At 44.7% G+C, this 230,686-nt stretch carries 179 protein-coding genes, 10 pseudogenes and 1 riboswitch (1 of these 190 cut by a window edge); of the genes and pseudogenes, 38 read left to right on the top strand and 151 right to left on the bottom strand.

Annotation, left to right across the window (positions count from 1 at the left end; translation table 11 throughout):
- From AC58P7_RS08975 to AC58P7_RS08955, 5 genes are all read right to left on the bottom strand, one after another.
- Positions 1-936 carry the 5' portion of an LTA synthase family protein gene (locus AC58P7_RS08975; protein ID WP_497341909.1) on the bottom strand. Its footprint begins 939 nt before the window's first position, so 936 of the gene's 1,875 nt are visible here — the first part of the coding sequence; the start codon lies at positions 934-936; the stop codon falls past the left edge of the window.
- Positions 937-1,132: 196 nt separating this feature from the next.
- Positions 1,133-1,342, bottom strand: coding sequence for a hypothetical protein (locus tag AC58P7_RS08970; RefSeq protein ID WP_497341907.1), 210 nt, complete (start codon positions 1,340-1,342; stop codon positions 1,133-1,135).
- On the bottom strand, positions 1,343-3,079 hold the full coding sequence (locus tag AC58P7_RS08965) for an AAA family ATPase (protein WP_497341905.1): 1,737 nt from the start codon (positions 3,077-3,079) through the stop codon (positions 1,343-1,345). It lies immediately after the preceding gene.
- A gap of 89 nt (positions 3,080-3,168) precedes the next feature.
- Positions 3,169-3,459, bottom strand: coding sequence for a hypothetical protein (locus AC58P7_RS08960; RefSeq protein WP_497341903.1), 291 nt, complete (start codon positions 3,457-3,459; stop codon positions 3,169-3,171).
- Between the two features lie 557 nt (positions 3,460-4,016).
- Positions 4,017-4,232 carry a hypothetical protein gene (locus tag AC58P7_RS08955; protein WP_497341901.1) on the bottom strand — a complete coding sequence of 72 codons (216 nt, stop codon included), beginning with the start codon at positions 4,230-4,232 and terminating at the stop codon, positions 4,017-4,019.
- Between the two features lie 47 nt (positions 4,233-4,279).
- Between AC58P7_RS08955 and AC58P7_RS08950 the strand changes: the two genes are divergently transcribed.
- Positions 4,280-6,445: an S-layer homology domain-containing protein gene (locus AC58P7_RS08950; RefSeq protein ID WP_497341899.1), complete on the top strand. Its 2,166-nt coding sequence runs from the start codon at positions 4,280-4,282 to the stop codon at positions 6,443-6,445.
- A gap of 289 nt (positions 6,446-6,734) precedes the next feature.
- On the opposite strand, the gene AC58P7_RS08945 is transcribed toward AC58P7_RS08950, so the two are convergent.
- From AC58P7_RS08945 to AC58P7_RS08915, 7 genes and pseudogenes are all read right to left on the bottom strand, one after another.
- A complete protein-coding gene (locus AC58P7_RS08945) occupies positions 6,735-7,844 on the bottom strand; it encodes a rhamnogalacturonan acetylesterase (protein ID WP_497341897.1) in 1,110 nt (369 codons plus the stop codon).
- 29 nt (positions 7,845-7,873) lie between these two features.
- Positions 7,874-8,167: pseudogene (locus AC58P7_RS08940) on the bottom strand (hypothetical protein); the annotation flags it as partial.
- Positions 8,168-8,262: 95 nt separating this feature from the next.
- On the bottom strand, positions 8,263-10,833 hold the full coding sequence (locus AC58P7_RS08935) for an exo-rhamnogalacturonan lyase family protein (protein WP_497341895.1): 2,571 nt from the start codon (positions 10,831-10,833) through the stop codon (positions 8,263-8,265).
- 124 nt (positions 10,834-10,957) lie between these two features.
- Positions 10,958-13,303: a helix-turn-helix domain-containing protein gene (locus tag AC58P7_RS08930; RefSeq protein ID WP_497341893.1), complete on the bottom strand. Its 2,346-nt coding sequence runs from the start codon at positions 13,301-13,303 to the stop codon at positions 10,958-10,960.
- Positions 13,304-13,513: 210 nt separating this feature from the next.
- The gene (locus AC58P7_RS08925; RefSeq protein ID WP_497341891.1) at positions 13,514-15,109 is read right to left on the bottom strand and encodes an extracellular solute-binding protein; all 1,596 of its coding nucleotides are present in this window, start codon (positions 15,107-15,109) and stop codon (positions 13,514-13,516) included.
- A 48-nt stretch (positions 15,110-15,157) separates the two neighbouring features.
- A complete protein-coding gene (locus AC58P7_RS08920) occupies positions 15,158-16,042 on the bottom strand; it encodes a carbohydrate ABC transporter permease (protein ID WP_497341889.1) in 885 nt (294 codons plus the stop codon).
- A 33-nt stretch (positions 16,043-16,075) separates the two neighbouring features.
- The gene (locus AC58P7_RS08915) at positions 16,076-17,047 is read right to left on the bottom strand and encodes an ABC transporter permease (RefSeq protein ID WP_497341887.1); all 972 of its coding nucleotides are present in this window, start codon (positions 17,045-17,047) and stop codon (positions 16,076-16,078) included.
- 252 nt (positions 17,048-17,299) lie between these two features.
- Here AC58P7_RS08915 and AC58P7_RS08910 point away from each other — a divergent pair, with 252 nt between their 5' ends.
- Both AC58P7_RS08910 and AC58P7_RS08905 read left to right on the top strand, forming a co-directional pair.
- Positions 17,300-19,300, top strand: a complete 2,001-nt coding sequence (locus tag AC58P7_RS08910; protein ID WP_497341885.1) for a beta-galactosidase — start codon at positions 17,300-17,302, stop codon at positions 19,298-19,300.
- Between the two features lie 99 nt (positions 19,301-19,399).
- The gene (locus tag AC58P7_RS08905) at positions 19,400-20,158 is read left to right on the top strand and encodes a YheC/YheD family protein (protein ID WP_497341883.1); all 759 of its coding nucleotides are present in this window, start codon (positions 19,400-19,402) and stop codon (positions 20,156-20,158) included.
- Positions 20,159-20,331: 173 nt separating this feature from the next.
- Here the strand turns inward: AC58P7_RS08905 and AC58P7_RS08900 are convergent, their stop codons facing one another.
- From AC58P7_RS08900 to AC58P7_RS08865, 8 genes are all read right to left on the bottom strand, one after another.
- Positions 20,332-21,375, bottom strand: a complete 1,044-nt coding sequence (locus AC58P7_RS08900; RefSeq protein ID WP_497341881.1) for a glycoside hydrolase family 88/105 protein — start codon at positions 21,373-21,375, stop codon at positions 20,332-20,334.
- A gap of 25 nt (positions 21,376-21,400) precedes the next feature.
- Positions 21,401-22,177, bottom strand: coding sequence for a carbohydrate ABC transporter permease (locus tag AC58P7_RS08895; RefSeq protein WP_497342057.1), 777 nt, complete (start codon positions 22,175-22,177; stop codon positions 21,401-21,403).
- Between the two features lie 76 nt (positions 22,178-22,253).
- Positions 22,254-23,156, bottom strand: coding sequence for a carbohydrate ABC transporter permease (locus AC58P7_RS08890; RefSeq protein ID WP_497341879.1), 903 nt, complete (start codon positions 23,154-23,156; stop codon positions 22,254-22,256).
- A gap of 229 nt (positions 23,157-23,385) precedes the next feature.
- Positions 23,386-24,711: an ABC transporter substrate-binding protein gene (locus tag AC58P7_RS08885; protein WP_497341877.1), complete on the bottom strand. Its 1,326-nt coding sequence runs from the start codon at positions 24,709-24,711 to the stop codon at positions 23,386-23,388.
- 95 nt (positions 24,712-24,806) lie between these two features.
- Positions 24,807-26,369 (bottom strand): response regulator transcription factor, encoded by a 1,563-nt coding sequence (locus tag AC58P7_RS08880; protein WP_497341875.1) that lies wholly within the window; start codon positions 26,367-26,369, stop codon positions 24,807-24,809.
- 3 nt (positions 26,370-26,372) lie between these two features.
- Complete coding sequence (locus AC58P7_RS08875; protein ID WP_497341873.1) at positions 26,373-28,121, bottom strand: sensor histidine kinase; 1,749 nt, start codon at positions 28,119-28,121, stop codon at positions 26,373-26,375.
- A 345-nt stretch (positions 28,122-28,466) separates the two neighbouring features.
- Entirely contained in the window at positions 28,467-28,589 is a 123-nt protein-coding gene (locus tag AC58P7_RS08870) for a hypothetical protein (RefSeq protein WP_497341871.1), read from the bottom strand.
- A gap of 27 nt (positions 28,590-28,616) precedes the next feature.
- A complete protein-coding gene (locus AC58P7_RS08865; RefSeq protein ID WP_497341869.1) occupies positions 28,617-29,294 on the bottom strand; it encodes a hypothetical protein in 678 nt (225 codons plus the stop codon).
- Positions 29,295-29,520: 226 nt separating this feature from the next.
- On the opposite strand from AC58P7_RS08865, the gene AC58P7_RS08860 reads away from it, so the two are divergent.
- The gene (locus tag AC58P7_RS08860) at positions 29,521-29,808 is read left to right on the top strand and encodes a hypothetical protein (RefSeq protein ID WP_497341867.1); all 288 of its coding nucleotides are present in this window, start codon (positions 29,521-29,523) and stop codon (positions 29,806-29,808) included.
- Between the two features lie 110 nt (positions 29,809-29,918).
- Here the strand turns inward: AC58P7_RS08860 and AC58P7_RS08855 are convergent, their stop codons facing one another.
- On the bottom strand, positions 29,919-30,284 hold the full coding sequence (locus AC58P7_RS08855) for a hypothetical protein (RefSeq protein ID WP_497341865.1): 366 nt from the start codon (positions 30,282-30,284) through the stop codon (positions 29,919-29,921).
- 169 nt (positions 30,285-30,453) lie between these two features.
- Entirely contained in the window at positions 30,454-31,407 is a 954-nt protein-coding gene (locus tag AC58P7_RS08850) for a substrate-binding domain-containing protein (RefSeq protein ID WP_497341863.1), read from the bottom strand.
- A gap of 178 nt (positions 31,408-31,585) precedes the next feature.
- On the opposite strand from AC58P7_RS08850, the gene modA reads away from it, so the two are divergent.
- Entirely contained in the window at positions 31,586-32,446 is an 861-nt protein-coding gene (gene modA / locus AC58P7_RS08845) for a molybdate ABC transporter substrate-binding protein (RefSeq protein ID WP_497341861.1), read from the top strand.
- Between the two features lie 17 nt (positions 32,447-32,463).
- On the top strand, positions 32,464-33,126 hold the full coding sequence (gene modB, locus AC58P7_RS08840) for a molybdate ABC transporter permease subunit (protein WP_497341859.1): 663 nt from the start codon (positions 32,464-32,466) through the stop codon (positions 33,124-33,126).
- Positions 33,127-33,201: 75 nt separating this feature from the next.
- Here modB and AC58P7_RS08835 read toward each other — a convergent pair whose 3' ends face one another.
- A complete protein-coding gene (locus AC58P7_RS08835) occupies positions 33,202-33,966 on the bottom strand; it encodes a phytanoyl-CoA dioxygenase family protein (protein ID WP_497341857.1) in 765 nt (254 codons plus the stop codon).
- A gap of 141 nt (positions 33,967-34,107) precedes the next feature.
- Between AC58P7_RS08835 and AC58P7_RS08830 the strand changes: the two genes are divergently transcribed.
- From AC58P7_RS08830 to AC58P7_RS08815, 4 genes are all read left to right on the top strand, one after another.
- Positions 34,108-34,908: a helix-turn-helix domain-containing protein gene (locus AC58P7_RS08830; protein ID WP_497341855.1), complete on the top strand. Its 801-nt coding sequence runs from the start codon at positions 34,108-34,110 to the stop codon at positions 34,906-34,908.
- A gap of 184 nt (positions 34,909-35,092) precedes the next feature.
- Positions 35,093-35,491: a CidA/LrgA family protein gene (locus tag AC58P7_RS08825; RefSeq protein ID WP_497341853.1), complete on the top strand. Its 399-nt coding sequence runs from the start codon at positions 35,093-35,095 to the stop codon at positions 35,489-35,491.
- Positions 35,488-36,180, top strand: a complete 693-nt coding sequence (locus AC58P7_RS08820) for an LrgB family protein (protein ID WP_497341851.1) — start codon at positions 35,488-35,490, stop codon at positions 36,178-36,180. The genes AC58P7_RS08825 and AC58P7_RS08820 overlap by 4 nt, the downstream gene beginning before the upstream one ends.
- A 104-nt stretch (positions 36,181-36,284) precedes the next feature.
- Positions 36,285-37,325, top strand: a complete 1,041-nt coding sequence (locus AC58P7_RS08815; protein WP_497341849.1) for a sulfite oxidase — start codon at positions 36,285-36,287, stop codon at positions 37,323-37,325.
- Positions 37,326-37,508: 183 nt separating this feature from the next.
- Here the strand turns inward: AC58P7_RS08815 and AC58P7_RS08810 are convergent, their stop codons facing one another.
- Together AC58P7_RS08810 and AC58P7_RS08805 are read right to left on the bottom strand one after the other, a co-directional pair.
- The gene (locus AC58P7_RS08810) at positions 37,509-38,219 is read right to left on the bottom strand and encodes a YebC/PmpR family DNA-binding transcriptional regulator (RefSeq protein ID WP_497341847.1); all 711 of its coding nucleotides are present in this window, start codon (positions 38,217-38,219) and stop codon (positions 37,509-37,511) included.
- Positions 38,220-38,364: 145 nt separating this feature from the next.
- Positions 38,365-38,733, bottom strand: a complete 369-nt coding sequence (locus AC58P7_RS08805; RefSeq protein WP_497341845.1) for a hypothetical protein — start codon at positions 38,731-38,733, stop codon at positions 38,365-38,367.
- Between AC58P7_RS08805 and AC58P7_RS08800 the strand changes: the two genes are divergently transcribed.
- Entirely contained in the window at positions 38,726-39,046 is a 321-nt protein-coding gene (locus AC58P7_RS08800) for an AraC family transcriptional regulator (RefSeq protein ID WP_497341843.1), read from the top strand. The two genes, AC58P7_RS08805 and AC58P7_RS08800, sit on opposite strands and share 8 nt — an antisense overlap.
- Before the next feature lies 1 nt (position 39,047).
- On the opposite strand, the gene AC58P7_RS08795 is transcribed toward AC58P7_RS08800, so the two are convergent.
- From AC58P7_RS08795 to AC58P7_RS08780, 4 genes are all read right to left on the bottom strand, one after another.
- Positions 39,048-40,997, bottom strand: a complete 1,950-nt coding sequence (locus tag AC58P7_RS08795) for a glucosidase family protein (protein WP_497341841.1) — start codon at positions 40,995-40,997, stop codon at positions 39,048-39,050.
- 150 nt (positions 40,998-41,147) lie between these two features.
- Complete coding sequence (locus AC58P7_RS08790; RefSeq protein WP_497341839.1) at positions 41,148-41,558, bottom strand: hypothetical protein; 411 nt, start codon at positions 41,556-41,558, stop codon at positions 41,148-41,150.
- A 171-nt stretch (positions 41,559-41,729) separates the two neighbouring features.
- A complete protein-coding gene (locus AC58P7_RS08785) occupies positions 41,730-42,647 on the bottom strand; it encodes an aldo/keto reductase (RefSeq protein WP_497341837.1) in 918 nt (305 codons plus the stop codon).
- Between the two features lie 256 nt (positions 42,648-42,903).
- Positions 42,904-44,895: a glycoside hydrolase family 127 protein gene (locus AC58P7_RS08780; RefSeq protein WP_497341836.1), complete on the bottom strand. Its 1,992-nt coding sequence runs from the start codon at positions 44,893-44,895 to the stop codon at positions 42,904-42,906.
- 146 nt (positions 44,896-45,041) lie between these two features.
- Between AC58P7_RS08780 and AC58P7_RS08775 the strand changes: the two genes are divergently transcribed.
- On the top strand, positions 45,042-45,908 hold the full coding sequence (locus AC58P7_RS08775) for an AraC family transcriptional regulator (protein ID WP_497341834.1): 867 nt from the start codon (positions 45,042-45,044) through the stop codon (positions 45,906-45,908).
- A gap of 28 nt (positions 45,909-45,936) precedes the next feature.
- On the opposite strand, the gene AC58P7_RS08770 is transcribed toward AC58P7_RS08775, so the two are convergent.
- Positions 45,937-46,827 carry an SMP-30/gluconolactonase/LRE family protein gene (locus AC58P7_RS08770; protein ID WP_497341832.1) on the bottom strand — a complete coding sequence of 297 codons (891 nt, stop codon included), beginning with the start codon at positions 46,825-46,827 and terminating at the stop codon, positions 45,937-45,939.
- Between the two features lie 164 nt (positions 46,828-46,991).
- Between AC58P7_RS08770 and AC58P7_RS08765 the strand changes: the two genes are divergently transcribed.
- Positions 46,992-48,077, top strand: a complete 1,086-nt coding sequence (locus tag AC58P7_RS08765; RefSeq protein ID WP_497341830.1) for a YncE family protein — start codon at positions 46,992-46,994, stop codon at positions 48,075-48,077.
- Positions 48,078-48,204: 127 nt separating this feature from the next.
- The gene (locus AC58P7_RS08760; protein ID WP_497341828.1) at positions 48,205-48,618 is read left to right on the top strand and encodes a CBO0543 family protein; all 414 of its coding nucleotides are present in this window, start codon (positions 48,205-48,207) and stop codon (positions 48,616-48,618) included.
- A gap of 96 nt (positions 48,619-48,714) precedes the next feature.
- On the opposite strand, the gene AC58P7_RS08755 is transcribed toward AC58P7_RS08760, so the two are convergent.
- The 4 genes from AC58P7_RS08755 to tdh all read right to left on the bottom strand — a co-directional run bounded on the left by AC58P7_RS08755 (position 48,715) and on the right by tdh (position 53,504).
- Positions 48,715-49,926 carry a chromate transporter gene (locus AC58P7_RS08755; RefSeq protein WP_497341826.1) on the bottom strand — a complete coding sequence of 404 codons (1,212 nt, stop codon included), beginning with the start codon at positions 49,924-49,926 and terminating at the stop codon, positions 48,715-48,717.
- Positions 49,927-50,149: 223 nt separating this feature from the next.
- The gene (locus tag AC58P7_RS08750) at positions 50,150-51,109 is read right to left on the bottom strand and encodes a LacI family DNA-binding transcriptional regulator (RefSeq protein WP_497341824.1); all 960 of its coding nucleotides are present in this window, start codon (positions 51,107-51,109) and stop codon (positions 50,150-50,152) included.
- Between the two features lie 135 nt (positions 51,110-51,244).
- Positions 51,245-52,423, bottom strand: coding sequence for a glycine C-acetyltransferase (locus AC58P7_RS08745; protein ID WP_497341822.1), 1,179 nt, complete (start codon positions 52,421-52,423; stop codon positions 51,245-51,247).
- Positions 52,416-53,504 carry an L-threonine 3-dehydrogenase gene (tdh, locus tag AC58P7_RS08740; RefSeq protein WP_497341820.1) on the bottom strand — a complete coding sequence of 363 codons (1,089 nt, stop codon included), beginning with the start codon at positions 53,502-53,504 and terminating at the stop codon, positions 52,416-52,418. Before tdh ends, AC58P7_RS08745 begins: the two co-directional genes overlap by 8 nt.
- A gap of 177 nt (positions 53,505-53,681) precedes the next feature.
- On the opposite strand from tdh, the gene AC58P7_RS08735 reads away from it, so the two are divergent.
- Complete coding sequence (locus AC58P7_RS08735) at positions 53,682-54,242, top strand: helix-turn-helix domain-containing protein (protein ID WP_497246265.1); 561 nt, start codon at positions 53,682-53,684, stop codon at positions 54,240-54,242.
- A gap of 51 nt (positions 54,243-54,293) precedes the next feature.
- Here AC58P7_RS08735 and AC58P7_RS08730 read toward each other — a convergent pair whose 3' ends face one another.
- Complete coding sequence (locus AC58P7_RS08730) at positions 54,294-54,476, bottom strand: hypothetical protein (RefSeq protein ID WP_497341818.1); 183 nt, start codon at positions 54,474-54,476, stop codon at positions 54,294-54,296.
- A gap of 100 nt (positions 54,477-54,576) precedes the next feature.
- Positions 54,577-55,731: a glycoside hydrolase family 88 protein gene (locus AC58P7_RS08725; protein ID WP_497341816.1), complete on the bottom strand. Its 1,155-nt coding sequence runs from the start codon at positions 55,729-55,731 to the stop codon at positions 54,577-54,579.
- A 260-nt stretch (positions 55,732-55,991) separates the two neighbouring features.
- Between AC58P7_RS08725 and AC58P7_RS08720 the strand changes: the two genes are divergently transcribed.
- Together AC58P7_RS08720 and AC58P7_RS08715 are read left to right on the top strand one after the other, a co-directional pair.
- Positions 55,992-56,894: a helix-turn-helix domain-containing protein gene (locus AC58P7_RS08720; RefSeq protein ID WP_497341814.1), complete on the top strand. Its 903-nt coding sequence runs from the start codon at positions 55,992-55,994 to the stop codon at positions 56,892-56,894.
- Between the two features lie 139 nt (positions 56,895-57,033).
- Complete coding sequence (locus AC58P7_RS08715) at positions 57,034-57,996, top strand: GNAT family N-acetyltransferase (RefSeq protein WP_497341812.1); 963 nt, start codon at positions 57,034-57,036, stop codon at positions 57,994-57,996.
- 84 nt (positions 57,997-58,080) lie between these two features.
- On the opposite strand, the gene AC58P7_RS08710 is transcribed toward AC58P7_RS08715, so the two are convergent.
- From AC58P7_RS08710 to AC58P7_RS08680, 7 genes are all read right to left on the bottom strand, one after another.
- Positions 58,081-58,506: a MerR family transcriptional regulator gene (locus AC58P7_RS08710; RefSeq protein WP_497341810.1), complete on the bottom strand. Its 426-nt coding sequence runs from the start codon at positions 58,504-58,506 to the stop codon at positions 58,081-58,083.
- A 213-nt stretch (positions 58,507-58,719) separates the two neighbouring features.
- Positions 58,720-60,873 carry an MMPL family transporter gene (locus AC58P7_RS08705; protein ID WP_497341808.1) on the bottom strand — a complete coding sequence of 718 codons (2,154 nt, stop codon included), beginning with the start codon at positions 60,871-60,873 and terminating at the stop codon, positions 58,720-58,722.
- A 40-nt stretch (positions 60,874-60,913) separates the two neighbouring features.
- Complete coding sequence (locus tag AC58P7_RS08700) at positions 60,914-62,065, bottom strand: NAD(P)/FAD-dependent oxidoreductase (protein WP_497341806.1); 1,152 nt, start codon at positions 62,063-62,065, stop codon at positions 60,914-60,916.
- The gene (locus AC58P7_RS08695; RefSeq protein ID WP_497342055.1) at positions 62,065-62,781 is read right to left on the bottom strand and encodes a methyltransferase domain-containing protein; all 717 of its coding nucleotides are present in this window, start codon (positions 62,779-62,781) and stop codon (positions 62,065-62,067) included. The genes AC58P7_RS08700 and AC58P7_RS08695 overlap by 1 nt, the downstream gene beginning before the upstream one ends.
- On the bottom strand, positions 62,774-63,922 hold the full coding sequence (locus tag AC58P7_RS08690) for a type III polyketide synthase (protein ID WP_497341804.1): 1,149 nt from the start codon (positions 63,920-63,922) through the stop codon (positions 62,774-62,776). The genes AC58P7_RS08695 and AC58P7_RS08690 overlap by 8 nt, the downstream gene beginning before the upstream one ends.
- A 187-nt stretch (positions 63,923-64,109) precedes the next feature.
- The gene (locus AC58P7_RS08685; RefSeq protein ID WP_497341802.1) at positions 64,110-64,724 is read right to left on the bottom strand and encodes a PH domain-containing protein; all 615 of its coding nucleotides are present in this window, start codon (positions 64,722-64,724) and stop codon (positions 64,110-64,112) included.
- 91 nt (positions 64,725-64,815) lie between these two features.
- Positions 64,816-65,688 carry a helix-turn-helix domain-containing protein gene (locus AC58P7_RS08680; protein ID WP_497341800.1) on the bottom strand — a complete coding sequence of 291 codons (873 nt, stop codon included), beginning with the start codon at positions 65,686-65,688 and terminating at the stop codon, positions 64,816-64,818.
- Positions 65,689-65,827: 139 nt separating this feature from the next.
- Between AC58P7_RS08680 and AC58P7_RS08675 the strand changes: the two genes are divergently transcribed.
- Positions 65,828-66,610 carry a phytanoyl-CoA dioxygenase family protein gene (locus tag AC58P7_RS08675; protein WP_497341798.1) on the top strand — a complete coding sequence of 261 codons (783 nt, stop codon included), beginning with the start codon at positions 65,828-65,830 and terminating at the stop codon, positions 66,608-66,610.
- A 300-nt stretch (positions 66,611-66,910) separates the two neighbouring features.
- Here AC58P7_RS08675 and AC58P7_RS08670 read toward each other — a convergent pair whose 3' ends face one another.
- Positions 66,911-68,944: a beta-galactosidase gene (locus tag AC58P7_RS08670; RefSeq protein WP_497341796.1), complete on the bottom strand. Its 2,034-nt coding sequence runs from the start codon at positions 68,942-68,944 to the stop codon at positions 66,911-66,913.
- Positions 68,945-69,064: 120 nt separating this feature from the next.
- Here AC58P7_RS08670 and AC58P7_RS08665 point away from each other — a divergent pair, with 120 nt between their 5' ends.
- Both AC58P7_RS08665 and AC58P7_RS08660 read left to right on the top strand, forming a co-directional pair.
- Positions 69,065-69,886 carry a helix-turn-helix domain-containing protein gene (locus tag AC58P7_RS08665; protein WP_497341794.1) on the top strand — a complete coding sequence of 274 codons (822 nt, stop codon included), beginning with the start codon at positions 69,065-69,067 and terminating at the stop codon, positions 69,884-69,886.
- 96 nt (positions 69,887-69,982) lie between these two features.
- A complete protein-coding gene (locus tag AC58P7_RS08660; RefSeq protein WP_497341792.1) occupies positions 69,983-70,870 on the top strand; it encodes a helix-turn-helix transcriptional regulator in 888 nt (295 codons plus the stop codon).
- A 47-nt stretch (positions 70,871-70,917) separates the two neighbouring features.
- Here AC58P7_RS08660 and AC58P7_RS08655 read toward each other — a convergent pair whose 3' ends face one another.
- The 12 genes and pseudogenes from AC58P7_RS08655 to AC58P7_RS08600 form a co-directional block, all read right to left on the bottom strand.
- Positions 70,918-72,879 carry a glycoside hydrolase family 127 protein gene (locus tag AC58P7_RS08655; RefSeq protein WP_497341790.1) on the bottom strand — a complete coding sequence of 654 codons (1,962 nt, stop codon included), beginning with the start codon at positions 72,877-72,879 and terminating at the stop codon, positions 70,918-70,920.
- A gap of 26 nt (positions 72,880-72,905) precedes the next feature.
- Positions 72,906-74,435, bottom strand: coding sequence for an arabinosylfuranosidase ArfA (arfA, locus tag AC58P7_RS08650; RefSeq protein ID WP_497341788.1), 1,530 nt, complete (start codon positions 74,433-74,435; stop codon positions 72,906-72,908).
- Between the two features lie 35 nt (positions 74,436-74,470).
- Positions 74,471-75,322, bottom strand: coding sequence for a carbohydrate ABC transporter permease (locus AC58P7_RS08645; protein WP_497341786.1), 852 nt, complete (start codon positions 75,320-75,322; stop codon positions 74,471-74,473).
- Between the two features lie 4 nt (positions 75,323-75,326).
- Complete coding sequence (locus tag AC58P7_RS08640) at positions 75,327-76,244, bottom strand: carbohydrate ABC transporter permease (protein WP_497341784.1); 918 nt, start codon at positions 76,242-76,244, stop codon at positions 75,327-75,329.
- Between the two features lie 76 nt (positions 76,245-76,320).
- On the bottom strand, positions 76,321-77,676 hold the full coding sequence (locus AC58P7_RS08635) for an ABC transporter substrate-binding protein (RefSeq protein WP_497341782.1): 1,356 nt from the start codon (positions 77,674-77,676) through the stop codon (positions 76,321-76,323).
- A gap of 209 nt (positions 77,677-77,885) precedes the next feature.
- The gene (locus tag AC58P7_RS08630; protein ID WP_497342053.1) at positions 77,886-78,203 is read right to left on the bottom strand and encodes a galactose-binding domain-containing protein; all 318 of its coding nucleotides are present in this window, start codon (positions 78,201-78,203) and stop codon (positions 77,886-77,888) included.
- A 140-nt stretch (positions 78,204-78,343) separates the two neighbouring features.
- A pseudogene (locus tag AC58P7_RS08625) lies at positions 78,344-80,990 on the bottom strand (DUF5695 domain-containing protein); the annotation flags it as partial.
- 343 nt (positions 80,991-81,333) lie between these two features.
- The gene (locus AC58P7_RS08620; RefSeq protein WP_497341780.1) at positions 81,334-83,169 is read right to left on the bottom strand and encodes a sensor histidine kinase; all 1,836 of its coding nucleotides are present in this window, start codon (positions 83,167-83,169) and stop codon (positions 81,334-81,336) included.
- A gap of 9 nt (positions 83,170-83,178) precedes the next feature.
- Positions 83,179-84,705, bottom strand: a complete 1,527-nt coding sequence (locus tag AC58P7_RS08615; RefSeq protein WP_497341778.1) for a response regulator transcription factor — start codon at positions 84,703-84,705, stop codon at positions 83,179-83,181.
- A gap of 110 nt (positions 84,706-84,815) precedes the next feature.
- Positions 84,816-85,649 (bottom strand): carbohydrate ABC transporter permease, encoded by an 834-nt coding sequence (locus AC58P7_RS08610; RefSeq protein ID WP_497341776.1) that lies wholly within the window; start codon positions 85,647-85,649, stop codon positions 84,816-84,818.
- Positions 85,646-86,467, bottom strand: a complete 822-nt coding sequence (locus tag AC58P7_RS08605) for a carbohydrate ABC transporter permease (RefSeq protein ID WP_497341774.1) — start codon at positions 86,465-86,467, stop codon at positions 85,646-85,648. Before AC58P7_RS08605 ends, AC58P7_RS08610 begins: the two co-directional genes overlap by 4 nt.
- A gap of 209 nt (positions 86,468-86,676) precedes the next feature.
- The gene (locus AC58P7_RS08600) at positions 86,677-88,092 is read right to left on the bottom strand and encodes an ABC transporter substrate-binding protein (protein ID WP_497341772.1); all 1,416 of its coding nucleotides are present in this window, start codon (positions 88,090-88,092) and stop codon (positions 86,677-86,679) included.
- Positions 88,093-88,287: 195 nt separating this feature from the next.
- Here AC58P7_RS08600 and tgl point away from each other — a divergent pair, with 195 nt between their 5' ends.
- The gene (gene tgl / locus AC58P7_RS08595; RefSeq protein ID WP_497341770.1) at positions 88,288-89,100 is read left to right on the top strand and encodes a spore coat transglutaminase TGL; all 813 of its coding nucleotides are present in this window, start codon (positions 88,288-88,290) and stop codon (positions 89,098-89,100) included.
- A gap of 382 nt (positions 89,101-89,482) precedes the next feature.
- Here the strand turns inward: tgl and AC58P7_RS08590 are convergent, their stop codons facing one another.
- Both AC58P7_RS08590 and AC58P7_RS08585 read right to left on the bottom strand, forming a co-directional pair.
- On the bottom strand, positions 89,483-89,746 hold the full coding sequence (locus AC58P7_RS08590) for a hypothetical protein (RefSeq protein ID WP_497341768.1): 264 nt from the start codon (positions 89,744-89,746) through the stop codon (positions 89,483-89,485).
- 166 nt (positions 89,747-89,912) lie between these two features.
- The gene (locus AC58P7_RS08585) at positions 89,913-90,074 is read right to left on the bottom strand and encodes a hypothetical protein (RefSeq protein ID WP_497341766.1); all 162 of its coding nucleotides are present in this window, start codon (positions 90,072-90,074) and stop codon (positions 89,913-89,915) included.
- A gap of 41 nt (positions 90,075-90,115) precedes the next feature.
- Here AC58P7_RS08585 and AC58P7_RS08580 point away from each other — a divergent pair, with 41 nt between their 5' ends.
- On the top strand, positions 90,116-90,406 hold the full coding sequence (locus tag AC58P7_RS08580) for an MFS transporter (protein WP_497341764.1): 291 nt from the start codon (positions 90,116-90,118) through the stop codon (positions 90,404-90,406).
- A gap of 595 nt (positions 90,407-91,001) precedes the next feature.
- Here the strand turns inward: AC58P7_RS08580 and AC58P7_RS08575 are convergent.
- The 10 genes and pseudogenes from AC58P7_RS08575 to AC58P7_RS08530 form a co-directional block, all read right to left on the bottom strand.
- Positions 91,002-91,895 carry a hypothetical protein gene (locus AC58P7_RS08575; protein WP_497341762.1) on the bottom strand — a complete coding sequence of 298 codons (894 nt, stop codon included), beginning with the start codon at positions 91,893-91,895 and terminating at the stop codon, positions 91,002-91,004.
- 284 nt (positions 91,896-92,179) lie between these two features.
- Positions 92,180-93,562, bottom strand: a complete 1,383-nt coding sequence (locus AC58P7_RS08570) for a family 43 glycosylhydrolase (RefSeq protein ID WP_497341760.1) — start codon at positions 93,560-93,562, stop codon at positions 92,180-92,182.
- A 16-nt stretch (positions 93,563-93,578) separates the two neighbouring features.
- Positions 93,579-93,740 carry a hypothetical protein gene (locus AC58P7_RS08565; RefSeq protein ID WP_497341758.1) on the bottom strand — a complete coding sequence of 54 codons (162 nt, stop codon included), beginning with the start codon at positions 93,738-93,740 and terminating at the stop codon, positions 93,579-93,581.
- Complete coding sequence (locus tag AC58P7_RS08560) at positions 93,673-93,816, bottom strand: hypothetical protein (protein ID WP_497342051.1); 144 nt, start codon at positions 93,814-93,816, stop codon at positions 93,673-93,675. The genes AC58P7_RS08565 and AC58P7_RS08560 overlap by 68 nt, the downstream gene beginning before the upstream one ends.
- Before the next feature lie 44 nt (positions 93,817-93,860).
- Positions 93,861-94,073 (bottom strand): family 1 glycosylhydrolase, encoded by a 213-nt coding sequence (locus AC58P7_RS08555; protein WP_497341756.1) that lies wholly within the window; start codon positions 94,071-94,073, stop codon positions 93,861-93,863.
- A gap of 86 nt (positions 94,074-94,159) precedes the next feature.
- Positions 94,160-94,414: pseudogene (locus AC58P7_RS08550) on the bottom strand (hypothetical protein); the annotation flags it as partial.
- 141 nt (positions 94,415-94,555) lie between these two features.
- The gene (locus AC58P7_RS08545; RefSeq protein WP_497341754.1) at positions 94,556-95,833 is read right to left on the bottom strand and encodes a glycoside hydrolase family 1 protein; all 1,278 of its coding nucleotides are present in this window, start codon (positions 95,831-95,833) and stop codon (positions 94,556-94,558) included.
- Positions 95,834-96,188: 355 nt separating this feature from the next.
- Positions 96,189-97,421, bottom strand: coding sequence for a cytochrome P450 (locus tag AC58P7_RS08540; RefSeq protein ID WP_497341752.1), 1,233 nt, complete (start codon positions 97,419-97,421; stop codon positions 96,189-96,191).
- Between the two features lie 269 nt (positions 97,422-97,690).
- Positions 97,691-98,572 carry a TetR/AcrR family transcriptional regulator gene (locus AC58P7_RS08535; RefSeq protein WP_497341750.1) on the bottom strand — a complete coding sequence of 294 codons (882 nt, stop codon included), beginning with the start codon at positions 98,570-98,572 and terminating at the stop codon, positions 97,691-97,693.
- Positions 98,573-98,586: 14 nt separating this feature from the next.
- Positions 98,587-98,742, bottom strand: a complete 156-nt coding sequence (locus AC58P7_RS08530; RefSeq protein ID WP_497341748.1) for a hypothetical protein — start codon at positions 98,740-98,742, stop codon at positions 98,587-98,589.
- Between the two features lie 341 nt (positions 98,743-99,083).
- Between AC58P7_RS08530 and AC58P7_RS08525 the strand changes: the two are divergent.
- From AC58P7_RS08525 to AC58P7_RS08515, 3 genes and pseudogenes are all read left to right on the top strand, one after another.
- Positions 99,084-99,215 (top strand): annotated as a pseudogene (locus AC58P7_RS08525) (Lrp/AsnC family transcriptional regulator); the annotation flags it as partial.
- A 57-nt stretch (positions 99,216-99,272) separates the two neighbouring features.
- Positions 99,273-99,530: an Lrp/AsnC family transcriptional regulator gene (locus AC58P7_RS08520; RefSeq protein WP_497342049.1), complete on the top strand. Its 258-nt coding sequence runs from the start codon at positions 99,273-99,275 to the stop codon at positions 99,528-99,530.
- Positions 99,531-99,974: 444 nt separating this feature from the next.
- Positions 99,975-100,967, top strand: a complete 993-nt coding sequence (locus AC58P7_RS08515; RefSeq protein WP_497341746.1) for a zinc-dependent alcohol dehydrogenase family protein — start codon at positions 99,975-99,977, stop codon at positions 100,965-100,967.
- Between the two features lie 615 nt (positions 100,968-101,582).
- Here the strand turns inward: AC58P7_RS08515 and AC58P7_RS08510 are convergent.
- The 12 genes and pseudogenes from AC58P7_RS08510 to AC58P7_RS08455 all read right to left on the bottom strand — a co-directional run bounded on the left by AC58P7_RS08510 (position 101,583) and on the right by AC58P7_RS08455 (position 119,390).
- Positions 101,583-103,088, bottom strand: a pseudogene (locus AC58P7_RS08510) (apiosidase-like domain-containing protein).
- A 52-nt stretch (positions 103,089-103,140) separates the two neighbouring features.
- On the bottom strand, positions 103,141-105,156 hold the full coding sequence (locus tag AC58P7_RS08505) for a heparinase II/III domain-containing protein (protein ID WP_497341744.1): 2,016 nt from the start codon (positions 105,154-105,156) through the stop codon (positions 103,141-103,143).
- Between the two features lie 24 nt (positions 105,157-105,180).
- Positions 105,181-106,029 (bottom strand): carbohydrate ABC transporter permease, encoded by an 849-nt coding sequence (locus AC58P7_RS08500; RefSeq protein WP_497341742.1) that lies wholly within the window; start codon positions 106,027-106,029, stop codon positions 105,181-105,183.
- Between the two features lie 14 nt (positions 106,030-106,043).
- Positions 106,044-106,991 carry a carbohydrate ABC transporter permease gene (locus tag AC58P7_RS08495; protein ID WP_497341740.1) on the bottom strand — a complete coding sequence of 316 codons (948 nt, stop codon included), beginning with the start codon at positions 106,989-106,991 and terminating at the stop codon, positions 106,044-106,046.
- 68 nt (positions 106,992-107,059) lie between these two features.
- A complete protein-coding gene (locus tag AC58P7_RS08490) occupies positions 107,060-108,457 on the bottom strand; it encodes an ABC transporter substrate-binding protein (protein ID WP_497341738.1) in 1,398 nt (465 codons plus the stop codon).
- Between the two features lie 149 nt (positions 108,458-108,606).
- Entirely contained in the window at positions 108,607-110,250 is a 1,644-nt protein-coding gene (locus AC58P7_RS08485) for a response regulator (protein ID WP_497341736.1), read from the bottom strand.
- The gene (locus AC58P7_RS08480; RefSeq protein WP_497341734.1) at positions 110,231-112,063 is read right to left on the bottom strand and encodes a cache domain-containing sensor histidine kinase; all 1,833 of its coding nucleotides are present in this window, start codon (positions 112,061-112,063) and stop codon (positions 110,231-110,233) included. The genes AC58P7_RS08485 and AC58P7_RS08480 overlap by 20 nt, the downstream gene beginning before the upstream one ends.
- Before the next feature lie 132 nt (positions 112,064-112,195).
- Complete coding sequence (locus tag AC58P7_RS08475) at positions 112,196-113,728, bottom strand: DUF5060 domain-containing protein (protein ID WP_497341732.1); 1,533 nt, start codon at positions 113,726-113,728, stop codon at positions 112,196-112,198.
- A gap of 81 nt (positions 113,729-113,809) precedes the next feature.
- On the bottom strand, positions 113,810-114,763 hold the full coding sequence (locus tag AC58P7_RS08470) for a nucleoside hydrolase (RefSeq protein WP_497341730.1): 954 nt from the start codon (positions 114,761-114,763) through the stop codon (positions 113,810-113,812).
- Between the two features lie 187 nt (positions 114,764-114,950).
- The gene (locus tag AC58P7_RS08465) at positions 114,951-115,820 is read right to left on the bottom strand and encodes a sugar phosphate isomerase/epimerase family protein (RefSeq protein WP_497341728.1); all 870 of its coding nucleotides are present in this window, start codon (positions 115,818-115,820) and stop codon (positions 114,951-114,953) included.
- 17 nt (positions 115,821-115,837) lie between these two features.
- Positions 115,838-118,120 (bottom strand): polysaccharide lyase 8 family protein, encoded by a 2,283-nt coding sequence (locus AC58P7_RS08460; RefSeq protein WP_497341726.1) that lies wholly within the window; start codon positions 118,118-118,120, stop codon positions 115,838-115,840.
- Positions 118,121-118,157: 37 nt separating this feature from the next.
- Complete coding sequence (locus tag AC58P7_RS08455) at positions 118,158-119,390, bottom strand: glycoside hydrolase family 88 protein (RefSeq protein ID WP_497341724.1); 1,233 nt, start codon at positions 119,388-119,390, stop codon at positions 118,158-118,160.
- A 123-nt stretch (positions 119,391-119,513) separates the two neighbouring features.
- Between AC58P7_RS08455 and AC58P7_RS08450 the strand changes: the two genes are divergently transcribed.
- On the top strand, positions 119,514-120,692 hold the full coding sequence (locus AC58P7_RS08450) for a helix-turn-helix domain-containing protein (RefSeq protein ID WP_497341722.1): 1,179 nt from the start codon (positions 119,514-119,516) through the stop codon (positions 120,690-120,692).
- Positions 120,693-120,767: 75 nt separating this feature from the next.
- Here AC58P7_RS08450 and AC58P7_RS08445 read toward each other — a convergent pair whose 3' ends face one another.
- The 17 genes and pseudogenes from AC58P7_RS08445 to AC58P7_RS08365 all read right to left on the bottom strand — a co-directional run bounded on the left by AC58P7_RS08445 (position 120,768) and on the right by AC58P7_RS08365 (position 141,180).
- Positions 120,768-122,297: an ABC transporter substrate-binding protein gene (locus tag AC58P7_RS08445; RefSeq protein WP_497341720.1), complete on the bottom strand. Its 1,530-nt coding sequence runs from the start codon at positions 122,295-122,297 to the stop codon at positions 120,768-120,770.
- A 231-nt stretch (positions 122,298-122,528) separates the two neighbouring features.
- Positions 122,529-123,203, bottom strand: a pseudogene (locus AC58P7_RS08440) (sugar-binding domain-containing protein); the annotation flags it as partial.
- Positions 123,204-123,238: 35 nt separating this feature from the next.
- A complete protein-coding gene (locus AC58P7_RS08435) occupies positions 123,239-125,683 on the bottom strand; it encodes a glycoside hydrolase family 2 TIM barrel-domain containing protein (protein ID WP_497341718.1) in 2,445 nt (814 codons plus the stop codon).
- Positions 125,684-125,866: 183 nt separating this feature from the next.
- Positions 125,867-127,480: a response regulator transcription factor gene (locus tag AC58P7_RS08430; RefSeq protein ID WP_497341717.1), complete on the bottom strand. Its 1,614-nt coding sequence runs from the start codon at positions 127,478-127,480 to the stop codon at positions 125,867-125,869.
- Positions 127,477-129,234 (bottom strand): sensor histidine kinase, encoded by a 1,758-nt coding sequence (locus AC58P7_RS08425; protein ID WP_497341715.1) that lies wholly within the window; start codon positions 129,232-129,234, stop codon positions 127,477-127,479. Before AC58P7_RS08425 ends, AC58P7_RS08430 begins: the two co-directional genes overlap by 4 nt.
- 117 nt (positions 129,235-129,351) lie before the next feature.
- Complete coding sequence (locus AC58P7_RS08420; protein ID WP_497341713.1) at positions 129,352-130,242, bottom strand: carbohydrate ABC transporter permease; 891 nt, start codon at positions 130,240-130,242, stop codon at positions 129,352-129,354.
- A 7-nt stretch (positions 130,243-130,249) separates the two neighbouring features.
- Positions 130,250-131,215, bottom strand: coding sequence for an ABC transporter permease (locus AC58P7_RS08415; RefSeq protein ID WP_497341711.1), 966 nt, complete (start codon positions 131,213-131,215; stop codon positions 130,250-130,252).
- 335 nt (positions 131,216-131,550) lie between these two features.
- Positions 131,551-131,697: a hypothetical protein gene (locus tag AC58P7_RS08410; RefSeq protein WP_497342065.1), complete on the bottom strand. Its 147-nt coding sequence runs from the start codon at positions 131,695-131,697 to the stop codon at positions 131,551-131,553.
- Positions 131,698-131,794: 97 nt separating this feature from the next.
- On the bottom strand, positions 131,795-131,953 hold the full coding sequence (locus tag AC58P7_RS08405) for a hypothetical protein (RefSeq protein WP_497341709.1): 159 nt from the start codon (positions 131,951-131,953) through the stop codon (positions 131,795-131,797).
- Between the two features lie 9 nt (positions 131,954-131,962).
- The gene (locus AC58P7_RS08400; RefSeq protein WP_497341708.1) at positions 131,963-132,460 is read right to left on the bottom strand and encodes an ABC transporter transmembrane domain-containing protein; all 498 of its coding nucleotides are present in this window, start codon (positions 132,458-132,460) and stop codon (positions 131,963-131,965) included.
- Positions 132,417-133,178 carry a glucose 1-dehydrogenase gene (locus AC58P7_RS08395; protein ID WP_497341706.1) on the bottom strand — a complete coding sequence of 254 codons (762 nt, stop codon included), beginning with the start codon at positions 133,176-133,178 and terminating at the stop codon, positions 132,417-132,419. Before AC58P7_RS08395 ends, AC58P7_RS08400 begins: the two co-directional genes overlap by 44 nt.
- Before the next feature lie 450 nt (positions 133,179-133,628).
- Positions 133,629-134,906 (bottom strand): glycoside hydrolase family 1 protein, encoded by a 1,278-nt coding sequence (locus AC58P7_RS08390; protein WP_497341704.1) that lies wholly within the window; start codon positions 134,904-134,906, stop codon positions 133,629-133,631.
- A 266-nt stretch (positions 134,907-135,172) separates the two neighbouring features.
- The gene (locus AC58P7_RS08385; RefSeq protein WP_497341702.1) at positions 135,173-136,177 is read right to left on the bottom strand and encodes an asparaginase; all 1,005 of its coding nucleotides are present in this window, start codon (positions 136,175-136,177) and stop codon (positions 135,173-135,175) included.
- Between the two features lie 35 nt (positions 136,178-136,212).
- Positions 136,213-137,487, bottom strand: a complete 1,275-nt coding sequence (locus AC58P7_RS08380; RefSeq protein WP_497341700.1) for an alpha-L-fucosidase — start codon at positions 137,485-137,487, stop codon at positions 136,213-136,215.
- A gap of 35 nt (positions 137,488-137,522) precedes the next feature.
- Complete coding sequence (locus AC58P7_RS08375; protein ID WP_497341698.1) at positions 137,523-139,229, bottom strand: ABC transporter substrate-binding protein; 1,707 nt, start codon at positions 139,227-139,229, stop codon at positions 137,523-137,525.
- Positions 139,230-139,326: 97 nt separating this feature from the next.
- A complete protein-coding gene (locus AC58P7_RS08370) occupies positions 139,327-140,262 on the bottom strand; it encodes a carbohydrate ABC transporter permease (RefSeq protein WP_497341696.1) in 936 nt (311 codons plus the stop codon).
- A gap of 12 nt (positions 140,263-140,274) precedes the next feature.
- Positions 140,275-141,180, bottom strand: coding sequence for an ABC transporter permease (locus AC58P7_RS08365; protein WP_497341694.1), 906 nt, complete (start codon positions 141,178-141,180; stop codon positions 140,275-140,277).
- Between the two features lie 132 nt (positions 141,181-141,312).
- Between AC58P7_RS08365 and AC58P7_RS08360 the strand changes: the two genes are divergently transcribed.
- The 3 genes from AC58P7_RS08360 (at position 141,313) to AC58P7_RS08350 (ending at position 146,841) form a co-directional block, all read left to right on the top strand.
- On the top strand, positions 141,313-143,091 hold the full coding sequence (locus AC58P7_RS08360; protein ID WP_497341692.1) for a sensor histidine kinase: 1,779 nt from the start codon (positions 141,313-141,315) through the stop codon (positions 143,089-143,091).
- Entirely contained in the window at positions 143,088-144,599 is a 1,512-nt protein-coding gene (locus AC58P7_RS08355; protein ID WP_497341690.1) for a response regulator, read from the top strand. Before AC58P7_RS08360 ends, AC58P7_RS08355 begins: the two co-directional genes overlap by 4 nt.
- Before the next feature lie 100 nt (positions 144,600-144,699).
- Positions 144,700-146,841 (top strand): ATP-binding cassette domain-containing protein, encoded by a 2,142-nt coding sequence (locus AC58P7_RS08350; RefSeq protein WP_497341688.1) that lies wholly within the window; start codon positions 144,700-144,702, stop codon positions 146,839-146,841.
- On the opposite strand, the gene AC58P7_RS08345 is transcribed toward AC58P7_RS08350, so the two are convergent.
- Positions 146,805-147,446, bottom strand: coding sequence for an SET domain-containing protein (locus AC58P7_RS08345; protein WP_497341686.1), 642 nt, complete (start codon positions 147,444-147,446; stop codon positions 146,805-146,807). The two genes, AC58P7_RS08350 and AC58P7_RS08345, sit on opposite strands and share 37 nt — an antisense overlap.
- Positions 147,447-147,800: 354 nt before the next feature.
- Positions 147,801-147,910, top strand: a riboswitch (TPP riboswitch).
- 90 nt (positions 147,911-148,000) lie between these two features.
- Here AC58P7_RS08345 and thiC point away from each other — a divergent pair.
- Positions 148,001-149,776, top strand: a complete 1,776-nt coding sequence (gene thiC / locus AC58P7_RS08340) for a phosphomethylpyrimidine synthase ThiC (RefSeq protein WP_497341684.1) — start codon at positions 148,001-148,003, stop codon at positions 149,774-149,776.
- Between the two features lie 300 nt (positions 149,777-150,076).
- On the opposite strand, the gene AC58P7_RS08335 is transcribed toward thiC, so the two are convergent.
- The 16 genes and pseudogenes from AC58P7_RS08335 to AC58P7_RS08260 form a co-directional block, all read right to left on the bottom strand.
- A complete protein-coding gene (locus AC58P7_RS08335) occupies positions 150,077-152,425 on the bottom strand; it encodes a carbohydrate binding domain-containing protein (protein WP_497341681.1) in 2,349 nt (782 codons plus the stop codon).
- Positions 152,426-152,594: 169 nt separating this feature from the next.
- Positions 152,595-153,665 (bottom strand): peptidyl-prolyl cis-trans isomerase, encoded by a 1,071-nt coding sequence (locus tag AC58P7_RS08330; RefSeq protein WP_497341679.1) that lies wholly within the window; start codon positions 153,663-153,665, stop codon positions 152,595-152,597.
- 194 nt (positions 153,666-153,859) lie between these two features.
- A pseudogene (locus AC58P7_RS08325) lies at positions 153,860-154,087 on the bottom strand (alpha-L-arabinofuranosidase family protein); the annotation flags it as partial.
- Between the two features lie 122 nt (positions 154,088-154,209).
- Positions 154,210-155,196, bottom strand: a complete 987-nt coding sequence (locus tag AC58P7_RS08320; RefSeq protein WP_497342047.1) for a glycoside hydrolase family 43 protein — start codon at positions 155,194-155,196, stop codon at positions 154,210-154,212.
- 36 nt (positions 155,197-155,232) lie between these two features.
- A pseudogene (locus tag AC58P7_RS08315) lies at positions 155,233-156,042 on the bottom strand (glycoside hydrolase family 43 protein); the annotation flags it as partial.
- A gap of 68 nt (positions 156,043-156,110) precedes the next feature.
- Entirely contained in the window at positions 156,111-158,558 is a 2,448-nt protein-coding gene (locus AC58P7_RS08310; RefSeq protein WP_497341677.1) for a hypothetical protein, read from the bottom strand.
- 252 nt (positions 158,559-158,810) lie between these two features.
- Positions 158,811-161,258, bottom strand: a complete 2,448-nt coding sequence (locus AC58P7_RS08305) for a right-handed parallel beta-helix repeat-containing protein (RefSeq protein ID WP_497341675.1) — start codon at positions 161,256-161,258, stop codon at positions 158,811-158,813.
- Positions 161,259-161,391: 133 nt separating this feature from the next.
- Positions 161,392-162,495: a peptidylprolyl isomerase gene (locus AC58P7_RS08300; RefSeq protein WP_497341673.1), complete on the bottom strand. Its 1,104-nt coding sequence runs from the start codon at positions 162,493-162,495 to the stop codon at positions 161,392-161,394.
- Between the two features lie 9 nt (positions 162,496-162,504).
- A complete protein-coding gene (locus AC58P7_RS08295; protein ID WP_497341671.1) occupies positions 162,505-162,708 on the bottom strand; it encodes a Spo0E family sporulation regulatory protein-aspartic acid phosphatase in 204 nt (67 codons plus the stop codon).
- 143 nt (positions 162,709-162,851) lie between these two features.
- Complete coding sequence (locus AC58P7_RS08290; protein ID WP_497341669.1) at positions 162,852-164,168, bottom strand: carbohydrate ABC transporter permease; 1,317 nt, start codon at positions 164,166-164,168, stop codon at positions 162,852-162,854.
- A 25-nt stretch (positions 164,169-164,193) separates the two neighbouring features.
- Entirely contained in the window at positions 164,194-165,102 is a 909-nt protein-coding gene (locus tag AC58P7_RS08285; protein WP_497341667.1) for a carbohydrate ABC transporter permease, read from the bottom strand.
- Between the two features lie 67 nt (positions 165,103-165,169).
- Positions 165,170-166,555 (bottom strand): extracellular solute-binding protein, encoded by a 1,386-nt coding sequence (locus AC58P7_RS08280; RefSeq protein WP_497341665.1) that lies wholly within the window; start codon positions 166,553-166,555, stop codon positions 165,170-165,172.
- A 125-nt stretch (positions 166,556-166,680) separates the two neighbouring features.
- Positions 166,681-168,312, bottom strand: coding sequence for a response regulator (locus AC58P7_RS08275; protein WP_497341663.1), 1,632 nt, complete (start codon positions 168,310-168,312; stop codon positions 166,681-166,683).
- Positions 168,313-168,334: 22 nt separating this feature from the next.
- Positions 168,335-170,155: a cache domain-containing sensor histidine kinase gene (locus AC58P7_RS08270; RefSeq protein WP_497342045.1), complete on the bottom strand. Its 1,821-nt coding sequence runs from the start codon at positions 170,153-170,155 to the stop codon at positions 168,335-168,337.
- A gap of 224 nt (positions 170,156-170,379) precedes the next feature.
- Complete coding sequence (locus AC58P7_RS08265; RefSeq protein WP_497341661.1) at positions 170,380-171,309, bottom strand: glycoside hydrolase family 43 protein; 930 nt, start codon at positions 171,307-171,309, stop codon at positions 170,380-170,382.
- A 26-nt stretch (positions 171,310-171,335) separates the two neighbouring features.
- A pseudogene (locus tag AC58P7_RS08260) lies at positions 171,336-171,566 on the bottom strand (family 43 glycosylhydrolase); the annotation flags it as partial.
- Here AC58P7_RS08260 and AC58P7_RS08255 point away from each other — a divergent pair.
- Entirely contained in the window at positions 171,504-171,839 is a 336-nt protein-coding gene (locus tag AC58P7_RS08255; RefSeq protein WP_497341659.1) for a helix-turn-helix domain-containing protein, read from the top strand. The pseudogene AC58P7_RS08260 and the gene AC58P7_RS08255 sit on opposite strands and share 63 nt — an antisense overlap.
- Before the next feature lie 52 nt (positions 171,840-171,891).
- Here AC58P7_RS08255 and AC58P7_RS08250 read toward each other — a convergent pair whose 3' ends face one another.
- The 17 genes from AC58P7_RS08250 to AC58P7_RS08170 all read right to left on the bottom strand — a co-directional run bounded on the left by AC58P7_RS08250 (position 171,892) and on the right by AC58P7_RS08170 (position 197,404).
- The gene (locus AC58P7_RS08250) at positions 171,892-172,728 is read right to left on the bottom strand and encodes a carbohydrate ABC transporter permease (RefSeq protein ID WP_497341657.1); all 837 of its coding nucleotides are present in this window, start codon (positions 172,726-172,728) and stop codon (positions 171,892-171,894) included.
- 3 nt (positions 172,729-172,731) lie between these two features.
- On the bottom strand, positions 172,732-173,691 hold the full coding sequence (locus tag AC58P7_RS08245) for a carbohydrate ABC transporter permease (RefSeq protein WP_497341655.1): 960 nt from the start codon (positions 173,689-173,691) through the stop codon (positions 172,732-172,734).
- Between the two features lie 69 nt (positions 173,692-173,760).
- Positions 173,761-175,152: an ABC transporter substrate-binding protein gene (locus AC58P7_RS08240; RefSeq protein WP_497341653.1), complete on the bottom strand. Its 1,392-nt coding sequence runs from the start codon at positions 175,150-175,152 to the stop codon at positions 173,761-173,763.
- Between the two features lie 119 nt (positions 175,153-175,271).
- Positions 175,272-178,070 (bottom strand): sensor histidine kinase, encoded by a 2,799-nt coding sequence (locus tag AC58P7_RS08235; RefSeq protein WP_497341651.1) that lies wholly within the window; start codon positions 178,068-178,070, stop codon positions 175,272-175,274.
- Between the two features lie 13 nt (positions 178,071-178,083).
- Complete coding sequence (locus AC58P7_RS08230) at positions 178,084-179,394, bottom strand: response regulator transcription factor (RefSeq protein WP_497341649.1); 1,311 nt, start codon at positions 179,392-179,394, stop codon at positions 178,084-178,086.
- A gap of 286 nt (positions 179,395-179,680) precedes the next feature.
- Positions 179,681-181,342 (bottom strand): glycoside hydrolase family 3 protein, encoded by a 1,662-nt coding sequence (locus AC58P7_RS08225; protein ID WP_497341647.1) that lies wholly within the window; start codon positions 181,340-181,342, stop codon positions 179,681-179,683.
- Between the two features lie 14 nt (positions 181,343-181,356).
- Positions 181,357-183,645: a glycoside hydrolase family 3 C-terminal domain-containing protein gene (locus AC58P7_RS08220; protein WP_497341645.1), complete on the bottom strand. Its 2,289-nt coding sequence runs from the start codon at positions 183,643-183,645 to the stop codon at positions 181,357-181,359.
- Positions 183,646-183,785: 140 nt separating this feature from the next.
- Positions 183,786-185,300 (bottom strand): ABC transporter substrate-binding protein, encoded by a 1,515-nt coding sequence (locus tag AC58P7_RS08215; protein ID WP_497341643.1) that lies wholly within the window; start codon positions 185,298-185,300, stop codon positions 183,786-183,788.
- A 79-nt stretch (positions 185,301-185,379) separates the two neighbouring features.
- The gene (locus AC58P7_RS08210) at positions 185,380-186,246 is read right to left on the bottom strand and encodes a carbohydrate ABC transporter permease (protein ID WP_497341641.1); all 867 of its coding nucleotides are present in this window, start codon (positions 186,244-186,246) and stop codon (positions 185,380-185,382) included.
- Positions 186,247-186,279: 33 nt separating this feature from the next.
- Positions 186,280-187,188 (bottom strand): ABC transporter permease, encoded by a 909-nt coding sequence (locus AC58P7_RS08205; RefSeq protein ID WP_497342043.1) that lies wholly within the window; start codon positions 187,186-187,188, stop codon positions 186,280-186,282.
- 216 nt (positions 187,189-187,404) lie between these two features.
- A complete protein-coding gene (locus tag AC58P7_RS08200) occupies positions 187,405-189,015 on the bottom strand; it encodes a response regulator transcription factor (protein ID WP_497341639.1) in 1,611 nt (536 codons plus the stop codon).
- A gap of 1 nt (position 189,016) precedes the next feature.
- On the bottom strand, positions 189,017-190,762 hold the full coding sequence (locus tag AC58P7_RS08195) for a sensor histidine kinase (protein WP_497341637.1): 1,746 nt from the start codon (positions 190,760-190,762) through the stop codon (positions 189,017-189,019).
- 145 nt (positions 190,763-190,907) lie between these two features.
- Positions 190,908-192,647, bottom strand: coding sequence for a DUF5605 domain-containing protein (locus tag AC58P7_RS08190; protein ID WP_497341635.1), 1,740 nt, complete (start codon positions 192,645-192,647; stop codon positions 190,908-190,910).
- 4 nt (positions 192,648-192,651) lie between these two features.
- Positions 192,652-194,160, bottom strand: coding sequence for a glycerol kinase GlpK (glpK, locus tag AC58P7_RS08185; RefSeq protein ID WP_497341633.1), 1,509 nt, complete (start codon positions 194,158-194,160; stop codon positions 192,652-192,654).
- A gap of 11 nt (positions 194,161-194,171) precedes the next feature.
- On the bottom strand, positions 194,172-195,107 hold the full coding sequence (locus AC58P7_RS08180; protein WP_497341631.1) for a transketolase family protein: 936 nt from the start codon (positions 195,105-195,107) through the stop codon (positions 194,172-194,174).
- 2 nt (positions 195,108-195,109) lie between these two features.
- Positions 195,110-195,955, bottom strand: a complete 846-nt coding sequence (locus AC58P7_RS08175) for a transketolase (RefSeq protein WP_497341629.1) — start codon at positions 195,953-195,955, stop codon at positions 195,110-195,112.
- A 15-nt stretch (positions 195,956-195,970) separates the two neighbouring features.
- On the bottom strand, positions 195,971-197,404 hold the full coding sequence (locus AC58P7_RS08170) for an L-fucose/L-arabinose isomerase family protein (RefSeq protein ID WP_497341627.1): 1,434 nt from the start codon (positions 197,402-197,404) through the stop codon (positions 195,971-195,973).
- Between the two features lie 323 nt (positions 197,405-197,727).
- Between AC58P7_RS08170 and AC58P7_RS08165 the strand changes: the two genes are divergently transcribed.
- A complete protein-coding gene (locus AC58P7_RS08165; protein WP_497341625.1) occupies positions 197,728-198,777 on the top strand; it encodes a LacI family DNA-binding transcriptional regulator in 1,050 nt (349 codons plus the stop codon).
- Positions 198,778-198,888: 111 nt separating this feature from the next.
- Here AC58P7_RS08165 and AC58P7_RS08160 read toward each other — a convergent pair whose 3' ends face one another.
- Together AC58P7_RS08160 and AC58P7_RS08155 are read right to left on the bottom strand one after the other, a co-directional pair.
- Complete coding sequence (locus tag AC58P7_RS08160) at positions 198,889-200,892, bottom strand: beta-galactosidase (RefSeq protein WP_497341623.1); 2,004 nt, start codon at positions 200,890-200,892, stop codon at positions 198,889-198,891.
- Positions 200,889-202,241 carry a glycoside hydrolase family 30 protein gene (locus tag AC58P7_RS08155; RefSeq protein WP_497341621.1) on the bottom strand — a complete coding sequence of 451 codons (1,353 nt, stop codon included), beginning with the start codon at positions 202,239-202,241 and terminating at the stop codon, positions 200,889-200,891. Before AC58P7_RS08155 ends, AC58P7_RS08160 begins: the two co-directional genes overlap by 4 nt.
- A gap of 126 nt (positions 202,242-202,367) precedes the next feature.
- Between AC58P7_RS08155 and AC58P7_RS08150 the strand changes: the two genes are divergently transcribed.
- The gene (locus AC58P7_RS08150) at positions 202,368-203,276 is read left to right on the top strand and encodes a helix-turn-helix domain-containing protein (protein WP_497341619.1); all 909 of its coding nucleotides are present in this window, start codon (positions 202,368-202,370) and stop codon (positions 203,274-203,276) included.
- Positions 203,277-203,290: 14 nt separating this feature from the next.
- On the opposite strand, the gene AC58P7_RS08145 is transcribed toward AC58P7_RS08150, so the two are convergent.
- The 3 genes from AC58P7_RS08145 to AC58P7_RS08135 all read right to left on the bottom strand — a co-directional run bounded on the left by AC58P7_RS08145 (position 203,291) and on the right by AC58P7_RS08135 (position 207,938).
- On the bottom strand, positions 203,291-204,409 hold the full coding sequence (locus AC58P7_RS08145) for a glycoside hydrolase family 5 protein (protein WP_497341617.1): 1,119 nt from the start codon (positions 204,407-204,409) through the stop codon (positions 203,291-203,293).
- Positions 204,410-204,541: 132 nt separating this feature from the next.
- Entirely contained in the window at positions 204,542-206,149 is a 1,608-nt protein-coding gene (locus AC58P7_RS08140; protein ID WP_497341615.1) for a response regulator, read from the bottom strand.
- 1 nt (position 206,150) lies between these two features.
- Entirely contained in the window at positions 206,151-207,938 is a 1,788-nt protein-coding gene (locus AC58P7_RS08135) for a sensor histidine kinase (RefSeq protein ID WP_497341613.1), read from the bottom strand.
- A 216-nt stretch (positions 207,939-208,154) separates the two neighbouring features.
- On the opposite strand from AC58P7_RS08135, the gene AC58P7_RS08130 reads away from it, so the two are divergent.
- The 5 genes from AC58P7_RS08130 (at position 208,155) to AC58P7_RS08110 (ending at position 212,445) form a co-directional block, all read left to right on the top strand.
- Positions 208,155-209,507, top strand: a complete 1,353-nt coding sequence (locus tag AC58P7_RS08130) for an ABC transporter substrate-binding protein (RefSeq protein ID WP_497341611.1) — start codon at positions 208,155-208,157, stop codon at positions 209,505-209,507.
- Positions 209,508-209,594: 87 nt separating this feature from the next.
- Positions 209,595-210,485, top strand: coding sequence for a carbohydrate ABC transporter permease (locus AC58P7_RS08125; protein WP_497341609.1), 891 nt, complete (start codon positions 209,595-209,597; stop codon positions 210,483-210,485).
- Positions 210,486-210,498: 13 nt separating this feature from the next.
- Complete coding sequence (locus AC58P7_RS08120; RefSeq protein WP_497341607.1) at positions 210,499-211,323, top strand: carbohydrate ABC transporter permease; 825 nt, start codon at positions 210,499-210,501, stop codon at positions 211,321-211,323.
- Positions 211,324-211,848: 525 nt separating this feature from the next.
- Positions 211,849-212,070 (top strand): hypothetical protein, encoded by a 222-nt coding sequence (locus tag AC58P7_RS08115; RefSeq protein WP_497341605.1) that lies wholly within the window; start codon positions 211,849-211,851, stop codon positions 212,068-212,070.
- 18 nt (positions 212,071-212,088) lie between these two features.
- Complete coding sequence (locus AC58P7_RS08110; RefSeq protein ID WP_497342041.1) at positions 212,089-212,445, top strand: GMC family oxidoreductase N-terminal domain-containing protein; 357 nt, start codon at positions 212,089-212,091, stop codon at positions 212,443-212,445.
- A 283-nt stretch (positions 212,446-212,728) separates the two neighbouring features.
- Here the strand turns inward: AC58P7_RS08110 and AC58P7_RS08105 are convergent, their stop codons facing one another.
- The 15 genes and pseudogenes from AC58P7_RS08105 to AC58P7_RS08035 form a co-directional block, all read right to left on the bottom strand.
- Entirely contained in the window at positions 212,729-213,358 is a 630-nt protein-coding gene (locus tag AC58P7_RS08105; protein WP_497341603.1) for a Crp/Fnr family transcriptional regulator, read from the bottom strand.
- A 75-nt stretch (positions 213,359-213,433) separates the two neighbouring features.
- On the bottom strand, positions 213,434-213,631 hold the full coding sequence (locus tag AC58P7_RS08100; RefSeq protein WP_497341601.1) for a 4-oxalocrotonate tautomerase: 198 nt from the start codon (positions 213,629-213,631) through the stop codon (positions 213,434-213,436).
- Positions 213,632-213,652: 21 nt separating this feature from the next.
- Positions 213,653-215,065 carry an amidase gene (locus AC58P7_RS08095; protein ID WP_497341600.1) on the bottom strand — a complete coding sequence of 471 codons (1,413 nt, stop codon included), beginning with the start codon at positions 215,063-215,065 and terminating at the stop codon, positions 213,653-213,655.
- Between the two features lie 153 nt (positions 215,066-215,218).
- Positions 215,219-216,421 carry a dipeptidase gene (locus AC58P7_RS08090; protein ID WP_497341598.1) on the bottom strand — a complete coding sequence of 401 codons (1,203 nt, stop codon included), beginning with the start codon at positions 216,419-216,421 and terminating at the stop codon, positions 215,219-215,221.
- Between the two features lie 4 nt (positions 216,422-216,425).
- A complete protein-coding gene (locus AC58P7_RS08085) occupies positions 216,426-217,709 on the bottom strand; it encodes a Rieske 2Fe-2S domain-containing protein (protein ID WP_497341596.1) in 1,284 nt (427 codons plus the stop codon).
- A 189-nt stretch (positions 217,710-217,898) separates the two neighbouring features.
- Positions 217,899-218,192, bottom strand: coding sequence for a VOC family protein (locus AC58P7_RS08080; RefSeq protein ID WP_497341594.1), 294 nt, complete (start codon positions 218,190-218,192; stop codon positions 217,899-217,901).
- 405 nt (positions 218,193-218,597) lie between these two features.
- Positions 218,598-220,001, bottom strand: coding sequence for an NAD-dependent malic enzyme (locus AC58P7_RS08075; RefSeq protein WP_497341592.1), 1,404 nt, complete (start codon positions 219,999-220,001; stop codon positions 218,598-218,600).
- A gap of 164 nt (positions 220,002-220,165) precedes the next feature.
- Complete coding sequence (locus AC58P7_RS08070) at positions 220,166-221,533, bottom strand: MFS transporter (RefSeq protein WP_497341590.1); 1,368 nt, start codon at positions 221,531-221,533, stop codon at positions 220,166-220,168.
- Between the two features lie 11 nt (positions 221,534-221,544).
- Positions 221,545-222,714 (bottom strand): annotated as a pseudogene (locus tag AC58P7_RS08065) (NAD-dependent malic enzyme).
- 54 nt (positions 222,715-222,768) lie between these two features.
- Complete coding sequence (opp4C, locus tag AC58P7_RS08060; RefSeq protein ID WP_497342039.1) at positions 222,769-223,659, bottom strand: oligopeptide ABC transporter permease; 891 nt, start codon at positions 223,657-223,659, stop codon at positions 222,769-222,771.
- 61 nt (positions 223,660-223,720) lie between these two features.
- On the bottom strand, positions 223,721-224,674 hold the full coding sequence (locus AC58P7_RS08055) for an ABC transporter permease (protein ID WP_497341588.1): 954 nt from the start codon (positions 224,672-224,674) through the stop codon (positions 223,721-223,723).
- Between the two features lie 125 nt (positions 224,675-224,799).
- Entirely contained in the window at positions 224,800-225,792 is a 993-nt protein-coding gene (locus AC58P7_RS08050; RefSeq protein WP_497341586.1) for an ABC transporter ATP-binding protein, read from the bottom strand.
- A gap of 1 nt (position 225,793) precedes the next feature.
- On the bottom strand, positions 225,794-226,792 hold the full coding sequence (locus tag AC58P7_RS08045; RefSeq protein WP_497341584.1) for an ABC transporter ATP-binding protein: 999 nt from the start codon (positions 226,790-226,792) through the stop codon (positions 225,794-225,796).
- A gap of 52 nt (positions 226,793-226,844) precedes the next feature.
- The gene (locus AC58P7_RS08040; RefSeq protein ID WP_497341582.1) at positions 226,845-228,263 is read right to left on the bottom strand and encodes a M20 family metallopeptidase; all 1,419 of its coding nucleotides are present in this window, start codon (positions 228,261-228,263) and stop codon (positions 226,845-226,847) included.
- Positions 228,264-228,463: 200 nt separating this feature from the next.
- The gene (locus tag AC58P7_RS08035) at positions 228,464-230,488 is read right to left on the bottom strand and encodes a methyl-accepting chemotaxis protein (RefSeq protein ID WP_497341580.1); all 2,025 of its coding nucleotides are present in this window, start codon (positions 230,486-230,488) and stop codon (positions 228,464-228,466) included.
- Positions 230,489-230,686 lie beyond the last annotated feature (198 nt).

Below are 230,686 nucleotides of genomic sequence, written 5' to 3'. Positions count from 1 at the left end.
CCCAAGTAAACGGTTGATGTTCGGCGTAATTTCTTGTCCGTTAACCTTCTGACCAATCACGAAATTTTCCAAGGATTCTACTTGAATCACGATCAGATTTTTCCCTTGAAACATCCCTTTGTAGCTATTATCAGGGAGTCCCTCTGCATTGCTCGCTAACCAATTCTTCACTTCTGCGCTTTCTTGTTCGGCCAGCTTGATCCCCTTGGCTTCACCGAAAAGCCGTAATCCATCATACAGATGATACCCAATGGGAGACATATCTGACATCGACTGGAATGGCGCCCAGCTTAGCTTGAAGAACATCATCTCGCCCTTCGTTGTATTCTTGACATCGATCCGATAGTGATCGTAAGAAACGACGCCAACAGCCACTAGCATGAGTATCATGGCTAAGACAGGATGTCTATGGCGCTCGCGTCGGCGTGACATAATCGAAGAGCTTTTCATGCGGATAAAGAGAAAGGCACCTATACCAACAAAGTCAATCAACAACCAGAAATCAAACGGACGAATAAACGCCCAAAGGTTATAATCCAGTGGATTGAATCCATTGGGATGAAGAATAAAGCGAAGCGAAAGAAACGCTGCATACGCTCTGTAATAAACTAAATCGCAAAACAATAGTAAGCTAAACAACAGATGAATGCCAATCAAATAAATGCGTCGGCCTCGCTTTTTGAAGAACAACCCCATTGCGACAACAAATAAAATAAACATGAAATGCGACAAGATTGGCGGCACTGTGAAATACATGTTGCCAATATTAATCCCTGCATTGTCTGGCGCGTGCAGCGCTGCAAGTAAGAATTCTGACTTCCATAGGATAGCAGCGAACGTATACAACGTCAGCTTTTGACTGCTCAGTACTACACCTAGGAAACTTTGGAGCGTGGAAAAGAATATCTTTCTTCTATTGGTTGATAATTGCAGCAAAGATGGTTCACCTCATACTTCTTGATTTCAAGCCGATTTTCCCATTCTATCATAAATTACCATCGTATGCTGCCTACAAATATTGCAAAATAACGAAAACGCAGGTGCTTGCGGCCGCTAGACGCAGCAAAAAGGACCTGAGGCATTCGCCGCAAGATCCTTATCTATCTGTAAATCACATAAATTTACACACTATCTACGGCAAGGTTCTAGGTGGAACTGAGAACCCAGGTGCATCGGACTTGGCATCTATGAATTTTAACCTAGTAGGATCATACTCCAAATTAATTTCAAAAGCATGTACATCGACCAATTGATGTCCATCTATGACAACCTCAATGGTGTCTTGCCCCCTTCTGACCACGATAGCCAAAAAGGAGGCAACCTCTGGGATGATTCCGTTCACTTAGGAATCCTTGAGTTCTTCATCCAAATCATCCATTACTGGCGGTTTATCCAGCGCAGCCGGCAGTTTCAGTGGAATTGGCTTCACCTCAATCGCTCTAGGTCGTGTATCCCCATACAGCTGATCAAAGATCTCCTCAATTTCATCACCTGTCAAATCTTCCCGCTTCAACAGTTCTTCCGCGATCTTATGGACGAAATCTGTATAATCCAACATGAGCTTCTTCACTTCGAGCATCTGTTGGTTCAGAAGTTCATTAATCTTCGGTCGAAGTGCCCTGAGTCCATCCGTGCGAGAGCCAACTGCTAGGAAGCTGAACAACTCATCGCCCATTCCCAGCATCCCCAGATAAGCACCTGCAATTTGCGTTGCATGCTGTAAGTCCGAAGTAACACCGTTTAATTTCTTGTGTAGGAACTCATCTTCTACCGCACGGGCAGCCAGACAAACCTGAATCTCTGCTAACATCTCAGAGTCGCTTCGGTTATACCGCTCATGCGTCTCCTTCGTGGCCGAAAGTCCAAGCGCGCCACCACGGCGAATGATCGTAACTTTCCATACACGCTCGTGAGGCTTAAGCAGGAACTGTGCCACCGCATGACCCGCTTCATGATAAGCAACATTGCGCTTCTCATCATCTCGCATGGAGCGAAGCGGCTGTTTGAGTCCCCACTCATAGGTCTCCATCGCAGCGCGGAAGTCCTCGTAACTGGCAGCCTGTGCACCACGCTGATGCGCGATGACAACTGCCTCATTGACGATGTGTTTGATTTGCGCAGGGCTGTATCCAATGGAATCCAGACCCGCTTTTTCCGCTGTTAGCGATTCGTCCAGCTTTACTTTCTTCAGGTAGTATTGGAAAATATCTACCCGACCGTCATAGTCAGGCACATCCACCCAGAGCTGCCGATCGAAACGACCTGGTCGAAGCAGGGCAGAATCGAGTACATCGGGCAAATTGGTCGCTGCCACTGTGAGTACTGGCGGTCGTTCTGCCTTTTTACGGCGAAGACCTAGCGAACGCAGCATTTTCACAATTTTGGAGTTATCGATATTGGGTGGGTCCATTTGCAGGAGCAGCTCGTTCAATAAGCCTGAACCGCCGCCCATCCCCATCATGCCCATCATACCGCCGCCAGCACCACCGCCTTGTCGGCTCATCCCGATAGCATCGATCTCGTCAATAAAAATAATACAAGCACCATAGACACGCGCGAGCTTCCGAGCCTTTTTGTAAATACCCATCACCTTCAAGTTACCGACACCGAAGAACATGTTCTGAAAACTTGGTGCTGATGCGTAAGCAAAAGGAACTTGTGCTTCATTCGCAATAACCTGTGCTAAGTATGATTTCCCTGTTCCTGGCGGTCCACAGAGCAGCAATCCGCGAATCGCTTCTCCACCCATCTCCTTGAATTCTTTGACGCCCTTGAGCAGAGTCACAATACGCTTCGCATTTTCCACAATTTCGGGATTCCCACGATAATCGTCCCACGTCGAGCCCGTCTCTCCAGGCAGAATCCAGTACGTTCGCCCTCTAGCTAGAAACCAGAAAAGCGCAACAAACTGAATGATCATAAAAGCCATAGCGAAAACCAGGTTCATCAGCAGGCTGGCTATACTACGCGCGACACTCCAATAGGTCGGCCCACCTGCCCATAACAGCCCGAAAAGCAAAGCAATGGCTGTTAGCCAGAGGATAAACTTTCGCCATCTAATCCATTGATATCTCCTCATGGCTACACTTCCTTCATATATAAAGTTTGAATATCCCTATGAAAAAAACTCATTTCATGGCCCTGCTTGAAGCAGGGCCACCAGCAAGATTATTGGAATCTTTTAATGATATCCAGCACATACTTGATCATCACAGCGAGACCGCAAATGAAATAAAAAATTACCACAATCCAGCCTGTCGGATCAAAGGAAATCATAGATAGTAGAACCGTCAGTGGCAGCACAAAGTATAGGACATCTTTCAAATAACCTAGCACGACTGAAGGACCAACGGAGCCAGACCAAAAGGATTTGAAGAACGCGATAAGAAAATCAATCAACATGAAGCCAAAAACGCCCCACAACGTGTAAATTATCCAGCCCTCAAGTGAATTTGTCACTTTTCATCACCACCTTCCTACATACTATGCTAGGAATTGGGACGGGTGAATGACCAGTAGGCGAGAACGAATTTGCTTGAAATATTTTACTTCTATTACTTACTTCATAAAGCGCTATTTTCCTTCTCATGCATGATTCTTTTAAGAAAAATATATTACTTTTTTTAAAAAATAAGACCGAAGTATTCGCCGGAATCTTTGAAAACCCACCAATGATTAGCCGCTAGATCGCGAAAGCGCAACCAAGCTAATGATATTAAGGGAATGCTAGCGGTTGCGCGGCTAGCGGTGCACTATTTCGGGCTTGTTAAGAGTGGTTGACCACTCTTATTCGGGCGATTCCCGCCGCTTTGCGTGAATTAGAAGCGGATGGCCGCTCTTATTCAAGCCGTTTGTCACGACGGAGCCCTCTTTCGGGTTTGTTAAGAGTGGTTGACCACTCTTATTCGAGGGATTCTCGCCGCTTTGCGTGAATTAGAAGCGGTTGACTGCTCTTATTCAAGCCGTTTTTCACGACGGAGCCCTCTTTCGGGCTTGTTAAGAGTGGTTGACCACTCTTATTCGAGGGATTCTCGCCGCTTTGCGTGAATTAGAAGCGGTTGACTGCTCTTATTCAAGCCGTTTGTCACGACGGAGCCCTCTTTCGGGCCGATTTCCACGGCTTGGCGCAGCACAGGCGAAACGACTTCCTTTTTTTTACAACCAACACCCAGAAAAACCCATCTACTTCCGAATACTGTAATTAGCTTAACTAACTCAAGCACGCACCGCATAATCGCAATTTTCTACTCATTTATTTTATTAAGGAGAGAAGAAAAAGATGAAGCATTCGCGTATGAAAAAACTGCTAGTACCCACACTCGCCCTTTCACTCGTAATGGGAATGGGGACCACGGCCTTCGCTTCGAACGGTCGTGACAACAAAGATAACGAGCACAACAACAATTCGCGTTGGACCTCCGACAAACGCCCGAAAGCAGAAATAAAATTTGACTTCAAAGATATAAAGGGCAAAGATTTTGAATGGGCTTTAAGCTACATCATGAGTCTGGTTTCTAGACGCATTTTCGATGGGTATCCCGATGGCACGTTTAAACCGCAAGAAACGGTTACTCGAATCGAAGCGATTACAGCAGCGGTAAGGTTAATGGGGCTGCGTGATCAAGCCGAATCCGACGAAGAGATGGCGACCAAGCTGAATTTTAATGATGCAGCGAAAATTCCTTCTTGGGCTGTTGGTTATGTGGCCGTCGCGTTGGAGAACGACCTGTTCGCCGAATCTGACACGAACGTTAATCCCAATCAGCCGGCTGATCGACTATGGGCGACAACGCTTTTGGTTAAAGCATTGAAGCTTCAGGACGAAGCCGAATCCAACATGAACGCGAAGCTCCCGTTCTCCGACTCCTCCAGCGTGCCTGCCGGATCAGTCGGATACGTCAAGGTAGCCGTCGATAAAGGTCTCGTGAATGGCTTTGAGGATAATACTTTCCGCCCCAAACAACTCGTCACCCGCGCGCAAATTGCTGCGTTATTAGATCGCGCAGGCAATCAATTGCCTAGCAGCATTGACGGTTTAGTTACTGGAACAGTATTAGCGCCTGTGAGTGGCAATGTTTTGTCCATTCGAAGTAATGGACAAAACATGAATATAACACTGGATACCAATGTGTTTATTTATCGAAATGGTGCTAAAGTCAGTCCTTCCGCTTTGCAAACGGGAGACGTTCTGAAGATCCGTTCCTACGATGGTAACATCATCTACATTGAAGTTACTCAGCCGATCGGTGGGAACCCGACAACTCCAACGCAGGCCATTGGCGTAAAGACCGGCATGGTGGCCGCAGCTGTAACGGGTAACACACTCACCCTCTTGAGCGGTGGGCAAACCATTTCACTCCCGCTAAACAGTAATGTGCTATATTTCAGAAATGGTTCTCAGATTGCAGCTTCAGGTATACAAATCGGTGATATTGTCAGCACACGCTCCTACAACTATGGCGTCAGCTTCGTTGAAGTAACACAGCCTGTTGGAACGGTTGGGACACCAACCAATTACGATACTGTTGTATCGGGCACCATGGCCTTCCCGACTAGTAATAATGTTCTGCTGTTAAACACGAACAACCAAATCAAAGGACTTCCGCTTAACAGTAACGCGATCGTGTACAAAAATGGCGCACTTACGAATCTGGCCGCGCTGCAGGTTGGCGATGTCCTGACAACCTACGCCTACAATAATTACGTAGCTGTCATCGAAGTCACCAAAAGTGTGACACAAGTGACGACTTCAGGTGAGATGACCGGAACCATTGTGGGTCCGATCAGCAATAACCTACTCACCCTATCGAGTGGCGGTCAATCCTACAGCTTGCAGCTTCATGCAAACACATCCATCTACTTGAACGGTGCTCAAACGACAATCGGCGTACTTCTGCCAGGTGATGTAATTAAGGTACATTACTATAACGGTGTTGTACTTCACGCCGAGGTGAGCCAGCGTGGGGATGGAACATCCTCTGCGCTTCCGACAATTACACAGCTTACAGGTACGATCATTTCAGCTACGAACAATGTCATCATTCTTGTTAGTGGCAACCAAGCGCAAGCCATTACTTTGAATGACAAAGCATTCGTCTATCGCAATGGCGCTTTGGTTAGCGCTTCAGCCCTTCAGCCAGGTGACATTGTTAAGATCCGTTCCTATAATAACTCGGCCATTTATGCCGAAGTCACACAACTCACCAACGGTAACAACACGAATTTTAGTGTTTCGGGGACGTTTAACAGCGTAACCTTTACCAATCAGGGTAAAATTGCGACGATCACGATCAACCAAACTGGTACGAATGGAAACAGCGTTACGACCACATATAACGTATCCTCGAGCGTGACGATAACTGGTAACATTACGAATTTGGTAGCCAATCATGTGATTACCTTGCAAGGCATAGGGGCCGTGATTACTACGATTAATATTCAGTAGTCTCGTCCATATATCACAAAAAAAGTGGCTTTCCAACGAGTAGATTGTTCTACTTGAGGAAAGCCACTTGTTTGCGTTGAAAGGGAATGTAGGTGCACTAATGAGATGAAATCGACTGTATTTAGCGATAAGGGGAACGTGGATGCTCTATTTATCCGATTTTCGTGGCTTTTGGCGTTTTTCGGTTGAATAGGGAACTTACGTTCCCCTGCGATGTACTTTTCGCGCGTTTACCCGTAAATAGGGCACCCAGGTTCCCTTTCCTCTAGGATGCCCTTTGAGGGAAACATCACCGCAAATACAAGCTTAGCGGCTGAAGCTTCAAATCTTTCAATCCCGCGTAGACTAGCTTCGCGACTTCAATCCCGCCCTGTTGCTGGAAATGCGTGTTGTCTTCCACACCATCAGGGAAATTCATGAATTCACCAGGAGCCAGCCACATGAATAACCGTTTGGTCCCCTCTGGCCCTAACTCTTCGAACAATGCCTTGCTGCTTGCGGCAAGATCGATCAATGGCACTTCTTGTTCAACGGCCAACTCTCGCATCGCTTTCAGGTAATCGCCATGTGTATCGCGTAGCGAACCGTCCTCCTCGAAGAAGCGACGCTGCACGGACGTGACTAGAATCGGGTACGCTCCCCGCTCGCGAGCACCCTCCATATAAATCTTTAACGATTCTTTATACGTGGTAAAAGGCTCGGTATACCGCGCTTCATCAGGTTTCTGATCATTATGACCGAATTGGATGAGCAGATAATCATGGGGCTTGATTTTGCTCCAAATGGTATCGAGGACTCCTTCACGTATAAAGCTCAAGGAGCTGCGACCTGACAGCGCATAATTGGCTACCGACGCATCTGCCTTGACGAATAGCGGCAGCATTTGTCCCCAGCCTGCATACGGATACCCGTCCGTCGGTTGGTCTGTTACGGTCGAGTCCCCTGCTAGAAACAGCGTGCACGCTGCTCCGGCAGGCTCAATTTCCAAGGCATTTATGCGTGGTGCTCTGCCCGTAAATGTAAACTTTAGCTGTGCATCCGTGACCCACACGGAGAAGCTCGTACGGACAAAATGCCCCGCAGAAGTACGCTGCTTATGAAGCACAAGCCTTCCTTCTCCCGTGGTGATCGTCGTTTCCGTTTCTGCGATCTCATCGCCGAGTAGGATCGAAACTTTATATGTCCCATCCGCCGGAACATCCACCAGAAAAGAGGTGTCGAGCAGTATGCAAAAGTCTCTACGCAACGCGCCAGGCTCATCTCGATCCTTGGCATGTACGTTTTTCACGTTGCTAAATCCATATCCAACAGACTTCTCATACTGGTCTTCAGGTGTAATCTTAATGTAGCCTTGCTCGGGATTCGCTACCCCGAAATCGAATTTAAACGCATGTGTCATCGTAAATTTCCTTTCTTTTTACAACGGAAGCTTGTTTTCACTTCACCATTTTGCCCATTTAGGATGAGAAGTCGTCCATCCATCACGCATAATACCTCTAACTGACCATCGCCATCAATGTCAGCGATTTGAGCGGGATAGTCGGATCCCGCACTCCCTGCTCCCAAATCTGGCTTACCTGTTTGCCAAAGCAGATTGCCTTCCAGATCAAATGCCGTCAGGCATTGCACCTGATGGGGAATATAACGAACATCCTGTCGATTGTCAGGATGCACCAGCAGCATCTCCATGCGGCCGTCTATGTTCAGGTCGCCAAGGAGCATTTTGCATCGCGGACCTGCCGCTTCAATATCTACCTTGCCAATGAGATAAGGCGCCTTGCTCGTTTGTCCCACAGCCAATTCCTCCTAACATCTGTCTAATGGGGAAGCCAATCCGAAATAAGCTCAAGTGCGATGATGGTATTCAATGACCATTGAGCAGCCTCATTCGTGTTCATCCAATCGATCTCCTGCAAGGTGTCCACATGCGTAACGATGGAGGCCTCCTGCTGAAGATCAATTTTAGCAAAAGTATTCCCTAGTAAAATGGCCCAACATTTCAACGCCGTCTCCTCATGCTGCTTATAAAATGCGCCATAAGCCGTAATTGCCGCACTGAGCACAGGATGCTCAAAATGTTTGGTGGATATATGACCATGGGTCAGCTTATCCTTCTGTTCCTGTGTTTGGTTATAATAAACACCGAGCTCCGCCATCATGTCTTCCCAGTCAGGATCCTTCAACATACCGGCAAGCTCGAACCAAACCTGTGGTCCTCCCATACAAATGGCCAAATGCCTTCCCCAATTATCGTCGCCATGCGGGGATAGCACGCCTGTCTTTGGATCATACCCATAGGTCGGTCCCGAAATGAGCCGATAATTGGCATCCTTAATACAGTTGATACCTACTAGGATTTTGTCCCGATACGCCGTATCCTCATAGCGCTCCCACCGGGTCATCCAGTTCGAGCTGAAAGCCGCCCAATCTGGTCCTACTCGGATATGCGTCGGATGCTCATCCTTCGGAAAATAAGCCCTCATCGGATCCAAATTCACCGTCGTGAAATCCGAATCACGCACCTCATCCATGATATCCCCAATCCGCTCATCGGCGGTCAAATAATAGAAGTACCGATGCAGGCCAGCCATCCCGATACGTGCCTCCTTACAGCCGCAGCCCCAATGGACAACATTGTGCCTGGACCCAAGTCCCGCATATTCACCGAAATGGTACAGATCCACTTCACTTGTGTGCCGAGTCATCGCTTCCGCCATCCTGAAAATATCCGCTCGGCCTGTCCGAAGGAACATGACCCAAAGCCACATGTTCGGCGCTAGCTCTGTATTTTGCCACGCACAGCCACCTAAATCATAGTTCCATACATGTCTAACGGGGTCATAACTATGCATGAAATCGCCATAATCCCAGAATCCATACCACTTTCTCTGCTCGACTTCATCTTGATAAAACTGGATAATACCATCTAGCCGATTCTCCAACTGTTCCTTGACTGAATTGCTGCGGTCTGGCAAGCTCCAGTAACCAAAAGCACCCGACGCGTGATAATAAGCTGGTTCACAAATAAGCAGCGAAGGACTCTGCGTTTCCTCCTGCATATGCTGAAGCAGCTCGGTTCCTGGCGTTTCACTTGTACACCAGAGCATCATTTCGCTCGTATTCGCGATTCCATAGGGCGTTGCACGCAGCTCTTCCGCCCCTTCGTACGAGGATTCCACGTGTGTTTCGGTATCGTAATGGCGTAGGTCCATGGGCGCCCCGTCTGGTGACCAAAACCAAATTGTAAACGCAGCCTCGGACTCCGCTGTACCGTGCACGTCAAAGCTTGATGGATGCTTCTCCCAGAAATGACGCAATCCCACAGCCAGTCCGCCGCCTTCACCACCTACATAAGCCAAACCGCCTGCGCGAGCTCCGTCCGTCACCTTCACCCAACTGCAGCCTGCCTTCGTCCTCTTCCATATCCGATAATGGTCAGACGAATCTTGCACAAGCTTAAAGCTATCCCACGTTGCCGAATCATCCAATAATCCTAGGAAATAAGCATCCTCAGTTAGGTCAAAGGTGACTTGCTCGCCCCATGTTTGACGCTCAAAAAGCTCTCGATACTTTCCTTTTGTTCGACGCGTATGCAATGTTTTGGGGGATTCACTGAAATAACCGCTATCACCAGCGAAGCGAATATGGCGATTGTATTGAGCTCCTCTCATAGGCACAGCGAAGCGGATGCCTAAGCCTTTAATGAAATCTTCATGGGGATTCCCATCATAGTGAAACGTATGCACGAGCTTAATCGTTTCCTGTCCGGCATACAGATACATTCGCAGTGTAAAAGGCAGCCATTCTCTAGCCCCCGTTGTCGAGCAAAGCCTGCCGTCCAATTTAACGACAGCCCTGATCGGTCCGACTTGTTCGACAACAGCCTGTAGGACTCGGCTTTCGAATGTCTCCTTGCGACTTATCCTTACACCGGATACTTCACTAATCCCTTCCTTCAAACCGATCAGTTTCCCGCCGCGGCATATCTCAGTGCCATCACGAACAATACTGCGAAGCCACTGATTACCCTGTTTACCTAATGTACAGACCATTACACCTGTATCTACTATAATGGCATCATCTGTCTCCGTTACGAGAACATGGTGATCGGAATCTGGGCTTTTTCCTTTTCGAATAGCAAACCCCTCAGCAGATCCAGGTTGAACTGCCGCAGCATGCGCAGACCATTTTACACTGCCATCCGGCCAGAAAGCGATCGGCCAGCTTTGAACCGGAACAGCTCTTTCGCTATCGCCATCACCTTCCAACCGCAAAGACTCCTCACGACCTAACTCACCCTCGCGCCAAGGTATTCCCCACGTTATCCCTACAGGTTTAGATGCCTCTTTGTTTAACCAACGCAGCTTAATTGTCGAATCCGAAACCAAGCGATCATCTCCTTTTCACATGTAGCCCCATTGTAAGAAGGAGAAGGCTTGCAAACAAGCGGACATTATTGCTGAGATACGATCAGACCGTTTGCACTTTTTTGGCGATATTGTACATTTTTGCTTAAGAAGTCCGGCTCAGCTCTCGATAGCGAGTTGGCGTCATACCCTCCATTTTTTTGAAAATCCGATTGAAATACGTATGCTGGTAGCCTACTTGATCGGCAACATCGTTAATCCGCATTTCCGATTCCCGAAGCAGCTCTTTGGCTTTATCCATGCGCAGCTCCGTCAGATAATCAATAAAGTTTTTGCCCGTTACTTGTTTGAAGGATCTACTTAGGAAAAAAGGATTCGTCCCTGTATGCTCCGCACAATTATCGAGCGAGATATCTTGTCTATAATTGTTCTGCAAATAAATCATCGCTTGCTCGATAATGCGTTTCACTTGGGCATCAGAGCGACCAGACATCTCCTTCATAAATGGTCTCAGCACTTTCTCCTGAAACCAGGCTAGAATTCTCGATGATTCCCTAATCTGGGAAAGCTGCTCATACAAATTTGCGCCTTTGAAGAGGCGATTAGGATTTATCCCAGACACCATAATCGCGTGCTGAACATTACCAAGCAGATGCAGCATCCCTTGTTGTACCTCAATTTCTTTGGCCCCTTTACAGGTTAAGACCTCCAGGAAAGACACTAGCAATTCGCTCGCTTCCCCTTCTTTTCCTGTCCGTAATGCTTGAATGAGCTCTCGCTCCTGTGTAAAAGGATATTGCAATTCCATGTCTTCATCTCCTGCACAATTGTCATGCTCCATATCAATTATCTGGTTCACATTTTCAAAGTAACGATAGCTAACCGCTTGTTTTGCTCTTTCGAAAGCAATAGGAATATCAGAGATCAGCGGTACAGGCCGACTAATGGCCATCGTCATTCTCATTTTCAAAATACGATTAATCAACTGCTTCAGCTCGTCACTAAAGGCTTGGTAGGCGTCCGAATAAGATTGATCCTCAGGAAGGATGATTAGAATGCCCGCTGTTAGATCGTGAAAATTGAGTGTATGGCTTTGTTCATAATACTGCGAGGCCAGCTCCTCGATCATATTCACTGCCGCAAAAGTTACAAGTCCCTCTTCCCCAAGTCGGAAATTCCCTTCAACGCTTGTCATCCCAATTAACTGGACGTATAGGACCACGAATTGCTTGTTTTTCACGTCCCACTTAAAACGCTCCATCCGATGGCGTAAATCTTCCTCTGAATACGCATTCAAATATCCTTGGAGCAATTGATGCAGGAAGCTGTCTTTCAGGTGTGGCAATTGCTCCGTCAGCTTCGTATTCAGCGCTAGACTCTCGTTATGCAAATTCATCCACTGTGACTCCAGCAAAGTGAATTCGTCGCCATGATCAGGATTAGATGAGCTTCCCCCCAGCATCGATACAAGCCTTTTGACCGGCAAGTAAATACGCCGAGAAGCTAGCCATGCAAGTAATGCCGCAAGCAGCAATACCGCAAGACTTACCGTGATAATCATCTTGGAAATAAAGACCACTGGTGATGTGATACTCGAAATAGGTGATGCGGATACGAATGTCCAATCCTCTGCGATCCTGGCTAAGCTGCCGTACGAAACCGTGTATGTGCTGCCTTTCCAATCCATAAAGAAGGAGCCTTTTTTACCGTTTAGGGCTGCAATTTTGTCACGAAGGGCACTCACAAAAGGAGAGGATGACGTGTTCCCATTCGTCGAAACGAACAGCTCACCGGCATTCTGGATCAGAAACGTTTCCCCGCCATCATAAGGTGTCAGCGTATTGAGCATATTGGCCACCTTTTGGCTATCAAAACGAAAAACTAACACGCCGAACGGCTTCAGGCTTCCCCCAGGAATTTGATGAACGAGCGTCAAGTCTTTGTTCTCGGGACGATTCGCATCAAACGCCCACTGCGTCCAATAGGTCGTATGCTGACCGTGAATGAGAGGATCGTAACTTGAGGCTGAGGCTGAAGCACGTTCATCAAGCTTCATATATTCAGGATTGAACAACACAGAACTTTCCCCACCCACATACAATTCCGCATGTTTCACCATCGCATTCGAGCCTTGCATCGCGACCAGCGTTCTCGTAATATCCTGTGTTCGTTCAAAATTTCGGACAAAATCAAAACCATTCAAGCTATAGTCAAATTTATTATCAAACGCCCAATGCGATAGCAGCAGCTCCAGATTGCCCAATTGATCATCGATATTTTGAGACCGTTGTTCAATTTGCCGATAGTGCAGCTGGAGAAGCTCGCTTTCCACGCGCCCGCCTGCCATCCAATACACGAGCACTCCCATCAATAGTCCAGGAATACCCGAAACGATGAATATTGTGATCAGACTCTTTTTGTAAAAGAGTCCTTGTCCACCGATCACCTTGCTTAATCTTCTTGCTAGTCCTTCTTTTATTGCTCGTAACATGCTCTCACCAACCGTTCGAAAGTATAGTCTGGAGCGAAGACTTCACCTTTGAGCGTATAACGATTGGTGTGAGGATGGAAGTTAATTTCCAGAGGATTTACACTACTTTTCCGACTTTTTGGTAATGTCCGTTAGCAAACAGTCATGGCACAACCATCGCCTCTCCCTCACATGGAAAAAGCCGTATCCCCAGACACGGCTTTCACTTTCTTATTTCTTCGCAGCTGCATACAACTCATTCATTTCCTTCACCAAATCATCCCCGCCTGATTTCTTCCACGTTTCGAAGGCTGCCTTCAAAGCCGCTTCATCACTTTGACCGACGATGAATTTAATGCGCGCATCGTTGATGATGTTATCCAATTGTTGGCCTTTTTGCGAGTAAACGGAGGAGATGAAAGGCTCGGCGGGGTTGGAAACGATGTTCGCTTCTGCTTCCTTTTGAATCTTCGTCGTTTGCAGACGAAGCGGTGTTTGCTTCACTTTCAGACCGCGATCTTCAGGGATGAACGGCAGCATTTGATTCAAGCCTTCCACTTCGGATTCGAGAAGAGCTGTATCCTTGCTTGGCACTAGCGCATCGCCATCCTTCGTGTAATGCTTGCCTTCGATACCATAACCAGCTAAGGTTTGAAGCTCAGGTTCGTTCATTTGATCCAAGAATTTCAATACGCGCTTCAGTTCTTCCTCTGTCTTCACACTGGATTTTGAAATGGCCAGGATACCTGCAAATCCGGAAGTAGGCAATGCTTTCAAGCCATTTTTGCCTGTGACACCAATCATATTATCTACATAGTGAATGTTCGGATTATCTTTGCCATCCTTCGCAAGTGCTTGATGAATTCGATCATCAATACGTGAGGCTGTATCTGTTACGTCTACGATGACCCCTGCTTGATTGTTAACAACAGGATCGTTCCACTTCGCTGAATCAAAGACGGCAAAATCTTGATTTATAAGCTTTTCATCATATAGCTTTTTCATAAATTTAAGCGCTTCCATATATGCTGCGGTTTGATGCTCAGGTACGAGCTTCCCGTCTACAATTCCCCATTTGTTCGGCGCTCCGAACCAAAGCTTCATTGTATCGAAACCGCTTGCCCATTGCCCTGTCCATTTGACCAAAACCATGCCATAAGTGTCATCTTTACCGTTCTTATCCGGATCTTTTTCTTTAAACGCCTTCAGCATCGCGTAGAAATCATCAATCGTTTTGGGCTGCTGCATACCGACAGCTTCCAGCCAGTCTTTGCGATAGTTGATCCCATTTCGACCTAAAGCACGGCCGCGATAAATGCCATAGTTTTTCCCCTCAATCGACGAGTTGTTCATAATGACTTGATTCGCTTTGCTGAGATTTGGGTAATCCTTTAAATATTTCCCAATTTCCCAAAAGGCGCCCGATTTGGCCGCGTTTACGAAACTCGGGTTCTTCACATCACCCACATAAATGATCTGAGGCAGCTTTCCTGAAGCCAAAGTGATATTGAATTTATCCGTGTAGGAGGAGTTCGGTACCCACTCCAGGTGAATATTCGTATTGGTTTTCTTCTCAATTTCGGTCGTAACCGGCCCATCATCCTTCGGGAAATTCGTTTTGAAGATGGGAAGCATGATGCTGAGATCAAGAGGGGCTAGATTCTCTGGGCCCTTGGTCTGTGTAGCCGCTTGTGTTGTTGCTGCGGATGTTGCGGATGTTGCGGGTGTTGCTGTACCCTCTTTGTCACTACTACAACCAGCGATTGTTGTCATGACAGCTGTGCCTACGGTTGCTACGGTAACCCATTTTTTCGCATTCTTTTTCATCTAAACATGCCTCCTCTAGGTTATGGACTTGCCCTCTATCGTAAACCATTACCCCTTGACCGAGCCGATCAAGACCCCTTTGGCAAAATGTTTTTGCAGGAACGGATAAACAAGCAGTATAGGAATTGTGCCCACGACGATAACAGCCATCTTGATAGATTGTTCGGGCGGTTTCACGAAATTCGGATCCATGGAATTGATATCCCCAGCAGCTGATTGCGATAATAACACAATCTGTCTGAGCAGCACCTGCAGGGGCCATTTTGCAGGATCATTGATGTACAGCAACGCTGAGAAGAAGTTATTCCAATGGCCGACGGCATAAAACAACGTAAAGGTTGCCAATACGGGCATCGATAACGGCAGTACGATCCGCCAGAGAAGACCAAGCTCTGTGCAGCCGTCAATTTTCGCTGCTTCCTCCAGCTCCGCAGGGAGCTCTTGGAAAAAATTTTTGACAATAATTAAGTTGAAAGCGCTTATCGCGCCAGGAATCATTAGCGCCCAATAGGTGTCCAACATATGCAATTCGCGAACGACCAAATAGGTTGGAATTAATCCACCGCCAAACAGCATGGAGAAAATGATTAGATTTAATACGGTATTCCGCCCCATCAAACTCCGTTTGGATAAGGCATACGCCATGGTAACGGTAAAAAACAAGTTGACGAAGGTACCTACGATCATGACATAGAGTGATACTCCTATACTTTGCACAATGGTATCCGTCGAGAAAATAAAGCGATAGGCCGATAAGGTAAACGTTTCTGGAATGAGGAATACCGCACGTTCTGTCAGCTCTGCATCGGAAGCGAATGACCCTGCAATGACGTAGAGAAATGGCAGTATGGCAACGATGCCAATGACACCAAGTACAACATAATTGCTTACATCGAAGATGGTTCCGGAAACGCTCTTATATTGCTTTGCCACAACCTCTCTCCTCCTTTACCGCTAATATTCGTATTAGTAAATACCAGATTGTCCGAACCGTTTCGCCGTCCAGTTCGCGCCAAGTACCAGGATGACGCCAACGACCGCTTTAAACAAGCCGACGGCTGTACTATAACTAAACGCTCCTTGTGTGATCCCCATCATATACACATAGGTATCAAATACTTCTGCCACTTCTCGGTTCAATGGATTCAGCATTAGAAATATTTGCTCAAAACCATTATCCAGCACATCCCCCACCCGCAGGATAAGCAGAATGACGATCGTGCTGCGAATAGAAGGAAGCGTAATGTGCCACAGCTGTCTCCAGCGGTTAGCCCCATCGGTTATGGCTGCTTCGTATTGTTCCACATCGACACCAGCAAGTGCTGCCAGGAAGATAATCGTGCCAAAACCGCATTCTTTCCACATCGTTTGAATGATAATCATCGGCCGGAACCATTCCGGGCTAGCCAAGAAGTCAATTTTATGGCCCAAATATTTCTGTAATAGCTCATTAATTAGCCCGCCTTGCGTTGTAAGGAAGACATAGGTCAAGCTGGCCACGATCACTAAAGATATGAAGTGCGGCACATAAATTAATGTTTGAACAGTTCTTTTATACATGTTTATCTTGATTTCATTCAATAATAGAGCAAGTATGATGGGTGCCGGAAAGTAAAACACCAAATTGTATAACGAGAGCAATAGCGTATTGCGGAGGAGCATGAAAAACTCTGGATTTTGAAAAAATATGCGAAAATGCTCCATGCCGACCCAGTCACTCTTCCAAAAGCCTAGAAAAGGCTGATAATTCTTAAAGGCAAGCAGCACGCCCCACATGGGCATATATTTGAAAATAATGAAATACAACAAGCCTGGCGTTAACAGCACGTAGATCCATTTATCCTTACGCAACCTTCCCCATACCTGCGACCTGCGTAGCCCCTTCGTTTGGGACATCCGAACAATCTCTCTGTTGTTAGGAGCAGCTGCCTGCTTCATCCTTTTCACCTCCACATATTGATCGCCTTGTGAGCGTTGTAGCCCTATTATGCATTCCCTGGGATTTACCGCCTATCAGACATTCTTGTAAGCCCTGCCAATCACTTCATTTCGGCTTCCATCAAGAAAGTGCAAACCCATCAAAACAGTTGAAATACCCTAATAATCCCAGCAAGAATGTGTTATTGCCCCTGAGAAGAATAGCAATTATAGTAGTAACTAACTTTTAGATGTAGAGGATGGATGATGGAAATGGGAAACAAGTTATATCATGGTGCAGCCTGGTATCCTGAGCTTTGGGATCAATCGGTCATTGAGCAAGATATCCTTCTAATGAAGCAAGCTGGTATGAATGTCGTGCGAATCGGCGAATTCGCATGGTCGAATATGGAGCCAACCGAGGGGAATATTGATCTTGGATTTTTTGTGCAAATGGTTAACCTCCTTCATGAAAATGGGATAGATACCGTCATGTGTACACCGACACCTACGCCTCCGCCTCCGATTTGGTTCACGCATGGGCATCCGGAGCGTATGTATGTCAATGAGCAGATGCAAGTCATGAGTCATGGCTCCCGACAGCACGCTTGTACGAATCATCCTTATTTTCGGGAAAAAGCCGCCATCATCACCGATCACATTGCACGAGCGATTGGACGGCTGCCAGGGGTAATCGGTTGGCAGATCGACAATGAATTCAAAGCGCACGTATCGGAATGCATGTGTGGAACTTGCCTTACACAATGGCACGAATGGTTAGAGGAACGTTACGAAACGATTGAAAAGTTAAATGAAGCATGGGGCACACAAATATGGAGTGAATACTATCACAGCTTTGAACAAGTACCTCAGCCAGGTCCAGTGCCGTTCTTGCATAACTCCTCCCTCAGCACGATGTATCAAATGTTCTCGATGGAGAAAATCGCCCAGTTCTCAGACGAGCAGGCGGCCATCATCCGCCAATTCTCGGATGCGCCGATTACACACAATAGCAGCGTCGCGTTCAGCGTGGATAATGAGCGCCTATTCCGTGACCTGGATTTTGCGTCCTTCGATACGTATGCGACGTATGATCACCCTGCGAACTATTTATTAAATAACGATCTGTGGCGGAACTTTAAACGCGGTCGGGATTATTGGATCATGGAAACGAGTCCATCCCATGCTGCTTCTCTTGCGAGCTATGCGAAGCCACATCCGAATGGCTATCTCAAAGCCGAAGCGGTTGCCGCTTATGCGCTCGGCGCAGAAGCTTTCTGTTATTGGCTATGGAGACAGCAGCGTGCGGGCTGCGAACAGCCCCACGGCTCTGTGATCAGCACATGGGGCAAGCCTACGGTTGGTTTTCCTAACGTGCTAGAGTTTGAGCAGGCTAGAAAAGAGATCGAAGCCACGATTTTAGCTACTCGCCCAACTCAGGCTGACGTTGCCATGACCTATTCGGATCGGTCCAAGGCGTTCCTGAAGACCGAGCCACATCAAAAGCTGAATCATCGCGGTCTTGTAACTGCGTTCTATGAGCGGATACTAAATCTAGGAATTCACCGGGATATCGTGCCGGAAGGCGGAGAGTTAGCTGGCTACAAGCTGTTGTTTACGCCTTTCCTCCCTTATATCTCCGCTGATTTTATCAAGCGAGCTACTTCGTTCGTTGCCGAAGGCGGTGTGTGGGTTGTTGGTCCTCTCTCTGGCGGACGAACAGAAGAACACACGATGCATACGGATGCTGCGCTCGGTGAATTGGAGCAGCTCACCGGTGTGGAAACGGTCTATACGTTCCCAATGGACGGCAGCGGCTCGATTGGCAGCGCCTTTGGCGTCGCTGCCCCGTTATCACTTTGGAGCGCGGTCTTCGATCCCAAAGAGGCAGTTGCCGTCGGAACCGTCGAATCGGGGCTGACGCCTGGGTTGGCTTTCATTACCGAGCGGGCGTATGGCAAAGGCAAGATCGTAATGCTAGGCTCCATGCCGACAGGCGAGGAAGGCGAGCAGCTGTTGAACAAGCTCATCTCGAGGTACGCAGATGATGCTGGCGTGACACTCCGCACGGATGTGACCGCAGGTACCATTGTCGCCCCAAGGCAAGGGGATGGCTATGAGGTGTGGGTCGTTGTTAACATGGACGGTGCTGGCGGCAGTGTGACGCTTCCAAGGGCTGGCATAGATCCGATATCCGGAACACCATACACTGAAGGTAAGCTGACGCTTGGCCGATACGAGCATAAGGTGATCCAGTTTACTAGCGGAGTTTAGCCCCCTGGTTAATTGCATGATTGATGTTTGCAGCTAGGTAAACGCACTTACGAGATGAACCCACCTCACATAAGCTGTCTAAAAAGAGGTGAACACCCTATGCCCACGTATAAAAGCAGATCAATTAAAAGCAAATGGCGTAAAACAAAATGGCTGCTTCAGCAACCAGATTTACGCCAATATGTCCCTCGAACGTTACTTTTTACGAAAAAGAATTTGACTTCAATGCTTTCTACTTATAAAACTGTCTACTTTAAGCCTACGGGCGGTTCTGGCGGTTCGAATATTATCCGAATTAAGCGGAAACCGAGTGGCTTCCAGACCCAATTGAATCGGAAAATGGACTTCTACACAACGAGAAAACAACTGTATAATAAACTCTCCGATTTTGCCGATGAGCGTTCTTTTCTACTGCAGAAAGGGATTCAACTCGCGAAAACGAATGGAAGACCCTTCGATATTCGCGTCATGGTGCAGAAGACGAATCAAGGTAAATGGGTCAGCACCGGAGTCTTCAGCAAAATAGGCAGACAGGGTAAAGTAGCCACCAACTATAATCAAGGCGGAACAATTGGTTATTTTCAGCCGACGATGTTAGGAGCTGGCTATTCCAAGCCCGCTATTCATGAACGAGAAATGGAATTGAAACAGCTGGGTGTATCCGTTGGGAACAACTTTGATCTCCATGTAAAAGGGTTTAGAGAACTCGGCCTCGATGTTGCACTTGATTCAAAGGGGAAGCCGTGGATTCTGGAAGTGAACACGCGGCCCCAGTTTTACCCTTTGAAGTACATGAAGAATCGCAAGTTGTATCAACGCATGGTGACCAGCGGGAAGCAATATGGGCGAACGAAATAGGGGGAGTGCTTTCATTCATTTCCTCCATTCTGTTGAAATAACAAGAAAACCTCCAGCTAAATTCGGACATTCACCGCGAGTACCGCGGGAATGCGAAAATTAACTGGAGGTTTGCATTTATTGCTGATTTTCCGTTGATACGCTGAACTGTTCTAAAGTGCTGCCTCTTCCAATCAGCACCCGTTCCCGAAGCTATCCTTCTTCGAACGAAGCACCTCAGCTAAGAACGTCAAGGTTAACCCTTGTCCCCACCCTTGGATGCGTTTGTCGGGCACGCCTTTGTAGCCTTGGGCGTTTTCCATGACAGCCGTCCCAGCAGATACGCCAGTTACGGTGCCTTCCTCGGTGATCCGTGCCAAGATACCGTCGATCGACTTCTGTGTATACTTATTGTACAGTCTTCCTCTTGTGAGCAAAGCCGTAGCAATGCCTGCAGATCCGGAAGTCTCCAAAGGAGCCGCCCGATCATCAAGAATCGTGTGCCACAAGCCTGATTCATCCTGTAATCGGACAAGTGTGCTCAGCTGATCGCGCAGTGAACCATCAATAATCATGAACGAAGGATGAGTTACCGATACGAGATGGAGCGCTCGCGCCATCGTGAGAGCTGCCCAAGAGTTGCCCCGCGCCCAGAATATAGAGGACATGTTGTTCTGAGCAATGTTATCCCAACCATGATAATACAGATTGGTCCTTGCATCTTGTAACACGTTCTCATGACCATGATACTGCTTCAGACCAATCTCGAAATAGTCATCGTTATTGAGCAAGGAACCCACACGAAGCAGGAAATAACCCGCCATGAACATCGTATCCACCCAAGCTTGCTCTGGGAAATTGTAAGTTTCGGAATTAACGGTATGTTGCAGAATGTCATCCCCGAAACGCTCCGCATCATTACACAGGAAATCAGCCATTTCCTTGACGGTGTTGAGGTATTTCTCCTCTTTCGTCACTTCAAATAAGGTTAGAAGGGTATGTCCTATGGACACCGCATTGACCGAAAGCTTCGGCAAGCCATCCTCCATATTTTCATCCACCCAAGCCTTCAACCTGGTTAGATAGGTTTCATTCCCTGTCGCCGCGTAGGCTTCGCAAACCCCATAAAACGCGACACCGCCAGGCCAATCCCAACCGAAGTCCATTCGAAACGTGCGGTCTACGACTCGATCGATGACTGATCTGATCTCATTTTCATCAAAAACTAATTTCGGCATGTCCAAGAAGTCCCCTTTCATAATGTTATCCTTTCAAACCGCTCGTAGAGATACCTTCCACAATGTAACGCTGAAAAACAAAGAACACGATGATGATCGGAATGAGTGACAGCGATGCCATGGCGAACATCCCGCCCCAGTTGTTAATCGAATCGCCATCCAAGAATAGCTTCAAGGCCAGAGACACTGGATATAGCGACGGTTTATTTAAATAGAGCAGCGGATTGATGAAATCCTCCCAGCGCCAGTAAAACGAGAAAATGGTCGCTGTAATGAGGGAAGGTACAATTAACGGTACAAGGATCCGGAAGAAAATGCTGTATTTACTGCAACCGTCCATCTTAGCCGCTTCATCAAGCTCAATCGGAATCGTACGGATAAACTGCATAATGAGAAAGATAAAGAATGGAATCGCGAAAAATTGCGGTAGGATAATGGGTTTAAAGGAAGATAGCCAGCCGAGCTTCGAGAACATGACATATTGTGGAATGATCGTTACGTCATGTGGCAGCATCATCGTCATCATCATACAGGTGAACCAGAAGTTTTTGCCAACAAATGGGATACGTGCAAAAGCATAAGCGACTAACGCAGAGCTAACGACAGCTCCAATCGTCGATAAAATAACAATGTAGAATGAGTTTTTATAGAAAGTGGCGAATGTGTTGCCAGCAAAACCCTTCCAGCCCGAAACGTAGTTCGACCAAGCGAGTTTACTAGGAATCAAGCTATAAGCCGTTGTGAAAATCTCATCATTCGGTTTAAGTGAGCTCGCGATGAGCCATATAATCGGATAAATCATGACTAAGGCCAAGGCGCCTACAATAATATGATACGCATAGGGTTTTAAGGTTTTTCTCAAAGTGACGTTGACCATTTTACCGCTCTCCTTTCGATTCGTAATACACCCAGTACTTGGAGGTTTGGAAAATAACCAGGGCGATGAGGCCGATTAGCAAAAGCATGACCCAAGCCATCGCGGATGCATAGCCCATTTCGTAAAATTGGAATGCCCTCCGGTACAAGTACAGTGAGTATAGCAATGTATTATCGAGCGGTCCGCCTTCACCTCGTGAGATGATGTAAGCAGGCGTAAACGTCATGAATGCGGATATGGTCTGCATGATGAGGTTAAACAAAATGATCGGGCTAAGTAGCGGTAAGGTAATATTGAAAAATTGTCTGACCTTGCTCGCTCCGTCTACACTCGCGGCTTCATAGTAGGAATGCGGGATGTTTTTAAGACCTGCAAGGAAGATCAACATGGACGATCCGAACTGCCATACGGACAAGGCAATCAATGTCCAAAGCGCTGTCGCTGGATTTCCGATCCAGCTAATATCCGTATGGATGCCAAGTATACCAAGAAAAGAATTCAATAACCCCTTATCCCCGAATACTTGCGTCCACATAATGGAAACGGCAACACTGCCACCTATCAGAGAAGGAAGGTAAAAGGAGGAGCGGTAAACACCAATCCCTCGTGCCGCTTTATTCAGCAGCATAGCGACGCCTAAGGCGAAAATAAGCCGTAACGGCACGCTGGCAAACACATACGTAAAAGTAACTTGTAGTGACTTCCAATATTTATCGTCTGCCGTAAACATTTTCTGATAATTGTCAAAACCGATCACTCTGGGTGTTTCGAATAAATTGTAGTCCGTAAACGAATAGTAGAGCGACGAAATGATCGGGTACAACGTGAAAATGAGAAAGCCTAGTATGAACGGAGAAGCAAACACATACCCGACTAGGTTATCGTTATTCCGCAGCTTGTTCATTGTTAATCAACCCCTATATGTTTGATCTCAGGAATGAGAGGCACCACGCCTCATCTCTTCTCTATCTGTATTATAAAGAGGATTGCGCACGCCATGAAGGCAAAAAACCGTTCATTTTGTTTAATTAGCCGAGGTTAGCGCACATTGTGTAGACGGTTTACATATGATCCGCCCGCGTTTATTAAACAAAAGGCTCCGCAGATGAATCCCCGCGGAGCCTAACTTATTGTTACTTCTTATTTTTAGCTAGAATCGCAGTTGCTTCCTTACGGAATTTCGCTGCGCCTTCTTCTACCGTCAGCTTTTTGTACAAGATTTGCTCAACTGTATCCTTGAGCAATTTATCAACCTCAACCGCACCTACAGGGTTCGGAGGATCCATTTGGGAGCTGTTTTTCTCTGCCCAAGCGACATATTCGAATACTTTCTTTTGCTCTGGCGTTAGATCAGGAAGTAATGCTTCCTTCACTTTGGAGGAAACCGGTACGCCGCGCTCGCCTTTGATGATTTTGTTCGCATCAATATCATTGATCAAGAAGTCAACAAATTTAACGGCTTCTTCTTTGACTTTAGAGGACTTCGCAACCGTCCAGAACATACTTGGCTTCAAGTATAGTGCTTTGTTCAGATTCCAACCCGGAATCGGAAGAATATCAAGGGAACGCTTCGCAGCAGTGTTAACAAGAATGTATTGGTTCGACCAGCCATTCGATGACACTGCGTTGCCAAGCGCTACCTCATCGTCTTCTGGTGTTCCTTTTTTCTGAGCAAGTTTATCCAGCGGCAGCAAGTAACCAGAATCGTACCATTTTTTGTACATCGTGTAGAACTCAATAAACGGTTTGTCGTCGGTGTAACCGAGGGAAGCTCCGTCTGCTCCATACATTTTCTGGCCTTGGCCTCTTAAGAAGAACGGGAAGTAAACATCATGACGAAGGTCAGCAGCTAGCATTTTCCCTTTGGATTTCAACTGTGCGCCAATGGCATCCCAATCGGCAAACGTCCAGTCTTGCTTCGGTGTAATCCCTGCATCCTTCAACATTTGTGGATCTACAGTCGCTTGCAACGCATTAGAGCCCGCATTAATCGCGACTAGCTTGCCATCCACTTTCCCACCGGAAAGGTTATTTTCGCTAATATCCTTCACATTCAGGATACCGTTCTTCGTATATGGGTCGAAATCTTCTAACTGACCTCTGCTTCCATACTGTGTCAGGTAGGAGATATCCATTTGGAATACGTCGGGCAAGCCATTAGCAGCAGCCTGAGGTGCAAGCTTTTTCCAATAATCATCAAAAGCCGCATACTCAGATTCAATTTTCACATTCGGATGTTTCTGTTGGTATAATTCAATCACTTTCAATGTGTAGTCATGACGTGCTTGTCCACCCCACCATGCAACGCGTAGTGTAACTGGATCTGCTTTGGCACTTGTCTTGGGTGCTGTGCTCGCCGCTGGGCTAGCGCCCGTGTTTGGTGTGCTTGTTGATCCATTTGTTCCGCAGCCCGCAAGTAGTAACGCGGCTGAGATCACAGTGAACATTACTTTTTTCATCTGTATTTCCTCCCCAAAGTTGTAATCGGTTTCTTTCTACTCGTATTATCGCGCTGGACGGAGGAAACGTTAATCCAAAATACAGACCTATTTGTTTAAAATGCAGAGGTGTCTGTCGATTTCATGTATTCAGATGGTGTCGAACCTCGATATTTTTTGAATACTTGACTAAAATATTGTGGATTGTCTCCAAAACCAAGTCGCTCAGCGAGCTCGAAAATTTTGATATCAGCATCTTCAGCGATCATTTCTGTTGCTCGCGTAATTCTAGCTTTCATGACATAATTGGAAAATTTCTCACCGGTTTCCTTCTTGAATAATTTCCCAAGATAGTCTGCATTCATATACAACATATCATGCGCCACCCAATTCAAGCTGAGATCTGAGTTCCCAAGCTGCGCATTAATGACATCGATGACCTTCTGAACAATCGCGCTATGCTTCACTTTGTTGATTCCATAGAAGCGTTCCGTCATCGTAATGACAACATTTTCCATGAACGTCTGAATCGTTTGCAGCGTGTTCATTTCCACAATCAATGGGATTTGGGTAAAATAATGATTCATTTCTTCCGGTGCACACTGACGAACGAGCGAAACGAATTGCTGAATGACGTACGATTTCGTCACATCAATATCCAGCTGCGCTTCCTTCAAGCCTCCAATAAATGCATGTAAGGCTGCTTCTGCTTCCTCGCGATGCCCCGATCTCACAGACATGTTCAGCCGTTCTTCATCCCATCCCAGCTCCTTCGGCGATGCTTCTTGGGAGACTTCCGTGTCCTTACGGGTAATGAGGCTGCCCTCACCCAAATAAAAACGGTAATTCAAAAGATGCAGACATTGCTTGTACAGATGTCTAGCCTTCGTAATGTGGCTCGGCTCGCTGAGCGCGATTGTGGCATCCATTTTGTAATACAGTTGAAACGTGTCCCGTATATGATAGATCCGCTCATGGAGTTGATCAATGTGATCTGATTCTTCAAGAAGAATTAAGACATGATTGCCAATCGTCGTACTCAGGAGGGGACTGTCCAGGATTTCCTGGGCAATATTCTTGATCGCAAACAGATGTTCAAACTCAAAACCTGAATCCAATTGAAATAAGAGCAGTCGAATTTGGTAATCAAAATCGAGTTTAAATAAGCTGCGAAAATAGTCCCAATCCCAATTACCGTACGTTTTATTCGTAACAAACTCCTTCAGGAATTGCTCTTTCACATGCGGCATCACTTTCTCAAGCTCCGCTTTCATGTTTCGTACGAATGACTCTTTACTCGTTTCCTGCTCTAGCTCCGCGACGATCTCCTGAAGCGCTTCACCGATTTTCCCCTCATTCGTCGGCTTTAGCAAATAATGCTTAACGCCGTACTGCATCGCTCTGCTCGCGTAATCAAATTCGCCGAAGCCTGACAGCAATACGAATCGAATATGCGGATAGGCCTCATGAACTCGCGCCACAAGCTCAAGTCCGTCCATCCCAGGCATCCGAATATCACTGATGATAATGTCAGGAGCTTGTCCCTGTATAAAATCAAAAGCTTCCACGCCATTACGCGCGGTCCCAATCAGCTCCGTTTGCAAGGACGGCCAATCCACCATACGTGAAATGCCGTCCAGAATAATTCTTTCGTCGTCAACTAACAATACTTTATACACACCTTATTCCTCCTGTCCTTTTGGCAAACTTAGAATGATCGAAGCGCCATGTTCTGCAGTCTCATCCACCCGAATACCATAAGCTTCGCCAAAGGCAAGCTTGATGCGATCATCGATATTCAGGAGTCCAATGCCTTTACCTTTCGTTGTCACTTCGCCACTTCTTAGTCTTTCTATCACGCCGCGCGGCATTCCGGGTCCTGTATCCTCAACAGCAAGGAAAATCCCTTGATCCGTACTCCAGCCTCGAATCGAAATTTCACAAGGCTCGATGGTTGACTCCAGTGCATAATGAATCGCATTCTCCATCAGCGGTTGAAGTGTCAGCTTGGGAATAGCGCGATCCATTAATTCGATAGGCACATCCAGCTTGAACACCAAACGCTCTTCAAAGCGAATTTTCTGAATCGTCACATAGCTGCGGACAATATCAATTTCTTCTCCTAACGTAATGATAGGTTCCTTTAGATCGACAGAGTGGCGAAGCAAATACGCTAACGCTTCCACCATTTCGGAAATTTTGGATTGCCGATTCACTTTCGCCATCCAATTAATCGACTCCAATGTATTGTACAGAAAATGGGGATTAATTTGGGATTGCAGCGCTTTGAATTCCGTTTCTTTAATTAGAAGACGGTTGGCATAATTTTCCTGAATCAAGGTATTGATGCGTTCTATCATGAATCTGAAGCTGCGTGTTAAGAGTCCAATCTCATTCATCGCGACCTGTCCGCCAGGCGGAAATAAATTCGCTTCTTCGAAATTCCCCTTCTCAGCCAGCTTCATCCGTACCATCAATTCGTCGATCGGTCGAGTTAAGCTATACGAGAAGCGAATACCTAACAAGATAACGACGGCGAAGATCGCAATAAAGACGAAGACAACCATTTCCTTAATAAACACAATACGGTCAAAAATTTGATTAAATGGCGTAATATTCAAGTAGGTCCAACCTGTATTCAGCGATTGTATTTGGGCAATGAAATATTCTTCATCGTCAATTTTCTGAATTTCATACCCTTTAACCATATTCATGGGCTTAGCAAGTCGACTTAGATCAAAAGAAGGCTCACTCGGGAAAATAACATTCCCTTCGGAAACAATCATCACATCGCCTTCTTCCGGTGCGATATCACGAACGATTTTCTCAATATTAATACGGAGTACAAGCGTCCCTAAATACTCCAAGTCAAAATTCGTTTTGTGAAACGAGCGTATTTCCCGCGTCGCGATCAGTGCCGAATCCTTACTGTCGGGATAGATCCATCGATTTTCTCCCATGCCCTCTGATGCAACATCCAGGATGTGCTTTTTCCTGTCAGCGTCCATCTTCAGAATGTTGCCACCTTCATGATCGTTGCCTTTGGCATCCATTATTTGAATCGAATATAAATAAGGCTCCTCACCTGAATAACTAATCAATCGATCTACTAAGTATTGACTAATAATAAGGCGGTCATAATCGGACGGATTTCTTTTCAGGGAAGTTAACCATTCTTGAACCTGCTCCTCGGCCAAAATCCGATAAGAGAGCTGCTGCAATCGTTTGAGCTCCGTTTCAATCGCAGTAGACGATAAATTAAGTACGCGCGAGGATTTCTCATAGATTTGTCCGTCATATATGGAGAATACATACTGCTGAATTAGTATCGTAAATGACAACGAAACCGCGATAACCATCGTTATCAAAATAGACAACTTGTTTTTGATCTTCATATGCCGATAAGCGTCAATGATGGAACGTAATCCCATGGTTGGTCGACTCCCTGCCTACGTCTATTTTTTATCGATTATGGCACCAAGAGGAATATTGGTCAACGTGCCTATTTGAATTAAGCCCGATAGGACGCGGCGAAACACCCATATAGGTCGTAAATGCGCGTGTGAACGCATACAGCTCCGAATACCCCAACGAATAAGCAATTTCGGTATTTGTAGACCTAGCCAACCGCTGGGTCTACATTAGGGCATACGCCGGGTATGCGAACGCACCGTTGGGGATGTAAGAAACGCTTAGACTGCAATTTCTGACGTCTCAGCGCACGCCCTTCTCAACAAAAGAAGCTCCTACGAATGAATCGTTGGGAGCTTCTCCAATTACAAGACCATTTGAAAACTCGTTTTATCCGCATGTTTATATTTAATACCTGAACCTCGTGTCGAGATGACCATCATATCTCGCCAAATGAGCAGATCCGTAACCTCGGCTTGCGCATTCAATTTGTTTCCGTGGAGATCCTCCTCTTTTCAGCACTTGCATGTGCGACTTTCCAGATATACATCTTTGATAAGTTTGAGATAATCCAGTGATTGATCAAGCGAGAGATTGTTGGTTTCGATACGATGCTGTTCACCACTCATAAGGTTGACGACTAGCAGTTGCGCGGGTTTCATACCGAAAGCTTTGTTACAAAACACAACAGACATATGTGTAAACAGTGCGATCGATGACTCGCTGACCTCCATGGCATATTTATGAATGACAAACGATTTCTCTGCGGAATCCATCACTTGAACAATCATCGATAATCCCATATTCAGCTCTTCAATCCATACATCCATGCTCTCAAATAAAAGGAGCGGCCATTCGATACGACTTCCGCTCGTCAACATGTGATATAACTGGCTAAGAACACGATGCTTCACTTCTGTATAAAAGGCTTCTGAGCTAAACTTGCCTACTTTATTGGTCCAACGTCTTTCAAATATATTCGTTAACGTGAGAAACGTCCGTGATGCAACAGGTATGGTATACCACGTGTTAATTGCATGATAAGCAGCGTACTGAGTAAGTTGCGTCCAATCAACATCCTCTGCGGATCTGTGATGGTCTTCAGTAGAAAGGACCTGCAGCCACCGTTCTAATTGATAATCAGCAATGACTTGCAGTGTCCCGACGCCAATGCCGTTTTCACTATGATTCATCTTGACTTTCCCCCTCATGATGTCTTATACACTCGCCATCCATTGATAATCATTTTCATTTAGAATACCTGCATCGAATGATAATGGTTCTCAGTTGAAATGTCAAGATCAACCAACGCACAGAGGCACTTTTGACAAAATGTCAGAAAACGACACCGATTTTCGAGCGACATTGCATTCTAGATAAGTTAATCTATGAAAAAAGATTCATAGGAGGCGTACTAGGATGCAAAACTTACAAATCATTGGATTAGGTTTTATTGTGCTTAGTATTATGTACTATCTCTTAATCGATGTTTTCGAGAAGAGTAAACGCCTCAGACAGAATGCTATGAATGTTCAGAGTGATCAACCTGCTAAGATTGCACCAAACAGGCAAGTGTCATCCATCTTAGAAGCCGTTTCCCCTGCTACGAATCAGGAAGGTGTCTATCCCATGTATGTTGATTGCAGCCGAAACCAACGGATTATCCCGCCACACTCGAATAACACCTTAACCCCTGCGACCATATGAAATAAGCGCCAAGCACGACAACGAGTGTTACGGCTGGAATGCCACAAACAGCCCAGCCGTATTGCTCTTGCGACCAACTCAAAGTAGTCCCAGCCTGCCAGTGTCGGAATTCAAAAATGAGCATACATCCCCACCAGATACGCAATCTGCTTCAGCAAGCTTTTCTTTGGAGCTAGCATCCTCTCCTCTCCCCTCCCCCCGTTAATCGCTAATCGTTTGGCCGCCTTCATCCACAACAATCGACTACTAACGATTCCTGTATGACAAGACTTAGCACAAGTGCCGAGGCAGCTAGCTGCTAAGTTCGATGGTGGTTGTATGCCAAGTCCGATAATGAATAAAAGGAGCACAGGAATATTTACCCACATCATTTCCACGGTAAAAAAGCCTGCTGCTTCAACAAATCGCTGAACCTGAAAGTCCACCGGTCGAATGAGGTCCAGCGCAATGTCCCCGGAACGTACGCGTAACGCCATCCCATAGGTAGGCGCTCGCTCTGTAGGTGACCATCGTGCGGGCTGAGAGTGACTTTTATTTCAAGGCTGAAGTAGAGGGCTATGTGAAAGAGTTGTCTCAAGCAAAGAGATATGCAAAGGATGTCTACTAGACTATGTTAGTTTTTCTGCCAATAATCTTTCTAATCGGTTACGTCTCATATAATATGCGTCCAGTCTGCGATAAATCATACCCTTGGATTGGACGGAGTTCCTTGCGAAAGGCTTCTGATTGAAGTACGCATTTAACCTGTTCAATCCAAGCAAGGGTCTCTGGTTTCTTTAACATAACAAGATCATATCGTTCTTGGATTAGAGGAATGAAATCAACGCCGCCAACCATTGAAGCCGCTTTTTCAATCCCTACTCCGAAATCCGCTTCACCCGTGGCAACTTTCCCAGCTACTCCCATATGATTCGACTCTTCTTGCTCATAACCGCTAAGCAACCCTTGCGAAATGCCATGTAATCGGAGTTGTTCATCGAGAAGCACTCTTGCTCCGGAGCCTTTTTCACGATTCACCATACGAAGACCTGGCTTTTTGAGATCCGCCCAACCATAAATTTGTTGAGGATTCCCTACTTGAACGTATAGACCCGCCGATCGTGATAAGAGATTCAAAACTAAAAACGATGAACCAATCAATAATCTACGAATATAGGGAAGATTATACTCGCCTGTGTCACCATCTAACAGATGTGTGCTCACAATATCGGATTCACCTTTATACATGGAGATTAGACTGTCCATACTCCCCACATACGACCGAAGCGGTCTGTACTGGGGTACATTCCTTTCGATATGTTTAGCTAAAATATCCAAACTCACATCTTGTCCAGTTATCACCAGAGAGTTCTTAGAAGATGTTACAGGCTGCATGAGATGCTGTGCAATTGGTTCTACGAGCTCAGTTCTAATAGAAGGAAACTTGCCGCCTTTCGCACGTCTTTTATAAGCTTCAAGATCTGATGCATCCACACGCATTTGCTTGCCTACACGATACGCAGGGAGCTCACCTTTTTTTATGAGATCATAGACGGTTAATTTGGAAATTTTCAAAAGTTTAGATATTTCTTCTGTTGTATAGGAAATGTCAGCTGTCATTGTAAACCTCCATGTGCGCGCCTTTCAAAATAGAGACACTATCATCTATCATAAGCTGATACTTAAGGGTTTTCAATCCCACTGTTTACTAATTAATTATAGTTAGATATAATTATGATTGATTATAACACTCTATTTATAATCAATTAGATATAAATTTAAAATTGGAGGGTACTTAATGTTTAGTTTAAGAAGGTTTAGTTATGTTTTGTCATCATTCATTATCATTTCAATGATCATCACAGGTTGTGCAAGCAACAAGGAACAATCCGTCACAAGCTCAGCTCCAACACAAACTGCTCAAGCAACAGCAGCATCCACACCATCGCCTCAACCTGCCGAGAAAGTAGAATTAACGATTTCAGCTGCAGCTAGCTTAACCGACGCCTTTAAAGAGATTCAAACTAACTATGAGACCAAAAATAAACAAGTTAAACTTAACTTTAATTTTGGAGCATCAGGCGCTCTACAACAGCAAATTGAACAAGGGGCTCCGGCAGATCTATTTTTCTCGGCAGCTACAAAAAATATGAAAGCCCTAACCGACAAGCAGTTGATTGATACTGCTCAGCAAAAAAACTTATTAATCAATGAACTAGTCGTTGTTGTGCCTGCAGACGGCAAGGTAGCTATTCAAAAGGTCGAAGATTTAACAAATGACGGCATCAAGCATTTAGCCGTTGGCGAACCACAGACAGTTCCAGCAGGCAGCTACGCAAAAGAGGCATTGACGAATGCGAAGCTATGGGATACACTTCAAGCCAAAACCGTTCAAGGAAAAGATGTACGTCAAGTCCTTACTTATGTAGAATCCGGAAATGCTGAAGCGGGATTTGTATACAAAACCGATGCCTTGACTTCGAAAAGTGTCAAAGTCGCTTTCAGTGTTGACCCTAAATCATACACGCCTATTGAATATCCGGCAGGCATCGTAAAAGCAACCAAGCACGGCAAAGAAGCCTCCGACTTTTACACCTATCTTCAAAGTAAAGAAGCACAAGATGTGTTTGTTAAATACGGGTTTTCTATTCCAAAATGAGGTTGAGGTTGTAACAGATGAACTGGTCAGAATTCGCTTCTCCTATTTTGCTTTCCTTAAAGGTAGCAGTCGTCTCCAGTGTTTTTGTACTTGTAATTGGCGGTCTTGCAGCTTGGAGAATGTCGAGGCGTAACTTTCGTGGAAAAACATTTCTAGAAACCGCCTTCCTATTACCCTTAGTACTGCCCCCAACCGTAGTTGGCTTTATTTTACTCGTACTACTCGGTAAAAAAAGCTGGATTGGACACCTTATGGAGAGCTTATTCAATCAGTCGATCATATTCACATGGGGAGCTGCCGTGATCGCTTCGATCGTGGTGGCTTTCCCTTTAGTTTATCAAACGATGAAAACCGGGTTTTCACTTATCAATAGAGATTTGGAAGACGCAGGCAGATCTATCGGGGCCAATGAGTGGCAAGTACTGCGCTATATCACCTTACCCTTGGCTTGGCGTTCAGTCCTGTCAGCATACATACTTGGTTTTGCTAGAGGACTTGGTGAATTCGGCGCTACACTAATGATCGCGGGGAACATTCCGCACAAAACACAAACCTTGCCTACCGCCATTTACATTGCCGTTGAGTCAGGTCATCAAACGCTTGCGTGGTGCTGGGCAGCAGCTATCATCATCATTTCTTTCGGACTCCTGCATTTCGTTAACCGCAGAACGAAGGAGTAACATTGTTACTCAAAAATCCCCAATTCAAGCAGTTACATAACTGCCTGCGTTGGGGATTTTTGATTTTCATGTGTTCTAAAAGAGCGGATATTTCACACGCAAATCTTCACGAAACAAAACACTAGAGTCATTGCGGATGTAGTGGCACACGTAGGAGCGGCGCCAGCGGTCTTTGCTGCGATTTTTGTAGGAAGAGTGAATGAGCAGCTCATGGAAAAATAAAATATCGCCTTTTTCCATAATAACTGGAATCTCTTGTGTAAGATCGACACCTTCGGTTTCATCTGTCCAGCTTTCATGCTCATCAAGATTTTTCACTTTACCATGGGGCAATAATCCAAGTTTGTGCGTGCCAGGAATGACCCATAAGCAGCCATTTTCTTCATCGACAAGTTCCTCTAAGGCAATCCAAGCCGCGATCATAGACTTCGGATCATCCTTGATATAGTAATAATCCTGATGCGGCGCTTGCCCAGGAGACCCTGGCTCTTTGTAGAAATACATGCTTTGCACGCAGACTGCCTCATCGCCCATCATTTGAGCAAGTGCTCCTCTGACAATCGGCAGTTTCATTAACTGCTGCGAGAAGCCGTCATGCTGATGCGGATTAAATAACCTGACGGAGAAGCGGTCCTTATCACTTACTTCTTGACTGCCCTTTTTGGGCTGCGCCCATTCTGGCATCGCATCCGCAGATCTTATTCCGTGAATGTGTCCATTAAAGGCATCAACGAGATCCGCACTGCATCCTTTTTTCAACAGATAGTACCCGTGTTCATGAAAAAATGCCAATTCCTCTTCTCCTAAAGGTGCTAGTCTTTCTTTGATTGGACTCTGCATGTTCATATCCCCTTTCAAAATTTGAGCTCTACCGATATACTAAGCATACAGACGAACTCCCATTTCGAACATGGCTGTGATTGACGATAATATATCTGTCATTGATTTTCACCTTAGGATCAAGTGAGGGGATTTTACAATATGCCTACGAATTCTATCTTTCATTTGCCTCGTATCCAATCCGCCATTGGGGGGACCGTCGTATATCCACCGGGTAGTCGTTTTGGCCCTCGTATTCAGCCCGATCTTCAACTTGTATTACTGCATACGGGTTCCATGACCGTACACATCAATGATGTTCCTACACAGGTCCAGCCCGGGCAGGTGATTCTTCTGAAACCAGGGCACCTAGAACACTTCGAGTTCGCCAAAGAACAAGAGACATGGCATCGTTGGATTGCTGTTCATGTTGACCAGCTTTCAAATGGAGAATTAGCCCTATTGGAGCAATTACCTCCTACACAAGCGATAACCGAAGAAATGAATCGGTTAACCGACATCTTACTTTCCTTGCGATTGCGATACGAGACTACCTCAGCAACGCTATGCAGTTTAGGGTTGGCTGCCCTTCAACTATTCCTTGCAGAATCGACAATCAGCCATACGCAGCATACGCATCCTTCAGTGCTACACGCCAAGAAATATATTGAACTACAATTTCATGAACATCTCTCACTGGAGCGCATCGCCGATGAAGTCAGCTTGTCACCTGAGCATCTAGTTCGCCTGTTCCGTAAACATGAAGGAATAACACCGATCAAATTCGTATGGAATTATCGGATACTGAGAGCCAATGAATTACTGACCCAGACCGGTTTATCGATTGGTGAAGTTGCCTTGCGTTGCGGTTTCAAGAACTCGTTTCATTTTGCTCGCGTGTTCAAAAGCACGATAGGATCTACGCCAACTGACTATCGGCATGGGAGCTGGCTGAGGAGCTGACTACGGATAGCGAAACGTTACTAGTGCTGCACTTTTCACTGCAGCCACTGATCGAAAATGCTTTTGTTCATGGGCTGGAACGGAGCAGCAGTTCAGGGTAATTAGAATTCCTGCGCAGTAGGGGGACATTGGTTAAATAGGACTGATAGATAAGACGGGGCCATGTGCCCATGAAGGAGACAACATGTTAGGACTCGCGATTTTATTAGCTTTTAACGGGATTGGCATCTGGCTTCAAACGAGCTTTCACATTCCACTGCCCGGTAATGTCATTGGACTCATTCTTTTTACCATCGCGCTGTTTACGAAGCTGATTAAGCTGGAATGGGTCGAAACCACAGCCAATTGGTTCACAGGGCACATGATGCTATTCTTTCTGCCTTTCGTCGTCGGAACAATGGCCTTCTTCCCACTTATCGGCGGAAATTGGCTATCTATCGGGGTAGGCGTTATGGGAAGTTCAGTGGCCGTGCTGATTGTTACCGGCTTTGTTACATCCAAGTTGCAGCGTCGCGGGGATCAAGGGCATCGGATGAATTCTGATGCGAATGGGCAAAAAACAGTCGAAGGAGGGATGTCATGACTACCTCCTCTTGGCTGATGAACCCCATTTTTGGCATCGCTCTCAGCGTTGTAGCCTATACGGCTGCGCAGCATATACATAAGCGCTGGCGGTGGTTGCATCCGCTTTTTGTATGTTCGGGGCTCATCATCTGTGTACTGCTGAGCTTCCATATTCCCTATGCTGCCTATAAGGTAGGCGCAGATATGATTACCGTGCTGCTTGGTCCAGCAACAGTGGCTCTTGGTGTACCACTTTATAAGCATGCGGCTTTGATCAAAAAACACATCATCCGCATCCTGATTGCTGTTACGGCGGGTTCGCTTACCGGCATCGTCAGTGCCGCTGCCCTCGTTGGACTGCTCGGCGGAAGCCGCGAGATTCTGCTCAGCATGCTGCCGAAATCCGTTAGCTCGCCGATCGCTTTAGAGATATCGCGCCATCTCGGCGGTCTGCCGGAGTTAACAGCCGTGCTGACCGTGCTGACTGGATTGTTTGGCAGCATGTTCGGCAAAAAGCTGCTGGTCTGGCTGGGCTTCCGCGACGCCTTATCCGTCGGCATCGCGATTGGCACCGCTGCGCATGGCATCGGAACCGCGAGACTTCTAAAGGATTCCGAGGAGGAAGGAAGTATGAGCGGCTTCGCCATGGGAGCTGCCGGGATTATTACTTCGATTTTATTTATCCCGGTTTATTGGTGGTTTTCGTAACATAATCGGCCGACAACAATTAACTTGAAGGCGATCTCAATTGAATAGGTGGATCATACCTTTAGTAAAGACTTTTCACGGAAGGATGATCCTCTTTGTTATATATGCCTTATTTAATTACTCGGAAGCTCTTACCAGAAATCCAAGAATTCCCGATGGTTGCGTTATCTAGTCGAATCACGCCGGAGAATCTCTTTTTTATTCGGAATCACTTCCCCTATCCCAATGTGGATGTCCATACATGGAGGCTGCATATCGAAGGACTGGTAAAACGACCACTTAATTATTGCTATCAAGATCTTTTACAAATGGATCTGGTTACATTACCCGTTACGCTCGAATGTGCGGGAGATAAGAGGTCTTTTTTTTACCCAAAAACCCGTGGTGAGCAATGGGAATCTGGAGCAAGCAGCCACGCGTTGTGGACTGGCGTTCGTCTTGCAGATCTTTTACATGCAGCTGGTATTCGAATGAATGCGGTTGAAGTGACGTTTGAGGGGATGGATAAGGGCGTAAGAACGGATATGGCCGGGGTGTTTACCTATACCCGAAGCTTACCGATCAACGATGCACTGCATCCCGATGTATTAATAGCGCTTCATATGAATGGAAAGCCACTACCCTACCGTCATGGATATCCAGTGCGATTGATCGTTCCAGGGTGGTATGGCATGGCTTCCGTCAAATGGCTACACCGTATTTCAGTTATTGAAGAGCCCTTTACAGGCCCTTTTCAAGCTGTAGATTACCAATACATCCGCAATCTCATAGCCGCACAGGATGCTGAGCCAGTTACAACTATGCGCCTCCATTCAACAATTGCCCGTCCCTCCAATCAAGAAGTATTGGCAAAAGGTGAACATGGGTTAGTCGGAACAGCAGTCTCGGGCAAATATCCGGTTGTTCTTGTGGAGATCAGCACGGATAATGGCATGACATGGCAAGCCGCTGCATGGATGGACCCCCATGAAGCCTATTCATGGCGACGTTGGTGCTTTAAATGGCAAGTAACGAATGCTGGAACTTATGAAATTAGCGTTCGAGCTTTGGATTCTGAAGGAAATACGCAACCTCAAGCCGCAGATTGGAATGTAAAAGGATATGGCTACAATGCCATTCAAAAAATTCAAGTTTATGTGGTTTGAAGCTGCTTCATCTGTAAAAGTAATTTATGGATGAGTCTCATGCTAATATTAATTTCAGAAGGAAATTTGGGAGGGGAATCCAAATTCGATTCACTACGCCTGATTTTTAACCGCTCTCTAATGCAGTAAATAAAAGCGGTGCGAGTAATCTTAATCTCGCACCGCTTTTATTTACCTAAACGTTTATTCCACGTTATGATATACCTGTTGAACATCCTCTAAATCTTCCAAAGCATCCATCATTTTATCGAATTGGGCTTGTCCTTCTTCCGATAAGCTGATATTGTTTTGAGCGAGCATCGTGAGCTCAGCAATTGAGAACTCTGTAATGCCAGCTGTTTTGAATGCTTCTTGAACGACATGGAACTGCTCAGGATCCGCATAGACCATCACCATGTCATCTTCTTCCACAAGATCACGCACATCGACATCCGCTTCAAGCAGTATTTCCATAATTTCATCGATGCTCTTGCCTTCAATCCCTATGACTGCTGTGAAATCGAACATATAGGCAACTGATCCGTTTACACCCATGTTACCGCCATTTTTACTAAAGGCAGCACGCACGCTTGATGCCGTCCGATTCACGTTATTCGTCAATGCATCTACGATGACCATTGAACCGTTAGGTCCAAAACCTTCATAACGAAGCTCTTCATAAATCTCATCTGAGCCGCCTTTGGCTTTATTGATAGCGCGATCAATGATCGCTTTCGGTACATTATACGTTTTAGCCCGTTCAAGGACGACTTTCAACGCACGATTCGCTTCAGGGTCTGGTTCACCTTTCCTTGCTGCTACATAAATTTCAAGTCCGAACTTCGCGTAAATTCGACTCGTGCTGGCATCATTAGAAGCTTTCTTCTCTTTTATGTTATTCCATTTACGTCCCACTATGGATCCCACTTTCTATTATGATTTCATCACCTATCATAACCTATTTTCATGACAAATTAAAATATTTCCATTCGCCATGATGATTTGGTCATTATAGATAATAGCAAATTTCAAGCGGAGTGGGGAGTCTTTTATAAAGATTTTATTTAAAATGGCCCTTCGGCTTTTTGCCGCTCCATCTTTCGTCTACCTTCTCATTGACGGACTGGTATCTTGCGTCAACACTGTTCCGATACTGGTTAGTCGTATTTTCGAGCGAGCTGTGAAGTAAGAACATCCCGAAAATGAGCACATCCCCCGCCTGAAATTCGGTCGTTGCCCATTTCCCGCCAAATTTCTCTGTGATAAGAAGCGGATCATCCGTGTAATGTCCTACACCATCCCGATCCGAATCTTTCGAGCCGTAGGATTGCTTCAATGTCTCAAATCGATGCGACTCCAATCTGCTCCTCTTCGCCAAGGAACAATCGTTCGCTACGCTGCCGCAGCATAAAGAGCTTAATATGATCATCGTCTATATGCATAAAAATATAAACAAAGCCATTCGGGTCGAAGAACTTGTGCAGCTTAGCGGTTTGGCCCGAACGACCTTTTTCACTCGGTTTCGTGCTATCACCGGGCTATCTCCAGTTGATTATATGCTTAAACTAAAGTTAGAGTCAGCCAAAGTGGCACTCGAAACGACAACTCTTTCGGTAAAAGAAATTGCTGCTAGCCTGCATTTTTATGATGAATTTCACTTTTCGAAGTTATTTAAGAGAAATTATGGAATGTCCCCAAGCTCTTTACGTCGTACTAAGGTGGCATTGTTCCCAGCGGAGTAACTTATCGTACCTTGATCGCAATCGGACTTTCCTGATTCCAATGATAGATTTCTCTCTTATCGGGTGTCGTACATGCTACAATTACACCATCGTCACATCGTGAAACGACGAGATCGAAGCAAGCATCGAAAGCTCGGATTGATCGCAGCGCCATCGTCTGCCAACCCTCAGGCAATCGAGGACAGCAAGTAAAAGAACGAAGACCCGTAGGGACAATCCCAAATAACCCTTCCACGATCACTCGAGCGTATAGCGCACTTTCAGCGGAAAGATGCCGTTGATTACCTTCGGGGAAAGCTTCAACCGCGTAGGGAACGTGTTCGCCAAGCAGCCTATTGCGGGAATATTCAAGTAGATATTTAATTCCCTGCTCGGTTTCGCCCGAATAGAGAATACCTCGAAGCGCATACAAAGTTGAACGATCCCAGTAGGTGGTTTCTCCCGCCTGTGTGACAAGTCCGCCGTTTACCCACAATCGGGATGATAACAAAGCAGAGATGGTCTGATCCTTGCGATCCAAGATATTCATTGTCAGCGGAACGCAGATCCATGAACGCAGAATGTCGTTCCCTTCGTAATAGCGATAGGTCTCATACCCCTCAATGGTTGCACCGAAATGGGATTCAATCGCTTGGCGTAACGTAGCGGCTTCTTCTTCTAAATAAAAAGCTGTACCCGTCTTCGCTAAATCTCGCAATAAATGTGCCGAGGAAATCAACGCTCCATATGCCAGTGAAGAAGTGAACAGATTGGCATCACCACTTGGAAACCGATTCTCCAGTTCATCCGAGTCCGAAGCGATAGCGCCATCTTTGGTGAGGTTCCTCCTGCAAAATGCCAGACACCATTCGATCGCTGGCCAGAGCTCCTCGGCTATGCTCTGGCTGCCACTCGCGAGCGCAAACCGCGCCGCTCCATAGGCGAACATCGCCGCATCGCCCCGATCTCCAGCGCCTTCCCAGATATCCACCCCTTCCGCAATGATGGAAGAAGGAATGGAACGATAGTCAGGACCCATGAACGGCATGTAAAGTCGATACGCATTTAGTGAAGCCTCCATGGCGTCTTTCTCTCCCAGAAAAGGAAAAAATGGCCCCGCATATTCCGCCTGATCGTTGGTCCAGACAGCGGCGTAATAGGATCCGCCTCCAGGACAATGCATCAAACCGCTCTTGGTGCGAAAAACACTCTCCGCCGCGCGGATTTTGGCTAGCTCAAACATCCGATTTAAGTGGGGCTCTGGTGATTGAAGTTGCAACGATGAACCCAGCTCTCTCACAAATTGCCTTCGCTTCTCTTCCTCAGATACAACATCCAACCTTGATATGGTCGCCTGTAAAGTCGAAGCACAAATCCAACACATGAATGCTAATGACTCACCTGCTTTCAGTGTGACGGATGCTGGCGCATCATGGCCCGCTTCTACCGCATAAATTCCTTTCGTACCTCTGCGAAAATGATTACGCGTGATCCGCTCGATCTCAATCTGAACGGCATCTTCCATCACGTTCTGAATCTGCACGTTTTCTAATGCAACCGGTTTATCTCTAGACGGAAATACGGTTCTACGCACCAAAATCCCTTGATCTGATACAGATTCCAACTGCAATATGCCATCAAAAGTGACCCGCAACAGTTTTTCTTGGACAGGCTGACCATTTACACGAATACTTGGCACAAGCTCATGTCCGAAGAGCTCAATTAAGCTAGCATGCGTATCATTCGGGATTGTGCGTAGACCTGGCCATATTACTTTGCGTTTTAGAATAATGCTGCCATCCGCATCTAAGCCATACGTCACGATGAGGGAAATCTCCTTGCCGCTCATTTCTACATGATCCTGATGCGCAAGGTCATCGATGTGAATATCCCAGACAATTCCGGATTGTTCGCCTAAATGCCAACGCATTTTCGTCTCTTCCGAGGACACGTTCGAATCGGATATTAGCATGTTTTCCCCGCTCCTTTCCTTTACTATTTAACCTTACTTCAAGGATATAACTTCTATGACTACTAGAGTAATCCACGTTCTTCATCATTTCAAAAAAATAAACCCCAACCATTGCATGGCGGGATTCAATTCTTTTATATTTATTGCGAATTACCGATCAAAAAAATGCTTCAATTTCATAGCAAGCTCATCATCCGAAAGTGGATTCCGATGCGTATTTTCCAAATAAATATATTTCTCTGTTTCTGGCATCAAATACGCTTTGTACCAGTGGAAGAAGTCCGGACTATCCCCCTGCATCCGCAGGAATCGCCGCAGCGTATCGACATTATTTACTGTGCTTGAAATATTCGTCAGCCAATCGGCACGATAGAAATTCGCCCATTTGCCGTGTTCGGACTCGCGCATAGCTTGCAAGCCTTTCTTGTAGCACCACATCGATTGTGACGCATACACGAACGCCCGTGCGTACTTCTTGTGGGCTGCAGCGGAGTAAGAGCGGCAAAGCCACAACATGCCTTCGGAACCAGATTGGTGAATGACACCAGGAGGAGTACTCAACTTCAGGTGGAAAATAAATCAAATCACCTTTCTTAACAGGATACGTTTTCCCTCCAACGGAAACGGTGCCTTTACCTCCCTCAACGAAGTGGAAGGACTAGTTCATAGTTAATAAAAAGACCGCCAACCACCTGAAACTACAGGTCATTAGCGGTCTTACAGAATTAACATTTATGGAAGTACATTGCCGGCAGCACAATAAATCTCGTACCATTCCTGACGTGTCAGATAAACATCACTTGCTTTAGCACAATCTTTTAAACGATCTAAATTCATTGTACCTGTTACCGGTTGCATCCGTGCAGGATGACGTAAAATCCAGGCAATGGCTATTGTCGTATTACTTACTTCATATTTTGCCGCGATTTCATCAATCTTCTGATTCAACGCTGGGAACTTCTCGCTTCCAAGGAATACGCCTTCGAAGAATCCGTATTGGAAAGGCGACCATGGCTGAATCGTGATATCGTTCAGTCTGCAGTAATCAAGCACATTCCCGTCACGGTTCACTGCAGAATCATTCAGCATATTCACATTCATACCGTTCGAGATCATCGTCGAGTTGGTGATGCTTAATTGTAATTGATTGGCTACAAGCGGCTGCTTGACCGACTTCTTCAACAGTTGAATTTGCAAAGGAGTCTGATTCGAAACACCGAAATGCCTAACTTTCCCTGATCTTTCAAGAAGATCAAAAGCCTCAGCAACCTCTTCCGGTTCTACTAGCGCATCTGGACGGTGCAAAAGCAGAATGTCCAAATAATCCGTTTTTAAGCGTTTCAGAATGTTGTCTACTGATTCCAAAATATGTTCTTTGGAAAAGTCGAACATGCCCTTTCGAATGCCACATTTGGATTGTAGAATCATCTTCTCACGTATATCATCGTTCATATGAATGGCATCCGCGAATATTTCCTCACAGGTTCCACCGCCATAAATATCTGCATGGTCGAAGAAATTAGCTCCAATATCCATCGCTCCACGAACGAAGCGCTCAGCCTCGATCTTGTCCAACGAATTTATTCGCATACAACCTACCGCAATCACCGGAACTTCTAATGTGCTGGTACCAAGCTTCATGGTTTTCATCTGTTGCATATCCTCCTTCAAGGCTCAATCCTCTATCGTTTAATGGTTTCACATTCTTATTGTCACACATTATCCTAGTCTTTTACAAGAATTGTGGAAGATGACTTTTACAGCCTCTTGAACTAGCCTTTCTCTAAGCTAACTGAGATGTAGATTTTTCCATCTAATCTTCTCATATCTGATGCCAGTCGCTATACTGAGCCCACACCGCGCCCAGAAAAGCCCTTCGGAGTACCGAAGGGCTCATCTTTAACCACTACGTCAGCTTATTCGCCGCTTTTCGAATCCAAACTGTCATCTCGCCTTCTCCACGATTCCCCCACAGGTAATAAGGTACGGCCTTCAGCTTCACTCGCTCGGAAGCCCTTTGCTGCGAGAGCGGACGATATGGCGTATTCGCTGCCCAGGAAGCAGACTCATCGACCAGCCCTTCTGCATTTACAACAACGGCTCCGCCAAGCAGCTTCGAATCGAAGCGAGACGTCAGCCCCTTCCCGCAATCGAGCGCTGTCGAGGCAAGCGGCGTACCATTGTCCCCTGCTTCCAAACAATAAACAAGCGGTCCGCGTTCAATAGCTACTTTACCCGCGTTAGCCCGAATCTCAGGATGCGCTGCAGTTAACTGAGCTTCCAATGTGAGTTCCCACTCCACGACGTCTCCCTGCTCCCATTGCCGGCTAACCGATGCATAGCCATTCACTGTTTCGTACACGGTAACTACAGTATTGATTTTCAGGATTGCTTGGCCAAAGCTCCATGAAGGAATACGCAGCGCCAACGTAAAAGCTGCTGTTGGAGCAGTCGTCAGCTCTAACCGGACATAACCTTCCCATGGAAGATTGGATTGTTGTGTAAATGCAACTTCACCAACGGCAAGCTCAAAGCGCGCTTCGCTTCCAATGAACAGATGCGTATAGACCGTATTTTCTTCCGGAGAAACGGTATAGATATAACTGTTCAATGAACTTAGTAGACGTGCAACATTGGGCGGACAGCAAGAGCAGCCGAACCACTTCTGCCGTACCGCTTTCACATGGTGACGACCAGGATTCTCAGTAGACGCCTTCGGCCAAACTTCCAGTGGGTTCACGTAGAAATAATGCTTGCCGTCCTGTGACATGCTGCCGATGACATTGTTGTAAAGCGCTCGTTCCATCACATCAGCGTAGTCGCTCTTCGCTTCTAGCTGTAACATCCGCTGCGCAAAGAAGATGAGGCCGATGGAAGCGCACGTCTCCGCGTACACCGTATCATTCGGCAGATCGTAGTCGAAGGTGAACGCTTCACCATGATGCGTGGAACCGATGCCTCCCGTGATGTACATCTGCTTGTGCGTCATGTTATTCCACAGACGACGACATGCTGCAAGCAGCCCTTGATCACCATTCAGTCTTGCAAGATCAGCCATGGCTGTGTACATATAAACGGCACGCACGGAGTGCCCGACGGCGACATCTTGATCACGAACCGGCTTATGTGCCTGGTTGTAAGCCAATTGCTCGACAGTTGGAATTGGCTCCTTCTTTGTCGTCCAATAGCTATAGCCCTCTCTCTGCTTACATTCTTCAATCAGAAAGTTCGGCTCTGCGCCGCGCTCATCAATGAAAAATTGGGCCAGCTTCAAATACCGGTCTTCCCCGGTCGTATGAGACAGCTTAACGAGTGCAAGCTCGATCTCCTGATGACCGTCATAGCCACGCAATTGATCTGGTTCATGTCCAAAAATAGTTTCGATATGGTCAGCGAATTTGCACATGATATCTAGCAGCTTTCTTTTGCCCGTCGCTTCGTAATAAGCAACAGCCGCCTCCATCATGTGCCCGGCACAATACAACTCGTGCGCTTCATACAGATTCGTCCAAGCTTCCCCAGGTTTCTTAATTGTAAAATAGGTATTCAAATAACCGTTCTCATGCTGGGCCTTGGCAATTAACTCGATCACATCATCCGCCGTTTGCTCCAATTGAGGATCGGGTGTATTGGCTAGCGAGTAGCCTACTGCTTCAAGCCATTTGGCTAAGTCACTGTCCTGAAACATAAACCCGCCAAATTCGCCTTCTTCGACACCTGCGGCAATACGGAAATTGCGAATCGCATAGCTGGGCTCTGCATCCGGAATCGCGTCGTTCAGCGCATCCCATTGATAAGGAATAACCGACCCTCGAACGAGTTCCATAAATGGATCCCAAAATTTGTCCTGAATACGAACCTTGTTGCTTTTAGACTGCGTGATAGTCGAATTTACCATATGTAGTTCCTCCTCAAATACCGTTTAATTTATATAACATTTGATTATCATTCCATTTCAGTTTATCCTTGAAAATAAAGAAGAAATACGAATAAATCAAACTTGTTTTTTATAAAATTTAACACTAAATAAAGGAGGCTGCTTGCGTGAATGAACTGGGTTTGATTTCAATGGAGCTCCCACCGCTGCCCTATTACTTCACCATCGGCTTTTCCACCTACAGTCCTGGCGAACAGCACCCTGCAAGACGGAGTCTTGGGCTCTTCGATCTTCTCTGGGTTATCAAAGGGACCTTATACATCGGTGAGGATGACATGCAGTGGGAGGTAACGGCTGGACAAACGCTGCTCTTGTTACCAGACCGCTTTCATTATCCGGTCAAAGCATGCGATACGGAAACGATTTTCTATTGGATTCATTTTAACTTCACAGGAAACTGGTGTCTATTGACCGATCAAGGAGCGAACCCCGTCTATCCGCAGGTGCGGAACTCATGGGAAAATCCATATTCGATTCGAATCCCGCAATATGGTTCGCCACCCGAGTTTGCGATAGCGGAGCGGCATCTCCGTAAGCTTTTGGCTGATTCCACTCACCAGCGTTCGGCGACCTATTGGAGTGAACAACAGCTGTTCATGGAGCTGCTGCGACTGCTTGAAGCTGGACAAGCCCGCACCGATGCCTCTCCTGCTTTGAAGCTTGCCGAAAAGATTGAAGCCTATTTGCGCCAGCATTACCAATCCGATGTAACGAATAGTTCTCTCGCCGAGGAGTTTCATTTCCATCCCAATTATATGGTCAGGTGCATGAAAGAGACCTATGACTGCACACCGATGGCATACCTACATGAATATCGGATTGAGCAAGCTAAGCTGCTTTTAATTAAGACGGAATGGTCCATTGCGCGAATCGCGGAGCATGTCGGATTTCTAAATGCCCCTTACTTTTCAAATTGTTTCAAAGCGTCTGCGAACATATCACCACTGCGGTTTCGGAAGCAGTATTCGCCGTGAATATGGATAGCCTTCAGTTCACTTCCATTTAACCCCCATAAAAGTTCGCTTGCAGCCCTTTCACGTTTAACTTTATTCGGAAAAGTCCCCCCGCATGGGGTTGCTTTACGTGTTCCTCCTCACTTACATATACGCTAGCCGTAGTAATATACAATTCGTCCATGTTCTCTCCACCAAAAGCACAAGAACTTGTTCGCTCTACAGGGACAGGAATGGAACCTCGCTTTTCACCCGTCATTGGGTTCCAACAACTGACTTGCCATCCCCCCCACTGCGCAATCCATAACATTCCTTCGCTATCCACAGCCATCCCATCTGGAAAACCCTCGCCCTCCGGTATCGTTATCACAGTTCGAGGATCCGAGATCAACCCTGTTTCAACATCGTAATTATAGGCTACGACTTTCTTCGTCGGGGAATCGATGTAGTACATCGTCTTGTTATTGGGGCTCCAGCCTAACCCATTGGATACCGTAATGCAGCGATCCTCGAGGGTTCGAACTGTACCGTCGACATCTAGACAATAAAGGGAACCGGTTGCAACCGACTCATTTTGTGCCATTGTCCCCGCCCAGAACCTGCCCGCGCTATCGCATTTACCATCATTAAACCGATTGTTGGGCAAATGAGGCTCCGGATCAGCCACTTGGGTTAACGTCTCTGATTTCAAATCAAGAAGGTGAAACCCATGCTCCGTCGCTAGCATCATCCCACCTTGATTTCTTGGCACAGCCGCTCCGACCTTTTGATCTAGTTGAATAGTCCGATGGGTTCCGTTAGCAGGTGTAAGCATATGTATCGATTGGCCTACAATATCAACCCAAATAATTTGACCTGTACGGTGATCCCACACAGGGCCTTCCCCAAGATTAGCCTTACCGTCCCATATTAACTCTAATTCCGTATGCTGTTGTTCCATTTCTACGCCTCCTATAACGTTCGTGCCTGATTGAGTTCATGCTTTTTTGACACGCAAGCACGGTGAAAGTTGTGCCTAGCCTTGCTATACAAGTAATGAGTTCCCTCCCCGCGTGGTAGTGAATATTATTTAAGAACCACATGTCTTCTGGAAGGGGCTCAAGCATGATTATCCGTCAAGCATTACGCGTTTCCAAAGCGTGCGTTTCTCAAGCCTTACCACGCCTAATTGCAACTATTCCTACCAGCCTACCAGCTACAAACTTTGCCATCAATCCGATAACGAACCGGGTATACTTTATTCAAGGTGAAAACGGTCTAGGTATTCTGGACACAACAACAAACAAAATTATTACCACTATAAAAATAGGCCAATTACCGTCTGATATGGCTGTCAATACACACACCAACCGCATTTATGTAGTCAATTTCTTTGATGGAACTGTTTCCGTTGTTAATGGGCGTACGAACCGAGTCATCTCCACAATCAAAGTAGGAGAACGCTGTGACAATATCGCAGTCAATACGCGTACGAACCGAATCTATGTTTCCTCGATCTCCTTATCTTCGAGGAATGGTAATCTCGTTGTCCTGGATGGAAGGACAAATAAAGTACTAAGTAAAATCCCATTTACCGGGCGACCGTCTCAAATTGTCGTTAATGGATTGACCAATCGCATTTATGTAACGAATACGTCCACGGATACTGTGTCTATCATTAATGGGGCTACGAATACAATTCTTACTGCAGTAAAAGTAGGAAGAAACCCTGTCATAACGCCTATCTTAAATAGGAGAGGCAGCCGTCTCTATGTTCCAAATAATCTAAGCCGTTATTGTTCCGTTCTCGACCTCCAGACGATGAAAGTGCGCAGCATCCAGCTCGGCAGACGGCAAAGAGATATCACACTTAACCCCGTCACGAATCGAATCTATGTTTCAAGCGCGCAAGTTTCCACAAAGGGAAAACTGTTCGTCATTAATGGCAGTTCTAACAAAGTTATCCGCACTTTAACGGTGCCTACTTTTACTGATGTCCTTATTAATCCGAGAACGAACCACCTGTTCATCTCGGAATCACGTGAGTCTGGGACTGCTCCGCTTAACGTGTATCTTGGCAGCAGTTTGAAGCTGCTCACAAAGCTTCAAGTTGCCAAAGGATCCGGCGCATTGCTGCTGAACCCGCGTACGAATCGCATTTATGTAGGCGGTGAACATACGATATCCGTCATACAGGATACTTCTCGGTAAAGCTCAAGGTGTATATAAGGCAAGAACCTCGGGTCATACTTGATAGTAACTACTATCATGAGGAGTGGTCTGTATACTAATCAATATCATCGTAGGTTTTATTGTTCCTTCGATATTTATTGTTTCTTTGTATAAAAAGACACCAACAACTGTCATTCTGATCTTTCCCGTTTCAGCCATCTTTTCATCTCTGATTAACGCCATTGGCTATCATGTAGATTTTTGGGATTTTACACCGTTAATCGAGGATGATGAAACGATTTCTGCGCTCCCTTTTGACATTGGACTTTATCCCTTGTCTGCCAGTTTAAGCATCTATTGGATTGATGTTAAGAAAAAGAATCCACTCTTTATCCTTGTATCGATTTCTATCCTATTAACATGTCTTGAATATATCGCCTACTTAACTGGTAAAGTTGAATATGGACACGGTTGGACGATCGGATGGACTTGTGTATCTTATCTAATCGCTGTTACTTCGGTGTTTGGGTACTATGTACTTGCCAAAAAACATGGGGTTAACTTTCAAAGCAATAAGTAAGTCGCTTCCAAGGTGAATCAGCAAACAAAAATCCCCCTGTAAGAAGCGCAGTGGGGATTTTGGGAAGAGTAACGCACATATTCAAAATTTAGAAGACTACACATATCCCGTAACGATGCCGCCGAAAATGCCTGCAAGAACAACGGTCCACGGTGGTAATTTCCAAAAGAAAAGCATCGTAAACAGTAGCGATACAAGAACAAAATCAGCTGGCCTCATGATCGCTGTTGTCCATAAAGGATTGTACAGTGCCGCCAATAGTAAGCCAACGACTGCCGTATTCATTCCTACTAACGCACTTTGTAAATGGGAATTACTACGCATGAGAGTCCAGAATGGCAGCGTCCCTACGATGAGTAAAAAGGCCGGTAGAAAAATTGCAATTGTCGCAATAATAGCCCCAGATAGGCCACTTACCATGGCACCAAGGTAGGAGGCAAACGTGAATAAGGGTCCAGGAACTGCCTGCGTAGCGCCGTAACCTGCAAGGAAATCTTCTCTACTGATCCATCCCGTAGGCACCACTGCTTTTTCAAGGAGCGGTAACACGACATGTCCTCCGCCAAATACGAGGGAACCCGATCGATAGAAGCTATCAAAAAGCGCTATGCCTGTTGTACCTACTGCTGAGCTTACAAGCGGCAATGTCATTAATAATCCGAAAAATAGGATAAGACAACCCATAGCCACCTTACGACTAATCGGTATAACTATCTGTGCAACATCGGGAACTTTCGCTTGCCGGTACATCCACATTCCGACAATCCCTGATACGAGAATCAGCACTACTTGGCTGAACGCGGTCTGCAATAAAAGTGTCACCGAAGCAACAAGTACAGCTAAGGTAGCACGTTTCTTGTCAGGTGTGAGCTTCTGACCCATGCCTATTACGGCTTGAGCTACAATGGCCACAGCCACGATTTTCAGTCCATGAATCCAACCCGTATGGCTTATGTCCATTCCCTTTAAGAGAAAGGCGAACGCAACCAGAGCAATCACGGAAGGAAGTGTAAAGCCAAGCCAAGCGACCAAGCCTCCAAGCAAGCCGGCTCTGACAACACCTATGCCAATCCCCACTTGACTGCTGGCTGGACCCGGAAGAAACTGAGAGAGCGCAACCAGCTCTGAGTAGCTCTTCTCGTCAATCCATTGACGCTTACGAACGTATTCATTATAGAAATAACCTAAATGGGCAACGGGTCCGCCAAAAGAAGTCAACCCTAGCTTGGATGAGACGAGCAGCACTTCAATGAGTGCGCTAAGTTTACTTGGGGATGGGGATTTTTTGTCATAGTGTCGTACTTCCATACTCAGCCTCAATTCATATGAGTTGATTATTGTTTAAGATTTCGACAATATGATATCACTAGAGGCTGCATAAATATAGTTAATTATTAATGAATGTCTATTCTTGGTTGACCTCCCTTCGTAATAAATCTAATTTGGGGCAATGTTGGATAACGTTTTCCAATGATCCAAAAAAAATAATTATTTACTGTTTATCCGCAAATAATTATTTGTTTCCTTCTATTTATTCTGCTATGACGGATGATTGGCGAATCATTAGTTGAAATGGCATCTGTATTTTTTGAGGTAAATCAGTCGGTGACTTCATATATTGAACTAATAATTTGGTGCTCGTTGTGCCAATCTCGTACTTCGGAACATGAATGGTAGACAAGGGTGGACTTGTGTATGCCGAAATTTTAATGTTATCAATTCCCGTAAAAGCGATATCTTCAGGAATACGCAGTCCCTTCTCGGAAACAGCTCTCATCGCAGCAATGGCCAGCATATCACTTGCAGCAACCATGGCTGTAGGCAGTTTAGTCGTCAGATTTTCCAGTAACGCTTGCATGCCGCTATAGCTTCTCTCAACCCGCCAGTCGGTCTCAATCACCCACTCTGGTTGTATGGTCAGACCTGCTCGTTGCATCGCGTATTTGAAGCCTATGTATCGCTGCTCTTCCAGCATGCCCTCCTGTCCCGTGTCGCCGCCGATAAAACCGATCTTCCGATGCCCTTGGCCAATGAGATGATCAACAACGGACTTCACGGCAGCTAGACGGTCATAATCCACGGTCGGAATAATGAGAATCATCCCGTCCAGTTGCGTCTCCTGAACCGCTTTGTGCAGTAAAGGCATGCTCCGCATTTCCATTAAAGAATGAATATACGCCAACTGATAACCTAAATCTTGCAGTTGATTACTCACACCCGACAAAATTGGTGAGAAATACGGATGCTCTTGCCGTAGCTGTGGTTTCACTACTATGCAGCCAACCTGCATAGAAGCTTTGACTCCATCACTTTTATTTTGAACAAGACGGCGTGCGGACTCATTGGGTTTATACCCCAATTCCTCGACAACCTGCCATATCTTTTGCTTCGTCTCTAGATTAATTTGTCTGCTGGTATCATTATTGACGACACGTGAAATCGTGGAAACGGAAACACCAACACGTTTGGCAATATCTTTTAGAGTTGTCACAGTTTGAAGTTGCTCCTTAAGATGCTATCTAGATAAACGTTTGGCTCCAAACGTTTTCCACACTTTTCGTAATATGCTTTCCAGCGTGGGTCAAGAATTTTCTGACAATTATATTGCTTCGTGCGAATCACTTTTTCACTTCAATAGGTCGAGCTGTTTTCCAGCCTTTTGTAACGCGTTTAGCGCAAAATCAAGATCTTCTTGTGTATGCTGAGCCGTGACAATAAATCGTACGCGACCTTTGTCCATCGCCACTGTCGGATAGACAATCCCTTGAGCATAGACTCCTTCTTGCAAAAGCAAATCGGAAAACTGCATCGTCTTCGCAGGATTCCCCACGATAACAGGTATGATTGGCGTCTCACTCGCACCTGTGTTAAAGCCAAGCGCTTGCACCTTCGAGCGGAAGTAAGTTGCATTTTCCCAGAGCTTATTGATGAGGTCTCGGCTTTGCTGCAGCACCTGGATGGCCGCTAGGCAAGTAGCCGCTACCGCTGGCGTCTGTGAGGTACTGAACAAGAAAGGACGCGCTTTGTGGATCAGGTAATCTTTGACCACTTGATCACAAGCCACGTAGCCCCCAACAGCGCCGACCGCTTTCGAAAGTGTTCCGATCTGGATGTGTACCCGACCGTGCAGACCGAAATGGTCCGTCGATCCCTTCCCATTCTTGCCGAGTACACCGCTCGCATGAGCATCATCTACGTAGACAAACGCATCGTACTTCTCAGCGAGCTCCACAATGGTCGGCAGCGTTGCGATGTCGCCATCCATGCTAAAAACGCCATCTGTGACAACAATGCGCTTCTGAAATCCGGCGCTCGCTTTTAATGCTTCTTCCAACTGATCCATATCTTTATGCGCAAAAACTTTCCGCTGCGCTTTCGTCAATCGAATACCGTCAATGATACTGGCGTGATTTAACTCGTCACTGATCACAACATCATCAGGTCCAAGCAGCGAAGCTAGAACGCCTTGGTTCGCCGTGAAACCTGATTGAAAGACGAGCGCTGCTTCCGTTCCCTTGAATTTGGCAAGCTCCAGTTCAAGTTGATCATGAATATCAAGCGTCCCTGTGATCGTGCGTACGGATCCGCTTCCCACACCATATTTCTCCACAGCACGAATAGCCGCTTCCTTCATGCCAGGATGATCCGTGAGTCCCAAATAATTGTTAGACGACATTTGCAGTACGGAGCGCCCCTTCAACGTCATCCATGCACCTGATCCGCTTTCCCATACTGTCAGAGGACGGTAGCGCCCCTCCTTTTGCAATTGCTCCAATTCTTCCACTAATGTGTTCCAATTAGCCATGAATCGCACACTCCTTAATTGAAGGTAATTTCACTTCCGTGTCATGTAAAAAAACGATTTTGCCGCATTGCCCCGATATCATCAAATCAAAGGCTTTTTCATAATCCTTCAGCGAGAAAGTGTGGGTAATGAGCGGTTTCAAATCGATTCGATTCTGATCAAGTAAACCTTTCAGTTGATACCAGGTTTGATACATGCGCCGCCCAGTAATTCCTTCAACACGCAAGCCTTTGAAAATGATATGGCGCGATAAATCAAGGGGCACCTCTTGCGTAGGAATGCCTAGCAAGGATACACGAGCCGCAGAAGCCGCTGCCTCAAAACCCCCGCGAATCGCTTCGGGATATCCTGACATCTCTAAGACGACTTCGGCCCCCTCACCTCCGGTGTAGGCAAGGATCGCATCGACCATGGATTCCTCTCGGCTATTGATGATATAGTCTGCGCCCATTTGCTTTGCAAGTGACAAGCGATACGGATTAATGTCAACTGCCATCACGACCCCTGCGCCACTCGCTTTGGCAACAGCAACAGCCATCAATCCGATGGGCCCGGTACCGATGACTACGACCGATCTCCCAACGATTTCGCCTGACAAAACGGTTTGCACCGCATTTCCAAGTGGATCCTGCAGACAAGCGAGCTCAAACGGCATATCCGGCCTGTTGTGAATGACATTCGACGCCTTTACGACCGCATATTCCGTAAAACAGCCTGGTGCAGTTATACCGAAGCTAACCGTATTCGGGCAGACATGCGCGTTGCCTGTTCGGCATGCCTTACAAACACCGCAAACGATATGCCCTTCTGCGGATACGTGATCTCCTATATTCACATTAGTCACTTGGCTGCCAACCTCTTCCACTACACCTGCGAATTCATGACCAAATACATTCGGTGTAACCACTGTGCTTTCCGCCCAATCATCCCATTTGTAGATATGGACATCCGTCCCGCAGATGGAGGTTGCTTTTATCTTTACCAGCACTTCATTAGGTCCACACTGTGGAATCGGTACTTCCCGTAAAACCGCACCAGGTCCACGTACCTCTTTTACAAGACCGATCATCGACTCTCTCATGTTTGCACGCCCCCTTTTCTGATAGAATGTTTACTATATTAACTTTTTGTGCGTTATCTTGTATATACAATATATTATACATATGGACGAGATATTGTACATATGAATTTGAAAAGATTTCGCAGCTATGCTAAATTTGGTTTATAATTGAGGTACTTGTAGGAAGAGGAGAAATCAATGGATCAGGAGCAAATTCACAAAAAAATCGGGAAAAACCTTCAAAATATTCGTAAAGCAAGGTCACTTAGCCTGGATCAGGTTGCAGAATTAACAGGGGTCAGCAAGGCGATGCTTGGGCAAATTGAGCGTGGAGATTCGAACCCCACCATTTCAATTTTATGGAAAATTGTGAACGGACTTCACATTTCATTTACTTCGCTAATCGAGGACAATGTCCCTAAGGTGACCCACATCCACCTCGATGAAATTGAACCGTTCTTAGAAGAAGATGGGAATTATCGGGCTTTTCCTATCGTCCCCTTTGAGCAGAAAAAGCAATTTGAAATCTACACCGTTGAAATTGAAGTCGGCTGTACCCATGCTTCGGAAGCCCATTACGAAGGCGTCGAGGAATATATTTTGATGATTAGCGGTGCGCTTCGACTCCGCATTCAAGATGAAACCTACGAGTTGAAGGCCGGAGATGCCATTCACTTTTCCGCTGATCAGCCCCATGTTTATGAAAACATCGCAGATGAGAAAACGATGTATAACACAATCATTTGTTATCCTTTGTAAGAGAGATTTTGCTACTGTAAAACAAGAGGGCTGTCCTCTAAGTAGAATGTTCTACTTGGAGGACAGCCCTCTTTCTATAAAGAAACTAACTTCGTGACCGGGATGAAGCCCGCAAGGCGTTTGCTTAACGCCATATCGACACTTAATCGTTCGATGCCAGCCAAGTTGCTGTCGATCGCTTATTTTTTGCAATTTCACACCGAGTCCCCCGTGTTCGAATGGAATTGGTTTCAATTAATTATACACGATAAGCACAAAGAAACACCGCCTTTCCCTTTTTTGAAAAGAAAGTGGTGTCCCTTCGTCAGACTACGTAAAAATAAATTTTTATATGTTAAAATATCCGTTGCTTCCAGCCTAGCAGCTTAGCTAGCGCCTCAACATAATAGTAATCGCCATAAATGAGCGATACATTCACGTTCTGCCCAGCTGGTTTGTTCCCGGTTCCTTCCAAAAGAATAGCTTGATGCTCTGGCTGATCCCAAGTGCCGTAATGCTGTGTCAATGACAACAACATCCGCTCTGCCGCGCGACGATACATGGCGCCTTCTTCGCCAGGCAGGGAAGCCGAGAGTTCGATTAACCCTGAGGCAGCACATGCCGCAGCAGATGTGTCTCTCGGCTCGTTATCCAACGCCTCATCCGCACGGAAGTCCCAATGGGCTACGTAGTCCTCTGGCAAACACGCCAGGAAGTAGTTCGCCACGCGCTGAGCTGCCTGCAAATACTGAACGTCTCCCGTGTAACGGTACACGTTCGCCAAACCATGCAGCGCCCATGCCGCTCCTCGGCTCCAAGCCGATTGCGGTCCAGCACCTTGACCGCCTAGCGATTCGATCAGTTCGCCCGTCCACGGATCGAAGCTCAAGATATGGTTCACCGAGCCGTCCGCACGGATGAACTTCTGGACAACCGTATTCGCATGCGCTATGCCAATATGCTCAAATCGCGGGTCGCCAGTCGTCTCCGCCGCCCAGAACAAGATGGACACATTCATTGTCGAATCGACGATGGCCCAACCTAGCTTATCTTGGTTCCACGCGCGCAGGAAATTACCTGCAATATTGAATCGTCCGGCCAGGAAATTAGCCGCTTGAAGCCCGCGACGCAACCCATCTGAATCGCCTGTCAGCTTATGCTTAATCACGGCTGTCGGCAAATACTGAAAGCCGACATCATGATGGAAATTGTTGTCTCGAATGCTTGCCAGTTCAAACTTCTCATCCCACTGCCAGGCGGCTTCCTTGTAATGCTCTCTGCCTGTCATGTCATGCAGGATCCACAGAATGCCCGGCCAAAAGCCTGAAGTCCACCAATCAATCCGCATATCGTCATAAATGCCGTCTTCTTTAGCAACATGAGGGGATTTCTGTCCGAGCTGCTCGATCATCCGATCGACCTTCACTTGCAGTTCGCTCCACACATCCGGCAAAATGTCCTCAAGCTTCTGTGCGTTTTTCCACGCTGCTTTATCGATAAGTTCACTCATCCTGTAAGCCTCCCTATTTGGTTTACTCGCCTTCAAAGTGAAGCAATTTCCTTCCCATCGGATACGGGTTATTGATCACCAATTTGGTCCGATACCAATCCGCGATAGTGCTCCCATTACTCAATTAAACGTTGTTTCATTATGTTACGAGTCTCCTCCTAGTTGCTCATTCACTTGTCTCCATCCTATCAAAAAAAAGGCCAAAAAAGTTTAGCCCTCTTATGATAAAATGTTGTTATATTACGATGAGGAGATTACCTATGAAGCTGATGAATTACTTGAACTTAAATGTTCACCCCGTGCAATTATCTTTTTTCAAAGATAGAACACACGCGTTCGAGGAAGTATTTCATGCCCACCAAGGCATGGAGCTGCTCGTCGTACATGAAGGCACTGGGATTGTCGTAATAGAACAACAAATTGTGGAGCTGACACCAGGCTCAATTTTCTGCTTCCGCCCTTTTCAACTTCATCGCATTCGAATACATAACCTACCCGAAGACAGCTATGTTCGCTCCCTCTTCGTATTAGAACCATCTGTGCTCGAAGCTGCACTTACAGTCTTTCCCTCGCTTTACGAGTTTCTAAGAAAACTATGGAAGGACCCGCTCATGCCGCAATCGTTTCGAAGCGAGAACCTTCCTGAGCTCGAGGCATTATTACGCCGATATGCGCCTAGCATGGAAGACGTAAGGAAACAAGGCCCAGAGCGGCTGCTGGAGGAGCAGTTGCTTTTCCTCACCGCATTTCTGCATCAACTGCGTACTGATACCGAGAAAGTGCTCTCTCCTCGGGCCGACTCCACGCCTAAGCTTTCTCCGAAAAGCTCCTCGACAGCCGAGCGTATGCTCGCTTGGATCGAAGCTCATTACATGGAGCCATTCAGGTTGGAAGAGCTTGCTGGAGCGGTACACCTTACGCCAAACCATGTTTCCGCCACCTTTCATCAATCCATTGGCAGTACAATTACGGAATACTTGACCGCTCGCCGCATCAGACAAGCTTGCTGGCTTCTACGCACGACGGACATGTCTGTTCAAGATATTGGAGAAGCCGTCGGTTTGGGTAACTCTTCGTACTTTTGCCAACTATTTAAGAAGCATGTAGGATTCACGCCCTATAAATTCAAAGGGATGAGTGCGTACACGCTTTTCTTAGAGTAATCGATGTGAATGATTAGAATCTTTCATTATATCCAGACTTTACCATGAAGTGAACCTCGGGGCATGGGATAATAACATAAAAGAGATTACTTAACTATGGTGGAGGTCATGACATTTGCCCAATTGTGTAATTCGAAAAATGCGACAACCAGACGATTATACAGCCGTTGCCCCGCTGCTGAATCTGATCTGGTCGGAACCGACAACAGCCGAGCAGTTGAAGGAAGACGAAGACAAAATCCCTCCTGGCCAGCTGCATTACAATGAAGAAGGTCAACTGATGGGATGGGATCGCCCCAAATGGGTTGCCGAAGACGAGCATGGACAAGTGGTAGCTTATGCAATTGCATGGCGCGCTCCATGGACGGAGCCCGACGAATTAATTTATACCCTTGTCGTTCACCCAGAATTCCGAGGGAAAGGTGTAGGGAATGCCTTGTACGATGCGGTCCATCAATGGGCTGTCGAAGTCAAAGCTTCACGACTCATTGGCTTTATGAAGGAGACTGACGAGAAATCGTTGGCTTTTGCAGAACGCCGCAATCATGTAAAAGCACGCCATTCCTTCGAATCCGTTCTGGATCTAGCAACATTTGATAGGGGTAATCTGGTTGAATCGATAGCCGATGCAGAACGATCAGGCATTCAATTCATTACGTTAGCAGATGAGCCGGGGGAAGCGAGCGAGAGAAAGCTGCATGAACTGTATCAAATCACGCATCCGGATATTCCAGGCTATTCCGGCAGCTTTCCTTGGTTCGAAGAATGGAAGAAATGGAGCATCGAACAAAACGGCGTGCGCCCCGAATGGATTCATATCGCCAAGGATGGCGACCGCTACATTGGCGTTGTCACACTGCAACAGAACGATCAAACACGGGCGATGTATCATGAATACACCGGTGTGCTTCCCGAATATAGAGGCCGCCGTATTGCGCTCGCCTTAAAGATGCTTGGCATCCAAACGGCTCGCGCATGCGGTGTTCCCTATTTGAAAACGCACAATGATTCCATGAACGGCCCTATGCTGCGCATTAACCGCGATCTGATTGGCTTTCGAGCGGAGCCGGGGAGTTATAAGATGGTGTCCAAGCTTCGATAAATGTTAAGCAAAAAGTAGAAATAAAGAAGGCGACCAACGGGTTGCCTTCTTTATTGTTAAAAAACCTTTTCCAGAAGACTCCTTTTACGTTGACATTTTAGTAATACCATCGTTGATGCGTTTCTGAATGTGCTCGATTTCCTTGCGAAATTCGATCATTTTGTTGAGCTTCTGATCCACCATCTCCAGTTGCTGGTCGACCATGACCTTCATTTCTCGCAACTGTTGCAACTTCTCTTCCGCTTCCTCGGTTTTCCAATAGACTTGCTTCTGTTCGTCCATTTTCTCGCGAATGGCTACGAAATCCTGAATTTCCATTAGCGAAAATCCAAGAACATCCCGGGCATTCACGATTTGATTCAATCTTTCGATATGTTTCCGTGTGTATAAACGCATGCCGCCCTCGGTACGTTCGGGAGGAAACAGCAACCCAATTTCCTCATAGTAACGTATCGTTCGTTTGGTCAATCCGCTCTCCTTGGCCACATCGTCAATTTTAAATGTATGCACTTAAACGCTCCCTTCAGAATGGTTTATCTATCGAATAAGATAATCATAATCTCTTATAACGTTAACGTCCACGTTAACCTCGGAAGACGCCACCTGTATGTATATTTCAGACTTATTATGCACAGCTACTCACTTTTTATGTCGAAGAGGCTACCCACAAGTAGATTCATCTACTTACGAGCAGCCTCTCTTTCTAGGAAATGACCAAATTAGTTAGATACGTGTTCTACGTGTCCGTGGTCCCCACCAATTCCATTTCCCGAGTATGACCATTAAAGCTGGTACAAGAACCAACCTGATTACCGTGGCGTCGATAAATATCGCAGCTGCTATCCCAATCCCTAGTTGTTTCACACCAACAACATCTGCGAATGCAAAGGGCAATGTGACCGCAATCATAATAGCTGCAGCCGAGTTTATAACCTTACTAATCGAAGCCAGGCCTACAAGCACAGAGCGATGATTATCCTGTGTCCGTTGATACTCCTCGTAGATGCGAGACACTAGGAAAACCCCGTAATCCATGGAGATCCCAAAAGCCAAGCCAAAGATAAACACGGGAATCATAATCGCGATCCGGCTCGGTTCCAAGCCCAAATGCCCCTCCTCAAACAGCCAAGCCAGGATCCCGAAGGAAGCACCTAAACTTAATAGGTTCATGAGAATTGTTTTTATAGGAATGAGAATTGAACGGAAAGCGATGAATAAGACCACATAATTAGAAACGAGGATAAATAGGAGTGTATATTTTAAATTTGTAAAAATGTCATCAAAAATCTCCTGCTGATACTTCGCTTCACCCCCCAGAAGGAAAGGAAGCGCTCCAGTAGCCCCCTCTTGTTCCCAGAGCCTGAGCCAATCCATCACTTGAGTCGATGAGGGTTCACCCTTTAATCGAACTTGAACGAGCATCTCATTTTCATGAACAAAAGCTTGAAAAATTCGCTCGTATTTCCCTTTTGCAGTTGGATTTTGAGACATAGCATAGAATTGTTCGCCAGTCATTGGCAATCTCAAAAAAACAGAATCAACCCCTTCAACTAGCGGATCCTTCTCCAATTTATCAAGAAGCGTTGCCGCGTTCTTCCAATCGTTTTTAGTCAATTGCGTGTTCTTCCCTTGCGCAATGAGATAAATATCTGAACGTGTTCGAGAACCGAAATGGGATTGATATGTCTCGAAAGCAGCGCGAGAATCATAACCCTCAGGTAAGGATGTTGCATCTGGAATGGCTAATTTCATCTTCGTTAGCGGCCAGAAACAACAAATGAGAATACAGGCCGCTATTAGGCTCATTTGGAAGGGTCTTCTCATCACGAAGCGAGCCATGGCGAGCCAGACATTACTTTTACTATTGGTAAATAGCGGTCTCCGTTCAGCCCGAATGGCAGGCCACCACAAAGTTAAAAGCGCTGGCACCAACGTTAAAGAGAGCAAAACCGAGACGGATAAAACGGTCATAGCACCTAAAGCAATGGTCGAAAATATAGGAAGTGGGATGAACAATATGCCCATAAGGCCTAAGAAAACACTTAGCGCTGAGAATAAGACCGCTCTACCAGCTGTTCTCATCGTTATTAGCAAGGCTTGTCCGGTTGGGACCACTTGAATTTCCTCTCGAAAACGGCTGACCATCATCAAAGCAAAATCGATACTGAGGGCCAAACCAACCATAGGAATAACGTTCAATACGAAGTTAGACAAATCGATTCGTGTTCCTACCCAAACCATCATCCCCATGGTACCTGTAACGCCGATAACACCAACGATGATCGGAATCAGCGCAGAGGTCATCCCGCCAAAAGCCAGCCAAAGTATCAAGAAAGCCGCTGGAAGGCCTAGGCTTTCCGCTTTTCTCAAATCTTGCTGGCTCGCTCGATTCACATCTTCTTGCACAACAGACTTCCCTGTTAGTTTCACCGACATCTCTCTATGCTTCGGAAGACGCGTTTGAAGCTCATGTAAGACGGGATTCATTTCGTGGGGACTTTGTTGAAATCCAAGCAGCGCATAAGCGAAATCGCCTTGCAGCATCCCTTCTCTTTCAAGTGGAGATACAACTTCACTCAGTCCTTTCATGCCGCGCAAAGATAACAGATCTTGCTGTATGAATCCTTGAAACGCTTTGGAATCCAGGTTCGCTTTTTTCTCAAATACAAGGATGACTGGGTTCTCAGGTATATGAAAATGAGAGGCTAGCATAGATTCGACCTTGGCAAACTCCCCATTCGAAATCAAACCATGATCCTTCAAAACGTTTGGCAGCTTTGGTGCGTAGAATCCAAAATAGAGAAAGAACATGACCCAGATGAAGAGGATGGTTTTGGGATACCGTAGGGATATCATGGCAAGTTTATGCAAGGTCATGACCTTCTCCTTTATACATCCTTTATGAAAAATGAAGGGCTTAGAACTTGGTTTCTTTTAACCTAGTCGCTTGAACAAATCTATCCGCTAAGCCTGGTGTGAACTTTGCTGCAGCCAGCATCATAGTTGGCAGAAACGGCACCGCCAACATGCCTTGCAACCAATGCCCCCACTTCAATGGTCCCCTGAATTCCCGGTCAATCGCCTCCGTATAATCCTTCTCCCATTGAGATAGATGAATCTCTCCCTTTAGATAACGGGATGCTAGGGGCGCGCATATCCCCGCCGAACGCAGTGCCGTCGACATCCCGTCTCCGCAGAGTGGCGGTAACATCATTGCGGCGTCTCCTAAGCGTGGAATCTTGTCCCATGCAAGAGGTTTACGGGTTAAATTTACGGGAGCAACGGCTGCTTGCGTGCCAATAACGGGTGCGCCAGATGCCAACTTCTCGGCTAACTTACCATGCCTGCGGCAAGCCATTTCAATGAATCCGAGAATTGACTTATTCGTATGCTGAAAAGCCTCTCGTTCCAGCAATGCAGCAATATTTACACGTCCATCTTCAATAGGGGATATTCCTAAATAGCCTCCTTTGAAAAAATAGAGCTCAACAACGCTATCCATTTCAATCCCCGTATAATGGGATTTCACACCGATATGCGTCCGCTTGATCGGAATAGCTTCACGATGTCGCTCACTTTGAAGTCCAGGAAAGCCAGTAGCGCCACAAGCAGCAATAACAGCCCGTACTTGGTAGACGTGACAGTCCCCATGTTGTTTGGCTTCAATGCTATATCCCTGCTCATTGGGATTCACCGAAGTCACTGTTGTTTCTGTTTGCACCTGCACGCCTGAACGTAATGCCGCATGATGAAGCGTGGAATCAAGATGGTATCGGCTTACTCCCCAAGCTGTTCCAGGAAGCGCAATTTCTAACGATTTGCCACGGCTAAGAATCAAGTTTGTCCGTTGGATAGCACTTGGCTGCAAGGATGCCACCGCTTCATGCAACCCAAGCTTCTTAAGCATCGTAAGGGATTCTGGGGACAGAAACTCCCCGCATACCTTATGCCTTGGGAAAGCTTTGCGATCGAACAATACCGTCTTCCATCCTTGATCGGCTAAGGACTTGGCCATGACACTCCCCGCGATCCCTGCACCGATAACGGCTGCATCGTAGCTATGAGTCATCATACCTGCTCCCTTTTCATAATAACAACAGCATATCGAAACAAAGGTCTCCAAGAAACGAACATATCGGAGATTCCCAATGTTTGACGGAGGTAGTTCCAATCCCCCGCACGAAATCCTTTGGCTACAGATAGAGGTCCGTCATTCAAAATATAGCGGTTCTTGGAGATGATCCGGGCCGTTACCCACACAGCAATCCAAGCCAACCAGTTCCGATGGATATCATTGATAACGACACCTAAGCGTGATGCCTTCATCATGCAGCCCACAACTTGGGGAAGCTCTGTGTTTGTAAAATGGTGCACAAATTGTGTGCCAGTCGTGATATCCACGCTATTTTCTGGAAGCTGAAATAAACTGCTCCTCATCACACGTACACGTGGTTCAGCACGAAATAGCTCACGTGCCTCTTCACAAGCTTCTTCGGTAATATCAACGAGCGTGATCGTAAGCTCAACCCCATGCTCATCGGCCCATCGTAAGAGATGCCGATTAACATCGCCAGAACCGGATCCCACATCCAGAATCGTCAATGACTTCGGTTTACCTGCTTGTAACCATAAGCGCTTAAAACCAAATAAAGTGGGCCCTGCAGCGCCAAAGATACGATTAAGCCATCTCAAATGCTGCAACGCCTGCCGAAGCTCGGGGCCTCCTGACGAGAAGTCATCCATCAACTCATGCTGCACTGCCCGTTGTTTGAGCCCCTTAAACATAGGTTTCATCTATCTTCTTTTCAGGTATAGCTGCCAACCCAAGATAGGTGATTTGAATCATCTCGCAGGTAAGCCCTGGACCAAATGCAAGAGATATCCCACTTGTGGGTCCTGCTCCACGATTCGCCAGTTCCTTCCTCATTTCATCTAATACAAAAAGGATCGTCGCTGAGGACATATTGCCATAATTTCGCAATACCGTACGGCTCGGACGCGTATCCTCGGGAGTTAAATCGTAAACTTCCTCTAACGTATCGATAATCCCCTTACCCCCAGGATGAATCGCCCAAAGCTCAGGCTTTGGTCCGCCAGCTAGCAGATGCTCTATTTGCTCTGGAATCCATGTGCCAATCAGTTTAGGAATATTCGGAGATAGATACAGATCAAAGCCGTAATTCCCAACATCCCACTTCATTTCATCTGCACAATCTTGTAACAGAATGGAATGATCGTTCCCTAATTGGAAAACGCGTTGAAGTTGATCACTGGCAACACCGACTAGGCATGCTGAAGCACCATCTCCGAAAAAGGATGCGCCAAATAAGGCCTCACGATCACTAGAGGGCTGAATGTGAAGGGTACATAATTCCACACATACAATTAACACGGTAGCCTTCGGATCGCTGGAAACAATTTGTCGGGACAAACATACCGCTTTCAAGCCAGCAGCACATCCCAGAAAATTAAAAGGAATCCGATTGACATTGGCTGCAAGTCCTAACTGCTGGGTCAATGCCGCGTCGAGTCCTGGAAGGAATTGTCCTGTGCAACTAACCGTAATCAAATGGGTAATGTCCCTCACATCCACCCTGGCATCGAGCAGGGCATTCTGGGCAGCTTGCAAAGATAGTGGCACAGACTCTCTCTTATAAGTAGCCATTCGATCGGACGTCGAAGGGGCATGGAGATTGGTTTGTGAAAAATAACGGCAATGCTCCGCCGATTCCAGCAGGTTCGGTTCACACGTGTACCTGGTTTCTACGCCGCATTGCTTAAATATTTTCTTAGCCCATCGCGCAGAATTAGGCGTATCACTAAGTGCTTGCGTTAATCGCTGTGAAGTATCCGCTTGATCTAGACGGAATTCCGGCACGGCTGTGCCTATTCCAAGAATCGCAACGATCTCATCTTCTTGTTTCATTTCAACTACGCAACCCCTTCGCTCCTATATGTCTTGGTTGGACATGCACATCACTTACACATATCTATTCAACTATAGATCTGAATATGAAAAAAGGCAGAATCAAAAACAAAAAAAACGTCCGATGCGAGTAGGCACCGAACGTTTTGTTACTCCACTATTTTTTATAATTGAATCCAGCAGATTGTTAGTTGTTGATATACCGTTCGAAGATGTAGCCGAAATCCTTGACCTTTAACTCAGCGTGCTTCCCCTTCAACCAATTGTAGGCTGATTCGTTGATCGCATCGAATTGGGTTACAGGCGAAGTCGTCTGTGTTGTGATACGACCTGTCGCTTCCTTAGCAATAACTACGCTTTGCTTAGCGTAATCAAACAAGTCCTCGTTATGTGCTACCGTCTCGGATATTTTAATTAAGGCTTTATACAAGTCTTTGATCTGCTCAATTTGCTTCTTGTCCACATCAATCGAGAAGTTAGCGTGACCGATAACGAACTTGATCTCAACGTCAAGATCGATCGTTCCTGCCGTTTCCATATACACCTCGGAAATCGCATGTGTGTGATAGCTGTAACGCTTCAGCACACGTTTGCTGCTAATCGCACTATCACCATCAAGATGGATGAGGGCAAGATTAGTGAAGCAATATTCGTCCTTCTTGGACTTAATGATGAAGAAAATTTTCTCGCCATCCTCATGCATGACATAGTCATCTGAATCGACCTTGTCGAAATCAACCGGACTAATAACTTTACCAATATCGCTTAAACCTAATGCATCTGCCGCAAACTTTTTGAACAATGGAATCATCCTCTCCGTACGTAGATTAACCCCTATTATACTTTATGGGTAGAATTTACATAAGTAATTTGTTTTGGGAAGTTAGTGGCGGTTATCCCTTATAACGCTTCTCTTTTTGGCGGAATTGTCCTGGGGGGACTTTCTTCTCCATAAGAAATGTACGCGAGAAATAATGTACGGAAGAAAATCCAGTCATTTCCGCAATTTCTTTAATGGGTAAATCGCTGCTGAGCAAGAGGTGGGCCGCTTGCCGAATACGTTCACTTCGAATGAAATTGGAGAAACTCTCATGGATTCCTTCTGAAAATAAGCGAGAGAGATGACGCTCCGATACACTCAAATAATTGGCAACGTCTTTCAATTGAAGCGATTGAGAGAGATTATCGCGAATATAGAGCTTGGCGCGTCGCATCAAGACGTGGGTACTCTTCTGACGAATGACTGGTGACTTGCTTAGCGTTCCGAATACAGCTGGAAAGGTGACAAGTAAGGCGTAGGCCACGGAATGAACAGCCTCATAGGGTAGACTCCCATGCCCATCGCGGATCAGAAGTGATCGCCATAATTGGACAGTTGGCTGATCCTCAGACTCGTAGATGATGACATCACCATGGAGAGCAAGCACATTGTAAGTGTCTCGCATTGAATCCTCACTTAAGGTTTCATCCAGTTCGAAGGCGATATATACAATGTTTAAACCTTTTTCGGTACGGATTTGGTGTGTAATGCCAGGTTTTGAGCAAAAAAGAGTACCTGCACGGAGTGCATAGACCCCAGCTTCCTCCGAATATTCCCCTTCTCCATCTAGAATGTAACAGATTTCGAAAAAGGAATGCTTATGTGGCTGATTCTCAAACATGCACGGCTCAATACCCCAATAATGAACTTTAAAGCAAGCTCCGGGTCCCTGAATCACACTGACAGCTTCATTTAGCATCGCGTACGTTTCCTTGTACAGATACATGTTCTTCACCTTTTCAGAAAAATATGGCCTTATTGTGCAAAACATTGTCCTCTGATGAAAAAGATCACGATGGCTGAATCTCCTATAATTATAGATAGAAAGAAGCTTATTGAGCAACCACAAAATGGAGGAATAGACAATGATTCAATCCAAAGATGTTGATTTTTACAAAGAGAATGGGTATCTACTTGTTAAAGGAGTCTTCAATGAAGCGGAAGTAGCTGAGATGAGAGAAGCTGTTGAGAAGATTATTGTTCGCGCAGCGCACGCGAAAGTAGATAGAAATGATTCTTGGCAAGGGGATTATCTGCCAGCTGAGGAGCTTAAGAAGCTTGTTCTCAAGGGCTTTCATGATGTGCACTATCACGATTCCGCCTTCATGAGAGCCGTCATTCACCCACATATGGTCGATGTGTTAAGACAAATCATCGGACCTAACGTTCAGCTGCATCACACGAAGATGCTGGTAAAGCCGCCTGAGAATGGCGCAGCCTTCCCTATGCATCAAGATTATCCCTATTTCCCGCATGAGAAACATACCATGCTAGCCGCAAGCGTTCACTTGGATCGTGCTGATGAAGAGAATGGTTGTCTGCGCGTCATCCCGGGCTCACATCTCGCGGGAAGCTTACCGCATATCGGTACACATTATCTAAATCATAAAGAATATCCGATTCAGATGGGAACACCTTGTGAAGCGGAAGCAGGCGATGTCTTGTTCTTTAACTATTTAACTATCCATGGGTCCTCATCTAATAAAAGCACAAGAACGAGAAGAAATGTGTTGTTTCAATATCGAGAGGCAAGTGATTTCCCAACCAACCAGGATCACTTTAATTGGGGCATGGGTCTCATGGTCAGCGGAGAGAATCCTAATTTCACGAAAGTGAAACCGAACTTCCATATTATGAAAGACAATTAATATTTCGAAGAAAAGCAGTCAATCCCATGTGGAATTGACTGCTTTTTTATCTAGACACAAATACACTTACATGCATGGCGAACTTTTTATGCTCATAGGGTCCAATAGAGCCCGCTGAGCCGTTGCATATAGCCTCCTCAATGCCTTTCTAAGTTTGCTAATACTGACAACAGCTGCTTGATACGGTACAACAGGAAGAAAATGCCACCCTAATTTATTAGAAAAACTATGTGTTACCCATACTTTTTCACCGCTTAGGCTAGTGTCAACGAAACTGTTCGTACGCTTTTGCTACCGTGTTTACATTTGCTTTTCAATAATAAGGACTGCTTTAGGTGGAAGTTCAACTTCCTGTTCAATAAATTCCCCTGAAAGTAAATCCGTCCCTTTCACGTCACCTAACGCAATAGAAGTAGCTTGATCATTATGATTTAAAATAAATAGGAATGATTCGTTATCAACTGAAGTCCTTGTAGAAACCTCAACCCCAGGCACATGTGGAATCGCAGCTGTAATCCCTCTATCCTTGCACAAATTATCAAGCAAGCCTTGTAAAAAAGCTGGCTCTGGACTAGTCGCGACATACCAAGCTTGACCCGCTCCGTATTTATTTACGGTGAGCGCAGGCATCCCTTGATAGAACTCTTTGCCATAAACAGCTTTCACTTCTGCTCCTTCTGCGTGGATTAAATCGCACAAGATGCCGCACTGGTAGTTGCCATCAAGCCCTCCCCATTGCTCATTTAGCTGAATTTGATTGCTCTGATCAGGAAAGAGCGCATCAATTTCTTCTGCCCAAATACCCAGAACATTGCGCAATTCGCCTGGATAACCGCCAAGGGTTACGCGATCATGCTCATTGACGATGCCACTGAAGAAGGTGGTAAGAAAGGTGCCTCCAGCATGAACGAAGTCTTCTACCCGTTTGGCATATCCCGTTTTCACCATATAAAGAACTGGCGCAATGACGATATCATAGCCGGAGAGATCAGCATCCGTGCCAATGAGATCAGCTTGAATATTTTGCTGAAATAAAGCGTCGTAATATTTATGAACTTCATTTACATAATTAAGGGCGATTGTCGGGCCGCTCGAGAGTTCAACCGCCCAGCGGTTTTCCCAATCGAAAACAATACCGACACGTGCCTTTACTCGCGCATCCAGTACTTTTCCCGATATTAGTTGAAGCTCATGACCTAACTCTGCACACTCGCGGAATACCCGCGTATGCTCATGTCCCACATGCTCAATGACAGCCCCATGAAACTTCTCACATGCTCCTGCCGAACGGCGAAGTTGGAAAAACAGGATAGTATCAGCGCCATGAGCCACCGCCTGATAGCTCCACAGCCTCATGACACCTGGACGCTTCAACGAGTTATACTTCTGCCAGTTCTGCTGACTTGGTGTTTGCTCCATCAGCATGAATGGCTCTCCGTCCTTTAACCCGCGCATGAGATCATGCGTCATCGACGTGAGACTAACTGGAGTATCCAGGGAAGGATAATTATCCCATGAGATCACATCCAAATACGGAGCCCATTTAAAATAGTCTAGTTCTTTGTAAAGTCCCATTAAATTCGTGGTTATTGGCACTTGGGGGGAATGAAGTCTGATCGCGTTATACTCCAACTTATAGCACTCAAGTAAACTATCAGACATAAATCTGCGATAGTCTAATGAAATAGCTTGGAAGCATGAACGATCGCCAGGCCCTTCCTCAGAAAGCGCATTAGGGGGCACGATTTCTTCCCAATCATAGAATGTATGACCCCAGAAACCTGAATACCAAGCCTTGTTTAACTGATCTAATGTTGTATATCGCTCTTGCAGCCATGTGCGAAATGCGCCCGCGCAGTTATCACAGTAACAATACCCACCGTATTCATTGGAAACGTGCCAAATCAGGATAGCTTCATGATCTTTATAGCGCTCCGCTAATTTGTGTGCCATTCGCTCCGAATAGGTACGAAACGTTGGACTATTGGGACAAGAATTATGTCTACCTCCAAATTTACGTTTACGTCCTTCAAAATCCACACGCAAAACATCTGGATATTTACGTGCCATCCAAGCAGGATGTGCCCCCGTACTCGTAGCTAGACAAACATAGGTACCATTGGCCCAGAGACGTTCGATGGTCTCATCCAGCCAAGTAAAATCGTAAGTATCTTCATTCGGTTGTGAAAGCGCCCACGAGAATACATTGATTGTCGCCACATCAATACCGGCAAGATTAAACATACGTAAATCCTCATCCATGACCTCTTTATCCCATTGCTCTGGGTTATAATCTCCACCGTACCAAATCTTGGGCAGCTTCGTATTAATCACAATGTACACCTCTTCGATTAATTTTATATAAGAATAAATACATTATATTGGATTCACAATTATGTTAAAATATAATATATTTACACGACTATATAAGAAAATGGAACAGGATGATTCCTCATGCATACCAGATTTGTATTAACACCAACAACAGCCCAGCCTTACCCCTTATTTATTGATAGCATTGGTCATCATGAAGATCAGGAGAAACTCATAAGGAATGAAGGATTCCCTTACTATCATTGGCTGCAAACCTATGATGGCGAAGGGGAGTTTGAAATGGGAAACAGAAAAGTTCGTTTAACGAAAGGATCAGGAGTGTTATTGCTACCTAGTGTTCCCCATTCTTATTACGCCGTTACCGATACCTGGTGCACACAGTATGTCACGTTCGGGGGCAACTGTGTGCACACCATCTTAAGCACATTAGACATGTTGGATTCCGCTGTTTTCCGGTGGGATGAAGAAGGTCCCTTACATCTAGCTCTCTCTCATATCTTGCGTAACTTGGAAACCAAAACAGACTATTCTGGCTACGATGCTTCCGCTGATTTGTATCATTTCTTAATCCAAATTAAAAAGCACGCGCAAATCAACAACCGCACTTCAATTCGTAATCAAATGCTTCATTTACAACCCATAACGGAATGGCTAGAAGAACACTATCCGAATCCAGATACCGGGATTGAACAGATGGCTGCAGTCCTTGGAGTCACACCAAGACATTTGAACACGCTATTTCAACATGCCTTTGGCCTTTCACCTTATGCTTACCTCATTATGATGCGCCTTCGAAAGTCCAAAGAGATGTTGCTAAGTAGCAGACATCAACCGATTAAAGATATTGCTGCTCGCGTAGGATTTCGTGACACGAGCCACTTTATTGCCAGCTTTCGCAAGCAAATCGGGTTTACACCGGAACGGTTTAGAGAGATGAATTAAGGGCAAATGACTTTATTTCCAGTTGAATATCAAGTAAAATATGTATAAGCATGCTTATCACACCTTTTTAAAAATATGAACCTACGAGGTCCCCGAATGAAACCACAAGTTCTTCATTTTATTGCTCCTCCTATCCCTTATTTCCTTGATTGCGGAAACGCTTACTATGATATTGGGGAAAGACATATAAGCAGGAATAACATTGGTGCATTCGATCTCATTGTAGTTAAAAAAGGGACTATTTTTATTGGAGAAGGTACAAATGAATGGATACTCGCGCAAAATGATGCCGTAATTCTTAGACCAGACCTCCATCACTTCGGAGCAGCCCCTTGCGAAATGGAATCGGAAATTCTCTGGATCCATTTTCATACATACGGTGCATGGGAAGAATATCTGGACATGAATACTTGCTTGGAGAATCAGGTCGCTTTAATTGAAGATCATAAACAAAAGGCTTTCCTCAATCATGCCGAGGTTAATTCGATATTCATTCCTAAATATATGAAACTCAATAACAAAGCTTTAGAAATCTTAGAATATTTCTTTGAGTTAGAACAAGAATCCCGCTCACAACGCAATTGGAGAAAACAGAACACCTTTCAATTGTTTATGCAGCATATTAACCGCGAGTTAATATCAACAACCGATGTAACTGCCTTTCATTTAGCAGAGAAAGTCGAGTTATTTATTCGTCAAAATTACACCAGTAAGATCTCAAATGCGATGTTACAGGAGCATCTTAATTATCATCCCAATTACATTGCCAAATGTATGTTGAAAGTATTCGGAATGACGCCAAATGACTATTTACTCCAATATCGTATCGAGCAGTCTAAGAAATTGTTAATACAAACAAATTGGACGATGACAAGAGTTGCGGAGGAAATTGGATTTCAGCATGCCTCCTACTTCTCGCATTGCTTTTCTACCAAGGAAGGCATCTCTCCCTTAAATTTCCGCAAAAACTACACAGGTCATTAAATAAAAATAGCCAGCAACCTAGACGTTCCTAGGTTGCTGGCTATTTTTCACCTTTCTTTTACCCAAACCATCATTTCTCCTACACCGCGATTACCCCACGCATAATACGGAATAAAGGTTGGATGAGCTGAGCTTTGCTCCCACTGTTTCTTCCAATAGTATAACGTATCCTCATCTAACGATACTTTAGCTTTTACAGCTGATGCCGTAATTTTATGCAATCCGCCTACTAGATCTGGGTCATATTCCACTTTGAATTCTTCCTTACTATTGATCATGAGTAGGTGTAATTGATCGCCGTTATCCACTTCTTCGATACAATATAAGAAAGGACCACGCTGAAGTGCAATTTTTCCTGCAGTTTGTCTAATCAGTGGATGCCCTTTGACAGTCGTTACAGGCATATCAAACCAAACTTCCATTTGGTCTCCAGATGTCCAAGAACGCGTTATTTTCCCATATCCATCAACAACTTCTTCGAACATGATCTCATTTCCATTCACTGAGCACTTTACATGCTCACACCATTCTGGGATACGAAGTGCAAGTGTGAACGAAACATAATCTTCTTTCATGCTCACTTTAAAGCTCACATTCCCATTCATCGTGTAGCTAGAACTTTGCACGATTTGTACATGCTGATCTTGTACAAAGATATCTGCTTCTCCACCAATATACAAATGGGTATATAAGGTTGTATCCCTAAAGGAATATACGTACTGATTAAGTGAAGCAATTAACCGAGCAATGTTGGGAGGACAACAAGAACACCCGAACCATTGCTGTCGTTCCAATTTCACATGCTCATATATTTTGTTGGTGAGATTGGCTTTGGGGTATACCTCAAGGGGATTGACATAGAAGAAATGTTTGCCATCCTTGGCCATCCCACTGATGACTGTATTGTAAAGTGCCCTTTCCAGCACATCAGCGTATTCACTTTTAGAATCTATCGCTAACATCCGATGCGCGAAAAAAATGAGGCCGATTGATGCGCATGTTTCTCCATAGACCGTATCGTTAGGTAAATCGTAGTCTGTTGTAAATGCCTCCCCGTAAGCCATCGAACCTATGGCACCCGTTACATACATCTGTTTGCGAACAATATTTGACCATAATTTTCGACAAGCATCCAGCAGTTCCACATCCTTCGTTACAGCCGCAATATGTGCCATACCTGTACACATATAAACCAATCGAACAGCGTGCCCTACAGCTGTATCCTGATCACGAACAGGTAAATGCGCTTGACTATACTTCAAATCATGGGCGATATCGAGCTCTGGGAAATGAACTTTAATTTCCCTCTTCTCTTGTTCGCGCATATAAAAGTTCGGCTTACTCCCTCTCTCATTTAGAAAAAACTGACTCAGCCTTAAGTACCTTTCTTCTTTCGTGACTTCAAATAACTTCATAAGCGCAAGTTCTATTTCTTGATGACCGTCATATCCTTGCAACTTATCTTGCTCTTTACCAAATACCGTATCCACATAATCTGCATACCTGCAGCATACTTCTAGCAGTTTGCGCTTCCCCGTACTTTGGTAATAAGCTACCCCCGCTTCAATTAAATGCCCTGCACAATACAACTCATGGCATTCTGCTAAGTTCGTCCAACGATTATCGGGTTCTTTCAATGTAAAATAGGTATTTAAATACCCATCGGGCTGCTGTGCTTTTACTAGAAGCTCGATCACCCCATCGGCTATTTTCTCTAATTCCGTATCCGGCTGTGCCTCCAACATATAGCCTACGGCTTCCAGCCATTTGTAGACATCACTGTCCTGAAACACCATACCTCCGAATGAACCTTGCTCCTCTCCAGCAGCAATTCGGAAATTACGCATGGCATAACTAGGCTCGGCATCATCAATAAGATCATTCAACGCATGCCATTGGTACGGGATCACCACGTTTTTCACAAGTTGAATATACGGAGACCAGAAATCATCTATCACGCGAACCTTTAACGGTTCAGCTGATTTATTCTCAGTTGTTTCATTCTTCATGTTGAACTCCCCCATTGCAATCAATTTTATTGTCTCTCGTTCATTTGCTTGCGCAGTCGAATCACATTCCAAGACAGTCTAGGCAATGTACCGTTAAGAACTTTGTCGTTAACGGCTGCGTCACCATTGCCATGCGGCGTAACTTGATTCCTATGAATCATCGTATTCACTGCTTTCAAATCGTTGTTCTCCAGTACAATGTGTTCCACAACTCGGTATCCCTCAAAGCTACGTACGTCGCAATCTATGACTAGTGAGCAATCCAGACTTTTGTTGATCGCAAATATCGTAAGTTCTTCCTTCTCCTCATGATGAATAACAACAGAATCCAGAATGGGAACATCCGTATAGTCTTTCGTATCATATTTAGGAGAGTCAATAAAAGCATGAGTTACGGTACCTCTCCCATAAACGGAGGCATGCATATAAGGATAAAAAATCGTTTGACGCCATGCTGATCCACCCGTTTGCGTCATAATAGGTGCTATGACATTCACTAATTGTGCTAGGCAAGCAATTTTTACTCGGTCAGCATGTTTCAGCAGTGTTATCAGCATACTGCCTACCATCAGAGCGTCCTCAAATGTATACACATCTTCAAGCTGCGGAGGAGCAAATTGCCAAGGTTCAATCTCCTTATCTGACTCCAAGGTGTGAAACCATACATTCCATTCATCGAAAGAAAGCATCATTGTTTTTTTACTTCGTTTTTTTGCTTTTATATAATCACACACCGCGATAATTTCTTGAATAAAGGCAGTCATATCCAGCGATTTGGCCAAATAATTAGCGGTGTCATTATCTGCGTTTCCATAATACGTATGTAAGGATAAATAGTCGACATTGTCATACGTATGGTCAAGAACGGTGGCTTCCCACTCCGCATAGGTTGGCATACTTCGGTAAGAACTTCCGCAAACGACCAGTTCAATACTCGGATCCACGAATTTCATCGCTTTCGCTGTTTCATTCGCCAATCGCCCATAGGCGTCTGCTGTTTTCGCACCGATTTGCCACGGGCCATCCATCTCATTTCCTAAACACCACGTTTTGATGCCATAAGCCTCTTGGTATCCGTGAGCGATTCTTAAATTGCTCCAATACGAACCGGCAGGGTGATTGCAATACTCCACCAAATTCCTTGCATCATCGATCCCTTTGGTTCCTAGATTTACGGCCATCATGGCTTGTGCGTTCACTTGCTTGGTCCATGCTAGAAATTCATTGGTTCCGAATAAGTTTGGCTCCAGTACACGCCAGGCTAGCTCAAGTTTAGCAGGTCTACTACGAATGGGTCCGACGCCATCCTCCCAATTGTATCCAGAGACAAAGTTGCCGCCTGGATAACGAACCAAGGGCACGCCGATTTCATTAATCATCTCGATGACATCCTGCCTAAAACCATGTTCATCTGATGAGGGATGTCCTGGTTCATAAATGCCACCATAGACTGCACGTCCTAGATGTTCGATGAAGGATCCATAAATGCGCTCATCGACTTGCGCAATCCGAAACTCTTTATCCAACTTCATTTGAGCTTTTAACACAGTAGTCATAATTCTCTTCCTCCTGGTGTGGGTTACATGTTGAATTAGCCCTTTACGCCACCAACTGTAAGTCCTTCTATAAAAAACCGTTGAAAAAACACGAACAAAATTAAGATCGGTACAATCGATAACACGGCACCCGCTATGAGAACATCATAGTTATCACTTAGAGGAGAAAGGAAGGTAGCCAATCCAATTGGTAGTGTGAATTTGTCCGTTGTACGCATAACAATGATCGGCCACAAGAAATTGTTCCAACTGGCTAGCGCCTGCAAGATCGCCATAGAACCATACGCGGGGATCATCAGTGGGATCATAATTCGAATAAATATGCCCCCATCTGTGCAACCATCTATGCGTCCAGCATCCATAAAATCTTTAGGTAAGCTCATCGCAAATTGGCGAAAGAAAAAGATCGGTAAAGGTGCAACAGCGAACGGTAGAATAATACCCCAGATGGTATTTATTAGTTTAAATGTAATCATCTCTTTATATAGTGGTAAAATAATGATTTCTACCGGAACCATCATCGTTACAAGAACCAATGAGAAAATGAAATTTTTCCCAACAAACTTATACATGGCCATGCCATATCCAACCATAGAGGAGAAAAGCAAGCTTAGTAATGTAAATAACACCGTAATCACAACACTATTTTTGTACCAGACAAAATAATTTTTCGCTGCTCCTTGCGCATGAAAGATGGACGAGTAATTCTTAAAACTCATGACTTCAAAATCCCATCTGACATTCAATCCATAACGAAAAAATTCGGTCGCAGGCTTCAGAGAACCAAGAAATAGGGCATAGAGCGGAAATAACGCAAATACAGCGAGTATAGTTAACAGGATGATTAGAATCGCAGATGCAATCCAACTAGAACGTTGTGAGGTCACTGGCTTAATCCTCCTTCCGAAACAAACCAAATAGGATGAGTTGAACTAAGTTGATGAATAAGGTGATGACTAATAAAGCAACACCAATTGCTGCACCATAACCAAGATTAAAGTACTGAAATCCCTGTTGATAAATATAGCCAACGATGGTTAATCCAATATTCTGAGGAGATGGTTTACCCGCCCAGAGCATATAACTTTCTGTAAACATGGAGAGTCCGCCATAAATGCTAATGGTGAGCACATAAATTGTAATTGGCTTTAATAACGGTATCGTGATACGGAAGAACTTACTCAAAGTCCCTGCCCCATCCATCTCTGCGGATTCATATAAATCATGAGGAATGCTCTGCAACCCAGATAAATAGTAAAGAATGTTAATCCCGATCCATCTCCACGATGCCAGAACGATCATTGCAAACATCGCCAAATGCTGATTTAACAACCACTTCTGGCTCGGTAAGCCAAACATATGCATAACCGAATTAAGTAAGGAACCATCCAACTCTCCGAAAATCAGGCGAAAAATAACACCAGCCACGACAACGGAAGTCAATGCCGGTATAAATAAAGCTGATCTGAAAAAATTACGCACTGGCAGAAATTTGGTATTCAAAAGCACAGCAAGCACCAATGGTACAGGAATGAGAATAAGCAACGTCCACAACGTATACCGTATATTGTTTACAATGGCTTTGAAAAAATCAGGATTCCATAGCTTCCTGTAGTTATCCAAACCAATGAACTTTTCTTCTCCAGGCACCATATGTTTAAAACTCATGATAAATGAACTAATAATCGGATAAGCAAAAAATATTAAGAAAGATACGATAAAAGGTAAAATAAAAAGATAGGGCGCAAGTTGTACTGATCTTCTTTTTCTTTGTATGACTTCTCGCACCATAACTTGTTCACTCAGCATACTCAGTCCCCTCCGCCGACATGAATAGTGCGCTGGCATAGCTTACTGCTTGCTATGCCAGCAACCAAAATTCAACTTATTTTTTTCTTAACTCATCACCAACTGCTTTTAATACTTGAGCAGGGTCTTTTTTATCTAGGAAAATTTGCGGCATTGCTTTGTTACGAATGGCATCAAACACAAGCGGCTCATTATCCGTGATATTAACCGGCGCGATTTCATTCTTAACTTTCAATAAGGTATCGAAAATATCATTGCCAAAATAGTCCGTGAATTTATTGGATTCTTTCATAGCAGGGTCCGTCCAAGCATCTGTTACAATCGGATCAAACCCGAGTTGCTTCCAAATTTGAATACCACTTTCTTTCGTTAATTTGGAGAACGTTAGAAATTTCTTCGCTAACTCAATATGCTTGGATTGATCTGTGATGGATGTAGCCGTTCCGCCCATTCCTGCAGATCGATTGCCGCCCGCTTCCCATGCTGGCATTGGTCTCACAATCATTTTGCCTTTGAGATCAGGCATTTTATCTGTAAAACGCCCCATAAACCAGAAAGGCATGAAGACCGAAGCTGCGCCGCCTTTATTCATAAAGCCAAAATATTCTTCTGTATCATGCCCTGCCCCAGGCGCTACTGCTGCGACCTTCTCGTTCACAAGCTTCTGGAAGAATTGCATCGTTTTAACGTTGATATCGTTGTCAATCGTCACATTACCTTGCGCATCTACTTGATCGGATTTCTGTTGAGAGATCGCAGGCCACCAAGACCAGTTTCCGTTGCCTTCGAATGTAATAATCGGTTTCCCAGTCTTCGCAAGGACCTGTTTCCCTGCTTCCTCTAGATCACTCCAAAGCTTAATATTGTCAGGATTTACTCCTGCTTTATCCAATATTTCTTTGTTGTAGTAAATAACCGTTGCGCCTACATGGTAGTCAACGCCGTAATACTTGCCATTCTTGCTATAAATATCTACACGAGATTTCACGATATTAGGAAGCGCCGGTGTTACAATATCATCCAAGGGTACCAAGTTGGATTGTCCGCGTACGAAGTTAGGAAACTTACTTTGCTCGATATCGGCCAAATCGGGAGCCCCTGTTTTGGTTTGTAGGGCAATCAATAATTTGGAATGCATATCATCATAAGGGATGGTTGTTGCCTCTAGCTGAATCGGTTCTTCCGGATGAGCTTTATTCCAACTTTGAGCCATACTCTCCCAATACTTTTGATGCAGATCAACGAACGTCCAGAACGTTAACTTGGTTGGCGTTACTGCCTTGCTACTCGCTTCTGGCTTAACCGTCGCCTGAGCAGTCGGGCTTGCAGCAGCACTTGGCGAAGGACTTGATTCGGATTGGTTCGTACATGCACCAAGTACACTAGTCAATACTAAACTAAGAGCGATTGTACTAAATAATGTTTTTTTCATTCTTTCATCCCCTTTTAAAAGTTTAAAATTAAAACATTCTTGTAAGCGCTACAACCTAAGTATAGCCCACAGATATGGGATTTACGATAAATGATCTCAACCTCTTTTTTAAAAATATCAACCTTTTCACTTTCGATTTCCACCATTATTAAATAGAGAAAGCTGCCTTTCAGATCTACGAAGATCCAAAGGGCAGCTTGTTGAATGGATTATGTTCCGAATACTCGCCAAGATTCAATTCCTGATGAGAAGGTTGATTTAGCTGTAATGTTGACACGGATTTTGGTTGTAGAAACAGGAGTAAATGTCGTCGTATTGTATTGATTTGCGACAATACCTAATCCTGATGGGCTTGCTACGTTGACCCATGCTGTTCCATTCCAATACTGTATGGTATAGGAAGCTGGAAGATCGATGCCTTGATCATCGTCAAACCAATAAATCGCTGTACTGGATAATGTTTTCGCTGATGCAAAGTCGTACTGCACCCATTGTGTCGTTCCTGGATTATCCCAGTTTCCATACACAAGATGCCCTCTATCATTCGAACTTGTTGGTGCATAGCCATCGTTCAGACCTGCAAGGCTTTCCCAGGCAGACACGAATGACGTCGTCGCTGTCCCTTGCGGGGCAACGTCTTGAGGCCCTGAGGAAGTGCCCACTTGCAGTTTCACATCATACGTAGCATTCGTTCCAATGCTAAGATTAACGATCGTTTTAGCGCCTGCCGTCGCTGTCACTGTGCCCGTTTGTGCATTGTTCACTAGGACATTATACGTACCTGCTGCAAGACCCGTAAATGTAACTTTCGTGACGTGGGCTGCTGTTGTGGTCGAATTCTTTAACGTGAAATTAACATCATTTTTAGCCGTTGCCACGATAGCCGACGTATATTGGTCGCGCTCAAGCTCCATGGAGAATTTCTCGGTAATCAGATTCAATCGTTTGAACAAGCCGTCCTTAGGGGTGATACTATATTTCCCGCTACTCAAAGTAACATCTGCCCCATAGCCATATAAACCAAAAATCGGGTCAACTGCAACATCCGCGCTTAAAATTTTCAAAGCGCCGAACAACCCTAAATCAGCCTCGCCACTCATCCCGCGCCAGCCATTAAATAAAGGACCGCCATCGAGACCCAGCGCGCCGATGTTACCTTTACTAGCTTGATAAGTCCAAGAAACGGCACCAATATTGGCAGCATCACTACTGATTTGACCCGAATTAATCGCACTAATATTCGCTATTTTGGCGGCATAGGATAACCGCTGTTCCTGCTCCGGATTCGTTGAATTCGTTCGAATCCAGTCATCCATCGCATAGCCTGCAAGCGACGTACTGTACTGGAAATTCCACCAGTTGTCTCCGGTAATGGTTACAGGATCCGTGTAATAGTACCACACTGGCATATGTCCACGCGCTGCTCTTGTTTTTGCATTGATTTTACCCTTGATTGTATTGTTGTTGTTCATCTTAGCCAGCATATACACGGATTCTTCCCCTGTATTGTCATAGCTGTACTCTGATCCATAAGGATAGGCATTTGCTGAAAAATTGTTGTATTTCGTTGCCATTTTGCTAATCATATCGTTAGCTTGTGTCGTATAACCTTCATCCTGAAGTGCTTTAATCATATCTGGCGTTGTTAACTCACCCATTAACCCCGTCTCCCAGTTGTAGGCAACAGCACCGTCATACAAGGTTTTGAAAACATTATAAGCACGAAGCAAATACGTATTTTTGGTATTCTTGTATGTCACCAGATTCGGGTAAAGCTTAGCGATTTTATACATACTGAAGTACGTATTATAAATATGCGGATAGGCATAACCTCGATAGGTTGGCGTTGTATTCGGCTGAGCCATTAGAAAATCAGGTACTAGGTAATCCGTATGATGGCCATTCATCAAGTTGGTCCATACAGCCGTTTCCAAATAATTATCAACCGCTGTCACTTCAGAAGCGATAGGCGTAATGGCATTTTTCTCAGCTAGGAATTGACCATGAGTGAGTCCCCAGTCATCTCCCCAACCCCAATATCCAGCGAAGTTGTTTCGCTTGGCTTTATTCTGCATCATCCAGTCGTCAAAGACTTTATCTCGAATATCCCCTGGCACATTCCATTGTTGATTGTTTACCATGAATGTCGAATGACGCTGCAGTGCCGCATCAATTGGCTCTATGGCATAGAATTGAAGGACCGTCTTCTCTCCAGTGCCGTACGTAACCGTGATATTGTTCTGTCCCAAATGGGTCATCGTCATCTGATACAGCTTGTGATCGGTACCCGTCGTTCCTAAGGAAGTAATTGTCGTCTCCGATGGATATTGCGCCGTTACGGCAGTAATCGCTTTCGACGTATGCAAGTCAAATTTGGCTGTCTGATTCGTTGGTACAATCATGCCAGGAACAACATTGAAATCGACCATGCCTTCGCTATACAGCCTGTCTTGAACGGCATATTCATCCGCTGCTTTGAAGAATTTGAAGGCGTATGTTTTACTTGCTCCTGGTACTAGCGTCAGACTCGTGTTGGGCAAATAACCTCGTCCATTGCTTTTAATCGCATTGGAATGGATATAGTACACATTTAGGCCTTTCGCATATCCGCCCTGATCGGCTGCCCACATGCTGCCGGGATGCTCTTCAACGCGCCAATTATCCTGATACTCGAGTCCTGCACCTGTCGTCGTATCAGGTACCATAAGCAGTGAAGGTCCAATACCGCTAGGGCGCTGCGCCACGATATAAGAGCTATTGTTTCCTATAAAAGCGTGTGTAATGACACGTGTCTCATAGATCTCTTCATTATTGCCGCCAGTGAAAAACTCATTGAATGGGAGTGGAAGGCCAAAATCGCCGATTTCCATTGTCTGCGTGCTTGTATTCGTAACGGTGATTTGCCATTTCAAATAGTCACTCACGAGGGAATAAGATTCATCGACTTTAAAGTTTTTAATGCCTGCACTGTTAGTGGAATTCTGATAGGTAATATTGACTGTATTTCCTGTTTGAGAAGTGGTTCTAGCATCAGCCGACTTACTTGTAAGCGCTTGCGTCCATGCCCCGGTTCCAAGCTTGTAAGTAAACATAAGCTCCCCAACCCATTGGTGGTCAGCTGTATTCTGATTCGGTGCATTCGTTGCATTCATCACATAGTTGGTCGGATACGTGTCCCCGCCAATTTGTAAAGAAGTAATTTCGCCATTGGTACCTGTCTGGACCGTAAAATTACTATTCGTAATCGTATTGGCTGCTGCTATCTGCGGCACCAACATGATCGCTGCGGCAGTAAACGTGGAAGCCGCAAACATTTGTACGCGTTGTGACTTCGACATCATACTCCAATACTTACTAAGCATTTGCTTCATTAGAAAGCCTCTCTTTCGCTTCATAGATTTCTTTGAAATGTAGCAGGGGAGTTCATCTTGCCTTCATGCTGCTTTCCTATTTCAAGTTGAAATCAGTATCAACCCCCTCCTTGTAATTTGTTAAATATTGTAACGCTTACATATCTATCATATATAAAATTGTTGCGCTTTACTTTAAGTTTCACAACCTATTTTTATAATATATTAACTAATGTCGCGGCAGATTTCTTTAAAAATATCAAACTGAAAAATCCCCCCAAATGAATGACTTCAGGGGAGTAATTTCTTATCTCACTATGGGCATAACAATGGTAATTTCTGAGCCCTCATCAGGCCATGATTGAATAGATACTCCGTATGATTCTCCAAACAGCAGCTTGATCCGGGTCTGCACATTCATAATGCCAACCCCTTGGGTATCCGACTTCAAAATGGCAGAAACCGTGTTTTCGTTCATACCCTGGCCGTTATCTCTTATTTTGAATACCAGCGTCTCACCGATGACCTTGCCTGAAATCCGAATGAATCCGCCCTCTGATTTGTAGGCAAATCCATGAATAATGGCATTTTCAACAAATGGTTGCATAAACATTTTGGGGGTCTTGGCTTCTAGCGGAATTTCATCCAGCTCGTATTCAACACTGAAAATACCCAAATATCTATTTTCCATAATGTGAATATAACTTTTCAACCAGGTTAAATCATCCTGAAATACAATTAATTCAGCTTTATTTCTCACCGCATATTGCAGCATAACAGATAGACTTACAATCATCTTACTAATGGATTCTTGATCTTTTTCCAGTGCCATCCAGTTAATTACATTTAACGTATTGTACAGAAAATGGGGATTTAATTGCAGGTTAAGCGCCATTAATTCAGCTTCCTTTTCCCGTAATTTCACTTCATAATTTTCATTTATTAACTCTTGAATTCTCTCATTCATGGCATTGAATTTCTTAATCACGATGCCAAATTCCAAGTCATGTTGATCGGGAATTTTCGTTGTGAAATCACCGCTTCCGGTTAAATGAAATCCAACCAGTAGTTTCTTCATCGGATTCGTTAGCCAGCCTGATATCATATAGGCCATATAGACAGAGATGACTAATAGAATGACGGTGATATATAAGCTGCTTGAATCCACCAATGGAAGGTTACGCACTAATTGATCATAAGGTATGACCAGAACGGACTTCCACCCCGTGAGTTCGGAGGTTGCATAGCATACAAACATTTTCTGGCCATTCAGCCTCGTTATTGCGCTTCCTTGCTTCTTATCGTGTGCATCCCTCAGCCAAATGGAGGTGTCTATTTTCGTTAATTGTTCCACATCTGGATGAGCAATTATTTCCCCATCATCAGATATGACATACATGTAGGAATCCTTGATATTCAGTTCACTGCGAACATTCCTAAAAAAACTTTCGTTGAAATTGAGAAGAAGCATCGGTACTTCGACACTGCTATCCAGTACTTTGAATACGCCTCCTTCAAAAATGGAGCTCCTCATCAACCGTGCAGCGGAGAACACATACCGGTATCGCGGATCAATTTCGGCTAATTCATCTTGATGAAATTGTTTCGAGAAATCATAGGTAGGGAACCAGACTAGGGAGCCATTCGCTTGGACTGATTGCTTATAGAGCTCTGATTTCTGAAGCATACCAGGCTTCACGCTTATCAGTGTCTGATGGCTTGTAACCGGGGAAACATTTCCAAAACTATAGTAACTTGTGACCAGTTGAGCTGAGTCTAAATACGTATCCGAATAATAGTATTTATTCAGGATTCCGCTGACAATCCGATCCATTTCAAGTAGTTCCAATGGTTCTTCTGGCTTGGCACGGTTAAACACGTGAAATAAGTCAGGATCCGCCAGTAAAGAGAGTGATCGCTGCCGAATTTCATCCATCGCCATATCCGTAAATTGAATATTCTTCTTGAGGACTTCCTCCATGCTGTTCCCAGAATTCGTTAGAATGATTTGAGAACTCGTTCGATAGTAATTATAACTAATGATTAAAAAGGGGATGACAATAAATGCGATGTAAAATAGGAGCAGCTTTCGCCTAAATCGCCATGCCTGTATACGCAGTAGGAATGCCCTCACATGACCCATTCTTCTCACCTACTTTTTTCTCATCATCTGAATGGAACGTCGGTATTCCTCCGGTGATATGCCGAATTCTTTCTTGAATACGCGATTGAAATATTTCACTTCTTGATAGCCTATCTGGGCAGCAATTTGGTAGACCTTATCGTCCTGATTCTCTAACAAGTATTTCGCTTTATTCAACTTTACCTGCGTTACATATTTGGTAAAATTAATATCCAATTTATTACGAAAATATTGACTGAAGTATCCCGGACTTAAATTGAAATGCCTGGAGATTGTTTCTAGGGAAATGTCCTCTTTATAATGCTCATCGATATAGGCTAAATACTGATAGATCGTTTCATCCTTTCGATGAAGCTTGATGGATTCGGACGTACTTATCATTTTACATATGAACGCTTTGATCGTCATGATTAACTGCTCGCACGTATTCGATTGGTTGATGGCACCTTCCATACCATGGATGAAATCCTCATAGATTTCACGGTTTTCTTTTAATAAAGCAATCTCATCCAGTACTTTCATTAGCAGAACAGTACAAGCTTTGCGCAGATAATCCGGCAAAGGATAGGTTGTCGATCGCATAGGCGCGAATAATTGGACAACTTCATGATCGATTGCCTCTGCATCATTGTTACGTATGGCTTCCATTAACAGATTCTCATCTTTTAGTCTGAAAATCGGTTTATAATCTTGGCCTACGCGAGTATCTGGATATAAGAAAACAGAACGATCGGGCTCATAGAATTGCTGCTGCAAAGCCAGCTCAGCTTCCTTCACCTTGACGTGCAACTGATCTGAGAAGACACCACTGGCACTGATCCCCATATAAACAGCCGCATCCAGGTCTTCATCTTGGATCAGGTCCTTCAGGCTCACCACATAATCAACCTGATTGTGCTCACCTTTTACAAGGACAACGATCCCAGGAACCTGCCTGTAGACCAGCAAGCTTAAGAGAAGTCCTTTCCCTTTCCACTTGGCTTCCAGCTTCTGCTGCAACCTTTGAAGAACAGTCAACTCATTCGAATCGAATTGGATGACACAGACTACCCCTGATTCTTGGAAAGGCAACCATTCCTTTGCTAGCGGATGATACTCCGTTTGGAGTGACCCCTGTATCCATTCCAACAGTAATCGGTCCTTATAGGCTCTCTGCTTCGTCGTTTCTTGCTCTATGACTAACTCCGCTCGTTGTAGTACATCCTGCAGAGCACTCAAATCCAATGGTTTTAATAAATAGGAGAAGGCGCCAAGTGCTATAGCTCTTTGTGCATAATCAAAATAGTCATAGCCACTTAAGACGATAATCTTAGCTTGAACCTTCTCTCTCAGCTTTTCCATTAATTCCAATCCGCTCATGACTTGCATTTGAATGTCTGTGAAGATAAGATCAAAACTTTGCTCATCGCATAACTTGATAGCTTCAAATCCATTTCTTGCTGAGGTAATCTGATATTCTGGTCTCACACGCCCAAGGAGCTTACGAAAACCGATAATTTGTCCTGGCTCATCATCGACCAACAACACGTTTAGCATGCTGATCCCCCTTTTATTCAACTAACAGGCACATGCACTCTCTCTATCTATCATAAATGAAAACAACAAAAAAATGGTAGATTTTCTCACCATTTTTTGGATATGTTCAGTTATCCTTTCACACCTGTCATGGCAATTCCTTCCACAAAATATTTTTGACCAATAAGGAAAACGATCAGTGAAGGCAATACAACAATGGAAGTAGCCGCCATCATCAGATGCCACTGCGCCGAATACGTGCCTTGGAACAAGGTTAAACCAAGCATTAAGGTGTAGTTTTTTTCGGAAGTTACGAAGACCATCGGACCCAAATAGTCATTCCAACTGGTCAAAAAGGTTAACATCCCCACCACAATTAATGACTGCTGACTGAGGGGAAGAATGATATTGCGATAGATTCGAAAGTGCCCAGCCCCGTCTATCTTCGCAGCTTCATCCAGTTCTTTCGGAATAGATAGGAAAAACTGTCGCAATAAAAAGATATTAAACATGCCGCCGCCAAACCAGGATGGAGCAATAAGGGGGACAAGTGTATCCGTTAAATTAAGGAATTTCCAACCCAGGAATTGCGGAATCATGACAACAAAGAAGGGTAGCATCAAGCCAGTTAATAAGATTCCGAAAATCCGATCCCTTCCGGCCCAATGAATTCTCGAGAAACTATACGCGCATACACTACTTGAAAATAACACACCTACCACAGAAAGGGCCGTCACTATCGCACTATTTTTAAAATATTGACCAAACGGATGACTCGTCAACGCTTCAATAAAATTGTCGATGTTGAAGCTGTCCGGTAGAAATTGCGGCGGTACCTGGAATAGTCCACTTATGCCTACCATCGAGGTCTTGACCATCCAATAAAAGGGAAATAGAAAGATCATACTGAATACAGCCAACAGTACGTAGATACTCAGCAATTGTAAGTTACGTTTCGTACTCATTTCCCTTTCTCCTGCCCTTCATAGTAGACCATGCTATTGGATATTTTAAAGAAAATCGCCGTACAAAGCATAATGATTAAGAATAACAGAAAGGCTGCCGCGCTAGCACTACCGAATTTGGAGAACTGAAACCCTTCCTTAAATAAATAGTAGACGAAGAGATAACTCGCATTATTGGGTCCTCCCTGTGTCATAACGGCGGGTTGGACAAACGTTTGAAAGGCATTAACAAACCCAATGACCGTATTAAACAGAATAATGGATGAACTCATTGGAATCGTAATATACCAAAGCTTATGCCCCGTATGTCCGCCATCCACCTCAATCGCTTCATAGAGGTGAGAAGGAATATTTTGAAGTCCTGCGAGAAAAATGACCATCGAATTTCCTGTCATCCATAAGCTGAATAAGATAAGGGTTGGTATGACAGAAACATCGGAGGATAACCACTTGGACGTCGGTAAGTGCAGCTCTCGCAGTACATAATTGACAATCCCAAAGTCAGGCTGCAGCATCCACATCCAGATCATGGAAGAGGCCGCAAGCGGAATAATGACGGGTAGATAAAATACAGCCCGGAAGAAGCCCATGCCTTTAATTTTACTATTCAACAATAACGCGATACTAAATGAAACGATAATCCCCAATGGAACGCTTACCATCACGTAATATAACGTGCTTTTAACAGCCGCAAAGAAGAAGACATCGGCTCCCGTAAACATGCGGGCATAGTTATCAAAGCCCACAAATTTCGGTTTCCCCACAATACTGTATTTCGTGAATCCTAGTACAAATGTAATCACAATAGGCCCCAACACAAACACTAGGAAGCCAATGAGAACTGGGGATGCAAACAATAGACCATAGAGGACTTCCATACGTCCTCTTTTTTTCATACGTTGCCGTTTCATCAAACGGGTTCCAGCTAGTTCCTGCGTTAATTCCATCCTGTATCCAACCTTCTTTCTCTGTAACCATGATGCGGGCAAGAAGTGAGAACCTCGTTGCCCGCTTCGTGAGTTAGCGCTTATTTGCCGTAATTCCCTTGAATTTCCGGCTGAATCTTAGGTGCCAAATCCTTCATGGCTTGTGCTGCTGTTTGTTTTCCCATCCAGACAGGGTCTAAAGCGCTGAAAGCCAAAGAACTGATTTTCCCGAAGTTTTGCATATAGTAAACAGGTGCAGGGACATTATTATTTAACAGGTTGTTCATGAAAGCATCTTTAAAGCCGTCAGGATGTGCAGGATTGTTCTCCGCCCATTGGGATACAAGCGCAGGTTCTGTGTACCATTTCTTCAACGTAGGCATCCACAGGCCGCCTTTATACAGATCAAGTGCACCTGCTGGATCCGCTAGAAATTTCGTTAACATCCATGTTTCTTGTGGATGCTTCGTTGATTTAAACATCACATTCGCACCGCTAATTCCCATTGCGACACTTCGTTTCATTTTAGGCAAGGCACCTATCCCGTAGTTTACCTTCGCAGCGCCAAGATCCAGATTGATCCATTGTCCGTGCATGGTCATAGCCGCAAGCTTGGATTGCAAAGCAACGGCCTGGGAAGGAATCGATTTGGCTTGAACGGGATTCGGTGCAACGTGATACACATTAATTAAATCTGCAAGCCGTTGAATCGCTTCCACAGCTTCCGGCTTATCTAAGGCAAAGGTTTTCCCGTCTGGGGATACGATATCGCCGCCATTGTTAATAACATGCGTCATAATTGGACCATACCAATTCTCAAAAGAAACACCAAATTGCTTAATATTCGCAGGATCAAAGCCCGCTTCAGAAGCATTTTTACCATTTTTGTCAAGCGTCAGCTTCTTCGCATTCTCCACGAATTGATCCCATGTCCAAGCATTCTCCGCCTTCGCTGGAGGCGCTTCCACACCTGCCGTTTTGAATAGATCTTTATTGTAAAATAAAGCAAATGTCTCTCCAGCTCCACTGATTCCCCACGTATAATTCGGCTTCGTGCCATTGAACCAAATATAGTCTAGGAAATCAGATTTCTTCACATCTTTATCCTGAGCAAACATATCGTTAAAATTAATGAATTTGTCTTCTTTTTGCCAAGCTTCCCCTAGCTCTCCATGTATGTACCCAGCATCCGGTGTCTCATTCGCTGCTACCATGGCTGTAATCTTCGTATCGTAATCGGCTTCCGGAATATGTACCGTATTGACCGTAATCCAAGGGTATTTCTCCTTAAACTTCTTCGTTGCATCTTCCATCGCTTTCTTCTCTTGCGGACTTCCCCAAAGTGTATATTTCAATGTTACCGGATCATGCTTTTCACTCGTTGTCACTGCTGACGACGACTTCGGAGCCGCACTATTGCTGGCATTATCCGTCGTGGAACAACCTGCCAATGCAACAGCACTTACTACAAGCAGCGCGGCAAGCGATGTCTGACCAAGCCCTATCTTTTTATTCATTCTGTATCCTCCCTTTTTCTTATCGAATTCTATCATAAGCGCTCTTCCTATGATGGCTTAATTATAAAGTAAACGCTATCATTGAAAAAATTATAAATATTCTAGAATGGTGGATTTATCAGCACATAACATCTAAATTCCACATAAAAATAGGTGAAACACGCTTACTGATTTTTTAAAAATGGGGAGAAGTCCATGATCGTAATCGAAGGTACCAACAAAGTAGCCTTTGGAGAAGATACGCTTTCTGAGTTAGAACTTCCTATTCATCTCAAAAAGCAGTACAGCCCGTTTGTATATCAGTATGATTCAGTTGGCACCCTGTTATTTGAATTATATATGCGAACCCAAATCGCGGAGTCCTCCAGAGCGCTGAGTAAAAGCGGCGTCTATTTTGCTGATTTCAAAAACTCTCAATGCAATTCAACCTATTGGCACATTACGAATGAGGGAAGGTTTCAATTGAAACCCTGGGTAGCCCCGCAAGATGCGATAAGGGATATCTTCACAAACGGGACCTCTTATGCATTCGAATGTTCCATGGCCGTCATCGTAGTCCTGTATAAAGCCATATTAGAGTCCATAGATCCCAAGCAGTTCGATCTCTTGTTTTCGAATCTATTATTGTTTGATTGGCAATCCAACCGCAACTTGCACCTCATCGACCAGACAGTTATTGAGGAAGCCGTGACTGGTGATGTCATCTATTTCGAGAACCCTGAGTTTGAACCTTCCATGCCTTGGGGAAAAGGGGAAAACGTCGTCATGATGGAAAATGGGCATTATTATGGACATGGATATGGCCTCGGAATCGCTTCCGAGGAAGAAGTGATTACGGTCCTGAATAAACACAGAATGCCTGGCAGCACCCTATCTGCATTTCGAACAGATCGTTATGTTCATCCGGACTTTTCCTACTTTGCGCGCTTTCAAAATAATGCACGGAGGCAACCCCTGATTGCGAAAGTAGGGGAATGGATCTATGTTCAAAATAGCTGGAAATTGTAGAAGATCCCAACAGATGAGCCCGTTTTTTTTATAGACATGTGCCCTATTTTCTAACTCTTGCATAGGATGACGTATGCCTACACCGAAAGGGGAACGAACATGACACAAAGCAATTCATCCGTAGAGGTAAACCTCCCGATTAATCCTACTGAAGCAAGAATGGAGACACATCTTCCTGGCGGGCAAGCGCCAACCTGGACTGGAGATAATCTACCCATCTATCAACAACCTATGTCAAACCCTGGTGTCTACCATCCTGCGCAGCAACATCAGCAGCATAGTAGCCATGCCAACCCTCAACATGTTTACCATCCGCATCATCATTATGTACCTCATCCACACCATCATGTACCACATCCGCACCATCATCATGCTTATCATCCTATGCATCATCTTGCATACCATCCCATCCATCATCTTGCCTATCATCCCATGCATCACCTTGCTTACTATCCGCACCATCATCATATGCAGCATCACCATATGCAGCATCCTCTGCATCCTCATGCCCATCATATGCAACCGCATCATGGTCAGCATCATGGTCAACATTCACAGCAGCATCAAGCCCACCAGACTCAGCACCAACAACAAACACAGTAGTATCCAAAATACTTCTCAAAAACACATACACAACATGTGTCATAGGAAATCGAAAACGGAGCCCGCTGCGAGGCTCCGTGTTTGTTGTTATAGTAACCTATATCTTCAGAAGACATGTTTTTAGGACACCCTCATATTAGCGACTTATCAGTGTGTCTTTGGAACTATATCGATCAGTTCATCTATAGTCCATGGGCCATCGTTTTTCTTTATCGTGTCGCCTCCACAGGCTCTGTGTAGAGGGTAACTCGAGCATCACCGGTTACCGAGAATACGGCTCCGTTAATGTATGTTGCTTCCTCCGTGGCTAAATAAACTAAAAATGGAGCCATATTTTCCGCCGGACCGTGGGCCGCTTCGACTGCTTTCATTTTCTCGGGGTCAATCCGAATGTTGCCGCCCAGTATGGCGTATGTCTGGCGAATTTTTCAAACGTCATAAACGCTTCCAAAGCAAAGTAATGATAGTGTTAGATTCGTTGATTACGGAAGGAATTGAAAAAGCGGAGCGTGGTACAATTATATCCATTTACAGCTCTATGAGGTTTATTGGCATTGCTGCTGGTCCGCCACTGGCTTCTATTCTAATGAAATTTTCACCTCAACTTTTGTACTTTAGTATTTCTGGTACCTGTCTTCTTGCAGTGCTCTTACCTTTATTTAGCATAAAACCCAGTCAAGATGAACTCACAGCAAAACAATAAGGAACACTTATCAATAAGAAATATATAAAAACGTCAGAGCGAATACCTAAGAGAAAACTGAACCAGGCTTTTTATTAGTATTTAATTCATTGAAGTTAATTTCTGAAAGATAACGATTGAGACATAGACGGATGTGGTGTTTTAGGATAAAAGTTATGCAGCTCCCATAGGTTAGGTAAAGGATATAAGTTCTAGTCTAGCGAAAAAGACAAGAACTTACATCCTTAATATTAATATAACCGCACTGCGCGTGGATCTTTATAGATATATGTTCTTGCCCTCTTACAGTCATTCATAGAAAAATAAGTTTGTTTAGTTTTTCTCTCTCCGATTAAAACAAAGTGTGGCTGCGTTTCATTTAAGGACTTGTGCGACCTTTGGTATTGCCGAATTTCAATCAAGTATCGGTTCCGTTACAACAAAGGCCATAGTGTATCAGCAAGTCCAAAGAATCGTAGTCGATGGAAGCGCCAGCCTCTTCGATGGATGCAACGAGCTAATCCCAGGGCAGGACGGCTTCCAATGCTGTGAAACGATCACTACCTTCACTTCTGGATTTGATGAGCCACTGTGTGGTGTCATATTTATAGAGAATTTAGTTGCCACAAACCTTGGGCTTTAATAACCCCCGATTAAAATAATAACCAAAGAGCAGAACCACGATATCCGATGCTGAAAATAAAACTACAACCCAAAATGACTTATAGATAAGGATGTCAATCTTTATCAAAACAAGATAGCTTACCAAAAACAAAATGGGAACGAAAGCCAGAATGATCCAATGGAGTCTGTAAAAGCAAGCCGTAGTAATAATAGCACACCGTATTAACAATGTAACAATAAGTACAGCTAATGTATCTCTCGCAGGATTATCAAACCACATGCCAACAAGCTGATAAGCCTCCAATAGTGTGGGATAAGATATAATGAGTGTATAGTTGCCATAATTTATGCTGAACAACGTGCCCCATCGAATAAATTGGGAGGAAGGCTGAAATTTCAATAAATAATGATACCATTTTTTTGAAATTAAAAAATAGATGATCAGCCCGATGCCAGTATAACCCGGATGCCACCAGTTGAGCTTGTAAATGCCTAAGGCTAGAAAGAGGTACTCAATGCCCACAAACATCGCGGAAAAAATCAAAATCCAACGGTAACCGAGATTATATGCAGCGATCAACAAAGCTACCGAAGTAACGTAGTATGATTGGGAAAAATAAGCCCCCAGAGCGTTGTCGGAATATGAATTTTTTAATATACCTGGATAGTATTCATAGCTATTCAGGAAGATAAAAGCTACATGTTCCAACCAAAGTGAAGATGCGTTCAAACATAAATATAACTCCCATAGCTTGAGATCCTTTTTTCTCCATAAAATGAAAATAATTAGAATTACGAAAATTACAGCAGGAATGATAAACCAAAGGGCTGTAAGGGGAATGTCGTCCCTTATTCCCAACGTCCTTAAAAGCACCTTTTTCGCCACCTTAGTAAAGAATAGCCATCAAACAACCATTGATTATAGTATTTCCAACATTCTACTGTATAACCAGTGTTTCTTGTATTGGGCCTTTGTATTCTTCACTTTCACCCCTGTCTGTAGTGTAGTTAGGGATGCTGCTTGTTCTATATCAAGTTCCCTGTTGGCGAGTTATCTATTTGCTGACTTTTTAGCGAGAATCCTTATCCGTAATAAAGTCTATAGTCAGGTCTTCTTGAAGAACCGGCTATAGACTTTATTATTTGATCGCATCACTGATCCAAGTTTTTTTAAATCGTGAACGACATCATATCGAACGAACCGATTCCTTCATAGACAAAAAATAGCGGATGTACGCCTGGAGTAATGCTAAGCTCGCTGGAAAAATCATTCCACTCATCTTCACTGAAATTCAATTCAAAAGAAGCAACCTGTCCTCCTGTTTCGTCAAGCAATACACGTAACTTGCCGACCGCTTTGCCACGCAGCTTAACCGAAATTTGACCCACACTGCCAAAAACGAAGTATTTATACCCAACCATATCGCCACTGATCATATTGGCTAGATATTGGTTGGGATTATCTTCCCGATCTTCGCCCTCCTGGGTTAAATAGGCTCCTTCCAGCGGGCTGCTAATCAGGTTACAGGCAATGTAAGCGGGATATTCGCCTATACCTCGCAGAGGGCCGTCGTTCAAACCACAGCTCGTGCATTCCGCCTGGCTGATACTTCCGTCCTCCTGAATGTTTATTTGCTCGGCAACTCCCTGACGGGAATAGAGGTGACGGTTGGTCTGCCGGTGATCAAATATGTAGTACTTTCCGTTTACGCACACAATGCTACCGTGGGTATTGCCCAAGGGATACGCTGGATTTCTCCTCGTGTGTCCATTTATACCGATATCCGATGATGAGTGCAGGCAGCCACGATATACAAAATCCCGATCTGGGTAATGGCTAGTACAGTAATGCAAGCCTGATATATTAATAGCGTTATAAATAAAGTAGTACAAGCCGTTGAATTTTCGGATTGATGCTCCCTCGAAGAAGTCATTGCCACCTGTGTCATTCCGATTCGGAGCCATAATGATGGTTGGCCCTGCTTTCAATGTCACCATATCTGACTCAAGCTCCATCACAAATGCACCTACTAGCTTACGTCCAAATAACTCCTCCTTTTTGGTATAAGAGTTGAAACCGGAATACAAATAGATGCGGTTATTGTCGTCAACAAGAACGGCTGGATCAAACTGGTAATAGTCACCCTCGGCTGATCCCATTACATGGCCAGTCGCGTCCTTTACATCACCATAATATTCGTACTTGCCAGCGGGAGTATCACACGAAGCCACGGATATGATACTAGAATCAGCTCTCGAATAATAAAGGTAGTAGCGTCCATCCGGACCCTGCACAACATCAGGCGCATACAGATCAAGTTTGCCATCTTTGTGGGGATGTTGATCTTTGCGGTAAATCACACCCTCATATAGCCAGGCGGAAAGATCGTCCACGGGAGTAGACCAGCTGACATAGTCGTTTAGGCAGTAGTCGTTCCCGTTAAAACGGTCATGACTGCCGAAAATGTAAAGGCGGTCGCCAAATACGCGCGGTTCTCCGTCCGGTATGTATTCATAGCTCGGAAGATAGGGATTAAATACTTGTTTTTTCATTGACTTGACTCCTTTTTTAATAGTTACCGCTGAAGAGCTCCAAATCTTGAGATTCCGCTTTTATCGTTATATTGTTGTTCAATTTACGAATAATGACCATTGCCAGGCCTTTAATAGCTTTTTCTACTATCAGCAGTATCAGGTTCATGGCTGCTAGGATTTCCATTTCCGACCCCAACAATTTCTCCACCTATAACTGAAAATTTGATAGGATGATCGGCATCCGGGCAAACTAGGCCGGGCTTATCAACGATCTCTGCTTTAATTAAGTCTTCGCTCTTTCCGGAATTGAGAGCGCTTATTGATTTTTGAGATCGAAACGCCCCTTTTCCGGTTCAAAATCTTCCCTATAGAGGCGATAATGGTTTACGGCACTACCTGAAGGCTCCTTGAACGTGGATCCCTCCAGATTTTCCATCAGCCAAAAATCGGAATTGGTATTATTGCCTTCTACCTGATGAGCTGCGGTCGATGCTCCCCATAAGAAACCATCTGGAAAGTAAAGTGTCATAGCTGAAATTCCTCTATACGACTTATTCAAAAAGACCTGCTAGAGATTCCTAATCAGCAGGCCTTTCACTCTATCCATCTATTTTTTCAATGAGATCCACGATCGTACCAATCAAGGCTGAAGATCCGTACCAAATGGCAATGACCTTTAGAATACCTGCTGTTGAGAGCGGGAGACGAATTTTGGCTAGGAGCAGAAGCAGCCAAATTATTCTCCAAGTCAAATGACTCCACTGGTTCAATACTTGAAATTTTTTGGAGAAAAACTGTCAGGGCTATATTCAATTCCAATCTTGCAAGGGGTGCGCCCAGACAAAAATGAGCATTTCCGAACGTTACATGTTACTTAATTACTAAAGATAATGATAATAAGAATCTCATGATGCAAGCTATAATCTATACAACATTACGAATAGCACTTTCACGACTTTGTTCTATTCAAATCCCGCTCATATAGATTAGCCTCCATAGTGTGGTTGAGAATTACTCAGTTATTGCATTCTTACTGGCGATGTTTCCAAGATGAAAGGCACTGGGCTTTGACGTCCGCTTCATTGTCGTGCGGTCTACTTCGATAAGACCGAATCGTTTGGAGAAACCGAGCTGCCATTCAAAGTTATCCATCAGTGACCAATGCATGTATCCCTTAACCGGAATCCCGTCAGCGACACAGACATGCACACCCTTTAAGGCCCGATCGATAAAGGCGATGCGGCGTGTATCGTCGTCCGTCGCCACTCCGTTCTCGGTGATAAGGATAGGCAAGTCCAGATGTTTTGAAACGTAACGGATTACTGACTCTAGTGCTTCCGGATAGAATTCATAACCCATCTGAGTCTTCTCTGAATCTTCCGGCATCGGCATAAGGCCATCTGGTCCGTATACCGCACGCGAATAATTCTGCAAGCCAAAGAAATCATCGTCTTTTACATATGAAATAAATTGAAGGAATTCCTCCTCCAGGGCATGTGCCGCCTGCTCTTCCCCGCCCGTGACACTCTGAACGTCGTAGAGAGACAAAGTCAAGCCGATTTGAGTATGTGGGCTAACCTCCCGGATTGCGGCTCTCGCTTCCATATGCGCCTGAAAAATGATTTCCATCCCTTTCTCCGTACGCAAGGCCAGGAAGGGGTGAACTTCGGTGTGTGGAATGCCGAAAGCCTTGCTCAATTGCGTATAGTACTTTTCCATTGAGGCCATCTTATCCATATTGAGTCCAACTTGTGCAGCGGTTGCCCCTAATTTGAAGCGTTTAATGATTTTTGCGATAGCAATGGAGGAATTCGCTTCATTGATCGTACATACATAAGGAATCAGTTCGCCCAATTCGCGCATGACATGAGCGCAGTAGCGGGCAAATCGAGCAGGTGTCTCCGCCGATTCCCAGCCTCCCGCACGAATGAGCCATTGCGGCGAAGTGAAGTGATGCAGGGTCACGACAGGCACTACGTTCCATTCTTTGCAGGACTTCAGAACATCCCGGTAATGATCGATGGCTGCTTCGTCGAAACGCCCCTCTACCGGTTCAATTCGGGCCCACTCGATGGAGAACCGATAAGTATTCAAGCCCAGTTCGGCTAAACGAGCAATATCTTCCCTGTAGAGGCGATAATGGTCTACGGCGCTGACTGAAGGCTCCTTGAATGTGGATCCCTCCAGATTTTCCATCAGCCAAAAATCGGAATTGGTATTATTGCCTTCTACCTGATGCGCAGCGGTCGATGCTCCCCATAAGAAACCAACGGGAAAGTGAAGTGTCATAGCTGAAATTCCTCCTTATTCACGATATCTAGTTCTCATACTCATTTTATTGCAATGCATTCAAGCCAACTAACAGTATGACGACTACTTGACTAACATTTTTACGACTTATTGCATACAAAAAGACCTGCTAGAAGTTCCTCCTCAGCAGGCCTTTCACTCTATCCATCTATTTTTTCAATAAGAACGCGTAAAATAAATTGCTTGGCAAGATAAACAGGCGTAAACTGCATTTCCTTACGAAGCCATGCCACGATCGCACCAATCAAAGCTGAAGATCCGTACCAAATGGCAATGACCTTTAGAATACCTGCTGTTGAGAATGGGACTATTATTAAAATTTACTGTTTTAAGACTATTTATATATTTTGAGCGGGAGACGAATCAATGATTGGCCAGGAGCAGAAGCAGCCAAATTATTCTCCAAGTCAAATGACTCCACTGGTTCAATACTTGAAAATTTTTGGAGGAAAGCCGTCAGGGCTATATTCAATTCCAATCTTGCAAGGGGTGCGCCCAGACAAAAATGAGGGCCATTTCCGAACGTTACATGTTTCTTATTGTTATGTCGATGAATATTGAGCTCGTACGGATTCTCAAACATGCTTTCATCCATATTGGCTGCGCTCATCCAGGCAATAACAACATCCCCCTTTTTTAGTTCAACACCCAATTTATTGTTGTCCTGTTTAACCGTTCGATGCCTTTTAGCGACATGGAACCGGTAACGAAGCATTTCCTCCACTGCTTTCGGAACAAGTTCCAAGTCGTTTCTCAACTGTTCATATAAAGTCTTATCATCGTAAAGGAGTGAATAAAACGTACTTGAAAGCATGTGACTTGTTGTTTCGATCCCTGCCCCTAATAAAAGCATAGTTGTTCGAACGACCTCATCGTCCGTAAAACTTTCCCCATCAATCTCGACTTTTAATAAATCCGAAATAATATCATCAGAGAGATTTGATCGTTTATGAATCACAATCGGATGCAGGTATTGGTAATACTCTTTGGCAGCACACTGCTTTTTATATTCAACTTCCTGCTCATTTTCTTTGTTATACGGTTGGAATAGAACATCTACCCAGTTTTTAAACAGATAGCTATCTTCGGAGGGGACACCCAGTAAGTCGGACATTGCCAAAGAGGGTAATGGTCCTGCTAGCGCCTGGACAATATCGACAGTCGTACTCGCCTCCATGTCTTCTACAAGTTGTTTTGCAATTTGTTGAATCCGTGGTTCCCAATTATGTAAGCTGCGAGGTGTAAAAGCTGCCGACAAAAGGGAGCGGTATTTTTGATGCCGTGGTGGATCCATGCTAGAAATACTTACCTTATCCGGGATCGTCCCTTCTTTATTTTTCGCTCCAACAAGGATCGTTGTTCTTGGTCCATCACTTGAAAATAGTTCATGGTTGCTGAGTACCTGCTTGACATCATCGTACCTGAAAACATTCCAAGCATCTGTTTCTTTATGATAATATACCGGGTCGTTCAACAACATATTTTTGTACCAGTCTAGCGGAAAAAACTCTTCGGATCTTGTTTGAAACTTTGTAATTTCTTGGATGGCTATAATTTCTTTGCTCATACAGGATGGGCACCTCCATATTCATATATTTAAAACAAAAAAGCGGGGCCATTCAATGTAGCATTTCCTCCTTTTGAAATTGGAAATCTTCTGGCATTTTAAATTTTATACTACAAGTATAATTTATATCAATAATTCGCAAGAACTAAATTAAACACCCTATAAATACGGTAATTATTACTATACTACTCGTATATTTAACTTCAAAATCAGACAAAAAAAGCCTTGCATCGCTGCCAGACTTTTCGGATGATCATAGATCTATTCATCTATCTTTGTTTTATTTGCTCTATAAACCACCAACATTCTTTCGCAATCCTTCTCGCCTCCGAACTGAATTCGTTTGATTCAAGTTCCTTTTGAAACGCTTTTAAAACTACTTCTATCAGAGAAATATTCAACTCGGCTTGATCCAATAAATAAAGAAGCCCCTTTGCCATATCTTTGGTTTTTGTTGGTACTTTTGATTTCTGAACGGAACTGTTGAATTGGTGCAGTTCCTCAACAAGCGTTTTTTTGTCCAAACTCCTATAGTTGTCACTAGAGTTAATGATCGATAAGGTATGAAAATCAAAAATATGCTCTTGTCTTTCACTCATCGTTTTCAGCAAGACATCAACATATATCAAGACTTTGGGTACGACTTCTTTCCAATCCGGCCGTCGATGATGAAAATTTCTCCATGTATTCGCGATTTGATGCAGCAGTCCGTAACAAAAAATCGCCCCTTCATAAGCAAAAGGACTTATCTCTTCACCATATAATTGAACCAATCGTTCAGACAACCACTTTAACTGCATTCTTGCAAGGTTTGTTGAATCAATTTCTCCGGAGTAAAATCCAGTCCAGAATAACTCCCATACACGTTCTTTTTCTGGCAAAGTCATGGGTACTGCGATTTGATCCACCAACAAGTCAAAGTCAGAGGCATAGTCATTGTTCTCAAGATTTTTCCGAATGATGAAATCCTCTTTCAAGTGCTGTTCTAAAATTGCGACCATACAGTCGTTTCTAGAACTGAAAAATTTATAAAATGTCCCTTTAGATACACCTGACTTATCTAAAACCTTTTGAATCGTTGTATTCGCGAATCCTTGTTCGAGAAAAAGCGAAAGAGCTGTGTCCAATAATATTTGTTTATTATTTTTCATGAATGCTCCCCTCCTTAAAGCCTTTGCTTAGATTTTAACACCTTCAATAATAAGAATCCAAAAAAAGGCAGTCCCGCATTATTGTCGTGTTGCCGGTTCACGAGAATAACGACGCTTCCGAATGCTTCTACAGCTTTGTCCAACATCGTTTGGATATCATCTTTTTTCAATACGTTGGCGACAACGCCAACTGCAGTTCCCCCTTTTCGTGATCTTCGTCTGTCCCTTGTGTTTACTGGACGAGTTTTCTTTTTGCTTATGGTGTTGGTAAAGCTCGATGTCGCCGACTTCTATAGTTAGCCACTTCTACCTGCAAATCTCTGAGCAAATATTTAGGATACTTCTCCAGTTATAGCTAATTTCTTTCATCAAATATATCTACGGCAATCATGTCCAACACTTTTTATTGACTTTTTGTTGGAAAACTTAAATCATATGCTAAGGTGTACATACTAATGTGTGCATTCTAGGTCATTAGAATCGTTAAAATAATATGGAATGAGGAGTATTTATGGATAGTACAGATAAAGAAATATTGCTGCATTTACAAGAAGATGCCCGTTTGACGATGACTTAATTAGGTAAACTTATAGGATTATCTCAACCTGCAGCAACTGAAAGAATAAGAAAATTAGAAGAACAAGGCGTAATAAAAGGATATAGAACACTTATCTCGCACGAGAAAATCGGGAAAACTATAGTGGCATTCGTACTGTTTCGGACAAATAAGTATGAGGATTTCGTCGAATATTGCAAGAATTCACCTGAAGTAGTAGAGTGTTATCGGATTAGCGGTAATTACAATTTTTTATTAAAGGTTATGGTCGAGTCTACGAAAGAGCTCGAAGAATTCGAAAATGAAAGTATAGTGTATGGAAATTTTACCACCTTAATCACTTTGTCATCACCGATTGATCACAAACCCTTAACACCTTCAAACGAGGTAATAGAAAGCTAACTTAAAAAAAATTCTTTATTAAGAGCCTAAAACTTAAATTATAACTTTCCGGCTAATTAGACTTATAGATAAATCACACTATTCCAAAGCCACATCGTTACAACGTACTTCCTTGAAAAGTATTATACAATGACGATCAAAATGAATACGATTGAATTTACAGTGTTCTAAAATGTCGTAAGATGCAACTTATACATTCAATTTTAAACCTACAAAAAAAGATGTTTTTATAAGAGATCACATTAATATACCGTGTTTATCTTATGTTTAATGTCAGTTTATTTTGTTAACATATATATACAAGGAATAAAAAATGAAGTGATTTGTTTTGATTAATAACTTAACATTAGCAGTTGCATTAAATAAAAAAAGTGTTTCCCCTCTACAAATTTACGTTGTAAATGAATTGCGTATCGCAAAGACTATTATCGAGGAGGATATACGATGAACCGAGTTGTCCGCTTTCGTCAAACCGGCGATCCAGAGGTGCTTGCGCTTGAAGAAATACCTGTCCCTTCCCCAAGAAAGGGAGAGGTGCTGATCCGAACTCATGCACTTGGCTTGAATCGAGCCGAGTCGATGTTTCGTTCAGGGGAGCACGCTGCGAAGCCTGTCTTCCCGTCAGGAATTGGATTAGAGGCCGCAGGGGTAGTCGAGTTGATAGGAGATGGGGTAACTGGTTTTACTGTGGGTGATGCGGTAAGCGTAGTGCCTTCTTTCCCGGCGACTGAATATCCACTACACGGTGAGTATGTTCTAGCTCCCGCCTATGCCGTCATCGCTCACCCAGATAATTTGTCATTTATAGAAGCAGCCTCAGTTTGGATGATGTTCATTACCGCATACGGCGGACTGATTGATTGCGGTGGTCTCAGCCAAGGCGACACAGTACTCATCACTGCAGCCTCTAGCAGTGTCGGACTTGCAGCAATCCAGATTGCAAACATGATCGGAGCACGTCCGATTGCCCTAACCCGTACCACGGCGAAACGAGAGGCATTGTTAACCGCTGGTGCCGCTGAGGTCATCGCAACGAACGAAGAGGATCTCCTGGAACGAGTTGGCGAACTGACCGATGGTAAAGGTGCCGAGGTGATTTTCGACCCCGTCGGTGGCCCAGTGCTAGCTGACCTGATCAAAGTGGCTGCTCGCCGCGCAACGATCGTGCTCTACGGCCGCCTTCACCAAGACCCAACACCTTTGGACGTCGGTGAGGTTCTGTTTAAACAGCTTACTATCCGTGGGTTCGACATGGTGGAGATTACTGGCGACAATAACCGACGTAATATGGCAGTCAATTTCATCCGCAATGGCCTCGATTCCGGTAACCTCACACCTGTAATCGACAGAACGTTCACATTCGAAGACATTATCGATGCTCACCGTTACCTTGAAGCCGGAAGTCATGTAGGAAAGATCGTTCTTACAGTAACATAGGAATAGTGTGAGTAGCATGAGTAGCACATTGTATTAAGAAGTGTTATTCTTCGAGGTTGGGGGAACGACTTCTAGATAATCGCGAGGCACTGAAGCCTTTTTACTTTTTCAAGACCTACCAACGTTTTCAAGCCAATTATAAAGTTCTGGGGATATTATTAATTGTTTCATTAACCCAATTCTTATACTTTTAGGGAGAGAAACGAATTAAATATATACATGGTGTCATTAATTTCGCCAAGCAATTCTGAAATATTTCAAAGTCTAACACTTTATTTTCACCGAACAATATGGATCTTAAACTCTTAATTCCATGCCTATATTTGTGCCCCTACATCACTACACAAACAATGGTGCATAAAAATGAAAAATCCCCGTTTAATGGGGATTTCAAAGCGCATATGTTATGTCGTCCGACAACATTCAAAGCTTTCGAAGGCATGCAATTTTAAGGCCTAAACGTTTTCGATGAGTCATGAGTGCTGTTGGATTTAACTGATTCACCATCAAATAGTTTCGGCCTGTGAATCTATTAATTTAATGATAATTAGCAATTCACATTACAATTATTGCGTTAACCATAGGCCTTTGCAGCAGCCACGAAGCAGCGATTTATCATTTGCGCTTTAGGTGATAAACAGTCCATGCATTGATAGGTAGGGTACGAGTATTAGTGACGGTTAGCCGCTCAATTTCCTTGCAATTCCAAACATCATATACAATTACGTCATACTCTGACTCAGTCCCGTCGAACGGTCCGCACCACAGACCTTTTCCAGGGAGATCATAACGGCAAAAAATTAGGTATTCGTCCATATCCCGGTGTAAGGTAAAATAGTGATGCCCATCCGTGTTAAGTGGATCCCTCTCCATGCTTTGGAACCGACACGTTTCTATTATCTGCTTCATGAACTTGAGCCTAGGTGCGCTCTTCCCTATCAATGTGCCACCATATGACCAGTATAGATCTTTTCCGTTGCCGTTATAATTGATAACTTCACCGTGTGTTGCATATCCACCGGCCATTACCGAAAGCCAATGCCGAAGGACAGTCGTTTCCCCGTCACTACTGCCCCATTCTTCTTTTATGTTTCCTTCGTACTGGTATTCATCATTCACGATCGGTTTCATGTATTTGTTCTTCAATTCAAGAATTAGTGTGTATGTATCCGGATGTTGATAGCTGACGTGAGTCATCCAGTCACGGTTAGGATAGATAAAACCAAACGGGATATTATGAATTGATATTGGGTGACTGTGCGGGTCATTCTCCTTGATTGTCGCACCGAACAGATCCCAATTTTTACGATCCATCCGTACACGAGTTTTACCTTCCGGCGTTTTATCAACGTCAAACTCGTTGGCCAGAGACCACCAAACGTTCCTATATGCAGACAACCGCGCGATTATATAGTTTATATAGAGCAGTTCATCATCCTATTGCATCCCTAGATCAATGCCCCAACAATCGTAAGGATGGAACAGGATCACGTCAGCTTCAATCCCAAGTTTTAATAGATCCATGACTCGATCTTCAAAATTTTGGAAATACTCAGGACGAAGCCGTTGAAAGTCAAAAGAGTTAGGTTCGCCTTCAAACGGGAATACGGGTGGCTCGTATGAGATATTGATCTCGTTCTCCTCGCCACCACCGCGCATGTATTTCGGAAATACGAGCATACGTATTTTATTAAAACCATACTTGGAGAAAGAGTCCAATGTCTGCCGCCGAATTTCTTCCGGACGATAAGTCCAGGCGTATGCGGTAGTACCCATAACAAAAAATGGAGTGCCGTCTGCGTAGCAAAAATGTGTACCAGTTACTCGGATAGGGCCGTGATTTCCCGGGGAAGGGGCTGCTACATGGAATGTACCCTCCTGTCCTTCAAAGTCGGCATAATCCGAAAACAGTTTGAATCGATATTCCCCCTGCGATTCCGGCATATACCGGATTTTCCAAGTAGTGCCCCCGTCATGAAAGCCCGTAATTCGCTTCCACTCCTCCCCATTAAAAAACTCCCCATAAAGGTGCACATCCCGGAATGGGTTTTTGAAGGTATGAGAAGCCTGCAATTCAATTTCGAAAATGTCCCACTGCTCAACGTTTTGTGTAAATCTCATTTCGTTTCAACCCTCAATTGTTTAAGTTTTTAATTGGTTCAGTAAAATTGAATTAAAACGAAATCCCAATATCAAATTGATGTTCCTTAATTCCATCTTTGCATGTAAGCACAACTTTAACGTGCCGGGCGTCGGGAGACTCAGCTGCGACTTCGAGAATATTGGGCTGATCATCTTCGTATGCCTCAAACACATTAACATATAGGACGTCAGTACACTTTTCAACCCTATTCAACAAATAGGAAATCTCACCAGTTGACGGATTATCTGGGCCGTTCGCATAAATGACTTGATTCTCACAGTCACAGAAGCTAAAAACACTCAGGGTACAGCCATTATGTTGCCATCTCGTATGCACAATACCCTCGGACTTGAAGCGCTCTACTTCTCGAATATATTTGAGCGGTTTGTTTGTGTCTAGCGGCACTTGTTGCTCCTTGGGAGCCGCATGCGTCTCACCACAACGTTCCCCTCGGCTATGAAGAATCCAATCGATCGTTTGGCCAGCCGCATTCCTGACTAGAAAAGCCTCAATAAAATAGCTGTCGCGCCACAAAATCAGCCGTCGCATCTGAACACCATCATAAACGGTCTCGTCCCATTCTACCCGAGTCAACGAATCGATGCCGGGAAACGAGCCGTCCCAAACCGCTTCTGCTTCAAGCAGAATCTGATCGGTCTCCCGCTCGTACCTGACCGTTCTCCCATTGGCCGGCGGCTGGTTGGCTCCGTTAATCGCAACCGTATTGTGGGTGGCCGTGTTTTTGTAATAATCGTAGTGAAGCAGGGCCCCATAACCGGTCGTTCCCAAATCAGGCGCGACCTCTTCGCCGAAAGCCGAAAAATGAATGCCCAGCTTGTCATAATGGTCGTGTTCCCCGCCATACTTCCCGTGCTTCATCAGCAAATACTTTTGCCCGGAGCCCCTAATGACCGTAAAACCGGATGCCTCGTTGTCATGGTAGTCCTTTAGTTCATATGCGGGAGTTTCCGGCAACGTCTCCGCTCCGTATAAGAAGGCTTCCATGTTATCTCTTTCGTGAGTCTGGTAATAAACGTTCAGCATCCAGGCAAACTCCCAGTCTCCATAGACGGCGAAAGCAAATTCGTAAAATTCCGGCAAATGCTTTTGCAAAATATCACCGACGCCATCGCCTACTTTAGGCAGCTTTAAACCAGGCTGCAAAAGACGCATCGGCATTTTCAGCATGTTACGGTATTCGGGGCGCTGCAGCAAGCCGTATGACGTATGTCTGGCGAATTTTTCAAACGTCATAAACGCTTCCAACGCAAAGTAATGATAGTGAAACGTGCCTTCGAACCAGAAGTCGTCCTGAAGCACGGCATGCTCCAACTGATAAGCAAGCCCGTATTTGGTATGAAGCGCAAACTCCAGATAATCAGGCCTGCCAAGCAGCACACCCAGCATGCCGAGGCCGCCGCCGACAAGTACTTCATGGTTATGAATCTGATCCATTCTGTACACCATCAGAAACTCCGCGCAAACGGTAAAAAGGTCTTTTTCGATGAGCTCCCTATTATCCTGCGATAACGTATCCTTAATGATGTCGTATCCCATCGCCAGGCTGCGGATCCACATCGCTTCGCATAACGTTTGTGCGTTCGCCTTGCCCGGATTGTTGTATGGAATGCCTCCATGTATCTCATAGCTTGGATAATAGGTCGCATACCTTATCAAAATTTCTTCAGCTATATTTCTATAACGCTCCTCGCCTGTCAACATCCAGAGCAGCGCCAGATCGTAGCAGGAGTCCGCATTAACGCCGTTGACATATCTCCACCAAGCCCCGTCGTAGGGTTCCCCTTGGTAGGCTTTATCACAAATCGCACACCAGTGCTGCTGCCCTTCTTCATACCTAAGCTCAAGCTGAACCGAGTGCTCCGGACAATAATAAAAGAGCCCCCAGGTCGCTACCGCCTTGTCCGGAATTTTAATCCCGTACTTTAGCACAGGCTCGGCCCGCTCCAGCAGCTTTTTGACGATGCTTCCGTTGACGGCGGCCTTCTGGCGCAACGAGCCTACTTCCTGTTCGTTAAACTGAATCATCCAGTAATCTCTCCCTTATTGGCGTTATCCTTTGATCGCACCTGCAGTCAGCCCCGAAATAAACTGCTTGTTCGCAAGCAAATACACAATCAGAATCGGCAGCAAGGCGATGCTTGCACCAGCTGTCATAATGTTGAGCTCCGCTGCGGCGTTGGTGGAATACCTCAGACTGACCACGGCAACGGTGAGCGGCTTCAACTCCGGTCTGGAGATCGTAAAAATAAGCGAGGTAATGTAATCGTTCCACGTCGACCGGAAAGTAAACAAAGCGACAACCGCCATAATGGGCTTGATAAGAGGCAGCAATATGGTCCAGTAAATTTGAAAAGGCGAACAGCCGTCCATAAACGCCGATTCATCAAGTTCCTTCGGAATACTTTTCGTAAAACCCATAATTAGAAAAACGTTGGCCGCTTGCCCTCCGGTCAATACAATGGCAAGCCCCAGCAGGTTTCCGGTCAGCCCAAGCTTGTGCATCAAAATGTATTGAGGATATAACGAAACGGCTCCGAGAGAAACGAACATTAGTCCGAGATACAGCCCCATCAACATTTTTTTGCCGACAAATTGGTGCCGTGCCATGACATACCCGGCCAAAGACGAAGTAACGAGAGCGAGTATGGTCGTTAATACGCTTAAAATGACGCTGTTGACGGAATATAATATAAACTTTGCTTTTTGAAAAGCATCCACATAATTGGAAAACATCGGTTTTTTAGGTAAAAATGTACCTCCCAAGGTCAGTTCCAAATTTGTTTTTAAGGAGCCAATCAGCGCATATACGACGGGGTATAACGCAAACAGCACCATTGCGGCCACAAATAGGACAGTGACAGTGCTTGTGACGATTCTGCCTGCAGTCCAGCGTTCCATCGTTTTCACCCCTATCAGTAGATTTCATCCAGTTTCCTGGTGAGAAACAAGTAGATCATTGTAAGGCCACCGACGATGGCAGCCGATACTACACTTAACGCCGCGCCGTAGCCAAACTCGGCACGCACCAGCCCGCCTGCGGACAACGGGAAGAAAAATTTGTACACGTATAGGAACATAACCTCCGTAGCGCCGTTAGGTCCTCCCTCGGTCAATACCATAATGCTTTGCATATCTTGAAAAGCGAGCGTAATCGCCAGCATCAATATGATTTTCAAGACGGGTCCGAGCATTGGGATGGTAATGCTCCAAAGCCTGCGCCAAGGCGTCACCCCATCGATTTCCGCACTCTCATATATATCGTTTGGTATACTTTGCAGACCGGCCAGAAAATACACCATATAATTTCCAACAGCTCCCCATGCCCCCACGATAATAACCGTGAGCATCGCATAGTCCTGCCCCAGCCAGTTGATAGGCTGATAAATAATGCCGAGCGCCATCAAATAATGGTTAACATCCCCATTGTACGCGTTAAAAAGAAAATAAAAGATGATTGCCATAACCGAAGCGCTTATGATCGTCGGACTGAAAATCATCGCCTGCACAAGGCGATTGCCTCTGAACTTTTTGTTCAAAATGAGCGCCAAAAAAAATGAAAACGGCAAGGTCAAAATCAACTTCCCCACTACATAGATCAGCGTATTCAGGACGGTCTTCCAAAAGTAAGCGTCTCGGGTAAACGCACGGACGAAATTATCCAGTCCGATGAACTTGGCCGGCGAGGTCATATCGTATTGAAAAAACATGTACTTAAGCACCCATAATATCGGGTAGACGGACAAAGCCGAGAAAATAAGCACATTGGGCAGCAGCATCAAATAAATTTGCCCTTTGTTCTTGAACCTTTTGGCGATTAGTACGCCGAAACTGTGCTTTGTGCCTGCCAGTTGGGTTTCCACCGAATGTCCCCCCTTATGTAGGAGCTGCTGGGCATGCACCCAGCAGTCCTTCCAATCTGTTATGGAATTTATTTATTCATCGACTTGGTCGGGTCTTTCGGATCGAAGCCCGGATATACGATTCTTTTCGACGACCCATCGGCCACCGCTTTGTCAAACGCCGCGTTATAGCGCGTTTTCAGATCCTCCAGTGTCTTGTCGAGATCGCTGTATTCCTTCGCCCCTAGCATGTAGCCTACGAACACCTGGTACATATCCTGGCCTTCCGGCTTCACATTCAGTGGGATCGCAGGCCACAGTTTATCGGATTCCGTAAAGGCAAGGCCCGGTCTTTGCTTAATTGTGTCAGGCTGCTTCGCTTTTTGGAGCACGGTCGGAATCATAACCGAGCCGAAGCCGGCTTCATGATACCCGACTTGGACTTCGTCGCTGTACAAATACTGCATGACCTTCCATGCTTTATCCAAATTTTTAGATTTCGCATTCATAATAAAGCCCGTGCCGCCCTGGAGCATCTGCGAACCTTTGGCCGTTCCGTCTGTCGTCGGCAGCGGTGCAACATCCCAATCCTCTTTGGTCGGGAACTGATCCTTGTACACGCCCGGCTCGGCGTGCGTCCACGAAATGTACATGCCGATCTTACCTGCCGCAAACTGCGTTCTCAGTGGGTCGATGTCCAAGCTTTCCGTCCCCGGAAACGTCGCGCCCTTCACAAACATATCCCGGTATGCCTGCAGCACTGGCTTATAGGAGGCAAAATCGAATTTCCCCGTCTTAAAATCGTATCCCGCCTCGACTCCGCCGTCTCTGGTCACAATCATATCGATCGATCGCTGCAGCGCGCTGGTCGGGGATTTAAAATTTTGCGCGTAGCCGTAAATGCCTTCGCCCTTGAGCTTGTCAGTGATCGTCTTGGCCACTTCGACCATTTCGGTCAGCGTTTTCGGCGGAGCGGTGATGCCGGCCTTCTTAAAGATGCCCTTATTGTAGATCAGCCTTGTTGTCGTGCCGATGATCGGCATCGAGTAGATTTTCCCGTTGAACATATTGATGTTTTCCACAAATGCGCCCGGCCCGAAGCGGGCCTTGTCTTCCGGCGTCAGGTAGCTGTCCAGTGGCGCTACGTAGCCCATCGGGTAATATTTCTTGAGGGCGTTCTGGCCCTCCGCCATAATATCCGGAGCATCGTTGGTCGCAAACGCCATATCCAGCGTCTGAATGTAGTTGTCCGTGTACATCTGGTAGTCAATTTCGATGCCGTCTTTATTTTCCTTGTTGAATTTCTGAATCTTGTCGGTCATGTAAACCTGATCGTGCCGTGCCGCAGTCCAAATTTTAATCTTGGTCGCGGCTTCCTTCGGAGCGGCGGTATTATTGACCGCCGGTTCGCTGCTGCAGGCCGTAAGCAGTACGACAGACAGAACGGCAGGCATAGCTAGGTGAAACATTTTTGACACCCTTTTCATCTTTTCCCCTCCAATGTAAGCGTTTTATTTTTTACTTTTTCATCATATAGCATCGTTCTCGGGGAGAAGTAGTGAATTTCAACGAACTGAGGTCGAATATATTACGAACATAGTGATTGTACAAACAGCCGACCTTTTAGAACAAATTCTTATTGCTCCAGCTGCTTCATTTCCCGATAATCCGAAGGCGTCAGCTGGCTGTATTTTTTAAAACAAAATGTAAAATACCGCGAGTCGTTAAAGCCGACGCGCTCGGCAATGTCCTGGATTTTCACAGTCGGATCGGTCAGCATGTCCATTGCCTTCTCCATGCGGAGACGGGTGAGCGCTTCGACAAACGATACACCGACCTGTTTTTTGAACAAGTACCGCAAATAATTCGGGCTAATGAACAAGCGCTCAGCGAGAAACCCCACGGAAAGTTCCGGGTCATCCAAATGCGCGGCCATCATACTTCTCGCTTTTTCGATTAAGGTAGTGTGCTTATTTCTCTGCACTTGTTCTATTCTCTCTATGCCCAGCTCCACGAGACGCTGCAACCAGAGGAACAGGTCGTTTAGCTTATCGCAGCCCAATACATCACCATACAAGCCTTTGCCAATAAAGCCGGTCAAGCTTTCCTTACCCAGTGCTTCGTCCAGAACCCGCACGAGCATAACGCTTAATTCAAGCACCATGATTTTGATATAATGAGAGCCACCGCTCTCTAAGGATCCGTAATGGCGAAACAATTCGTCGATCATCTGGAAAGCCTGCTCCCGCTCGCACAGCTTCAGATGGACGATCAGTTTTTTTTCCAGCTCTACCGGGCGGACATAGCTTTTCTCTTTTTGAAGCTGCACGTCCTCGCAATGAATAATCGCTCCTTGCTCCAGTACTGTGCCGTAATGCAACGCTTCGTCAGCTTCCTTGCAGCATCTGGGCAGCGAGGAAAGCCGGTTATACAGGTTTCCGACGGATACATACAGATTGATGCCTAAATTCCGCTCGACGTAGGCGGCCATTTTACCTAGACTTTGATGAACCGATGTAAACACCTTTTGACGGCTCGACTCCTGTGAACAGACGAGCATGGCCAGCTTGCCTTCCCGGTAGAAAAACGGATGAATGCGCACGTAGCCCTCAAATAGCTCGCGCCATCCGTTCTCGATAAAGCTTAATACCAGTTCCTCGCTGTCGACGGCAGGATCGGCATGGCCCGAAATGCTTATGATCTTGATTAGAACCAGTGTGTACAGTTCTCCCGTCAGATCGATATTCAGATGCTCCGCTCTGGCCGCCGCCTGCTCGGGAGCATGGCTCCATTTTCCTGCGATCAGCCTATTCAGGAAACGCTCCCGCGCCCCGGGCATGTTCTCATGCATCAGTGCCGTCAGCTTTTCCATGTCATAGAGCAATCGGTTGTTTTTTTCCACTTCTGCGCATACGTTATCCACAACCTGCAGCAGAGTTTGCTGATCCAGCGGCTTTAGCAAATATTCCAATACCCCCAGCTTTAACGCTCGCTGAGCAAACTCAAATTCGTCGTAACCACTGATGATAATTATCTTTACATTTGGATTAAGCGCTTTCATATTTTCGATAAATTCAAGACCGTTCATTTTCGGCATATTGATGTCCGAGATGACGATGTCAGGAGTGCGGGCGATGACAAGCTCTAGCGCCTTCTCCCCGTTCTCCGCTTCGCCAACGACACGGTAACGGCCTTGAGAACCAGATAATGAACGAACAATGCCGTCACGGATCGTTTTTTCGTCGTCTACTACGAGAATATTAAGCATATTTGTACGCATCCTCCCATTTCACTTCAGGAATCACAACCAACACCTTCGTTCCCTTACCAGGCTCGCTAAAAAATTCAAGCCCGTATTCCGTACCAAAATGAAGCTTGATTCTTTCGTTCACATTGTAAATACCGTAACCTTCCTTTTCGACAACATATCCTTCGAGTAACCGCTTGTTAATAAGCTTCAACAAAAGCGACGCTATGCCTGCACCGTCGTCGCTGATGTAGAATTCGACGCCTCGGGCCGTAAGCGCACCAGAAATTTCAATGCTTCCGGAGCCGTCTTTTTCCTTGATGCCATGATAGATGGCGTTCTCGATAAGCGGCTGCAAAATCAGCTTCACCGTATAAAGCTCCTTGACCTGTTCCTGGATATCTAGCTTATAGCTGAACTTATCACCGTAGCGCATTTGCTGGATCGTGAGGTAGCTGGTAATATGGCTGAGCTCATCCTTGATAGGGATGAGCTCTTGTCCTTTGCTCAATCCTGTGCGGAACAGCGACGCAAGCGAGGTCGTCATTGTGCTGATTTCGTGGGCATCGATCTCGTTAGCCTTCCAGTTGATCGAATCGAGCGTATTATATAAAAAATGTGGATTGATCTGCGCTTGAAGCGCCCGCAGCTCGGCCCGCCGTTTGAGGAGCTGCTCGCTTTTGACCTTCTCCTTCTCTTCCTGCAACTGGGTGACTGAAGCATTTAGCTTGCCGACTAAATCCTTCATTTCCGCAACCATATAATTAAAGCTGTCTCCGAGCTGCCCTACCTCGTTATGGTATTTGTATTGGAACCGAATGTTAAAATTTTTATCAGTCACCTTTTTCATCGTGTTCTGCAGCAGCACCAAGGGTTTAATCAGCGATTTGGAGATAATGAGCGCGAAAAAAAAGCAAACCACGATACCGATCGCCATCATGATTGTGGTAAACATTCTGAACTGGCGCAAATTTTTTAACAAAATGCTTTCAGATTTTATCGTGACGATCTTCCATGGGGCAAACCGCGTCGTTTGGTAGGTAATCCAATATTTCTCCGAGCCGTAGCTCACCCTCTGAGTCCCGTTAGGATTGGCTGCAATTTGATCCAACAACTGCCCATCCTTCTTAATTGCACTGATAACCGGGTAATCAAATGAGATAATTTCCTTCCCTTTGTTGTCTACAATCATCTCCCAATTGCCCTCTCCGGGCTGGGTTCCCGCCAAGTAGTCGTATATTTGCTGTCGGTCCAGATTGATTACCAGCAGCGAGTCACCGTTAAAGCCCTCAACGGAAAAGCGCAGCACAACCGGTATCACCAGCTTGCCGTCGGAGTAAATCTCATCGTTGCCGCTGCTGCCCCAATACAACGTACTTTTCGGCTGCTGCCCGATTTGCTTGTACAGATTGGAGCTTTTGAAATCGAAGTTGTATTTAAGCGGACGTGTAAGATCGTAAAAGTTGCCTTTAGGCGTATACATGAAAATCGAGGAGATAAAAGGATCCGAGCTGCGGATTTCGGAAAACGAGTTGGAAAACTCCGAAACGGCGATAGCGTTAAAATTCGGCTCGTCGTAATATAGGAAATTTCTCAGCATTTTATCGAAAGTCGTATTGAGCTGCATGGCATGGACTCTGCCGAGTAGGCCCTTTAGCTTCTCGTCCATATAATTGCTGACCTGAATGAGGGAATAGCTTGAATTTTCGTAGAAGCTCTGAGTCGTCTGTAGCGTGACGTAGCGGTACAATATGTTGGAGAATAGAAGGCTCAGCAGCAAGATAATAGAAACACAGGAGAGAAAAATTTTACTTTTTAATTTCATGCTATGGATAAATTCCAGCATGCCGCCATCCCGCCTCTTAGACCAATATGCCTTATAGTAACAATCGTAAATCTAAAGAAAGAACAATATCGAAAGATATTGTTCTTAACTTATCAAAGCTTCGCTGATTGGCATATGTGTAAAAATATTAGATTAGATGCGTGTTGCGATCACAGCAATGCCTTCCTTACTCGGCAACCGCACTTTCGTACTTCCGCTGGCCTTCGAAATAATGGTTTCACGCGTCATCTCCCAAATGTCAATAACATCAATTGAATATTCAGCACCGACTTCTGGTAGATTAATATCAAAGAAGGCACGACATTCTCGCCCAAAATATTCAATGATATATTTGTCATCATGTCTTCCTGAATAGGACATATAACTACTACTTAAATATTCGAGTTCTGCAGGATCAAGACTCCTAACCGCATTTAAATATGGATTATCCTGCTCTGCCGTAGTGTTCAAATTATTAGGATTTATAGCAATCTTACCTTGGTATGGCTGTATTTCTCCCTGCAATCCGTACATAATATCCTTTAGAAAAGCAATACGTGTTACACTCTCTCCGTGTAATTCTCCACCCTTAGCCCACCAAAGAACCTCATCATCCCTATGATAAGTTTCGCCATGAGTACAGTAGCCACCACACAGCATTACAGACCAAAATCTATGAACCATCTCAAAGGCTGATATGTTACCCCATTTCGGCTCAATGTCCCCTTCGTATTTGCACTCATCAATGATAATAGGCTTCTTATATACATCTCTAAATGCTTTGGTTTTTTCAAAACGGTTTGTTTGAATGGAACAGTGGGTAATCCAAGGTTTTGATGCATCATAGATTTTAAGCCAATTATGATTAGATAAAAGATGGTGGTAATGATCTTCACCACTGATAAACTCACCGAAGGCCTCCCAGTCGTCTGCATTCTTTTTGAATACCATATCGTACTCATTTGCCAAGCTCCACCAAATATTCCTGAAAGCTGCTAACCTTCTTACACAATAGTCAAGATAAGTTAGATTATCCTCTCTGCTCAAATTCATGAAACCCCATCTGTCATAAGGATGAAATAATATCAAATCAGTTTCAATACCCAAATTTAAAAGTACTTTCAATTGTCGCTCTAAATGTTTCCAGAACTCAAAATTGGGTAGATTAACATCCCACTTGCCATCTCCATTTTTTTCGAAAGGAAAAATCTCAGGCTCATTTTTGTTATACACTGCATCTTTAGGAAATACACACATACGAACCTTATTAAAAGGGCTCTTTGATAGTGTATCAATTGTCTTTTCAACAAGTTGCTTTGGTTGATGAATCCAAGCATATATTGTGGTTCCTATTGGAATATACGGCGCACCGTCAGCATATTGAAAATGCATACCGTTGACAACAACATACCCATGATTATTCCCTGTTTCTTTAACACACTCAAATTCGCCAGATTCACTAATTTCTTCAGAAGCTTGTAGGCTTAATTCATAATGCCAAATACCTACTTCCTCAGGCATAAAACGCACTACATATTCGCCATCTCCATTGTAGAAGCCCTTGACTTTAACTTTTTTATCATCTTTACTAAATGTTGCAGTAAAATCAACCTTAACACTTGAATCCATTGGTTTTGATCCATTAACGCTTAACTCAATAAAGTTATATTTTTCTATTTGTTTCATATGTTCTACTCCTCTACATAATTACTGCACCTAGGGCTATGGCTGAGTCCTTCAGGTGTACATGACCCTATATCCAAAACATTAGCCGTAGCAAAGTTTAAGTTTCGAAAATAAGTCATCTAAAGTCATTCTCGTATCTATTGAATCGTAAACACGGATTTCTTTTCCTTCAGGATTCGGAGAATAGGTTAAATCGTCATTTATATACGGTGCCTTTTCGATATGCCAGCAAACGCGACTTTCGCTTTGAAGCAGCACAGATATTGTAGGATTGTCTCCGAGACACCAGCTCTCCCCATGAGGAAACGGTATCCGTATCGGTGCGTTTCCGTAATAGTCGTTGAGTGCGAGCAGCTGTTGGCACAGATATGCCCCTATTTCGCCATTAGGCTTAACCTTGTCCACCAGCTCGGCAATCGATACTTCCACCGTAGTGTATGTCGGTTTTGGGATCTGCCACAGCTTAATTGGAGAATTAAACACAATGCGAGAGGCTATCAGATCACCTTTGATGTTCATTTCGTCTCCGCCATACGGGTAACCGGCACCACCTATAAAAATTGCGGTTAGCCTATCCGCTATGCGCGGCTCCTTTTTGTATGCGATGGCAAGATCAGTAAGATTTCCCTGAAGTGCAATGTAAAGCGGCATGTCGTCTTCCTTCATCGCTTCAGCTATTATGAAGTCAGCACCCTCGCTTTCCGGCAGGTCGTCCTCGTTTGCGAGTTCATATTTACTGCCCTTAAAAAGAGGCACATCATCAATTCCGGTAAGTTCAAGAATTTTCTTACCCTCTTTGTAGCTCCGTTCCATACTCGTGCCTCTTTGTGACTTCAGTTGCTCGTAAGTAATATACCTCCACTCAAAGTGAGCGGCTATAATACCCTTTACTTCAAAACACGGTGTAAGCAGGTGGTGAGTTATCGCAAACTGATCGTCAGCTTCACACGCGACATCGCTGTGTACGATAACGCGTTTCTTTTTGATTTGTGGTACTGTAAAGCCCAGTCTACCCAAAATTTCACTTCTTTTCATTGTTGAGATCCTCCCCAGATACTGGCTATTTACTTTTTTTTGATTTCGTAGTCTACCTCAATACAGAAAATAAAGCTGCTTGCGAGTCTCCAATGACACCCGTGATCGGCGCACGAATATCGCCAAATAAAGTTGGATCTTCTGTGTACCGGAATATAGCTTGGGTACGTTCTAATTAGATGAAATGCTAAAGATAGTGATTTATAACATCGAGATCGCTTGCAACGCTCTTGAATTTATCCGTAGATGCCCCTATATTCTCCACTATGGCATACCGCACATGACCCATTTTACGAATTAATGTAAAAATCTCAGCCAAGTCAACTGTTCCTTTTCCTAAGTCATCATAATCCTCAGGAGCCGTATAGTCTCGGTAGATCATAAAGCTGTCGAATGCTTTGTTGTTATCTTGCTTCAACGCTTCGAAGATATTTACAGGGAATCTAGGTGTAGAGCTGATATCCTTCAGGTGAACGATGTCACAGCGGTTGCCCAGCTTGGTGAGAATTTCTGCGGGTTGAAGACCTGCCCTTAGCACCCACCCCAGATCCAGTTCAAAACGGACATTATCTGGGTCGGTGTTTTCGATCAGATAGTCGTATAAGGTCTGATCTCCGTCTTTCTTGAATTCATGGGCATGATTATGGAGATAGAATGTGAATCCATTCTCCCGCATCCGCTGCCCTACACGATTTATTTGTTCGGCAGTCCTCAGCGCATCCTCCCGATTCGTGATCCATACGGATGGAATCGCGATTTTGCGGCAGTTCAATTGTTCATAGTACGAACAAACAGATTCCCAATCATGAGAATCCATTGGCATATCCATTCTCGCCGCTTCCTGTGCGGAAATGACGGACAAACCAAGTTGCGAAAGCTTCTCTTTTAACAATTCAACAGGCAACTCATCCATGTAACGTGTATAAGATTTCATATTATAACCGATTAGTTCAATGTTCTTGTATCCGGTTTCTGCCACTCGTTTTAATGTCCCGAAGTAATCTTGGCTAAGATCCTGTTGAACAGAAGAAACATTAATTCCTGTTTCAATCTTCATCGATTCCACTCTCCCCATTATTTGCCTAACCTGATTTTCGATGTAGAGCCGTGCGTATCTTGAGCATGGAAGTGCAGTTTCACCGTTGGAGATAACTGCACAACTTCGATCCGCGGGTTATCCTCCATGACGGTACGCGCTGCCATCTGAAGCTCCAGTTCAATGATACCGCTATTCTCATGGGTCGGGTCGCTAACGGCGACTTCCACCGATTCGTCAGTCGTTATAACCATGACAGAAGCTTTCCCGGTACAGGATACATACATAGCCGAAGTTTTCTGTTCCGTCCAGAAGTTTACGCCGAGTATTCCCAACTCTGAGTGGTACACTGCATGGGCTGCGGAAGATTGCTGAACAATTTCTACTTTCGGTTGATCAGCGTAACGTTCCGTCTCCGTTGCACTTCTTCCCGGGAGGAGGACATAAGAATAACTTTCGTTCTGCGGCGACACCCCATGTTCGAACCAAACCGTTAAATAGTTTCGGGAGATTTCCGTTTCGGGACCATTACCGACATCGCTCCAACGCCCTATTCTCGTCTCACGTTTTGCTTGCAGCTCCGCCTTTTCGGGGAAATAATACCCGATATCGGTATAGGGAGTGTTCCCCTCCAAATGCATCCAGTTTGTTTCGCTCATCATTGATGACCAACCCGGCTGGTCGGGCATCTGCCCACCGTTCACAATAAATTGGTTCGTGCCTTCTGCGTTCAACTTGCGATTTTCAACAATCGTTTCCACATGAAACGGTTCGGCAAATTGAATATCCGAGCCTAGTGCAACAATTTCATCCTCAAATAAAAACCACGACTTAAGGGCACGCATAGGCTCCCTAATCGTTTCTGTCCTGTAATCTTCCAGTACCATACCGGCTAATCCATAACGGCCTTGCAGTTCCGCTCCGCCTGCCCAGCTCTCACTGCTGCGGTACATGTTCCCGAAAGCGCTCTCTCTCAACTGATTCGTAACCGTTATGCCCGCCAAACGATACGGGTCAACGGTAGGCCAATAGCCATCCGAATAGTGCCCCAAGTCACCGTTATAGAGCGAGGTATGGCCGTGTGCCGTATACCAACCTTTCAAATTCTCGCCGTTTATGGATTCGCAGGTTGCAATTCGCTTAGAAAACATACTGATACCGAAAGCAAATTCAGGCCGTTGAAGGACCGCCCTAGCCATATTAGCAAACAATTTGTACTTGGAAGCCGGTGCCTGAGCAATGATACTGTCATCCTGCAACAATTCGACAGCAAGTCTGCTCTGATATAAGGGAGCATGTGTCAAGAAAGACTTAATCTTGTCTTCCTGGATCCAATATTTCGCCATAGATTTGATCCTGTCTGCATGCGGAGGCGGTGCAAAGGTGGACAACTCCAGCATAGCCCCGATCGCAATATGTCCAGCTTCATGATTTTGCACATCATGCCTAGATACTTCGCGGCCGCTAACCATGTCCATGATTGAACCACGAAAGATCAACGGCTCGAACGATTGATAGACCAAGTCATAAATCCTGCTGCTGTTCTTAACTTCGAAAGGCGTGTCCGCCAGCACATGTAGAAGCGGAACCAAACTGGATATCAGCGCTTTCCCATATCCTCCGGTATAAGGAAACCCGTGCTGTATGAACGATCCGTCCGCAAAGAACCCCCCCTCGCCTCCTGTCACATATTCAAAGAGTGGGCTTAACGCATCGCGAACTCTTATAAGCTTTAACTCGTCCTCTAGGAGCAACGATCGCAACGCAATCACCTTACAAATCCATACTCGGTTCGCGCCAGTTGAAACCATAATGGGATATTTGCTTGTAGAGTTTAAAAAAGTCTCGGGATCAGGTGTAAACTTGTCAACCGGGATCATATAGGCTTCAATCTGTCCTTTGGAAAGATACGGATACATCAGTAATATCGTTTCTGTTAAGGCCATAGGAGCCCCAATCTCCCAGTCCCACCAATTCCCATCCGTTTCAGCTTGTCCGTAGAATCGGTTGGTGAGCATCCAGTCGAGAGCCCCGACTATATCTTTGCTCAACTGTTCGCAACCTTCCAGATCGGATCCTGCAGCATTCAAGGCAATCGCCATGTGACGCAGCCTGACATAATTTCTGGTAAGCACAGTAGACCCCGCAATGTTACTCAAGTCACTCCACAAACAAGAGCGGTTCACTCCCTTCTCCATACGATCCCAAACGATCCGCGCCTCTGCCGTCAAATCTTGAAACTCTTCCGCTTCCCTAATTCCCAGATCCTTGAACAAACGTTCGTTTAGAGTAATTTTCCATGACTCTCTTATTTTTTGCATTTCGAGATCTCCTTTTCACCGGAGTGGCGATTTTGTTTTACCAATAAAGATTCCAGTTCTTTGTAAGTCTTGTCAGCGCTTCCAGATAAAAATAATCGCCCCATAAATTCGCTTCATCTACACCATGGTTATACTTTTTAAAGTAAACGCCATGCAGCAGCAGCGCGTTAGACGTTTCATCATTTTGTGTCGAGTAATGATCATTTAAGGACTTCACAATTTTCATGGCTGCATTGGAATAGTATTGCTTTTCTTTTTCATCAGACAAATGTTTGATAAGCTCTAACAATCCACACACAGCAATTGCAGATGAGGAGCTGTCTCTAGGTTCTCCGCTGCCATCCGTAAAATCCAGGTCCCAATAGACGACTAAATCCTCGGGACTTCTGTTTAAAAAGTAATTTGCAAGAATTTTGCTCATTTCCAGGAAACGGGTGTCTTGTGTATAAAGGTAGCTGAGTACAAATCCGTAAATTCCCCACGCTTGCCCGCGAGCCCAGCAGGAATCATCGGTATGTCCTTGAAGGGTTTTCCCCTTCAGGGGTTCTCCGGTAAAGACGTCAAAGAAGAAAGTATGATAGGTCGTTCCATCCGCTCGAACGATATATTTAAAGGCGTTTTCTGCATGTTTATATGCTGCATCTTTGTAGATACCTTCACCTGTAACTTCGCTTGCCCAAAATAGCAGGGGGAGATTCATCAAGCAGTCAATGATCATGCGTCCTCTTTCATTCGGGTCATTCATATCTCCCCAAGCCTGAAGGATCCCTGCCACTTCGACATAACGGTTCATAAGAAGCTTCGCAGCAGCTAATGCAGCTGATTTAGCCGCTTCATTACCTGTTAATTTATATGCCGCTACACAGGACAAGCTGAATAAGAATCCGATATCATGCGTGTTGCAGTCGATTTCATTTTCGACTCTGTCTATAAAACTGTTTACTTGCGTTTCAATTGCCTCCAGACAGCGCTTATCCCCTGTTTGCTCGTAAGAGAGACATAAGATGCCTGTCCAGAAACCCGTGGTCCAGCCGACATTGGCCCCAGGTATTTTTTCTGGATTGGCTGCAGGCGTATCGCCATGAATATTGAACGAATACAAATTCCCAATCGTTGAGCTGGTTGGAAATTTGTCTCTGAACGAGTCAAGGTTCCCTTCCACTTTCTTTAATGCTGCTGTTACAGCATTTTGATAAACCTCTGAATTAACATCAGGTTTACGTTTAAAAATCTCCATTTTCATTCCTTCATTGATGACATTGCCGATCATTCTATCTCCCCCAATGCACTGTATTAACTCATACTTTAATGCACATCCCGGAAACTGTATTGCATATTTGTTGTCTAAATTGTATTTTTGTACTATATTCATCATAGGAGAGGGGGAATCACGGTGGATATTAAAAAGTACTGTCAGTACCTATACCATTCCTTATATAATCCGATTTATTTGTACGAGAATAAGACACTGGTTGCCTGTTATCCGGAACAAGGAAAGGATACCTTACCGCCGTCACAGTATCTGTCAAGGCTTTGGGAAATAGATCGAACCGTAACTTGTACGATGACGTCGTTCTATTCCTATTACGGCTGTGTACAAATCGAAAAAAGCTGTTGCAGTATTGTGATCGGACCGATCAATAACTTGTCTTATACCAAGAACTCCCTGTTTGTTATGCGCAAGGAATACTCCGCCATAGATTCAGATCCAGAAACGTTCGCGAACTTCTTCCATTCGATCCCTGCTGTAAATCCGCTTGCTTTTATCCACACGCTTTTGTTTGTTAATTACACGGTAAATAACACGGAACTGACTCGAAATGAGGTAGCCGGTTTTATGAATTACGCAGAGGATCCTACCATCATCCGGAAATACGCCGAGAAAGCATATATGGCAAAGGAGGAAGGATTTACATTCAGTTCGTATGAAATGAGAAATGAACTCATGCGGTTTATTGAAACCGGAAACAAATCGGCGTTACAAAAGTTCCTAATTCGCCCTAAATCTGTGATTATTGGCAGCTTAGCCAATGATAAGCTCCGGCATATGAAAAATTTATTTATTTCGATGAACTCTTTAGCAAGTAATGCGGCGATCAAAGGCGGACTTTCCCCATCCACTGCTTATCAACTTTCTGAAACCTATATCAATCAAGTTGAACGATTAACGGATCCAGATGCGATCGCTTCCCTTATGGAACAGTCCATGACGGACTATACGAACCGAGTTGCGGATTACATCATCCCGGCCGATGCGGACAACATACTTCGTCAGGTCGTCCATTATGTCCGCTCAAATACAAATCGAAATATCACCGTATCCGATGTAGCCAAGCATGCAGGCTTCAGCCGAACCTATCTGTCGACCAAATTCAAAAAGGAATTCGGGTTTGAGTTAAGCGGATTTATCAGGCAGTGTAAATTGGAAGAAGCGAAGGACCTGCTGGCATATTCCGATAAAAGTATCAGCGAAATAAGCAGTTACCTCAGTTTTTCCAGCCAGAGCCACTTTCAAAAGGCTTTCAAGAAGCAGTTCGGGATAACGCCTCAAGCCTACAGGAGATCGGTATAACAGGAGACAAAAAAACATTCGAAACTTCTCAAAAAGAAAAACCGGGTCCTTAAAATCAAGACCCGGTGGCTGACATTATTTTTTGTTTGCGGCCGCCCAAGCGTCGATCTGCTTCTGTTTCTCTGCGATGACTTTATCGATACCCGCAGCTTTCAGCTTGGATCTGAATTCCGACAGCTTATCGGCCGGATTTACGGCTCCAGTCTCGAGAGCTTTACCATACTGACTCACTACATTGTTGAGAGCCGTGATTTCGTTCTTGACCGGCTCCACATTGAAATAGAATCCGAGCGCTTTCGATTTGACAGTTTGATCATTTGCTGCCCTCGTTTTATTCCACGTCTCCGGATCGTCGCCTTTCATCACATACGTCAGGAAAGAATTGCCAATCAACCAAGATTGCGTGGAATAGCCGACTGTCTTCGAATCGACGCCGGACGGATACTCAATGACATTATCCGACACCTTCACATAGTGCTTGCCCTCGACGCCCCACATCAACAGATTGGATATATTTTTATCGATGTACATGAGATTGAGGAACATCATGGCACGGTCAGGATTGCTGGAATTTTTGGAAACCGTCCACAATCCGGCAAGTACGTCATCCGTCGTCGAATAAGCAGCCGGAAGCAAATCGACCCATACCAATTGCGTACCGGTCAATCGATTTTGACCTTCTATAAAACCCGGTCTGTTCTTTGCAATGTAGGAGAATGCTTTATTCGCTTTCACGAGTTCATACTCATTGGTCGTGGATGTGGCAGCATCCTTGCTGATATAACCGGCCTTAAACCAGCTGTACATTCGTTTCACAAAATCTTCATATTCCTTTGTTTCGTATAAGTTCTCCACCTTCAACCCATTATCGAAGCCAGGCAAAACACCGAACGAATTTCCGAGCTTATCGTAGGTATTAAAGTTCGTCAGAGGATTTGCTATACCGCTTGCCAGCGGAGCAATTGTCGGCTCGTTCTCTTTAATCGTCTTGAATACTTTCTCCAAATCATCCAACGTTTTGATGGCAGCGACATCGATTTTATATTTATCAACCAGGTCTTTCCTCATCAGAATTCCGGATCTTCCGCCATAACTTTTGAGAGCAGGCACGGCATAGATCTTCCCGCTCACTTGTGCGCTCTTCAAGATTTCAGGGGCAAGTGCTTGCTGGATCCCCTGACCGTATTTAGCCAAGAGATCGTCAATCGGAACATTTTTACCGCTTGCTACATCATTGTTGTAGCCTGCTGCGAACGAAAAAGCCAGGTCCAGCTTTTCGCCGCCGGAAGACATCAGATTCATCTGCTGTGACCAAGATCCGATGTTGAGGACAAGGAGCTTCACCGTAGCGTTGATTTTCTCTTTGGCTATTTTGCTGAGTTCGGCTTGAACGGCTTCGATATCCTTGGGCACTGCTCCGAACGACGGCATGGCAAGCGTGATTTCGTACGGGTCTTTCGTTGCTTGGTTCACACTTGCACTGGAAGTCGGAGTTGCCGTTGATGTACTGCTCATTTCGTCCCCACTGGACGAACATGCGGCTGTTGTACCCGCTAACATAACCACACCAAGCATGAAACTGAGCAACTTCATTTTCCTAATCATGGTACTCCTCCTAAGATATGTTTTGAATACGTTTTCATATTAGCTTTCAATTCAAAACCCGACTACCACTTTGCCGACTTTTTCAATAACGGTTTCACGACTTTTTGGTGCAGAAAAAAGGGCCAAGCATACATGGAGCATGCCCAGCCCTTCCCTCGTATTAGATCTAGCGAACTGTTACATTCTTCGTTAAGTCTCGGCATTGCACGATCGTAACAGTATTCATCTAAACTAATTCCCCTTATACCCGAAATCCGGGATCGCTTTCCATCTCCTCCGCAGTTCATGTGCCGCCATTTTCGGCTTACGATCCCGCGTAAAGACCCCTTTCTTATTCCCCTGAACCCTAATGATGCCTTGGCTGGTTTGAATGTCGGCGGCAAGGGGCTCCCACAGCTTCGCGTCTTTCATGCTGATCGTACCGGCTGGACCGTCCAATGTTCCGACGGTTACACCGGCTTGATCAACGACAGTTGCCTTCACTTGCGTTTCACCTTCAATCGTCACTTCATAACGGACGATCCCCGTCGTTTCATTCAAGTCAGTTACGATAGCCACATCTTTAAGATAAGTTTTCGGAGTGGTATAGATCTTGACCGGACGATGAAGCCCTGCATAGTTGAAAAAGTCAAAATACGGGCTATTCTTAACCACCTTGCCCAATCCGGGCACTTCCGACTCCGTATAGCTTCCCATTGGTAGCGTCGTTTCATCTATGATGTTATTTACGGCTACCGTCAAGCGATGTTTACCTGTCCGCAGTAACGGATTGATCTCTGCCTCGAATGGCGTGAACCCGCCCTTATGTTCCATGACGAGACTACCGTTCACATAAACCTTCGCCGTATGGGTCGCTGAACCGAAGCGTAACACCATACGTTCTCCGAACAGAACGCCAGGCATTGTGAAGTCTTTATCAAATAATTATGATTCAGCAAATCTTACTTCACTTTTATCTCAACAGAGACTGCATCAAGCCCTTCAACGCCGACCGTCAGAACCGATGTTCCAGGCTCATAGCCCGCACGGACGATCGCAAGCAGCCTGCCCTTATAGGAAGTAAACTCTCCTCTGGTATAATTTTCGCTCGTCTGAGGCTTACCGGTACCAAACGCAGCAAGTGTTGCTCCACCTTCCACTCCGGCCGTTGCCTTCAATTCGGCTGTAGGAACAAGTCGGCCCTCGCTATCCACGATCTCCACGACCACGAAGGACAGCGATTGACCATCTGCTGCAAGCTCCCTTTTGTCGGGTGTAATACGTACACCAACAGGCTTGCCTGCAGATGTCACTTTATCAGTCGAAACGATCTTGCCAGCGGAATAGCTGACTGCTGCCAATGTTCCCGGTTCATAGGTTAGATCAAATGTTGCCAGGTTGCGATTTTCTATGCCGGCAGGTTTACGTCCAAGACTCTTTCCGTTTAGGATAAGCTCCACTTCCTCTGCAGCGGAGTAGACATCAACCTGTACGGGCTTCCCTTCAGAGCCGGCCCAGCTCCAGGCATTCTCGCATTCTTTCCAAGCGAATCTTGCTAATACCTCGATCTTGCCATGATTTTCAGGATTTTGCGAAGCAATATAGGTCTCCTTGGAGCCCCACAAGATTCTGCGATAAGCAAGCTGCGGACGTGCAAATCCGCAGAGGTCAATGTCTGCACCACCGGATAGTCGCCACGGATACTCGGCTACATAGTTCTTTCTATATGCAGCTGCAGCCTCAGCTGGATCCTCATAGTACTCTTGTTTGCCGAGGCCGGCTTCACCGATATAGTCGTGACTCGTCCAAACGAAGTCACCGATCACATGAGGAAACCGTTCGACATCTTTCCAGTAATCAAACATTTCGAGAGGTTTGCTTTCCGTTCCGCAAATAACTCGGTTAGGGAATTTCTTTATTGCGTCTTCGTAATGGTAATTCAGGTAATTATATCCCACGACATCGAGCGGAGCAGCGAAGGCTTCGGTATACTCTCCCCAGATCTTTCTACCGAAATCCGAATCCAAATTGAGGAGACCTCCTCCCATGGCCTTCGGTTGATTCATCAGATCCATATAAAATTTCACCTGATCTTCGTCATCAAGCCCGCTAAAAAAGGAGCACAAGGAATTGGTGACAAAGCGTGTCGAATCAAGCTCCCGTACCCTTGCCGCCAGTTTGGCAGACCATTGATATCCATTGGACAACCCGCCCCGTTCCGCAACCTCATTACCGGTAGACCACATAATGATGCTGGGATGATTTCGGTCACGAAGAATAAAGGCTTCCAAATCCGCATTCCAGTCCTCTTCGAAGTACTGGGTGTAATCATGGGTATTTTTCTCCATCGTCCAAACATCGAATGCCTCGTTAATGACAAGCAATCCTAAGCGGTCGCATGCATCCAGCATATCCCTAGACATCGGATTATGGGCGAAGCGAATGGCATTATAGCCGTTTTCTTTGTGAATCTTCATCTTGCGGTATTCGCTGTCCTTAAAGGACGCTGCGCCCAGAAGACCGTTGTCATGATGCACGCAGCCGCCTTTTAGTTTTAACGTACGCCCGTTCAGCATAAATCCGTTCTTGGTATCGACCGATATCGTCCTAATTCCGAATAAAGTGCTTTCACTATCCAATATCGTCTCCTTATCAGACAATTGAGCGGTGATTTGGTATAGATTCGGAGAGTCAATATCCCAAAGATCAGCATTTTCAACTGCAATCATGACTTGACCGACGGACTTTTCTCCCGCAGGAATATGCACTTTCACCTTTCCAGTACCAGCTTCGGTGTCGTTTGACTCCTTCTGTATCTTAATATCCACCCACAGATTAGCGGTATCAGCCGTATGATTTTCCACAGTTGTTTCCACTACGACAAACGTAGTACCGTTTACAATATGCGAAGTGCGGGCAAAGATCCCCCAGGGGGCAATATGAGTCCGTGGAGCGCAGAGCATATCGACATGGCGATACAGACCTGAGCCTGTATACCAGCGTGCATTCGGCTGTGCTGCATTGTTGACGGTTACGGAAAGACGATTCGGTTTGCCTAGTTTTAGATAAGGAGTGAGATCGGCATGGAACGGCGTGTAGCCGTAATGGTGCCTAGCCACGGTGTGACCGTTCAATACGACGGTCGTGTTCATATATGCCCCGTCAAACTCCACCAATACCCGTTTACCGGCATAGTCTTCAGGAATGTTCATAACCTTGGTGTATGTCCCTATTCCTCCGCCATAATAGCCCGTTAATTGACCGCCTGGAGCATCCGGGAATGTATCCGTTTCGATGGTAAAGTCATGCGGAAGATGAACGGTTTTCCCGGGTCGGCTCATACCCGGAATGACCGACGGTTTACCGTTTACAAATTGCCATTCTCGGTCCATATTTTCTCTAATCATGGTAGTTCCCCTCTCTTAATAACTTAAAGCATTCGTTACTCTTATCATAAGGGCAATCCTATTCTCTCACTAACATTCTCACGACTTATTCAATAACGTTTTAACGACTTTTTTGGATACAAAAAAGACCTGCTTGATATTCCACATAAGCAGGTCTTTCGCTCTCACAAGCAGGCTTTTGTTTTATTGATCACTGGTTCCTTGCCCAAATTGACTTCTATATTCTGTCGGTCCTATCCCGGCATATTTTTTAAATATTTTTGTAAAATGGGAGAAATTGGTATACCCCGCAGATGAAGCAATGGAGCTTATAGAGATGTTCGTTTGGGACAATAACTCCTTTGCAAGCTTGATTCTCTCCAGCAGGACAAAGTCCGATATCGAATACCCCGTTTCCTTTTTAAAAATTCTTGACAGGTAATCCGGATTCAGAAAGACCTGATCCGCAATCGTTTCCCGGGACAAATCCTGGTCCATGTTAAGAGCAATATAACGTTTGATGGTTTGGACGACGGTATCTGTCTCTTTAACCACCTCTGCTTGATTCATTGCCTTATTGACGGCATAATGAACCCAATTGAGCATATCTGTTACGGATCGCCCTGACGTTTCCGAGACGCTCCTTGATTCTTCATCTCCAAATAGTTGATGGGCTTGAACCCCTCTCATGTTCAGGAAGGAATAAAGTGCCTGCACAAAGTCCTGGTGAAATTGATGCAGTACCTCAGCATCCATCTCTTGGTTACGAACGAGATCGCCAAGAAACTTTTCTACCTCTTGAATGACGGCTTCTTTCGTGCCTGTCTTGAGCAGGGACGATATTGCACTCATTGCCGGTAGTTTATTAGCATGATCGGTGTGCCTGGCATCATCGTAGGGATAAACTTGATTCACAAAAGCCACATTGTTGCGGTCACGAGTCCTGAGCTTCGCAAGCATGGCGGCCATCTCATGCGCTTGGGCGGGTTGGCCGAAATAGCAGGACAAGTCGCAGTAAAAATACTGATTGCAGGAATCAATATATTGACTGCAAGCATCCATCGCTTGATCATAATTCCAATCCATGCCCAAGCTCGCAACAAGGATCACAAGCATCATCCCCCGGTCCAGGTGAAAGCATATTCCGGTCCCATGGCTATCGATGATGACTTCTTCTGCAGAATTCTTGAGGGCGTACTCCAGAATCTTCTCATCTCTGCGCTTCAATGTTTTTTTCCATCTCTGAACGGAGATCAAGATCGGAAGAAACCTGGAATCTTCCGTTATCGGGATATGATGACGCTCTACCTGCTCGTGAATCGCGGCTGGATTACTTGGTGTCGAGTGGTTGATTACATCCAGCCAGAACCGCTCGATGATCAAGGAATGATGCTTCAGCCATAATTGATGGGAATTACTATTCCTGCTGATTTCGCTATTCCGGTCAATCACGCTCTGCGCTCTTCGAATGGCATTCTCCAAGTCACCCGCAAGAACGGGCTTGAGCAGATAGTCAAGACTCCCAAGCTGCAGCGCTTCCTTGGCATACTTGAAGTCGGCATGACTTGTCAGGAAGATCGTTGCCGTGTCCGGATGATGCTCCCTTACCCAGGACAAAAGCTCCAAGCCGCTGCCTTGCGGCATTTCAATATCGCAAAGCAGTATATCAATGATCTCTTTATCCAAAATTTCTTTTGCCTGTCTGATATTGTAAGCCGTAAACAACCCTGTTATTCCCAACTTATTCAGATCAAGATCCGATTTCACACCTTCGATGGCATGGATTTCATCATCCACTAAAAGCATTTGATAAGTCATGTCGTTTCCTCCACACCCGGATTGGTAGGAACAATGATTTCCACTACCGCTCCGCCGGTTTCCTTATCGTTATCATATTGAATAGTTACAGTTTCGCCATACAATAATCTTAACCGCCGCTGAACGTTCCAGATCCCGGTGTGCTCCCCCCGATCATTCTCGATACTTCTGCCTGCCTGCAATTCTTGAAGCACAAGATCACGGAATCCGTGTCCTGTATCCTTGATGCGAATTTTCATTCTCGAACCCCTCTCTTCATCCAAGAAATCGATCTGTACGGAAATGACAATTGGCTCATCCATCGTGACGGCATGTTTAATCGAATTCTCGACGAACGACTGAATGATAAGAGGAGGAATCGGAGCATCCGTTAAATAATCCGGAGCTTCGAGGGTCCAGGTTAACTGGCCCGGGAATCGTAAGCTTTGGATTTTCAAATAATTCCGGGTATGATCCAACTCGTCCTTCAATTTCACGAAAGAGGTGTTGCTGCGAAACATAAAACGGAAATAATGAATCAAGGACATTGTCATTTCCAGGACCAATTCATAGTTCTTGACCTTGGCCAGATTATAAACAATGTTTAAGGTGTTCAGAAAAAAATGGGGGTTAACCTGCAGCTGCAGCCGCTGTAATTCTTCCCTTTGTTTATTCAGCTGTTCTTCATAGACGTTGATGCGAAGCGTTTCAATCTCCGTCATCATGGAGTTAAACGCTCCTCCGAGCATTTTAAATTCGTCCGAAGTGTTGTTTAGAACTACCCGGCTGCTCCAGTCCCCTTCGCGGACTTTCTTCATGGTAAGCAAGACCCGATATAACGGTACCAAGATGGCCTGTCTCATGGAATAGAGTCCGATGGGTACAAAAAGGAAAGAAGCGATCGTGATCAACCAAACGATCGACTGAAGGTAAGGAAGCTTGGCCAATATATGATGATCGGGAATAAGGGCAACCAGACTGAAGTCTCCCCTATTGGACGGAGCGCCGACGACAAGAAATTTCTTGGATGAACCCGACAGATAATAATCGTTCAGGTTCTTATGCAATTCGATTCCATAGTCGCTAACGAGGTTTGTATCCGTTATGGGTTCACCCTGCACATTGGCTAATAAAACCGCTCCTCCCACTCCGATCTGAAGGGAGCGAAGGGGCTTTAACAATTGGTCGGTTTTTACCCAACCTCCCAGATAAACATTGCCCGATTGAACAATATCAATTAGGTAATTGTCTTGTCCGATTCGGGAAAACTGCCATCTTTTCGTGGAAATTCCTTGTGGAATCTGCTGAGAATGAATCAAATCGATGATATGGTTCTCAATGCTATCTTTTTCCTCTAAAGATACATCATTGCTTTTGGAGATATCCATATAATCCTGCCTATTCCCTTGATACACAAAAAATGAACTCGCCGAATTGTACAACGAAATATCCCTCGAAAGCTTGTTGAACAAGTAAACTTTCGCGCTGTAATAATCCGTATCCGTTGCGGCCTGACTGAGCGACACCAGATCATAACCGGTACCGGCTATCGAATTCAAGTAGGAATCGATATCGTTCAAACCGCTGTCAATCTGGCTCATGTAGAGAGTTAGCATATTCTTATAAGAATCGGCAACTTGTCCGCGAACAACATGAATGGAATAATAGTTGTTATACAAGAGCATGCCAACAAGCGGCAGCGTCATGGTGAGTACGCTTAATATAAGCTTGTATCGCAAGGAACTTCGCAACCAATACAATTTCCGAAAATTCATGTCATCGGCTCCTCAAGGTTGAATTAAATCTTATTTCCATCATACACACAAATAAAGCCCAAGCGCCACAACCTAATATTATCAGCTGTGGCGTTTGGACAAAATATGAATATAGGTTTACCCTTTTACAGCACCGATCATAATCCCCTTGATAAAATACTTCTGGAAGAACGGGTACGCCAGCAGGATCGGCAGTACCCCGATCACAGCGATAGCCATCTTGACCGAATCGGTCGGCATTTCCTGCATGACATCGCTCGCGCGATCACCCATATTGCTGTTGATAAACTGAATGTCCTGCATCATGCGGTTCAGCAGATTCTGGATACTGAAGAGCTTCGGGTTGGTGATATAGATCATCCCCAGCTGCCAGTCATTCCAGTACATGATACACTCGAACAAGCCGATCGTCGCCAGAATGGGCGCTGAAAGCGGAATCACCACGGACCATAAGGTCCGGTACTCGCTTGCTCCGTCCAGCTGCGCCGATTCGATCAGGGCCGAAGGAATGGTAGTCTGGAAGAACGTCCTCATCATCAAGACGAAAAATCCGTTCATGAGCAGCCCCGGCACGATCAACGCCCAGATCGTGTTCTTGATATCGAACAGCTGTGTGTATACCAGGTACGACGGCACTAAGCCTCCGTTGAACAGCATGGTGAAGAAGACGATGAACATGATCAGATTGCGGTGTGGCGTTACGCTCCGAGAGAGCGGGTAGGCCAACAGTGTCGTGACGGCCACGCCGATGGTTGTTCCCACCACCGTTACGAATACCGTAACGCCATAGGCACGCGCGATATCTGCTCCTCTCTCGTACAGATACTCATACGCTAACGTGCTAAACGTTTCGGGGATGAAGGAGTACCCGTGTGCGATGATGGCATTCTGATCCGTTAGCGATGCCGAGATGAGCAGAACGAACGGAATGATACAGGCTACAGCGAACAGGAACATGACGATATGGCTGAACCACGTCAGGCCGATGCTTTCGTTTCTCAAGATCATTCCCCCCTTAGAACAACGCGTTTTCTTTGCTGTATAGTCGTACCATAAAATTCGCAAGCATGACGAGTAAGAACCCGACGATAGATTGATAGACCCCCGCCGCGGTGGACATGCCGATGTCGCCGTTGCCCATCAATCCGCGGAAGACATAAGTATCGATTGTCGCGGTCGTGTCGAACAACGCACCGGAGTTCATCGGAACCTGATAGAACAATCCGAAGTCCGAATAGAAAATTCGTCCGACGCTGAGCAGCGTCAGCATGATGATGACCGGCATCAGAATCGGCAAGGTGATGTGGCGGATCTGCTGCAAGCGGCTTGCGCCGTCGAGCTTCGCCGCTTCATAGTACTCCTCGTCGATGCCGAGCAAGGCGGCGAAGAACACAATGCTGGAATAACCGACGCCCTTCCAGAAGTTCACCAGTGTCAGGATCACGGGCCAGTACTTCGCTTCGCTGTACCACGAGATGCCCTCTTTGATGCCGAACCAGGGGAGCACCGTTTTGTTCATGAACCCGGTCTCCGGGCTCATCAAGGCGAACACCAGGTAGCTGACAATAACCATGGAAATCAGATGCGGCAGCGTGATGATGCTCTGGTACGCTTTCAACAGCACCTTGTTCTTGATCTCGTTCAGCAGGATCGCGCTAGCCAGAGACAACGCCGTTCCGACCGCAATGAACACGAGGTTATAAAGAATCGTGTTCCGCGTAATGATGAACGCGTCCGAAGTCTTGAACAGGTATTCGAAGTTGGCGAATCCGATCCAATCGCTCCCAAGAAGGCCTTTCGCGAAATTCACTTTCTTGAAGGCGATGACGATCCCCAGCATGGGAAGATAGTTGTTGAACAGCAGGTAAAGAAGACCCGGAGACATCATGATCAGAAGCGGCGAGTATTTCCGGTACATGTTCTTCTTTTTCTTTTCTTTCAGCCCAGCTTGCAGAGCAGGTGTCGTTATGGCTTGTTCCATGTGCAGATCACTTCCTTTTGTTTTATTTTTAAGATCCTTAGCCTTATCATAAGGGATGGGCCATCGGCCAACTAACAGTATGACGACTTTTTCAATAACGCTTTGACGACTTTTCGTGATTCATGCTTCTTACCAAATGGCGCATAGAAACTGTCCCTCTCTCTGGAGGGTCCGCTCAGACCCATCGGATAGGCGGACTAACGTTTAGACGACTTGTGGAGCATCACTTTCACGACTTTGATGAGACTTACCTGAAAATAAAAATACAAAAGCCAGGACCTCAAAAATAATGAAATCCCGGCTTTTGTATTTTTTATTTTTGTATTGAGTACCGTTCAAGCAGATGCACTCTTTTCGAACTGGCTATGATACAACTCGGAATAAAAACCTTGCTGTTCCAGCAATCGTTCATAGGTGCCATGCTCGATAATTTTCCCCTTATCCATCATAAGAATTAGATCCGCATCACGTATCGTAGACAATCGACGTGCGATGACGAAGCTCGTGCGCCGTTGAGAGATTAAACGCAATCATGATGACGAGCATATTGAGCGACATGATTCGTTGGGATGCTATGGATTAGTCCCTTAACGCTTCGTTCGTTTGATGAAACCGTTCTTTATCCCATTTGATCCGGTGAAAGTCGCGAATGACCCTCACACCTGTTAACCCCTCGCGAATGACAAGATTCATCTGGTCGATTTGCTTCTGAATGATGCGCAAAAATTGAAAAAACATTCCATATAATCAGCGAAATACCAACAACCAAAGTGGAATAACGACGAGAAGTACAGCGGATAGTCGAACGTCCTGCGAAAGCGCCATAATAAGGCCGCCGATGAACATGATGGGTGCAAGAAGCATGACCCGCAGAAACATCTGCAAGACATTCTGCACTTGCGTCACGTCATTTGTCGTTCGCGTAATCAGTGATGAAGCACCCATTTCATTGAAAGAAGACAAACCAAGCCCCTGTACTTTCGTATAAATTCGCTCTCGCAACGAGCTTCCAAACCCTGACGAAATAGTCGCTGCAAAATAACTAGCCGTAACTGAGCATGCGGCAGCAACGATCGCTATCATCACCATCAAGCTCCCTAACTTGTAAATCATAGAAAGGTCTTTATTGACGATCCCTGTATCCACAATGCCCGACATCAAGTTTTTATTTGTGGAGACCGTCCAACCCTTTATTTTACCTCTAATACGCCGTCCAGCCACCGTCAGCTGCGATGACAGTCCCATTGACAAATCGGGAATCCTCAGATGCTAAGAAGAGCGCAACGGTTGCGATCTCACTAGGGTCGACCGCTTCACACCGTTGTGTTCCCGCTCCTTCCCGGAACGACTGCATCCCGGCCATATCGATATTGCCCATCGTATTGGCAATATTGGTTCGAACGCCGCCTGGGGCAATGGCATTGCAACGGATACCGGATTTGGCATACGTATAGCCGACATTCTTGGTCAAGCCTACGATACCATGCTTGGCAGATGTATAAGCGACGCCACCCTTGCCGCCTGTAATCCCAGCCGCAGAAGCGATATTGACGATTACGCCTCCCCCTTGTTTAAGCATGAACGGAAGCGCTTTGCGGATGGCTCGCATTGGGCCTGTCAAGTTAATGGAGAGCACCCGCTCCCAGAGGTCATCTTCAATCGTCTCGATCAACCGGAAACCGTCCATGATGCCGGCATTGTTAACCAGGATGTCAACACTTCCGAATTCGCTCGCAGCTTTCTCCACCATTGCTTGAATCTCATATTCTTTCGTTACGTTAGCTACAACACCGATAGCGGTACCACCAGCCTGTTTGATTCCATCAACAACTGCGGAGATGGCATCCTCATTCAGATCCGCCACGACAACCTTGGCACCTTCTTTGGCATACAGCTCAGCGATCGCTTTACCTACACCGGATGCTGCTCCCGTCACGATTGCCACTTTATTAGTTAATTTCATTTCAGTCTCCCCTTTCATAGTAACTACAATAATGATAATAAGAAGTACTTGATGCAGGCTATAATTTTCACGACATTAGGAATAGCACTTTTACGACTTTATACATGTTTTGAACATGGTTGACTGATTAGGCCACGGATGCAAAATACAGATAAAGCACCCCAAATTTCTTTCGGGGTGCTTTTGAGTGTCTGTTATTCTGACAGATCTGCGATATTTAGTGTGATACCATTATATGTGGCATATCCGTAACTTTTGGGATTACCGTCTACATCTTTCCATTGTGATATGTTTCATGACTTGTTTTATCTGAAGATACGTTACCTTTCAACATGGTTTAGCCTCCATTATGACAAGTTCATTTTGGTCAGTGAAACATAGAATGTCCACATGTGCTATCTATTCTCATGATAATTCAGTTCGCTTTAGGCCTCCCAGCGAGGCTGAGAATTATATATTTAGTGCATTCTTGCTAGCGATTTTTCCAAGATGAAAGGCGCTAGGCTTCGGAGTTCGCTCCATTGTCATGCGGTCTACTTCGATAAGACCAAATCGTTTGGAGAAACCAAGCTGCCATTCAAAGTTATCCATCAGTGACCAATGCATATATCCCTTAACCGGAATCCCGTCAGCGACACATGCATGTACACCCTTCAAGGCACGATCAATATATGCGACACGGCGTGTATCGTCGTCCGTCCCTACACCGTTCTCGGTGATATAGATCGGCATATCCAGATGCTTCGTGACATATCGGATGACAGCCTCCAGTCCCTCCGGATAAAACTCATTACCCATCTGGGTCGTCTCAGCATCAGCTGGGACAGGCAGAATGCCGTCAACTCCATAAACCGCTCGCGTATAATTTTGCAAGCCGAAGAAATCATCATCTTTCAGATATGGAATGAATTGAAGAAACTCCTCCTGTAAGGCATGAGCAGCTTGCTCTTCCCCGCCTGGTACACTCTGAAGATCATAGAGAGATAGGGTCAACCCGATTCTTGCACTTGGACAAACCTGCCGAATTGCTGCTCTCGCTTGCCTATGTGCATGAAAAATGATTTCCAACCCTTTCTCCGAACGCGGGGCCAAGAAGGTGTGAACTTCACGGGGAGGAACGCCGAAAGCTTTGCTCAATTCCTCGTAGTGCTTTTGCATTTGGGCCATTTTATCCATATTCATTCCGACTTGGGCACCTGGTGCCCCCGATTGATAGCGCTTCATGATTTTCGTGATTCCAATAGCGATATTCGCTTCATTAATCGTACAAATATAAGGAAGCATTTCGCCTAATTCACTCATAACATGGGCGCAGTAGCGAGCAAACCGAGATGGCGTCTCGACTGATTCCCATCCTCCCGCACGAATGAGCCATTGTGGGGAAGAGAAATGATGCAGCGTCACAATCGGCGTTATATTCCATTCTTTGCAAGCCAGCAGTACATCTCGGTAATGATCGATGGCCGCTCCATCAAATCGTCCCTCTTCGGGTTCAATCCGGGCCCATTCGATGGAGAAACGATACGAATTCAAGCCTAGTTCAGCCATACGCGCAATATCTTCCCTGTAGCGACGATAGTGGTCAACAGCATCGCCTGAAGGCTCCTTGAACATGGATCCCTCCAAATTTTCCATTAGCCAAAAATCGGAATTGATATTATTTCCTTCTACCTGATGTGCAGCAGTCGATGCTCCCCACAAGAAACCCTCGGGAAAGTGAAGTGCCATAGCTAAAATTCCTCCTTCATTCACGGTATCATAACAACTTCATCTTAATTTTATTTCAATTCATTCGTGGCAACTAACAGTATGACGACTACTTGGCTAACGTTTTAACGACTTTTAGCATACAAAAAGAGACCTGCTGGATATTCCTCATCAGCAGGTCTCACTTTATTCAATTATAAGATCGAAGCATTTTCCTGTCCTTTATTCCAAATTGGCATGCCGGCCAAGCATGGTCTTTCTTCTCCATTAACCGCAGTATGACAGCGTCAAAGAAAATGAAATCCGATACGATGCTGACCAACTACAACCCCTAAGCTGTTACGGATTTCCTCTGGGCACAACTTACGAAGACGCGCAATTGTAGTCTCATCCTGATAGCCAATTTGGGAAAGAATGGCGGCCACTACATACGCCCACTTGTCTTCGCTTCCATCAGCAACCTTTATAGCAAAAGCTAAACCCTCTCGCTTCAGCGCAAAGCAATATATGCCTTTGGCGCCTCCTTTTGCAACAATATTAGCGTCCTTCAACAACGCAGGACAGATGAGATCTGTACCGGATACCCAATCTGGACAGCTATTCATTGCAACTGTCAACTCCTGCGCAGTAGCAGAAGTGACAGTATCCTCAATCAATTCGGGACGCGCGAGCTTCAGAAACGCTTGCGCCGCATGGTACAGAGGCATCGCATAAACCGGAAGGCCGCAGCCGTCTATACCAATCTGTAAGCGATCACCGGCGAGGCCCGCCATTTCGCTTACGATCGCGCGCAACTCCTGCTGCAGCGGATGGTCATTCTCTTCATAGCCTTGAATGGCGTATCCTTCTGCCTGACATACCGCAAGCAAGCCTAAGTGCTTCCCTGAACAGTTATGATAGAGCTTCCTCTCCAACAGACCCTCATAAAGCAGTCGATAATGGCTTGGCGTATGCAGTGGGTAGGATGCCCCGCAAACCAATTGCCCCTCATTCAAACCAAACTTAACAAGCAATGATTCCAAAGCGTTCACATGAAACGACTGACCACGATGGGATGCTGTCAGGACAGCTTGTTCCTCCAAAGTTAAGCCGAATTTCTGATGAAGCTGTCTGCGAAAAAAGGGAATCGCTTGAAACGGCTTGGCCGCTGAACGTAAATAAGATACATGATAGGGATCTCCAACCTGATATCGAATATTACCCTGCAAGTCGATTCCAACCACATGCCCCCAATATTCGCATTCCATAAGATGTCCACGCCGTTCTTCCACTAATAATGCCGCATTATTCATTTGTTGCTTCGAACCTCCTTACGCCTCAAGCCTCCTTATTCGATCTCCAGCGCGATCACAGTATCCATATCGTCCGGTAGTTCGGCGCCGGTCAAATGAATGAATGCCCCGCTTTCAGTATCCGAATAATGTTCCGCCATCCATGGCGTGGATACTTTAAGTTCTGAGCCGTCTGCGAGGAGCCTCGCCTTTTTGATTTTCCCCTTTAGGCCCTGAAAATAAATCGGACCAATGCCACGGTCAAATATGTGGGCATATAACATATTTCCCTTTTGCGTATACCGTCCCCATTCGGGCTTTGGAAGAGAGGATGCTCCGCATCCATAAATGCTTTCGCCATTACGCCGCATCCATTCACCAACCGCCGTCAATATGTGAAGAGACTCAGCTGGAATTTCCCCTCTTGCATCTGGTCCGACATTCAGAAGCATATTGCCGTTCTTACTGATGCATTCCACTAAAGCTCGGACGACCTGCTTCGGCGACTTGTAGGCGAAATCCTTCGCATGATAACCCCAGTTGTCGTTGAGCGTAATGCAGGCTTCCCATGGAACGTTCAGCCCGTTCTCGTCCACAATGCCGCCGGGGGGTACGATTTGCTCCGGGGAATAAAAGTCACCGGCATACACCTCCGGTTCGGCCGCTTTAATATCGCCGCCGAGCCGATTATCAATAATAATATCTGGATGAAGGGACCGAATCATGCCCACAAGCTCAGTTGCCCTCCACTTCTCCCCAGTCATATCATCGTAAGAGAAATCGAACCACATCACATCAATTTTACCATATTTTGTAAGCAATTCTTTCACTTGTGTATGCAAATAGTCCACATAACGTTCGAACTTAATGGAACGTTCTTTATAAGCTTCATTGTCTCTCATCGGATGAATGCGGTCCCCATATGCGGGATAATCATCATGATACCAATCAATCAATGAATAATAAAAGCCGACCTTCAAGCCCTCTTCGCGAAATGCTTCCACATATTCCTTGATCAAATCCCGCTGAGCAGGTGTATTCGTCGCTTTGTACTCCGTAAACTCGCTGTCAAATAGACAGAAACCGTCATGATGCTTCGTCGTTAGGACAGCGTATTGCTGTCCCGCCGCCTTTGCTGCTCTTGCCCAGGCCCGCGGGTCATAGCGGTCTGGTCGAAACTCTCGGAAGTACGGTTCGTACTCCTCATTACTCAGCTTCTCGACGCTTCGGACCCACTCTCCCCTCGCGGGGATTGCATACAATCCCCAGTGAATAAACATGCCGAATCGTGCTTCTCGGAACCAGTCAGTTCGCTCCCATCGCTTGTTCATGTTTTCCCTCCATTTTAGAGAATCTTCACCTGCAATCACTTTTTATACACTTTATCGTAGGCATCCTGATAGATTTTGATGAATTGATCCATGCCGGAATCTTTAAGGCCTTTCACGTAAGCGTCCCAATCTTTGTCAATGCTTTTGGCCCCCATGATGAACTGAAGCATGGACTGTTTGACGTAATCTGTTATAATCGGCTTCAATTGCTTAACTTGATTAGCCTGATCGTTCGTCAAGAAAATATCTGTCGGGAACTCTTCTTTCGGTTGATGTCCTTCATACAATTCTTTGGTAGCCTTGTACAGACGGGTTTCCAAGCCATCCATCGTATAGATGTCCTGGCTAGCTGCATAGGCAGTTTCGCGATATTCGGACGAACGAAGGCCAGGTCCCATTTGATTCCAATGGTCGTTCTGCACCTGACCTACCCCGTAAGTCGTTTCTTTAACCTTGAACTTGGCTGCAGTTCCGCGCGTGTTTTTATCGTTCGCGTCTGCCTTCATCCAGTTGCGTCCTTCTTCCCCAAAGTTGGACAATGTCGTGCCCTCATCCGAGTACAAATAATCGGCTAGACGAATTGCAGCTTCCGGATTTTTATTTTTATTCGTCACGGCAAACACCGAGTTCCCGATGCCAATGTAGTGTGGCGTGAACGACGCTCCGTCTGGTCCTGTAAGCGGCGCAATCGGATCATAGTCCTTGTGGCGCGTTGCCGTTGGCGAGGCATCCGTGAATTCGCCGAACCAGCCTGCCGGAATAGCTCCTGCAATCGCCGTATTAGGACTATTCCCTTTTTGGGAAAGCGCATCCGATTTCTGCGTAAATGCTTCCTTATCAATCAAGCCTTCCGCGTACAATTTGTTCAAAAATTGCAGACCTTTTTTGAAGCCTGGTTGGTCGACCGACGTTGCCAGCTTACCCCCGCTCAACATGAAATAGTTGTTATCCGCATTGTAATAGACGAACGCATTCATTACGAACGTTTCGATATCCGTATGCCAACCTGTCGGTGAACCCGTGAACGCAATTTCGTCTGCCTTGCCATTCCCATTCGGATCCTTCTCCTTAAACGCTTTCAGCATATTGTAGAAATCGTCAGTCGTCTTCGGCGCGCTAATACCGAGTTTTTGCAACCATTTCGTATTCACCCACATTTTAGAAGAAAATTGACAGTGATAGCATTCATTTACAGAAGGTATCGCATAAATGTTGCCATCAGGCGCAGTGATCGCCTTCTCCAAATACGGAATGTCTTTGAACGCTTTCTTAATGTTCGGTGCATATTGATCGATCAACTTGTTTAACGGGAGAAGGACGCCTTGTTGACCATACAGCAGTTGTTCCTCTTTCGTTAAATTACCTTGCATGAAAATATCGGGATAGTCGCCACTGGCGAGCAGCAGCTGCTTCTTCTCATTCAATGCCGCTGTTTCTCCCGGTACAAGCTGCCAGTTCAAATGAATATTCGTCTTTCCTTCTAAATACTTGGTAAACCAATTCGTATTCAAATCGGCAATATTAGCGGATTGCGGAGCGAAAGCACTCATCGTAATTTTATTTTTAGTAATAGGAAAGCCAGTTGCATTAAGGTCTTTTCCGCCGTCTGAGCTTCCAGCCTCGCTAGGGCTAGCACTACCTGTTGGATCCTCGCTATTGGACGTGCAGCCAATTACAAACAAAGTGATGAATAAAATCAGGACCGCCGATAACCATGTTCTTCTGGTTCCTTTACTTACCATACGCAAACCCTCCTTTTTTTTCATAGCCATCAATTCCATGGGTAAAAACCATTTCTGTTCGCTGCCCCGCATCCCTCCTTTCGATGTGTAACCGGATTTAACCTTTCAGTGAACCAATCAACAACCCTTTCACAAAATGCTGCTGCACAAAAGGATAAAGCATGAGAACGGGTGCGCTCGCGACGACGATCAGCGAATATTTAAGAAGTTCCTTTAAGCCTTGTCGATCCGCAAGTTCCTTGACATCCTTAATCATCGTTGGATCGATGGAGTTCAGGATCAGAATGTTTCGTAAAATAAGCTGCAGCGGATACAAATTAGCAGATTTCAAGAAAATCAATGCTTCAAAGTAGGAGTTCCAGTAGCCGATGGCATACATAAGCACTAGAACGGCAATGATCGGTTTGGAAAGCGGGATAACGATTCGAAGTAAAAACTTGAAGTCGCTGCATCCGTCCAAATGTGCCGCCTCCGTTAGTTCCGAAGGAATAGACGTCTGGAAAAACGTTCTCGCCAGAATGACTTGCCATACCGAAATGGCACCAGGAATAATCATAGCCCATCTCGTGTTGAGCAAACCCATACCTTTAACGGTCAAATAGTAGGGAATTAATCCTCCATTGAACAGCATCGTAAATATGAACAATGCGGTGAAGACGTTGCGTCCATAAAAGTTTTTGCGTGACAGCGGATAAGCCGCTGTTATCGTCAACGTTACGCTAAGCAGTGTACCGAAGAAGAGATAGAACAAGGAGTTGCCGTACCCCGTCAAGATTTGCGGATTCTGAAACACCGCTTTGTACCCGCGAAGGGTAGGTTCAACTGGGAACAACCATACTTTTCCTGATATCACAGCTGACGAGGAGCTGAACGATGAACTAACGATATAAATGAGCGGATAAGCGACAATGATCAAACAAACGATCAAAAACAAATAAACAAAGAGCAAATACAGTCTGTCGACACTGTTTTCAAGTATACGTGTAGGCGGCTTTCGCGCTTCTAGCGTCAATGTCTGTTCTGGATGAACCATATGATTTACCTCCTACCACAAACTCGTCTCTGAATTTTTCCTTGCCACATAGTTGACCACAATGAGCAGCAACAAATTTACGATCGAATTAAATAGTCCGACTGCTGCGGAGAAACTGAAGTTCGCTCCGACCAAGCCCATTTTGTATACATAGGTGGATATAACCTCGGAAGCCCCAACGTTTATCGCGTTTTGCATCAGATACACCTTCTCGAATCCAACGTTCATGATTTGTCCTGCATTCAGAATGAGCAAGATGACGGCTGTTGGCATTAGGCTTGGCAAATCGATATGTATCATTCGTTGAAACCGGGACGCACCGTCCACCTTGGCCGCCTCATATAAATGCGGGTCTACCCCTGCCAGAGCAGCAATGTATATGACCGAGGCATATCCCGTAAACTGCCAAACGTCGGAAAGTACATAAACGGTTTTGAAATACGCCGGCTTTGACATGATATTTTCCGCTGGAAATCCGAACTTATCAGCTAAGAGATGAACAAAGCCAAGCTGCGGAGAGAGGAAAAGCATAATGATCGAAACCATGATGACCGTTGAAATAAAATAAGGAGCGAACGTGACCAGCTGTACGGTCCTTTTAAAAATCCCGTTTTTCAGTTCGTTCAATGCTAGGGCAAGTATGATCGGCGCAGGAAACCCGACAAGAAGTGAGTAGAGACTAAGCAGCGCCGTGTTTTTGATCACCCTCCAAAAAATGGGCAAATGGAAAAAGTCAACAAAATGCTTGATACCGATCCAATCGCTTCCCCATATTCCTTTCGTGACCATATAGTTTTTAAACGCGATTTGCACACCAGCCATCGGTATGTATTTAAAAATGATCAAGTAAACGAGTGACGGTAAGATAATCAGATAGAGCTGCCAGTTTTTCTTTACCATTTTAAGTGCTATACTCATGATACTCCCCCTCGATGCAATGACCTACTCGCTTTCATTAAGCGCTTACAAATCCTATGATAAAGGAGTACAGACCTTATTTATAGTGATCATTTTTAAGCTATAGTGTCCGTTTATAAGGTGGTGTGATCCGTGAAACCAAGGCCATCATTCAGCTATCAAAACCTGTCGATTGTGAAAAAAATGGCAATAGGCTACATCTTCATCATCTTCATTCCGATTATTTCGTTCGGCCTGTTTCTTTATAACCAGAACTACAACAGCTTTCTCGAAGAATATGCGCAAGGCAGGCAAAAAATTGTTAATCAAGTACTTAACAACGTAAACGTAAGCACGGTACAGATCGAGTCCGCATATCAGCTTTTCCAAAATAATTCGAACACAATTTCCTATTTAAGTGGAAACTACCGGAGCGATTATGAGCAAGTATCCAATTTTTTGACCTACATCAGACCCTTGTTTTCTTATATTTTGTCATCCAATCGAATGATCGATGGTATGACCATTTACATGGAGCAGCAAAACGGTATGATTTTCCGCCCAGAAATGGCCAAGATGGACGAGTTCAAGCTGGATGAGAGCATTAAGAAGCTCCCGCTTGGTGTAGGTAAATGGATAATGTTTAATAATGGGCCAGATCAAGACATCAATCTCCATTATTTTCATAAAATTGGAAACCGAAACTTTGAGCAGGACATCGGTCTTCTCGATATCAAAGTAACCTCGAATTTAATAAAACCTTTATTTGAATCGCTAAATTTGAACAGCAGAAGTAATTTATATGTTCTTGATCAGGATCATCAGGTCATTTCTCATATCGAAAAGATCCCTCTATCCAAGGATTTAGAGAAGACCTTACTTGCCGATGCAGTTCAAGCAAACGCTAAATACGCGTATCAAACTGTCAACGGAAATAAAATGCTCATAGAATCGTTTTATGCTGACAGCCTTAAGCTGCAGCTTGTCATGATGGAGCAAGTTGACGACGTCTTTATTGGGATCAAAAAAAACAAGTACGTTCTCGTTTTGATTGTAGCCCTCCTTTTATTACTTCTTTCTGGGATCTACTATCTGATCGCCAGTTCAATTACGAAGCGCATTTTGAAGCTTTCCAAGCATATGCGGCAGGTTGACGAAAACCATTTCCCAATATATCGGGGGGAAATTAATAAGGACGAGGTTGGACATCTGACCTCCTCTTATAATGCGATGATCAGGCGTATGGATGAGTTGGTAAATACCGTCCATCGTTCGGAAATGCTGCGGAAGGAATCGGCGTATCTTATGATGCAGGCGCAAATCAAGCCTCATTTTCTGTACAATACGCTCGAATCGATCCGCATGATCGCGGAAGCGAACGATGACCCGGAAGCAGCCGAAATGTCTTATACGCTAGGCAAGCTATTCCGCTACAGTCTGTCGGGAACGAAAAGCGAGACTTCGTTGTTGGAAGAAGTTGAAAATGTCAAAGACTATATTAAAATCCAACAAATTAGACTGGCTGACCGGCTGCAAGTATCTTTTGATATCGATGGGGTTATCGATAACTTTATTTGTCCTCACTATATGCTGCAGCCGATCATTGAAAATAGCATTGTTCACGGTATCGCGAATATAAGGAAACAAGGCTCACTTTCGATCCGCATATGGGAAGACTCTACGTTCATGTTCATTGCCGTTGTTGATTCTGGTGCTGGAATTGAGGAAGAACGACTTGCACTCATCCAAGGCGTGTTAAACGGCACCTTGGATGTCCATCGTCTACAGAAGGGTGGCGGAGGTCTCGGCATTATCAATGTAAACGAGCGCGTGAAAATGTTTTATGGCGAGCGATCAGGACTTCAAATGGAGAGTAAGCTTAACCAGGGGACGACATGTTTACTCAAGTTAGCTAAGGGGGCAGCACAATGAAGCTAATGGTTGTCGATGATGAACCTATCATTTTAAACGGAATCATCCGCATGATCCAGAAAGCGCATACACCGTTTATCGAGATCGTCGGCGCTGCCGACGGTATTGATGCACTGCAAAAGTTAGCGTACTTTCAGCCCGATTTGATCCTTACGGATATTCATATGCCGGAATTGGACGGACTCGCTCTTATTAAGGAAATACAAGCTCTGAACCTTTGCAACCGATTTGTCATCTTAACCGGCTATGGCGATTTTGCTTATGTCCGACAAGCGCTGCGCTACCAAGTCATCGACTATTTGTTGAAGCCGATTAACAAGGATGAACTCATCAACGTACTGGGTAGAGTCGGGAGAACGATTCAGGAAGAGAAGGAGCGAACAATCGAGCACGACCTGCTGTTGCTCAAAGAACATATCCTATACAATACACCACTCGAGGAATTGCCGCTCAAGCCGGAGCAACTACAGCCCCTTCTTCCCCATCCGTATACAACCATCATTGTCGTTCAGGCATACGAAAGTGAACCTCCTCTTGCTGCCGAACATCTCAAGGGTATTATGAAATCTTTAGAGCATGTTAGTAAAAAGGTCTACAAAACCCAGTCACACTTTTTGCGCCAGACCGTCCTTATTGCGAATGGGACGCATGTTCTGACCGACGCTGATCTGCACCATGCATGCGGCGAGTTTATAAATACAAAGAGGATACAAGGCAGTGGATATTGCATGGGGGCCAGCGGGAACAAGGACGATAAGGATAGCTTACGTAATCTGTATATAGAAGCGATGGCATCGCTATTATTCAATCGGTATTTTGGCAGCTACGGCGTACCGGTCTTCAAACATGAGTCGAAGAACCTATATAGCTGCTATGACAACCTTGTGCACTATATTGAACATTCGTTACTCCATCAAATCTCTATCGAGCAGATCGAGAAGGACATGCAGCCCATACTTCTGTATTTCTCCGGCGATTCCGATTGCCAAAGCAAACTGCGCGAACAGTTTCTAGTCTGCATCGGACTCTATTTGCAGAACGTCGGCTTAACCCCTGAAGCTATCTGGAGCGAGCAAGTCGCAGCCCATCTATTTTCATCCAGCGGCGCCATGCTTGAGGATGTCCGTGTAGCGGAGATCCTTGCACAGCTAATTCGCTATATGCGTCGTACCGACCACCACCATCCGAACATACATACCATTGATAAAATAGTCGCTTTCGTGGAACAAAATTACAAACTGGATTTATCGCTCGATGTCGTTGCCGATCATGTGCAAATGCATCCCAATTACATCAGCATGTTGTTTCGTAAAGAGATGGGACTGACCTTTCTTCACTACTTGCACACGTTTCGACTTGCTAAAGCCAAGCAAATCATGCAAGAGAACCCGGAATGGCCGATCAACACGATTGCGGAGCTTGTTGGCTACGAAAATCCGCGGCATTTTTTCAAAGTGTTTAAAAAATTTGAAAACATTACACCTGGGCAATTCAGGCTCGGAATGTAATTCTTAATGAGGATTTCCCTCCGCGGATTTGTAATTCCCCAAATGCGACCCCAATGCTAAAATAGAGAAAATAGCTTGGTATACTCCCAGGAGGTTATTCATGTTTTCCTTTGTCCGTTTACTCTTCTCCTCTTTCCTGAAGTACAAACTTCAAACTGGACTTCTGTTTGCCGCTCTTCTCGTAGAGCTCGCCTTCGAAACCTTCATGCCGCTTAGCTACAAATTCATTATTGATTTGGCCATCGTTCCGCAGCAATATAACTTGCTGCTGCTGATTCTTATCTTGATGGTTTCCGGAGCTCTTGCTTCTGTCGTAGTCGGTATGTACCGTGACCGCATGTTCGCAGGTCTCAGCGCCCGCATTGTTACGAATTACTACAAGCAGCTGTTTGAGAAGCTGCAGAGCCTTTCCACCGACTTCTTCCATCGCATCAACGGTGGAGACATTGTTTCCAGATTTAATAGTGATCTTATTTCAATCGATACGTTTATCAAGCTCATCCCCTACGCACTTTTATCCATTCTAGGATTGGTCTTAAACGTAGCTGTGCTGTTTGTCCTGCAATGGCAGCTTGCTTTACTTGCGTTGATCGGATTGCCGCTTTGTCTGATCGGACCCAAATTATTCGGTCAGAAGGCTTATGACGCCAGTTATCAGCTAAAAGAAGAGCAGGCCAAAATCGCTACTGCCGTACAGGAAAATGTGAGTGCTCAGCCAGTTATTAAAGCGTTTGGACTTCAGCCCTTAATGATTCAGCGCTTCTCTGATCGTATGCTTCAATACTTGAACTTATCGAGCCGATCCAGCTTCTTGAACTTTCTGATCGATCGTACGACCAATATGGGCACAATGATCTTAAACTTGATGACGATTTGCGTAGGATCCTTGTTAGCTTACTTCGGCATCCTCTCCATTGGCTCGCTTCTTGCCTTCAGTGCGATTCTGTTGAGCCTCAGCTATTTGGTTGCGGCCATAACCTGGCTTGCACCTCAATTTATTGAAGCTACATCCGGGATGCAGCGAGTCCGTGAACTGCTCGATGAGCAACCGAGTGTTCCAAGCAATGAGAATGTCGTTACTCTGCCACAGTTTGAACGCCATATTGAATTTCTCGATGTCACATTCGCTTATAGCCAGGAACAGCGCAGTTTGAACGGCATCAATCTTACGATTCCCAAAGGCACCTTTGCTGCATTTGTTGGAGCCAGCGGTTCCGGTAAAAGCACAATCATTAACCTGCTAATGCGCTTCTATGATCCGCAGATGGGCTCTGTGCGTTACGATGAAACCGATATTCGCCAAATAGCACTGCCATCGCTTCGTTCTCAAATCGGCATCGTATTTCAGGAAAGCTTCCTATTCCGATCCTCCATCCGTGAAAATATTCGTCTTGGCAAGCCGGAAGCTAGCGACCAAGAAGTGATAGAAGCAGCACGCTTAGCCGAAATCCATGATTTCATCATTAGCCTTCCAGATGGATACGATACAGATGTCGGTGAACGTGGTGGACGGTTGTCCGGCGGCCAACGGCAACGTGTCGCAATTGCCCGTGCTATCATTCGCAACCCGGCAATCCTTATTCTGGATGAAGCTACCTCGGCACTTGACCCGGCAACCGAGGTGGCGATCAATAAGACGTTACAACGAATAACAGCCGCGAGGACCGTTATCTCTGTCACCCATCGACTTGCGTCGGCTGAGCATGCTGACTGTATTTATGTCATGCATCAAGGTGAAATTGCCGAGCAAGGTAGTCATCAGGAATTACTAAAGCTGCCGGAAGGACGTTATAAGCAATCGTGGACGAAGCAGAACGGCTTTGACATTAGCGAGGACGGATATCACGTTGAGATTAGTTCAGAGAGGATGAAGCTGTTTCCGATTTTTTCAGAAATGGATGAATTATTACTTCGAGATATCTCCCACTTTTTCGTTACGGAATCGTATGCCAAAGATCGTACAATCATCCACGAAGGTGATCCTGGGGATAAGTTTTACATTATTGTTAGGGGTAAGGTCGAAGTGTTGAAAAAGAACAGTACCGGTAACAATGATCGGGTTGCTGTCCTGTCCGACGGAGATTTCTTTGGGGAAGTCGCTTTACTTCGCAACGTTCCCCGAACAGCTACTATACAAACGCTTTTACCGGTTGTCTTTATCACGCTGCAGCGCGAATTTTTCCAAGACTTAATGAAGCGCGCTCCTCATTTAACCGCATTCTTAGAAACACGTTCAAAATGAATGGCTCGAATAGAATCTACTAATCGCTGTTCGCTAGCAGCGATTTCTATTTTATCTTGAAACTCCGGACGAATCAGATGAGCAAGAGGCTGTTCAACGTTATTGTAGTACCGGAAAGCGTCTAACGCTTGTTCATCCCATATGTCCGCGAATTGCAGCAAATCACCTGGCATTACTCGTGTTCGATCCGTACCTTGCTCTGGGAAACATTCAAACGGTTCATCAACGTTCAATGAGCCGTAATCATCGGTTAGCTGCTCCCCAGGTTGAATGTCGCGGACTGCAATTTCAATCTCGTACGCTGTTCCGATACAATTGGCATGGAAGCTGTGGTTAACATAGCGGCCATTATCCCAGCAAAGGATGTATTTCCCATCCTGATTGCGGTAGGAGTACTTCAAAACAAGCTTCTTCCGGTCTTCATCAAGTGTCTGAACAGCTTCCGGCTCCAGAATTTGATCCAATTCATCGAGCGCCCAAGTAATCGTCCCTTTAGGAATGAGTTGGGTAGCGAATACCCCGAACCCGATCTTTTCATCGATGTAACGCAGTTCCGTATGCGGATGCATCATGCCAATACTCTCCTCGTCTAAAATCGACATCATTTTTATTTCCTAATATATTATGGATTCGTTTGTCGATTCCTGCTTTTTTTGAAAGAATAAATACAGCTACAGCATCGCTTTATCCACAACATCATCCTATTCTGATAGGAAACGTACCCACTTCCGATAAAATAAATTGGAGGCGATGATGGTCGAAAGTGCACTTTTACGACTATCGAAAAGGCGTAAAATGAAAGGCATTTTCAAAACAAAATCACCATCCATTTCGAAAACGAATTTACTAGAAATTGTATCTTCTCATCACCAAAGTTGCAATACAACATTTTTTCGCCTATCCATGTTTTCAAATAAAGATTGCAAATAGCGTAAAAAACGTGTAGATTTAATACCTAAGTGCATAGTCACGGGAGCTTGGTGAGACCAGGCTGAGAGGATAGTTATAACTATCGACCGTTAGACCTGATCTGGATAATGCCAGCGGAGGAACACAAGATCTCTTTGTATACCAGGAGACCGCCTCTATTAGAGATGCGGTCTTTTTTTCGCAGCATGAATCCTCCGCTTGATCGAAATCAACTAATAGGAGGAATAATATGTCAATGGAAACAAGTAAAGAAAACGTCACTTCTTCAACATCTTCTTTTCCGGGAAGCAAAAAAGTTTATGTCGAGGGCTCACGTAAGGACATCAGGGTCCCGATGCGTGAAATCAAATTAAGTCCAACTACAGGAGCTTACGGTGAGCAGGAAAACGCCCCTGTTCGTGTGTACGACACGAGTGGCGCTTATACAGATGAGGAAATCCAAACCGATATTCGCGCTGGTATTGCGCCGAATCGTTTGAATTGGATTGTAGAACGCGGCGATGTTGAAATGTATGAAGGAAGAACGATTAAACCGGAAGATAACGGATATGCCAAGGAAGAGAGCGTTACTGAAGTTTTTCCGGGCTTACATCGTCACCCGATGAGAGCGAAAACAGGTCGTAATGTAACCCAAATGCATTATGCACGTCAAGGTATCATCACGTCCGAAATGGAATATATCGCGATTCGAGAGAATGTGTCTCCAGAATTTGTAAGAGACGAGGTTGCTCGGGGCAGAGCGATTATTCCTGCAAACATTAACCATCCAGAGAGCGAGCCCATGATCATTGGACGAAACTTCCTAGTCAAGATCAATGCGAATATAGGGAATTCCGCTGTATCTTCTTCCATTGAAGAAGAAGTGGAAAAAATGAGATGGGCAACGCGCTGGGGCGCAGATAATATTATGGATCTCTCTACGGGTAAAAACATTCATACAACCCGAGAATGGATTATACGCAATTCCCCTGTTCCGATTGGTACAGTCCCTATTTATCAGGCACTAGAGAAAGTGAACGGAAAAGCAGAAGATTTAACTTGGGAAGTGTACCGTGACACGCTTATTGAACAAGCCGAGCAAGGTGTCGATTACTTTACGATTCATGCTGGTGTTCTGCTCCGTTATGTTCCGCTTACAGCCAAACGAGTAACAGGTATTGTTTCACGAGGCGGCTCCATTATGGCTGCTTGGTGTCTCGCCCACCATCAGGAAAACTTTCTGTATACGCATTTCGAAGAGATTTGTGAAATCATGAAAACCTATGATGTATCCTTTTCATTAGGCGACGGGTTACGCCCAGGATCCATTGCAGATGCGAATGATGAGGCCCAGTTTGCAGAGCTAGAAACATTAGGTGAACTCACCAAAATCGCTTGGAAGCATGACGTACAAGTCATGGTAGAAGGTCCTGGTCACGTCCCTATGCATTTAATCAAAGAAAATATGGATAAACAACTTGAAATCTGTGACGAAGCTCCTTTTTACACATTAGGACCGCTAACAACGGATATTGCACCAGGCTATGACCATATCACGTCCGCCATTGGAGCAGCGATGATTGGCTGGTTTGGAACTGCCATGCTGTGCTATGTAACCCCCAAAGAACATTTGGGCTTGCCCAATAAAAATGACGTTCGTGAAGGCGTCATCACTTACAAAATTGCTGCTCATGCCGCTGATTTAGCGAAAGGACATAAAGGCGCTATGGATCGCGATAATGCGTTATCCAAGGCACGCTTTGAATTCCGTTGGCATGATCAATTCAACTTATCCTTGGATCCGGAAAGAGCCATTGAGTACCATGATGAGACACTTCCTGCAGAAGGTGCCAAGGTCGCTCATTTTTGCTCGATGTGCGGTCCTAAGTTCTGCTCCATGCGGATTTCCCAAGATATTCGAGACTTCGCCAAACAACAAGGCCTTGAGGAAGATCAAGCCATTGAAAAAGGGATGAGCGAAAAGTCTGAGGAGTTTAAGAAAGCTGGTCATGCCCTATATACGTGAGAAAAACGTCTATTGAAGTCCTTCGAGGATGAGCGACCGCGTTTTGGGTAAAGAAATAAGGGTTGCTGCGGCAACCCTTATACAATTATTCTTCTGCCAACGCTCCGCCCCATCTTTGACCATTTCGCCCCAATAGGCTCGAATGTTATTCAACTGACACTTCTGATTCCTAAACCGAGCAGTGATTTCCTGGAGTTGAACCAGTCTGCACTACCTTTATATATTCTGCAATTTGTATCATAATCTTGATCGTTTTTAGAGTTTTAGTACTCCTCAAACAATCAAGATTCTTGTGGTTATTTAATTTTTGTTTAAAACAAAATCATCTCCATACGTATTACTCGTGCCGCTGTTTTTCCAAATATAAATACGAACACTCGTATTTGTAGCGCCAGTTGTAAAAGTAACCGAAAGAGGTGTATATGTGGTAGAAGTTGTGGTTTGGAAAGTTTCAGCCCCTCCATAATCTCTCACACCGATAGCCACATTATCTCCTGCAGTGGTGACCTTCGTCCAACCAGTGAGTGTATAGGTCGTATTCGGTGCTAGTCCCGTAACAATCTGATGTGCTCCTTTACCAGAACCAACTAGCTGAACCGAATATGTACCACTATGCGCATTGCCAGTGACAATACTAGCCCCTGATCCAGAAGTACTGATCCATGGGCTTATTGCGCCTGTTTCGAAGCCAGGATTTACAGCAACGTTCGTTGGACTCGTTTGGACAACCTGGAAGTCATCCGCGTATGTGATGCTTGTTCCACTATTTTTCCAAACATAGATTTGAGCGGTGGTATTCGTCGAGCCGGTTGTGAAATTGACAGTTAATTGCGTGTAGCCTGTTGTCGTCGTAGTTTGAGCGGTTTCAGTCCCTCCAAAGTTTTTCACGCCAATAGAAACAACATCTCCTGCTGTAGATACTTTCGCCCAGCCAGTTAACGTATATGCTGTATTCGGCTTGAGACCAACTATATTTTGATTAACCCCTACACTCGCTCCAGTCAGTTGAATCGCATTAGCACCGCTGTGCACATTACTGTTTACAACGCTTACTCCAGTACCTCTTGTATTACTCCATGACGCACTTAATGCACCTGACTCAAAGCCAGCATTCGCAACGATACTCGTACTGCCAGAGGTTCCTGTACCATTAAATGCTCCGATGTTAGGAACAGCAGTTGCCGAAACCGTATTTCCCCAGAAATCTAACCCTCCATTACCCGAGATGACTTTGCCGGTCCCAATAGCTGGAGATCCAAGTAATAATTTATACCCATCTACCGTACCCCTACCATCTGCTCCTGTGCCAGGGTTAACAAACATCGGATCAGTAATGATCTTATGAGCATCCGTAGGCGGTATAAAACCATAGTATAGATTGTAATCATATGTCAATCCCGTTCTTTCATACAGAACAGAATCAGAATTACTAACAAAAATATTGTTATTAACCTGTGCATTGCTTGTAAACACCATATTTGCAGTAGTTATGGTATCATTCGGACTATAAAAGACATTGTTATATACCTTTTGAGCTGTTCCTGCTCCAGCATCTCGAACCCTACTATAGCCCTGATTAATATTATAACGAAGTACTTCAGTTTGACTGCTGTTAGGAGTTGCACAAGTTGAACAGTTTAGAAAGAATCCACCTGAATTATCATGGCTATAGTTGTATTGATACGTACAAGTCCCCGTTATTCCCCAATCGCAATCCCAAGCTTGGGAATCGTTAGTAAGTACAATTCTTGCAGCTTCATTGTATTGATAGGTCGGATTTTTAGCCGCTGATGACCACATTTGGGCTATCACACCTACATTTAATGCTGTGTATCCTTGATCGTAGCCCACATTATATTGAATAAGCGGCGTATCTGCAGCTCCAATATAAATAGCATCGGCCTGCGCCCTTTGAATCGTATTGTTTTGAACCGTTAAACCTCCGATGTAGGTATGGGGAATACCACCATAATCTCCAGCAGTTGAAGCTATTCCCATACAAGTAACATCGTAGACACTATTGTTGCTTACCATGACGGTTTGAAAAGCACCAGTTGCTGCCACTGAACTCAAAGGTACACGAACCAAAATACCGGCAGATGAATATCGCCCAAATTTTGTCCGGTCTGATAACCCTTTCACATTATGAACAGTTAGATTTTGAATGACAATTCCATTATGAATCGTATTATCTGTCGCTTCTACTAAAACACCGCTTCTTTGTGCTTCAGCCGTTGCATCATTCGTAATTTCTAAATTTTGCACAGTCCAGTAGTCAACATTTAGTAAATACACCGTCGATTCCGTCAAGCCACCGCCATTAAGTACTGGTGTAGAACCCGATCCATAGGCATCTACGAGGATAGGACTGGCGCTAGTTCCCGAACCAAGCGGTTTTAACTGTCCTGAACATGCAGTTCCCTTTTTAAAATAAATAGCATCCCCTGCTGAAAATGTATGGCTATTCACACTACTTAACGAGTTCCATGGGCTAGCTTGTGTACCTGTACCATTACTTGTCGCTGAACAGTCCACATAGTATCCTGTGGCAGCCATTGTTGTCTCTGGTGCGATGTTCCACGAAATAATAGATGAACACACCAACGCCATCATTAGTGTTATGGAAGTCCATTTTCTTCTGTTTTTCATTTTATGCAATGATATCACCTCTTCTACTAGTAGTTGATTCACCTTGCCAAAACTAATTAAATGTCTCCTTCCCTTGAACATGCTTTTTTCATTACCACATTTGGAACACTAAAAACATAGGTATCTCACCCCCTTCCCGTAACTCCGAGCAGGTCGACTTATGGTAATATTAGTGCAACTCCAAAGATTTCCATTCACTTTGATTAATCCTAATGCGTTCTTCTTTTTGTTCCCCCTCTACTAAATCCTCATACTTTTGGTTTATATACATGGTTTTAAGTTGTTCTCTGACTTGATCAAATTCTTGATAGCCATTTAATTTCTTTTCTATTAATTTGATTACGTATGCATGATTATCTCTAGCTACGATTACATCACTAACATCTCCAACAGCTAGAGCCTCTGCACTTGCTAATAGTTCTCCATACATCCTAAAATCTTGCTGAAAAGAATCCTCATTAAATAGTTGCTCATCTTGAATCAAGTTCATGCCTTGGTCTTCTTTTTGGAAGTTCACTTCTTGCTCAAATGTTCGTCCTTCTATAGTCCTCTTTTTAAATTGATCCATGATCGAAATCGCTTCCTCTTTCTTCTTCTCATCCATGATGTTGCTGTTATTCAGAAAAGAAAGCCCTACTTTCTGAATGCGCATTGTCGCAGGTTTTGCAAAAAGACGATCTTTCTCCATATCGTATAATTTCTTCAACTCCTCATCAGTGATCGTCCATTTCTGCTCCACCAGTTTCTTCTTCACTCCACTGTTAATTTGGCTAAGAAAGTAGTCGTAATAGGCTTTTTCACTGAACTCGGTGGGACCGTAAATGACTTCTTTATTAGCTAAAGCTTGTTTACGTCGATCATTTTCTTTATGAAGATCATTTAAAAAATGAGAATAGCTCAAATCTTCTAAGATCCCAAATTGTTTAGCTAAAAGTTGTTGTACTTTGATTTTGGAAAGTTCATCCAAAGCTTTCTGCTTTGCCATCTCATTAGGTACTTCCCCATGAAAGGAATCTGTCCAAAAATGACTTGAATCTTTTGCGCCATATTTTTTCTGAAAATAATCGTATACAGAAGCTTTTTGTCGATCAAGAATGAGTTGAACTTCTCTTTCATCCACGGAAACACCATTAATTTCAATAATCGATAGGGTTGCCTTTTTCCAATTGGCGTTAAATAGCAATAAAATAGATACACCAACCATAATAAGAAAAAAACTATACAACGAAATTCTCTTCATTTTTAAACCCCAATCCTTAGAAGTTTAAATCGTTCCACCTAGTTTTGTAATCGTTTACATCGTGATATTAATAAAGAGGATTCTAACAGATAGAATCCTCTCCACTTTCCAATCATGATGTAATTTCATTCGTCGAAAATCTCAGTACATTCCATGAAAGCTTAGGAATGACAACATTCCGTACTTTATCCCCATGCATTCATCGCACCGATTTGCCAAGGTCCATCCATCTCGTTGCCCAAGCACCAAATTTTTATGTTATGAGGGTCTGAATGCCCGTTTTTTCTTCTTAAGTCACTCCAGTAGGTGCCGGAAGGATGGTTGCAATATTCAAGCATGTATCCCGCTTCTTGAGGTGTTCCCGTACCCAGATTAACAGCAGCCATCACCTCTGTATTTGCTTTTTTACTCCAGTCAACAAAAAGCTTCGGGTCAATTTCCGCAATCAAATACTCTTTATCAACCATCAATTTTGCATGCTTCATCCTGTATTCTCCATTCCGATTATCAAATTCATCTCTGTATGATTCGAAGCATCCGTGTCTTAACGATCTGCAACAGGTATGCCGAAATTCGGAGTTCCGTCCTCATTCCAGTCTAATTGTTGTGCTCGCGCATGGCGATTGGGGTCAAAAAGCGGATCTCCGACGATTTCCTTATAGTTTCGGGAATGATAAATCATAATATCCTCTGAACCGTCCTCGGACATAGTAAAGCAATTATGGCCCGGGCCATATTGTCCGGTTTCCTCATTGCTTTTGAAAACGGGCTCTGCCGATTTGATCCATGATTTCGGGTCTAATAAATCGCTTGTATCCCAAGCTGTCAGTAGCCCCAAACAATAATTGCTATCCGTGGCGCTCGCCGAATAACTGATAAATATTCTACCGTTTTTCTTCAATACAGCAGGCCCCTCATTGACCCAATAGCCTACGATTTCCCATGGATACTCTGGTTTCGTAAGCATGATCTGTTTGCCTTTAATCGTCCATGGATTAGACATTTCAGCTATATAGAGATTCGAGTTCCCTTCGATTTCAGGGTCTTTTTGTGCCCAAACCAGATATCTTACTCCTTGATGTTCAAAGGTAGTGGCATCCAGAGCAACGGATTCCCAGTTTGTTTGAAGCTGGCCTTTTTCCACCCATGCGCCTTCTATCGGATTCGCGGCTTCATTTTCAAGAACATACATCCGGTGCTGCCACAACTCGTCCAAGTTTTCATCCGAACCCCCGGCAGCAAAATAGATGTACCATTTGTCATCTATAAAATGGAGTTCAGGAGCCCAAATATTGGCGCACATCCTGCCTGATACGTGTTGTGTCCATATAATATTCGGAACAGCGGATTCCAGTCCCTGGATGGTTTCGGCTCTTCTTAATTCAATGCAATCATACGCAGGAACAGAAGCCGTAAAGTAATAGTAACCGTCTATATGTTTATAAACCCAAGGGTCTGCACGCTGTAGAACGATTGGATTTTTAAATGCTTTTTTTAAACTCAATCTGCCATTTAGCTCGAACACGGGCATAAATACAGGTCTTTCATCTGGGGTTTGATTGGGTCTATGGATAGTTAGCATAAATGTCCCGTCAAAAGTTGTAAACAGCATGCCATGCCCGCCATCTTTGGCAAATAACGGCTCATCATCATGCAGCCATGGTCCCGTAATTTGTCCTGTTGCAGAACGCGCAATCCCAATTGCGTATCCATCCGCGCCATGGCTTGACCACAGCATCAGGAGTTCGCCATTTTCCGCCTGATACAAGAAAGGACCGTCTGTCACATAGTTATTTTTTTCGTTTGAGGCAGCACTTCTTGCAAATCCACAAACCCACGGCGCATCAGAAGCATGAAATAAAAGCAAAGGTTCTCCAACTACGGATTTGAGATCCTTCGTTAATTGAATGGCGCACATTTCACCATCTTGAACCTGCAGCCATTCGTGGCAAAATACCATCCAGGGACTCCCCAAATCATCGACGTACAGAGTTCCGTCCAGACACTCCCAATGAGAAGGGGTAACAGGACCTTCCGAATGCGGGATAAACGGCCCAATTGGATGCTCAGAAACCAGGATTTGCGTTCCCCTGCACCTATTGTCTGCCTTAAAGCTGGCAAACATATAAAACTTGCCCTGATAACGGTAAACTTCAGGGGCCCAGTAATTTTGGTCCGCCCAGAAGTCGGACTCCGGCCGAAAAGCAGGGAACGGCCCCTCCCAATTTTCAAGGTCCTCGCTCACATACACATCAAAGCCCGTCGCTTTTCCTTCCCATGCATTTTTATCAGTCGTTCCATAAAGATAGTACTTCATTTCAATTGTATCAGTCAGTATGAATGGATCGCGTATTTGGATTTCTTCTCTTTTTAGCATAAGCTTCCCCTTATCCTTAATTAGTGCCTAAAGAAGATGGCTTAGGCCATCCCCTTCAGGAATTTGCTTTATTGAAAAGCTACAGTCGGATTCCAAGTGGTTTCATCACTACCGTTGTTTCCGTTCTTATTCACGATAAAATAAATCATATCCGTTGCTGTCACACTTGTCGTAATGTCGTGCGTAACCCCAACGGTATCTGTTCCGCTAATATATTGCCATCCGCTTGCAGGCCATATTTGCGTGCCGTTCTTCATGATCTTCACGTTCACGCCGTCACCACCGGAATTGCCTTTCTTAGGATTGCCGGTAATTCTTACCGATCCCGTCACTGGAGCTTTCCATGCCACTACGGAATCGTTCGTATCCGGATGTATTTGTGTCGGAGACCAGATACGGTTATACGTATACGTACCTTTCCACGCAGTTATGGATGAATTCCATGTCATATTCGAGTAAGTGCTCCCATTAGATTCCATATAGTACCAGTATCCAGAACCCTGGGTCGTTGAAAAGTCATTGGAAAGTGTAGACGCGTATCTGATCATAGGATCCCAACGCGTTGCATCACTGTTGTTGGTGCTGTTTTTATCCAATATAAAATAGATCATATCGTTTGCCGCAACTGTAACCGTTACATCATGGGCAACTCCGCCGAGATCTGAAGCCGCGATAAATTGCCATCCGCTTGCAGGCCATAGCTGTGTTGTGTTTTGCATGATCTTCACATTCACGCCGTCACCGCCGACATCTTCTTTCTTCGGCTTCCCGGTGATTCTAATCTGCCCTGCCTTCGGCGCCTTCCATGCCACTACGGTATCATTCGTGTCGGGATGAAGGACTGATGGAGACCAGATGAGGTTATACGTATACGCGCCCTTCCATGCATTGAGGCCTGCATTCCAGGTCATATTCGAGTAGGTGCTGCCGCTTAATTGCATATAATTCCAATTGCTCTGACCCTGAGTCGTTGAGAAATCCAGTGAAAGCTTATTCGTCGTATTCGGATCATAAAGACCATTGGTGCCATACTCTTGGGCTCCAATATCCGGCATCACATTGTAAAGCGTATTACCCCAGAAATCTTTTCCTCCGTTATTGATAATCGGCTTACCTTTGTCAATAGCTGCCGAAGTTGACTGAAGCTTGTAATTATCAGCAAAACTCATACCGTCTCCAATAGCTCCCGGATTCACAAATTTAGGATCTCCGGTCACTGCATTGCCATCGGCGGAGTTTGCGGCAATTGGATAGTACAGATTGTTGTCGTATTGTGCAGTTCCCCAGGTAGGACTTGTCTGGAAATTAAAGATATTGTTCCATAACTTGTGGCCGTTGCCGTTAGCGCCAAAATCCGCATCGAGTGCGCCGCTTGACTTATAGAATGTATTGTTGTATATTTCGGCTGGCTTACCGTCCTGTCTCGTTACATATCCCAGATCATCCACGCTCACATTATATCTGAGAACCGTCTTTACATAACCATCAGGAGTGATATGCGCGCAATCCAGCCAAAATCCGCCTTCGTTCCCGTGGGAATAATTATACTGAAAGTAAATCGTTCCGCCTGTTCCAAAATCAGTATCATAAGCTGTGCCGTCAGAAGAAAATAATTTCGTTCTGGCAACCTCGTTATATTGGAATGTAGCATCACTAGAGACAGCTTCCCACAAACCTGCAATAAGTTGTGTATCGGAAGTATTACCGTTGTAGCCTGCATCGTAAATCGAATTGTATTCAGCAAACGGACTCACCGTACTGCCGAGAATCACACCGTCTGAACCGGTTTTACTAATAATATTGTTTCTTAAGACTACATTGGTAAAGAAATTATCTGTACTGCTGCCAGAAGATTCGTCAACCTTTATACCGCTTGTCAAGACATCATGGACATTGTTTCCTTGTATTAGCACATCATCAAAAGCGTTTGCTGCTGATGCATTACCTACATATCTAATATGAATGCCCGAGTTATCATACATACTTGAACCCGCAGGCATTGCCCTTCTGTTTTCTCCCGTTACATCATGTACATTGTTGTTTGTAATGTGTATACCGTGTGTTATTCCCGTTGTTTTCGCATGCACGGCGATACCGCTTCTTACTGCCCTGCTTGCCGCAGTGTTGCTCACCTCGAGGTTGTTAATGGTCCAGTATTCCTGTCCATCCAGGAAAACAGCAGCATCAACACCGCCTCCTGCAATCAAAGGTTTATTGCCGGTGCCATACATATCAATGGTGATTTGGCTCGTGCTATTGCCTGAGCCGAGTGGATGGAGCATGCCTGTCCAAGAGCCCCCGGCTTTAAATAAAATTTGGTCGCCCGGCTGGAAGGTAATGCCGTTAACCTTCGTTAATGTTTGCCATGCAGCGGATGTGCTTGTACCGCTGTTGGTATCATTCCCTCCTGAAGAATCTACATAATAAGTGGTGCCTGCCGCCTGTACGGTTGCAACCGGAATGGTTACTGCCATTAGCATCATGATCAAGAGCCATGCATTAAACTTTTTTTTCACAATTAAATCCCCTTTCCTTCAACGCTAAGTTGGTTGTTTTATTTAAACTATTATTCCATGACCTCAGCTTCGTTCAGCCATCTCACAACAGCCCTCCTTCCCTCTAAACTGAGGTATGGATAATAATAATTTACAGCTTATATATTCATGCGAGGATAAATATGTATTCGAGAAAGAGTATCGGCGACTCAGAGCCGGCGATGGATGAGACCTAAAGAAGATGGCTAAGCCATCCCCTTCAGGAATTAGCTTTTATTGAAAAGCTACAGTCGGATTCCAGGTCGTTTCATCACTGCCGTTGTTTCCGTTTTTATTCACGATAAAATAAATCATATCATTCGCTGCAACAGTTGTCGTAACATCGTGTGTGACCCCAGTGGTGTCTGTACCGGCAATAAATTGCCATCCGCTTGCAGGCCAGATCTGTGTGCCGTTCTTCATGATCTTCACATTCACGCCATCGCCGCCGCTATTTCCTTTCTTAGGATTGCCGGTAATTCTTACCGATCCTATAACAGGAGCTTTCCATGCCACTACGGAATCGTTAGTATCAGGATGGATCTGAGATGGAGACCAGATGAGGTTATACGTATAAGTTCCTTTCCAATGGTTTAAGACTGAGTCCCAGGTCATATTCGAATAGGTGCCCCCGCTGGACTGCATATAATTCCAATACCCCGAGTTTTGGGTTGATGAAAAGTCATTGGCAAGCGTAGACGCGTATCGGATCATAGGATCCCAGTACGTTGCATCGCTGCTGTTGTTTGCGTTTTTATTCACGACAAAATAAATCATATCATTTGCCGCAACAGTGATTGTTAGATCGTGCGCCACTCCGGATATGTCTGAAGCGCCGATAAACTGCCATCCGCTTGCAGGCCATAGTTGCGTACTGTTTTGCATTAGCTTAACATTCACGCCGTCACCGCCGGTACCTGCTTTCCTTGGTTTACCGGTGATTCTAACCTGTCCTGCCTTCGGTGCCTTCCATGCCAATACGGTATCATTGCTGTCAGGATGAAGAACTCCTGCGGACCAGATCCGGTTCCACGTTCCTGCACCCTTCCATGCATTCAGACCTGCATTCCAGGTCATATTCGAGTAAGTGCTGCCGTTATATTGCATATAGTTCCAGTTTTGCTGACCTTGTGTCGTTGAAAAATCGAGTGAAAACTTATTCGTCGTATTCGCATCATAAGTGCCATTCGTACCGTACTCTTGAGCTCCAATATCCGGCATCAGATTGTACAGCGTGTTCCCCCAGAAATCTACCCCGCCATTATCGGCAGTTGGTATACCTTTATCAATAGCTGCTGATGTCGATTGAAGCTTGTAATTGTCGGCATAGTTCATACCGTCGCCAACAACGCCTGGATTCACAAATGCAGGATTTCCAGTCACTGCATTACCGTCGGCAGAGTTTGCTGCTTCAGGATAGTACAAATTATTGTCATATAGGGAAGATGCCCAGTTAGGACTTGTTTGGAAATTGAAGATGTTGTTCCAGAATCTATATGAGCTACCGTCAGCGCCTTGACTTGCATCAAGTGAACCGCTGGACTTATAGAACGTATTGTTGTAGAAGTCGGCTGGCCTATCGTCAGTTCTTGCTATATACCCCAGATCATCGACGCTAACGTTATATCTTAGTACTGTTTTAATATAGCCATTCGGGGTGATATGCGCACAATCAAGCCAGAATCCGCCTTCGTTCCCATGGGTATAATTGTACTGGAAGTAAATCGTTCCGCCTGTTCCAAAGTCCGTATCAAACCCTGTACCGTCAGCATCAAACAGTTTAGTTCTTGCTACCTCATTGTATTGAAAAACAGTATCTTTAGAGATAACTTCCCACATACCTGCAATAAGATGTGTATCGGCTTGATTACCGTTGTAACCGGCATCATAAACCGAATTATGTTCAATAAGCGCGTTCACGGTACTGCCAATAACCGCACCGTCCGAACCCGTTTTACTAATAATATTGTTTCTAACAACTACATTGGTAAACAATTGGTCAGCAGTCGTACCACCGCTTGCATCAATCTTAATACCACTTGTCAAAACATCATGTATATTGTTTCCTTCTATCAACACATCATCAAAACGGTCCGTCGGTGTAGCGTCACCATCAAATCTGATGTGAATTCCTGAGTTATCATACATACTTGAACCAGCAGGCATTGATCTTCTGTTTTCTCCGGTTACATCGTGGATATTGTTGTTCGCAATGTGAATGCGATGTGTAATCCCGGTTGTTTTCGCATGCACGGAGATCCCACTTCTTACGGCTCTGCTGGCCGCAGTGTTGGTGATCTCCAGGTTGTTAATCGTCCAGTATTCCTGACCACTCAGTAAAACCGTTGCCGCAACACCGCCTCCTGCTATCAATGGTTTATTACCGGTTCCATACATGTCAATGGTGATTTGGTTGGTACTATCCCCTGAACCCAGAGGGCTCAGCATACCTGACCACGAGCCGCCGGCTTTAAATAAAATTTGGTCGCCCGGCTGGAAGGTAATACCGTTAACCTTGGTTAATGTTTGCCATGCAGCGGATGTGCTTGTACCGCTGTTGCTATCGTTTCCTCCTGAAGAATCAACATAATAAGTAGTACCTGCGGCCTGTACGGTCGCTACTGGAATTGTCATTGCCATCAGCATCATAATAAGGAGCCATGCACTTGCAAACTTTTTCACTATTTGTATCCCCTTTCAAAACTAGGTTGTTTGATTTATTTAAACTATTATTCCATGACCTCAACTTTGCTCAGCCGTCTTACAACAGCCCTCCTTCCTCTAAACTGAGGTCTGGATAATAATAATTTACAGTTTATGAAATGCTGTTGTACGCTTTGTTATCCACAATTAACTTCGATTCATGAACCAGCTTATTTATTAACTCATCAACCTTTTTGTCAGCTAATTGCTTCTTAACTTGCTCTTTTACCACATCCAGTGTTTTATAGCTGGGCATGCTTTTTTCCAGCACTTTAACGATAGTAAAGGAAGCGTTTTCTTCAATAACGTCGCTTATCTGGCCATTCTTTAGTTCATTCAACGTTGTAATCAATTGCGGATATGTCCTGGAATCCGTTTTGTAAGTGCTTTCATTAAATTCCAGTTGCTTGTATTCTACATCGGATTTATCTTGTTCCTTATAGGCGTTAACGATATCTTCAAATTTCAAGCCCTTATTTGTATCTTCCTTTATTTTTGCAGCCATACTAGCTGCCATTTTTTTCTTATCCGGCGAAGGATTACCTTTTTCATCCAAATAAGATAGGACTATTTTTTCATACTTAATCGAATCTATCTTTTTATACATGGTTTCTTTATTTTCGTCATAGGCATTTTTTATTTCTTCATCACTGGATGACAGCTCTTTATCCGCCAATTTGTTTTTTAATTCCTCCATCCTATTCCCGTGGAGTACCTCATAATATCCTGTTGCATCAAATTGCTGCGGGCCGAATATAACTTGTTTTTTTTCTACTGCCTTCTTTCGCCTTTCGTTTTCAGCTTTGAGGTTATCGAGGAAACCGGAATAAGATATATCGCTGGCTATTCCATTGTTTTTCATTACGATCTGCTCTGTTTTAATTGTTTTCAATTTATCCAATGCCTTTTGCTTCAGAACTTCAATCGGTATCTCTCCCTGAAAGCTTGTTGTCCAGAATTTGGCGCTGTCCGTTACTCCATATTTTTGAACAAAATAGGAAAAGACATTTGCTCTTAAACCTGACATGACGTTCAAGAACTCATCCTTGGAAACCGGCTCTTCATTTACCGTAAATACGGTTGCATCACCTGCATATTTGTTTGAGTGAAATACAATCAAGGAGACTGAAAGCAGCACCGCCGCCAACAGCGGCAATAGGACGGCAAAAAATATTTTCTTTTTAAAAATACGATTTATCCGTTTACTTTTCTTCATAATTACCCCTCATCTCGATGATGTGCAGCTTTCATCTAAAGCCGTGTGAACCTCCGAGCCGATCTTCTTGACCAACTTCTGATATTCAACAATATATCTATCAAGTAATTGACTTAATTGAACGAGTCTTTCGTCTGTCATACAGTCTGCAATCATGGCCCGGCCCACCAAATAAGAGCGTAATTGCTCGATTTGATATTCCAATATCTTCATCATTATCTCCATTTCTGATAGTTCTGATATTTTCCTTATCATCTGCAACAAATGCGTTCGATCATCTCCTCGATCTGCTTTTTATTTAAGGAGGCCCGTCCGATTATCGGCGACGAGCCTAACTATTAGGTTAACAGATCGTACTAACCTTTTACACCGGTAAAAGATGCACCTTTTTCAATTAATTTCTGGCAGGTTATGAACACGATTAATAAAGGAATCATACTTATTACACCGCTGGCCATGAGCATATTTTCCGAGACTATACTTGCTTGATTTTGCAAATTGTTTAATGCTACCGTTAAGGTCCAGTTTGCGGATGATCTTGCCACGACCAGCGGCCACAAGAACTCATTCCATACGGGTAAAAATGTCAATACCGAAACAACGGTAAAGATCGGTACGGACATCGGAATCACAATTTGGTAAAAAGTCCTGAATTCAGAGGCGCCATCTACTCTTGCGGCTTGGATCAGCTCTCGAGGCAATTGATCAAAAAAACCTTTGAACAAGAAAATAACGATACCCCAAGCGGTATGAGGTAAAATGATTGCCCATAATGTGTCTACCAAATGCAATTGATTCATCGTTAAATAAAGCGGAATCAAAAGCGCGATATCAGGAATCATAAGTGTGGCCAGAAAAAACATCACTAGCCCTAGCTGAAGCTTTTTACTCTTTATCAAAAACGAAAGTGCATACCCAGCCAGACCACCAAATAGTAATTGAGAAACAATTACACCTAATGTGACAATGACGCTGTTGAGAAAATAATGACTGATTCCATATCCATCATTGGATGCTGCTTTGGTAACCTTGTTGAGAACCAAATAACTATCGAAAATGCTCCAAAATCTAGGTTTTTCCTCAATACTCAACACCTTGCCGCTCACAAACTTCGTAGTTGCATAAAAATCTCGAAAATGAGTTGAAACAAGTTCCTGTGAATTTCCCCTACCATTTACGATACCGCCACTATTACCAAGCCATAGGAAGGTAGATAACTTTTTCTCATGGATGATTGGTAATTTGATATTCATCAGATTATCGTTAAAAAGCGTCGTTGGCACAACAAGATTTCTTCCATAATGGAAGGAAGATCCCATTGTTTTCGCGGAATAAATCATTTTTCCATCCTTTATCCCTTTGACTACAACTTCCCCAATTGAATCGCGCATATTCGATGCCCATGGGTACCAAATCGCTTTCATCGCATCTTTTTCATAAAACTGGGCATCCTTCAGTTCCTGACCTGAGTAATCGACCTCAACCTGAACCGAATGGGGTATGGCAGGCAGCCACTTTGGCGGAAATGCCAAGATTGACGACTCGTCCTTCAATGAAGAAGCGATCATCCAAGCAAGTGGAACAAGGGATAGTACAATAAATAATAGGGTAATGCTATAAGCAAAAATTTTAATCGACCGTTGGCCTTTTTCTTTAATGGTATTACGGATCATCGCTCACCACTCCTCTCTCTCTCTATCAATCATTATCCTTGGAAACTTTGAGTTGTATAAACGTGATCAAACCAATCAGGAGAAATAAGAACATCGATATAGCCCCCGAGGCTCCAAAGCGAAGTTGTTGAAAGGCCGTATTGAAAACAAACATCGAAACAACCGTTGTACTGTCGGCGGGCCCCCCTTGCGTCATCACATAAATGTTATCAAAGGTCAACAGGATCCCTGTCATAAAACTAATCAATTGAATGAAAATAATGAACTTCATATTTGGTAAAATCATCGTTAACATGCGTTTCCATGGACCCGCGCCGTCCACTTTAGCAGCTTCGAGTATTTCCGTTGGGACTGAGCGTATCGCAGAATAATATAAAAGAATGGCTATACCTTGGCTTGCTATAAGCGAAGGAAGGACGACTGCGAACTTCGTCACATGCAAATCGTTTAACCAGAGGTAAGGCCCTAAACCTATCTTCCCAAGGTAATAATTCAACATTCCGTGGTCAGGATTATACATCAATCGCCAAATCAGAACATTAACGACCACAGGAACAGCGGAGGGGAGCTGATAAAGGAAGCGAATGAACATATTCCCGTGATGAATTTCATTAAGCAATAATGCCTGAACGATTGGAACCCAGAATGTCATGAGCAAATACAGCAATGCGAAAACAAAGGTAATCTCTATCGACCGCCAGAAAGAAGGCGAACTCAAAAATTCAACATAGTTATTTAATCCCACAAATGTACCGGGAGGATTTCCAATTTCATAGTCAAAAAAACTGATATAGACCATTTTAAATAATGGATAATATTTAAATAAGACAAAGCTGACAAGCGAAGGAATTAAAAAGATAATTGGCATCCAGCTAATGGTTATACGTCGTTTCATTTTCACACTCTGCAATCCTGTCTCTATACTGGTTTCCATTCCACTCACCCTCTTTAGGTAGTTATCGGGATTCCCTTAAGGGAATCCCGATTTCTACAGTTTCTATTTATTTTTTTACTTCTGCATTGTATTTGTCTATCACTTCTTTTTGAGCCAAGTCTTGTTGCTTTTGAAGCTCGGCTTTTGGATCTGCGTTTTGGTCAAGCAGCACTTTTTGAATCGCGCCAACGACGTACTTACTGAGACGGTCCTTTAAGAAATACTCTAGATGTGTATCTGAAGCAGCCTTCTTAATGTTGTCAACAATATCAACTGGGATACCATCATAAATCTTTGAGGTGTCCAGATCTGAACGGAAATTAAGCAAATTAGGGAATTGGCCAATTTCTTTGATATAATTCAATCTACCATCGTAGAAGTTCTTCGAAGACATGAATGTAATATAGGTCCAAGCTGCATCCTGCTTCTCTTTCGTTGTTTTCGCATTAATTGTCCAATAGGCACCTCCGACTTGCGAAGGCGATTTACCAGATGGGCCAGCAGGAAACGGCATAGCGCCGATATCTTTAATATCCATCCCTTTAGCAGTAAACCAATCCACCCAGCCAACGGTCATTCCCGTATGTCCTGTATAGAAATCCTTGTTATTGTCGTCCAGCGATTGTACAACGTTTTTCTGCACGACTTTATGCTTCCATTTTAAGTCTTTGTAGAATTGCAGCGCAGTTACAGCAGGATCTGAAGTGAAGGTCAACGTAGCTGTTCCGTCATCATTTTTCTTGGTGAGATCCCCGCCGGCTTGCCAAACATAATATTCAAAAAACCAATCTGCCCAATCCATTCCCAAAATATCATAGCCAATCTGACCTTTGCTTGGGTCTGTTAATTTCTTGGCCGCATCAACAAATTCATCCCATGTCGCAGGCGGCTTGGCAGGATCAAGACCGGCTTCTTTAAAAAGCTTTTTATTATAGACCAAAGGTGTTACATACATATCTTTAGGAACGCCATAGACCTTTCCATCCCTTGTTGCAGCTACCATGGAAGAAGGAATGTAGTTCCCCTTATCCGCATAACTATTCCATCGATCAGTAATATCTAATGCAAAACCTTGCTTAATATATTTTTCCATATCAGGGTAAGGATTATTCGGTGTTGCATCTGGTCCTTGCCCACCTGCCATTGCTGTCAAATATTGCTCGCGATCCTTACCTCCTGTTGCAAGCTCTTCATGCTTCACCTTGATGTTCGGAAATTTCGTATCAAACGCTGCAAACTGTTTCTCAAGATATGGTTTTACAGGATCATCAGCAGCTGGCTTATCCCATACTGTAATTTCTACCGGTTTAGCTGAAGCAGCTGCTTGCGTTTCTGTTGCTTCCTTGCCAGCAGGGCTGCTGCTAGGGCTTGTAGTGGCTGTTTTGCCGCCACATGCACTAAGCAAAAGTACGGAAGAGAGAGCGACTGCAATTACTTTAAGTTTTTTCTTCATTTTTCAATCCCCCTGAGATATTCTTGATTACGTTTTCATTATAAGATGAACGGAAGATGGTTAGAATCCAATAATTCAAGGTTATTCTACAAATAATTCAATGAAAGTTATAAATTTTTAACACCTTACAATTCTGTTTGTCGATGCGTTTGTCTGTATTCTTTCGGTGATAAGCCCTGCGATTTTTTAAAAACACTGCTAAAATACGCCGCGCCCTCAAAGCCGACCATCTCCGCTATTTCTTGAACCTTCATATTCGTTTCCCGTAACCATTCAGCCGCCTTTTCCATCCGCAGCTGGGTCAGAAAATCAGAATAGCCTTGGCCATACTTGTCAATAAATCGTTTAGAGAAATAAGTAGGGTGAATAAAGAAACGTTCTGCAATGGACTGCAGGGATATGTTTTCATGTAAATTCATAACCAGATACTGCTTAATCTCATCCATGACATCCTTAACAGGATGATCTTTGTTTAAGAAATGGATGATATTGGTAACTTGACTTTGGATTTGATGGACAGCTTCACGCCAACTCGTTAGATTTTGCAGCCAATAGTGCAGATCGTCCATTTCCCCAATAACCAACTTGGTATCCTCTGTTTTCTCCAATAGATATTTCCTTAAGAGAAGATACATATCTGCACAGAACCATTCTAGCTGAGAATAAGTAGCTGTCGGGAAGTCCACAAGGCTCTGAATACGATGCGCAATCCATCGATGTAATGCCGTTTCATTCCCTTCATGAAGAAGACTAAACAGCAGTTCTTCATCTTTCTCTTTCATGAATTGTTCTCTCGAGTTCGTATGGCTCTGAATCCAGCCATAATCATAAATTTTATTTGCGCCGCTAATGATTTTATTACGAAGCGACAATTTGGCTAACTGGTATGATTTCTGCATTTTATCCAAGCTATCGACAATACTGCCAATGGCGATCGTCACTTCCAGACGCATGTAATGATTCACTCCAAAAAGAACGCCTGTGAGCCATTCTTTTACCGCGGTATTTTCATTTAGATTCTCGACTCCCAAAATATAAACCATCTCATTCTGGTGAATAGCGTGTTGAAATATAACTCCGTCTCTGCCCGCCAATTTCATTTGATCCGACATCATATTTTCGATAGCGAATCGGATGAGATGTTCATCGCCCGTACGAAATGAATAATGTGGAAGCTGGTACGGCTCTAACACAAGTACGATGGCCAAAATGTAGGGAAATCTCTCTATAATATCAGATACCGTCGTTATGCTTTCTTGTGAGGAAGCCGACTGTTTGGGTTCTTGAACCATTCTCGTTAATAATTGCTGGCGAAGACTTTCCAGATTCGTCTCTTTATCTTGCTTCAACTTTTCCATTTCTAATCGGGATTTCCGCATCTCTTCCATTTTCAATATGATGTTTGCCAAATTGCTGCGCAGCTCCGCCTCATCAATAGGTTTCAACAAATAGTCGGATACGCCGTACTTTATCGCCCGTTTGGCAAAATCAAAATCACTATATCCGCTAATAATAACAAATACGATTTCAGGATTGAGCTCTTTGGCCCGTTCTATAAAATCTAATCCGTCCATTCCGGGCATCCGAATATCTGTAATCACAATATCAGGCTGCACGCGGAGAGCCAACTCAAGTCCTTCAATGCCATCACCAGCTTCACCTACAATGGTAATAGGTAATCCAGATATGTTAATTTTCGCAATAATCCCTTTGCGTTGTTTGGGCTCATCATCCAAAACCAGTACTTTAAAGTTCATTCGAACTCGCTCCTTCAATCCATTATTTCATTAATCGGATGGTGACTTGCGTGCCTTCGCCAAAAACACTTTCAATGGCTACGCCATATTGTTCTCCGTATAATAGTTTTAAGCGGGCATGAACATTAACCATTCCAATCGAAGTCTGTTGATTGTTCGCCGAATAACTGGATGCTGACCACGTATTTAGCCTAAGCTGTAAAGCTTTGAGTTTGTCCGGATCCATACCGACCCCATTATCCGTCACCCTAATCATGGCATCCTGCTCATCCATCGATACCGCTTCAATATGAATCGTCCCGCCTTTTCGCGAACGCTCTATGCCATGGATAATGCTATTCTCCACAATGGGCTGAAATAAGAGCTTGGGTATTCTCATCTTCGTGAGTTCAGGATCGACAATAATGTTATACTCAAGCCGGCTTTCATAACGGATTTTCTGAATCGATAAATAGACTTCAAGCTGCTCAATTTCTTCTCCTAATGTAGAGAAGCTTGCCCCATTGATATTATAACGAAGCATTCTGGCAAGAGAGCGACACATGACACTAATCATCTGACCCTCACCTTGAACGGGTGCCAAGCTCTCAATCGTGCCAAGCGTATTATACAAAAAGTGCGGATTCATTTGTGATTGCAGCGCTTTAATTTCAGCATCCTTTTTCAGCAACTCCGTTTCATAAACTTGTACAACCAGATGATTGATTCGATGAGTCATTTGATTAAAGCTTTGGCAAAAGTAACCGATCTCATCTTTGGTTTCAACAGGTACAGAGATATTATAATTACCTGTCTCTATTTGTCGCATTCCTTTTCTTAAGCGCTTTATCGGTACGAGTACCCGCGAGGAAAGAAAGCCGGCAAACAGCATAGTGCCGAGTAAAGCGATAAATCCTATCAGAATCGTTCTTTGGGCCACGGAATTGACCCTGGCAAGGAGCACGTTCACAGGCACTTTCCCAACCAACATCCAGTCTGAATTTATAAAGCTCTTGTAAACAATCAAGGTTTGTCCTTTATCTTCATTTATAAAAAAATAAGGTTCGGGACGCACTTTTTCGATTTCAGAAAAGTTCTGTTCATTGAAAAGCGGTTTTCCAGTAGAAGATTGATCAGGGCCAAGCACGATCGTTCCATCCTTCTTATTGATCAGATAAAAATCGGCTTGATCATTCGATTTAAGGGATTTTATCCACTCCTGCAGCTTTTCATTCGAAAATTGTATCGTCAGCATCCCGATAATCGGTTGAAAATCCCCAAATACATCCTTGAGTGCTTGTGTGTAAGCTATTGTTCGATAAGGTTGATTCTTCTGGTCATACGTGTTGGAAAGAACCCAGGCCCCTTTACCATCGTTTTGAACCGCTATTTTACTCACTCTGTCTAATTCTTTTTCAAAAGAGGCCAACTGGTTAAGGTTTGTAAAATAACGGGAGACTCCGGCTGTCAGTTTGCTTAAACCATTCGAATCACGGACGACGATGGCCTCGATGAATGGGTTATTGTTTGCAAGGTCCATAATTCTAAACGTAAAATAGCTCATTTTCTCCGGGTTCTTGGAATAATCTTTCAAGAGTGACTGCAAATCCGTATCCCTAAAGAGATTCCATGTTTCTTTATTCGTGTAATCCATATGGGATTCCATCGTTTGAACGGATTGGTCCGTCAGGCGTTCCATATTGGATATCGCATTTTTCTTTATATCCTCAGAGGTTTGAACATAGAAATTGATCCCCAGACTTAACACTGTAATAATGATGATCGTGAAGAAAGAGAGCAACATTTTCCTATAAAAAGATCGTTTTACATAATCGATTGGAGTAACTATCCATTTCATTAACATTCGCAAAACTTCGCCTCCATTTCGTCAACGATCGACATTTTCTTTCAATACTATCATAGGTGTAAATCTTAATGAAATTAAAAATAACCGGAACCCCCTATTGTCCACGGAGTCCCGGTCTTCTAAATCCCCAACTATACATCCTAAAATACAAACCGATTGTTTCGCTCGAAATCAATCTTCCATATCCTTACCCGTGTTTCAACATCGTATGTCGTTTTATGTTAATACCCGCTTTTTATCCTGTGGTACTCTTCCATTGTTATTGAAAGTACAGTTCCATGCTTGAAGCGGTAAGGGAAGCTGAAGCTTTCATCCGACCGGATAAAGAGTCCACCGTCAATCTCATCTGCTATAAAAGGAACATAGCCCTGCCCTTCTCCCTCGACACCAAAAAAGTCCAACATCAGGCACCATTTACCATTCGTCAGCCTATACGCTGTAGGCGCTTCATAGGCGGTGTGGCCGAGCTTTGCCATTTCCCCATTAAAAGCCTCGTTTGTAGTGTAGTTACCGGTAAGAGATTCTCCCTTTTGCAGTATAATCCCAGTAGGGTTTGCTTCGCTTTTCAAGAATCGGTAGTACATGCCGTTTTCCTCGTAGATGGCAGAATCAATAACCCCGCTGTCTTCCTTTCGGCACAGCAACTGCGGTTTAGTAAAGCTTTCAAAATCCTTTGTTCGAGAGTAATAGATAGCTTTTTTCTCGTAATTATTGGAAGCATGAGCCGATGACCAGTGAATGACGTAGTCATTTTTGATATGATCATAAATCACATCCGGTGCCCAAAGACAGCCGAAATCCTCATCGCCTAATTCGATCATTCTTTGTTCCGACCAGTTCAGAAGGTCGTCCGATTCCCACAAGGAAAGGCATTTGCTTCCCTCTCTGACGATGTTTTCCCAGCTTCCCTTGTACTTGGTATTCAAACAGTTGGCAAGACTCAAGTCGGTGGCAAGGATATAAAATTTGCCGTACTTCGTTCGCACGATTGTATGGTCCCGAACTCCCTTATCACCTTTTTCACTCCAGATAACGGGTTGACCGCCGTTTACCTGTTCCCAGTTAAAGCCATCAGTACTGAGCGCAAAATATACTTGCTCCCCATCAGGTGTTTTCTTTTCCTTAAAATGTACGAATAAATAGGCTTCCATTAGAATGAATTCCTCCTTACAGCATTTCACTCGGGTTCGCCGAATTCTGGGAACCCCTCTTCGTTCCAATCCAATACTTTGGCACGTGCATGACGATTAGGATCGAAAAGCGCATCGCCGACGATGTCCTTATAGTCACGGGAATGGTAGACCAGGATATCGGCCGAACCATCTTCCGAGATGGTGAAGCAGTTGTGGCCTGGGCCATATTGTCCGGATTCTTCGTTCGTTTGGAAGACGGGTTCCGGAGATTTCGTCAAACCCATTTGACGGTAGAGAAAATTGCTTCGCGCATCAATCTGAGCAAGTCGTATTTCCAGCATATCTATAAGGAACTGTTCGGCGGGTGTTCCGTAGTTTCGGACATGATCAACGGTAGACGCGAGTATGCCAAGTATCTTTTGCAGAACAGCTCGTTATCCATAGCTGCCATTTCGAAGATGCGCGGGTACGAGAACGACACCCACTTTATGCGCCAGTTTAAAAGCTTCGTTGGCGTTACGCCAAACCAATTCAGGTCGCGACGATAAACAGCAGCAAGTAACAGAACGGCCTCACCGCAGCATGAAAGATTTCCAATTTCTACCCTTTAACACCAGAAGTGACAACGCCTTCAATTAAGAACCGTTGACCGATAAAGAATAATAGAACGACCGGCAGCATAAACAGAACGGATGCAGCTGCTGCGACTTGCTGGATAACAACAGCCGCATTTCCCGGAAGTGTATAGCCAACTGTACCTAACGCAGCGGCTAGCGGATAATTGGATTCGTTCAGAAACATGAACGGACCGATAAAATCTCCCCATGAGCCTTGAAAGCTCATAATTGAAACAGTTGCCATAACAGGCAGCGAAAGCGGGAGAAAAATATTCCAATACGTACGGAAGATCGAGCAGCCATCTATCCTTGCCGCTTCTTCCAATTCCTTGGGAATCGCTGAAAAGAATTGTCTGTATAGAAATATAAATAATGCCGAGCCGCCAAGACCCCAAATCAACCAAGGATAAAACGTATTGAGCAAACCATATTTATGAAACAAAATGAAGGTCGGGATTTGTGTCACAATGCCAGGCACCATCATCGTCGATAAGACAATCATAAACAAAAACTTTTTACCGGGCGCTTGAATCCGTGAAAAAGCATACCCGACCATCCCGCTTGATAAAGTCGTCGTAGCGACTGAAATGGCGCAAATAATGACAGTGTTTTTTAAATATTTCCAAAAATCAATCATGGTTGTCGCAAACTTATAATTTTCGATATGAAAGCCTTGCGGGAAAAATCCCGGTATAGAATACCATGCACTTAATGAATTGGAAAAGGTTAGAAAAAGTGGAATGATAAATATGATAGAAAATACGAGCAATAAAGCATAAACCAAATATTGACCGAATCGACTTGATCCTGTGTTCTCCATCTTCTATCCCTCCTGATCCGTTTCATAATAGACCCAATATTTGCTTGTTGCGAAGACAACAATCGTCAGCAGAAGAATGACGATAAACATGATCCATAACAAAGCCATCCCATAAGCAAACCGTTGAAAGGCAAAAACTTGCTGGAAGGCATGTACAGCATACAAATAATTGGGGCGGATCGGAGCATCTAAAAACTTTAGCCCTGTTAAAAGTATCGGTTGAATGTACATTTGAAACACACCAATGATTCCCGTAACCACATTAAAGAAAATAACCGGAGTCATTAAAGGCATTGTAATGCTTATAAACCGTTTAAAAGCAGAGGCGCCATCAATGGATGAGGCTTCGTACAAGTCTTTCGAGATGCCTTTCAATCCGGCAAGATTAATTAAAATAGAACCACCCGCTCCCCATAGCATCATAATAAGCAATGAAAGGGTGGCGTGATCATAGCTCAACCAGTTTAATGTGGGAAGGTGGAGAAATTTTAAAATATTGTTGAGGATGCCATCCTTGTCCGCATACAAAAATCGGAACATTAAACCTATAGAAACGACGGGTACAATCGACGGAAGATAAAAAATCGTCCGATAAATCCCCATACCTTTAATTTTCTGATTTAATAACAACGCCAGAAGCAAACCAATGAGTGTTGAGATAGGCACAGATATGATAGTAATATAAAATGTTCTCCCTAAAGCATACATGGCATCCGTATCTGTGAAAACATTTTTATAATTTTGCAGCCCTACTATTTTTAAATGGTTAATGTTAAATCCGACAAAATTGGTAAAGCTTAAATAGAGTCCGTAGAGTAAAGGATATAGCCCAAAAATCAAAAAAACGATGAACCACGGCGAAATCATCAAGTAAAATGCCGCCGTACGGCGCGTCTTTTCACTTACTCCCTTACGAACTTTGCTCTTTCCATCCGTTGTCGCGCTCAGAGCAGGTGTATTCATTGTAGGTTCTCTCCTCTTTATTTAAGAGGGAGAGCACAACTAAACTCTCCCTCGATATACATGCATTATTTATTTGCTTGTTGCTACATTTTTAGCTTCATCAATAATTTTGTTAGCATCTTTATTTAAGGCATTCATCGCTTCATCCAGTGTTGCTTTACCAAAATAGACTGGCGTTAATTGCTTCTTCAAAAGTGCGTCTCCGTTTAACAAGTACGGATTCATTTCAATAAATTTACCACTGTATTTCAATTCATCTTGAAGCACTTTGTAGGTTTGTTTGTCAAAAGCGGTTTCTTGTGGGATCATCGCAAGGAGATGTTTGTAAGCCGGAACGCCCCAACCGCTTTTCGCACGATCTTCCGCCGGTTTCCCGCCAAAGAACCATTCGTATACTTTCCAAGCTTCATTTGGATGTTTTGTAGCCTTATTTATAATGGCGCCTGTTGCAGACCCCGTAGGAGATACGCGTGTTCCGCCATCAGCTATTGGAGCAGGAAGCATCACATAATCGTCTAAATGCGTTTTTGCTTTTTCATCGCCGCGCAGCAGACCTGAAAACCAGTAGCCGGCTTGAAACATGGCCAATTTATCTGCCAGAAAGGATTCGCCGCCCCACGCAGCTTTATCTTGGTTGACCTGGTTCGGTCCATAGTTGCCTTTAACACCATCTACCCATAATTGTAAGGCTTGTTTGACTTCCGGTTTCGTAAAATCAATTTTACTGTTATCTTCTGTGGAAAGCCTTACACCTTTACTTAATAAATAATCCATCAGAAAGGGTAAATCCGCTTCTCCTTTTCCACCTGCCAGACCATATTGCGTAATCGTATCGCCATTTTTAATCGTTAATTTTTTCGCAGTCTCGAAAAGTTGATTGTACGTCATAGGAACGGTTTCACTCGGGATTTCAACGCCGGCTGCAGCAAACAATTTCTTATTGATCCATATCGAGAAATCCGTAGAAAAATCTTTAGGAATGCCATAGATAGAACCTTGGCCTTGTACCTTGCCGTCAAAACGATAAACATCGACCGCAGGAACAAAATCATCTTTCTTTATCACTGTACTTGTATCAATATATTTGGTTAAATCCATGGCAATGCCGCGAATGACATAGGACGGCAGATCGTTTACACCCGTTATCCGGATAATGTCCGGCGCTTCGCCAGTTGCTAATTGAGCTGCTAATTTCGTGGTATCTACATCTTCCCTTTGAATTTTAATGTTCGGATTTGCCGTTTCAAAATCTTTGATTTGGTCCTTGGTAATTTCACCGTCACCCATGTTGAAACGTACAGTCACAGGATCGCTGCTCTTAGTACTATTTGTCGATTGGACATTAGGCGAAGCACTTGCGTTCCCAGAAGTCTTGTTATCAGGTTTTGCACTGCTGCAAGCTGATAACAACAATGCAGTGGAGAGAATGAGGACGAAAGGTTTTGCAAAATTCTTTTTCAATGTAGAACCCCCTTGATTTTTTTGTATTGAGAGCGTTTTCTTTCTCTCTATTTATAGTATATTCTGTGCAGAATGAGCCCTCAATCCGACAAAATGACGACTTCTATGGTATTTTGCGGTTATTCCTGATAGAGAGGAAAAGAAAGAATTACCGTCGTTCCTTTCATTGGACTACTACTGACCTTCATGGCTGCTTGTTCTTTGTAGAACAACTGGAGACGATGGTACACATTACTCAGTCCGATGCCGCCTTGATTCTCGTATCCGTTGATTTGATTATCCATGCTCCTCTGAATCTCTTCATTCACCCATACTACTTTATCCTTATCCATGCCAATACCATTATCACTAACCTCAATAAACATGAACTCATCCTTTTGTAGTACTTTTATTCGTATGATCCCGCCTTCTTCGAAGCCTGCCAAACCATGCTTCAAGCAATTTTCGACAATCGGCTGAAGGATAAATTTGACCACTGCAAAGTGAGTTAAGTGCTCAGGGACCTCTAATTCATAAGTGAATTGATCGCCAAATCGGATTTGTTGAATGGAAATATAGTTCTGTACATGGCTCAGTTCCTTCGCAAGCGGCACTTTCCCAACCCCATTGCTTACACTGTAGCGGAACATTTGGGCCAACGAACCGACAATCAGACTTATTTCACTGTTTCCGTTTTTCATGCTGCGCATGTTGATCGCTTCGAGTGTATTGTATAGAAAATGAGGATTAATCTGCGCCTGCAGCATTTTCAACTCTGCTTGGGCCTTTAAAGACAGCAATTCATTTTCCCTTAAAATATTATTCGCATTCTCCTCCATCATTTTCATATTTTCGCGAATTACGCTATTTAATCTTAGAACCATATCATTATGGCTTCGAATAATCTCACCAATCTCATTATTCCCGCCATAGCTCATCACTTGACTAAAATCACCCTCGCCAACGATCCTCATCGTTCGTTTCAGCATTTCGACAGGCTTTAGCAAAAAAGAAGCGATGATAAACGAAATTATTATTGACAATATTAGAATGAGAACGATTATTAACAATAATCTATAAAAATATTGACTGTTTTTGAGCACGATATCTTCATAGGAATATTCAATGTTCAACTGCCATTGCGTGTCTGGTATACGGCCCGACCATAACAAAGAATTCGAATATTCGGTAGAATAGGGATGGAACGAATAAATTTGCTTGCCTTGCGGGTCTTTAATTCCAACAACCGACTCCAGCGGACTAATCTCTGTCAAAAATGAATCTCTTGGAACCAGCAACAAAAAACTTTGGGTTATATTGCCCTTATGCCAATAATAAATTCGTTTGACAATCGCCGGTGTGATGTGATTGAACACATCCGTATAACCGGAAATCCAATAAGGACCATCTGTATCCGCCAAATCATCCCTTTCGATTTTAAACATCTCGGGGTTGTTTGAGAAAATAGATGAATACAAACTTTGCCCGTTGCTATCAAATAAGACAAAATAATTGACCTCATTCAACCCGGGGAACATGGACAAATTTATGGTTGATTGTATATTCCGCGAGCCAACCAGACGCAGAGTACCCTGATCCTGTTGTGTGGTAAGGTATCCTTGCAATTGTGTGCTTACGGATAACTGGTTAATCAGCTGATTCATGAAAATCATGCGGTTTTGGATCGATACGTTCATAAAATCCCCCACCTCATGAACCATAGTATTCATTTGGCTTTGTACGGCTTGGTTCAAAACCCGCGAATATAATAAGCCATCCGAAAGGGTTGGAATAATGACGGCAATCGAAAAGATGACAATCAGATTATTGCGAAGGGATAGTGAATTTAATCCTTTTTTTACCCACTCGTCCGGGATGTGTTTTAAAATCAGCTCATTTGACCGTGCCTGATCTTTCATTTTATTAGTTAGCACCAGGTACGGATAAAATATTTTTTTCGTATAAAAATAACTGATCAAAAAGGTAACTAGTGCAGTTAGACAAGATAATATAATAAAAGCAGATAAAATTGATTGTTTAGAAAAGAGGACAAAATCTGAGGTTTGCTTAAAAATGATACGATAGGGGTATGGATTTAATTCTTTTTCCAACTTTATACATGCTTGGCAATTTAATTGAGTATTGTCTGCTGACTTTTGCTGGGCAGCAACGGATGACCAGACTAGCTCCTCTTTATCGTTAATAATCGAAAATTGATAGACGTCGGAATACACTTCAGGCAATCCTGACCGGAAGAAATCCTTATTTAATTCCATTATGATAAGCACGCCATTCATATTTCCGTTCGAAATCACAAGTTTATTCGTCAAGCCATTCGTGAATTCCCGCAGTTCCGCTTCTCTTTCATCAATTATATTTGCTTTTTTGTTCGTAAGAAGTTGTTCGAAGTCATTTTGCGAATAATGAATCAAACGGTTATTATCTCTCAAAAAAATATGATCTATATTAGCTTCCTGGAGCAAATCCATTCTCAGATTAGGGAACTCCTTAAAAGACGTCTGATCTGTATCTTTGCTCAAAGACAATTGATTCATATCACTGCCGATAAAATAAATTCGCTCTACCATCTTCGTTGATAAATGCAGCTCGTTCATTTTACTCAATAAATCATTTTTTTGCTGAGTGACTGCTACTTCGTCCCGGACATTCATAGCGCCTTTAAAAAAATCGCTAAAATCCGGGGATTGCAGCAGTTGCATCAAATTGCTTAGTTCGCCAAGCTGTGTCAATGTATTTTTGTAAAATTGGTTTGATACATGTGTCTCTCTTTTTTCCTGGACAGAATGATTCGTATTATTCACATAAGACAGACCAATATTAAGAAGCACAATTTGCGCTAATACCGTGAGGATGACAGATATAATAATGATACGTCTGCGTGTGGGACTAAGCTTGCTGAAATAAGGGTTGACCAACATATCTAAAGCCCCTTTACGAATTGGATGCCTCTCTAAATTCCATCGGCGTTTTTCCCGTATGTTTTTTAAAAATCTCCGAAAAATAAGCTTGGTCGGAATAACCGACTAATTCAGCAATCTCATATATTTTAAAGCGAACATCTGCTAATAGCTCAATCGCTTTATGCAAACGTTGGGATGTCAAAAATTGCAAATACGATTCCCCGGATTCTCGAAAAAGCGCACTCAAATGGCCGGGAGTTACATATACTTCGTTGGCGACCTGCTTTAAAGTAATACTTTGATGGAAATTTTGCTTAATAAATTGTTTGGCTTGTTGTACAGCCAGGCTGTCTTTCTTTTTTTCGATGGTTATTTTTACAGGAAATGATTCTTTAACAGGTGTGGTGTAGCCTTCTTCATCTTGTGTAGGTGCGTTGTACGCATGACAGCTGTCTTCCTCGGGTGAGTTATCCAATAGTTGCTTGGCAGATTGCGCTGAACTCCATATCTCTGTTATTTGCTGTACGGATTTTCCGATGCTTAGTGAAAGGGTTGACTTAAATAGCCCCATAAATTTGGATAGCTGCTGCTTGACTTGCATGAAGTCGTGTTTAGGCGAAGATTTCGCGGTAATCAAATAAAATTCTGCATTTTCTTTGTTAACAAGATGATAAGCTGATCCCTGCACATCCCAAATATCGCATAAAATATTATCCAGAGAAAAAGTAATCAGCTTCAGTTCGCGATCTGACACCGCATTTGCGTTTAAAGATATCCGATCAAGCCGAATCAACGCAATTGTATATTCGAGGCCATCGAATAAAATTTCACTCTCCGAACATCCCAGCTCGATATCCTCCGCCGACATCCTGTTCTTGCATAACATGGATAGAAAGTCTTCCCGAAGAAGCTTGGACAACAGCATTTCTTTGCGAACAAGAACGGATTTTCTGAGTTCCTCCTGTTTTTCAGCATCCAATTTGTGAACCAATCTCTCGAAAGTTTGAAAAAGAATGTCAAATTGGGTAGGTTTTAATAAATAATCAACGGCACCATTTTTCAACGCTTTTTGTGCATAATCAAAATCGCTGTGGCCTGATAAAATGATGACTCGAATGAACGGCTGTTTCCGCAGCAATACAGTCATTAATTCAATCCCATCCATAAAGGGCATCCGAATATCTGTCAATACAATATCTATAGGGTGTTCCGAAATAAATTGCAACGCTTCTAGACCGTGTTTAGCGCTTCCCATTAATTTCACGCCCATGGTGTGCCATGGGATTACCGATAAGCCTTCACGGATTTCTTTTTCGTCATCGACAATGAGTAAATTGTACATGTGATACGCCCCTCCTGACATACCTATCGGCAAAATTATAGGATTGCAGACTGTTCAATTCGTCATAAAACGTTTTCATCTTTATTTACCATCCTTTCATTTCTTCCATCATGCCAAATCCGCGACAAAAACTTCACCTCCATTTCGTCAACGATCGACATTTTCTTTCAATATTATCATAGGTGTAAATCTTCTACTATACCTTGAAAATTCAAAAAGCCCTACGATTTCTCGTAAGGCTAATATTAGTTATGAGTACCCTACAGTTCAGATTCACCACTTCGCCCTATAACTTGGCCCACTCAAGACCACAAAAAGCATCGATTGGAGACTCTCCTCGAAACGGCTGCTTGCCAATCATACATGTAATAATTTCCTTTTGTACCGCCAAAGTAGCGTTATATGCGTTTATCATCGTAGGCATTGACGGAAGTTCATAGAGCGTGTACGGATTTCCCAGCGAGATAAACATGGTCGGCACCTGTGTAGGGTACCATTTGAAGAGTCCTCCTGTCTCCTGGGGTGAGAGACGCATGGAATTTTGCATGAATCCAGGTGATTTCTGAACAAGAAAAATAATAGCGTCTATTTCATTGCCCTCTTCTTTTACCTTATATTCTCGAACAACCGTGAAGCCTTCCTCACGCAGCATCCGGGCAAACTCGTCCCCCGTTGCGGCCTTATCGGCAAAAAAGGATGCCTCATCCGAAGCAGCTAATAGTAAAATACGCTTCTGCTTTTGCGGTGTTAGAGGTAGAAGGCCCTGAGTGTCCTTAACCAACGTTACCGATCTACTAGCTATTTCAGCTGCAAGCTGCAGATGGTCATCTGAACCTACCACGTCAAGATCCCTTTCTTCCGCCTGAATCAAGTGAAGACCAAGTGAAGCTTTCAGAGCCAGTATTCTTGTAACCGCCTCATTCAGCCGCTCCTCCGTGAGCACGCCGTCATGGACGCCCTGAAGCATAGCCTGAAAATCAGCATGCATATCATTCGTAAACAGGAACATGTCAACGCCTGACGCTATACATTGCGGAATGATATCTTTACGTCGGCCAAAGCTCGTCATACCAATCATCGACGTAGCATCGGAAACGATAAGTCCGTTAAACCCGAGCTCTTCACGCAGAAGCTTCGTGTTCAATTCGTACGATAAGGATCCCGGTGTATGTTTGGTTCTTACGTCCGTGATTCCCAATTCTTCATAATAGCATGGCAGCGCGATGTGAGCGCTCATGACCGTCTTGACCCCGTTCTCGATCGCCGATTTATATACACGGCCGTAGGCCTCGCGCCACTCTTTCATCGTTAACGTATTATTCGTCAGCACCTTATGCTGATCTCGGTCATCCATGCCGTCACCAGGCCAGTGCTTCACGCAGGCAGCCATCCGGTTGTTCTTCTGAATAGCGTTCATAACGGGAAGAGCAGTCTGTTCAACAATACCTGGCGTATCGCCGAATGCGCGGATGTTGACGATGGGATTTTGATAATTGTAGTTGATGTCAATGACCGGTCCGTACACCCAGTTGAACCCCATAGCGTAACCCTCAGCTTCTATTGCTGCTCCAAACGCGGTTGCGAGGTCCGGATCGTTTACCGCAGCCAACTGCATGTTAGACGCAAGGTTCGTTCCATCGGCTGCCCCGCCTTGACCCCCGTTCTCAAGATCGCCGGAAACCAGCAGCGGTACTTTGCTGCGCTTTTGCAAGTCACGGATTAAAGCCGCCTGATGCTGCTTCGTTGCATGAGGGGAAAATCCAAATACATGGACTCCCCCTGGGCGAATACCAAGCAAATCCTTTTTGGCCCCAGTATCAAACGGAAGATCTACGGTAATGAACAGTTGGCCCACCTTTTCTTCCAAAGATAATTCACGTAACGTTTCGTTGACCCATTGAACCGCTTCTTCGTCTAAATGAAACGGTTTTGCTTTCAGATTAACCATGCATGTCCCCCCTTTTATCGCGTACTAACGGTTATATTTCTTTCCGAGATGGCGTTCAAGTACTTTAAATCGTCAGCCAACATCTCTTCGGAATATTGCCCTTGTCCGAACCCAATCATTGCTCGCAGCGGCATATATCTCATCATAGCCATCAGCATATCTGGGTTATCGCCCAAGAGAGCGTCAAAGCCGAATTTCCCAATAAATTCTTTCGCTTTATCGACCGTGAGCGGATTAGCCATCAAGTCGCCGATTAGTGAGTTGCGATTATAGGTCCCTGGGAGGGTGACCGTGGATTCGACCTCAATCGTTGTTTGAAGATCGATATCTCGCGAAGATTTTCCTATTAAGATGTCAAATGCCCCGGTTTCCACATGCCAATCGCCGATTTGCACGTTGTAGTAAGCGAATGCCCTTTGATCCAATACAAAGGTAACGGTTTGTTGTTCTCCTGGCTGAAGCTCGATTTTTTGGAAGCCTTTCAGTTCTTTTTGCGGACGATTGACACTGCTCTGAACGTCCTTTACATAGAGTTGAACGATTTCTTTTCCGGCATAGTTCCCTGTATTTTTCACAGACACTTGAACGGTAACCGTCTCATTATCTTTGATCGCTGATTTGTCTACCCGCAGATCGCTGTATGCGAACTTGGTATAGCTGAGACCGAACCCAAATGGGAATAAAGGCTCAATCTCTTTCGTATCGTAATACCGGTAACCGACAAATACGCCTTCCTTATATTCCACCTTGTCGCCCTCACCCGGGAAATTCAAAAAGGAAGGGTTGTCACTTAGTTTCACAGGGAACGTTTCCGCAAGCTTACCGCTCGGATTCGCGAGTCCAAACAACAAGTCTGTTACCGCACCGCCAAAGGCTTGACCTCCCAAGTATCCTTCCAACACCGCTTTCGCTTTGCCGATCCAAGGCATTTCAACCGGCGAGCCGTTGCTTAAGATAATGATGAGGTTGCTTTGAACTTCTGCCACTGCTTCGATCAGTGCGCGATGATTGACTGGAATGGCCATATGCGTCCGGTCGTATCCTTCCGATTCGTACCGATCTGGCAGTCCAACAAATAGGACCGCGACATCCGCCTTCGCCGCCGTTTCCTTGGCCTCCCTTACTAAATCTTCATCGATATCGTCGCTATCCAGCTTGTAGCCTTGCGAATAGCTGATTTGTGCCGCATCTCCTGCCACACTCATCATTTCTTCAAGCGCATCGTCCAGCTTGGTCGGATTGACATGGGAGCTGCCGCCGCCTTGGTAACGCGGATTCTTGGCAAATTCACCGATTACAGCAATCTTCCCTTGCTTGCGAAGCGGTAGGATGCCCCCTTCATTCTTGAGAAGCACCATGCTTTCATGCGCAGCTTCTCGAGCCAACCGATGATGTGCTTCAGTATCGTAAACAGCGTCTGTCTTACTGCTATCTGCAGCCTTAAAAATGAAGGTCAACATCCGTTCGACCGCAAGATTCAGCGTTTCCTCTGAAAGCTCGCCGTTTCTAATTGCCGCAACAATCTTGGCATCTCCGATGCCAGCACTTGAAGGCATTTCCAGTTCTAATCCAGCCTGAAGAGATTTTACGCGCTCGTTAACCGCACCCCAGTCTGAAACAACAAAGCCTTCAAAACCCCATTCATTCCGCAAAACCTGTGTCAGCAAAAACGCGTTCTCCGAAGCATATTCACCGTTGACTTGATTGTAAGAACACATCACACTCCACGGTTGTGATTGCTTCACAGCTCCTTCAAAGCTGGCCAAATAGATTTCCCGCAGTGTCCGCTCATCAATGATGGCATCAACGGACATTCTCCGATGCTCCTGGTTATTCGCGGCAAAGTGCTTGAGCGAGGTGCCAACACCCTGACTTTGAACGCCTTTTATGTGATTTGCCGCCATTTCCGAAGAAAGGTACGGATCCTCCGAAAAGTATTCGAAGTTTCTGCCGCACAAAGGTGAACGTTTGATATTGGCTCCCGGGCCGAGAAGTACCGCAACGTCTTCCGCCTGGCATTCCTTCCCCAGTGCCTCGCCGACTTTGCCGATTAGCTCCCGATTCCACGAAGAGGCCATGCCTGCAGCCGATGGAAAACAGGTAGCAGGCACACTGTTGTGAAGGCCAAGGTGATCAGCGTCTTTTTTTTGTTTCCGTAAGCCGTGAGGACCATCCGTCACCATGAGTGACGGGATTCCAAGGCGCTCTATACCTTTGGTATGCCAGAAATCCAAACCCGAGCATAAGCCGGCCTTTTCCTCCAGCGTTAATTTGGAAATTAGTTCTTTAATTTTCGAATTCATCGTTATTCCTCCCGAGGTATATATTTTGTTTCAAAGCTTTTACCTAACCATTTCATAGCTAGATCGTCCCATTTCTCACTATCCAGATTTACAAGTGAAAACCGTACCCCACTGTTGTAGAGTACGGTTCAAGATCAAACTTATTTTCCTGCAGCTTTTGCCCAAGCATCGATCTGCTTTTGTTTCTCAGCGATAATCTTGTCAAGACCGGCAGTTTTGAGCTTTGTATTGAATTCGGCCGTCAAAGCCGGATCTAACGTACCGCTCTCCAGCCCAATTTTATATTGATTGATTACGTTAGTAGCTGCAGCGATTTCTGTTTTAACTGGATCTACGTTAAATGTGAAGCCGACTGCTTTCGACTTAATTGCATTGTCATTATGCGCTTTTGTCAGATCCCAAATTTTCGGATCCGTACCTTCCCAAACATAGGTCAAGAAGTTATTTCCGACTTCCCATTGGTTGAATTGGTATCCGCTTTGCTTGACGCCATCCGGCAGTGCAATGATGTTACCCGATTTCTTCACATAGTGCTTTCCTTCGATGCCCAGAGAGATCAGGTTAGCGATGTCCTTATCGGTGTACATGAGGTTCATGAATTGCATAGCTCTTTCAGGATCTTCACTATTCTTGGTGATGGACATCATAAAGCCAGTAATAGAAACGGAAGTTTGCAATGGCTTCGTCAGACGAACAGCAACCATTTCTTTCCCCGTCAGATTCGATTCTTGCTGCTCGAAGCCCGGCTTCATATTGGATGTATAGGAGAATGCCTTGCCGGCTTTGACCAGATTGGCTCCCGCTTCTTGAGAAGTTGCAATATCCTTATTAATGTAACCGGCTTGATACCATTTGCGAGCCATGGCTACACTATCCGTAAACTCCTTCGTTTCAAACAGGTTCACAATTTTGGTGCTATTACCCGGGTCTGCAATGACACCTAGGTTATCGCCTAATGTATCCACAATGGAGTTGTACATATTCGTTCCAGGCAGTAAGGTGTTGGATTGCTGAACCAATGGCGCAAGTCCCGGCTCATTATCCTTGATTGTTTGGAACACCGGTTCCAGATCCGCCCAAGTTTTGATTTTGCTCAAATCAATCTTGTACTTATCCACCAAGTCTTTTCTCATAATGAGTCCATTGTCGGAACCAATGTCCCTTAGGCTCGGAACCCCGTAGGCTTTACCGTCAACTTTGGATCCATTAATCAAATTTTGTCCTACTACGTCTACAAGGCCTTTTCCATATTTGCTCAGCAAGTCATCAAGTGGTTCCAGTTGGCCTTTGGCAACTTGACTGCCAAAGTTTCCTATAAGTGAGGAAGAAACCATCAGATCGAGTTTCTCATTTCCTGCCAGCATCAAATTCGTTTGTTGTGTCCAAGCGGAAATACCGATAGGTACTAACTTAACGGTTGCATTGATTTTTTCTTTCGTAATTTTGCTGATTGCATCCGCTACCAGATTCGTATCAGGCATATCATTCAGTTGCAAATAGGCCATTGTAATCTCGTAAGGCTTGGCATTGTTCGGCTGCGCGCTGCCCGTTGCTGCTTTTTTATCACCATCGCTACTTCCGCAAGCTGACAGCAAGGTAGCTGACGCCAGAACAACACTTAGCAGTCCACTTACTCTTTTCCATTTCATTTCCATTTTTTATCCCCCTAATATGGCAAGTATGATTGTTGATCTATGCTAATTGAATCCGAAGATTCAAGAATAGCCCCGGCTCTTATCCTTTAACAGCGCCAAGCGTAAGACCTTTGACAAAAAATTTCTGAAAGAATGGATAGGCGCAGAAGATCGGAATGATTCCGATAACGGCGATTGCCATGCGAATCGAATCCGTCGGGATGTTCGAAACAGCTTGCGATGTATTGGTCATATTACTCTTCTGCAGAAATTGAAGATCGCTAAGCATCCGATTGAGCATATTCTGAATACTGAACAGCTTGCTGTCGGTTACAAAGATCAACCCATTAAACCAATCGTTCCAATACGATATACCAAGCATCAGTCCAATGGTAGCTAAAATCGGCAGCGAAAGCGGAAGCACGATACGGTAAAAGATTTTGAATTCGGAAGCGCCATCAATATAAGCCGATTCAATAATCGCAGGCGGGATCGACGTACTGAAGAACGTTCGGATTAACAAGATATAAAAGCCATTCGTTAGCAAACCTGGAATGATAAGTGCCCAGATTGTGTTTTTAATGTGAAAAAATTCTGTGTAAGTAAGATAAGATGATACAAGCCCGCCGTTAAAGAGAAGCGTGAAAAATACGAGAAACGACATGACCTTACGAAGTGGCATATCACTTCGTGACAATGGATAAGCAAGCATAGTCGAGATTGCGAGGCCCACAGCAGTTCCGATAACCGTGATGAATATAGTAATGCCATAAGCGCGGGACAAAGAAGCGGCGCTCTTCAACATAAACTTGTACGCTTCCAAACTTAACTTACTCGGAAAGAGCGAATAACCTTCGTTAATAATAGCCTTCTGATCGGTAAAGGAAGCCATAATAAGCAGCACAAACGGGAAGATACAGGCACAAGCCAAGATAATAAAGAGCAGGTTAACGATGTATTGATTCATGTGGTTCGATTTCATGAGAGCACGTTCCTTTCTTTAAAATAAGGCTTGGTCCGGGCTTTTCCGGCGAATAATAAAGTTCGATATAAGCACGAGTATGAAGCCAACCACTGATTGATAGAATCCAGCCGCTGAAGACATTCCGATGTCACCCAGTGTCATTAAACCTCGATATACATACGTGTCAATAACATCCGTCGTTGGCTGAAGCGGCCCTGAATTGAGAGGCACCTGATAGAATAAACCGAAGTCCGAATAGAAAATACGTCCAATGCTCAATAACGCCATGACAATAATTGTAGGTGCTAGAAGCGGAAGTGTGATTGTCCGGATTTGCTGCCATTTGTTCGCACCGTCCAATGTTGCTGCTTCATAATATTCGTGATCGATTCCGACAATAGAAGCCAGAAAGATAATACATAAGTAACCTACGTTTTTCCAAATGTTCACGAGCGTCAAGATATAGGGCCAGTATTTCGGTTCCGAATACCATGAGATGGGTTCCAAGCCAAACAGCGGTAAAATATGATGATTAAGGAATCCATTCTCTACATTCAACATCGCAAGTGCCAAATAGCCAACAATAACCATAGAAATCAGATAAGGCAGTAAAATAACACTCTGGTAAAAGCGGGACATAAATCGATTTTTCACTTCATTCAGTAAAATAGCAACAGCCACAGCCAGAGCCAAATTAATGATAATGAAGAACCCATTGTACAAAAGCGTATTTCGTGTGATAACCCAAGCATCGGCCGTTTTAAACAAATATTCGAAATTTTTGAAACCAGCCCAATCACTTCCGAATATCCCTTTGCGGTAGTTTATATTTTTAAATGCGATCACTATCCCGAACATGGGGATATAATTGTTAATTATCAAATATATCATGCCAGGCAAGACCATTAAAAATAGCGCACGGTAACGTTTAAACGTTTTCCACATCTTTTGCAACGTACTCGACTTCCTTCCTATCGCCGCGCTCTCGTATAGAACTTCCGCTTTGGTATTCATCCCGATGTCATCTCCTTCACTTGTATAGCTTAAGTATAGAAGAAGATGAACTAGGCTGCTCACCACGAATACGACTTTCCACTTTAGATTATCCGACTTATTTGAAAAAAAAGACCCCACGCCTATGTTGATTAGGGCGGAGTCTTTCTATCTTTTCTCAAACTGCTTTCGATATTCAATGGGATTCATACGAACCGCTTTCTTGAAAAGCGTCGAGAAGTAAGAAACATTCGAATAACCCGCCAACAGCGCAACTTCGATAACGGATTTATCCGAGCCTGCAAGTAGATCCTTGGCATATTGGATCCGCTGCTGCTGCAAATAGTCGGAAATAGATAAGCCCGTTTCCTTCTTGAATACCCGTGTCAAATAATCCGGGTTTAAAAATACGTGTGCTGCGATATCATCCCTTGATAATTCCGAAACGGAAATATGATTCGCAACGTATTGTATCACCTTTTCAACGACCGACATGCTCCCTTCCGTCGAATGGATCTGATTCATCGCTACCTCTATCACATATTGCACCCATTCTTCCAAGGCGGCTATAGATCTCAGTACCAATTCCGGCTTTTCCGTGAATAGATTAGCTGCAAATACTTTATTCGCTTGTAATCCTTTCATTTGAAGAACAAAGAAAAGCATTTGGAGAAAATCCTGATAGAAGCTGTGCAAGAGCGGAGCACCAATTCCTTCTCTGGTCTCTCTTAACAATTGGAACAATAACTTAACCTCGTTTAGCAGCTTTTCCTTAGACCCTTGCTTCATCAACTCTGCCCAATCATTCAAAGATGGTAGCTCTACCTTGGACGCTCCTTTCTTCACATCCCAAAGCACGATGGTTTCATTTACCACGGAGACATTGTCTCGATCCAAATCGTTCATCCTGCTCACCATGGGTACGACTTCATGAAGCGAGGCAGGTTCGCTGATATAACAGCATAGATCACAGTAAAAGTATTGATTGCAGGATTGCACGTATTCCTCGCATGCCTCGCGCAGCTCCTTCATTTGATGTTGGCGCTCATAAGGAACCATGATCAACAAACATCCATTTTCCGGAGAGATGATCGCTGTATACGTGTTGTTTCGCGTAATGTTCTCTTCCGCGGCATTCTTCAACGCATATTCCATAATGCGTTCATCCCGCTGATTCAAATTCTTATGCCAACGCCTCACACGTATCATAATCAGCACAAACCGCATGGCATTCAAAGACAATACATTATACTTTTGTAAATGCTCCGTAATTTTTTCCGGGTTGGAGGGAATCGATTGTTGGATCAGATCCTGCCAAAAGCGTTCTTTCATCAATGGCTGATGGGATTCCCATAACTGATAATAATGCTTATACGTTTCTTCGAAAGAATGAAGCTCCTGATCTTTTTTTATTTTGGACAAAACCTTCAGGATCACATCTTCTAGCTCCTCGTAATCCACAGGCTTCAACAAGTACTCAAAGCTGTCCAATTGGATCGCACGCTTCGCATACGAAAAATCGGAATGACACGTTAAAAATATCGTCTCTGTTCTAGGATAATGTTCTCTAACCCAGCTTAATAAATCCATGCCGGAGCCCTGCGGCATTTCGATATCGCAGATCATCAAATGAACCGGGGATGCTGCATAGATCTCCTGAGCCTGCTTCATGCTATGGGCTGTATGAACCGTACCAATATGGAGCTTGTCCCAGTCGACGCCAGCCTGTAATCCCCTCACGGCGTGCACTTCGTCGTCGACGATTAATACATGAACCATTTTACTCATCTCCTGTTAGTTGAAAATCTGCCGGTATACGGATCCTCACGCACGCGCCTTTACCGACTTCATTATAAAAATCAATAGCGGCTTTATCCGAATACAACAAGTGCAGTCTACGTTTGACATTCCAGATGCCGATGTGTTCCCCATCTTCACTAGTCAAATCCATATTCCCCTTCAATACTGCTAAAATAGGCTCCGGAAAGCCTGCTCCTGTATCCTCGATATGAATAACCACCCGTCGATTCTCTTCGTCTTCCTCTGTATTTACCCGGATATCGATGCGTATCTGTTCGTCCATATTAACAGCATGTTTAATGGAATTCTCCACCATCGTCTGAATGACAAGCGGCGGAATCTGCAGCGAAAGAACGGCGTCTGGCGCTTCGATCCCATACGATAAAATGCCCGGAAATCGAAGCTCCTGAATACGCAAATAATTTTGGGTGTGCAGCAGTTCATCCTTGAGTGTTACCAAATAGGAATTACTCCGGAACATAAACCGGAAGTAAGCAACAAGACACTTCGTCATCTCCTGAATTAATTTGAAATCCTTTACCGTTGCCAGGTTATAGACGATATTTAGTGAATTCAAAAAGAAGTGAGGATTGATCTGAAGCTGCAATTGCTTAAGTTCCGCGTGCTGATGCATTAATTTTTCTTCATAGACGTTAATTTTCAGATGTTGAATTTCAGTGATCATACGATTATAGGTCTCATTCATGATTCCAAATTCAGTAGAAGTCGGATAGTATTCAATTTGCGAATTCAAACGCCCATCGCCTAATTTTCTCATCGCCAGAATGATCCGATTGATCGGAAGCAAGAACACTTTTCTCATGTAAATGATGAACATCAGCAGAAATGCAATGGCTCCAATCGAAATGATGGATGAAATACGTTGAAGATAGGGTAAGTTTTCCAAGGCTGTTTCCTCGGGGATTAAGGCGAATAAATAAAAGTTACCTTTCTCCGACGGTTCCCCCATTACTAAATAATCTTCATTCATTCCCGAGAGTGTATATTCCTGATCGGTTAGCGTTAATTGAATGCCTTTCTGTTCAATTAAATCCCCGTGACTCATGGGTACTAGCTTATCCGAAGTTAACAGCGCCGCGCCATTAGAGCCGAGGTTAATGAGCTGAAGAGGGATCATAAGCTTCTTAGCATTCACCCATGCCCCAACATAGACACCGCCGGTTTTTATCACATGATATAAATAATGATTTCCTTCCGATTGCCAGGTATACCATCGATAAACATTGGGAGTCACTGTGTTATCCTGCAGCATCCGTTCAATTTCTTGGGCCACCTGATTACGTTCCTCAACACTGGTTCCAAAACCTTGCGTCATGAGCAGTTCTTTATTTAGGTCGGAATAAATAAAGAAGGAATCGATTCCTTTGTAATAGCTGACATTGTCATTGAGCGTTTTAAACAACCAAAGCTTAGCTTTCGTATAGTTATTTTCGTTTTCACGTTTATCCGTATCTAATACAAGTAAATCCAAATTCGTCTGTGACAAATTGAGCAAATAGTTGTCCACTTCCTGCAAATTGCGGTCGATCTGCCCCATATATAAGCTCAACATGTTTTTATTGGACTGGGCCACTTGGTTGCGAACCACTTGAGCCGAGTAATGATTGATAACAAGCAGAACGATGATAAGAGGAACGATCGTGAACAACAATCCGGAGAAAAGCTTGACACGCAAAGAGTTCAGCCATAATTTCATTTTTCGCATGAAGACGCTCTCCTCAATTAGGGTTAGGTCTCCCTATTGTACAACGAAGACAGGAACAAAACACTATGTAGGTGATATCTATTGCGAAAAAATGACATGCCAAACTGTTGTCAGCTTGCATGTCATTATGGTTGTCATTCAGCTTTTATATCTTCCTTAATCTAACGGCTATAAATGGTGTCCCAGGCAGTTCGATCCGAAAGGATCCCTCATACATGCCATCCTGCTCATGGACGGTCATATTCCACGTATCGATAACATCCACTTTATAACGAATGCCTGGCTTCATGCTATATGTCCTGAAACTGGGTTGGTTAAAGCCATAGTAGTACAAGTAATATTCATCTGGAACGCCCGCTGACGGAGCGTCCCACTCGGACTTTAATGGATTCAGACCTTCTGTAGGTCCCTCTGCCATAATTTTGTGCAGGAAGCCAATACGTTCAGGACTGCTTCCGTAAAGTTTCCCCCCCTTGGACCACCACAGGATGTCCTCGTCATGCAAATAGGTTTCACCGTGACCGACATAGCCGCCTCGAATGACACCTTCCCAGAATCGGCGTACCATTTCCTGTCCGGAAATATTACCCCAGCCCTGATCAATGTTACCTTCATACGCGCATTCATCAATGACAATAGGCTTCTGCCACTGCTCCCGCCATTCATTGGTATTTTCCGCAGTCCGGTAAACATCGACCCGCTGGATGCTGCAATGAGTTATCCAAGGCCGATTGTAATCGTAGAAACCGAAACAGTTGTGAATGGAGATTAAATGATGGTACGGATCATTCTCCGTTACGATCTTCGCGAAGCGTTCCCAATCCTCCGTCTCCTTCTTCCACATCAAATCGTACTCATTGGCGAGTGACCACCAGACATGACGATAAGCCGATAACCGAGCTGTCAGATAACGCAGGTAACGGTCATCTGCGGACTTGGACATTTCGGAGAAGCCCCAACGGTCATAACCATGGAATAAAATCAAGTCTGCTTCGATTCCAAGCTTCCCAAGATCAGCAATTCTATTTTCCAAGTGCTGAAAGAAATCAGGATTAAATCGCGTATAATCCCAACCCTCCGGGGCGGAACCCTCGTAAGGGTAATAAACAGGCTCATTCGCATTGAACTGATAGGATTTTGGGAAGACACACATTCGCATCTTATTGAAAGGGGCAGATTTAAGCGTAGCTAACGTCTGCTCCTCCAACTCATTGCCTTGATGGGTCCAGACGTAACTGGTGGTCCCGACCGGAATATATGGCGTACCGTCCTCGTAAGCGAAATGGAAGGTATGCTTGACCCGTACCGGTCCATGGTTCCCCTCAGTCGGGGCTGTGCATATAAATTGCCCTGTCAGTCCACTAAGGGAACGCGCGTTACTATGGGTACTGTACGTCCACGTACCTACCGTATCCGGCATAAAACGGATCCGATAAGTACCTTGCCCGTCATAAAAGCCTAGGGTTCGGACAACTCGGCCTTCAAAGCTGAATTCAGCCTCCAAACTTACATCCACAAATGGATTGCCGTGTTGCGGCCCTAACAGCGTTAGCTCGTAGACGCCCCATTTTTCGATTTGATCAGGCGCTTTGGTTGTCGCTGACCCCAAACCTACGGATTCGTTCTCATAATCGAGCACTGGAAAGATCTCTTCCTCCGTCTTTATTTCAACTTGAATCGTGGATAATTCCGCGAAGATTGTCTCCAGCAATTCCGGTGCTATACTCCAAGCCGGATTGAACGTATTATACGATGGCAACGTATTTTTCTTAATGAACGAAAGAAATGGGGAATCCTTGAGATGAGGTATATATTTCAACAGTACGGCTCGACCTGCTGGATTCTCCCAAATTTGACCTATCTTCGAATTTTCATTTAACGTCATTTTTCTAGGCCTCCGTCTTCTTGTTTGTGTATAGTACCGAAGTAACCGCACGATTCCATCCCGCGATATGCTGATCACGTATGTTTTCCTGCATCTTTGATTCAAAAACAGAATAAACTTGGCCTCGGTTCTTAATCTCATCAAGCGATAACCAGAAACCGACCCCTAGCCCTCCAAAATAAACAGAACCCATCGCAGAAAGCTCGGAAACCTCCGATTTAATGACGCTACGTTCCAGCACATCTGCTTGAAACTGCATAAGTGTGATGTTATCGGAAGCGCCTCCATCTGCGCGCAGTTCTTTCAATTGGATGCCGGATTCAGCTTGCATCAACTTTACCGCATCATTGACTTGGTAGGCAATGCTCTCTAGCGCTGCACGGATGATGTGCGACCTTCCACTTCCCCGGCTCATCCCCATAATAGCTGCTCGGGCATTGGGATCCCAGTAAGGAGCGCCTAATCCAACGAAAGCTGGAACGACATATACACCTTCGTTATTCGGAGCTTGAGCAATCAATTCCTCCATCTCTTCAAAACTGCGAAAGAGGCCTAATTGATCGCGAACCCATTTGATCGTATCGCCGGAAGTGCGGATGATAGCCTCAAGCGCATAGGTGATCTTGCCGCTCATCCCCCATGCAATGGTAGTCACCAAGCCATTTCCAAGCTGATCATGTTTCTCCCCAATGTTCATGAGTACAGAGGTGCCGGTTCCATACGTCGCTTTGGCCATACCGGTATCAAAACATTGATTGCCAAATAAAGCGGCTTGAGAGTCACCAATTATGCCAGAGATAGGAATCTTTGCTGAGAATAGCTCAGGATCCTGTGTATAGCCGAAAATCTCATCCGACGACTTAACCTCCGGCAGTATGGCCGATGGAATCTGGAACCATTCACATAATTCATTGTCCCACTCTAACGTATGAATATTGAATAATGACGTTCGGCTGGCATTCGTAAAGTCAGTGGCATGAACGCTGCCCCCTGTGAGTTTCCACAGGAGCCAACTGTCTATTGTACCGGCCAGAAGCTTTCCTTGTTCGAGTTTCTTCCCAGCGCCTTCTGCATGCTCCAATATCCATCCCCACTTGGTGGCAGAGAAGTAAGGATCGAGGACAAGACCCGTCTTGGCGCGAACGATATCTTCCATGTTGGCAGCTTTATATGCGGCGCATCGATCCGCTGTCCGCTGACACTGCCAAACGATAGCGGGATAGATTGGCATACCTGATGTTCGATCCCAAACCACGGCCGTTTCTCGCTGATTGGTGATGGTCAGACCGGCTAACTGATCGGCGTCAATTCCGGCCAATTCCATGGCATAATGAGCAGCTCTTTTCACATTGTTATAAATCTCAAGAGGGTCGTGCTCCACCCAGCCAGGTTGCGGATAGCTTTGCTTATGTTCGGCCGTACTGCGGGCGATAATACTTCCGGAACGATCTACGATCAAGGCCTTCGTCCCCGATGTACTTTGATCTATGGCTAGGATAAAGGTTTCAAACATGAGCATCCCACCTACTTGCCAAGCATCTCAAGCGCTACACGCTTAAGATTATCTGTGTGGATCCCGTAATGCTTGAATACTTCCGAGCTTTTCCCCGCGATGGCCGGTTCATCTGGAATGCCGATAATACGCATCGGAACAATTTGATGTTGGACGACTACCTCTGCGACTGCGGCGCCGAGCCCGCCGAAGATACTGTGCTCCTCAACTGTAATGATATGCCCAGTTTCCCCAGCAGCCCGAATGATCGCTTCTTCGTCTAACGGCTTAATCGTGTGCATATTGATAACGCGGCAGGATACGCCAACCTCTTGTAGAGCTTTCTCCGTATCGAGAGCTACCCGAACGGTTTCCCCTGTAGCAATGATCGTGAGATCCGTGCCATCACGCATAGTCACCGCTTTGCCAATGACGAATTCATAGTCATCGGATTCGTAGACATCCTCTACCGCATTTCTACCAATACGAACATATACGCCGCCTTGGTGCTTAACTAAAGCCTCTGTCATTCTCTTCGTTTCATGACGATCGGCAGGCAATACTACCGCAAGTCCCGGAATGGCTCGAGCTACAGCTATATCCTGAACAGAATGGTGTGACATACCGAGGGCGCCATAGCTGACACCTCCGCTTATGCCTACAAGCTTCACGTTAGTACCAGAATAAGCCACATCCACTTTGATCTGCTCAATGCTGCGCATACTTAGGAAACAAGCCGGCGAAGTGACAAAGGGCTTCTTCCCGCTATGGGCTAGACCAGCTGATATGCCAACAATATTTTGCTCGGCAATGCCGACCTCAACGAATTGATTAGGAAATGCATTGGCAAAAGGCGCCATAGCCGCGGAACCTCGGGAATCGCTGGTGAGAACCATAATATCCGGATCGGTTTCAGCCAATCTCAATAGTGTATCGCAAATAACCTGACGGTTAGGGATCGTATTCATGTTTAGCGCACCTGCCCTTCTTGACTCAATAGCTCAAGCGCCGCGGAAAGTTCTGACAATGCTTGCGAAAGCTGTGTATCGTTTGGCACGTGATGGTGCCACGCAGGATTATTCTCGGCAAAGGAAACGCCTTTGCCTTTCACTGTATTGGCCATGATCAGGGTAGGTTTTCCAGGTACACTTGGTACCGCCCCGAAAGCCTCTACAAGCGATTCCATATCGTTTCCGTCAATGGAAACAACGTTCCAACCGAATGCCGCCCACTTCTCCTCCAGAGGCTCAAGCCCCATGACTTCTTCCGTGCTGCCGCTGATTTGCAGGCGATTTCGGTCAATAATACCCACGAGATTATCAAGTTTGAAATGGGGACCCGCCATAGCTGCTTCCCAGACTGAGCCTTCCGCTTGCTCTCCATCACCCATGAGACAGAATACCCGGTAGCTCTTACCATCTCTTTTAGCCGCAAGTGCCATGCCTACCGAAATAGCAAGCCCATGCCCTAGTGCACCAGTGTTCATTTCAATCCCGGGCACCTTATTGTTAGGATGGCCGATCAGGCGTGTACCGAACTGACTGAATGTCTCTAATTCTTCTTTCGGGAAAAAACCTAGGTCTGCGAGGATGCACCACAGTGATTCCACGGAGTGTCCCTTGCTAGCGATGAAGCGGTCCCGCTCGGCCCATTTCGGATTCTGTTGATCGAATTTCATAATGTTATAATATAAGGCCGTCAAAATATCCGTATTGCTCAGGGAGCCGCCGGTATGCCCTGTCTTGGCTCCGTGTATCATCTTCAGTAGATCCATTCGGATCTGGATGGCTTTTGCTTTCAGTTCTGAGTAGTTCATGCTATCCCTCCTAGTTTACAGATCAGCGCCTCGCAGCCACGCCTGAATTTCTTGTACCGTCGGATCCACCGGATCCGCGGAAAGACCTGGTATATATTGGCACGCTTCATAAAGTGCGGGAATCACATTAGCATGAATACCAACGGCATGATGAACGTAGGGTCCTTTCACCAACTTTTCTTCCCATAACGGCCAGTCATTTACTTCCACCCAAACATAGGAACCGCGTGTATAAGGACCTTGGATACCGCGTGCACGCCCTAAAAACAATTGATATTCCCCATGGTCACCATCAAAGCGAGCCAGCGTTATTCCGCCGCCTTTGATTTCCCCTTCGTGTGTACCTGGCGCATGGTCATCGAACAAGAAGTGCTTGCGCAGCTTCGGCTTATCCTCTACCGATAGAGAGACAGGAAAATTACCGCAGTGAAAGAGCAGTTCCCCGTTCGGATTCTCAGGATGACGGACCGTCAAGTCGGCGAAGAATGTCGGAGCTTGATTCATCGAAGCAGCCTGCACCATGATAGAGGTAATCGCTCCGTGAATGTCAGTTTCGCAGGTTACCGGAATCTGCTCATCCGTTAGAATCGCATTGGCCAGACAAGGCATAATTCCCATAGCATCTTGAAGGGAGGACCAACACTGGATAGCGATTGCTGTGCTACCTGTTTTGGTTGCGTATTGTTTCATGGCTACCTTCAGAGCTGCGATGCGCTTCACGTCATCCTCGGTAACTTCGCTATAATCAAGCTTTTCTTTGATATAGGAAATGGCTTCATTCAGCTCAGCGCTGTTTCCTTTTTCAATCTGTTTCGATGTCCGTTGAATATCGATCAGCGTAATGGGATGAATCTCGATGCCGAACCGCTCCAGCAGTTCACCCTCGTTGCACATCATCGTTAAGAAAGAAGCGGGTCGAGGTCCAATCTGCAAAATACGCAAGTTGCGCATTTTGCGAACAACGTTCGCAGCAGCAATGAAATTGGTAAATCCACGTTCAAATACTGGATCATTCACCCGACTGTTGGTCACATAAGTGAAAGGCACATTAAAACGGCGCAGCACTTTACCAGTGGCGAATAGCCCACATTGGGTATCTCGCAAACGCATACCGTCCTCAAGAGGTGATTCATCGCGAGGTCCCCATAACAACACAGGCTTTCCAAGCGCTTTACCAACCCTAGCTACGGTATCCTCGGTACCAAAGTTACAATGTGGAAAAAAGACAGCGTCCACCTTTTCCTCTTTGAAGCGTTCAATAATAGCATCCGCATTAATATGATCGTCATATAGCAGCCCCTCGGAATTCAATCCCTCTAAGTCCACGATGTCGATGTCCAAACCGAAGCTCTCAATTTTCTCTCGGATATGAACCTTATACTTGAAAGCATCTTCAGCGCTAAATACAAAACGACGGGTAGGGGCGTAACCCAGTTTAAATTTCTTCATGTCATGTCTCTCCTCTAAAATCAAATGATAAATGGATAAATTAACAGCTAAACATAGTAAGGTAAAATTTAATAAATTAACTAAACAATCGTAAAAATTAATCGTTAATGATATGAATTATTTTCTTAAACTTCTTTATAAAATCATCCTATCACCCTAAATTTCAGGTGTCAACGACTTATTTTAGTTATTTTAAAATAAAATTTAGTTATATAACAACTAAACTTAACTAAACAAAATAGATTCATCTTGTATATATTTATCAATCGTTGTAAACTAAACTTACTTAACGAATTAGTTAACATGAAAAGAGGAATCCGATAATGAAGATGGAAGATATTGCGAAATTAGCAGGTGTTTCAAAATCCGCCGTATCCTTTGCTTTCAGTGGAAAGCCTGGAATCAGTCCAGAAACACGTGAACGCATCCTGCAAATCGCCCAGGAAAGCGGATACCTCCCTAGAGCAAAATCCCCGTCCATTGACCATACAGCTAAATCACTTACTTTTTTAGTCATTTCAAACTCCGGAATCGTATTAGAACAGTTTTATCAACAACCATTCTTCAGGGAACTTATCCAATTCATAGAGGAACGATGCCGTACGAAGGGCTATTCCTTGCTTTTTTCCTCCATCGATATGGAGTTTTTGGAGAGGGATATTCGGATGGTTGCAGAGGAAAAAAAGAGCAATGGCGTCGTCCTTCTAGGTACGAACTTAAATAGGGATCAAATCGCAGATATTGCTAATAAACTTCAATCGCATCTCGTTGTTTTGGACACCTGCTTTGATACCTTGCCGATTCATTTTGTAGAAATTAACAATTTTATGGGTGCATATCAAGCAGGCACTCATCTCTGTGAGATAGGGCATACCGATATTGGCTATATTGAATCGAATGTCAGAATTCATAATTTCGAGGAGAGAAAGCGTGGCTTTTCCTCAGCCATTCAAGAACATGGCAGAGAGATTCTGAATACCCACAGATTTTCCGTAGCGCCTACCATCCTATCCTCCCAAGATTCGCTCAAAGCTCAGTTGCTCGCGTTCCTGAAGGAAGGGCATCGTTTGCCCACCGCTCTATTTTGCGAATGCGATTATATCGCCATCAGCGCTATGAAGACACTTCACGAACTCGGATACCGAATACCAAATGACGTGTCCGTTATCGGTTTTGACAATATCTCCGAAGCGGTTATTGTTTCGCCAGAATTAACGACCGTCCATGTAGAAAAGCAGAGAATGGCTTATCTCGCTGTAGATCTACTTATTGAATCGATTGAGTTAGAGCAAAGTGCTGGCACTAAGATCAAGGTCGATACTCATTTCATCGAGAGACTATCCTCGCGAGCGAATCATGCATCGATAGACTAGGCCAAAAAGGTACAACCGCCAATTCTTATTCCGCCTTTCAATTGATCTATTCGTTCAACTCTACACAAAAGAGACTGCCACTCTGGGCAGTCTCTTTTATACCATATGCAGTTACGATTCTTCGACAATCGCAATTCCCCAGCGAGTCAACTCCCTGACCGCCCCTTGCTTCACTCCCTGCCCGCTCAATAATTCTTTCCCATCCGCATGGGGATACTTCAAAGTCTCGGTACGATCCGAGTAATTGAAATAGTAACGGACCGTCTTCCCTTGGTCATTAACACCCGATTTCACAATAAGGGGATAGTGGATATCCTGATCCTTCCCCCAAAGTCCGGCGTCTTTAACCGCCTTTTCTAGCACTTTACTCATCACGGCAGCGCTCGGCAGACAGCCAACATAAGTCGTAGTGCCTTTTCCGTATCGGTTCTTTGTAATTGCCGCATACGCTCCCCAATGAGGATGGTCATAAGAGGCCAATACTTCTGCTGTCGTAGGCGTAAGCAGTTCCATCCATGTGTTCACTGTGTTGTCCTCGGGTCCAACTTCAAAAGGGTCACCCTTGAATGAAACGGCTTTCGGCTCCACAAATAGGCTGTAGCGGATACCGCAAGCTTCATCGATCATACCGGGTTGAAGCGTGGTGCGTACTTTGACATGTTCATTGGTGAAGCCGCTTTTAAACGTGTATACAACATGCCCGCCATTTCTGACGAAAGCGTTCAACCGCTCCAGCAGTTCATCCGACGCTGCGTATAAGGCCGGAACAAGGATCAAGTCATAACTCTCCAGATTTTCGCTGTCCGGATGAATCATATCGCAGCCGACATTCATCTTATAAAGCTGGTCGTACATAAGCCGAACCACGTCATTATAGTTAGTCTTCTGCCCAGGCAGAGGGAACCATTCTATCGCCGTCAAAGCCTCATTGCTGACCAGCAACGCAACCCGATTCGATTTCTGCAGGTTCACAAGATACGGCGACAATCGATGGAAATCGCGGCCGATTGTCTTGGCTTCATCATAAACTGGATTCGGTTCGAAATCATGGCTTAGCAAGCCCTTCCAGTAGGTCTCGAATGAATTGTGTATCGAATGCCAATGCCAATAAGAGACCATGTTGGCCCCAGAGGCCAGATGACTGAAAGCTTGAAGCCGTAACTGTCCTGGGTAAGGCGTCCAGTTCGGAAAAGCTTGCGCCTGCGTTTCCAAAACGAAATAATTGCTTCCTTTTAGTGAACGTGTAACGTCTCCGCCAAAGGAAATTTCGGCTCCTGTGAGTTCATCTTGGGAAGGGTGATAAATGTCGACTCCGGCGATATCCAAAGACGCCGATGCAGCAAAATGGTCTACATCCGGCTGGACGCCGAAAGAGTACCCTCTCCATTCGAAATCAAAGTTATGTGTGACGAACTGACCTGGTTTTTTATATTCATTTACAATAGATGCTTGCCAAGCTAGAAAATCGGTGACGAGCTTTCTTTGGAATCGGGCGAATTCTGCCCCTAGACTGCCATTGATCGTACCGACGACGGAAGGAAAGTCCTCCCAACTGTTAATTCGGTTGCTCCAGTAGTCCAGCCCGAATTCTTGATTGAGACGTTCCAGGCTTCCGAACTTGTCTTTCATATATTTCACGAACATGAATTGAACGTTCGCACCTGCGGTATGATAATGCTTGGTCTCATTATCTACCTGATAACCGATAATAGCAGGGTGATTTTGGACATGTCCAATCAGTTTACGGATAATTCTTTCTGAATAAAACAAATACGTCGGATTCGTAATGTCCATAATCTGACGAGCCCCGTAACGTCCCGGCCCCTTCGGAGTTACGGCCAGAACGTCTGGATGCTCTTTTACCATCCAAGTAGGAATTGCATATGTGGGAGTTCCTACTATGACCTTAATGCCGGCTTCATGCATCGCATCCAACACCCGATCGACATGTGAAAACTCGAATACCCCGTTCTGCGGTTCATGCGTGCTCCATGTCGATTCGGCAATTCGCACCACATTAATACCGGCATCCTTCATCATCTGGATATCTTGATCTAATCGTTCATAAGGCATATATTCCCTATAATACGCACCACCATACAGCAGCTCTTTCATCGCCCATTTCCTCCATTAAACACAATCGTATTGAAAGAATCCGGTTCAAGTTCAAATGTATGAATCCTTGTCCCATCTGATAAACGAACAACCTTTGTTTCTGCAAACGGATTGGCGACCACGACCACTTTTTCTCCGTTTGGCTTTTCAAAAGCAAGCGCATTTCCGGTCCATGGACCTTTTAAGCCTATTCGGATAGATCCTGGAGAAACAAAGTGGGAAAAGTGCTTCATCACATAGTATTCTGGGTTGAAAGTCGCTGCCTTGGTCGCTGGATCTACCGTAATCATCGAGTTTTGCTCCCAGCCCCACGTGCTGCGTCCCTTCGGCTCAAGCACCATGTTCCAATAGATGTAGGCATTCACGCCGTTCGTGAAATAATGCTGATACAAATTATAAATGTATTTGGCATAATCCCATGTATTCGTACCGTCTCCACATTCATTTTCTGTTTGCATATAACGAAGTTCCGGATAACTTTGAACCGTTCGCTGGATACCATATTTTCCGGCCCATTGGTAACCGACACCTTTAATATATTTGTAAGCTTCAGGATCACTTAGCACGGTAAAAGCATAGGCATTGAAATCAGACGACGATTTTTTCAACCATTCCTGCCACGGCTCTGGTGCATTAATCGTTCCCAGCCAAATTTCGGCATCAATCCCATGCTTCTCGAAAGCAGGGCCCAAATAATCCCGAATGAAATCACGCAGCTGTTCTCCTGTCCACAAACAGGATGGGAATTTTTGATCCGCAACGACTTCGTTTTGAACATGAATTTGATGAATCGTAATCCCTTCATTGCGATACGCTTCTACATATTTGACGAAATAAAGCGCATATGCTGCTAGTATTTCCTTTTCCCAGCGTAATGTGCCATAGTTATAAGCTCTAGGGAACTTCATCCAAGTTGGAGGGCTCCAAGGAGAGGCGAAAAATTTCAAATTCGGATTATAGCTTAAGGCTTCTTTTATATACGGAATCAAATATTTCAGATCCCTCTCAATAGAGAAATGATTCATTTCGAAATCTCCGTCTGTCTCATTTAAACTATACCACTCGAGTGCGTAATCACTGGCGCCGATCGGAAGACGGCAAATACTGAACTTATGATCTCCATCTGGATGAAAAAGCGAGTGTAAAACCTGCCCACGTTCCTTTTCCGACAAATGAGCAAGCGCGGCGAAACCTAACTCATTGAAACATCCACCGAAGCCTTCAACCATTTGAAATTTTTCATCGGTGATGGTAAGGTTTGTATCGCCGATTCCACGATCAGACACTTGTTTCTCTTGCCAAACGGATTCTTTGGTGCTTGATATCCACTGTATGTTAGCGTTTCCCATTATATAAAACCTCCATCAGTTTTTCGTACGACTTGATCCTTTTCTCTCTTTATTATAGATTGAGAGTAGATCTATACGCGATTGTCCAAACAACGTGAAATTTACCCAAAACCAAGGTGAACCGATATGGCTAAGGAAAAACAGCATTTGACTTGGGAAAACGCAAATTGGCTTCCTATGATTGATTGGAATGTCAAATTTTTTGGAGCTCACCTACAGCAGGTGGAGAACAATTGGGAAATGCCCATTGAATCCCATATTGGCTTTGAAGTTAACTTGATCCTAGAGGGATCCCAGGAAACGATGATGGAAAAGAATCGTTACTTGCTGCAAGCAGGAGATATTATCCTCATCCCGCCCGGATTCAAACACGCTAACCGTTGTATTTCAGAAGAAGGCATGAGGTATTTCACTGCCCATTTCAACGTAGATGACCCCTTATTTCGTCAAGAAATGATCACTAACTCTAAAATCCTCTTCCCAGCTGAAACCGAGGAAAATGGTAAACTTCGAAAAGTTCTCGATTATTGGGTTGTCATGGCTGGGCAGCCTCGCGAATATACGACAGCAGATCGGTTTCGCTTACAAGCTACTTTATTTGAGTTATTTGGAATCCTATCGCAAATCGTCTGTCTGGCACAGGATCAGTATAATAGCATACCTCCTAATTCCGTTCAGTATGCGAAAGCGATTGCTGAAGCCATAAAAGCATCCTTCAATTCACATTCTCCGATGGATGAAGAAGCGACTGGAAATTCTTTTCGTATCGAGGAGATGATTTCTTCACTTGGGATCAGCCCTGGTTATGGGCTCGAGGTATTTCGCAAAGTTTATGGGATGTCTCCGCGGCAATATTTGTCTGACCTTAAATTGCATGAAGCTAAAGTCCTCATTGCACAGCCCGATCTACCTCTCAAACATATTGCCACGATATTGGGGTATTCTCATTTATCTCATTTCAGCAGACAATTTAAACGGTGGACGGGGATGAGCCCCTTACAATACCGCCAATCGAAAAAAGCTACCTATCCTTAGGTAGCTTAGCGAAATCAATACTTATCCGGCAACCACTCTTGATCGATGCTCTTGCCCATATCCCAGCTGTCCCAGCCTTCTGTTTTTGAATCGTTCACCGTATCAAGCAGCAGCTTGTAATTCCAGTAGAACCAGCCCTGCCCCTTTTCCCAAGCAAGCAGCTGTGCATGGGCAAGTTTCTGATAGAGCGACTTCTGTTCTTCTGCGTTCATTTCTTTTAAACCCTCTGCGTTATTGAAGACACACCACTCACCGATGATAACCGGAAAATATGCCTGCATTTCAGCAATATCTTTAGCGAAGTTCTTCTCTATAAATTCGAGGTAGGCATCCAGATTGTTGGCACAACCCATTATCTCTGCAATCATAAGATACTGATGCGTATCCAGAACAACGTTAACGAACTCCTCTTCTCTCATGAAATCCTTCCACTCACGAAGCCTGAATCCATCATGGAATACGACAACCTTATCCTCTGGTAAATACTTTCTTATTCTCCGGTATGCCTCTACATAGAAGGTACGGAGGAAATCGCTTGGTACTCCTCCAGAACCCGCAGCCTCTTCCTGATCGACCGCAGGATAGCGATTCGGAATATCTGCAAGATTCCACACTTCTTCGGATATAGGCTCATTAAGGATCTCAATCCCCCATAGACCTTCTCTTGTTCCATAACGCTGCGCCATTCGTTCCAGTACTGTCAGCACGAACTCCACTGCTTCCGGATTTTGACACCATTTGCACACACCACAGAGTCCACCGTTGTCAAAACCATTCTGACTCCCAGGGACCGTATGAAGGTCAATCAGAATCTGAAGCTTATATTTCTCAGCCCAATTGAAGGCCTTATCCAGGTACGCAATACAGCCCACAAAAGGTTCTACATCTCCAAAGATAAAATATGGAACGGGGATACGGACAGTGTTTAAGCCTTTGCTGGCAATATACGCAAAGTCACGCTCAGTAATGAATGTTGCTCTATGTTGGGTATATCTGTCGACTTTTATATCTTGGGGCAAGGTTCTGCAAAGCCATGTCTCATCTTCGCATTCTGTTCCAGCGAACATAGTCGGGTTCATCCACTTTTCTAGAACAAGCCAGTTACCTAAGTTTACTCCTTTGATTTGTTTCATCGTTATCTGCTTTATCGCTTTCCCCTTCTTTCCTAGCTGATATAGATTCAGTGTAGGACAAGAGGGCCGCAGCAGCTTACCACGAATACGACTTCTGACTTTAGATATTCCGACTTATCTACGTTGCCTTAATCAATTGATTTCGGTTGTTTGATTCCGATACTGGTTGGGCGTCATTCCCGTATACTTCTTAAATACTTGAAAAAAGTATTTCTCGTCCTGGTATCCAACCTCATGAGCAATATCAGCGATCCGAATACTCTTGTCGGCAAACTTACGACATGCGTGGTCTATGCGAATCCGATGCAGATAGTCGAGGAAGCTTGTCTGCATTTGCTGCTTAAATAGAAGACTGACGTAACCTGGCGTGATGAACACTTCACGTGCCACAGTCTCGCGGCTAATGTCCTTATGATAATTCTGTTGGATGTAAGCGAGTACCGTGTCGAAAAGCTTATTGCTGTTCTTTTTTGAATGCAACTGCTCCCCAACGACCAGCGCGGTTTCATTTAGCGCTTGCATAATGCTATCCATGCTCGATCGTGCCAGCATGTGTGTGATACTCGTTAAATTTTGACCAAACACCGCTTGTACATTGACGTTTTTCTCTATACAGAGCCTGTACAATGCGAAGAATAGGGAAAAGATCGAATTCAACACTTGATCTTTCAATGAGCTCTCTGGATGAAGTGCTTGCAAGAAGGACATCAAATTATCGCGAATAGCCGTCTCTTCTCCTTGCAAGACGGCTTGGATGACTGCCTTTTCCAGCGCTAGCGGGTAAGAAGAATGTTCAATTTCCTCATCTACCGCATCCATATAGTTAACAATCTTCTCGTTTCCAATGTAAAATCTTGCGTCTAGCGCCCGAGTCGCCTCCTGGTAAGAGGTACGCAAATGGCTTACCTCCGCGCCAATACTGCCAATACCAATACTTACAGTGAACTTGAGGTAGCTATCCGCGTTATGCTGAATCTTTTCCGCATACTGGCTAAGCACGTCATGATTGAGCCAGTCCTCCGAATTCAAAATCAGGATCAGATCGTCGTTATACTCAAAGGCCACGCATCGTCCCAATGAGCTGAGAGTCTCTTCGGCGATGTTTTTCAATCCATATTTGTAGAGCTCGATATCCTCGCTCCCTACCTTCTTTTGAAACGAATGGAAATTATCAATTTGAATAACAACCACACAAAAAAAACGCTCAGAAAGCGTAATATCATTCATTTTCAGATTCGCAAGCAAACGCGAATAGGGTGGATTATCGGATAAAACGAGCCGGCTTAGCGTATTCTCCTTAAGCAGCGGAAAACTTTCGCGAAAGCCTGCCTTCAACTGTTCGAAACTTCTCGACTGTAATCGTTCTTTCTCGATCTCTTGGGTCAGCAACAAAACGAGATCAAGAATCTCCTGTCTTCGGCTCGGTTTGAGCAAGTAATGACTGGCCCCGACGGACATCGCTTTCTGGGCATACTCAAACTCGTCATATCCACTCATAATGATGCATTTAACTGCAGGATAACTTTGGGAAACCTGCTCAATAAGCGAGAGCCCATCCATTTCCGGCATTCGGATATCCGTTAACAGGATATCCACATGAATCTTCTCCATCCATTCGAGCGCTTCGGCCCCATCCCGTGCTTCAGCAATAATTTCGATATCATGGGCGTTCCAATCGATTAATTTTCGAATACCGTTCCTTGCTCTCTCTTCGTCGTCGACAATCATTAAATTGATCATATTACTGCCCACTTTCCAGTTCCTTAACAACCGGGATAAGTATTTCTACAATGGTTCCTTTTCCCGGCTCGCTGGAATAATTTAATTGATAATTATCCTTATAGAAATGTCGTAAACGCTCGTGAACGTTCTGTACGGCATAACCGCCTGTATCCTTCCCCGTATAGATATCGCTCTCACTGCGCATTTCCTTAATATATGCCATCGCTTCGGGGGACATGCCGGGACCGTTGTCCTCGATTAAGAATCGAAGGTGTTGACCTTCTAGTACCCCAGATACCCGAATATGCCCTCCGCCGCGCTTGCGTTCGATGCCATGAACAATCGCGTTCTCCACGAAAGGCTGTAAGCTCAGCTTTAGAATAATGAAGTCATCTAATTCATTAGGAATGTTGATTAAATATTCTAACGAGTCATTAAAACGCATTTTCTGCAGAGACAGATAAAGTTCTAACAGTTCCCGTTCCTTGGAGACGTTAGTGAAACTTTTCCCCCGATTTAAGCTAAGACGGAACAGGCGGGAGAGATTAATAATCATCTCTCCGATTCTCTCTTGTCCTGCCGCCTCTGCCTCCCAGAAGATCGTATCGAGCATGTTATACAGAAAATGCGGGTTTATCTGAGATTGCAATGCTTTCAGCTCTGCTTCCTGCTCGCGTAATCGAAGGACGTATACATCGTCGACTAGCGCTTTTATATTGGCAACCATATTATTGTACCCATGGCTTAAATGTCCGATCTCATCCCCGTATTTAATTTCGATCTTTTCATCAAACTGGCCATTCTGGAATCGCCTCATTGACGTTAGTAAGTTCTTGATAGGAGCCGTTAGGAACGATGAGAGCAACATAAGAATGGGAATACTTAGAAAGAGCCAGCAGACGATCATTAGAAATACGAAAAGTTTGATCGAATTCAATTCATTTGTGAGCAGACTTAACGGCACCGTGTATAGAATCTGCCAATCATTTTCACCTGTACTGTACGAAAGAAGCAGGTCTTCGCCCCCAACAGTGATGACCTTGGAGCCGGCAATTTTATTCTCATCGTTGTTTAGTTTCATCTCTCTGGCCGTTTCAGAGTAGAACTCCTTGCCCGCAGATAGCAACGATATACCATTCTGATCGAGAATGACGATGCCATGGTCCTTGTCGTACATGTTGTTCAGGTATCTGTTCAGAATGGTCTTCTTGTTCACCCCAACGAAGATAAAGCCGATATTGCTTCCGTTCTTCACATCCCGAACAATCCGTGTCATACCTATTTTTTCATTGCGATTATCTTGCAAAAATGTGTTATTTTCATCCGTCAATGGAAACCATAAGGAAGAACCATTCAATTCAAGTGTTTTGCGATAGATATCGGATTTCTCGATGGACTCCATCGTAAAAGCTCCGCTACTGTCGTCTGTTGCTAACTGGAACAGCGGAAGTCCTGACTTGCCATACAGAGCAACGTAATCAAAGTTACCCGTAACGAGCATTTGATCCATGAGCGTCGAGTTCGCATCGCTGAACAATAACGGCTCAAGTGAAGCGACCGAGTTCCCATTTTGTTCAAGTATGGTTTGAATAACGGGGGCGATACTAAACACCGTTACCCAATTGTTCATGGTGCGCTGTAAGGATGCAAAGTTATTTTCAACGACCTTCATAGCACCCTGATTGGTCGTACTAACCTTATTCACAATCTGCTTCTCTGATGTTCGAAACGCATAGTAGCCCAGAGATAACGAGAAAACTGTCATTAGGAGAGAGAACAAAATGATAATTTTATATTTAAGACTCATGTTTAAATAGAAATTAAGCATTTTCATAGATCACTAACTTTCTGAATTTCTTTTTATCATAGACGCCCAGCATCCATTGCGCAATGGCTGAACACTTGGATTCGATATTCTTAAACTTTACACGTCTTTTCTCTACTGACGATTCTGATTCACTTTGATATTATGCAGAAAGAAACGAAATCCAAACCAATCCAACACTAATCAGGGGGAATTCAAATGGTTTATCAAAAGAAATGGTCCGTTGCGGCAGGTGTCCTTGCAACTGTTACGATTTTGTCTGCTTGCGGCAGCAACAACACGACTGGCAACACAAGCAGTGCAAGTCCATCGGCGGGTGGAGCAGTTAGCACCGCGAAAGCAAACGAGAAAGTTACACTTCGATTGTTTTCGAATCTGCCTGACCGCAAATCAGGCCAAGGCCTTGCCGAACAAATGATCATCGACAACTATATGAAAGAGAACCCGAACATCAAAATTGATGTAGAAGCACTTGCTGAAGAACCATTCAAGAACAAGCTGAAAGCCTATATGGCATCCAACGAACCCCTTGACATAACGATGGTTCACGGCGGTGCTGAGCTTAGTACGTTGGTAAAAGCTAATTACGTTAAGGAAGTCAAACCTGCTGACTACAACAGTGATAAATTTAACTTCTTGCCAGGCGTATATAAATCATTCACGTTTGACAACAAGACATACGGTCTTCCACGTAACAGCGACTATGAAGTCATCTATTACAACAAGAAACTATTTGCAGATAACGGTGTAAAAGTTCCAACTACTTTCACGGAATTGCTGAGCTCTATCCAAGCTTTCCGCGATAAAGGTATCGCGCCAATGTCCATTAACGGCAAAGATCTTTGGAGCTTCGGCGAGATGTACCAAAACATTCTTCAACGCTATAGCGGTGATCAAAACCTTATTTTGGATGCGGTTGACAAGAAGAAAAAATTTACCGATGACCCTAGCTTCCTTAAAGCAGCTGAATACATGGCTCAACTGCGTGATAAAAAGCTTTTCCAAGATGCCTTTATGACGGCTGATTACGGCGCTTCACAAAACCTATTTACCCAGGGGAAAGCTGCCATGTGGTACATGGGCTCATGGGAAGCAGGCATGGCCACGAATAAAAGCTTGCCTGAAGACTTCCGTAACAATCTGACAGTCGCTAAGTTCCCGATCGCAGAGGATGGCAAGGGTAAAGCTACCGATCTGATTGCTTGGAACGGCGGCGGATACTCACTCGTGAACAGCTCCAAGCACCCAGAAGAAGCTAAGAAATTCTTCGATTACCTGTTTAGCACTACGCAATGGCCGAAAATTGCTTGGGATACGGGTGCTGCCGTACCTGCTCAAAAATATACGCTGACTGGAAGCGAAAGCGAAGTTCAAAAGCAATTGACTGACGTACTAGTTAATGCAAGTTCCACGCCAGGCGTTTCATTCATCGACTATGGTACTCCTAAATTCAAAGACGACGTTCAAAATGCGCTTGGTAAATTCTTCGCGTCTACACAGAAGCCAAGTGAATTGGTCGCTGCCCTGCAAGCCGCAGCAGATACACAGTAATTGCAGCATGTATAGATAACGGACTAGGTAAGGACAGGATCTCGATCCTGCCCTTATCCTATTCTTAAGGATGGAGTGAGTATACACATGCATAGAGTTCTAAACAATAAAACAGCAATCTTCCTCTTTGTGTTTCCCGGTCTTTTGCTTTTCATGCTTACCTTTCTGGCACCAATTTTCCTAAGCGGTTACTATTCACTAACTGACACGCTAGGACCAGGTACGAAAATCCAGATGGTTGGTCTGCAAAATTATGTGGACTTAATCTTTCATGATACAAAATTTTGGATTGCGCTTCGAAATGCCGTCTTACTCGGACTTGGTTTCATCATCCTGCAGCACCCGATATGTATTTTTTTCGCCATCCTGCTTGATCGCATCGGCGGCAAAGCGGAGAAAGTATTCCGTACGATCTTCTTCATTCCATGTGTCATTTCGGTCGTCGTTATCTCTAAGATGTGGTTATCGTTGTTGGACCCGACATTCGGAATCGTTAACAAATTGCTCACTTTCGTTGGTCTTGATGCATTAAAGCATGCATGGCTAGGCGAGAGCAGCACTGCACTTGGTTCCATGCTGTTCATTCTCATTTGGGCTGGTTTTGGGTGGGGTCTATTGTTCTACTACGCTGGCCTCAAAGGAATTCCTGAAGATCTATATGAAGCGGCGAGCCTGGATGGAGCGTCGGGTTTGAAGCTTCATCTGCGTATCACCGTTCCGTTGCTTTCGCCTGTGATTACCGTTCAGGTTACGCTGGCGATGATTACTGCACTCAAGCAGATGGAGTTGGTATTCCTTACAACCAATGGCGGCCCTGGTGACGCCACGCAATTCCTTGCGGTTTATCTGTATAACAAAGCGTTCTCGGCAAGCCAATACGGTTATGCGAATGCAATATCTATTCTATTCATCATCATATGCTTGCTCGCGACGTATCTCAGCAACAAATTTATTCGCAACGACGCGACGGAATTCTAAGGGGGTTTCAACTATGAAATCGCGAAATAAAATAGGGGTATGGATCTTCTTCATAATTGTCGCCTTCCTACAATTGTTCCCACTCATCTGGCTGATAGACTTCTCGCTAAACAGCAGCGCCGATTTCTATTCCGATCATATTCTAAAGTGGCCAAGTGATCCACAATGGCATAATTATAAGAACGCATGGGTTGACGGCAAGTTTCTGAAATATTTCCTCAATAGCACTTTGGTATCTGGTGTCACCATTTTGCTGACTGTGATCTTATCGCTTACATTAGCTTACGCATTTACACGGATGCAATGGAAGCTACGCTCGTTCTTCTTTGCAGTCATCTTGCTTGGTATTATGATTCCGATTCACGCTACTTTACTACCAAACTTTGCCATCTTCAAGTGGTTAGGCTTGACTAATTCTTATCTAGGGCTCATTTTGCCGTATACAGCCGTATCCGTTCCCTTAGGCACCTTTATGCTAACGGGATTCCTTCGCAGCATCCCTAAGGCAATGGAGGAATCAGCGGTCATGGACGGCTGCAATATCTATCGCATCGTATTCCAGATTATTGCACCACTGACTATGCCTGCTCTTGTAACGGTAATCGTGACGACATTCTTGAACTGTTGGAACGAATTCATTATGGCTTCAACGTTCTTAAGCAAAGACTCTTTAAAAACGTTACCATTCTCGGTCATGAACTTCGCTGGGCAATATTCATCCGACTTCGGATCTCAATTCGCCGTAATGGTCTTAACATCCGTACCAGCAATTATCATTTATGCCATATTCAACGAGCAAATCACCAAAGGCGTTACTGCTGGTGCCGTCAAAGGCTGATCTATCATAGACTAAATACTGCAACGCCAAAATAAAACCATTACCTCAGATGACCAAAAAGATCTGAATAATGGTTTTTTTCATTTTTTAGTTTTAGTTTTTAAATCCAACTATTAAAAGCGATGATCTGATCAATGAAGGTAAACCCATTCATCTGCCCTCTATAGACAAACATTATTCTCCTTCTCCAGTTCCCAGTAATGATTCAACTGTATATTCAAACCAATGGATTCCACTTACCACTTTTGAACAAATGTCCGAAACCGAACATGTTCTGATCATTGGCAGTGGGGCAGGAGGAGGGGCTGCTCTATGGAGATTATGTGATTCATGGGGAAGAAACGACAAAAAAATCGGAGTTCTTGAGACAGGAGATCTAGTACTACCTACGCATGCACAAAATATTACCACGATGACTACTTATCGATTGTGGAACGAATATTTACCCAGGATTTCAATCCCTATAGTAAATACCTCCCTGACTTACCGGGAGCCATACAACTTTTTGCACTTGGAGGAAGAACTTTGTTTTGGTCAGCTGCATCTCCTCGCATTCATGTTACTGAATTTGAAGAATGGCCTTTGACAGCCACAGAAATGGAACCTTACTACATGATTGCCGAACGCATCATGAATGTCACACGAGCTTATGCTCAGGGCTATACCATTCAGGATATCTTTCTTCAACGTCTGCTGGAAAAGAACTTTCCAGAAGCTAGCGCTATACCGCTAACAGTCGACCTTTAAGAAACACAATATGGGAAGATCCACTCCAACGCATTTTTCAGCTCTATTTCTTTTCTGGGCTACGCATTGAACCGCAAACCCTTTGACCTAGCAGTCAAAGCCCGAGTCATTAAAGTGATTGCTGAAAATGCGAAAGCTATTGGTGTCGAAGCTATGTCAAGGGAGAAGCAACCGTTCTTTATTAAAGCGAAGACGGTTGTTTTATCTACAAGTTCATTTGAGACCCCCCGCATTTTACTTTACTCCGATATTCAAGGGCGAGCAATCGGTCATTATCTGGTGAATCATTGTTTACTCAGAGCTGAAGGATTTGCAATCGCAAGGAATTTCCAGAAATTATGGGAGCCTATGGTATTATTGTTTTTTGGTTGGTGACATTGCAAAAAAGAGCTGCTTCAGGGAAGCAGCTTAATTAAGATACGACCTGTAGCGCGACTTGAACGGCATGCCTTGTAATTCTTTGGACTAACTGGAATCATACATGAATCGTATCGCTCAACAATTCGCGGGGTAATACAGTTTTGGTATTATTGTCGAAAGGCTTGAGAAAGAATTTCCCGAACAAGAGGATTATTTATGAATTATTACGCTATCAAATAGAAAAGCCGGTCGATCCCTAAAAAATAATAGAGATAACCGGCTCGTTAGACTGAAATATTTATAATGTAGTATGTTGGTTAAAAGTGGCTAGTATTTCCTTGTTTTTAATATGAATCAGCTTGTTTTCCGTTTCAACAATCCCTTTTTCCTTCCAATTTTTAAACACCTTATTGACGGTAACTCGGGTTAGTCCGGAAAATTCAGCCAAATCCTTTTGTTTTATATATATTTTCTCGTTTCCCGACGATTCGCACAATTGAAGCAGTGCATGGGCAATTTGTTGTTCGGCTGTAGAATGAAATGATTGTTCGACAAGTACACTCATCTTCTTTAGCATGGAGCTGAAAATGAGCATAAGCGGCTTGTCGGATTGCTGTTGTAATTCTTTGAAACGCTGAAGCGTAAAATAATAAATGACTGAATCCTCTGCTGAAATTGCCGTTGAAATCGATGGCTCCTGTATGAGTGAAAGCTCTCCAAACATTTGCCCGGGCCCGATAAAATTGATATTTTTCTCTTCCCCGATATTGGTGCAGGTTTTAATTTTGATAAGCCCCTTCTCGACACAATAAAAACCTTTCGTGATATCTCCCTGATTGTAGATGACCGTATGTTTGGCTACAAATTTGCGTTCTCCGAATTGTTTGAACCCATCCCACGGATCCGTCATGGATATTTGTTCACTCATAAGAAACCTCCTTTTGGAAGAGCTTCTTATATTATAAAAGACTCTATGTGGTTTTTACAATTTGCAAAAGCCGGATCATGCATTCTTTGGTGCTTCGGATTGAGGGACTCCGGCAATTCCCCAATGTGTTTTGGGAATTTCGTTAACTAATACCCTTACTCTTTCTTTGGGTAAATCTAGCGTTTCTACAACCGTATCGGTAATATTGCTGATCAGCAGCTTAATCTTTTCTTCTGTTCTTCCTTGCATCATTTGTACTTGAATAATTGGCATCTTCTTCCCTCCGGTTCATTATTAACGTTTGGCGTAAAACTGATGTTCATCGGTACGTATCGTCCAACTCTCTGTCTGCTCGTACAACTGTGCAATCTGTAACAGCTTCTTGTCTGCAAACGGCTTGCCAATCAACTGCATACCAACAGGCAATCCTTCCTCTAAGTAACCGCAAGGTACAGAAATTGCGGGAAAACCGAGCAGATTGGCAAGCGGTGCCTTAGCCAATCTAAACATATTATTAATAGCATCAGCCGGTACAACCGAACCTCTGGAGAAAGGCGGATTATGATTCATGGGTGATACTAGCGCATCTATGCCCTTCATCTCTTCCAATACTTGCCGGATATACATATTGCGCGTTTTTTGTGCCTGCAAATACTGCTCCGCCGAAACCTGCTGACCGAATTGGAGTCGGTATTGGATATCTTCGCCGTACCACTCCGGGTGCAAACTATAAATGGGCCGATGAAATGAATTTCCTTCCGATTGTGCAATGATCCGCAGAGCCTGCTGCGCTTGCTGTAACCCCGGAAGCTTGATCTCCACGATTTCTGCCCCCAATTCCTGGAAACGGCTAAGAGCTTGATTCAATAAGACCCTGATTTCTTCATGAACATTTTCAAAGAAATATTCCTGACAAACGCCTAGTTTTCGCCCCTTAAGTAGTCCCGCCTCAGGATCTTCATAAACCGCATTTTTACTCTTGAACGTGGTCGGATCATTTGAGTCCATACCTGCTATGCAATTCCAAACCAAAGCTGTGTCTTTCACAGTTCTTGCCATCGGGCCAATATGGTCCAAAGACCAACTGAACGGTATAGACCCGTGACGGCTGACACTGCCATAAGTCGGCTTAAGCCCGACAATCCCGCATAAGGCCGAAGGGAGCCGGATAGAACCGGCTGTATCTGAGCCGATTGCTGTCACACTCATCCCCGCAGCTACAGCCACCGCTGAACCACCGCTAGAACCTCCAGAAATTTTGTTCTGATTCCATGGGTTACGCACATCGCCGTAATGAGGATTTTCACTGGTTGCGCCCATCGCAAATTCATGCATGTTCGCTTTTCCGATAAGGATTGCGCCTGCCTTCTTAAGACGTGTGACAACCGTAGCGTCCTCATCCGGAATCCAGTGCTCTAGCACTTTCGATCCAGCAGTTGTTCGAATCCCTTTAGTTTGTATCATGTCCTTGACTGCAATTGGGACTCCGTGCAAAGGGCTGCGAATTTCACCATTAAGCATTTCCCTTTCAAGTACCTCCGCATCTGCCAATGCCTGCTCCGACATGACGTGAATGAATGCATTCAGCTCCGGCTGCAATCGCTCTATACGCGCAAGGTTAGAACGAACAATTTCGGTAGGAGAAAACCTTTTGCGAGCATAACCTTCTGCTAGTTCGGTCAACGTTGCAAAATCAGGATTAATCATCTTCCTGTGTCTCCTCCTCTGGCATAAATAGAATAAAAGAAGGCTCAATGTCCATTAATAAGGGCTCATCTGTACCGAGCAGTTGACTCACATAGGCTTCAAGGTTCATCCGATCGCCTCCAAAATAATAAATGGCTTCCAATTACTTAGCTCTTACTTCATCCATATTTTCCGCAAAGCCTGCATGACGTTTCCGCCTACAACCTTTGCGATATCCTTATTGCTGTAACCATGCTGAACAAGACTCTTGACGATATTGGGCATGGCCTCAGTAGGATTTTCTACCCCCAACACAAAAGGAGCCTCATTAAATTTCTCTCCGCTATGCGACTCACCGATGCTTAAGCGCTGATCAACCGCGTGCTGCAAAGCGACATGGTCGCCATAAAACGTATCAGGACCAAACCCTACATGATCAATCCCGACTAACTCGCGGATATACTCAAAATGTGCCATGACCGAGTCTAATGAATGTCCTGGATTCTCCTTGGTCAGTGTTGTATTGGGCGCCGCCAATATGCCGATAATTCCACCTTTTGCTGCGCAGGCCAGCAATACCTCATCAGATTTCATACGCGGTGTGTTCCAAAGAGTCCTTGCTCCAGCATGCGTAATCAACACTGGCTTCTCGCTCATTTCAATGACATCCAGACTTGTCACGTCTCCGCAATGGGAGATGTCGATCGCCATCCCTAGTTGATTCATTCGTTTAACCACTCTTTTTCCAAAACTGGTTAATCCGCCGTCCCTTTTCTCAGCCAATCCCGTGCCAAGCGTATTTGCTTCGTTATAGGTTATTCCCATACAACGAATGCCAAACCCATAGAGGATATCAACACGGTCAATCTCGTTCTCTATGGCTGTAGCAGCTTCCAGACAAGGGACAATAGCCACTTGTCCGCCTTCATGCGCTTTGTGGATATCAGTTATGGTGCTTGCTATGATCGCGGTATCCTGCATAGCCATATCACAATATCTCAAACCTAGATTGTAGATGACATCATCCCATTTTAACCCCGCCTTGGAGGTAATGTTCATGATCCCATCCATAAAATTATCGAACACCACATCCAAGCCGGATTTGGCTAACCCTTCGTATGCAAAAGCGGTATATCCATCCCGACAATATTGATCGATATCATCACGACGTGCAGGCATGATAAATCCATGATCTCTCATTGATACTATGATATGCTTGTCAAAGATTTGTTGCACTCTTGCCTCCTGCTCTCCGTTTAAATGGAAAGTATACGACTCAGGAGCGGCTTCCTGGCTTGATAACGGTACGCTTTGATAATCAACCCCCTCAGCCAAATAAGAGAACGAGGTGTATCCGTCATAAGCTTTCTGTTTCATGGAATCAGGTCTCCTCAAACTGCTTGTCATTGCTAAGCTGAAAGGCTTCTGGAAGCGGAATGGATTCTCTCCAGGTTTTTGTTTTCGAATCCACTGCTCCGCAGCTGAATAGCTCTTTCAACGGAATTTCATGCAGTTCTTTTTCTTTCTTCTTTAATCCCTTAACTTGCTCAAGAAGCATTCTGCGTATATGAATGAGTGGTAAATCACTAGTTCCCAGATGCTCCTTGGAGCGGTCTACGATAGGGCCCATTGTCTCCGTAACCGCATGATCCTGATTGGCGATTCCGCGGATACCCGAATAATTGCCATCAATCATCAAGGAGCGGTCCTGCTCATAATCGTTTCCAAGGTTACGCAGCTTCCGCAAGCTCTCGTCCAAGATCAAGCCTCTTCTTTGGCTTTGTCCTGCTCCATCAATCGGTCTATCATGGGAGAATTGGACATCCCAGCTCCACGTGCTGTGGTCATCGCGCGGAATAAATGCATGCCACATGCCATCCTCACCCTTCATCCGCGGTGGAAAGGTATAGAACGGGAAGATGTAATGAATTTCCATAAATGCAAAGTTGTTCTCATCCTCCACCCCAACACCGATACAACGTTTACCATAATTAGTGTTCTCAACAGCTTGTTTAACCGGAGGATTCTTAACCAAAGGATGAGAGGGACTGATCCCCAGGTCACTGCTTAATAATTCGCTGCTAATATTCTGTTCATTCAAGGCCTTATGCAAAAAGGCGGCATGCACATAATCTACATCATTTTCCATAACTTGAAGGTAGTTGCATTCCTGCCAAACACGTTCTGAAATCAGTTGATTGTCAGGGAGTGACATCCAGTAAAAATCAGGCAATGGCGGTTCAGATTCTTTAGGACCCAGGTATCCCCAAATGATGTCGTTCTTTTCTACCACGGAATAAGCTTTTAAATGAATGGCTTTTTTCAAATTGCTTTCAGCCGGTTCTGAAGGAATATCCAAACAGTTTCCTGCCACATCAAATTTCCAACCATGGTAGATGCAAGTTAATCCACAATCAGCGTTAAGACCTAGAGATAAAGAAGTACGACGGTGTGGGCATTTCTCGTCAACAAGTCCCACTTTACCTTCCGAATCCCGGAAAACGAGCAAATCTTCACCTAAAATTTTAATTTTCAACGGCTTGCCATTCGGTTCTGCAATCTCATCCGACTTCACAATTGGAATCCAGTATTTACGGAATAATTCGCCCATGGGTGTACCCGCATCCGTTTGGGTAATGAGCTTGTTATCTTCAGTTTTTAACATATGGGTTGATCCTCCTTTTAATCTTTGCAAGAAATTTTACATTCGTAATATCGACTTAAATCAAATTATAAGAGCTTTTGCAGATCAATATTGTAAAGTGATTAACACAATCTCGATTTTGTCGCAAAAAAAATAGCCCCAGAACCAGCTAAGGCTCCAGGGTCTTGTTTCCATTCCAAACATTATTGCTTATTTGACAGCAGGCGTGCCATAAAGGAAGTATTCGCCCAGCAATGACCCGCCCCACCAGATAATCCCTTTCTCCAAATCCTTCTCACTCCACGTAACCGTTTTATGACTGGGATCGAAGATTAAATAGCCGTCAGAGAACAACTCCACACGGTTGCCGCCAGGCTCAAATACATACATAAAGTATGCTTGACTAATTCCGTGTTTACTGGGACCTGCCTCGATCGTGATACCATAATCTGTAAATATTCGGCTGCGTCCATAAGATGCTGGCGCGTTTGCATGGCGTAGCATATGTGATGAAGTCTTCCTTTTGACCCTGTCTGGTCTTTCATAAAAGCAACCTCGTGAACTAGTGGGGATACACTGGTTCCATGCCCCTACCTCAGTACCGTCATTACGGGTTTATATTATTAAATGTTTTGCCATCAAGCGAAGGCACGAATTGACCGTTAATGAAATGAAGACAGTTCACAGGCTTGAATCGAGTTTGCTTCATATTGATTCTCATTCTTTCGAACCGTAATTAAGATAACATTTGATTGCAAAGTTAAATCCCTACTCCTAAATAGTCCTTAAGTGCATTCCCATCGAATTCTCGTTTAAGTTCAACAAACATCCCAAACCGACATGAGAATGGACTGGAATGTTTGTTTATTGCATCTTTTTCGGAATAACATACGAAATTGAAACAAGCTATTATCTGAAATCAGGAGGTATTCGTCTAGCCATTCCTGTTAAAATGGCTGTTTCAATCACGGCATGGCGCACCTTTGACACGACAAGTTCGTTAAAAATACTCGGAATAATATACTGCGCATTCAGTTCATTGTCCGATACCACAGAAGCTATTGCACGCGCAGCAGCAAGTTTCATGGGCTCGTTAATACTTCGCGCCCTGCAATCGAGCGCACCTCGGAATATTCCGGGAAATACAAGCACATTGTTGATCTGATTCGGATAATCACTGCGACCTGTTGCGAAAACACTAACGTAAGGAAGAGCCTCTTCGGGGGAGATCTCCGGAGTAGGGTTAGCCATTGCAAATACAATACTCCCCGGATTCATACGCTTCACATCCTCAGCGTTCAATAGCCCGCCCCGAGAGACGCCTATAAAGACGTCCGTATTCTGAATAACTTCCTTAAGTGCGCCTGACCGCTCTTCAACCTGCGGCTGCTCCGCAAGCCAACTCCACATCGGATGCGAATAGCTGCCCCCACGGTATATGGCACCATCCTTATCTACGGGGATTAGTTGCTGTACACCGGCAGCAAGCAGCATTTTACATATCGATACACCAGCTGCACCTATGCCATTTACAACAACTCGTACCCGGTCAATCCGTTTACCGGCAACCTTTAAAGCATTAAATAAACCTGCCATCACCACAATAGCTGTACCATGCTGATCATCGTGAAACACCGGAATATCCAACTCCTGATCCAATCGGGCCTCAATCTCGAAACAACGAGGAGAACTGATATCCTCCAGATTGATACCTCCAAATACAGGACTCATTGCTTTGACTATACGGATAATCTCCTCCGTATCCTTTGTATCCAAACATATCGGGAATGCATCCACATCCGCCAATTGCTTGAAGAGCATAGCTTTACCTTCCATAACAGGCGCAGCCGCATGAGGACCGATATCCCCCAGCCCCAACACGGCTGTACCATCCGTCACAACCGCAACGGTATTCCTCTTAATCGTTAAAGAATAGGCTTTGTGTGGTTCTTCGTGGATAGCCGTACAGATACGGGCCACTCCCGGTGTGTACACTCTTGACAAGTCATCCCTATTCTTTATGGGCAAATTGGATTGGATCGAAATTTTACCACCCAAATGCATGAGAAAGGTTCGATCTGATACATTGATCACCTTGATACCAAACTGCTGCTTAAGCATATCAACAATGTAAGGTTCATCCGAATCGTTAACATCCACCGTGATATCACGAATCGATGTCTCCTTCCCCGAGCGAATAACGTCTATCGACGTGATATCGCCGCCGGCTTTGCTGATGACTGAAACCACATCTCCGAAAGTAGCTTCTGCATGATTGATTTCCAAACGGATAATTATGCTGTTAGTTGCCATTTAATTCTTCCTTCCTCACACAGGTCCAGTAGGTTTCGCATGCTATTAGGGCTCACGCTGTTCACGCTGCCATCTTCAGTGCATGATCAGCGTTATATCATCCATCATACAGAAATGGCTATACACAAGTTGTTAACTAGTTTACATTTTGCCGCATCAGAAAGTCATTTGTCTTTGACCTCACTTGTAATCACAGAATCGCTAGGCATTCTGATAGATAACGCAAGAGGAGCCAAGGCGATCACAGAACACACGATGGCCATACTGTGCAGTCGCAGCGTAGTAATTTCATGGCTAAAGACAGCTCCCAGTAAACTGGATGAGAGAATTGTTCCCATAAATCTGGAAGTCATGAACAAGCCTGAAGCGATGCCGGTTTCTAAAGCGGACACATACGAATATAAAGCCGTTTGCATGCCAAGATTTAGAAAGGCGTAGCTGATGCCGAATATCGATAAGATGGCAAATATCGTATAAGAAGCAGAATCATCGTGAATTAGCATGATGAGCAGCATACCTGACAAAACCAATAGAGAGCCTACGATCAGTGGTATTCTGGAGCCTGACTTGTCGATCAATCTGCCGGCTAGGGGAGCGACGAACATACCGAACCCTGATAGCGCCAGCATCATGATACCGACCTGCTGTACATCGTAGTGCTGGAATTGCTGCAAATAAGAGGGAAAACCGAACATGATCGAGTAGAAAACGATATTTATACAAATAAACTGCACATAGAGCAAGCAGACATTGAGATTGCTTTTCAAAAAAATCATATCAATAAATGGCTGGGTGCGCTTTAATTCAAATTTATAGAATAAATAACTCAGTGCTAAGCTTGTTAGAAGCAGCCATACGTTGACGCGTTTTTCGAAGGAAAGGAAGAGCAACAGCCAACTCATTATTAGTGCAGTAAAAAAGATGATTCCCCACATGTCTAGTCCGCTTTTTATGAGCGATAAGCGTGGTCCGTCTTTCGGAAGTATTTTGATTGAAAGCAAGAAAGCCGCTAAGATAATTGGAAAGTTCACTATGAAAATTGCCGGCCAATCTCCATATTGAATTAATAAGCCCCCTATCGAAGGACCGAAGGCGGCAGATGTGGAAGAAAAAATCGACATCACGCCAAAGGCTCTAGCTTGATTATCTGTAATGCTGCTTCGAATAATCCCCATTCCAGAAGGATACAGTGAAGATGTTCCTATCGCTTGAAGGACACGAAGACCTGTAAGCCAGCCAATGCTTGGAGCGAGTGGAGCTAGTAAAGAGGATACTGTAACAAGTAGAAGGCCAAAAAGGAAAATGCGCTTTCGTCCGAGCATATCACTTATCTTCCCCATAACAGGCTGCGCAATGGCGCTTGCGACATAGTAAGTGGCGATTAGCAAGGAAATGGAGCTATAAGGAACATCAAATTCTTCCTGCAATCTTGAAAAAGCGACTGAAATCATCGACGTATTCAGCGGATTTAAGAGTACCCCGAGCCCAACAGTAATGATTAACCAAAGCTGCTTTTTTTTAGTCTTGTACATCAGGTGTCTACCTATAATGGTATCAATTCCTCCACTTTTCGAAATTCTCTTGGTATTCTTCGCGCGACGCCGGTAGCAATGGCAGCAGCAATGACAGCCCTGCGCACGGCAGGTACGACTTGATCGTTAAAAATACTCGGAATAATGTAATGTTCGTTCAACTCTTCTCCGGAAACGACAGAAGCAATCGCTTGGGCAGCCGCAAGCTTCATCGTCTCATTGATTTCAGATGCTCGGCAATCGAGAGCCCCGCGAAAGATACCCGGAAAGCATAATACGTTGTTTATTTGATTCGGATAATCGCTGCGACCGGTGGCCATGACTCTTACATAAGGTTGAGCGAGTTTAGGTTCGATCTCTGGGTCCGGATTGCCATCGCGAATACAACAGGGTCTTTTGCCATCGACCTGACGTCTTCAACTGTCAATACGCCTTTGCGCGATACGCCAATGAAGACATCTGCCCCTTCGATGCAACGGGAAAGAGGCCCTTCGATTTGATCGGGATTCGTCCGCTCCGCTACCCACGCCCACATTGGGTTGGCAAATTCTTTCCCCTTGCACAGCGCACCTTCTCGATCAACCGCGATGATTCGGCTAACTCCTGCTGCTAGGAGCATCTTCACGATGGACGTTCCGGCGGCCCCGATTCCATTTACAACAACCTGAATGCTCTCCAATGGTTTATTCACCAGCTTCAGAGCGTTGAACAGACCAGCCATGAGAACCACAGCCGTTCCATGCTGGTCATCATGAAATACGGGTATGCTAAGCTCTCGCTTCAGCCGTTCTTCAATTTCAAAACAGCGTGGGGAGGAAATGTCCTCCAAGTTTATCCCTCCGAAAGTTGGACACCTTCGACAAGTCGTCGCGCGTTTTAATGGGAACCTTAGGTAATATTCCAATTTTCCCGCCTAAGTGGGCTAGAAATGTCGGATCAGACACATGGAGCAGCCTCACCCCTTGCATACCGCGAAGGACCAGCTCCAACGCCTGGACATTTTCGTTCTGTACATTGACTGTAATATCACGGGTCATATAATCCTTGCTGGCATGAATAACGTCAACAGCAATGATATCGTCGCCTGCATGTCCAATGACTCCGTTGATTTCAGCGAACGTTCCCAACGAAGTATCTAGTTCGATCCGTAACACAATGCTCGTATTACCTGTAATAACCATTCCAATTTCTCCATATTGCGAAAAGCATAATCATAGTTGTTTGTGAAAGATTTACTATTTCAAACTTTTAGGATCGAGCGCATCGCGAAGACCGTCCCCTATAAAGTTAACCGACAGCACAGAAATAATGATCATGACGCCGGGAGGAACCCAAAGCCATGGCTGCGAGGTCAAGACAGTCAGCGATTGAGCGTCTGTCAGCATATTTCCCCAGCTAGCCGTCGGCGGTTGAACGCCCAATCCCAGAAAGCTCAGTGATGCCTCCACGAGGATCGCACCTGCGATACCAAACGTCGCGTTCACGAGAATCGGTGCGGTCACGTTCGGCAGAATGTGCATAAATAGAATGCGCGGAGTACCAAGTCCCAGCGCCACTCCTGCCTTCACGAAGTCAATCTGCTTCATCGAAAGCACGCTGCCCCGAACCAACCGAGCAACTCCCGTCCACCCTAATAGCCCAAGAATGATGATCACATTCCATAAGCTTGGACCTACCAGGCTGACAACGACTAAAATCAGCATCAATTGCGGGAACGACATAAACACATCCGTAACACGCATCACAACCATATCGACCCAGCCTCCGAAAAAGCCCGATACCAGACCCAACACTGTCCCAATCGTTACACCGATAAGCACGGATCCTACACCTACCGATAGCGATACCCGCGCAGCATAAATCAATCGGCTGAGTACGTCGCGCCCCGTCTGATCTGTGCCTAGCCAGTATTTGGCGGACGGTGCCGCCTCGAAAGTTCCCGTCACATTATACGGATCGTGCGGCGCCACCAGCGGTGCAAAGATCGCTAGCAAGGCCATCAAGGTCATCACAACTAATCCAACGACGGCCAACTTGTGTTTTTTAAATCGGCGCAAGACCATCCGTAGGTAGCTTTCCTCTATTTCTCCCCGCTTTCGCACTGTTTTCCCAGCTTCATTACCCATGCCGTAGTTCTCTTTCATGTTCATTTCTGCCGCTGACATGCAAGCGCCCCCTTTCTTATTTTTAATTGTATTTGATCCGCGGATCCGCGATAGAATAGACGATATCCGTTAGCAAGTTAGCAGCCAGCACTATAACTGCGGCCATCATGTTCAGTGCCATCAGCGTCGGGTAATCCCGTGACATGATAGATGCAATAGTCAGCTGCCCGATGCCCGGCCACGAGAAAATCTGTTCCGTAATGACTGCTCCTCCAAGCAGCATCGGAATCTCCAGACCAATCACCGTAATGATTGGAATAAGCGCATTACGCAGCCCGTGCTTGTTCACGACAAAAAATTCGTGTACCCCTTTAGCCCGAGCCGTCCGCAGGTAATCCTGTCCAAGTATTTCAAGCACACTGGAGCGCACATAGCGAATTTTTTTGCCAGCGATTCCGATACCCAGCACAGTGACTGGCAGCACCAAATGCAGCAGCCGATCACCGAATCCCCCACCGTCGCCACCTAGCGTAATCATCCCCCCAGAAGGGAGCAGCTTCAATTGCATTGCGAACACATAAATCAATCCCAATGCTAGAAAAAAACTTGGTACTGAGATACCAACGAACGCACCGCCTGTCGCCAGATAGTCCAACTTTGAATACTGTTTCGTCGCACTCAAAATGCCCATAGGCACGGCGATCAATATTCCAACAATCAGCGATAATCCCATTAGCAGCGCCGTCGGACCTATCCGCTCTCCGATCATATGTGCGACCGACTGATAAGAAGTCAGCGAAAATCCAAGGTTTCCCTGAATCAACCCGCTTATCCAATGAAAGTATTGGATATACAACGGATCATTTAGTCCAAGTGCTTCTTTTTTTGCTTCAATATCCGCGACTGAGATTGACGGATCAATCATCATATCCACAGGACTTCCTGGCGCCATATTAATAATGATGAAGTTCACGATTGTCACGCCGAATAACACGGGAATTGCGATCAAAAGCCGTCTAATGATATAGGAAAACATGTATACCCCTCCATAGCGTTTTCCTTCTGGAAAACTGTCTTCGTAAGCATCGGCTTAGCATATTGCATTAGCAAATCTCATTTCGCAAACATAAGCATCACGCAATTAACTCGCTTACTATGGTTTTAATCAAGCGCAAAGCAGGCGACCGCATGATTCGCACCCTGTAACTTTAGTTCCGGCTCTTGTTCACGGCATACTGCCTTGGCAAGTGGACAACGGGTGTGAAACCGGCAACCGCTTGGCGGTTTGGCCGGACTCGGTACATCTCCTTGAATAACGATTCTCGCCTTGCTTCTCAGATGCGGATTCGGCACTGGGTAAGCACTGAGCAGTGCCTGTGTGTATGGATGCTTCGGATTACGGAAGATGTCCGCCGTCTTGGCTACCTCTACGATTTTCCCCAAATACATAACCGCAATGCGATCGCTAATGTAGCGCACCGCCCCCAGTCCATGACCGATAAACAAATAAGTCAAATTCAGCTCTTTTTGCAAATCCTTTAACAAATTCAGAATTTGCGCCTGAATAGAGACATCAAGCGCAGAAACTGGTTCGTCGCATACGATTAATTTCGGATTGAGTGACAACGCCCGTGCGATACCGATCCGCTGCCGCTGGCCACCAGAGAATTCGTGGGGATAGCGGTTTTTGTAGCTTTTGGGTAATCCGACCATCTCGAGCAGCTCATCTACCCGTTTCGCTACGTCCGCCTGCTGCACAATGTTATGCACCTTTAAGGGTTCGGCCAGGATATCCCTGATACGCTTACGTGGATTGAGCGAGGAATAAGGGTCCTGGAAAATCATTTGCATGTCCGAACGTACCTGCTTCATTTCCCCCGAAGAGAAGTGGGAAATATCGCTGCCTTGGAATAATATATGACCTTCAGTCGGATTTTCCAACCGAATGATCGTCCTGCCAATTGTCGACTTGCCACAGCCTGATTCGCCAACTAGCCCTAGTGTTTCCCCTTCATAGATCGAAAAATTGACCCCGTCGACAGCCTTCACGTGCCCAACTGTTCGGGAAATAATACCTTTCTTAATCGGATAGTAGGTTTTCAGCCTCTCCACCTGCAGCAGCGGTACGTTTAACTCTTGCTCGAGTTTAACCATGTTAAGACACCTCCGATGTATCTGTTGCGCTTTCTTCCAGTACGAGCCAACACCGTGCCCGATGCCCCCTGCCTGCAGCTAACAGCAATGGAGCTTCCTTAGCGCAGCGCTCCGTCGCATGAGCGCAGCGGGACTGAAACCGACAGCCTGACGGCATCTGGTGCAAAGACGGTACCGTACCCGGAATCGAGACCAATCGTGCTTCACTATCCCCGTCCAGATGGGGAATCGAGCCAATTAACCCTTGCGTGTATGGATGCTTCGGATCGTCGAACAGGGTAAACACATCTGTTTCTTCCACAACTTGCCCGGCGTACATGACGATCACCTTGTCCGCCATCTCCGCAATGACGCCTAAATCGTGCGTGATTAGCATGATCGACGTACCCGATTCCTTCCTGAGTTTCTTCATCAATTCCAAAATTTGCGCCTGAATCGTCACATCCAGCGCCGTTGTGGGCTCGTCAGCAATAAGCAGCTTCGGCTTGCAGGAGAGCGCCATTGCAATCATTACACGCTGACGCATCCCGCCTGAGAGTGCATGAGGATAGTCATCGATGATCACATCCGCCCGCGGGATGCCAACCTTCTTCAGCATCTCGATGGCATAGCTGCGAGCTTCCTTCTTGCTCATCTTCAAATGCAGCTTGATCGCTTCGATCAACTGATGCCCGATTGTAAACACCGGATTCAGTGAGGTCATCGGCTCTTGAAAGATCATAGAAATTTCATTGCCGCGAATTTCCCGCATCCTCGCTTCCCCAGCCTTTGACAACTCCTCGCCGTTAAATAAAATTTGTCCAGTACGTATCCGTCCCCGCTGGCCTAACAACCGCATAATCGACAACGAAGTGACGCTTTTCCCACACCCAGACTCGCCAACAATGCCTAACGTTTCTCCTGGTCTCAACTGAAAGCTAACATCGTCAATGGAGACGACCTCCCCTTGATCCGTTTGAAATGCTGTCTGCAAATGTGATACTTCCACTAATGGATTCATAGGCTCAACACGTCTCCTCGTATTATTAGCTTATTCTTTATGCACCCTACACTTATTTGCGAGCAGACGGTTTCACGCCTTCAGGGATCGGACAGACATAAGTTTGGCCACCCAACCTCTCGTTCAACTCCGCCTTCGCTTTGTCAATCAGATCCGGATTGTGGAGTACCTCCAACGCCGTAGCTGCCAGCACTTTACCCGCTAGGAGCATCGCTTTATGGGCGTTCGATGTCACGCCTTGAGAGACCACCTGCCACGTATGTCCCGGTGTCCCTACAGCACAACATGCAGTAAAGCACTGTGCAGTCGGGACGATCCAGCTAACGTCGCTCACATCTGTCGAGTCCCAAAGTACTTGCTCACCGTCTTGCTCTGTATAAGGAAGAATCGTATCGCAAAGTTCCTTGCCATCCAGTTCCTTGATTCTAATAAAGTTTTTGTCCGCTTCAGACAAAGTAGAACGAATCGACTGAGCGTACTGAATTTCGTCTGTTTCCACAGAGGGTACGCCCAGCGACTGGAAGCTGTTATAAATAATCGTTTCAAGTGTCGAATTCGGCACCAGATTGGAACAGGCCTTATCGAATACAATGTCAACTTCCGTTCCCGTCATAAGCGCCGCCCCCTGAGCTATGCGGCAGATACGTTGATAGATCTCTTCGACCTGAGCGGTCTTTGGCGCCCTTATCAGATAAAGCGCCTCCGCTGCTCCCTGAACGACATTAGGCGAAATGCCGCCTGTGTTCGTAACCGCATAGTGTACGCGAGCTTCTTGAATAATGTGTTCACGCAAGTAATTGACGCCGAGATTCATCAGCTCAACTGCATCAAGTGCGCTTCGACCCAGATGAGGACTGCCGGCAGCATGGGCCGTACGCCCTTTGAATTTGTAATAAACCTGATAGTTCGCTAGGGTTTGGCCGGTCAAGACCCCGTTGCTGATACCCGGGTGCCAGCAAAGCGCAATGTCCACATCGTCGAATAATCCAGCGCGAACCATGAACGCCTTGCCAGAGCCCCCTTCTTCTCCCGGACACCCGTAATAACGGACGGTTCCAGGTATGCCGTTTTCCTGCATATAACAGCGTAATGCGACTGCCGCTGCGAGCGAACCGGTGCCAAGCAGATTATGTCCGCAGCCATGACCGTTCCCTCCGTCAATGACTGGACTCGCTTTCGCAATGCCGCCAAATTGACTTAATCCGGCGAGAGCATCGTATTCGCCCAGAAATGCAATGACAGGACCGCCGCTACCATAACTACCAACAAAAGCCGTTTCCATACCAGCTACGCCTCGCTCAACCGCAAATCCCTCTTCCTCCAATGCGTGGCAAAGGAGCTCTGCTGATTGATACTCCTCGAAGCGCGTTTCAGCAAACTCCCAAATTTGATCGCTCACACTGATGAACATATCCCGTTTTTGCTCAATAATATCCGACAACTCCAACCCAAGCACCTCATTACATTCCATATATAGTCACCTTCCTATACAATCGATGTTATATTTCATTACATTTATTTAACAACATAGCCTGTAAATTGAAAAGGCATTGCAATTCATAAATGGTTGCTTTATTTAACGCATCCTGATCACTCGAGAGCAAAAGGTATCCATAATTCATAATAAGTATCGTTTTTTAATAAAACACAAAATTTTCCACATATCCTCAATCACACTTGAAAATGATTTAGAGCCGCCTTGAGTGTCATCGACATGGAATCCAGCTTCTCCGCTAACCTCATCAAACTTTCGCTGACATGAAGCTGTTCTTGACTCAGCGAGGCCACCTGCTGTGAAGTCGCCGAGGACTCCTCAGACACAGCACTGACATTGCTCATCGTATCGATTAAGACCAACTGCATTTCATCCAGCTCCCGCATTGAAACGTTCACGCTACCCAATTTATTTGCAAACTCAGACACCTGATGCTGAACCTGCTCGAAAATAAGATCCGTTTCATTCACCGAATTCATCTGCTCACGAAACACAGGATACGCCTCCGTTAATACGACTACAGTTTCCTCAACTTCCCGCAGAATGGATTGAGTAAAAACACCCACCTCTTCAATGGATAACTTGGACTGCTCGGCCAGCTTGCGGATTTCCCCTGCCACGACCATGAAGCCTCTGCCAGCTCCCCCCGCACGAGCAGCCTCAATGGTTGCATTCAATGACAGAATATTGGTTTGCTGCGTTATTCGGTTGAGAATTTCAAGAATTTTGCGAATGGACGAGGTACTTTCCTTTAATCGCTCCACTTTAGCCAGCATTGCAAGGGTCATCTTTTCGGTCCTGTCCGTTTGAGAAATCAGTTCCTTCATGTTGGAAGCCCCTTTTCCACTGCCTTCCCGAATGAGGTCGATGGCCGCCTCCATCTGTTCATTGGCGCGAACAACCTGCGCCACCTTGTTTGCAAGCCTATGTGTCAGATCGTTGCCTTGTTCCATCTGAACAGCCAACATTGACGCACCCGCAGCAATTTCTCCCGTCGCCACAACGATTTCCTTCGCAGAGGCAGCTGTCTGTTTAGAAGCGATCAACAACCCATCGGACGTTTCGAACACCACTCCGGCCGATCCGTTCGTTTGCTGCACCAGCCCTGTAATTTGCTCCATCATACGATTAAAACTAATAGCGAGCTGACCGATTTCATCCTTGCCGGAAAATACCGCCCTTTCGGTCAAATTCCCCTTCTCGCCTTCGAGCATCACATTGCGGAGCGCGGCAAGCGGTTTGCCAACCATCCTGAATATCCAGAGCCCCAGCAAAACTGCTACAATCATAGCCAGCATAATCATGAACAGCGTCACATATAAGATCGACTTGGTTTCCTTAACCAATTCCGAAACTGGCGCAACGGCCGCCACAAACCATCCCGAGGCATTTAATTGCTTGAGCGCAACCATCTGCTCCCCGCTTTGCGCTTTCACAATTCTCGTCACGCCTTGCGAAACCGCCTGTTTCAGCAATTCCGGCCCCAATGGAATATCGAAGGATTTCCCGATTTGCCCACGATCCGGAGACAAAACAAGCTGGTTCGTTTCCGTAAACATCACCATACGCCCCGAATCGCCAAGCTCGATTCGATTGAGAGCTGTATTCATCACATCTAATTTGATTTCCAACAAAATCACAAAGTCTCCGCCACTTTTCTCGCCCCTTATCACGCGCCCAAACGAAAACGTGTCGTCTTTTTGACTTCCGTTCAATTTCGTTATTTTAGGCGCCAACCAGACAAGCGTACCGTCCGCTTTCACGATTTGCTTAAACCATTCTTCCTGGTTCACCGATCCGATCGCATCGGACGAATTCGAGACCGCCTTCGAGCCATCGACAGGCAGGAGATACACACCGACAATCCCCATACTGGCATCCGCTATATTGTTGAGCCGCTCCCCCACATTTAAGCCCATTGGAATTTTATCGAGCGCACCTTCAGGCAAAGCAACAAAATCTTTGGCCGCTTTCATGAAAGAACTGTCATTAATTAATTGACTTGTGACATAACCGAAATTTTGTAAAAGCAAATTGATTTTATCCGCGGCCTGTTCAATGGTCTGAGCGGTTGAGCCCGCCATTTTCTCTTGGATGATACTTTTGGATCTCTGATAAGAGAAGAAGCCAAGAGTGACAACGAGTACGAGAATACAGCAAAAAATTAGTATAAAAAGCTTCATGCCAACTGATCGGCTCAATCCCCCTATCCCTCCAACTTCCTCATACGCCATTTAAACTTCTGTATCAAATGTATTTCACCCTGTTCCTAAGTTTGTTAAAAAAAACTACGACGGCAAGATTAGCAAACGCACTGTGCGTCCCATAGGTTTTCCAGGCTTTCTAGGTACTTTTCTGGGTCTCGTCTAAATCGTTTACGTTTTACGCTATCTTGTAAG

Source organism: Paenibacillus sp. J22FR5 (assembly GCF_059691975.1).
This window is presented reverse-complemented; position numbering and strand designations above follow the sequence as displayed.

Bases quoted from the DNA above. Each gene is read 5' to 3' on its own strand.
- AC58P7_RS08335 (WP_497341681.1), bottom strand. From the start codon at position 152,425: ATGAAAAACAGAAGAAAATGGACTTCCATAACACTAATGATGGCGTTG.
- AC58P7_RS08950 (WP_497341899.1), top strand. From the start codon at position 4,280: ATGAAGCATTCGCGTATGAAAAAACTGCTAGTACCCACACTCGCCCTT.
- AC58P7_RS08145 (WP_497341617.1), bottom strand. From the start codon at position 204,409: ATGAAACAAATCAAAGGAGTAAACTTAGGTAACTGGCTTGTTCTAGAA.
- AC58P7_RS08850 (WP_497341863.1), bottom strand. From the start codon at position 31,407: ATGACAGCTGACATTTCCTATACAACAGAAGAAATATCTAAACTTTTG.
- AC58P7_RS08295 (WP_497341671.1), bottom strand. From the start codon at position 162,708: ATGAAGATATTGGAATATCAAATCGAGCAATTACGCTCTTATTTGGTG.
- AC58P7_RS08590 (WP_497341768.1), bottom strand. From the start codon at position 89,746: ATGACACATGTTGTGTATGTGTTTTTGAGAAGTATTTTGGATACTACT.
- AC58P7_RS08420 (WP_497341713.1), bottom strand. From the start codon at position 130,242: ATGATCTTGAGAAACGAAAGCATCGGCCTGACGTGGTTCAGCCATATC.
- AC58P7_RS08430 (WP_497341717.1), bottom strand. From the start codon at position 127,480: ATGACTTATCAAATGCTTTTAGTGGATGATGAAATCCATGCCATCGAA.
- AC58P7_RS08395 (WP_497341706.1), bottom strand. From the start codon at position 133,178: ATGAAATTAACTAATAAAGTGGCAATCGTGACGGGAGCAGCATCCGGT.
- AC58P7_RS08855 (WP_497341865.1), bottom strand. From the start codon at position 30,284: ATGGCGTTACGCGTACGTTCCGGGGACATTGCGCTGGACCTCATTCGA.
- AC58P7_RS08860 (WP_497341867.1), top strand. From the start codon at position 29,521: ATGCAAAACTTACAAATCATTGGATTAGGTTTTATTGTGCTTAGTATT.
- AC58P7_RS08700 (WP_497341806.1), bottom strand. From the start codon at position 62,065: ATGACTCATAGCTACGATGCAGCCGTTATCGGTGCAGGGATCGCGGGG.
- AC58P7_RS08300 (WP_497341673.1), bottom strand. From the start codon at position 162,495: ATGAAGAAAAGTAAACGGATAAATCGTATTTTTAAAAAGAAAATATTT.
- opp4C (WP_497342039.1), bottom strand. From the start codon at position 223,659: ATGGGTAATGAAGCTGGGAAAACAGTGCGAAAGCGGGGAGAAATAGAG.
- AC58P7_RS08165 (WP_497341625.1), top strand. From the start codon at position 197,728: ATGAAGATGGAAGATATTGCGAAATTAGCAGGTGTTTCAAAATCCGCC.
- AC58P7_RS08930 (WP_497341893.1), bottom strand. From the start codon at position 13,303: ATGTTACGAGCAATAAAAGAAGGACTAGCAAGAAGATTAAGCAAGGTG.
- AC58P7_RS08490 (WP_497341738.1), bottom strand. From the start codon at position 108,457: ATGAAAAGGGTGTCAAAAATGTTTCACCTAGCTATGCCTGCCGTTCTG.
- AC58P7_RS08735 (WP_497246265.1), top strand. From the start codon at position 53,682: ATGGATCAGGAGCAAATTCACAAAAAAATCGGGAAAAACCTTCAAAAT.
- AC58P7_RS08545 (WP_497341754.1), bottom strand. From the start codon at position 95,833: ATGACACTTCACTTTCCCGTTGGTTTCTTATGGGGAGCATCGACCGCT.
- AC58P7_RS08715 (WP_497341812.1), top strand. From the start codon at position 57,034: ATGCGACAACCAGACGATTATACAGCCGTTGCCCCGCTGCTGAATCTG.
- AC58P7_RS08460 (WP_497341726.1), bottom strand. From the start codon at position 118,120: ATGCAAAAAATAAGAGAGTCATGGAAAATTACTCTAAACGAACGTTTG.
- AC58P7_RS08820 (WP_497341851.1), top strand. From the start codon at position 35,488: ATGACTACCTCCTCTTGGCTGATGAACCCCATTTTTGGCATCGCTCTC.
- AC58P7_RS08865 (WP_497341869.1), bottom strand. From the start codon at position 29,294: ATGAATCATAGTGAAAACGGCATTGGCGTCGGGACACTGCAAGTCATT.
- AC58P7_RS08745 (WP_497341822.1), bottom strand. From the start codon at position 52,423: ATGGCTAATTGGAACACATTAGTGGAAGAATTGGAGCAATTGCAAAAG.
- AC58P7_RS08500 (WP_497341742.1), bottom strand. From the start codon at position 106,029: ATGGAACGCTGGACTGCAGGCAGAATCGTCACAAGCACTGTCACTGTC.
- AC58P7_RS08445 (WP_497341720.1), bottom strand. From the start codon at position 122,297: ATGATTAGGAAAATGAAGTTGCTCAGTTTCATGCTTGGTGTGGTTATG.
- AC58P7_RS08415 (WP_497341711.1), bottom strand. From the start codon at position 131,215: ATGGAACAAGCCATAACGACACCTGCTCTGCAAGCTGGGCTGAAAGAA.
- AC58P7_RS08135 (WP_497341613.1), bottom strand. From the start codon at position 207,938: ATGAGTCTTAAATATAAAATTATCATTTTGTTCTCTCTCCTAATGACA.
- AC58P7_RS08380 (WP_497341700.1), bottom strand. From the start codon at position 137,487: ATGAACAAGCGATGGGAGCGAACTGACTGGTTCCGAGAAGCACGATTC.
- AC58P7_RS08040 (WP_497341582.1), bottom strand. From the start codon at position 228,263: ATGGAATGTAATGAGGTGCTTGGGTTGGAGTTGTCGGATATTATTGAG.
- AC58P7_RS08680 (WP_497341800.1), bottom strand. From the start codon at position 65,688: ATGTATCTGTACAAGGAAACGTACGCGATGCTAAATGAAGCTGTCAGT.
- arfA (WP_497341788.1), bottom strand. From the start codon at position 74,435: ATGACTACTGTGTTAAAAGCTCAAATGAAGTTGGATAAAGAGTTTCGG.
- AC58P7_RS08285 (WP_497341667.1), bottom strand. From the start codon at position 165,102: ATGGAAACCAGTATAGAGACAGGATTGCAGAGTGTGAAAATGAAACGA.
- AC58P7_RS08050 (WP_497341586.1), bottom strand. From the start codon at position 225,792: ATGGTTAAACTCGAGCAAGAGTTAAACGTACCGCTGCTGCAGGTGGAG.
- AC58P7_RS08355 (WP_497341690.1), top strand. From the start codon at position 143,088: ATGAAGCTAATGGTTGTCGATGATGAACCTATCATTTTAAACGGAATC.
- AC58P7_RS08660 (WP_497341792.1), top strand. From the start codon at position 69,983: ATGAAACCACAAGTTCTTCATTTTATTGCTCCTCCTATCCCTTATTTC.
- AC58P7_RS08610 (WP_497341776.1), bottom strand. From the start codon at position 85,649: ATGAGTACGAAACGTAACTTACAATTGCTGAGTATCTACGTACTGTTG.
- AC58P7_RS08195 (WP_497341637.1), bottom strand. From the start codon at position 190,762: ATGCGAAAAATGAAATTATGGCTGAACTCTTTGCGTGTCAAGCTTTTC.
- AC58P7_RS08765 (WP_497341830.1), top strand. From the start codon at position 46,992: ATGATTATCCGTCAAGCATTACGCGTTTCCAAAGCGTGCGTTTCTCAA.
- AC58P7_RS08365 (WP_497341694.1), bottom strand. From the start codon at position 141,180: ATGAGTATAGCACTTAAAATGGTAAAGAAAAACTGGCAGCTCTATCTG.
- AC58P7_RS08515 (WP_497341746.1), top strand. From the start codon at position 99,975: ATGAACCGAGTTGTCCGCTTTCGTCAAACCGGCGATCCAGAGGTGCTT.
- AC58P7_RS08690 (WP_497341804.1), bottom strand. From the start codon at position 63,922: ATGAAACAAGAAGATGAGATCGTTGCGATTCTTGGAATAGGCACAGCC.
- AC58P7_RS08390 (WP_497341704.1), bottom strand. From the start codon at position 134,906: ATGGCACTTCACTTTCCCGAGGGTTTCTTGTGGGGAGCATCGACTGCT.
- AC58P7_RS08090 (WP_497341598.1), bottom strand. From the start codon at position 216,421: ATGAAACAGAAAGCTTATGACGGATACACCTCGTTCTCTTATTTGGCT.
- AC58P7_RS08570 (WP_497341760.1), bottom strand. From the start codon at position 93,562: ATGAAAAAACAAGTATTTAATCCCTATCTTCCGAGCTATGAATACATA.
- tdh (WP_497341820.1), bottom strand. From the start codon at position 53,504: ATGAGAGAGTCGATGATCGGTCTTGTAAAAGAGGTACGTGGACCTGGT.
- AC58P7_RS08795 (WP_497341841.1), bottom strand. From the start codon at position 40,997: ATGCTAATATCCGATTCGAACGTGTCCTCGGAAGAGACGAAAATGCGT.
- AC58P7_RS08835 (WP_497341857.1), bottom strand. From the start codon at position 33,966: ATGCAGAGTCCAATCAAAGAAAGACTAGCACCTTTAGGAGAAGAGGAA.
- AC58P7_RS08770 (WP_497341832.1), bottom strand. From the start codon at position 46,827: ATGGAACAACAGCATACGGAATTAGAGTTAATATGGGACGGTAAGGCT.
- AC58P7_RS08475 (WP_497341732.1), bottom strand. From the start codon at position 113,728: ATGAAACAAATAGAAAAATATAACTTTATTGAGTTAAGCGTTAATGGA.
- AC58P7_RS08875 (WP_497341873.1), bottom strand. From the start codon at position 28,121: ATGGGATTACGTTCCATCATTGACGCTTATCGGCATATGAAGATCAAA.
- AC58P7_RS08905 (WP_497341883.1), top strand. From the start codon at position 19,400: ATGCCCACGTATAAAAGCAGATCAATTAAAAGCAAATGGCGTAAAACA.
- AC58P7_RS08045 (WP_497341584.1), bottom strand. From the start codon at position 226,792: ATGAATCCATTAGTGGAAGTATCACATTTGCAGACAGCATTTCAAACG.
- AC58P7_RS08705 (WP_497341808.1), bottom strand. From the start codon at position 60,873: ATGACCTTGCATAAACTTGCCATGATATCCCTACGGTATCCCAAAACC.
- AC58P7_RS08580 (WP_497341764.1), top strand. From the start codon at position 90,116: ATGTCTGGCGAATTTTTCAAACGTCATAAACGCTTCCAAAGCAAAGTA.
- modA (WP_497341861.1), top strand. From the start codon at position 31,586: ATGTTTAGTTTAAGAAGGTTTAGTTATGTTTTGTCATCATTCATTATC.
- AC58P7_RS08455 (WP_497341724.1), bottom strand. From the start codon at position 119,390: ATGATCGGCAATGTCATCAATGAAGGAATGAAAATGGAGATTTTTAAA.
- AC58P7_RS08290 (WP_497341669.1), bottom strand. From the start codon at position 164,168: ATGATCCGTAATACCATTAAAGAAAAAGGCCAACGGTCGATTAAAATT.
- AC58P7_RS08370 (WP_497341696.1), bottom strand. From the start codon at position 140,262: ATGGTTCATCCAGAACAGACATTGACGCTAGAAGCGCGAAAGCCGCCT.
- AC58P7_RS08225 (WP_497341647.1), bottom strand. From the start codon at position 181,342: ATGGTTAATCTGAAAGCAAAACCGTTTCATTTAGACGAAGAAGCGGTT.
- AC58P7_RS08235 (WP_497341651.1), bottom strand. From the start codon at position 178,070: ATGTTGGTCAACCCTTATTTCAGCAAGCTTAGTCCCACACGCAGACGT.
- glpK (WP_497341633.1), bottom strand. From the start codon at position 194,160: ATGTTTGAAACCTTTATCCTAGCCATAGATCAAAGTACATCGGGGACG.
- AC58P7_RS08350 (WP_497341688.1), top strand. From the start codon at position 144,700: ATGTTTTCCTTTGTCCGTTTACTCTTCTCCTCTTTCCTGAAGTACAAA.
- AC58P7_RS08800 (WP_497341843.1), top strand. From the start codon at position 38,726: ATGATCATCGTCTATATGCATAAAAATATAAACAAAGCCATTCGGGTC.
- AC58P7_RS08095 (WP_497341600.1), bottom strand. From the start codon at position 215,065: ATGATTAATCCTGATTTTGCAACGTTGACCGAACTAGCAGAAGGTTAT.
- AC58P7_RS08210 (WP_497341641.1), bottom strand. From the start codon at position 186,246: ATGAATCAATACATCGTTAACCTGCTCTTTATTATCTTGGCTTGTGCC.
- AC58P7_RS08890 (WP_497341879.1), bottom strand. From the start codon at position 23,156: ATGAACAAGCTGCGGAATAACGATAACCTAGTCGGGTATGTGTTTGCT.
- AC58P7_RS08825 (WP_497341853.1), top strand. From the start codon at position 35,093: ATGTTAGGACTCGCGATTTTATTAGCTTTTAACGGGATTGGCATCTGG.
- AC58P7_RS08070 (WP_497341590.1), bottom strand. From the start codon at position 221,533: ATGTACAAGACTAAAAAAAAGCAGCTTTGGTTAATCATTACTGTTGGG.
- AC58P7_RS08215 (WP_497341643.1), bottom strand. From the start codon at position 185,300: ATGGAAATGAAATGGAAAAGAGTAAGTGGACTGCTAAGTGTTGTTCTG.
- AC58P7_RS08400 (WP_497341708.1), bottom strand. From the start codon at position 132,460: ATGGGACTGTCATCGCAGCTGACGGTGGCTGGACGGCGTATTAGAGGT.
- AC58P7_RS08465 (WP_497341728.1), bottom strand. From the start codon at position 115,820: ATGAAGATTGAAACAGGAATTAATGTTTCTTCTGTTCAACAGGATCTT.
- AC58P7_RS08785 (WP_497341837.1), bottom strand. From the start codon at position 42,647: ATGAAAACCATGAAGCTTGGTACCAGCACATTAGAAGTTCCGGTGATT.
- AC58P7_RS08385 (WP_497341702.1), bottom strand. From the start codon at position 136,177: ATGAATAATGCGGCATTATTAGTGGAAGAACGGCGTGGACATCTTATG.
- AC58P7_RS08155 (WP_497341621.1), bottom strand. From the start codon at position 202,241: ATGGGAAACGCTAACATACAGTGGATATCAAGCACCAAAGAATCCGTT.
- tgl (WP_497341770.1), top strand. From the start codon at position 88,288: ATGATCGTAATCGAAGGTACCAACAAAGTAGCCTTTGGAGAAGATACG.
- modB (WP_497341859.1), top strand. From the start codon at position 32,464: ATGAACTGGTCAGAATTCGCTTCTCCTATTTTGCTTTCCTTAAAGGTA.
- AC58P7_RS08470 (WP_497341730.1), bottom strand. From the start codon at position 114,763: ATGAAAAGAAGTGAAATTTTGGGTAGACTGGGCTTTACAGTACCACAA.
- AC58P7_RS08615 (WP_497341778.1), bottom strand. From the start codon at position 84,705: ATGCTAAACGTGTTGTTGGTCGATGATGAGCCAGGACAAATTATCGGT.
- AC58P7_RS08725 (WP_497341816.1), bottom strand. From the start codon at position 55,731: ATGAGTGAACTTATCGATAAAGCAGCGTGGAAAAACGCACAGAAGCTT.
- AC58P7_RS08150 (WP_497341619.1), top strand. From the start codon at position 202,368: ATGGCTAAGGAAAAACAGCATTTGACTTGGGAAAACGCAAATTGGCTT.
- AC58P7_RS08600 (WP_497341772.1), bottom strand. From the start codon at position 88,092: ATGAATAAAAAGATAGGGCTTGGTCAGACATCGCTTGCCGCGCTGCTT.
- AC58P7_RS08125 (WP_497341609.1), top strand. From the start codon at position 209,595: ATGCATAGAGTTCTAAACAATAAAACAGCAATCTTCCTCTTTGTGTTT.
- AC58P7_RS08695 (WP_497342055.1), bottom strand. From the start codon at position 62,781: ATGTTTAAGGGGCTCAAACAACGGGCAGTGCAGCATGAGTTGATGGAT.
- AC58P7_RS08170 (WP_497341627.1), bottom strand. From the start codon at position 197,404: ATGAAGAAATTTAAACTGGGTTACGCCCCTACCCGTCGTTTTGTATTT.
- AC58P7_RS08900 (WP_497341881.1), bottom strand. From the start codon at position 21,375: ATGCCGAAATTAGTTTTTGATGAAAATGAGATCAGATCAGTCATCGAT.
- AC58P7_RS08540 (WP_497341752.1), bottom strand. From the start codon at position 97,421: ATGAGCAAAGAAATTATAGCCATCCAAGAAATTACAAAGTTTCAAACA.
- AC58P7_RS08160 (WP_497341623.1), bottom strand. From the start codon at position 200,892: ATGAAAGAGCTGCTGTATGGTGGTGCGTATTATAGGGAATATATGCCT.
- AC58P7_RS08585 (WP_497341766.1), bottom strand. From the start codon at position 90,074: ATGAAAGCAGTCGAAGCGGCCCACGGTCCGGCGGAAAATATGGCTCCA.
- AC58P7_RS08105 (WP_497341603.1), bottom strand. From the start codon at position 213,358: ATGAGTGAACAAATATCCATGACGGATCCGTGGGATGGGTTCAAACAA.
- AC58P7_RS08280 (WP_497341665.1), bottom strand. From the start codon at position 166,555: ATGAAGAAAAAACTTAAAGTAATTGCAGTCGCTCTCTCTTCCGTACTT.
- AC58P7_RS08755 (WP_497341826.1), bottom strand. From the start codon at position 49,926: ATGGAAGTACGACACTATGACAAAAAATCCCCATCCCCAAGTAAACTT.
- AC58P7_RS08320 (WP_497342047.1), bottom strand. From the start codon at position 155,196: ATGCCCGTGTTCGAGCTAAATGGCAGATTGAGTTTAAAAAAAGCATTT.
- AC58P7_RS08480 (WP_497341734.1), bottom strand. From the start codon at position 112,063: ATGCTGGAATTTATCCATAGCATGAAATTAAAAAGTAAAATTTTTCTC.
- AC58P7_RS08665 (WP_497341794.1), top strand. From the start codon at position 69,065: ATGCATACCAGATTTGTATTAACACCAACAACAGCCCAGCCTTACCCC.
- AC58P7_RS08555 (WP_497341756.1), bottom strand. From the start codon at position 94,073: ATGACACTTTACTTTCCAGATGGTTTCTTATGGGGAGCATCGACCGCA.
- AC58P7_RS08815 (WP_497341849.1), top strand. From the start codon at position 36,285: ATGCCTTATTTAATTACTCGGAAGCTCTTACCAGAAATCCAAGAATTC.
- AC58P7_RS08270 (WP_497342045.1), bottom strand. From the start codon at position 170,155: ATGTTAATGAAATGGATAGTTACTCCAATCGATTATGTAAAACGATCT.
- AC58P7_RS08075 (WP_497341592.1), bottom strand. From the start codon at position 220,001: ATGGCAACTAACAGCATAATTATCCGTTTGGAAATCAATCATGCAGAA.
- AC58P7_RS08620 (WP_497341780.1), bottom strand. From the start codon at position 83,169: ATGGGTCATGTGAGGGCATTCCTACTGCGTATACAGGCATGGCGATTT.
- AC58P7_RS08925 (WP_497341891.1), bottom strand. From the start codon at position 15,109: ATGAAAAAGAATGCGAAAAAATGGGTTACCGTAGCAACCGTAGGCACA.
- AC58P7_RS08330 (WP_497341679.1), bottom strand. From the start codon at position 153,665: ATGAAGAGAATTTCGTTGTATAGTTTTTTTCTTATTATGGTTGGTGTA.
- AC58P7_RS08250 (WP_497341657.1), bottom strand. From the start codon at position 172,728: ATGGAGAACACAGGATCAAGTCGATTCGGTCAATATTTGGTTTATGCT.
- AC58P7_RS08245 (WP_497341655.1), bottom strand. From the start codon at position 173,691: ATGAATACACCTGCTCTGAGCGCGACAACGGATGGAAAGAGCAAAGTT.
- AC58P7_RS08655 (WP_497341790.1), bottom strand. From the start codon at position 72,879: ATGAAGAATGAAACAACTGAGAATAAATCAGCTGAACCGTTAAAGGTT.
- AC58P7_RS08435 (WP_497341718.1), bottom strand. From the start codon at position 125,683: ATGATTAGAGAAAATATGGACCGAGAATGGCAATTTGTAAACGGTAAA.
- AC58P7_RS08505 (WP_497341744.1), bottom strand. From the start codon at position 105,156: ATGATTCAGTTTAACGAACAGGAAGTAGGCTCGTTGCGCCAGAAGGCC.
- AC58P7_RS08965 (WP_497341905.1), bottom strand. From the start codon at position 3,079: ATGAGGAGATATCAATGGATTAGATGGCGAAAGTTTATCCTCTGGCTA.
- AC58P7_RS08675 (WP_497341798.1), top strand. From the start codon at position 65,828: ATGATTCAATCCAAAGATGTTGATTTTTACAAAGAGAATGGGTATCTA.
- AC58P7_RS08640 (WP_497341784.1), bottom strand. From the start codon at position 76,244: ATGCTGAGTGAACAAGTTATGGTGCGAGAAGTCATACAAAGAAAAAGA.
- AC58P7_RS08230 (WP_497341649.1), bottom strand. From the start codon at position 179,394: ATGTACAATTTACTCATTGTCGATGACGAAAAAGAAATCCGTGAAGGC.
- AC58P7_RS08190 (WP_497341635.1), bottom strand. From the start codon at position 192,647: ATGACGTTAAATGAAAATTCGAAGATAGGTCAAATTTGGGAGAATCCA.
- AC58P7_RS08485 (WP_497341736.1), bottom strand. From the start codon at position 110,250: ATGCGTACAAATATGCTTAATATTCTCGTAGTAGACGACGAAAAAACG.
- AC58P7_RS08130 (WP_497341611.1), top strand. From the start codon at position 208,155: ATGGTTTATCAAAAGAAATGGTCCGTTGCGGCAGGTGTCCTTGCAACT.
- AC58P7_RS08080 (WP_497341594.1), bottom strand. From the start codon at position 218,192: ATGCTACGCCATGCAAACGCGCCAGCATCTTATGGACGCAGCCGAATA.
- AC58P7_RS08265 (WP_497341661.1), bottom strand. From the start codon at position 171,309: ATGGAAGCCTATTTATTCGTACATTTTAAGGAAAAGAAAACACCTGAT.
- AC58P7_RS08140 (WP_497341615.1), bottom strand. From the start codon at position 206,149: ATGATCAATTTAATGATTGTCGACGACGAAGAGAGAGCAAGGAACGGT.
- AC58P7_RS08425 (WP_497341715.1), bottom strand. From the start codon at position 129,234: ATGAATTTTCGGAAATTGTATTGGTTGCGAAGTTCCTTGCGATACAAG.
- AC58P7_RS08780 (WP_497341836.1), bottom strand. From the start codon at position 44,895: ATGGTAAATTCGACTATCACGCAGTCTAAAAGCAACAAGGTTCGTATT.
- AC58P7_RS08405 (WP_497341709.1), bottom strand. From the start codon at position 131,953: ATGTTTTTTCAATTTTTGCGCATCATTCAGAAGCAAATCGACCAGATG.
- AC58P7_RS08200 (WP_497341639.1), bottom strand. From the start codon at position 189,015: ATGGTTCATGTATTAATCGTCGACGACGAAGTGCACGCCGTGAGGGGA.
- AC58P7_RS08180 (WP_497341631.1), bottom strand. From the start codon at position 195,107: ATGAATACGATCCCTAACCGTCAGGTTATTTGCGATACACTATTGAGA.
- AC58P7_RS08915 (WP_497341887.1), bottom strand. From the start codon at position 17,047: ATGAAGCAGGCAGCTGCTCCTAACAACAGAGAGATTGTTCGGATGTCC.
- AC58P7_RS08100 (WP_497341601.1), bottom strand. From the start codon at position 213,631: ATGCCAATTATTCAAGTACAAATGATGCAAGGAAGAACAGAAGAAAAG.
- AC58P7_RS08955 (WP_497341901.1), bottom strand. From the start codon at position 4,232: ATGCGGTGCGTGCTTGAGTTAGTTAAGCTAATTACAGTATTCGGAAGT.
- AC58P7_RS08275 (WP_497341663.1), bottom strand. From the start codon at position 168,312: ATGAACTTTAAAGTACTGGTTTTGGATGATGAGCCCAAACAACGCAAA.
- AC58P7_RS08205 (WP_497342043.1), bottom strand. From the start codon at position 187,188: ATGTGGAAAACGTTTAAACGTTACCGTGCGCTATTTTTAATGGTCTTG.
- AC58P7_RS08910 (WP_497341885.1), top strand. From the start codon at position 17,300: ATGGGAAACAAGTTATATCATGGTGCAGCCTGGTATCCTGAGCTTTGG.
- thiC (WP_497341684.1), top strand. From the start codon at position 148,001: ATGTCAATGGAAACAAGTAAAGAAAACGTCACTTCTTCAACATCTTCT.
- AC58P7_RS08635 (WP_497341782.1), bottom strand. From the start codon at position 77,676: ATGAAAAAAACATTATTTAGTACAATCGCTCTTAGTTTAGTATTGACT.
- AC58P7_RS08375 (WP_497341698.1), bottom strand. From the start codon at position 139,229: ATGGTAAGTAAAGGAACCAGAAGAACATGGTTATCGGCGGTCCTGATT.
- AC58P7_RS08895 (WP_497342057.1), bottom strand. From the start codon at position 22,177: ATGATTTATCCGATTATATGGCTCATCGCGAGCTCACTTAAACCGAAT.
- AC58P7_RS08945 (WP_497341897.1), bottom strand. From the start codon at position 7,844: ATGACACATGCGTTTAAATTCGATTTCGGGGTAGCGAATCCCGAGCAA.
- AC58P7_RS08345 (WP_497341686.1), bottom strand. From the start codon at position 147,446: ATGATGTCGATTTTAGACGAGGAGAGTATTGGCATGATGCATCCGCAT.
- AC58P7_RS08055 (WP_497341588.1), bottom strand. From the start codon at position 224,674: ATGTTTTCCTATATCATTAGACGGCTTTTGATCGCAATTCCCGTGTTA.
- AC58P7_RS08720 (WP_497341814.1), top strand. From the start codon at position 55,992: ATGAAGCTGATGAATTACTTGAACTTAAATGTTCACCCCGTGCAATTA.
- AC58P7_RS08175 (WP_497341629.1), bottom strand. From the start codon at position 195,955: ATGAACTACTCAGAACTGAAAGCAAAAGCCATCCAGATCCGAATGGAT.
- AC58P7_RS08220 (WP_497341645.1), bottom strand. From the start codon at position 183,645: ATGAATTCGAAAATTAAAGAACTAATTTCCAAATTAACGCTGGAGGAA.
- AC58P7_RS08085 (WP_497341596.1), bottom strand. From the start codon at position 217,709: ATGTTAAAAACTGAAGATAACAAGCTCATTACCCAAACGGATGCGGGT.
- AC58P7_RS08805 (WP_497341845.1), bottom strand. From the start codon at position 38,733: ATGATCATATTAAGCTCTTTATGCTGCGGCAGCGTAGCGAACGATTGT.
- AC58P7_RS08120 (WP_497341607.1), top strand. From the start codon at position 210,499: ATGAAATCGCGAAATAAAATAGGGGTATGGATCTTCTTCATAATTGTC.
- AC58P7_RS08830 (WP_497341855.1), top strand. From the start codon at position 34,108: ATGCCTACGAATTCTATCTTTCATTTGCCTCGTATCCAATCCGCCATT.
- AC58P7_RS08885 (WP_497341877.1), bottom strand. From the start codon at position 24,711: ATGAAAAAAGTAATGTTCACTGTGATCTCAGCCGCGTTACTACTTGCG.
- AC58P7_RS08535 (WP_497341750.1), bottom strand. From the start codon at position 98,572: ATGAAAAATAATAAACAAATATTATTGGACACAGCTCTTTCGCTTTTT.